The organism is Pseudomonas frederiksbergensis, from assembly GCF_003732665.1.
Classification (GTDB): Bacteria; Pseudomonadota; Gammaproteobacteria; order Pseudomonadales; family Pseudomonadaceae; genus Aquipseudomonas; species Aquipseudomonas frederiksbergensis_G.
Map to the genome: position 1 here is coordinate 80,605 of NZ_MOBP01000014.1, position 230,686 is coordinate 311,290.

195 protein-coding genes and 2 pseudogenes (1 of these 197 cut by a window edge) are annotated in these 230,686 nt (G+C 60.7%); 98 read left to right on the plus strand and 99 right to left on the minus strand.

The genetic code is table 11. From position 1 onward, the window contains the following. Window positions 1-448: 448 nt before the first annotated feature. The 3 genes from BK665_RS22170 (at window position 449) to BK665_RS22180 (ending at window position 3,086) form a co-directional block, all read left to right on the plus strand. Entirely contained in the window at window positions 449-817 is a 369-nt protein-coding gene (locus tag BK665_RS22170) for a DUF6124 family protein (RefSeq protein ID WP_123408760.1), read from the plus strand. Window positions 818-1,136: 319 nt separating this feature from the next. Beyond that, on the plus strand, window positions 1,137-2,075 hold the full coding sequence (locus BK665_RS22175) for a cyclase family protein (RefSeq protein ID WP_123408761.1): 939 nt from the start codon (window positions 1,137-1,139) through the stop codon (window positions 2,073-2,075). Between the two features lie 75 nt (window positions 2,076-2,150). Continuing rightward, a complete protein-coding gene (locus tag BK665_RS22180; protein ID WP_123408762.1) occupies window positions 2,151-3,086 on the plus strand; it encodes a LysR family transcriptional regulator in 936 nt (311 codons plus the stop codon). Here the strand turns inward: BK665_RS22180 and BK665_RS22185 are convergent. The 3 genes from BK665_RS22185 to BK665_RS22200 all read right to left on the minus strand — a co-directional run bounded on the left by BK665_RS22185 (window position 3,079) and on the right by BK665_RS22200 (window position 5,703). After that, a complete protein-coding gene (locus tag BK665_RS22185) occupies window positions 3,079-4,059 on the minus strand; it encodes a cyclase family protein (protein WP_123408763.1) in 981 nt (326 codons plus the stop codon). The genes BK665_RS22180 and BK665_RS22185 overlap by 8 nt on opposite strands. A gap of 151 nt (window positions 4,060-4,210) precedes the next feature. Next, entirely contained in the window at window positions 4,211-4,525 is a 315-nt protein-coding gene (locus BK665_RS22195) for an NIPSNAP family protein (protein ID WP_123408765.1), read from the minus strand. Window positions 4,526-4,536: 11 nt separating this feature from the next. Then, a complete protein-coding gene (locus BK665_RS22200) occupies window positions 4,537-5,703 on the minus strand; it encodes an iron-containing alcohol dehydrogenase (RefSeq protein ID WP_123408766.1) in 1,167 nt (388 codons plus the stop codon). Between the two features lie 155 nt (window positions 5,704-5,858). Here BK665_RS22200 and BK665_RS22205 point away from each other — a divergent pair, with 155 nt between their 5' ends. The 3 genes from BK665_RS22205 to BK665_RS22215 all read left to right on the plus strand — a co-directional run bounded on the left by BK665_RS22205 (window position 5,859) and on the right by BK665_RS22215 (window position 9,335). Next, window positions 5,859-6,641 (plus strand): SDR family oxidoreductase, encoded by a 783-nt coding sequence (locus tag BK665_RS22205; protein WP_123409004.1) that lies wholly within the window; start codon window positions 5,859-5,861, stop codon window positions 6,639-6,641. A 270-nt stretch (window positions 6,642-6,911) separates the two neighbouring features. Further along, window positions 6,912-8,216: an MFS transporter gene (locus tag BK665_RS22210; RefSeq protein WP_123408767.1), complete on the plus strand. Its 1,305-nt coding sequence runs from the start codon at window positions 6,912-6,914 to the stop codon at window positions 8,214-8,216. 15 nt (window positions 8,217-8,231) lie between these two features. Further along, window positions 8,232-9,335 (plus strand): NAD(P)/FAD-dependent oxidoreductase, encoded by a 1,104-nt coding sequence (locus tag BK665_RS22215; protein ID WP_123408768.1) that lies wholly within the window; start codon window positions 8,232-8,234, stop codon window positions 9,333-9,335. A 117-nt stretch (window positions 9,336-9,452) separates the two neighbouring features. Here the strand turns inward: BK665_RS22215 and BK665_RS22220 are convergent, their stop codons facing one another. After that, entirely contained in the window at window positions 9,453-10,352 is a 900-nt protein-coding gene (locus BK665_RS22220; protein WP_123408769.1) for a LysR substrate-binding domain-containing protein, read from the minus strand. Window positions 10,353-10,472: 120 nt separating this feature from the next. Here BK665_RS22220 and BK665_RS22225 point away from each other — a divergent pair, with 120 nt between their 5' ends. From BK665_RS22225 to BK665_RS22235, 3 genes are read left to right on the plus strand one after another with little or no spacing between them, the layout of a single operon-like run. Then, window positions 10,473-11,489 carry an aldo/keto reductase gene (locus BK665_RS22225; RefSeq protein ID WP_123408770.1) on the plus strand — a complete coding sequence of 339 codons (1,017 nt, stop codon included), beginning with the start codon at window positions 10,473-10,475 and terminating at the stop codon, window positions 11,487-11,489. After that, window positions 11,486-12,283, plus strand: coding sequence for an SDR family NAD(P)-dependent oxidoreductase (locus BK665_RS22230; protein ID WP_123408771.1), 798 nt, complete (start codon window positions 11,486-11,488; stop codon window positions 12,281-12,283). Before BK665_RS22225 ends, BK665_RS22230 begins: the two co-directional genes overlap by 4 nt. A 28-nt stretch (window positions 12,284-12,311) precedes the next feature. Continuing rightward, entirely contained in the window at window positions 12,312-12,722 is a 411-nt protein-coding gene (locus BK665_RS22235; protein WP_123408772.1) for an SRPBCC family protein, read from the plus strand. Window positions 12,723-13,662: 940 nt separating this feature from the next. On the opposite strand, the gene BK665_RS22260 is transcribed toward BK665_RS22235, so the two are convergent. Together BK665_RS22260 and BK665_RS22265 are read right to left on the minus strand one after the other, a co-directional pair. Then, complete coding sequence (locus BK665_RS22260) at window positions 13,663-15,057, minus strand: sensor histidine kinase (RefSeq protein WP_123408775.1); 1,395 nt, start codon at window positions 15,055-15,057, stop codon at window positions 13,663-13,665. Continuing rightward, window positions 15,035-15,718 carry a response regulator transcription factor gene (locus BK665_RS22265; protein WP_123408776.1) on the minus strand — a complete coding sequence of 228 codons (684 nt, stop codon included), beginning with the start codon at window positions 15,716-15,718 and terminating at the stop codon, window positions 15,035-15,037. Before BK665_RS22265 ends, BK665_RS22260 begins: the two co-directional genes overlap by 23 nt. A 199-nt stretch (window positions 15,719-15,917) precedes the next feature. Between BK665_RS22265 and BK665_RS34935 the strand changes: the two genes are divergently transcribed. The 6 genes from BK665_RS34935 to hcnC all read left to right on the plus strand — a co-directional run bounded on the left by BK665_RS34935 (window position 15,918) and on the right by hcnC (window position 21,500). Continuing rightward, window positions 15,918-16,220 carry a YdcA family protein gene (locus BK665_RS34935; RefSeq protein ID WP_123409005.1) on the plus strand — a complete coding sequence of 101 codons (303 nt, stop codon included), beginning with the start codon at window positions 15,918-15,920 and terminating at the stop codon, window positions 16,218-16,220. Window positions 16,221-16,430: 210 nt separating this feature from the next. After that, window positions 16,431-17,369, plus strand: coding sequence for a hypothetical protein (locus BK665_RS22275; RefSeq protein ID WP_123408777.1), 939 nt, complete (start codon window positions 16,431-16,433; stop codon window positions 17,367-17,369). 377 nt (window positions 17,370-17,746) lie between these two features. After that, entirely contained in the window at window positions 17,747-18,286 is a 540-nt protein-coding gene (locus BK665_RS22285; RefSeq protein WP_123408779.1) for a hypothetical protein, read from the plus strand. A 241-nt stretch (window positions 18,287-18,527) separates the two neighbouring features. Next, on the plus strand, window positions 18,528-18,842 hold the full coding sequence (gene hcnA, locus BK665_RS22290; protein WP_123408780.1) for a cyanide-forming glycine dehydrogenase subunit HcnA: 315 nt from the start codon (window positions 18,528-18,530) through the stop codon (window positions 18,840-18,842). Beyond that, window positions 18,839-20,248 carry a cyanide-forming glycine dehydrogenase subunit HcnB gene (gene hcnB / locus BK665_RS22295; protein ID WP_123408781.1) on the plus strand — a complete coding sequence of 470 codons (1,410 nt, stop codon included), beginning with the start codon at window positions 18,839-18,841 and terminating at the stop codon, window positions 20,246-20,248. Before hcnA ends, hcnB begins: the two co-directional genes overlap by 4 nt. Continuing rightward, on the plus strand, window positions 20,241-21,500 hold the full coding sequence (gene hcnC, locus BK665_RS22300) for a cyanide-forming glycine dehydrogenase subunit HcnC (protein ID WP_123408782.1): 1,260 nt from the start codon (window positions 20,241-20,243) through the stop codon (window positions 21,498-21,500). Before hcnB ends, hcnC begins: the two co-directional genes overlap by 8 nt. 148 nt (window positions 21,501-21,648) lie before the next feature. Here hcnC and BK665_RS22310 read toward each other — a convergent pair whose 3' ends face one another. Further along, window positions 21,649-23,460 (minus strand): monovalent cation:proton antiporter-2 (CPA2) family protein, encoded by a 1,812-nt coding sequence (locus BK665_RS22310; RefSeq protein WP_123408783.1) that lies wholly within the window; start codon window positions 23,458-23,460, stop codon window positions 21,649-21,651. A gap of 342 nt (window positions 23,461-23,802) precedes the next feature. Between BK665_RS22310 and BK665_RS22320 the strand changes: the two genes are divergently transcribed. Beyond that, a complete protein-coding gene (locus tag BK665_RS22320; RefSeq protein WP_123408784.1) occupies window positions 23,803-24,711 on the plus strand; it encodes a LysR family transcriptional regulator in 909 nt (302 codons plus the stop codon). Here BK665_RS22320 and BK665_RS22325 read toward each other — a convergent pair. The 3 genes from BK665_RS22325 to BK665_RS22335 all read right to left on the minus strand — a co-directional run bounded on the left by BK665_RS22325 (window position 24,701) and on the right by BK665_RS22335 (window position 27,683). Next, on the minus strand, window positions 24,701-25,471 hold the full coding sequence (locus BK665_RS22325) for a substrate-binding domain-containing protein (RefSeq protein ID WP_123408785.1): 771 nt from the start codon (window positions 25,469-25,471) through the stop codon (window positions 24,701-24,703). The two genes, BK665_RS22320 and BK665_RS22325, sit on opposite strands and share 11 nt — an antisense overlap. Before the next feature lie 27 nt (window positions 25,472-25,498). Then, window positions 25,499-26,791: an MFS transporter gene (locus BK665_RS22330; protein ID WP_123408786.1), complete on the minus strand. Its 1,293-nt coding sequence runs from the start codon at window positions 26,789-26,791 to the stop codon at window positions 25,499-25,501. 286 nt (window positions 26,792-27,077) lie between these two features. Continuing rightward, a complete protein-coding gene (locus BK665_RS22335; RefSeq protein WP_123408787.1) occupies window positions 27,078-27,683 on the minus strand; it encodes a DJ-1/PfpI family protein in 606 nt (201 codons plus the stop codon). 149 nt (window positions 27,684-27,832) lie between these two features. Between BK665_RS22335 and BK665_RS22340 the strand changes: the two genes are divergently transcribed. Next, window positions 27,833-28,141, plus strand: coding sequence for an RcnB family protein (locus tag BK665_RS22340; RefSeq protein ID WP_123408788.1), 309 nt, complete (start codon window positions 27,833-27,835; stop codon window positions 28,139-28,141). Window positions 28,142-28,152: 11 nt separating this feature from the next. Here the strand turns inward: BK665_RS22340 and BK665_RS22345 are convergent, their stop codons facing one another. Beyond that, window positions 28,153-29,217 carry a sensor domain-containing diguanylate cyclase gene (locus BK665_RS22345; protein WP_123408789.1) on the minus strand — a complete coding sequence of 355 codons (1,065 nt, stop codon included), beginning with the start codon at window positions 29,215-29,217 and terminating at the stop codon, window positions 28,153-28,155. Between the two features lie 171 nt (window positions 29,218-29,388). On the opposite strand from BK665_RS22345, the gene BK665_RS22350 reads away from it, so the two are divergent. The 3 genes from BK665_RS22350 (at window position 29,389) to dmeF (ending at window position 31,177) form a co-directional block, all read left to right on the plus strand. Continuing rightward, a complete protein-coding gene (locus BK665_RS22350; protein ID WP_123408790.1) occupies window positions 29,389-29,727 on the plus strand; it encodes an FKBP-type peptidyl-prolyl cis-trans isomerase in 339 nt (112 codons plus the stop codon). Window positions 29,728-29,964: 237 nt separating this feature from the next. Beyond that, entirely contained in the window at window positions 29,965-30,240 is a 276-nt protein-coding gene (locus BK665_RS22355; RefSeq protein WP_123408791.1) for a metal/formaldehyde-sensitive transcriptional repressor, read from the plus strand. A 10-nt stretch (window positions 30,241-30,250) separates the two neighbouring features. Next, entirely contained in the window at window positions 30,251-31,177 is a 927-nt protein-coding gene (gene dmeF, locus BK665_RS22360; protein WP_123408792.1) for a CDF family Co(II)/Ni(II) efflux transporter DmeF, read from the plus strand. Between the two features lie 23 nt (window positions 31,178-31,200). On the opposite strand, the gene BK665_RS22365 is transcribed toward dmeF, so the two are convergent. From BK665_RS22365 to BK665_RS22380, 3 genes are all read right to left on the minus strand, one after another. Continuing rightward, window positions 31,201-31,509: a hypothetical protein gene (locus tag BK665_RS22365; protein ID WP_259699652.1), complete on the minus strand. Its 309-nt coding sequence runs from the start codon at window positions 31,507-31,509 to the stop codon at window positions 31,201-31,203. Window positions 31,510-31,606: 97 nt separating this feature from the next. Next, a complete protein-coding gene (locus tag BK665_RS22370) occupies window positions 31,607-31,798 on the minus strand; it encodes a pyocin S6 family toxin immunity protein (RefSeq protein ID WP_123408794.1) in 192 nt (63 codons plus the stop codon). Window positions 31,799-32,284: 486 nt separating this feature from the next. After that, window positions 32,285-33,391, minus strand: a complete 1,107-nt coding sequence (locus BK665_RS22380; protein ID WP_123408796.1) for a cytochrome P450 — start codon at window positions 33,389-33,391, stop codon at window positions 32,285-32,287. Window positions 33,392-33,473: 82 nt separating this feature from the next. Here BK665_RS22380 and BK665_RS22385 point away from each other — a divergent pair, with 82 nt between their 5' ends. After that, on the plus strand, window positions 33,474-34,232 hold the full coding sequence (locus BK665_RS22385) for an ArsR/SmtB family transcription factor (RefSeq protein ID WP_123408797.1): 759 nt from the start codon (window positions 33,474-33,476) through the stop codon (window positions 34,230-34,232). Here BK665_RS22385 and BK665_RS22390 read toward each other — a convergent pair. Next, the gene (locus BK665_RS22390) at window positions 34,178-34,519 is read right to left on the minus strand and encodes a hypothetical protein (RefSeq protein WP_123408798.1); all 342 of its coding nucleotides are present in this window, start codon (window positions 34,517-34,519) and stop codon (window positions 34,178-34,180) included. The genes BK665_RS22385 and BK665_RS22390 overlap by 55 nt on opposite strands. Window positions 34,520-34,677: 158 nt before the next feature. On the opposite strand from BK665_RS22390, the gene BK665_RS22395 reads away from it, so the two are divergent. Next, window positions 34,678-35,898: a putative DNA modification/repair radical SAM protein gene (locus BK665_RS22395; RefSeq protein WP_123408799.1), complete on the plus strand. Its 1,221-nt coding sequence runs from the start codon at window positions 34,678-34,680 to the stop codon at window positions 35,896-35,898. Then, window positions 35,895-36,749 carry a TIGR03915 family putative DNA repair protein gene (locus BK665_RS22400; RefSeq protein WP_123408800.1) on the plus strand — a complete coding sequence of 285 codons (855 nt, stop codon included), beginning with the start codon at window positions 35,895-35,897 and terminating at the stop codon, window positions 36,747-36,749. The genes BK665_RS22395 and BK665_RS22400 overlap by 4 nt, the downstream gene beginning before the upstream one ends. A 192-nt stretch (window positions 36,750-36,941) precedes the next feature. Here the strand turns inward: BK665_RS22400 and BK665_RS22405 are convergent, their stop codons facing one another. The 5 genes from BK665_RS22405 to BK665_RS22425 form a co-directional block, all read right to left on the minus strand. After that, a complete protein-coding gene (locus BK665_RS22405; protein ID WP_123408801.1) occupies window positions 36,942-37,961 on the minus strand; it encodes a branched-chain amino acid aminotransferase in 1,020 nt (339 codons plus the stop codon). 252 nt (window positions 37,962-38,213) lie between these two features. Continuing rightward, on the minus strand, window positions 38,214-39,596 hold the full coding sequence (gene lpdA, locus BK665_RS22410; RefSeq protein WP_123408802.1) for a dihydrolipoyl dehydrogenase: 1,383 nt from the start codon (window positions 39,594-39,596) through the stop codon (window positions 38,214-38,216). A 3-nt stretch (window positions 39,597-39,599) separates the two neighbouring features. After that, window positions 39,600-40,877: a dihydrolipoamide acetyltransferase family protein gene (locus tag BK665_RS22415; protein ID WP_123408803.1), complete on the minus strand. Its 1,278-nt coding sequence runs from the start codon at window positions 40,875-40,877 to the stop codon at window positions 39,600-39,602. Then, a complete protein-coding gene (locus BK665_RS22420) occupies window positions 40,878-41,936 on the minus strand; it encodes an alpha-ketoacid dehydrogenase subunit beta (RefSeq protein ID WP_123408804.1) in 1,059 nt (352 codons plus the stop codon). A gap of 1 nt (window position 41,937) precedes the next feature. Beyond that, window positions 41,938-43,173 (minus strand): 3-methyl-2-oxobutanoate dehydrogenase (2-methylpropanoyl-transferring) subunit alpha, encoded by a 1,236-nt coding sequence (locus BK665_RS22425; RefSeq protein ID WP_123408805.1) that lies wholly within the window; start codon window positions 43,171-43,173, stop codon window positions 41,938-41,940. Between the two features lie 186 nt (window positions 43,174-43,359). On the opposite strand from BK665_RS22425, the gene bkdR reads away from it, so the two are divergent. Further along, complete coding sequence (gene bkdR / locus BK665_RS22430; RefSeq protein WP_123408806.1) at window positions 43,360-43,845, plus strand: Bkd operon transcriptional regulator BkdR; 486 nt, start codon at window positions 43,360-43,362, stop codon at window positions 43,843-43,845. Between the two features lie 116 nt (window positions 43,846-43,961). Here the strand turns inward: bkdR and BK665_RS22435 are convergent, their stop codons facing one another. Continuing rightward, complete coding sequence (locus BK665_RS22435) at window positions 43,962-44,825, minus strand: MBL fold metallo-hydrolase (protein WP_123408807.1); 864 nt, start codon at window positions 44,823-44,825, stop codon at window positions 43,962-43,964. Between the two features lie 104 nt (window positions 44,826-44,929). Between BK665_RS22435 and BK665_RS22440 the strand changes: the two genes are divergently transcribed. From BK665_RS22440 to nahK, 5 genes are all read left to right on the plus strand, one after another. Continuing rightward, window positions 44,930-45,289 carry an ArsR/SmtB family transcription factor gene (locus tag BK665_RS22440; RefSeq protein WP_123409006.1) on the plus strand — a complete coding sequence of 120 codons (360 nt, stop codon included), beginning with the start codon at window positions 44,930-44,932 and terminating at the stop codon, window positions 45,287-45,289. A 120-nt stretch (window positions 45,290-45,409) separates the two neighbouring features. After that, entirely contained in the window at window positions 45,410-46,654 is a 1,245-nt protein-coding gene (locus BK665_RS22445; protein ID WP_123409007.1) for an NAD(P)/FAD-dependent oxidoreductase, read from the plus strand. A 9-nt stretch (window positions 46,655-46,663) separates the two neighbouring features. Continuing rightward, window positions 46,664-47,470, plus strand: coding sequence for a sulfite exporter TauE/SafE family protein (locus BK665_RS22450; RefSeq protein WP_123408808.1), 807 nt, complete (start codon window positions 46,664-46,666; stop codon window positions 47,468-47,470). A gap of 256 nt (window positions 47,471-47,726) precedes the next feature. Next, complete coding sequence (nosP, locus tag BK665_RS22455; RefSeq protein WP_123408809.1) at window positions 47,727-48,890, plus strand: nitric oxide-sensing protein NosP; 1,164 nt, start codon at window positions 47,727-47,729, stop codon at window positions 48,888-48,890. After that, the gene (gene nahK / locus BK665_RS22460) at window positions 48,859-51,453 is read left to right on the plus strand and encodes a hybrid sensor histidine kinase/response regulator NahK/ErcS' (protein WP_123408810.1); all 2,595 of its coding nucleotides are present in this window, start codon (window positions 48,859-48,861) and stop codon (window positions 51,451-51,453) included. The genes nosP and nahK overlap by 32 nt, the downstream gene beginning before the upstream one ends. Before the next feature lie 105 nt (window positions 51,454-51,558). Here the strand turns inward: nahK and BK665_RS22465 are convergent, their stop codons facing one another. The 6 genes from BK665_RS22465 to pedA1 form a co-directional block, all read right to left on the minus strand. After that, the gene (locus BK665_RS22465; RefSeq protein ID WP_123409008.1) at window positions 51,559-52,224 is read right to left on the minus strand and encodes a response regulator transcription factor; all 666 of its coding nucleotides are present in this window, start codon (window positions 52,222-52,224) and stop codon (window positions 51,559-51,561) included. Between the two features lie 56 nt (window positions 52,225-52,280). After that, window positions 52,281-52,838, minus strand: coding sequence for a PQQ-dependent catabolism-associated CXXCW motif protein (locus BK665_RS22470; protein WP_123408811.1), 558 nt, complete (start codon window positions 52,836-52,838; stop codon window positions 52,281-52,283). 224 nt (window positions 52,839-53,062) lie between these two features. Continuing rightward, window positions 53,063-53,854, minus strand: coding sequence for a lanthanide ABC transporter permease protein PedC (gene pedC, locus BK665_RS22475; protein WP_123408812.1), 792 nt, complete (start codon window positions 53,852-53,854; stop codon window positions 53,063-53,065). After that, window positions 53,851-54,582: a lanthanide ABC transporter ATP-binding protein PedB/LutE gene (pedB, locus tag BK665_RS22480; RefSeq protein WP_123408813.1), complete on the minus strand. Its 732-nt coding sequence runs from the start codon at window positions 54,580-54,582 to the stop codon at window positions 53,851-53,853. Before pedB ends, pedC begins: the two co-directional genes overlap by 4 nt. Continuing rightward, complete coding sequence (locus tag BK665_RS22485) at window positions 54,579-55,538, minus strand: YVTN family beta-propeller repeat protein (protein WP_123408814.1); 960 nt, start codon at window positions 55,536-55,538, stop codon at window positions 54,579-54,581. The genes pedB and BK665_RS22485 overlap by 4 nt, the downstream gene beginning before the upstream one ends. Before the next feature lie 42 nt (window positions 55,539-55,580). Then, complete coding sequence (pedA1, locus tag BK665_RS22490) at window positions 55,581-56,765, minus strand: lanthanide ABC transporter ABC transporter substrate-binding protein PedA1 (protein WP_123408815.1); 1,185 nt, start codon at window positions 56,763-56,765, stop codon at window positions 55,581-55,583. Window positions 56,766-57,005: 240 nt separating this feature from the next. Here pedA1 and pedF point away from each other — a divergent pair, with 240 nt between their 5' ends. The 12 genes from pedF to BK665_RS22550 all read left to right on the plus strand — a co-directional run bounded on the left by pedF (window position 57,006) and on the right by BK665_RS22550 (window position 70,345). Next, window positions 57,006-57,467 (plus strand): cytochrome c-550 PedF, encoded by a 462-nt coding sequence (gene pedF / locus BK665_RS22495; protein WP_123408816.1) that lies wholly within the window; start codon window positions 57,006-57,008, stop codon window positions 57,465-57,467. A gap of 3 nt (window positions 57,468-57,470) precedes the next feature. Beyond that, window positions 57,471-58,346 carry a substrate-binding periplasmic protein gene (locus BK665_RS22500; protein WP_123408817.1) on the plus strand — a complete coding sequence of 292 codons (876 nt, stop codon included), beginning with the start codon at window positions 57,471-57,473 and terminating at the stop codon, window positions 58,344-58,346. Further along, entirely contained in the window at window positions 58,346-59,107 is a 762-nt protein-coding gene (locus BK665_RS22505) for a quinoprotein dehydrogenase-associated SoxYZ-like carrier (RefSeq protein ID WP_123408818.1), read from the plus strand. The genes BK665_RS22500 and BK665_RS22505 overlap by 1 nt, the downstream gene beginning before the upstream one ends. A 15-nt stretch (window positions 59,108-59,122) precedes the next feature. Continuing rightward, a complete protein-coding gene (locus BK665_RS22510) occupies window positions 59,123-60,064 on the plus strand; it encodes a quinoprotein relay system zinc metallohydrolase 1 (RefSeq protein ID WP_123408819.1) in 942 nt (313 codons plus the stop codon). A gap of 259 nt (window positions 60,065-60,323) precedes the next feature. Next, window positions 60,324-62,102 carry a PQQ-dependent methanol/ethanol family dehydrogenase gene (locus BK665_RS22515; RefSeq protein ID WP_123408820.1) on the plus strand — a complete coding sequence of 593 codons (1,779 nt, stop codon included), beginning with the start codon at window positions 60,324-60,326 and terminating at the stop codon, window positions 62,100-62,102. Between the two features lie 264 nt (window positions 62,103-62,366). Next, window positions 62,367-63,887 (plus strand): acetaldehyde dehydrogenase ExaC, encoded by a 1,521-nt coding sequence (gene exaC, locus BK665_RS22520; RefSeq protein WP_123408821.1) that lies wholly within the window; start codon window positions 62,367-62,369, stop codon window positions 63,885-63,887. 306 nt (window positions 63,888-64,193) lie between these two features. Further along, window positions 64,194-64,265: a pyrroloquinoline quinone precursor peptide PqqA gene (pqqA, locus tag BK665_RS22525; RefSeq protein WP_010455123.1), complete on the plus strand. Its 72-nt coding sequence runs from the start codon at window positions 64,194-64,196 to the stop codon at window positions 64,263-64,265. A 55-nt stretch (window positions 64,266-64,320) separates the two neighbouring features. After that, window positions 64,321-65,235: a pyrroloquinoline quinone biosynthesis protein PqqB gene (pqqB, locus tag BK665_RS22530; protein WP_123408822.1), complete on the plus strand. Its 915-nt coding sequence runs from the start codon at window positions 64,321-64,323 to the stop codon at window positions 65,233-65,235. Between the two features lie 129 nt (window positions 65,236-65,364). Then, window positions 65,365-66,117: a pyrroloquinoline-quinone synthase PqqC gene (pqqC, locus tag BK665_RS22535; protein WP_123408823.1), complete on the plus strand. Its 753-nt coding sequence runs from the start codon at window positions 65,365-65,367 to the stop codon at window positions 66,115-66,117. Then, a complete protein-coding gene (gene pqqE / locus BK665_RS22540) occupies window positions 66,114-67,244 on the plus strand; it encodes a pyrroloquinoline quinone biosynthesis protein PqqE (protein ID WP_123408824.1) in 1,131 nt (376 codons plus the stop codon). The genes pqqC and pqqE overlap by 4 nt, the downstream gene beginning before the upstream one ends. Before the next feature lie 226 nt (window positions 67,245-67,470). Next, complete coding sequence (ercA, locus tag BK665_RS22545; protein WP_123408825.1) at window positions 67,471-68,634, plus strand: alcohol dehydrogenase-like regulatory protein ErcA; 1,164 nt, start codon at window positions 67,471-67,473, stop codon at window positions 68,632-68,634. After that, on the plus strand, window positions 68,618-70,345 hold the full coding sequence (locus BK665_RS22550) for a PAS domain-containing hybrid sensor histidine kinase/response regulator (RefSeq protein ID WP_123408826.1): 1,728 nt from the start codon (window positions 68,618-68,620) through the stop codon (window positions 70,343-70,345). The genes ercA and BK665_RS22550 overlap by 17 nt, the downstream gene beginning before the upstream one ends. Here the strand turns inward: BK665_RS22550 and BK665_RS22555 are convergent. The 4 genes from BK665_RS22555 to BK665_RS22575 all read right to left on the minus strand — a co-directional run bounded on the left by BK665_RS22555 (window position 70,342) and on the right by BK665_RS22575 (window position 74,650). Beyond that, complete coding sequence (locus BK665_RS22555) at window positions 70,342-71,208, minus strand: aldose 1-epimerase (protein WP_123408827.1); 867 nt, start codon at window positions 71,206-71,208, stop codon at window positions 70,342-70,344. The two genes, BK665_RS22550 and BK665_RS22555, sit on opposite strands and share 4 nt — an antisense overlap. Window positions 71,209-71,333: 125 nt before the next feature. Continuing rightward, window positions 71,334-72,224: an SMP-30/gluconolactonase/LRE family protein gene (locus BK665_RS22560; RefSeq protein WP_123408828.1), complete on the minus strand. Its 891-nt coding sequence runs from the start codon at window positions 72,222-72,224 to the stop codon at window positions 71,334-71,336. A gap of 26 nt (window positions 72,225-72,250) precedes the next feature. Beyond that, entirely contained in the window at window positions 72,251-73,069 is an 819-nt protein-coding gene (locus BK665_RS22565; protein WP_123408829.1) for an NAD-dependent epimerase/dehydratase family protein, read from the minus strand. 285 nt (window positions 73,070-73,354) lie between these two features. Beyond that, window positions 73,355-74,650, minus strand: coding sequence for an OprD family porin (locus BK665_RS22575; RefSeq protein WP_123408831.1), 1,296 nt, complete (start codon window positions 74,648-74,650; stop codon window positions 73,355-73,357). Window positions 74,651-74,942: 292 nt separating this feature from the next. Here BK665_RS22575 and BK665_RS22585 point away from each other — a divergent pair, with 292 nt between their 5' ends. Continuing rightward, window positions 74,943-76,607: an MFS transporter gene (locus tag BK665_RS22585; protein ID WP_123408832.1), complete on the plus strand. Its 1,665-nt coding sequence runs from the start codon at window positions 74,943-74,945 to the stop codon at window positions 76,605-76,607. Beyond that, window positions 76,604-77,764, plus strand: a complete 1,161-nt coding sequence (locus BK665_RS22590; RefSeq protein ID WP_123408833.1) for an HlyD family secretion protein — start codon at window positions 76,604-76,606, stop codon at window positions 77,762-77,764. The genes BK665_RS22585 and BK665_RS22590 overlap by 4 nt, the downstream gene beginning before the upstream one ends. A gap of 104 nt (window positions 77,765-77,868) precedes the next feature. Here the strand turns inward: BK665_RS22590 and copD are convergent, their stop codons facing one another. Together copD and copC are read right to left on the minus strand one after the other, a co-directional pair. Further along, the gene (gene copD, locus BK665_RS22600) at window positions 77,869-78,729 is read right to left on the minus strand and encodes a copper homeostasis membrane protein CopD (protein WP_123408834.1); all 861 of its coding nucleotides are present in this window, start codon (window positions 78,727-78,729) and stop codon (window positions 77,869-77,871) included. A gap of 3 nt (window positions 78,730-78,732) precedes the next feature. After that, window positions 78,733-79,095 (minus strand): copper homeostasis periplasmic binding protein CopC, encoded by a 363-nt coding sequence (gene copC, locus BK665_RS22605; RefSeq protein ID WP_123408835.1) that lies wholly within the window; start codon window positions 79,093-79,095, stop codon window positions 78,733-78,735. Between the two features lie 146 nt (window positions 79,096-79,241). Here copC and BK665_RS22610 point away from each other — a divergent pair, with 146 nt between their 5' ends. Next, window positions 79,242-79,862: a TetR/AcrR family transcriptional regulator gene (locus tag BK665_RS22610; protein WP_123408836.1), complete on the plus strand. Its 621-nt coding sequence runs from the start codon at window positions 79,242-79,244 to the stop codon at window positions 79,860-79,862. A gap of 113 nt (window positions 79,863-79,975) precedes the next feature. Here the strand turns inward: BK665_RS22610 and preA are convergent, their stop codons facing one another. The 3 genes from preA to hydA all read right to left on the minus strand — a co-directional run bounded on the left by preA (window position 79,976) and on the right by hydA (window position 84,215). After that, a complete protein-coding gene (preA, locus tag BK665_RS22615) occupies window positions 79,976-81,250 on the minus strand; it encodes an NAD-dependent dihydropyrimidine dehydrogenase subunit PreA (protein WP_123408837.1) in 1,275 nt (424 codons plus the stop codon). Continuing rightward, window positions 81,251-82,618: an NAD(P)-dependent oxidoreductase gene (locus tag BK665_RS22620; protein ID WP_123408838.1), complete on the minus strand. Its 1,368-nt coding sequence runs from the start codon at window positions 82,616-82,618 to the stop codon at window positions 81,251-81,253. It abuts the gene before it with no gap. Window positions 82,619-82,775: 157 nt separating this feature from the next. After that, window positions 82,776-84,215, minus strand: a complete 1,440-nt coding sequence (gene hydA / locus BK665_RS22630; RefSeq protein WP_123408839.1) for a dihydropyrimidinase — start codon at window positions 84,213-84,215, stop codon at window positions 82,776-82,778. Between the two features lie 621 nt (window positions 84,216-84,836). Here hydA and BK665_RS22635 point away from each other — a divergent pair. Both BK665_RS22635 and BK665_RS22640 read left to right on the plus strand, forming a co-directional pair. Beyond that, the gene (locus BK665_RS22635) at window positions 84,837-86,321 is read left to right on the plus strand and encodes an NCS1 family nucleobase:cation symporter-1 (RefSeq protein ID WP_123408840.1); all 1,485 of its coding nucleotides are present in this window, start codon (window positions 84,837-84,839) and stop codon (window positions 86,319-86,321) included. 143 nt (window positions 86,322-86,464) lie between these two features. Next, window positions 86,465-87,748 (plus strand): Zn-dependent hydrolase, encoded by a 1,284-nt coding sequence (locus tag BK665_RS22640; protein ID WP_123408841.1) that lies wholly within the window; start codon window positions 86,465-86,467, stop codon window positions 87,746-87,748. 100 nt (window positions 87,749-87,848) lie between these two features. Here BK665_RS22640 and BK665_RS22645 read toward each other — a convergent pair whose 3' ends face one another. Then, entirely contained in the window at window positions 87,849-88,307 is a 459-nt protein-coding gene (locus tag BK665_RS22645) for an REP-associated tyrosine transposase (RefSeq protein WP_123408842.1), read from the minus strand. A gap of 460 nt (window positions 88,308-88,767) precedes the next feature. Here BK665_RS22645 and BK665_RS22650 point away from each other — a divergent pair, with 460 nt between their 5' ends. Beyond that, window positions 88,768-90,264: a helix-turn-helix transcriptional regulator gene (locus BK665_RS22650; protein WP_123408843.1), complete on the plus strand. Its 1,497-nt coding sequence runs from the start codon at window positions 88,768-88,770 to the stop codon at window positions 90,262-90,264. Window positions 90,265-90,457: 193 nt separating this feature from the next. After that, the gene (locus BK665_RS22655) at window positions 90,458-90,706 is read left to right on the plus strand and encodes a DUF1652 domain-containing protein (RefSeq protein WP_123408844.1); all 249 of its coding nucleotides are present in this window, start codon (window positions 90,458-90,460) and stop codon (window positions 90,704-90,706) included. Window positions 90,707-91,397: 691 nt separating this feature from the next. Here BK665_RS22655 and BK665_RS22660 read toward each other — a convergent pair. The 3 genes from BK665_RS22660 to BK665_RS22670 form a co-directional block, all read right to left on the minus strand. Further along, the gene (locus tag BK665_RS22660; RefSeq protein ID WP_123408845.1) at window positions 91,398-92,513 is read right to left on the minus strand and encodes a Gfo/Idh/MocA family protein; all 1,116 of its coding nucleotides are present in this window, start codon (window positions 92,511-92,513) and stop codon (window positions 91,398-91,400) included. A gap of 271 nt (window positions 92,514-92,784) precedes the next feature. Then, window positions 92,785-93,552, minus strand: a complete 768-nt coding sequence (locus BK665_RS22665) for an SDR family oxidoreductase (RefSeq protein ID WP_054047414.1) — start codon at window positions 93,550-93,552, stop codon at window positions 92,785-92,787. A gap of 25 nt (window positions 93,553-93,577) precedes the next feature. Further along, window positions 93,578-94,645, minus strand: a complete 1,068-nt coding sequence (locus BK665_RS22670; RefSeq protein WP_123408846.1) for a phosphotransferase family protein — start codon at window positions 94,643-94,645, stop codon at window positions 93,578-93,580. 191 nt (window positions 94,646-94,836) lie between these two features. Between BK665_RS22670 and BK665_RS22675 the strand changes: the two are divergent. Then, window positions 94,837-94,903 (plus strand): annotated as a pseudogene (locus BK665_RS22675) (DUF4280 domain-containing protein); the annotation flags it as partial. Window positions 94,904-95,158: 255 nt separating this feature from the next. On the opposite strand, the gene BK665_RS22685 reads toward BK665_RS22675, so the two are convergent. The 4 genes from BK665_RS22685 to BK665_RS22700 all read right to left on the minus strand — a co-directional run bounded on the left by BK665_RS22685 (window position 95,159) and on the right by BK665_RS22700 (window position 98,355). Beyond that, window positions 95,159-96,124 carry a 2-hydroxyacid dehydrogenase gene (locus tag BK665_RS22685; RefSeq protein ID WP_123408847.1) on the minus strand — a complete coding sequence of 322 codons (966 nt, stop codon included), beginning with the start codon at window positions 96,122-96,124 and terminating at the stop codon, window positions 95,159-95,161. 214 nt (window positions 96,125-96,338) lie between these two features. After that, on the minus strand, window positions 96,339-96,932 hold the full coding sequence (locus BK665_RS22690; RefSeq protein WP_123408848.1) for a TetR/AcrR family transcriptional regulator: 594 nt from the start codon (window positions 96,930-96,932) through the stop codon (window positions 96,339-96,341). A gap of 81 nt (window positions 96,933-97,013) precedes the next feature. Beyond that, complete coding sequence (locus BK665_RS22695) at window positions 97,014-97,934, minus strand: DMT family transporter (protein ID WP_123408849.1); 921 nt, start codon at window positions 97,932-97,934, stop codon at window positions 97,014-97,016. 37 nt (window positions 97,935-97,971) lie between these two features. After that, window positions 97,972-98,355 (minus strand): tautomerase family protein, encoded by a 384-nt coding sequence (locus tag BK665_RS22700; protein ID WP_123408850.1) that lies wholly within the window; start codon window positions 98,353-98,355, stop codon window positions 97,972-97,974. A 381-nt stretch (window positions 98,356-98,736) separates the two neighbouring features. Between BK665_RS22700 and BK665_RS22705 the strand changes: the two genes are divergently transcribed. Both BK665_RS22705 and BK665_RS22715 read left to right on the plus strand, forming a co-directional pair. Further along, a complete protein-coding gene (locus BK665_RS22705) occupies window positions 98,737-100,017 on the plus strand; it encodes an HAAAP family serine/threonine permease (RefSeq protein ID WP_123408851.1) in 1,281 nt (426 codons plus the stop codon). 305 nt (window positions 100,018-100,322) lie between these two features. Further along, a complete protein-coding gene (locus BK665_RS22715) occupies window positions 100,323-101,999 on the plus strand; it encodes a SulP family inorganic anion transporter (protein ID WP_123408852.1) in 1,677 nt (558 codons plus the stop codon). 173 nt (window positions 102,000-102,172) lie between these two features. On the opposite strand, the gene acnB is transcribed toward BK665_RS22715, so the two are convergent. Further along, window positions 102,173-104,782: a bifunctional aconitate hydratase 2/2-methylisocitrate dehydratase gene (gene acnB / locus BK665_RS22720; protein ID WP_054047462.1), complete on the minus strand. Its 2,610-nt coding sequence runs from the start codon at window positions 104,780-104,782 to the stop codon at window positions 102,173-102,175. Window positions 104,783-105,264: 482 nt separating this feature from the next. On the opposite strand from acnB, the gene BK665_RS22725 reads away from it, so the two are divergent. After that, on the plus strand, window positions 105,265-105,735 hold the full coding sequence (locus BK665_RS22725) for a DUF1289 domain-containing protein (protein ID WP_123408853.1): 471 nt from the start codon (window positions 105,265-105,267) through the stop codon (window positions 105,733-105,735). A 105-nt stretch (window positions 105,736-105,840) separates the two neighbouring features. Here the strand turns inward: BK665_RS22725 and uspL are convergent, their stop codons facing one another. Next, on the minus strand, window positions 105,841-106,704 hold the full coding sequence (uspL, locus tag BK665_RS22730; RefSeq protein WP_123408854.1) for a universal stress protein UspL: 864 nt from the start codon (window positions 106,702-106,704) through the stop codon (window positions 105,841-105,843). Between the two features lie 159 nt (window positions 106,705-106,863). Between uspL and BK665_RS22735 the strand changes: the two genes are divergently transcribed. The 3 genes from BK665_RS22735 to BK665_RS22745 all read left to right on the plus strand — a co-directional run bounded on the left by BK665_RS22735 (window position 106,864) and on the right by BK665_RS22745 (window position 109,763). Further along, window positions 106,864-107,472: a MiaE family protein gene (locus tag BK665_RS22735; protein ID WP_054047466.1), complete on the plus strand. Its 609-nt coding sequence runs from the start codon at window positions 106,864-106,866 to the stop codon at window positions 107,470-107,472. A 296-nt stretch (window positions 107,473-107,768) separates the two neighbouring features. Next, complete coding sequence (locus BK665_RS22740; protein ID WP_123408855.1) at window positions 107,769-108,476, plus strand: winged helix-turn-helix domain-containing protein; 708 nt, start codon at window positions 107,769-107,771, stop codon at window positions 108,474-108,476. Next, window positions 108,477-109,763, plus strand: coding sequence for an ATP-binding protein (locus BK665_RS22745; RefSeq protein WP_123408856.1), 1,287 nt, complete (start codon window positions 108,477-108,479; stop codon window positions 109,761-109,763). A gap of 132 nt (window positions 109,764-109,895) precedes the next feature. On the opposite strand, the gene BK665_RS22750 is transcribed toward BK665_RS22745, so the two are convergent. The 7 genes from BK665_RS22750 to BK665_RS22780 form a co-directional block, all read right to left on the minus strand. Further along, a complete protein-coding gene (locus tag BK665_RS22750) occupies window positions 109,896-112,124 on the minus strand; it encodes a TonB-dependent siderophore receptor (RefSeq protein ID WP_123408857.1) in 2,229 nt (742 codons plus the stop codon). Window positions 112,125-112,333: 209 nt separating this feature from the next. Next, window positions 112,334-112,822, minus strand: a complete 489-nt coding sequence (locus BK665_RS22755) for a GFA family protein (protein WP_123408858.1) — start codon at window positions 112,820-112,822, stop codon at window positions 112,334-112,336. A gap of 45 nt (window positions 112,823-112,867) precedes the next feature. Further along, window positions 112,868-113,272, minus strand: a complete 405-nt coding sequence (locus BK665_RS22760; RefSeq protein WP_123408859.1) for a PaaI family thioesterase — start codon at window positions 113,270-113,272, stop codon at window positions 112,868-112,870. A gap of 198 nt (window positions 113,273-113,470) precedes the next feature. Then, window positions 113,471-114,088: a DNA-3-methyladenine glycosylase family protein gene (locus BK665_RS22765; protein WP_123408860.1), complete on the minus strand. Its 618-nt coding sequence runs from the start codon at window positions 114,086-114,088 to the stop codon at window positions 113,471-113,473. Window positions 114,089-114,093: 5 nt separating this feature from the next. Continuing rightward, window positions 114,094-114,897 carry an isocitrate lyase/PEP mutase family protein gene (locus BK665_RS22770; RefSeq protein WP_123408861.1) on the minus strand — a complete coding sequence of 268 codons (804 nt, stop codon included), beginning with the start codon at window positions 114,895-114,897 and terminating at the stop codon, window positions 114,094-114,096. A 24-nt stretch (window positions 114,898-114,921) separates the two neighbouring features. Next, window positions 114,922-116,004, minus strand: a complete 1,083-nt coding sequence (locus tag BK665_RS35210; RefSeq protein ID WP_123408862.1) for a bifunctional transcriptional activator/DNA repair enzyme AdaA — start codon at window positions 116,002-116,004, stop codon at window positions 114,922-114,924. Between the two features lie 169 nt (window positions 116,005-116,173). Then, the gene (locus BK665_RS22780) at window positions 116,174-118,114 is read right to left on the minus strand and encodes an acyltransferase family protein (protein WP_123408863.1); all 1,941 of its coding nucleotides are present in this window, start codon (window positions 118,112-118,114) and stop codon (window positions 116,174-116,176) included. 323 nt (window positions 118,115-118,437) lie between these two features. Here BK665_RS22780 and BK665_RS22785 point away from each other — a divergent pair, with 323 nt between their 5' ends. The 4 genes from BK665_RS22785 (at window position 118,438) to BK665_RS22805 (ending at window position 122,199) form a co-directional block, all read left to right on the plus strand. Then, window positions 118,438-119,394 carry a Bug family tripartite tricarboxylate transporter substrate binding protein gene (locus BK665_RS22785; RefSeq protein WP_123408864.1) on the plus strand — a complete coding sequence of 319 codons (957 nt, stop codon included), beginning with the start codon at window positions 118,438-118,440 and terminating at the stop codon, window positions 119,392-119,394. 1 nt (window position 119,395) lies between these two features. Next, a complete protein-coding gene (locus tag BK665_RS22790) occupies window positions 119,396-119,890 on the plus strand; it encodes a tripartite tricarboxylate transporter TctB family protein (protein ID WP_123408865.1) in 495 nt (164 codons plus the stop codon). 24 nt (window positions 119,891-119,914) lie between these two features. Then, entirely contained in the window at window positions 119,915-121,423 is a 1,509-nt protein-coding gene (locus tag BK665_RS22795; protein WP_123408866.1) for a tripartite tricarboxylate transporter permease, read from the plus strand. Between the two features lie 188 nt (window positions 121,424-121,611). Further along, the gene (locus tag BK665_RS22805) at window positions 121,612-122,199 is read left to right on the plus strand and encodes a LysE family translocator (protein ID WP_123408867.1); all 588 of its coding nucleotides are present in this window, start codon (window positions 121,612-121,614) and stop codon (window positions 122,197-122,199) included. 60 nt (window positions 122,200-122,259) lie between these two features. Here BK665_RS22805 and BK665_RS22810 read toward each other — a convergent pair whose 3' ends face one another. The 5 genes from BK665_RS22810 to BK665_RS22830 all read right to left on the minus strand — a co-directional run bounded on the left by BK665_RS22810 (window position 122,260) and on the right by BK665_RS22830 (window position 130,975). Further along, window positions 122,260-125,919 carry a hypothetical protein gene (locus tag BK665_RS22810; protein ID WP_123408868.1) on the minus strand — a complete coding sequence of 1,220 codons (3,660 nt, stop codon included), beginning with the start codon at window positions 125,917-125,919 and terminating at the stop codon, window positions 122,260-122,262. A gap of 234 nt (window positions 125,920-126,153) precedes the next feature. Beyond that, on the minus strand, window positions 126,154-126,987 hold the full coding sequence (locus BK665_RS22815; RefSeq protein ID WP_123408869.1) for an AraC family transcriptional regulator: 834 nt from the start codon (window positions 126,985-126,987) through the stop codon (window positions 126,154-126,156). Window positions 126,988-127,046: 59 nt separating this feature from the next. Then, window positions 127,047-129,455 (minus strand): TonB-dependent siderophore receptor, encoded by a 2,409-nt coding sequence (locus tag BK665_RS22820; protein WP_123409009.1) that lies wholly within the window; start codon window positions 129,453-129,455, stop codon window positions 127,047-127,049. An 8-nt stretch (window positions 129,456-129,463) separates the two neighbouring features. After that, window positions 129,464-130,447, minus strand: coding sequence for a FecR domain-containing protein (locus tag BK665_RS22825; protein ID WP_123408870.1), 984 nt, complete (start codon window positions 130,445-130,447; stop codon window positions 129,464-129,466). 3 nt (window positions 130,448-130,450) lie between these two features. Continuing rightward, window positions 130,451-130,975 (minus strand): sigma-70 family RNA polymerase sigma factor, encoded by a 525-nt coding sequence (locus tag BK665_RS22830; RefSeq protein ID WP_123408871.1) that lies wholly within the window; start codon window positions 130,973-130,975, stop codon window positions 130,451-130,453. 293 nt (window positions 130,976-131,268) lie between these two features. Between BK665_RS22830 and BK665_RS22835 the strand changes: the two genes are divergently transcribed. Further along, a complete protein-coding gene (locus tag BK665_RS22835; RefSeq protein ID WP_123408872.1) occupies window positions 131,269-131,517 on the plus strand; it encodes a transmembrane sensor/regulator PpyR in 249 nt (82 codons plus the stop codon). 110 nt (window positions 131,518-131,627) lie between these two features. After that, complete coding sequence (locus tag BK665_RS35395) at window positions 131,628-131,741, plus strand: hypothetical protein (RefSeq protein ID WP_375538947.1); 114 nt, start codon at window positions 131,628-131,630, stop codon at window positions 131,739-131,741. A 105-nt stretch (window positions 131,742-131,846) separates the two neighbouring features. Here the strand turns inward: BK665_RS35395 and BK665_RS22840 are convergent, their stop codons facing one another. Beyond that, entirely contained in the window at window positions 131,847-132,764 is a 918-nt protein-coding gene (locus BK665_RS22840) for a LysR family transcriptional regulator (RefSeq protein WP_123408873.1), read from the minus strand. 115 nt (window positions 132,765-132,879) lie between these two features. On the opposite strand from BK665_RS22840, the gene BK665_RS22845 reads away from it, so the two are divergent. The 5 genes from BK665_RS22845 (at window position 132,880) to BK665_RS22865 (ending at window position 137,923) form a co-directional block, all read left to right on the plus strand. Then, window positions 132,880-133,722, plus strand: coding sequence for an oxidoreductase (locus tag BK665_RS22845; protein WP_123408874.1), 843 nt, complete (start codon window positions 132,880-132,882; stop codon window positions 133,720-133,722). 286 nt (window positions 133,723-134,008) lie between these two features. Then, window positions 134,009-134,464 (plus strand): (2Fe-2S)-binding protein, encoded by a 456-nt coding sequence (locus tag BK665_RS22850; RefSeq protein WP_123408875.1) that lies wholly within the window; start codon window positions 134,009-134,011, stop codon window positions 134,462-134,464. A 25-nt stretch (window positions 134,465-134,489) separates the two neighbouring features. Continuing rightward, window positions 134,490-136,658: a xanthine dehydrogenase family protein molybdopterin-binding subunit gene (locus BK665_RS22855; protein WP_123408876.1), complete on the plus strand. Its 2,169-nt coding sequence runs from the start codon at window positions 134,490-134,492 to the stop codon at window positions 136,656-136,658. A 1-nt stretch (window position 136,659) separates the two neighbouring features. Next, window positions 136,660-137,241, plus strand: coding sequence for a hypothetical protein (locus BK665_RS22860; RefSeq protein WP_123408877.1), 582 nt, complete (start codon window positions 136,660-136,662; stop codon window positions 137,239-137,241). A gap of 73 nt (window positions 137,242-137,314) precedes the next feature. Then, entirely contained in the window at window positions 137,315-137,923 is a 609-nt protein-coding gene (locus tag BK665_RS22865; protein ID WP_123408878.1) for a GGDEF domain-containing protein, read from the plus strand. Here BK665_RS22865 and BK665_RS22870 read toward each other — a convergent pair. Both BK665_RS22870 and BK665_RS22875 read right to left on the minus strand, forming a co-directional pair. Then, the gene (locus tag BK665_RS22870; RefSeq protein ID WP_123408879.1) at window positions 137,870-139,156 is read right to left on the minus strand and encodes an amidase; all 1,287 of its coding nucleotides are present in this window, start codon (window positions 139,154-139,156) and stop codon (window positions 137,870-137,872) included. The two genes, BK665_RS22865 and BK665_RS22870, sit on opposite strands and share 54 nt — an antisense overlap. Further along, window positions 139,153-139,578 (minus strand): VOC family protein, encoded by a 426-nt coding sequence (locus BK665_RS22875; protein ID WP_123408880.1) that lies wholly within the window; start codon window positions 139,576-139,578, stop codon window positions 139,153-139,155. Before BK665_RS22875 ends, BK665_RS22870 begins: the two co-directional genes overlap by 4 nt. A 112-nt stretch (window positions 139,579-139,690) precedes the next feature. Here BK665_RS22875 and BK665_RS22880 point away from each other — a divergent pair, with 112 nt between their 5' ends. Continuing rightward, window positions 139,691-140,551 (plus strand): LysR family transcriptional regulator, encoded by an 861-nt coding sequence (locus BK665_RS22880; protein WP_123408881.1) that lies wholly within the window; start codon window positions 139,691-139,693, stop codon window positions 140,549-140,551. Window positions 140,552-140,687: 136 nt separating this feature from the next. After that, the gene (locus BK665_RS22885) at window positions 140,688-141,899 is read left to right on the plus strand and encodes a hypothetical protein (protein WP_185076601.1); all 1,212 of its coding nucleotides are present in this window, start codon (window positions 140,688-140,690) and stop codon (window positions 141,897-141,899) included. Window positions 141,900-141,975: 76 nt separating this feature from the next. Here the strand turns inward: BK665_RS22885 and fabI are convergent, their stop codons facing one another. The 8 genes from fabI to gloB all read right to left on the minus strand — a co-directional run bounded on the left by fabI (window position 141,976) and on the right by gloB (window position 152,917). Then, complete coding sequence (fabI, locus tag BK665_RS22890) at window positions 141,976-142,770, minus strand: enoyl-ACP reductase FabI (protein ID WP_054047522.1); 795 nt, start codon at window positions 142,768-142,770, stop codon at window positions 141,976-141,978. A gap of 21 nt (window positions 142,771-142,791) precedes the next feature. Beyond that, window positions 142,792-144,402, minus strand: coding sequence for an ABC transporter ATP-binding protein (locus BK665_RS22895; RefSeq protein ID WP_123408883.1), 1,611 nt, complete (start codon window positions 144,400-144,402; stop codon window positions 142,792-142,794). Between the two features lies 1 nt (window position 144,403). Continuing rightward, on the minus strand, window positions 144,404-145,423 hold the full coding sequence (locus BK665_RS22900) for an ABC transporter permease (protein WP_123408884.1): 1,020 nt from the start codon (window positions 145,421-145,423) through the stop codon (window positions 144,404-144,406). A 1-nt stretch (window position 145,424) separates the two neighbouring features. After that, complete coding sequence (locus tag BK665_RS22905) at window positions 145,425-146,498, minus strand: microcin C ABC transporter permease YejB (protein WP_123408885.1); 1,074 nt, start codon at window positions 146,496-146,498, stop codon at window positions 145,425-145,427. A gap of 4 nt (window positions 146,499-146,502) precedes the next feature. Further along, window positions 146,503-148,344 carry an extracellular solute-binding protein gene (locus BK665_RS22910; protein WP_123408886.1) on the minus strand — a complete coding sequence of 614 codons (1,842 nt, stop codon included), beginning with the start codon at window positions 148,342-148,344 and terminating at the stop codon, window positions 146,503-146,505. Next, entirely contained in the window at window positions 148,341-150,173 is a 1,833-nt protein-coding gene (locus BK665_RS22915) for an extracellular solute-binding protein (protein WP_123408887.1), read from the minus strand. The genes BK665_RS22910 and BK665_RS22915 overlap by 4 nt, the downstream gene beginning before the upstream one ends. A gap of 416 nt (window positions 150,174-150,589) precedes the next feature. Further along, window positions 150,590-152,050, minus strand: a complete 1,461-nt coding sequence (locus BK665_RS22930; protein ID WP_123408889.1) for a transglycosylase SLT domain-containing protein — start codon at window positions 152,048-152,050, stop codon at window positions 150,590-150,592. Between the two features lie 99 nt (window positions 152,051-152,149). After that, window positions 152,150-152,917 carry a hydroxyacylglutathione hydrolase gene (gene gloB / locus BK665_RS22935; protein WP_123409010.1) on the minus strand — a complete coding sequence of 256 codons (768 nt, stop codon included), beginning with the start codon at window positions 152,915-152,917 and terminating at the stop codon, window positions 152,150-152,152. A gap of 65 nt (window positions 152,918-152,982) precedes the next feature. Between gloB and BK665_RS22940 the strand changes: the two genes are divergently transcribed. From BK665_RS22940 to BK665_RS22965, 5 genes are all read left to right on the plus strand, one after another. Continuing rightward, on the plus strand, window positions 152,983-153,741 hold the full coding sequence (locus BK665_RS22940; RefSeq protein WP_123408890.1) for a methyltransferase domain-containing protein: 759 nt from the start codon (window positions 152,983-152,985) through the stop codon (window positions 153,739-153,741). Window positions 153,742-153,833: 92 nt separating this feature from the next. Then, window positions 153,834-154,286 carry a ribonuclease HI gene (gene rnhA, locus BK665_RS22945; RefSeq protein ID WP_123408891.1) on the plus strand — a complete coding sequence of 151 codons (453 nt, stop codon included), beginning with the start codon at window positions 153,834-153,836 and terminating at the stop codon, window positions 154,284-154,286. Between the two features lie 251 nt (window positions 154,287-154,537). Then, entirely contained in the window at window positions 154,538-155,296 is a 759-nt protein-coding gene (gene dnaQ, locus BK665_RS22955; protein WP_123408893.1) for a DNA polymerase III subunit epsilon, read from the plus strand. A gap of 302 nt (window positions 155,297-155,598) precedes the next feature. Beyond that, window positions 155,599-157,854, plus strand: a complete 2,256-nt coding sequence (locus BK665_RS22960; protein ID WP_123408894.1) for a lysine-specific pyridoxal 5'-phosphate-dependent carboxylase LdcA — start codon at window positions 155,599-155,601, stop codon at window positions 157,852-157,854. 14 nt (window positions 157,855-157,868) lie between these two features. After that, window positions 157,869-158,483, plus strand: coding sequence for a GNAT family N-acetyltransferase (locus tag BK665_RS22965; protein WP_123408895.1), 615 nt, complete (start codon window positions 157,869-157,871; stop codon window positions 158,481-158,483). Here the strand turns inward: BK665_RS22965 and BK665_RS22970 are convergent. Both BK665_RS22970 and BK665_RS22975 read right to left on the minus strand, forming a co-directional pair. Further along, window positions 158,449-159,342 carry a LysR substrate-binding domain-containing protein gene (locus tag BK665_RS22970; protein ID WP_123408896.1) on the minus strand — a complete coding sequence of 298 codons (894 nt, stop codon included), beginning with the start codon at window positions 159,340-159,342 and terminating at the stop codon, window positions 158,449-158,451. The two genes, BK665_RS22965 and BK665_RS22970, sit on opposite strands and share 35 nt — an antisense overlap. An 88-nt stretch (window positions 159,343-159,430) precedes the next feature. Continuing rightward, complete coding sequence (locus BK665_RS22975; protein WP_123408897.1) at window positions 159,431-159,691, minus strand: hypothetical protein; 261 nt, start codon at window positions 159,689-159,691, stop codon at window positions 159,431-159,433. Between the two features lie 176 nt (window positions 159,692-159,867). Between BK665_RS22975 and BK665_RS22980 the strand changes: the two genes are divergently transcribed. After that, entirely contained in the window at window positions 159,868-160,428 is a 561-nt protein-coding gene (locus BK665_RS22980; RefSeq protein WP_123408898.1) for an NADPH-dependent FMN reductase, read from the plus strand. A 210-nt stretch (window positions 160,429-160,638) separates the two neighbouring features. Continuing rightward, on the plus strand, window positions 160,639-161,922 hold the full coding sequence (locus BK665_RS22985) for an arsenic transporter (protein WP_123408899.1): 1,284 nt from the start codon (window positions 160,639-160,641) through the stop codon (window positions 161,920-161,922). Between the two features lie 105 nt (window positions 161,923-162,027). Here the strand turns inward: BK665_RS22985 and BK665_RS22990 are convergent, their stop codons facing one another. Then, window positions 162,028-162,978, minus strand: coding sequence for a DUF1853 family protein (locus BK665_RS22990; RefSeq protein ID WP_123408900.1), 951 nt, complete (start codon window positions 162,976-162,978; stop codon window positions 162,028-162,030). Between the two features lie 97 nt (window positions 162,979-163,075). Here BK665_RS22990 and BK665_RS22995 point away from each other — a divergent pair, with 97 nt between their 5' ends. The 8 genes from BK665_RS22995 (at window position 163,076) to BK665_RS23030 (ending at window position 174,310) form a co-directional block, all read left to right on the plus strand. After that, a complete protein-coding gene (locus tag BK665_RS22995; protein ID WP_010459816.1) occupies window positions 163,076-163,966 on the plus strand; it encodes an NAD(+) kinase in 891 nt (296 codons plus the stop codon). Further along, complete coding sequence (locus BK665_RS23000) at window positions 163,963-164,937, plus strand: metallophosphoesterase (protein ID WP_375538948.1); 975 nt, start codon at window positions 163,963-163,965, stop codon at window positions 164,935-164,937. The genes BK665_RS22995 and BK665_RS23000 overlap by 4 nt, the downstream gene beginning before the upstream one ends. After that, window positions 164,934-165,803, plus strand: coding sequence for a rhomboid family intramembrane serine protease (locus tag BK665_RS23005; RefSeq protein WP_123408902.1), 870 nt, complete (start codon window positions 164,934-164,936; stop codon window positions 165,801-165,803). The genes BK665_RS23000 and BK665_RS23005 overlap by 4 nt, the downstream gene beginning before the upstream one ends. Before the next feature lie 33 nt (window positions 165,804-165,836). Further along, entirely contained in the window at window positions 165,837-166,097 is a 261-nt protein-coding gene (locus BK665_RS23010) for a YeaC family protein (RefSeq protein ID WP_054047564.1), read from the plus strand. Then, window positions 166,094-166,924 (plus strand): DUF2797 domain-containing protein, encoded by an 831-nt coding sequence (locus BK665_RS23015; RefSeq protein ID WP_123408903.1) that lies wholly within the window; start codon window positions 166,094-166,096, stop codon window positions 166,922-166,924. The genes BK665_RS23010 and BK665_RS23015 overlap by 4 nt, the downstream gene beginning before the upstream one ends. Before the next feature lie 10 nt (window positions 166,925-166,934). Continuing rightward, entirely contained in the window at window positions 166,935-169,592 is a 2,658-nt protein-coding gene (gene pepN, locus BK665_RS23020; protein ID WP_123408904.1) for an aminopeptidase N, read from the plus strand. Window positions 169,593-170,843: 1,251 nt separating this feature from the next. Further along, entirely contained in the window at window positions 170,844-171,896 is a 1,053-nt protein-coding gene (locus tag BK665_RS23025; protein ID WP_123408905.1) for a WD40/YVTN/BNR-like repeat-containing protein, read from the plus strand. Between the two features lie 29 nt (window positions 171,897-171,925). Next, window positions 171,926-174,310 carry an efflux RND transporter permease subunit gene (locus BK665_RS23030; RefSeq protein ID WP_123408906.1) on the plus strand — a complete coding sequence of 795 codons (2,385 nt, stop codon included), beginning with the start codon at window positions 171,926-171,928 and terminating at the stop codon, window positions 174,308-174,310. Window positions 174,311-174,373: 63 nt separating this feature from the next. On the opposite strand, the gene BK665_RS23035 is transcribed toward BK665_RS23030, so the two are convergent. The 3 genes from BK665_RS23035 to BK665_RS23045 form a co-directional block, all read right to left on the minus strand. Next, window positions 174,374-179,110 carry a dermonecrotic toxin domain-containing protein gene (locus BK665_RS23035; RefSeq protein WP_123408907.1) on the minus strand — a complete coding sequence of 1,579 codons (4,737 nt, stop codon included), beginning with the start codon at window positions 179,108-179,110 and terminating at the stop codon, window positions 174,374-174,376. Window positions 179,111-179,306: 196 nt separating this feature from the next. Further along, on the minus strand, window positions 179,307-180,035 hold the full coding sequence (locus BK665_RS23040) for a FadR/GntR family transcriptional regulator (RefSeq protein WP_123408908.1): 729 nt from the start codon (window positions 180,033-180,035) through the stop codon (window positions 179,307-179,309). A 260-nt stretch (window positions 180,036-180,295) separates the two neighbouring features. Continuing rightward, window positions 180,296-182,032 carry an IlvD/Edd family dehydratase gene (locus BK665_RS23045; RefSeq protein WP_123408909.1) on the minus strand — a complete coding sequence of 579 codons (1,737 nt, stop codon included), beginning with the start codon at window positions 182,030-182,032 and terminating at the stop codon, window positions 180,296-180,298. A 194-nt stretch (window positions 182,033-182,226) separates the two neighbouring features. On the opposite strand from BK665_RS23045, the gene BK665_RS23050 reads away from it, so the two are divergent. The 8 genes from BK665_RS23050 (at window position 182,227) to BK665_RS23090 (ending at window position 189,082) form a co-directional block, all read left to right on the plus strand. Beyond that, complete coding sequence (locus BK665_RS23050; RefSeq protein ID WP_123408910.1) at window positions 182,227-183,534, plus strand: MFS transporter; 1,308 nt, start codon at window positions 182,227-182,229, stop codon at window positions 183,532-183,534. Window positions 183,535-183,686: 152 nt separating this feature from the next. After that, on the plus strand, window positions 183,687-184,679 hold the full coding sequence (gene araD1, locus BK665_RS23055; RefSeq protein ID WP_123408911.1) for an AraD1 family protein: 993 nt from the start codon (window positions 183,687-183,689) through the stop codon (window positions 184,677-184,679). Window positions 184,680-184,689: 10 nt separating this feature from the next. After that, window positions 184,690-186,270, plus strand: coding sequence for an aldehyde dehydrogenase (NADP(+)) (locus tag BK665_RS23060; protein WP_123408912.1), 1,581 nt, complete (start codon window positions 184,690-184,692; stop codon window positions 186,268-186,270). Between the two features lie 284 nt (window positions 186,271-186,554). Further along, window positions 186,555-186,851, plus strand: a complete 297-nt coding sequence (locus tag BK665_RS34510; protein WP_185076603.1) for a DUF5629 family protein — start codon at window positions 186,555-186,557, stop codon at window positions 186,849-186,851. After that, window positions 186,838-188,013, plus strand: coding sequence for a lactonase family protein (locus BK665_RS23075; protein ID WP_123408914.1), 1,176 nt, complete (start codon window positions 186,838-186,840; stop codon window positions 188,011-188,013). Before BK665_RS34510 ends, BK665_RS23075 begins: the two co-directional genes overlap by 14 nt. 167 nt (window positions 188,014-188,180) lie before the next feature. Continuing rightward, window positions 188,181-188,360 carry a hypothetical protein gene (locus tag BK665_RS23080; RefSeq protein ID WP_054047590.1) on the plus strand — a complete coding sequence of 60 codons (180 nt, stop codon included), beginning with the start codon at window positions 188,181-188,183 and terminating at the stop codon, window positions 188,358-188,360. Between the two features lie 255 nt (window positions 188,361-188,615). After that, entirely contained in the window at window positions 188,616-188,828 is a 213-nt protein-coding gene (locus BK665_RS23085) for a hypothetical protein (RefSeq protein ID WP_123408915.1), read from the plus strand. Then, complete coding sequence (locus tag BK665_RS23090) at window positions 188,825-189,082, plus strand: hypothetical protein (RefSeq protein WP_123408916.1); 258 nt, start codon at window positions 188,825-188,827, stop codon at window positions 189,080-189,082. Before BK665_RS23085 ends, BK665_RS23090 begins: the two co-directional genes overlap by 4 nt. A 76-nt stretch (window positions 189,083-189,158) precedes the next feature. Here BK665_RS23090 and BK665_RS23095 read toward each other — a convergent pair whose 3' ends face one another. The 14 genes from BK665_RS23095 to BK665_RS23160 all read right to left on the minus strand — a co-directional run bounded on the left by BK665_RS23095 (window position 189,159) and on the right by BK665_RS23160 (window position 210,091). After that, window positions 189,159-189,764: a glutathione S-transferase gene (locus BK665_RS23095; protein WP_123408917.1), complete on the minus strand. Its 606-nt coding sequence runs from the start codon at window positions 189,762-189,764 to the stop codon at window positions 189,159-189,161. Next, complete coding sequence (locus BK665_RS23100; RefSeq protein ID WP_123408918.1) at window positions 189,761-193,402, minus strand: AAA family ATPase; 3,642 nt, start codon at window positions 193,400-193,402, stop codon at window positions 189,761-189,763. The genes BK665_RS23095 and BK665_RS23100 overlap by 4 nt, the downstream gene beginning before the upstream one ends. After that, window positions 193,399-194,643, minus strand: a complete 1,245-nt coding sequence (locus tag BK665_RS23105; protein ID WP_123408919.1) for an exonuclease SbcCD subunit D C-terminal domain-containing protein — start codon at window positions 194,641-194,643, stop codon at window positions 193,399-193,401. The genes BK665_RS23100 and BK665_RS23105 overlap by 4 nt, the downstream gene beginning before the upstream one ends. A 235-nt stretch (window positions 194,644-194,878) precedes the next feature. Then, the gene (locus BK665_RS23110) at window positions 194,879-195,625 is read right to left on the minus strand and encodes a hypothetical protein (RefSeq protein WP_259699653.1); all 747 of its coding nucleotides are present in this window, start codon (window positions 195,623-195,625) and stop codon (window positions 194,879-194,881) included. 367 nt (window positions 195,626-195,992) lie between these two features. Next, entirely contained in the window at window positions 195,993-199,607 is a 3,615-nt protein-coding gene (locus BK665_RS23115; RefSeq protein ID WP_123408920.1) for a toxin VasX, read from the minus strand. Continuing rightward, the gene (locus tag BK665_RS23120; RefSeq protein ID WP_123408921.1) at window positions 199,604-200,470 is read right to left on the minus strand and encodes a DUF4123 domain-containing protein; all 867 of its coding nucleotides are present in this window, start codon (window positions 200,468-200,470) and stop codon (window positions 199,604-199,606) included. Before BK665_RS23120 ends, BK665_RS23115 begins: the two co-directional genes overlap by 4 nt. After that, window positions 200,467-202,470, minus strand: a complete 2,004-nt coding sequence (locus tag BK665_RS23125) for a type VI secretion system Vgr family protein (protein WP_123408922.1) — start codon at window positions 202,468-202,470, stop codon at window positions 200,467-200,469. The genes BK665_RS23120 and BK665_RS23125 overlap by 4 nt, the downstream gene beginning before the upstream one ends. Window positions 202,471-202,604: 134 nt before the next feature. Then, window positions 202,605-204,245 (minus strand): BatD family protein, encoded by a 1,641-nt coding sequence (locus tag BK665_RS23130; RefSeq protein ID WP_123408923.1) that lies wholly within the window; start codon window positions 204,243-204,245, stop codon window positions 202,605-202,607. Continuing rightward, complete coding sequence (locus BK665_RS23135) at window positions 204,242-205,981, minus strand: tetratricopeptide repeat protein (RefSeq protein WP_123408924.1); 1,740 nt, start codon at window positions 205,979-205,981, stop codon at window positions 204,242-204,244. The genes BK665_RS23130 and BK665_RS23135 overlap by 4 nt, the downstream gene beginning before the upstream one ends. After that, window positions 205,978-207,057: a vWA domain-containing protein gene (locus BK665_RS23140; RefSeq protein ID WP_123408925.1), complete on the minus strand. Its 1,080-nt coding sequence runs from the start codon at window positions 207,055-207,057 to the stop codon at window positions 205,978-205,980. The genes BK665_RS23135 and BK665_RS23140 overlap by 4 nt, the downstream gene beginning before the upstream one ends. Beyond that, on the minus strand, window positions 207,050-207,544 hold the full coding sequence (locus tag BK665_RS23145) for a DUF4381 domain-containing protein (RefSeq protein WP_123408926.1): 495 nt from the start codon (window positions 207,542-207,544) through the stop codon (window positions 207,050-207,052). Before BK665_RS23145 ends, BK665_RS23140 begins: the two co-directional genes overlap by 8 nt. Further along, window positions 207,541-208,485, minus strand: coding sequence for a DUF58 domain-containing protein (locus BK665_RS23150; protein ID WP_123408927.1), 945 nt, complete (start codon window positions 208,483-208,485; stop codon window positions 207,541-207,543). Before BK665_RS23150 ends, BK665_RS23145 begins: the two co-directional genes overlap by 4 nt. Before the next feature lie 5 nt (window positions 208,486-208,490). After that, window positions 208,491-209,450, minus strand: coding sequence for an AAA family ATPase (locus BK665_RS23155; RefSeq protein WP_003218556.1), 960 nt, complete (start codon window positions 209,448-209,450; stop codon window positions 208,491-208,493). Between the two features lie 287 nt (window positions 209,451-209,737). Next, entirely contained in the window at window positions 209,738-210,091 is a 354-nt protein-coding gene (locus tag BK665_RS23160; RefSeq protein ID WP_123408928.1) for a hypothetical protein, read from the minus strand. A 504-nt stretch (window positions 210,092-210,595) separates the two neighbouring features. Between BK665_RS23160 and BK665_RS23165 the strand changes: the two genes are divergently transcribed. Further along, the gene (locus BK665_RS23165) at window positions 210,596-215,491 is read left to right on the plus strand and encodes an NAD-glutamate dehydrogenase (protein ID WP_123408929.1); all 4,896 of its coding nucleotides are present in this window, start codon (window positions 210,596-210,598) and stop codon (window positions 215,489-215,491) included. A 241-nt stretch (window positions 215,492-215,732) separates the two neighbouring features. On the opposite strand, the gene BK665_RS23170 is transcribed toward BK665_RS23165, so the two are convergent. The 5 genes from BK665_RS23170 to pdxR all read right to left on the minus strand — a co-directional run bounded on the left by BK665_RS23170 (window position 215,733) and on the right by pdxR (window position 220,720). After that, the gene (locus BK665_RS23170) at window positions 215,733-217,016 is read right to left on the minus strand and encodes a hypothetical protein (protein WP_185076606.1); all 1,284 of its coding nucleotides are present in this window, start codon (window positions 217,014-217,016) and stop codon (window positions 215,733-215,735) included. A 291-nt stretch (window positions 217,017-217,307) separates the two neighbouring features. Continuing rightward, window positions 217,308-218,015 (minus strand): ATPase, encoded by a 708-nt coding sequence (locus tag BK665_RS23175; protein ID WP_123408931.1) that lies wholly within the window; start codon window positions 218,013-218,015, stop codon window positions 217,308-217,310. Window positions 218,016-218,234: 219 nt separating this feature from the next. Continuing rightward, a complete protein-coding gene (locus BK665_RS23180; RefSeq protein ID WP_123408932.1) occupies window positions 218,235-218,633 on the minus strand; it encodes a cupin domain-containing protein in 399 nt (132 codons plus the stop codon). A 237-nt stretch (window positions 218,634-218,870) separates the two neighbouring features. Then, window positions 218,871-219,164: a putative quinol monooxygenase gene (locus BK665_RS23185; RefSeq protein ID WP_123408933.1), complete on the minus strand. Its 294-nt coding sequence runs from the start codon at window positions 219,162-219,164 to the stop codon at window positions 218,871-218,873. Window positions 219,165-219,286: 122 nt separating this feature from the next. Then, window positions 219,287-220,720: a MocR-like pyridoxine biosynthesis transcription factor PdxR gene (gene pdxR, locus BK665_RS23190; RefSeq protein ID WP_123408934.1), complete on the minus strand. Its 1,434-nt coding sequence runs from the start codon at window positions 220,718-220,720 to the stop codon at window positions 219,287-219,289. 198 nt (window positions 220,721-220,918) lie between these two features. On the opposite strand from pdxR, the gene BK665_RS23195 reads away from it, so the two are divergent. The 4 genes and pseudogenes from BK665_RS23195 (at window position 220,919) to BK665_RS23215 (ending at window position 223,227) form a co-directional block, all read left to right on the plus strand. Then, on the plus strand, window positions 220,919-221,359 hold the full coding sequence (locus BK665_RS23195; RefSeq protein ID WP_123408935.1) for a carboxymuconolactone decarboxylase family protein: 441 nt from the start codon (window positions 220,919-220,921) through the stop codon (window positions 221,357-221,359). A 113-nt stretch (window positions 221,360-221,472) separates the two neighbouring features. Further along, window positions 221,473-221,547: pseudogene (locus BK665_RS35215) on the plus strand (DNA repair protein); the annotation flags it as partial. Between the two features lie 43 nt (window positions 221,548-221,590). Beyond that, window positions 221,591-222,070 (plus strand): YbjN domain-containing protein, encoded by a 480-nt coding sequence (locus tag BK665_RS23210; protein WP_123408936.1) that lies wholly within the window; start codon window positions 221,591-221,593, stop codon window positions 222,068-222,070. Window positions 222,071-222,246: 176 nt separating this feature from the next. Continuing rightward, a complete protein-coding gene (locus BK665_RS23215) occupies window positions 222,247-223,227 on the plus strand; it encodes a LysR family transcriptional regulator (RefSeq protein WP_123408937.1) in 981 nt (326 codons plus the stop codon). A 239-nt stretch (window positions 223,228-223,466) separates the two neighbouring features. Here the strand turns inward: BK665_RS23215 and BK665_RS23220 are convergent, their stop codons facing one another. From BK665_RS23220 to BK665_RS23240, 5 genes are all read right to left on the minus strand, one after another. Next, the gene (locus BK665_RS23220) at window positions 223,467-223,733 is read right to left on the minus strand and encodes a short-chain dehydrogenase (protein WP_123408938.1); all 267 of its coding nucleotides are present in this window, start codon (window positions 223,731-223,733) and stop codon (window positions 223,467-223,469) included. Then, entirely contained in the window at window positions 223,730-224,014 is a 285-nt protein-coding gene (locus BK665_RS23225) for a DUF3077 domain-containing protein (protein ID WP_123409012.1), read from the minus strand. The genes BK665_RS23220 and BK665_RS23225 overlap by 4 nt, the downstream gene beginning before the upstream one ends. Before the next feature lie 544 nt (window positions 224,015-224,558). Further along, complete coding sequence (locus BK665_RS23230) at window positions 224,559-225,458, minus strand: Ig-like domain repeat protein (RefSeq protein ID WP_123408939.1); 900 nt, start codon at window positions 225,456-225,458, stop codon at window positions 224,559-224,561. After that, complete coding sequence (locus BK665_RS34515; RefSeq protein WP_185076608.1) at window positions 225,415-227,196, minus strand: Ig-like domain-containing protein; 1,782 nt, start codon at window positions 227,194-227,196, stop codon at window positions 225,415-225,417. The genes BK665_RS23230 and BK665_RS34515 overlap by 44 nt, the downstream gene beginning before the upstream one ends. Window positions 227,197-227,717: 521 nt before the next feature. Further along, window positions 227,718-228,668, minus strand: a complete 951-nt coding sequence (locus BK665_RS23240) for a SphA family protein (RefSeq protein WP_123408940.1) — start codon at window positions 228,666-228,668, stop codon at window positions 227,718-227,720. Window positions 228,669-228,873: 205 nt separating this feature from the next. Between BK665_RS23240 and BK665_RS23245 the strand changes: the two genes are divergently transcribed. Further along, window positions 228,874-229,902 carry an AraC family transcriptional regulator gene (locus tag BK665_RS23245; RefSeq protein WP_123408941.1) on the plus strand — a complete coding sequence of 343 codons (1,029 nt, stop codon included), beginning with the start codon at window positions 228,874-228,876 and terminating at the stop codon, window positions 229,900-229,902. Window positions 229,903-230,097: 195 nt separating this feature from the next. Next, window positions 230,098-230,686 carry the 5' portion of a Dyp-type peroxidase gene (locus BK665_RS23255; protein ID WP_123408942.1) on the plus strand. 299 nt of this gene lie beyond the right edge of the window, so the window shows 589 of its 888 coding nt (coding positions 1-589); it begins with the start codon at window positions 230,098-230,100; its stop codon lies beyond the right edge, outside the window.

Consider the following 230,686-nt stretch of genomic DNA (forward strand, 5'->3'; position numbering starts at 1 on the left):
TGTTCACAAAATGGGTGGCCGACACCGAACCCTGTAGGAGCAAAGCTTGCTCGCGATGAACGATAACGCGGTGTGTCTGGCGCACCAGCTAAACATGTTTAACGACGACTGTTTAAAGACATCCGGTGTTACGTCATAAACGGCTACAACGCCTTGCGCCGTTGCCTACGCGTACGCCAGAATCCGCCGGCTTGTGCGGCTTGGGGCTCGTCGGTAACTTTGTTCCTGTCACTGCTCATCAGTGATCGGGTTTAGTAGCTCGGCAGTCATCTTCGGTTGTACAAGCGTCATCCAGTCAGGTATTTGCCTGCAATTGATGGTGGTTGTGTACAGGGCGCCCTCGGGCGCGCCGGGGTTTTTAGGTGACTTTGCCGGTCTACTAACCTGTGCACAGCCGCCACCCCTCGTTTAGTAGCGAGTCGGTGCGGCTCTACTGGAGAAAGTCCCTATGTTCAAAGTCACACCTAATCCGCCGAATGCCGGTCCAGTCCCCTACGACGCCTCCTTCGAGCTTGACCCCAAGAAAATGAAAGAGGCCGCCGACCGCGCGCTCAGCCATTACCTCAACCCCGGGGCGACGAAAACGCAGATACCGCCCCGCAGTTCCGGTACTTTCTTCACCATCGACGCAGCGGTGGATGACGAGACGTTGCTGGTCGAGGTCTACGAATCGTTATCAACGGCCCGCAAGATGGTCAACGATTTCGTCGAGCTGACGGACGGCCCACGACGCCATACGATGCTGGTGTTGCATCGGTCGCTCCTGATGGGTGAGATGGCGGCCAATCGGATACTGGACAACCACAAGCCCGGGTAAGCGCCAGGCACGGTAGCGAGGGAGACGACTCCCTCACTGCCCTTGAACACTTTTGTGGCGAGGGAGCTTGCTCCCGCTGGGCTGCGAAGCGGCCCCAAATCGGTTATTGAGTTCTTTCAGGAGGACCGCGACAGCCTTGTTAGGGCCGCTTCGCAGCCCGGCGGGAGCAAGCTCCCTCGCCACAGGGGTTCAGTGCGAGACGTACCCACGCCAACATGACTCATGACTATCCAGAACTAATGTATTGCCCATGCCTGTCTGTTTCCCCACAGGAGGGCTGCGTACCTTGGGTCCACTGTTACTCCAAAAGGACCCCCACATGCTCAATCGTTTGATACTGCCGTTCACCTTGCTGTTCACCCTCGGCGCCGCTCAGGCCGCGGACTCTGAAAAATGGTACCCCTCGAAATACGGCGCCAACGATGAAATCGGCGCGCTCAATCTGCTCAACGCCGATTCGGTGCTCAACGCCGCCAAACTGATCAAGACCGGCAAGACGTATCCGCTGGCCGTGCCCATCGACAAGACCCTTCCGGCCTTCCGCCATCGCAGTTTCAACCTGACCAACGTCCAGCCGGGCGAGGCGGGTGGCACGACCATGGGCCCGAACAAATTCACCTTCAACGATGAACTGGTGGTGGGTTGGACCGGCGTCGGCACCCAGCTCAACGGCATCGGCCATATCGGCATCGATTACGTCTACTACAACGGCAACCGCGCCGCCGATTTCGTCACCGTCGAAGGCGTGAAAAAACTCGGGATCGAGAAGGTCCCGCCGATCGTCACCCGTGGTGTGGTGCTGGACATGACCGCCGTGTACGGCACGCCGATCGTGCCGGAAAAAACCGAATTCACCGTCGCTGACATCCAGAAAGCCCTCGACCTGCAAGGCGTCACCATCCAGAAGGGCGATGTGGTGCTGTTCAACACCGGTTGGCTGGAACTGCTGGGCAAGGACAACGCGAAGTTCCTCGCCGTGGAACCAGGCATCGGCATGGCGGCGGCCAAATGGCTGGTGGACAAACAGATCGTCGCGTTCGGCGGCGACACCTGGGCCTCTGAAATCTACCCGGCCAAAGACGGCCAGGAGTTCCCGGTCAACCAGTACATGCTGGCCAAGAACGGCATCTACAACCTGGAACTGATCGATAGTCGCGCCTTGGTGAAAGACAAGGCCTGGGAATTCATGTTTGTCCTCGGCCAGCCGCTGTACAAGGGCTCGACCCAAGTCAACATCAACCCGGTGGCGATTCGCTGATTGCGCTGACACGCATGACCGGCCGGGGCGTGACCAACCCCCCGGCCTTTTTTTGTTTCTGGACATGGAGAACACATGGACACCGTGCCTTCCCTCGCCAGCATCGCTTCACGCTTGCGCCTCAAACAACTGCGCCTGCTCATTGCCCTGGATGATCGCGGTTCGTTGCACAAGGCTGCCGAGCATATTTCCATCTCCCAGTCCGGCGCGACGAAGGCGTTGCATGAAGTCGAGGCGTTGATCGGCATGCCGCTGTTCGAGCGCCAGCCCAAGGGCCTGGTGGCCAATGAAATGGGGCGTTGCATGATTCGTTACGCGCGCCTGATCCACAGCGATGTCGAACATTTGCACGAGGAAATGCTCAGCATCCTCCAGGGGCAGGGCGGGCGCTTGTCGGTGGGGGTGATCATGGGCGCGATGCCGTTGCTGACCCGGGCCCTGACCGCGTTGCGCCTCAAGCAGCCAGAGCTGTCGGTGGAACTGGTGGAGAACACCAGCGCGACCTTGCTCGGGTTGCTGGATCAGGGGCGGCTGGGTCTGGCGATTTGTCGCACCAGCGTCGGCCAGCGTTTGGACGCCTATGACTGCATCGAACTGAGCGAAGAACCCTTGGCGGTGGTCGCCAGCAAGAACCATCCACTGGCGGATGCCAGCACTTTGCAGCTCTCGCAGTTAAGCGATTACCGTTGGCTGGTTTATCCCAAGGACATGCCGATGCGTCAGGCCCTGGAGCGCGAACTCAACGAGGCCGGGCTGCAAATCCCGCGTTATCCGCTGGAGACCTCGTCAATCTTCGCCACCATCCTGCTGGTGCAGCAAGACCCGACGCTGTTGGCGGTGATCCCGGCGGAAGTTGCCGCGTTCTGCGAGCAACACGCTTTGCTGGTGAAGCTGCCGGTGCCATTGCGGGCGTTGAGCGAGCCCTTCGGCGTGATCAGCCGGGCCGGCGCCGACTTGTCTCCGGCGGCGACCCTGCTGATCAGCGAGTTGCAACAAGACCCGATTACTTGATCACAATCGGGTTCACTGGCGCGCCGGTGCCGCCGACGATCTTCAGCGGCGCGGCGGTGTAGAGGAATTTCCACTGGCCGTCGGCAGCGCAGTCGCTGGCCAGTTCATCGAGCAGCGCCACTTCGGTGAAGGTCACGCCGAGGTTGCGCATCAACGCGTTGTGCAACGGGATCAACACGCCAGAGGCGGGGTCGACCGCCACTTCGTTGGCCATGGTGTCGGTGACCAGGTTGGGGATTTCCATCTGGTGAAACCACTCCACCAACTCACGGCTGAAGGTCAGGCCCGGCTCGGCGAAATCCTTGTAGAACTCTTCCGGCTCGCGCTCGTAGAACGAGCCGATCCACCCGGTGCGGATGATCAGAATGTCGCGCTTCTCGATCTCGATGCCTTGGGCTTTCGCCGCCGCCAGCAAGTCCAGGTGGGTGAAGGTCTCGCCCTTGTCCAGCACCGTTTTGCCGCGATGCCGGGCCATGTCGATCAACACCGCGCGCCCGACAATCCCGCGTTCGGCAATCGGCAGGATGCTGGCCTTGTCCATGCTGCCGATGGTGCTCATGGCGTCGTAGCCGTTCCACAACTTGTTGTCGTGCCAGACATGGCCCAACGCGTCGTACTGGGTCGAGCCTTGCAGGTGCATGAAAATCACGTCGTCGGCGTATTCCACGTGGCCGTCGAAGTGAGTTTTGCCGGCCAGGAAGTGGCCCTTGTCCAGCACGTTGACCCGCATCGACGGGCGACGACCGGGCCACAGCGGTTCGCCTTTCGGGTGACCGATCTGGACTTGCAGGGTGAAGGTCTTGCCCTGGCGCACCGAGGCGATGCCGCGCAGGACCTCGGCTTCTTGCAGGTAATTCAGGGCGCCGACTTCATCGTCCGGGCCCCATTTGCCCCAATTGGTGGGGAGGCCTTCGAGGAGTTTTTTGGCGTCGGGGGACGGGGCGGCGGTGTTATTAGAGTTGTGGTCGCACATGGGGGTGTCCTTGGATTTGGCATACCAGCACAAATCCCCTTGTGGGGGCGGGCTTGCTCGCGAAGGCGGTGGGTCAGGCACCCTTGATGTCGACTGACACTCCGTCTTCGCGGGCAAGCCTCGCTCCTACAGGGGGCGGTGGCGTCTGGGGTTATTTGATGGGTGAGAAGTCCGCCGCGATCAGCAGTTTCGATTCCATTTTTTCCAGCATCGGGAAGGCGATCGGCACAAAGCCTTCCAGCCAATCCGCATCCTGATACAGCGCCGCACGTTTCTTGATCCGCTCATCAAGGCTCGGGTAGGCCCAGATATGGATCACCTGGTTCAGCTCGCCGATTTCCGTGTACCACCAGCCCACCAGCGTGGCGTAGCGGGAGATCACCGGCAGGCCGTTCTCTTCGAAGTGCTTGAGGTAGGTCTGCATTTTTCCGATCTGGATCGTGTAGGTGCGCATTTCGTAAAACATGGGTTTGTCTCTCAGCAATGAGTGCCGTGGTAGGCGTTGTTAATGATCCGTTCGATGTCGGCGGCGGTGGTCAGGCGTGGGTTGACCAGCACGTTGCCGCTGCGCATCGAGTCGCTGACCATTTGCGGCATGTAGTCCAGGTCCACGCCCAGGTCCTTGATGTTGGCCGGGATGCCGATGGCCTTGTTCAGCGCCATCACGTGCTCCACCACTTTGCGCCCGGCATTGGCGAGGCTCAGGCCATCGACGTCTTCGCCCATGGCGATGGCGATCTCGCGAAACAGCTCCGGGCAGGCCGCCAGGTTGTATTCGATGACGTAGGGCAGCAGCGTCGCGTTGGCGATGCCGTGGGGGATGTTGAACACGCCGCCGAAGGTGTGGGAGATCGCATGCACGTTGCCGAGTTTCGACTGGGCGAACGCCACGCCGGCCAGGAACGAGGCGAGCAGCATCTGTTCCCGCGCATGCAAATCCGAACCGGTGAAAAACGCCTTGGGCAGGTGCGTGCAAATCATCTTGATCGCTTGCAGGGCCAAGGCCTGGCTCACCGGGTTGGCCTGTTTCGACACGTAGGATTCGATGGCGTGGGTCAAGGCGTCCATGCCCGTGGCGGCGGTGATGGACGGCGGCAACTTGAGGGTCAGTTCGGCATCGAGAATCGCCAGTTTCGGAAACAGCGCCGGGCTGATGATCACCGTTTTGAACAGTGTCTTGGTGTTGGTGAACACCGTGGACGCCGTGCATTCACTGCCAGTGCCGGAGGTGGTCGGGATGGCGAACACCGGCAGCGGCGGGTGCAGCAGTTTGTCGTAGCCTTCGTAGTCGAGAATGTTGCCGGGGTTGGTGGCCATGGCCGCCACGCCTTTAGCGGTGTCGATGCTGCTGCCGCCACCGACGCCGATCACCGAGTCGCAGTCGTGGCTTTTCAGGAACGCCACCGCGCGCTCCAGCACATCAGTCGTGGGGTTGGGCTCGACCCCGGCGAACACTTCGTAGCTGATTTCACTCTCGGCCAGCGAGGCGAAAAAACTTTCCATCACCCCGGACGCGATCAACCCCTGATCGGTGACCACCAGCAGTTTTTTTCGAACGTGCGGCTTGAGCAATGCACCGGCCTGACGCACCAGGGCGTTGCCGCTCTTCAAGGTCGTGGGGAAATAAAACTGGAACGGGTTCATGGGTGTCTCCGGTTTCTTATTGGTCGGGAGACAGTAAATAGCGAGGCGGGCGGCTGATAATGAAAAGGTCTGACCGGGGGATCACCCTTTGTCATCCCCTGTGGTGCCGGGTGGCGGTGGTAACGTAGGTTTTTTCAACGATTGGGAGCATGGTCATGGATTTGGGAATATCGGGTCGCTGGGCCATCGTCTGCGCGGCCAGCAAAGGGCTGGGCCTGGCCTGTGCGCGGGCCCTGGCGAAGGAGGGCGTGAACCTGGTGATCAACGCTCGCGGCGAAGAGGCCTTGCAGGTCGCCGCCACGGAACTGCGCAACCTGGGCGTCGAAGTGCGCACCGTGATCGGCGACATCAGCGACGCGAGCGTGCGCGAACAGGTGCTGGCGGCGTGTCCGCAGGTCGACATTCTGGTCAACAACGCCGGCGGCCCACCGCCGGGTGATTTCCGCGACTGGCAGCGCGAGGACTGGCTCAAAGCGCTGGACGCCAACATGCTCACGCCTATCGAGCTGATCAAGGCCTGCGTCGATGGCATGGCCGAGCGCGGGTTTGGCCGTGTGGTCAACATCACTTCCGGCGCGGTGAAGGCGCCGATTGACGTGCTGGGCCTGTCCAACGGCGCCCGCAGTGGCTTGACCGGTTTTATCGCCGGGCTGGCGCGGCAGTCGCGGTTGGCCGGGCACAACGTGACGATCAACAACTTGCTGCCGGGGCCATTCGAAACCGAGCGCTTGAACAAAACCCTGAGCGTTGCCGCCGACGCCAACGGCACCAGTGTTGAAGCCGTCAGCGAAAAACGGCGCAAACACGTCCCCGCGCAACGCTTTGGCCAGCCTGATGAGTTTGGCGCCTATTGCGCGTTCATCTGCAGCGCCCAGGCCGGGTTCCTCACCGGGCAGAATCTGTTGCTGGACGGCGGCAGCTACCCCGGAACTTTCTGATGGTGCGGGGGATGACGTTCAGTGATCCCCCAATCAGATCCCATCATTATTCACTCGTGGGGCGCGTGATTAGAGTGGGGCTGCTACCTGATGCCAATCCAGACAACACGCAAGCCTCTGTAGGAGCAAGGCTTGCCCGCGATGGCGGTGTGTCAGTCGACATCATCGTTTCTGACACACCGTCATCGCGGGCAAGCCTTGCTCCTACAGAGGGGTGTGTTGTTGATGGGATTGGGTCGCTTGCATCCACAACAATAAAGAGCGCCCCTCATGAACAATCCGAGTGCCGAAACACTTCCCCTGACCGCTGTCGAGCGTCCCACCAGCGTGCGCTGGCGAATCTTCCTGATCATGTTGCTGCTGACCGCGATCAACTACATCGACCGCGCGTCGCTGTCGGTGGCGTTGCCGCTGATTTCCAGCGAATTCCAGATCCCTCCGGCGCTGGAAGGCTTGATGCTCAGCGCGTTTTTCTGGTCCTACGCCTTGATGCAGATTCCCGGCGGGATGCTGCTGGATCGCTTCCAGACCCGTCGTGTGATCGTGATCGCCACCGTGGCCTGGGGCGCGTTCCAGGCTTTGGCGGCGGGCGCGCATAACTGGATTGTGCTGCTGATCACGCGCATGGGCCTGGGCATCGCCGAATCGCCGATCATGCCCGCCGGGGCCAAGCTCAACGGCGCCTGGCTGACCCCCAACGAACGCGGACGCGGCGCGGTGTTGGTGGACGGTGGCGCGCCGCTGGGCAGTGCGTTTGGCGCAATCATCATTGCCGGCCTGATCGGCTGGTTCGACTCCTGGCGCATCGCGTTCGTCATCGCCGGCGTCGGCACCATGCTCGCTGGTGTGCTGGCCTGGAAATACATTCGCAACCACCCCAGCGAACACCCCGGCGTCAACGCCGCCGAACTGGCGCACATCACCGAAGGCAACCGCCAGACCAGCCAACCCGGCGCGGTCACCAGCATCGCCCTCAAAGAACTGCTCAAGGACCGCTCGGTGCTGGCGATGTTTGCCGGTTACTGCTGCATCCTCAGCGTGTTCTACGGCTTGCTGACCTGGATGCCGAGTTACCTGCACCAGACCCACGGTTTGAACATTTCGAGCATGGGCGGCGCGACGTTTTTGATCTTCATGTGCGGCTTCGTCGGCGAACTGGTGGGCGGTTACCTGGGGGACAAATGGAAATCCAGCGGTGCTTCGCCGAACCTGGTGATGCGCAGCATGTTCAGCGGCTCGGCGCTGGTCGCGGCGCTGTGCATGCTGGCGGTGGCCTATACGACTGAGGCGAGCAAGGCGATTGGCCTGCTCTGCGTGGCGATGTTTTTCATCCGCTGGTGCGGCATGTACTGGTGCATCCCGTCGATCCTCGGCGGCACGTCAAAAACCGGCATTCTGGCCGGCACCATGAACTTCTGCGGCAACATGGCCGGGGTGATTGTGCCGATCCTGATCGGCCTGATCGTGCAGTTCACCGGTTCGTACTTCCTGGTGCTGATCTTCTTCGTGGTCATGGCCGCGCTGCTGGCGATTTTCTCCAGCCTGATCGATTATCGCGAACGGGGTCTGGCTTGAATGAGCGGAGGGCAGGTGAGCGTCGATATTGAGTGTGTGGTGGTCGGGGCTGGGGTGGTCGGGCTGGCGGTGGCCAGGGCCCTGGCCTTGAGCGGCCGCGAAGTGATCGTGGTCGAGGCGGGCGAGGGGATTGGCGTGGGCATCAGCTCGCGCAACTCCGAAGTGATCCACGCCGGAATCTATTACCCGAGCGGCAGCCTCAAGGCGCAACTGTGCGTCGAGGGCAAGCAGCGCCTGTATGCCTTTTGCGATGAGCGCGGGGTGGATTACCGGCGGTTGGGCAAGTTGATCGTGGCTACCGATGACGGGCAGCGAGTGGCGTTGCAGCGGTTGCTGGATCAGGGGTTGCGCAATGGCGTTGATGATTTGCAATGGCTGGATGCGGCTCAGGCGCAAGCGCTTGAACCGGCGTTGTCCTGCGTTGCTGCGCTGTGGTCGCCGTCCACCGGTATCGTCGATTCCCATGGGCTGATGTTGGCGTTGCAAGGGGACGCCGAGGCCTCGGGTGCGTCGATTGCATTTCACACGCCACTGCTGGCCGCTCGTTGTATTGAGCAGGGTTTCGAACTGCAAATGGGCGGTGCGCAGCCGATGACGCTGAGCTGTCGCGAGTTGATCAATTGCGCGGGGTTATCTGCGCCTGAGGTGGCAAGCCGGATCGTCGGCTTGCCCGCACAGCACGTTCCCGCGCCGCGATTGTGCAAGGGCAGTTACTTCAGTTTCAGCGGTCGGGCGCCGTTTCGGCACCTGGTCTATCCCGCACCGGAAAGCGCCGGGCTAGGCGTGCACATGACCCTGGACCTGGGCGGCCAGGCGCGGTTCGGACCGGATGTGGAATGGGTCGACCATATCGACTACCGCGTCGATCCGCGCCGGGCCGATGGGTTTTATCAAGCGATTCGCCGCTACTGGCCGGGGTTGCCGGATGACAGCCTGCAACCGGCCTACAGCGGCGTCCGCCCGAAAATCACCGGGCCGACCGAACCGGCTGCTGACTTCATCATCAGCGGCCCGGCGGAGCATGGTGTGCCGGGGCTGGTGAACCTGTTCGGCATCGAATCGCCGGGGTTGACCAGTTGCCTGGCGTTGGCCGAGCGGGTCATCACCGCGATCCACTAACCACCACAAGTCCCCCTGTGGGAGCGGGCTTGCTCGCGAAGGCGTCGTGTCAGTAGACATCTGCATCAACTGATACACCGCCTTCGCGAGCAAGCCCGCTCCCACAGGGGAACTGCATCATTGCGATGATCCCGGATCGGTCAGCACTTTCCTGAACGTCTCCACCAACGGCCGCAAATTGATCCGGTGCCACGCCGCCCACAGCGGTCGGGTGAAGCAGATCCACGGCACTTCCCGCAGGACCACGCCGGGCGGTGCGTTGCGGCTCAGGCCTTTCTGGATCATGGCGATGCCCAGTCCCGAAGCCACCAGGGCCAATGCAGTGAAGGGGCCGGTGGCCTCCATGCGGATGTCCGGGGTGAAGCCCGCGCGGATGCAGGCGCTGACGAAGTTTTCGCGGCCGGTGAGGTTATGGTGGTGCTGCACGCCGATCCATTCCTGATGGGCCAGATCTTCCGGCGTCAGTACCGCCTGCTGAACCAGCGGGTGATCTTCCGGCAACGCCAACAACATCGGGTCGTCCAGCACCTGAAAACCCAGCAAATCCGGGTCATCACTGACGGGCGGCTCACTCACCAGGGCGATATCCAGACTACGCTGGCGCAGGCCTTCCAATTGTTCGGCAGAGCTCAGGTTGTACAGCGCAACGTGCACGTTCGGCCGGTCCACCCGCAACACGCGCAGGGCATTGGGCAACACGCCAGCGTGCATGGCGTTTTCGATGTAGCCGATGCACAACCCGCCTTCTTCACCACGGCCGAGGCGTTTGCCCAGGGACTCCAAGCGACTGGCGTGGGTCAGCAGGGCACGGGTTTCGGCGAGGAAGGTCTGGCCGTCGCGGGTCAGGCGGATGCGTTGCTGGCTGCGTTCGAACAGGGTCAGGCCCAGGCGTTCTTCGAGCTGGGCGATCTGCCGGCTCAGGGGCGACTGGGAAATGTGCAGGCGTTCGGCGGCGCGACCGACGTGTTCTTCCTCGGCGACGGCGACGAAGTAGCGCAATTGGCGGATGTCGATCATGTCAGACCTCTGGGGACTCAAGTGCTGCGCATTATGTCTTGGACGGTCCGACTCCGGCAATCTACGATCTGCTCAACGGTCACCCATGAGCTGGCCACTGACACTCAAGAGGAATTACCCATGAGCTTGAAAGACAAACTGCCCGGCACGCTGGGTTTCGGCACCGCCCCATTGGGCAACATGTTCCGCGCCATCCCGGAAGAAGAGGCGATGGCCACCGTGCACGCTGCCTGGGATGCCGGCGTGCGTTACTTCGACACCGCGCCGTTCTACGGTTCGGGCCTGTCGGAAATTCGCCTCGGCACCGCGTTGTCCCAATACAACCGCGACGACTACGTGCTCAGCAGCAAGGTCGGCCGGGTGATTCTCGATGAAGTCGAAGACACCGCCGCCCGTGACCTCGGCGAGAAGGCGGGTGTGTTTGAACACGGTCGCCCGAACAAAATCGTCAACGACTACAGCGCCGACGCAACGATGCGTTCCATCGAGGACAGCCTCACGCGCCTGCAAACCGATCGCCTGGACATCGTCTGGGTGCACGACATCGCCCAGGACTTCTACGGCGATCAATGGCTGGAATACTTCAACCAAGCCCGCACCGGCGCGTTCAAAGTTCTGACCCGTTTGCGCGAAGAAGGCGTGATCAAGGGCTGGGGCTTGGGTGTGAACAAGGTTGAGCCGTGCGAATTGACCCTGGATCTGACCGAAGCGCAGCCGGACGGTTTTCTGTTGGCTGGCCGCTACACGCTGCTCGATCATGACCGTGCCCTGCAACGCCTGATGGATTCGGCCCTGGCGCAGAACGTCGAAATCGTCGTCGGTGGCCCTTACAGCTCGGGCATTCTGGCCGGCGGTACGCACTTCGAATACCAGAAGGCGAGCCCGGCGATCGTCAACAAGGTCGAGCAGATCAAGAAGATTGCGGCGGCCCATGGCGTGAGCATCAAAGCGGCGGCGTTGCAGTTCTCCCTGGCCAACCCGGCGGTGGCGGCGGTGATTCCCGGTTCCAGCCGTCCTGATCGCATCGCTGAAGATGTGGCGGCGTTGAATGAGGTGATTCCTGCAGCGTTCTGGCAGGCACTGCGTGACTCGAAGCTGATTTCCGAACGGGCTCCATTGCCAGGAGGTGTGGCATGAAAATCGATCTGACCGGAAAACTCGCCATCGTCAGCGGCAGCACCGCCGGCATTGGCCTGGGCATCAGCAAGGCGCTGGCCGAATGCGGCGCGACGGTGGTGGTGATTGGCCGCGACTCGGCCAAGGTTGAGCAAGCCTTGGCGGACATTCGTCAACGCGTGCCGGGTGCGCAATTGCGTGGTCTGACTGCTGACCTCGGCACCGCCGAAGGCGCCGAACAACTGTTCGCCGCCGAACCCCGCGCGGACATCCTGGTGAACAACCTCGGGATTTTCGACGACGTGGATTTCTTCGACGCGCCGGACAGCGAGTGGACGCGCTTCTATGAAGTCAACGTGATCTCCGGTGTGCGTCTGTCCCGGCATTACACACCGCAGATGGTCAAGAACGGCTGGGGCCGGGTGATCTTCCTGTCCTCGGAATCCGGGGTGGCGATTCCGGCCGACATGATCAACTATGGCGTGACCAAAAGCGCCAACCTGGCGGTGTCCCATGGCCTGGCCAAACGCCTGGCTGGGACCGGCGTCACAGTCAACGCGATCCTGCCCGGCCCAACCTTCACCGACGGCCTGGAGCAGATGCTCAAGGACGCCACCGCCGAGTCCGGCCGCAGCGCTCGGGAAGAGGCCGACGCCTTCGTGCGCAAGGCCCGCCCGAGCTCGATCATCCAGCGCGTGGCGGATGTCGAAGAAGTCGCCAACCTGGTGGCCTACATCGCCTCGCCACTGTCCTCGGCCACCACCGGCGCGGCGTTGCGGGTCGATGGCGGCGTGGTCGACAGCATGGCAATCTGAACCTGAATTCACAGAGAGATATTAATTTATGGCAACTGCATCAGCCTCTATCGACATCCCGGCTTCGGCCGACCAAGTCTGGCAATTGATCGGCGGCTTCGACTCGCTGCCGGATTGGTTGCCGTTCATTGTCAAAAGCGAACTGAGCGAAGGCGGGCGCGTGCGCAGCCTGCAAACGGCGGACGGCGCGGTGGTGATCGAGCGTCTGCAAGCGTTCGACAACGCCGGCAAGACCTACAGCTATTCGATTGAACAGGCGCCGTTCCCGGCCGCTGAATACCTGGCGACGTTGCGGGTAGAAGCCCAAGGGCAGGGCGCACGGGTGACCTGGTCGGGTCGGTTTACCGCCAAAGGCGTGACGGATGCGGAAGTGGAAGCGCTGTTTGACGGCATCTACAAGGGCGGCCTCGAAGCCCTGCGGGCCAACTACCCGGCCTAAGCCAAAGCACCACAAAACCCTGTGGGAGCGGGCTTGCTCGCGAAAGCGGAGTGTCAGGCATTAGGATGCCGACTGACACACCGTATTCGCGAGCAAGCCCGCTCCCACAGTTGATTTTCGGTGAACACAAAATCCGTGTCCGACAGGTGATCCCTTGTGGGAGCGGGCTTGCTCGCGAAAGCGGAGTGTCAGGCATTAGGATGCCGACTGACACAATGCCTTCGCGAGCAAGCTCGCTCCCACAGTTGATTTTCGGTGAACACAAAATCCGTGTCCGACAGGTGATCCCTTGTGGGAGCGAGCTTGCTCGCGAAAGCGGAGTGTCAGGCATTAGGATGCCGACTGGCACAATGCTTTCGCGAGCAAGCCCGCTCCCACAGTTGATTTTCGGTGAACACAAAATCCGTGTCCGACAGGTGATCCCTTGTGGGAGCGGGCTTGCTCGCGAAAGCGGAGTGTCAGGCAATGAAGATGCCGACTGACACACCGTATTCGCGAGCAAGCCCGCTCCCACAGTTGATTTTCGGTGAACACAAAATCCGTGTCCGACAGGTGATCCCTTGTGGGAGCGGGCTTGCTCGCGAAAGCGGAGTGTCAGGTAATGAAGATGCCGACTGACACACCGTATTCGCGAGCAAGCTCGCTCCCACAGTTGATTTTCGGTGAACACAAAATCCGTGTCCGACAGGTGATCTCTTGTGGGAGCGGGCTTGCTCGCGAAAGCGGAGTGTCAGGCATTAGGATGCCGACTGACACACCGTATTCGCGAGCAAGCCCGCTCCCACAGTTGATTTTCGGTGAACACAAAATCCGTGTCCGACAGGTGATCCCTTGTGGGAGCGGGCTTGCTCGCGAAAGCGGAGTGTCAGGCAATGAAGATGCCGACTGACACACCGTATTCGCGAGCAAGCCCGCTCCCACAGGGGATCTTCATTGATCCTCAGGTCTGCGGGATCAGGCTCTGCCGACAATCCAGCGCCAATCGCGCACCACCGTTATCACTGGTGCCGACTTCCAGGCTGAATCCATGCAGGCTGACAATCGCCGCAACGATGGACAGCCCCAGCCCAAACCCACTCTGCTGATTGCCACCCTCGGCCCGATAAAAGCGCTGGAACACCGCTTCCCGTTCCGACGGCGCAATACCAGGCCCCGAGTCGAGCACTTCAATCCGCGTATGCCCGCCCTGATTGATCCCGCGCAAAATCACGCTGCCGCCGGGCGGGGTGAATTTGATCGAGTTGCTCAGCAGGTTGGCAATCGCTTCGAACAGCAACGCCCGATCACCATTCAATGTCGGCAACTCCGCGGGCAGTTGCAGGTGGAAAACCAATTCGCCTTCTTCCGCCAATGGCAGATAAAAGTCATGCAGTTCGCGCAGCAACGGCACCGGATCAAGCTGCACAAATCCCGAACGCCGCTGCCGATCCTCCAGTTCGGAAATCCGCAGCAGCCCACGAAAGCGCGCCATCAAGGTGTCGGCCTCGGCCAGCACCGAATCCAGTTGCACCGACAGCGGTGAACCGTCGCCCGCCTGTTGCTGGATCCGGTACAGCTGCGCCCGCAGGCGGGTGAGCGGGGTGCGCAGGTCGTGGGCGATGTTGTCGCACACGCCTTTGACTTCGTTCATCAGGCGCTCGATGCGTTCAAGCATGGCGTTGACGATGGCGGCGAGCATGTCCAGTTCATCGCGGCGGTTAGAGAGCGGCAAGCGGTGGGTCAGGTCGCCGGCGACGATGGCTTCGGCGCTGGCCTGAATCGCACGGATGCGTCGCAGCGGACGGCGGCGCAACAGATGCCAACCGGCGATGCCGGGGAGGATGGTCAGGGACACGCCCCAGAACAACGCGTGGAGGATGATCTGGGTCACGGCAAACAACGAACCGTTGTCCCGCACCAGGACCAGCCAGCGCCCGTCGAGGGTCGGGGTGGCCACGGCGTCGCAACTGTCGGCGGGCAGGGTCGGGTCGTCGGACTCGGCGCAGTTGTCGAGCATGTGAATGCGGCCATCCAGCGGCAGATCCGCCGGGATCTCGCGCAGGGCGCCGCTGAGGTAGCGGTGCTGGGCGTCGAACAGGCCATAGGCGTCGATGCCGCGGATGTCGAAAGTCATGCTGGCAGCGAGGGCGTCCACCAATTGCTCGCCCTGAAAACGCGAGAACAGGTGCTGACGCTGCATCAGCGAGTGCTTGGCCAAGTTGTCGAGATAGCCGGAGACCTCGTAATACATGACCCCCATGAGAATCCCGCTCCAGGCCACGAACAGTGAACTGTAGAGCGCCAGCAGTCGGCTGCTGGAAGAACGCCAGCCTTTAGAGGGGTTCAGCAATGACATACCCCGAGCCTCGCACAGTCCGGATCAACGGGACGTTGCCGGGCGGATCGATCTTCTTGCGCAGGCGGCCGATGTGCACATCGATCAGGTTGGTGCCGGGGTCGAAGTGATAACCCCAGACCTCTTCGAAAATCATCATGCGCGACAGGATCTGCCCGGTGTTGCGCATCAGGAATTCAAGCAGTTTGTATTCGGTGGGCAGCAGCGTCAGCAATTCACCGCTGCGGCTGGCTTCATGGCTGATCAGGTTCAGCTCCAGATCCGCCACCCGCAATGTGGTGGCCTGGGCGCTGACGGTGTTCTGCCGGCGCAGCAACACTTCCACCCGCGCCGCCATTTCATCGGTGGCGAAAGGCTTGGTCAGGTAATCGTCGCCACCGGCCCGCAGACCGCGCACGCGCTCGTCGACGTCGGAGAGGGCGCTGATCATCAGGATCGGTGTGGCCACGCCCATGGTCCGCAGCGTCGTGACGATGGCCAGGCCATCAAGCTCCGGCAGCATGCGGTCGAGGGTGATCAGGTCGTAATCCCCGCTGACCGCCCGCGCCAGGCCTTCGCGGCCATTGTCGACCCAATCCACATCCAGACCGTGGCTGCTCAATTCAGCCACAATCTCCCGGGCGGTCACGGCGTCGTCTTCGATGGTCAAGATGCGGGTCATAGGGCGGGCCTGCTATTCGGTTCGTTACAGAATGAGGGCATTTTGCCAAGAAATACGCGCGGCTTATTAAATTAACTTTCATCTTGGTTGAGGAACCTTGCGCAGGCTCCGTTTATTTGCATGGAACATTGATATCATCTGGCCATGACTGAATAGGAGTTTCACTGTGCGCACGTTGATTCGCCGTGGCTGGATGCCGATGTTTGTACGGTTGCTGAGTGTTATCTGCTCCGCCGCCTGGGCCGGCAATACCCCATGTTCAGGGAAGAAGGGTGGTATTGATCGCTGCGATGGCGAGTTGTTTCTATGTAATGACGGTTCAATCAGCGCTTCAAAGAAGAGTTGTTCGGCGATGTATGGCGGCCAAAACCAGGCGCGGCCACAGTCCTTTTTGCAGAACAGTGACGGTTGCGCATGCGGCACCAGTTCGTTTTGCACCGGCCCTCGAGGTGGCGTGTATTGCCTGACGCCAAGCGGTAATAAAAGCTACAAACGCAAGTAACCCGGCGAACGCCAAACGGACGTATTGAGCTCAATGCATAAAACCCGCTGATATTCAGCAGCTATTGCAAAATGCATGGTCCTAGGAAATTTAGTATTTTTAACCAATTGATTTAGAACGATTTATTAAAAGTCAGCGACTGGCACGGTGCCTGCAATTCCTCCCTCGAAGAGTTGTAACACCATCTTTCATGCCTGGAGCTGAACAATAATGAATAGATCTTCTGAGGGTTTTTATCCTGCCGCAGATGAGTCGAGCACGCTCTCGGGCGTGTCCTGGGGCGCGATCTTCGCCGGGGCCGCTGCGGCCGCTGCGTTGTCGCTGATTCTGGTGTTGCTCGGCTTCGGCTTGGGCTTCTCGGCTGTTTCACCGTGGGCCAACGAGGGCGTCAGCGCCAAAGGCCTGGGCATTTCCACCATCGTTTGGCTGGCCGTTACGCAGATCGTTGCCTCTGGGCTCGGCGGTTACATTGCCGGCCGTTTGCGGGTGAAGTGGGCCAACATGCACGGCGATGAAGTCTATTTCCGTGACACCGCCCACGGCTTCCTCGCCTGGTGCGTGGCGACCTTGGTGACCGCGACCCTGGTGGTCGGTTCGGTCAGCAGTATCGTCAGCGGTGGCGTGCAGGCCGGGGCGAGTGTCGCCGGTGGCGCTGCAACGGCCATGACCGCCGCTGCCGGCACGGCCGCCGCCAATACCAGCAGTGACCAGTACGGTTACTTCGTCGATAGCCTGTTCCGCGATGATCGCCCAGCCGCCGTCAGCGATGACGCCGCCCGTGGCACCGTCACCCGCATCTTTGCGCGCAGCCTGAGCAACAACGGCCTGTCCGCCGAAGACCGGACCTACCTCGCGCAACTGGTCGCCCAACGCACCAACCTGACCCAGGCTGATGCCGAGCGCCGCGTTGATGAAGTGTATGCCCGTACCCAGAAAGCCATTGCCGACGCCAAGGTAGCTGCTCAACAAGCCGCCGACACCGCCGCCAAAGTCGCTGCCTGGACCGCGTTGTGGATGTTCATCGCGCTGCTGGCCGGTGCGTTCTTCGCCAGCCTTGCCGCAACCTACGGCGGTCGCCGTCGGGATGCCGTGGTGTATCTGGAATCGGATGCCTACGCCACTACCACCACGCTGCCACCTGTTCGCTAACCCAGGAGAATCATCATGCGCTCACTACTTCTGTTTTTTCTCGGCGTGCCCATCCCGATCATCATCCTGATCGCCCTGTTCATGCACTGATATCGCCCTTAGGCCACATGCCTGTGCCGCTTCTGCCTCTGGTAGAAGCGGCATTTTGCATTTTGAGGCAAGATGTAACTGGATTTATACCTGTGGGAGCGGGCTTGTGTGGCGAGGGGGCTTGCCCCCGTTGGGACGCGAAGCGGCCCTGAAACCTGCCATCGCGGTGCATCAGATACACCGCAGGCAATGGTTTTACGACTGCTTCGCAGCCGAACGGGGGCAAGCCCCCTCGCCACACAAGCCCGCTCCCACAATTAATTAATGTCGTGTCAGGGAGAGTTGAGTTGGATAAAAAGGAAATCAAACGGCAAGTGGCGGCGATGCTCGATGCCGGGCGTTCCAGGACCGAGACGTTCAAGGCGTTCTCCGGCGGGGCGGTCAAGGATCGGGCGTTGGCTTATTTGATCGGCTCCCGGCCGGACCCGGCGCTTAACGCGAAGCATTCGGGCAAGGTCAAGACGCTGCTTGGGTTGATGATCGTTCAAGCCTTGCTTGGCGCTATTTCAGGGTTCGTTCTGGGCTCAATGATCGGGCCGAAGGCGACGGTGTTTTTTACCCTGTTCGTGGGGCTCATCCCATTGTGGTTCGCCTATGGCTTCTACAAGTACCGGGCGCAGTTCTTCACCGTCTACGTCATCCTTTCCCTTAGCCAGTTCTCGCGGATATTCAAAGACTTCGCCGAGGACCCGGTGACGACCCTGATCGGTGCGGCGATCGGCCTGGGCATGGTGTGCTTTGTCGCTTGGGTGAAGACGCTGCTGTTTCCGGACCTGGCGTTTATCGGGCCGAAAAAAATCAAGGGCCAGTACGTATTTTCCAACTGACCCAAGGCGTAGAGCGGGGGTTGCTTTCACCGGCGTGGATCAATATTTCGATTTGAAATATCGCTTAACGTAAAACTTCCAAGCCCTCGCTGCTGTATCGACTAAAGTGCTTCGGCGCGCCGCCCGTGCGTTGCCGAAGACCCCGTGCAGACCTGCTCTTTGTTGTGTATCAGTTGGCCAGCAAGGTTAGTGCAGCATGGAGCTGACGAACCCACCTGAAATTTCACGGAAGAACATCGCAATGCAACGCTTAGACAGAACCTTCGATATCCAGCCGCTGGTCCGTGCGGACATGACTTTGCATATCAATGGCCAACCGGTCAGCGCCGCCATCGGCGAAACCGTCCTCACGGTCATTCAATCCCTTGGCCTGCGCCAGGTGGCTCGCAACGATCACGATCAAATCAGCGGCGCTTATTGCGGCATGGGCGTGTGCCAGTGCTGCCTGGTGAAAATCAACGGTCGGCACAAGCGCCGCGCCTGCCAGACCCTCGTACGTGACGGCATGACCGTCGAAACCCAGGTCAATCGCATCGCCGAGCAGGAGGCCTTATGAGCCTGCATCCGGTGATCGTCGGCGGCGGCCCGGCGGGCATGGCCGCGGCCATTGAACTGGCCCGGCATGGTGTGCGCAGTACGTTGCTGGAAGAAGCCTCGCGACTCGGCGGCGTGGTCTATCGCGGACCGTTGCGTGATGGCGTGCAGCTCGACTATCTGGGGCCGCGCTATTCCGAAGTCCTGTCCAGGTTGCACGGTGAATTCCAGGAGCAGTCGGGCCTGATCGATGTGTGCCTCAATCATCGCGTGGTCGGTGCCGAGGGTACGCGGGCGTTGATGGTGCTGGATGGCGATGAGCGTTTGCACGAAATCCCGTATCCGCAATTGCTGCTGGCCGCCGGTTGCCATGAGCGCAGCGTGCCGTTTCCGGGCTGGACCTTGCCCGGCGTCATTCTGCTCGGCGGCTTGCAACTGCAAATCAAGAGCGGTGTGGTCAAGCCCCGGGGGCCGGTGGTGATTACCGGCACCGGGCCGTTGCTGCCGCTGGTGGCGTGTCAGTTGCACGCGTCTGGGGTCACCGTGGCCGGGGTTTACGAGGCGTGCGCGTTCGGCAAGATCGCCCGGGAAAGCCTGTCACTGCTGAACAAACCACAGCTGTTTCTCGACGGTTTGAGCATGCTGGCATTCCTGAAGTTGCACGGCATCCCGATGTATTACGGTTGGGGCGTGGTCGAGGCTCAGGGCACTGGCGAGTTGCAATCCGTCACCGTCGCGCCGTATTCCAGCACCTGGGTGCCGGACCTGAGCCGCGCCGAACAGATTCCGGCCCAGACCCTGGCGGTCGGCTACGGCTTTATCCCGCGTACCCAGCTCAGTCAGCAGATGGGTTTGAGCCACGGTTTCAGCGACGACGGCTACCTGCGGGCCAACGCCAATATCTGGCAACAAAGCAGCGAATCCCACGTACATCTGGCCGGTGACATGGGCGGCATTCGCGGCGGCGAAGCGGCAATGCTGGCGGGCAAGATCGCGGCGCTGTCGATCCTGCAGCAACGGGACGTGCTGGACACCGAACCGGCGTTGGTGCGGCGTGATCGCTATCTGTCAAAACTCAAGTCCATCGTGCGTTTCCGCGCAGCGGTCGATCGTTACACCGAGCGTGGCGCCGGGCAGACCGCGTTGCCCGCCGCTGACACGGTGATTTGCCGTTGCGAACACGCGACCCGCGCCGACATTGACCGGGCGCTGGAGCAGGGCGTGCAAGACATGGCCAGCCTGAAAATGCGCACCCGGGTCAGCATGGGCGACTGCCAGGGACGGATGTGCGTCGGCTATTGCAGCGACCGCCTGCGCGAAGCCACCGGGCGCCAGGACGTGGGCTGGTTGCGCCCGCGCTTTCCCATCGATCCGATTCCGTTTTCAGCTTTTCACAATGCCGCCACGGAGGGCGCCCATCATGAGTAAGTTCTATGACGTGGTCATCGCTGGCGGCGGTGTGATCGGGGCGTCCTGCGCCTATCAATTGTCCAAGCGCAAGAACCTCAAGGTCGCGCTGATCGACGCCAAGCGCCCGGGCAACGCCACCCGCGCCTCGGCGGGTGGCTTGTGGGCCATCGGCGAGTCGGTGGGGTTGGGCTGTGGGGTGATTTTCTTTCGGATGATGTCGGCCAATCGCAAACGCGAAGCCCATGGCTCGGCGGTGGTGGTCGACTCCAGCACACCGCACATCCTGCCGGATTCGTTCTTCGATTTCGCCTTGCAGTCCAACGCCATGTACCCTGCCTTGCACAAAGAGTTGCAGGACAATCACGGGATGGATTTCAAGTTCGAGAAGACCGGATTGAAATTCGTGATCTACGACGATGAAGACCGGCTCTACGCCGAGCACATCGTCGCCTGCATTCCGCATCTGGCGGACCAGATACGCTGGCTCGACCAGGCCGCGTTGCGCGAAGCCGAGCCGAGTGTCAGCCACGAGGCGAGTGGAGCGCTGGAGTTCCTGTGCGACCACCAGGTCAGCCCGTTCCGCCTCGCCGATGCCTACACCGAGGGCGCTCGGCAAAACGGCGTGGACCTGTATTTCAACACCAACGTCACCGGGGTGTTGCATCAAGGCTCGCGAGTCATCGGCGTACAAACCTCCGAGGCGGGGGTGTTTCACTGCGACACCCTGATCAATGCGGCTGGTGCCTGGGCGGCGGACCTGAGCGAGCAGGCCACCGGCATTCGCATTCCGGTGAACCCGGTGAAGGGCCAGATCCTGTTGACCGAGCGCATGCCGAAAATCCTCCGTGGCTGCCTGACTACCAGTGATTGCTACGTGGCGCAGAAGGACAACGGCGAGATTCTGATTGGCAGCACCACTGAAGACAAAGGCTTCGACGTCACTACCACCTACCCGGAAATCGCCGGGTTGGTGCAAGGCGCCGTGCGTTGCATTCCGGAATTGGCCGACGTGAATCTCAAGCGTACCTGGGCCGGGCTGCGCCCGGGATCACCGGATGAGTTGCCGATTCTTGGGCCGATGAAGGGGGTGGAAGGGTATCTCAATGCCTGTGGGCATTTCCGTACCGGGATTCTGACCTCGGCGATTACCGGGGTGTTGCTGGACCGGCTGGTGAACCACGAACCGCTGCCACTGGACATCACGCCGTTCCTGGCGGATCGGTTCGAGGTCAAGGCCGGGGTTGAAGTGAAGGCGCTGGAAATGGCCTGACCCCTTGTGGGAGCGGGCTTGCTCGCGAAGGCATCGTATCAGTCAAAGCAGATGTCGACTGACACGACGCCTTCGCGAGCAAGCCCGCTCCCACAGGGGGTCTTCAGTTGATAGTTCCCACGCTCGCGTGGGAACTATCAGGTTACGATCAAGCCTTACCCGATTCCTGCTCTTCCAGTTGATCCGCTTCAAACAACTTGGCCAACTCGGCCCGGGCTTCCTGCGCCGTCTGCAAGACTTTCGCCGCATCGTCATAAATCGCATGCTGCGCTTCCAGCACCTGTTCATCGTGATGCTTGAAGCGTTTGATCCGCGCATCAGCCTGGGCCTGGGTCAACCCGAGGCCAACCAACGTGCGCCGGCTCATTTCCAGACTGGAGTAATAGGTTTCCCGAATTGCTTCGGCGCCCAGGTCCACCAACCGGTGCACATGCTGGCGGTTGCGCGCCCGGGCGATGATTTTCATGTGCGGGTAGAGCTTGTGCACCAGCTCGGCGGTCTTGATGTTGGTGTCCGGGTCGTCGGTGGCAATCACAAAGTATTCCGCCTGCTCGACCTTGGCCGCACTGAGGATTTCCGGGCGCATCGGGTCGCCGTAGAACACCGGCACACCACCGAAGCTGCGGGACAATTCGATGGTTTCCACCGAGGTGTCCAGCGCTACGAACTTGATGTTCTGTGCCCGCAAAATCCGCGCAACGATCTGGCCCATCCGGCCCATGCCGGCGATCACCACGCGGGGCGAATCCGTGTCGATTTCGCGGAATTTCTGCGGCACCACCACTGGCTCCACCTTCGGCGAGTACAGCCGTGCGCACAACAGCAGCAACAGTGGTGTCACGGCCATGGACAGGGTAATCGTCAGCACCAGCAAGTCGTACAGACGCGGCTCGAACAAGCCTTGGTCGCGCCCGATCTTGAACACCACAAAGGCAAACTCACCGCCAGCCGCCAAGACGATACCGAGGCGAATCGCACTGACCTTGCCCAAGCCTCCGGCCAAACGTCCGACCACAAACAGCAGCGGCAACTTGATCGCAATCAACAGCAGGGTCAACCCCAGCACTGTGATCGGTGCACTCAGCAGCAGGCTCAGGTTGGCGCCCATGCCGACGCTGATAAAGAACAGCCCCAGCAACAAACCCTTGAACGGTTCAATCTGCGCTTCCAGTTCGTGACGGTATTCGGAATCCGCCAGCAGCAACCCGGCGAGAAACGCCCCCAGCGCCATCGACACACCCACCAGGTCCATCAACCATGCGGTGCCAATCACCACCAGCAACGCCGTGGCGGTAGACACTTCCGGCAGGCCGGTCCTGGCCACCACTCGGAACACCGGTCGCAGCAAATAACGCCCGCCGATCACCACCACCGCGATGCTGCCCAACACCCGCAGGCCGTGGTTCAAATCCTCGGCAGCACTGCTGGTGTGATCACCGCCGGCCAGCAACGGCACCATGGCAATCAACGGGATCGCCGCGATGTCCTGGAACAGCAGAATCGCAAACGCCAAACGCCCGTGGGGACTGGTCAGCTCCTTGCGCTCGGCCAGGCTCTGCAAACCAAACGCGGTGGAGGAGAGCGCCAGGCCCAGGCCCAGCACAATCGCGCTGTTCAGCGACTGGCCGAACACGAACAGTGCCAGCACACCAATCACCGAACCGGTCAGCAACACCTGCGCCAGTCCGACGCCGAACACCGATTTACGCATCACCCACAACCGTCGCGGCGACAGCTCCAGACCGATGATGAACAGCAGCAACACCACCCCCAGCTCGGAGATATGGCTGACGCTCGCCGGGTTGCCGATCAACCCCAGCACCGACGGCCCGATAATCACCCCGGCAAACAGATAACCCAGCACCGCGCCCAACTGCAGACGCTTGGCCAAAGGCACGGTGAGCACCGCCGCGAACAGAAACACGACAGCGGCTTGCAACAGGTTGCCTTCATGGGGCATGGCGAAACTCCAAAGACTCGGTACGGCGGGGGTGACAAGGATAAAGGCTGGGACTGCATGCGTCAGCCACGCAGATGAAATGACGACACAAATCTACTGTGGGAGCGGGCTTGCTCGCGAAAGCGGTGTGCCAGGCAACAGAGATGTTGAATGAGATAGCCTCTTCGCGAGCAAGCCCGCTCCCACATTGGATCTTGGTTGTAGCTAAGTTCTGCATCCACCAAAGAGCCCTGTGGGAGCGAGCCTGCTCGCGAAGGCGGACCGGCACTCAGTTACATTTAGCATCAATTGGTTACATTCATAGGATAAGCTGATCAATCACCCGCCCCACGAGCACGCCCAATGGCCATCAATTTCGACCTCAACGACCTGCAAGCCTTTCGCGCCGTGGTCGAGCAGGGCAGTTTTCGCAAGGCCGCCGACACCGTGCGCATTTCTCAGCCTGCGCTGAGCCGGCGCATCGAAAAACTCGAAGATGCCCTCGGTGTGAAGCTGTTCGAACGCACCACGCGCAAGGTCAGCCTGACCCAGGCCGGGCGCGGCTTCATTCCCAGCGTCGAACGTTTGCTGGACGACCTGGACGTGGCGCTGCTCGGCATCAGCGAAGTCTCCTCGACCCGGCTCGGCCACGTCACCGTCGCGTGTGTGCCGTCGGCGGCGTATTACTTCATGCCGCGGGTGATTGCCCACTACCACCGGCAATTTCCACGGATCAAGGTCAAGGTGCTGGATTCCAGCGCCCACGATGTGCTCAGCGCAGTGGTCAACGGCGAGGCGGATTTCGGTTTGAGTTTCATGGGCACGCTGGAGGCCGAGGTCGATTTCGAACCCTTGGTGCAAGAAGGTTATGTGGTGGCCTGTCGCCGCGATCATCCGTTGGCCGGGCGCAGCAGCGTGACGTGGGACGAGTTTTACCGGCAGGACTACATCTCGCTCGACAAGACCTCGGGTAACCGTTTTTTGCTGGATCAGGCGCTGGCCGGCGTGGTGCCGCAGCGGCCAAGTATCTGTGAAACCCGTCACGTCACGACGATGATCGGGCTGGTGGAGGCGGGGTTGGGCGTGGCGGCGGTGCCATTGATGGCGATGCCGGCGGAAGACCATCCGATTCTGACGCGGGTGCCGCTGACCGATCCGCAGGTGATGCGCAGTGTAGGGCTGATCAAGCGCCGGGGTCGAACCTTGACCCCGGCAGCCCTGGAACTGGAGCGGCTGGTGGTGGAAATGAAAATCCAGCCGATCAGCGCGTGACCGAATCCAGCCCGGTGGCTTGCACCTGCGGTTGAACGGCCGGGGAGGCCAGGTAATCCAGCAACGCCTTGGCTTGCGCGGGGTGTTGCGCGCCCACCGGAATGCCGGCGGCAAAACGCGTCACCGATTGCACCGACTCGGGAATCTTCGCCACAAAACTCACCCCCGGCACCGGCAACAGTTCGCTGACCTGCTGGAAGCCCAGTTGATAATCGCCGGTAGCCACCACCGAGCCCACGGGGATTTTCGGGATCATCTTCGACTTCGGCTTGAGCTGGTCTTCGATGCCGAGTTTTTTGAATAACTGCTCCTCGATGTACACACCGCTGGCGCTGTCGGAGTAGGCCACCGATTGGGCATCGAGCAGGGTCTTTTTCAAACCCTCCACAGTGCTGATATCAGGTTTCGCCGCACCTTGGCGCACCACCAGGCCGATCCGCGAATCCGCCAGTTCCACCCGTGACGCGGGGTCGACTTTGCCTTGTTTGATCAGCTCGTCCAGTGCGTAGCCGACCATGATCACCACGTCGGCGTGTTCACCGCGTGCCAGGCGATTGGGGATCGCTTCCGGTGCTTTACCCATCGAGGGGCCGAGGGCGGTGTCGAGGGTGTTGCCGGTGGACTTGGCGAATTCCGGGCCGAGGATTTTGTAAGCCGCGGTAAAGCCGCCGGAGGTCATCACGTGGATCTCTTCGGCCTGGGCAATGGTGCTCAGACCCGCGATGAGCAGCAGAGCGGCGTAGTTGAACAGCTTTTTCATCGAATAGTTCTCGCAGTCAAAGGTGGGTCAGGACACGGCCGGTTGCAGGCGGCCGGTGGAGCGGCGATAGAGAAACAAGGTCGCGCACAGGGCACATAGCGCCGCAAAACTCATCCAGTAACCGGGTGCAGCCTTGTCGCCGGTGTATTGGATAAGGAAGGTCGACATCGCCGGAGTGAACCCGCCAAACACCGCCGTCGCCAGGCTATACGCCAGGGAGAACCCGGCGACCCGCACTTCCACCGGCATGATTTCGGTGAGCGCGGCGATCATCGCGCCGTTGTACAGGCCATAAATGAACGACAGCCACAGCAACACCAGCAGCATGTTGAGGAAGCTCGGCGCGTTCACCAGATAGGTCAGCGCCGGATAGGCCGTTGCCAGGGTCAGCAGCGCCATGGCGATCAGCACCGGGCGCCGGCCGATGCGGTCGGACAAGGCCCCGCCAATCGGCAGCCAGAAAAAGTTCGAAACACCCACCAGCAACGTCACCAGCAGCGCATCGGACGTGCTCAGGTGCAGCACGGTTTTGCCGAAGGTCGGGGCGTACACGGTGATCAAGTAAAACGCGGTGGTGGTCAGGGCGACCATCATCATCCCCCCGAGCACGATCCCCCAGTTTTGCGCCAGGGTGCGGAACACCTCGCCCATACTCGGGCGGTGTTTGCGCGCCGCGAACTCGGCGGTTTCTTCGAGGTTGCGGCGCAGGAAAAAGATGAACGGCACGATCATGCAGCCGACGAAGAACGGAATCCGCCAGCCCCAATCGGCAATCATCGTCGGCGCCATCCATTGGTTCAGCCCATAACCCAGGGCCGCCGCGACGATGATCGCCACTTGCTGGCTGGCGGACTGCCAACTGGTGAAAAAGCCCTTGTTGCCTGGCGTGGCGATCTCCGAGAGGTATACAGAGACACCGCCCATTTCCGCGCCCGCAGAGAAGCCTTGCAGCAAACGACCGATCAACACGATGGCGGGGGCGAACAGCCCTATGGTCTCGTAACCTGGCACCAAAACGATAAGAATCGTGCCGCTGGCCATGATCGACAGCGTGACGATCAGCCCTTTGCGCCGGCCCACATCATCGATGTACGCACCCAGCACCACGGCGCCGAGCGGGCGCATCAGGAACCCGGCGCCGAACACCGCGAAGGTCATCATCAGGGAGGCGAATTCGCTGCTGGCCGGGAAAAATACGGCGGCAATCTGCGTGGCGTAAAAGCCGAAAAGGAAGAAGTCGAACTGTTCCAGGAAGTTACCCGAGGTGACCCGGAAAATCGCACCGGCCCGGGAGCGACCGGAAGGGATTGAGGCTGTCATTGATCTGTACTCCACCGCTTTTATGACGTGCGCTGCGTGGGAGCGGCGCACGGTTCTTATTGGGGCGGATAGTGGAGCAGGGGCATCGATATGTTAATTGCATTGTTGGCATGCATTGATGCGCGAGGTGGATCAATGGGTTTGGGATTGATGTTGCCTGATGCACCGCTTTCGCGAGCAAGCCCGCTCCCACAGGGGCTTCAGTGAACATGGAATCGGCGAACAATCGGGTTCAAGTGTGGGAGCGGGCTTGCTCGCGATGGCGCTCGAACAGCCAACCCACCCGTCAGATGTACGCCTCGATATGCGCCATCCCCCGAGCCACATATTCATCCTTCTCACCCACCGGCGCGAAGTAGTGCAGCACTTCCCGCGCCGCTTCAACGCCCTTGAGCCGCGCCAACACCCACGCCGCCAGATACTGCGCCGACAAACACCCACCCGCAGTCGCAATGTTGCCGTTGGCGAAAAACGCCTGGTTGACGATGTTCACCCCGGCCGCTTGGACCCAGGGTTTGCTGGTGGTATCGGTACACGCCGGTGCATCACCAAGCAGCCCGAGCCTGGCCAGCAGGAACGTGCCGGAGCATTGCGAACCCAGCAGTTGCCGCGCCGGGTCGAATGTCAGCTGATCCATGATCGCCGGGTCATTGGCCACTTCGCGGGTCTTCATGCCGCTGCCGAACAGCACCGCGTCGGCGGCGCAGGCTTGCTGCAAATCGATGTGCGCATCGATGGTCAAACCGTTCATCGACGTCACCCGCGGTGTTGGCGAAGCAATGCTCACACGCCAGTCCTTGTCCCCCAACAGAGAAATCCGGCTGAGCATGCCGAAGGCGATCAGTGAGTCCAGTTCGTTGAAACCGTCGAAGGTCAGAATGGCGATATGCATGGCGAGTCTCGCTGGTTTTTTCGCAGCCTACGCCGACCCCGCGCAATGCCATCCGTACAGTGCACCGCAGAATCATCGCTACAGTAAGGAATGATTCGCCACCCGCGCAGTCGGAACTCAGTAGCCACGACATCCCAAGAGGTTCACCGATGAACAGCAAAACCCTTATCGCCAGCCTCGCCCTCGTCGCCGGTATCGCCGCGATCAGTCCTATCGTCCAAGCCGCCGAAACGGCGCAGAAAACCGTCCAGCCCGGCGCGAACAACGCCCGCAGCCTGGTGAAAGGCGACCGTGCGCCGGAGGTCTATCAACGCAGCGAAAAAGCCGTGAAAAACTGGAAGGCCAAAGGCCTGAAGGCCCCGGCATCTGACGCGCAGTGGGTACAGATCAATGACAAGTACATGATGGTGTTGATTACCAGCGGGACGATTGTGGAAGTTACGCCGGTGGAGCGTTAGTTCGTCCGTCACTAACTAGGACTCAACGCCTGGATGCCCAATCGATACTGATTATTCCCGCTGCGCTTGGCCTCATACATCGCCAGATCCGCAATATGAATCAGCCGGTCCATGCTCGGCGCATGGTCCGGGAACACAGCGACGCCCAGGCTGGTGCCGATGTGGCGCTGGTCATTGCCAATCGTCACCGGTGGTGAGAGTTCGACGAAGATTTTCTGGCAGATGCTGCGCGCTTCGTCCTGCAGGTTGATGCCGGGCGACAGGCCTTGGAGGATGACAACGAATTCGTCGCCGCCGATTCGGGCGACGGTGTCGGTGGTGCGCAGGATTCGCTTGAGTCGTGTGGCGGTGGTGATCAGTACCCGGTCGCCGGCCGCGTGGCCATAGTGGTCGTTGATTGCCTTGAAACCGTTGAGGTCGACGAACACCAACGCCACCCGTGTCGCACTGATGCGCGCCTGTTCGAGTGCGTCGGACAGCCGTTCTTCAAGCACCAGGCGATTGGGCAGGCCGGTCAGCGGGTCGTAGTGGGCCAGGTGTTGCAGGTAACTGGCGGAGGCTTTTTCTTCAGTGATGTCGCGCACCACGCCCATCATTTTGATGGTGGTGTCGTGATCATTTTTTACCACGTTGCCGGTCTCGCGCAGCCAGCGAATGGTGCCGTCGGGCCAGACCACGCGGTATTCCTCGTCATGGTTTTCGCCGGTTTCCAGACAACGCAACTCACCGGCGCGGACCTTGGCCCGGTCGTCCGGGTGCACGCAGGAACAGAACAAGGCGTAGGAGGGCGTGACTTCGCCGATCTTGAACCCGAACATGCCGTAGATCGCTTCCGACCAATACAGCTTGTCGGTGTCCACATCCCAATCCCAAGTGCCGATGCGAGCGAAATATTGACTGCGCTTGAAGCGTTCGGCGTCGCCGTCCAGATGAATGTTCTGGCCTTTGGAGAGATTGGCGATCAACGCGCGGCATTCAGCCAATTGCCGTTGCAGGGCATATTGGCGACAGACCAGCAGCACCAGCAGGGCAAGCATAACGGAGCCGATGGCAGCGCTGATCCAGAGGACACTCATTCAGGGATAGCCGTCATGGCGTGTTTTACCGTGGGGTGATGCTGCTTATCTTAGTTCACGGTGACAACCGCAAATAGTACAAACCCGCGCCGAACGGTTGCCAATTGCCCGCAATTCTGGGAAAACGGCGGCCATGAGGCCCTTTGGGGAGTGACCAGACGAGTGCATGTAATGAATGATGAGCTTCAGGTAATCGACCTTGAACTGGGTGACGGCAAGACAGCGGTCAAAGGCGCGCTGATCACGACGCAATATCGTGGGTGGCTGGAAGACGGCACCGAGTTCGATTCTTCCTACAGCCGTGGGAAGCCTTTTCAGTGTGTGATCGGCACGGGTCGCGTTATTAAAGGCTGGGATCAGGGGATTATGGGCATGCAGGTCGGTGGCAAGCGCAAGCTACTGGTGCCGGCGCATTTGGCCTATGGCGAGCGGACGATGGGCGCGATTACACCGAATTCGAATCTGATTTTCGAGATTGAATTGCTGGAAGTTTTGACGCGGGATGATTGATGGCTTGTTTGAGATTTAAACGACGAACCCCGCCGTTAACTATCCAAGTCCTGCGTCGTTTGTCAGGCCGTCTTCGCGAGCAAGCCCGCTCCCACATTTGAATGCATACCTCTGTGGGAGCGAGCCTGCTCGCGAAGAACGATAACGCGGTCCCCCCGAAAAACCTCCAAACCACTGCTTGCCACCTCCGGTACTATCCGTGACTATGTGCGCCATATAGGGGTAGGGGGTATCGGTATGTCGCACATTCACGAACACAAAGACGATTTGCTCAACCGCGTCCGGCGCATCGCCGGGCAGGTGCAAGCGGTGGAAAAGGCGCTGGAAACCGACGCCGATTGTGCCAAGACCTTGCATCTGGTCGCGGCGATTCGCGGTGCGGTCAACGGCTTGATGGATCAGTTCATCGACGCCCACGCCCGTGAGCATGTGGCCCATCCCGACCTCAGTAACGAAGAGCGCGCCCAAGGCGTGGAAGAGTTGCTGCAAGCCATCCGCCGTTATTCGAAGTAGGCCGAACACCATGACACTGACCCCTCAGGCTTCACGCTACGCCCACGATCACATGTTCCTCGGCGCGTCCCACGACGAAAACGGTCGCCGCACATTGTGGGTGGTGGCGCTGACGTTCGTGATGATGATCGGCGAAATTGCCGCGGGCTATATAACCGGTTCCATGGCTTTGCTGGCCGACGGCTTTCACATGGCGACCCATGCCGTAGCCCTGGGCATTGCGGCGGCGGCCTACGGGTTTGCCCGGCGCCACGCGAGTAATGCGCGCTTTAGCTTCGGCACCGGCAAGGTCGGTGACCTGGCCGGGTTTGCCTCGGCGATGGTGCTGGGGCTGGTGTCGCTGGGCATTGCTGGCGAGTCCGTTCTGCGCCTGTTTCAACCCACCACCGTGGCTTTCACGGAGGCGACGATCATTGCCGTGGTGGGGCTGGCGGTGAACGTCGTCAGCGCCTTCCTGCTGGCGGGCAATCATGGGCATCACGCCCATGATCACGGTCACAGCCACGACCACGGTCATCATCACGATAACAACCTGCGTTCAGCCTATGTCCACGTGCTCGCCGATGCCTTGACCTCGATCCTCGCCATTGCGGCGTTGCTGGCCGGCCGCTATCTGGGGTGGGTCTGGCTCGATCCGGTGATGGGGATCGTCGGCGCCGTCGTCATCGCAAAATGGGCCTTCGGCCTGATGCGCGACAGCGCCGCAGTACTGCTCGATACCACCGACGAACACGTGGCCGAAGAAATACGCGAACTGCTGGAAACCCCCGGCGACGTGACCATCAGCGACCTGCACGTCTGGCAGGTCGGACCTGATGCCCGGGCGGCGATAGTCAGCGTGGTAGCGGCCGCCAACGTGACCGCCGACGCCATCCGCGAGCGCCTGGCGCCGGTGCATGAGTTGTCTCATTTGACGGTTGAGCATCGGACGGCGTAGGTGATCAGGTTTGAGCCAGCGAATTAGGTAAATATCTCAATATCATCAAGTGCATCGGCAACCGTTGCTTCAAGCGTGGGGAATTTCTTCTTCGCAGTGTTTAAAGCCGGTAGCACGGCTTTCATATCCAACACTCCGTGTCTACGGGCGATGTGACCGAGCGCCGTGATAGCCGATGCTACGACAGCCTCGCTGTCACGATTCAGGCTGCGCAGGCAAATGACTTCAGCCCAGCCTCTATCCTGTTCGTTAAGGCCGATGGAAACCAGCGCGGCAATGATGTTTGCTTCTACGCCGCTGGCAAGGAGGCTGGCTGCTTCGTCGTGGCTCATGGATGGATCTTGGTAGAGAAGGCTCACGTTTTAGCTCACAGAATGTAGGCCCTTTATCGGCACTTTGGCTTACTGCCTGTATTCAAGAAAATCCTACCTAACCACGCACACCTATTTGCCGGGCTTGCTCACCAGTAAGCAACCATTCGCCATCCGTGCTCTCATCAAGGCTGTTCCAGCCAAGAATATCCATTATGGCGACTTCAAACTCTGGTCGAACGGTATGCTCGTATTTTAAAGAGTCGTCCTCAACATCATCTTTTAAGAAGCCGCTGATCCATAAAAACATAAATATCCTCCACGTTTATTTGTTGGTGAATCTGCCGGGTTTTGCGGGATCTATTTGTTCACCGGTTTCATGGTTGAATTCGCCAAGGTGTTAGTCGCCTGACGGTGGATTTTGAACCCGAGGGATGTCGGTTTTACGAGCCATGAGCGTCCTTGTTTCATCTTCTTAAAACGATGCGGACGCTATCTCATAAAGATATTTCGAAGCTGTAGGACGAGTCTGAAACTGTGTCTGCTGTTACAAAATGGGCGCGTTGCGATGGTTTCTTTGTCGAGATTGCAAGGCTGAAATGATGCGTTGTCTGTAAGGCCGCATTCGCGAGCAAGCCCGCTCCCGCAGGGGATTGGCAGTAGGCACAGGATTATCGATCCACACTGGACACTGTGGGAGCGGGCTTGCTCGCGAAGAGGCCGGCACATCCGGCACGGATATCGATTGACACTCCGCCATCGCGAGCAAGCTCCCACAAAGGATTTGTGGAGGTCGTTATGCCTCAGTAAACAGCGCAATACGCCCGTTCAAGGAAGGCCGGTAGTGCCACGTTAAGCAGCCCAAATCGAGGTTTATCGCCAGAATCTGTCTCAACGTGGCGCTGGCGATGCTCAATGCCAACACCTGCCCCGGACATTGATGGCGCCCAGCACCGAAGCTGAAACTACGACGATTCGGTCGGTCAAGAATGAACGCGTCAGGATCGTCATTGAGCTGCGGATCGCGATTGGCCGAGGCCAGCATCACCAGAATCGTGTCGCCGGATTTCAGATGGATGCCGTCGATTTCACAAGGTGCGGCGACGAACCGGCGGGTGTTCTGGACTGAGGGATCGAGGCGTTGGACTTCGGCCAGGAACGCGTCGACATCGCCCGGCAGCAACAGCTGATCGCGAATCAGCGCCACCAAACCATTGCCAATCAACCCGGCGGTGGCTTCATAGGTTTGCGAGCACATCCCGATCAGGTTGGCGATCAGCATTTCCATATCCGAAGAAGCGAAGCGTTGCCTGATGCCATTCAATAGAGGGCTCTGCACGTCCGAGTCATCCAGCAGTTCGAAGAAATGCCCGCGCAATTGCTCAGCCGCCTCATGTGCGCAATCCAGTTGAAGCTGATGGCTCAGCGGCGACAGGCAGGCCACGAAGTCGGCAGTCAATTCGCTGATCACCCGGGCCTGAGCCGGGGTGAAGCCGAGCAGCGCCGCGACCACGCACACCGGGCCGCGAAACATTGCCTTCGACAAACCCTCGGCATTCGGTGTGATCAGTCGCGCACTGACCAACGCCCGAACTTCCTCCGCATCAATCAACGCCAGCCCCGGTTCAATCGCCGACCGAGGACAGCGCTGCCGTTCACCTTCATTCATGCGCATCAAACGACCGAAGACCTCGCCGGCCATCCCGCGGGCAATTGTCTTCGGCACCGGTTCAGTCGTCGGGCGCACCTGGCAATCAGGATGCGCCAACACGGCAGCCACGGCAGCGGCACTGCTGGCCACCCACAGCTTCAAGCCTTGATGAAAAACCAGCCCACCCTCTGCACGCAATTGCGCGTAATAGGGATAAGGATCGGCATGAGTCGCAGCGATGATCGGGTCCATGGGTCGCAGCCTTGTTCGTGGTGGGGAAAGTGTTGCTACTATCTCCAGTTCACACGGGCCTTGATTCGTCCGGGAGCGAAATATGAACGTTGAACACCACGACATCGGCGTCTCTCAGGTGGCGGCTGCGATTGCGGAGCCGGCGCGGACGAAGATCCTTTGCTCATTGATGGACGGCCACGCCCGCACCAGCACCGAGCTGGCGGCGATTGCCGAGGTCAGCCCGTCCACGGCCAGTGCGCATTTGGCCAAGCTCAAGGAGTCGGCCCTGGTGCGGCTGCACGTCCAGGGCCGCCATCGGTATTACAGCCTCGCGGACAAACGCGTGGCCCAAGCGCTGGAAGCCTTGATGGTGATCGGCCAGAACACCGCACCGACCTTCAACCCCCGCACCCCCGATCGTCTGCAATTCGCCCGTACCTGCTACGACCACATGGCCGGCACCCTGGCGGTGTTGCTGCATGACCGGATGATCGAGGCGGGGTGGTTGCTGGAAACCGACGAGCAGGTTTATCAACTGAGCGCCAGCGGCGAGGCGTTGTTCGAAGGGCTGGGCGTCGAGGTCAAGGACCTGAGCCTTCAGCGCCGCCGCTTTGCCTGCCCATGCCTGGATTGGAGTATGCGTCGGCCGCATCTGGGCGGTTCGCTCGGGGCGGCGTTGTTGCAGGTGGCGATCAAGCGCAAATGGGTGACCCAGGACCTGGACAGTCGGGCGTTGGCATTAACCGCGTTGGGGCGCAAGGAGATGGGGGCGTGGTTCGAGCTGGTTTTGCCGGCGGATCTTTCCTATGCCCGAAAATCCCAGACGTACTCCACCACCCGCACCGCCAGCACCAGGTAGATCAAAAACAGAATCACCTGGAACGCCGTGTGATAGGGCAGTCGTGACAAGCGCCGCAAGCCGTCGCTGACGCTGAGCAGCATCAGCAGCGCAGACACCGCGATCAGCGCCCAGCCCGCGACATCCGAGGTGAGCAGCCCCATGTACGGGTGATGTTCGCTGTGCAACGCATTGGTGCCCGCCGCAAACAGTAATGCGCAGACCAGCAGGTTCTTGATGTTGTCGAACACCTGCGTGGTGAAGTCGGTGTCCAGCAAGGCCAGATACTTGCGCCAGAATTTGCCCATGGGTGGTTAATACCTGTCGATGGCGGTTGCACGCCGCAAGTTTAGTAACGAATCAGGGCGGGCGCCGATTTCCTCTGATCCGACGAAGGGGGCATCTGCGGGTTGTGTGTCGAAGGGCGACGCGATACTGTATATCCGAACAGTATAGGGCGTGCCCCATGGAACTCATCGACAAGCTCAGCATTCTCGCCGACGCCGCGAAGTACGACGCGTCCTGCGCCAGCAGTGGCGCGCCCAAGCGCAGCTCCGAAGGCAAGAGCGGATTGGGTTCCACCGATGGCATGGGCATTTGCCACAGCTACACGCCGGATGGGCGTTGCGTGTCGCTGCTGAAGATTCTGCTGACCAATTTCTGCCTCTATGACTGCCAGTATTGCGTCAACCGCCGCTCCAGCGATGTGCCCCGGGCGCGCTTCACCCCGGAAGAAGTGGTGACGCTGACCCTGGATTTCTACCGGCGCAATTGCGTCAGCGGCTTGTTTCTGAGTTCCGGGATCATTCGATCGGCTGACTACACCATGGAGCAACTGATCCGCGTCGCCAAACTGTTGCGCGAAGAGCATGAATTCCGTGGCTATATCCACCTCAAGACCATCCCCGAAGCCGATCCTGCGCTGATTGCCGAAGCGGGGCGCTATGCCGACCGGTTGAGCGTCAACATCGAACTGCCCACCGATGCGAGCCTGCAAACCCTGGCGCCGGAAAAGCAACTGGGCTCGATCAAGCAGGCGATGCAGACCATCTACACCGGTGAGCAAACCGTGCTCAACGAACCTCGGGCGCCGAAATTCGCCCCGGCCGGGCAGAGCACGCAGATGATCGTCGGCGCCGATGACACCGACGACAGCACCATCCTCCATAGTGCCCAGGCACTGTATGGCAACTATCGCTTGCGCCGGGTCTATTACTCGGCGTTCAGCCCGATCCCCAACAGCCCGAAAAGCGTGCCCCTGGCCGCGCCGCCACTGATGCGCGAACACCGTTTGTATCAGGCTGATTTTCTCCTGCGCAGTTATGGCTTCACTGCAGGCGAGTTGTTCAAGGGGCCGGGAGACCTGGCCTTGGACATGGACCCGAAACTGGCCTGGGCGCTGGAGAATCGTGATGTGTTTCCTCTGGACCTCAATCGCGCCGAAGCTTCGTTGATCGCCCGTATCCCCGGAATCGGCCTGCGCACCACTGAGCGGCTGGTGGAGTTGCGTCGGCAACGGCGCATTCGCTATGAAGACCTGGCACGTATGCGCTGCGTGCTGGCCAAAGCCAAGCCGTTCTTTATCACCAGCGATTACCACCCACAGCAGGCGGAAGTCACCAGTCACTTGCTCTATCAGCAACTGCGGGACCGGCCGCAACCGCAGCAGATGGGGTTGTGGGGATGATCAGCCTGGATTGCGACGACCTGTTCGACACTTGGCGCCAGCAGGCGCGGTGGTTGCTCAGCCATGAAATCGATCCGAGCCTGGTCAGTTGGGCTTCGGAAGGCGTGGTGGACCTGTTTGCCAGCGATGATGCGCCACCCGATGGCAATGGTCCGTTCCAGGCGCGCATTCCATTGGCCTTGCTCGGTATCCTGGAGGGCGCCGCCCGTTATCGTGGCGATCAGCGCTGGAGCCTGCTGTATGAGGTGTTGTGGCGGGTCAGTCATGGTGATCGCACGGCGATGCTGGCCGGTGACAAGCTCGGCAGTGAATTGCAGCGACGGATCAAGCAGGTGCAGCGCGAAGCGCATCACTTGCATGCGTTTGTGCGATTCGTCGAGCGGCCCAAGCATGCCGAAGGCCCGCAATACGTGGCGTGGCATGAACCGGCCCACGACATCCTGCACAGCGCCAGCGAGCACTTTGTCGGACGCATGGGCCGTCACCGTTGGTTGATCGCCACCCCTCGCGATGGCGTTTACTACGATGGCGAGCAGTTGATCCACGAGCGGCGCTGCCCGATTGAATGGCAACAACTGGCGCAAAACGTCGACGACCCCCACGGCGATATGTGGTTGGCCTACTACAGCCACATCTTCAACCCGGCGCGGTTGAACCCGAAGGTCATGCAGGGGCATTTGCCGGCGCGGTTCTGGAAAAACCTGCCTGAAGGGGTGTTGATTCCGGGATTGATCACCCAGGCGCGCACGGGCAAACAGCAGGATGGGCAGGCGAGTGGAATCAAGGGAAGGGGCGGTAAGCGGATTGCGTTGGGAGATAGCGAGCGCGGTTCTGCGGTGAATACGGAGTAGGTGTAGACCGGGATTAAAATGTGGGAGCGGGCTTGCTCGCGAAAGCGGAGTGTCAGGCGATAAAGATGTCGACTGATATACCGCTTTCGCGAGCAAGCCCGCTCCCACAAGGGGTACTTCATTGAATTCGGGATGCATAAAAAAGCCCCCCATTGCCAGGCAATGGGGGGCTTTTGTGCAACTGGCGTCAGGTCAAACCTTGACGATCCAGCCTGCTGGCGCTTCGATGTCGCCGGTCTGTACACCGGTCAGCTCCTTGTAGAGCTTCTGGGTGACCGGGCCGACTTCGGTTTCGCTGTGGAACACGTGCAGGTGGTCGTTGTAGCTGATGCCGCCGATCGGGGTGATCACAGCAGCGGTGCCGCAAGCGCCGGCTTCCTTGAAATCCGACAGTTTGTCGATCAGCACGTCGCCTTCGATCACTTCCAGGCCCAGACGGGATTTTGCCAGCTCGATCAACGACAGGCGGGTGATGCCTGGCAGGACCGACGGCGAGTTCGGGGTAACGAACTTGTTGTCGTGGGTGATCCCGAAGAAGTTGGCCGAACCGACTTCCTCGATTTTGGTGTGGGTCATTGGGTCCAGGTAGATGCAGTCGGCGAAGTGCGCCTTCTTGGCTTGGGAGCCCGGCATCAGGCTGGCGGCATAGTTGCCACCGACCTTGGCCGCACCGGTGCCTTGTGGGGCGGCGCGGTCGAAGCTGGAGATCAGGAAGTTGTGCGGGGTCAGGCCACCCTTGAAGTAGGCGCCGACCGGAATGGCGAAGATCGAGAAGATGAACTCGGGCGCAGTACGCACGCCGATGTTGTCACCCACGCCGATTACGAACGGACGCAGATACAGCGCGCCGCCAGTGCCGTAAGGCGGAATGAAACGCTCGTTGGCGCGGACCACGGCTTTGCAGGCTTCGATGAACTGTTCGGTTTCGACGAACGGCATCAGCAGGCGTGCGCAACTGCGCTGCATGCGCAGGGCGTTCTGGTCCGGACGGAACAGGTTGATCGAGCCGTCCTTGCAACGATAGGCCTTCATGCCTTCGAAGCACTGCTGGCCATAGTGAAGAGCCGTCGAGCCTTCGCTGATGTGCAGCACGTTATCTTCGGTCAGGGTGCCTGCGTCCCACTCGCCATTGCGCCAGTACGACAGATAGCGTTTGTCGGTCTTGATGTAGTCAAAACCCAGCTTGTCCCAATTGATGCTTTCGTTACCCATGACACCCTCTATCACTGAACAACCGCCGAAACGGTTCAAGGCTTCTGACGTTTTTTGGATGGGGACAACAATACTTCATTCCGGGCCGGTTTCGCAGCCCGGACTATCGGGTGATTGGCAGATAAATGATGTCGCCCTTGAGAATTCGCGAGCAAGCCCGCTCCCACATTGGTTTTGTGTACGCCAACATTCCAATGTGGGAGCGGGCTTGCTCGCGAAGAGGCCATCACCTACACCATCAATTTCCCGGAATTACAAATGCAGCGCATGCCCCAAGGCACGCAACGCCGCTTCCTGCACCGCCTCGCCCAGCGTCGGATGCGCATGGATGGTGCCTGCGATATCTTCCAGCCGGGCGCCCATTTCCAGGCTCTGGCCGAACGCCGTCGACAACTCCGAAACCCCTACACCGACCGCTTGCCAGCCCACAATCAGGTGATTGTCCCGACGAGCGACTACTCGAACGAAGCCGGTTTTCGATTCCAGGGTCATCGCCCGGCCATTGGCGGCGAACGGGAAGCTGGAGACGATGCAGTCCAGACCGGCCGCTTCGGCTTCGGCCGGGGTCTTGCCGACCACCACCAATTCCGGGTCGGTAAAGCACACGGCAGCGATAGCGGTCGGGTTGAATTCGCGGGTTTTGCCACTGATCAACTCGGCAACCATCTCACCCTGGGCCATGGCCCGGTGGGCGAGCATCGGTTCGCCGCTGAGGTCGCCGATGGCGTAGACGTTGCGCATGCTGGTCTGGCAGCGGTTGTCGATCTTGATCGCCGAACCGTTCATCGCCAGGTTCAGCGCTTCGAGGTTCCAGCCCTGGGTGTTCGGCTTGCGACCGACGGCCACCAATACCTGATCAGTTTCAAGATTCAAAACGTCGCCATTCGGATCAAGCACTTGCAGCGTATTGCTCGCAGAATCAAAGCCTTGAACGCTGTGCTTCAAGTAAAGCTTCACGCCGAGATGCTTCAGCGCTTCGTGTACCGGATGGGTCAGTTCGGCGTCGTAGGCCGGCAGGATGCGATCCTGGGCCTCGACTACGCTGACTTCGGCACCGAGTTTGCGATAGGCAATCCCCAGTTCCAGACCGATGTAACCACCACCGACCACGATCAGGCGTTTAGGTACGCTTTTCGGCGCCAGGGCTTCGGTGGAGGAGATGATCGGCCCGCCAATCGGTAGCATCGGCAGGTTGACGCTCTTGGAGCCGGTGGCCAGCACCAGGTGTTCGCACTGGATCCGCGTGTCGCCGACTTCAACGGTCTTGCCGTCGATGACCTTGGCCCAACCCTGGATGACCTGGATTTTGTGCTTTTTAAGCAGCGCCGACACGCCCGTGGTCAGGCGATCAACGATGCCGTCCTTCCACTCCACGCTTTTGGTGATGTCGAGGGTCGGCGCCGAAACGCTGATGCCCAGGGCCGAGTGCTGGCTGTGGTGTTGCGTCTGGTGAAACTGCTCGGCGACGTGAATCAGCGCCTTCGACGGAATGCAGCCAATGTTCAGGCAGGTGCCGCCCAACGATTCGCTTTCCACCAGAATGGTCGAAATGCCCAACTGGCCGGCACGGATCGCTGTCACGTAACCGCCAGGGCCGCCGCCGATGATCAGCAGCGTGGTGTTCAAGTTTTGCATTTCCTACTCCACAAACAGGGTGGCGGGTTGTTCGAGCAGGCCACGAATGGCCTGGATGAATTGCGCCGCGTCCATGCCATCGACCACCCGGTGATCGAAGGAGCTGGAGAGGTTCATCATCTTGCGAATCACGATCTGGCCTTTGACCACCATCGGGCGTTCAACGATTTTGTTCACGCCGACGATTGCCACTTCCGGCAGGTTCAGCACCGGCGTACTGACGATACCGCCCAACGCGCCGAGGCTGGTCAGGGTGATGGTCGAGCCGGACAGTTCATCGCGGCTGGCCTTGCCATTACGTGCAGCGGTGGCCAAACGTGAAATTTCCGACGCGCTGTCCCACAGGCTGCGGGCTTCGGCGTGACGCACCACCGGCACCATCAAACCGATATCGCTCTGGGTGGCGACGCCGACATGCACCGCGCCGAGGCGGGTGATGACCTGGGCTTCGTCGTCGTAGCGGGCGTTGATCTGCGGAAAGTCGCGCAGGGCAACCACCAGGGCGCGGACCAGGAACGGCAGCAAGGTCAACTTGCCGCGAGTCGCACCGTGTTTTTCGTTCAAGTGGGCACGCAGTTCTTCCACGGCGGTGACGTCGATTTCCTCGACATAACTGAAGTGGGCGGCGCGCTGGGTGGCGTCCTGCATGCGCTGGGCGATCTTGCGGCGCATGCCGATCACCGGGATTTGCTGCTCGTCGGTACGCTGAGCGTAAGCGGCGGCCACCGGAGCGGACGCATTCGACTGACCTTCGGCCAGGTAGGCATCGAGGTCTTCGTGCAGCACGCGACCGGCCGGGCCAGTACCGCGCACCAGACGCAACTGGATGCCGAGGTCGAGCGCATGTTTGCGCACGGCCGGGGAGGCCAGCGGACGTTCGTCGGCCTCGCGAGCCACCATCGGGCCTTGGCACACGGCGGCTGGACGCGGCGCCGCGACCGGTTTGCTCGCAACCACTGTTTCAACTTTAGGCGCAGCAACCGGTGCTGCCGGAGCCGCAACAGCCGCAGGCTGCGCAGACTCTTTAACGTTCCCCGCACCTTCAACTTCAATGCTGATCAAAATGCTGCCAACCGCCATGACTTCGCCCGGCTCGCCGCCCAGGGAAATCACCTTGCCATGCACCGGCGAAGGGATGTCGACCATCGCCTTGTCGGTCATGACATCGGCCAGCACCTGATCTTCGACCACCATGTCGCCGACCTTGACGTGCCACACCGACAACTCAACTTCTGCAATGCCTTCGCCAATGTCCGGCATTTTAATAACGTGCGTGCCCATTCAGACCTCCATAACCCGTTTCAACGCCGCGCCCACTCGGGACGGCCCTGGGAAATACGCCCACTCTTGCGCGTGCGGGTAGGGGGTGTCCCAACCGGTGACGCGTTCGATCGGCGCTTCCAGGTAGTGGAAGCAATGCTCTTGCACCAGGGCGACCAGTTCGGCGCCGAAACCGCAGGTGCGGGTGGCTTCGTGAACGATCACGCAGCGACCGGTTTTCTTCACGGATTTGACGATGGTCTCAAGGTCCAGCGGCCACAGGCTGCGCAGGTCAATGACTTCCGCGTCGACACCGCTTTCTTCAGCGGCGACTTGCGACACATAAACCGTGGTGCCGTAGGTCAGGATCGTGACTTCCTTGCCCGGACGGGCGATGGCGGCGACGTCCAGCGGCACGGTGTAGTAACCGTCCGGCACTTGTGCGGCGGGGTGTTTCGACCACGGGGTTACCGGGCGGTCGTGGTGGCCGTCGAACGGGCCGTTGTACAGGCGTTTTGGCTCGAGGAAGATTACCGGGTCATCGTTTTCGATGGACGCGATCAGCAAGCCCTTGGCGTCGTACGGGTTGGACGGCATCACGGTGCGCAGGCCGCAGACCTGAGTGAACATCGCCTCGATGCTCTGGCTGTGGGTCTGGCCGCCGTAGATGCCGCCGCCGCAGGGCATGCGCAGAGTCATCGGCGCGGTGAACTCGCCGGCAGAGCGATAACGCAGGCGCGCCGCTTCGGAAATGATCTGGTCGGACGCCGGGTACACGTAGTCAGCAAATTGAATCTCGGCCACCGGCCGCAATCCATAGGCGCCCATGCCCACGGCAACGCCGACGATCCCGCTTTCGGAAATTGGCGCATCGAACACCCGAGAGGTGCCGTACTTGGTCTGCAAACCTTCGGTGCAACGGAACACGCCACCAAAGTAACCCACGTCCTGGCCGAACACCACGACGTTGTCGTCGCGCTCAAGCATCACGTCCATGGCCGAGCGCAGGGCCTGGATCATGGTCATGGTGGTCGTGATCATGGCGGTTTCCAATTCAATGCTGGTGTTGTGGTCGTTCATGTCAGATCCCCAACTCTTGACGCTGGCGCTTCAAGTGCTCCGGCATCTCTTTGTAGACGTCTTCGAACATCGTCGCGGCGCTTGGCGTCTGGCCACCGGCGAGGGTGCCGTACGTTTCGGCTTCTTTCTGCGCGGCAATCACTTCGGCTTCCAGTTCGGCGCTGACGGCGGTGTGTTCCTCTTCGGACCACTGGCCGATCTTGATCAAGTGCTGCTTGAGGCGCGCAATCGGATCGCCCAACGGGAAGTGGCTCCAGTCGTCGGCTGGACGGTATTTCGAAGGATCATCGGAGGTGGAGTGCGGGCCGGCGCGGTAGGTGACCCATTCGATCATGGTCGGGCCGAGGTTGCGGCGCGCCCGTTCGGCGGCCCAGGCAGAGGCCGCGTAGACCGCGACGAAATCGTTGCCATCGACCCGCAGGGAGGCAATCCCGCAACCAACGCCACGGCCAGCAAACGTGGTGGCTTCACCACCGGCAATCGCCTGGAACGTCGAGATCGCCCACTGGTTGTTGACCACGTTGAGGATCACCGGTGCCCGGTAAACGTGGGCGAAGGTGAGGGCGGTGTGGAAGTCGGATTCAGCGGTGGCGCCGTCGCCGATCCAGGCCGAGGCGATTTTGGTGTCGCCCTTGATCGCCGAGGCCATGCCCCAGCCCACGCCCTGGACAAATTGGGTGGCAAGGTTGCCGGAAATGGTGAAGAAGCCGTGATCGCGCACCGAGTACATGATCGGCAACTGACGGCCCTTGAGCGGATCGCGCTCGTTGGACAGCAGTTGGCAGATCAGGTCCACCAGCGGCACTTCGCGGGCCATCAGAATGCTTTGCTGACGGTAGGTGGGGAAGCACATGTCGTCGATGTTCAAGGCCAGGGCCTGGGCGCTGCCGATGGCTTCTTCGCCGAGGCTTTGCATGTAGAACGACATTTTTTTCTGACGCTGGGCGACCACCATGCGGTTGTCGAAAATCCGCGTCTTGAGCATGGCGCGCATGCCTTTACGCAGGATCTCGGATGGCACGCCTTCAGCCCACGGACCCAGGGCGTTGCCCTGGTCATCGAGCACGCGAATCAGGCCTTTGGCCAGATCAGCCGTGTCGGCGGGTTCTACGTCGATTGGGGGTTTGCGCACCGTGCCGGCGTCGGTCAGACGCAGGTAGGAGAAGTCGGTTTTGCAGCCGGGACGGCCCGAAGGTTCGGGAACGTGCAGGCGCAGCGGTTCGTACGCTTGGTTCATGGCTTCTACGCTCGATCTTGTGAATTTTTTGTAGTGAGCTGACGGTCATTCCATGGGTGATGGAAATCTTGTCCTACAAACATCATAGGCCCGGCACAGGAGAATATTTATCTGTGTTTCGTTGCGTTGGCGGTCATTTGAGGATAAAAAATCTGCATAAACAAAAATAACAGGTGGTTTTGTCTCATGCGCAAATTGGATCGTACCGATATCGGCATTCTCAACAGCCTTCAGGAGAACGCCCGCATCACCAACGCCGACCTTGCCCGCTCGGTCAACCTGTCGCCGACGCCGTGCTTCAACCGGGTCAAGGCCATGGAAGAATTGGGGCTGATTCGCGAGCAAGTGACGCTCCTGGATGCCGACCTGCTGGGGCTGCATGTGAATGTGTTCATTCATGTCAGCCTGGAGAAACAGGTGGAAGAAGCGTTGGCGCATTTCGAAGAGGCGATTTCTGATCGCCCGGAAGTGATGGAGTGCTACTTGATGGCGGGGGACCCGGATTATCTGATCCGAGTGTTGGTGCCGACGATTCAGTCGCTGGAGCGCTTCATGATGGACTTCCTGACCAAAGTCCCTGGCGTCGCCAACATTCGTTCGAGCTTTGCGCTCAAGCAAGTGCGCTACAAGACGGCGCTGCCGTTGCCGGCGAATGGGTTGACCCTCGCCTAAGGACAAAATCAAAAGATCGCAGCCTTCGGCAGCTCCTACAGGTGGCGGGTACATCCGCCGGATCACGGCTGCATGGGATCGTCGTAGGAGCTGGCGAAGCCTGCGATCTTTTGATCTTAAAGCTGGTTGATGGGGATCTTCAGGTAGGTGACGCCATTGTCCTCAGCCGGCGGCATGTTCCCCGCCCGTACATTCACCTGAATCGCCGGCAGCAACAGGTTCGGCATGCCCAACCCCGCATCACGCTGTGTGCGCATGGCGACAAATTCCGCTTCATCGATGCCGTCATGCACATGGATGTTGCTTTTACGCTGCTCACCCACGGTGCTCTGGCACTGCGGCTCACGTCCCTCGGGCGGGTAGTCGTGGCAAACGTACAGCCGAACACCGGCCGGGAAGGCCAGCAGCTTCTGGATCGAGGCAAACAACTGGTTGGCATTGCCCCCCGGAAAATCGCAGCGCGCCGTACCGACATCCGGCATGAACAGCGTGTCACCGACCAAAATCACATCACCGTTGATCAAATACGCCATGTCCGCCGGTGTATGTCCGGGGACGTGCAGGGCAGTGGCCTTGAGGTTGCCGATCAGGAACGACTCATCCGGCGCGAACAGGTGATCAAACTGTGAGCCATCCACACAGAACTCCGGCTCCAGATTGAACAGGCTCTTGAACACCCCCTGAACCTTGCTGATCGACTGCCCGATCGCGATTTTCCCGCCCAGCTCCCGGCGCAGGTACGGCGCGGCGGAGAGGTGATCGGCATGGGCGTGGGTTTCCAGCAGCCATTGCACTTGCAACTGGTATTCACGCACGAAAGCGATGATGCGATCAGCCTGGACGGTGGTGGTGCGCCCGGCCGCCGGGTCGTAATCGAGCACCGGGTCGACGATCGCGCATTGCCCGCCAGCCTGCTCGTAGATCACGTAGCTGTAGGTCGACGAGGCGGGGTCGAGGAAGGCTTCAATCAGCGCGGGCATGGGACACGAACCTGTGCAAGGAGTGGGAAGACAGTAACCGGTTGCAACACTTTATGTTTACACATAATGTCTGCAGCTTAAGTGACGTCGAAGGCATCCTGCAAATGCAATCCAGTCTGACCGAATGTGAAGTCGCCCAACTGCGGGCATCGGCCTCCAAAGCTTGCGCGCTGCTCAAGGCTTTGGCCAACGAAGATCGCCTGTTGATCCTCTGCCAGTTAACTCAGGGCGAACGCAATGTCGGCGAGCTGGAAACCATGACCGGCGTGCGCCAGCCCACACTGTCCCAACAACTGGGCATCTTGCGCGATGAGGGCCTGGTCGCGACTCGGCGTGAGGGCAAGTACATTTTTTATGGGCTGGCCAGCCATGAAGTGATTCAAGTCATGAAGACCCTGTCCGGCCTGTATTGCGGGGCGGTACTGAAAAGCTGGGCCGGCCCCGATAAAGCAAACGCCGAATAACCTGTGGCGAGGGAGCTTGCTCCCGCTGGGCTGCGCAGCGGCCCCAAAATCTTTGTGAGCGCTGCGCACTCAAACGGGAGCAAGCTCCCTAGCCACACAGCAGTAAATAGGGAACAACCAATGAACGATCAACACTGGGGCCCAACCATCAGTGCAGACATCGTGGTGATAGGCGGCGGCACGGCAGGGATTGGCATGGTCGCCAGCCTGCTCAAGCGCGATCCGTCGTTGAACATCACCGTTATCGAACCCAACGCCCAGCATTTCTATCAGCCGGCCTGGACCCTGGTCGGCGGCGGCGCCTACAAGGTGCAAGACACCGTGCGCCCGATGGCCAGCGTCATGCCACGCGGGGCCACCTGGCTGCAAGCTGCGGTCACCGACATTGCTGCCGACAGCAAACACCTGACCCTCGATGATGGCCGCACCGTCGGCTATCAAAACCTCATCGTTTGCCCCGGCCTGCGCCTGGCCTGGGAGAAGATCGAAGGTTTGCAGGCGTCCCTCGGCCAAAACGGCGTCACTTCCAACTACAGCTATCAGCACGCAGCCTACACCTGGGATCTGGTGAAGAACCTGCGCGGTGGCAAGGCGATCTTCACCCAGCCGCCGATCCCGATCAAATGCGCCGGGGCGCCGCAAAAGGCCTTGTACTTGTCCTGCGATCATTGGTTGAAAAGCGGCGTGCTGAACAAGATCGACGTCGAGTTCAACCTGGCCGGGGCCGCGCTGTTCGGCGTGCCGACCTTCGTCCCGCCGCTGATGAAATACATCGAAAAATACAACGCACGGCTGGCCTTTACCTCCAACCTGATCAAGGTCGATGGCCCGACGAAAACCGCGTGGTTCGAGGTCAAGGATGCTGCGGGCGAAGTAATAACGCAGGCTAAAACCTTCGACCTGCTGCACGTCGTACCGCCTCAAGTATCCCCGGATTTCATCCGCCAAAGCCCCTTGGCCGACGCCGCCGGCTGGTGCGAAGTGAACATGCACAGCCTGCAACACGTGCGCTATCCCGAAGTCTTTGGCCTGGGCGATATCTGCTCCACCAGCAACGCAAAAACTGCCGCTGCGGTGCGCAAGCAGATCGTGGTGGTCGCCGAAAACCTGCTAGCCCAGCGCAAGCAACAACCGTTGCCACTGAAGTACGACGGCTACGGCTCCTGCCCACTGACGGTGGAGAAGGGCAAGGTGATCCTCGCCGAATTCGGCTACGGCGGTAAATTGCTGCCGACCTTTCCCCTGGACCCGACCGTGCCCCGTCGTTCGGCGTGGTGGCTCAAGGCGACGCTGCTGCCGTGGTTCTACTGGAACGGCATGCTCAAGGGCCGCGAGTGGCTGACTGCCGTGTCCAAGGTCGATTGAGAGAACCCTATGCTGCTGGCAAGTTTTTTTGGTGTGCTGATGGGCCTGGTGCTCGGTTTGACCGGCGCCGGGGGCGGGATTCTCGCGGTGCCGGCGTTGGTGCTGGGCCTGGGCTGGACCATGACCCAAGCAGCGCCGGTGGCGTTATTTGCGGTCGGTAGCGCGGCGGCGGTCGGCGCCATCGACGGTTTGCGCCATGGCCTGGTGCGCTATCGCGCGGCGTTGCTGATTGCTTTGATGGGAGCGATTTTCTCCCCGCTGGGCATCTTCTTCGCTCATCAGTTGCCGGAAAAAATCCTGATGGTCCTGTTCAGCCTGCTGATGGTCATGGTGGCGTGGCGGATGTTGCGCAGGGAGCGTCAGGACGAAGGCCCGAGCGACCACGGCCACGCCAACTGGGGCCAGAAAAACTGCATGCTCGATCAACAGACCGGACGCTTCTCCTGGACCGCCAAATGCACCGCGACCCTGGCGGCCCTCGGCGCGGTGACCGGCGTAGTCTCAGGGTTGCTGGGCGTGGGCGGCGGCTTCCTGATCGTGCCGGCCTTCAAGCAACTGACCGATGTGCAGATGCGCGGGATTATTGCCACCTCGTTGATGGTCATCAGTCTGATTTCGGCCATCGGCGTGATCGGCGCGTTCCATGCCGGGGTGCGGATTGATGGTTTGGGCGTGGCGTTCATCGTCGCCAGCATCGTTGGCATGGTCATTGGCCGCAAGCTGTGCGCACGGGTTCCGGCGCGGGCGTTGCAGGTGGGTTTCGCCAGCGTCTGCGTCGTGGTCGCCGCCTACATGCTGTTTAAAGCGGGCGTCTAGGCACTAGCCGATTAAACCTGGACCCCTGTAGGAGCGAGGCTTGCCCGCGAAAGCGGTGTGTCAGGCGACATGGATGTTGAATGTGACGGCCTCTTCGCGGGCAAGCCTCGCTCCTACAAAGGTTCTGTGGGGTTTTGTCGATCTGACACCACTCTCATCCCATGGAAGCGCCTGACCGCTACCCAAGTAGCATACGTCCCGGCCCGCAGGCTTCGTACACTCGCACCTCATACAGGCGCACCTGCGGGAGGCGACGATGCAGCAGGTCCAGAGTGAAGGCGTGATCAGCGCGATGTCCCAGGCCACCGATGGGCAGCAGGCGGCCCAGGAGTTGGCGCGACAGCTATTGCATCCGCATTTGGGCTTCGTGCTGTTTTTCTGTTCCGCCGAGTACGACTTGCAGGTGCTGGGCCCGGCCTTGCAACAGAGCTTCGGCGGGATTCGCCTGGTGGGTTGCACCAGCGCCGGGGAAATCACGCCGCAAGGTTACGGCCGCAATTGCGTGACGGCGGTAGGGTTCGATCATCGGCACTTTTCCATCGCCATCGAACTGATCGATGAGATGGAGCGCTTCAGCCTGATCGACGCCCAGCAAATGGTCGAACGCCTGGTGGGCGGCTGCCGCAGTAACACCCTGGCGCCGATCAAGGGCAACAGCTTTGCCCTGACCTTGCTCGATGGCCTGTCCAGCCGCGAAGAAATGGTCCTCGCCGCGTTGAGTGCGGCGTTGGGCGACATCCCGCATTTCGGCGGTTCCGCCGGTGATGACAACTACCTGACCCACACCCACGTGTACTTCGACGGCGCGTTCCACAGCGGCGCGGCGGTGGTGGTGCTGGTCAACACCTGGCTCGACTTCGAAGTGTTCACCACCCACCACATCCTGCCCCGGGCGGAAAAACTGGTGGTCACCGGGGCCGACAGCGCCTCACGACGGGTCTTCGAACTCAACGCCGAACCCGCCGCCGAGGAGTACGCCCGGCACATCGGCGTACCGGTGGCCGAGCTCGATCACCGGATCTTCGCCGCGCACCCGTTGGCGGTGAGGATCAACGATCAGTATTACGTACGCGCGATCCAGCAGGTGCACCCGGACCTGAGCCTGAGTTTCTACTGCGCCGTGGAAAACGGTATCGTCCTCACCGCCATGACCCCAGGCCCGATGCTGCCGAACCTGCAAGCGCTGTTCACGGGCCTGGAAGAACGCCTCGGCGACCTGCTGCTGACCATCGGCTGCGACTGTTTTTTGCGGCGCCTGGAACTGGAAGGCGGCGACAGCCTGGAGTCGATCGGAGCGTTTTTACGTGAGCATCGGGTGATGGGGTTCAACACCTACGGAGAACAGTTCAATGGCATGCACATCAACCAGACCTTCACCGGGGTTGCCATTGCCCGAGGCCGTTCCCCTGGACACCGTTGAGCTACAGGCGCAGATCGCCAGCTTGCAGCGCGACAACCACAAACTGCAGCGCATCAACGGCGCGCTGATCGAACGCATTGAATCCGGCATCACCCGGGGCAACGACCCGTATGCGGCGTTCCAGCATTCGGTGGTGCTGGCCGAGCAGGTCCGCGAGCGTACCGATGCGCTGAACCAGGCCATGGCCGAACTCAAGGCCGGCAATCATTTGCTCAGCGATGCCCGCTTGCGGGCGGAAACCGCGCACCAGCATTTGATCGATGCCATCGAGAGCATTTCCGACGCCTTCGTGCTGTTCGACGAAGACCAGCGCATCGTGCTGTTCAACAGCCGCTTCAAGGCCTTCTGGGGCAACAGCCGGGTGCGGATCATCGCCGGCATGCACCTGGCGGAGGTCAAGCGCTTGATGACCGCCACCCGGTTGTTCATCGAGGAACCCCGGGGCCACGCCGATCAGAACCTGCTGTATCGCCTGCAAAATGGCCGTTGGTTGCAGGTCAGCGAGCGGCCGACCCAGGAGGGCGGGCGGGTGATCCTGTTCACCGACATCACCGACGTCAAACTCAGCGAAACCGTGCGCCGCGAGCAAGCGGTGGCGCAAAAATCCCACCTGCTGCAACGGGCGGTGGACAACCTGTCCCAAGGCGTGGCGATGGTCAACGCCGAGGGCATTCTGGAGCTGTGGAACCGGCGCTTCCTTGAACTCAGTGGCCTCGCGCCGGTGGCCGCCCATCGGCCCTTTGCCGAAGTCATCGCCGACAGCGAATTAACCCTGCTGACCCCCGCCAGTCGCGACAACAATGGCCGGCCGGTGCAGGAATGCGAACAGCGACTCTATGACGGCCGGGTCCTGGAAATTCGCACCCATCCGCTGCCCACTGGCGGTTTCGTCAACACCTTCACCGACATCACCGAACGCTACCAGCACGCCGAAGCCCTCAGCGAAAGCGAGCGCTGGATTCGCCTGATCACCGACCACGTGCCAGCGTTGATCGCCTACCTCAACGCCGATCTGGTCTACGAGTTCACCAACAAGGTCTATGAAGAATGGTACTGCTGGCCCCGGGGCGTGATGCTCGGGCAGAGCCTGCGGGAAGTGCACAGCGAGCAGCATTACCAGCGCCTGGAAGCCTACGTCGCCCGGGCTCTGGCCGGGGAGAGCGTGACCTTCGAGTTCGCCGAAACCAACATCAATAACCAGGAGCGCTACATGCTGCGCTCCTACGTACCCAATCGCCTGGCCACCGGAGAAGTGGTGGGGATTTTCGTGTTGATCCGCGACATCACCGAACGCCGCCGCACCGCCGAAGCCTTGCACCAGGCCTATCAAAACCTGGAGTTGCGAGTGCGCGAGCGCACGGCGGAACTGACCACCCTCAACGATCAACTGTTGCGCGAGATAGACGAGCGCCGCCGGGTTGAATCTCGCCTGCGCGAAGCCAAACTGGAGGCCGAACAGGCCAACCTGTCGAAGACCAAGTTCCTTGCCGCCGTCAGCCACGATTTGCTGCAACCGCTGAACGCCGCCCGACTGTTTGCCAGCGCCTTGCTCGAACGCCGGGAGCCCCAGGCCAACGAAATGCTGGTGCGCAACGTCAGCAATTCCCTGGAAGACGTGGAAAACCTGCTCGGCACCCTGGTGGACATTTCCAAACTCGATGCCGGGGTGATCAAGGCCGATATCGCGCCATTTGCCCTCAGCGAATTGCTGGAAAATCTCGCCGCCGAATATACCCATGTGGCCCGCAGCGAAGGGCTGGAGCTGCATTTCATTCCCTGTTCGGCGCTGGTGCGCAGCGACATCCAGTTGCTGGCGCGGATCCTGCGCAATCTGCTGAGCAACGCGATTCGCTACACCTACAGCGGCCGCGTGGTGCTCGGTTGCCGGCGCCATCATCAGCGTTTGTCGATTGAAGTCTGGGACAGCGGCATGGGCATCGCCGAAAACCGTCTGGAGGAGATTTTCCAGGAGTTCAAGCGTGGCGATGTGCAGCGGCCGGATCAGGATCGCGGATTGGGCCTGGGGTTGGCGATTGTCGAGAAGATCGCGGGCATTCTCGGGCACCGGATTTATGTGCGCTCGTGGCCGGGCAAGGGCTCGATGTTTTCCGTCGAAGTGCCGCTTAGTGCTACGGCGCCCAAGGCGTTGCCGAACCTGCTGATGAGCGAACCGATGCTGGAACGCCTGCGCGGGGCGCGGGTATGGGTGCTGGACAACGACGCGGCGATTTGCGCGGGGATGCGCACGTTGCTGGAAGGGTGGGGCTGTCTGGTGGTCACGGCGCTGTCGGAGCAGGACCTTGCGCGGCAAGTGGACAACTATCACCAGGAAGCAGACCTGCTGATTGCCGATTATCACCTGGACGATGACCAGAACGGCGTCGATGCCGTGGCCCGGATCAATGCTCGGCGCGGCTCGGCCATCCCGGCAATGATGATTACGGCCAATTACAGTAATGAGCTGAAGCTGCAGATTCGGGAGTTGGGGCACACCTTGATGCATAAGCCAGTGCGGCCGATGAAGCTCAAGACAGCGATGAGTCATATGCTCGGTAGGCCTTGAGATTTGCGGAGTTTGTGAGGGCCCCTTCGCGAGCAAGCCCGCTCCCACATTGGAATGCATTTCAAATGTGGGAGCGGGCTTGCTCGCGAATGAGGCGACGCGGTCTCAACGCCTTAAGTAAGACCCAAAATCAATATCCCCGGCACTCAAGATCGCCTGCACCCGGTTGTGCACATTGAGTTTGCGCAGGATCGCCGACACATGCGCCTTGACCGTGGTTTCGGCGATTTCCAGGGTGTAGGCGATCTGTTTGTTCGACTCGCCCTTGGTCATGCGTTCCAGCACCAGCAACTGCTTGCGGGTCAGGGCCTGGAGCAGTTCCGGCGGGAAGCTCGGGTTGTCGTTCATCCGCCGATGGGTGCCGGGTTTTTGTGTGCGGATGATGTCCGGCGGCAGGTACACATTGCCGTTGAGAATCTGCTGGATGGCCTCGGTCATATGCAGGCGTGGCGAGGACTTGGTGATAAACCCCACCGCGCCATAGGTGATGGCTTGCAGCACGATCTGCTTGTCCTGTTCGGCGGAGACAATCACCACCGGAATGGTCGGCGCCTCGTTGCGCAGGTTGATCAGGCCATTGAGGCCGTGCATGCCGGGCATGTTCAGGTCGAGCAGGATCAGGTCCAGGTCGTCGTGTTCCTGGGTCAGCAGCAGGGCGCTGTCCAGGTCGGCGGTTTCCATGACTTCGCTGCCAGGGAAACCGTCGCTGATGACGTTATGAATGGCTTCGCGAAACAGCGGGTGATCGTCGGCAATCAGAATTTTGTACATGGCCATTCACCTCATTATTTTGATTTTTGGTGGGGCAACATCGTGCACGTCTTCAGTCAGGGAAAGGGCTCGGGCTGGGCCGGCGCAACGGGCAGGTTCGCCGCTTGCCAGGCGTCCAGGCCATCGCGATACCAATACACTGACTTATAGCCCATGGCGGTGGCGCGTTTTACCGCGTTCCAGCTCAGCCAGCAATCGGAACGGCAGTAGAAGACCAGCGGTTGCTGGTGATCGCCGTCGGTGAATTTATCCAGATTACGCGCAAAGTACGTCTGCCAGTCGAGTGTCAGGTCGCCGTCGCCGGTATTGGCCAGCCAATGGCTGCCGGGCAGGTTTTCGTGGGGCTGGTCTTCGATGAATTGACCTTGCAGCCATTGGCGGCGGTAGACGTCGATCAGCACCGGGCGCGGCGTCTGGTTGAGCAGGTTTTGCAGGGCGGGGGTGTCGATGATCGTCGCGTCTTGCAATTGATTCGGTGTCGGGCTGCGGTACAGGCCGATGCGGTAACCGTCAGCGGAGAACAGCGGGGTTTCGGCGTGCGCGACGCCCAGCAACAGGCTGAGCGACAAGGCGGCGAGGCAGGGGCGCAGCAGACAACGTCGGGCACGCGGCATGGGGTTCAATCCTTATCGTTATGAACCTATTACATGCCAGGCGCGGTGCGAAGGGAATGCGACGATAGACAGGTAAAGCAGTACTAAAGTAGTAATTTCAGCTGATTGGCAGGTGCTTTATGTGGGAGCGAGCTTGCTCGCGATGAGGCCGCCACATTCAACATAGATGTTGGCTGAGAGTCCGCTATCGCGAGCAAGCTCGCTCCCACAGGGGACTTGTGTTGTTAGCTAACCTTGCGCACGGCAGCGTGTTGCGGGTTGAAGGTCAGTACCGCGAGCAGCACGAACACCAGCGTCAACCCCATGCACACCGCCAGCGCCAATGGGTTAAAGCGCTCATACAGGGCAAACCGCACCAACTCCACCGCGTGGGTAAACGGGTTCAACGCGCACAGCCAATACAACCACTCACTGGACTCGCGCATTTTCCACAGCGGATACAGCGCCGACGACAGGAAAAACAGCGGGAAGATCACAAAATTCATCACCCCGGCGAAGTTCTCCAACTGCCGGATCGCGTTGGACAGCAACAGCCCCAACGCACTGAGCATCAACGCCACCAGCAGCAACGCCGGCAAAGCAATCAACAGCCCCATGGCCGGCGGTTGCACGCCGTACACCCAGGCGATCGCTAAAAACCCATACACCTGCAACAGCGAAATCAGCGACGTCGCCAACAACTTGCTGCACAGCAAAAAGGTCCGGGGCAGGGGACTGGTCAGCAGCACGCGCATGCTACCCATCTCCCGGTCGTAGACCATCGACAGCGAACCTTGCATGCCGTTGAACAGCAGGATCATGCAGGCCAGCCCCGGAATGATGTACACCTCGTACGGAATGTAGGTGTCGTAAGGCTCGATGATCGCGATGCCCAGTGCCGCGCGAAACCCGGCGGCGAACACCAGCAGCCACAACAGTGGCCGCACCAGCGCACTGAGAAACCGCGTGCGCTGCAACACAAAACGCAGCCATTCGCGCAGCACAATCCCGTTGAAACACTGCCAATACGCATTCATCGAGCGGCTCCCGTGGTGGTCAGTCGAGCGAAGGCTGAACCCAGGTCGCCGCCGTGCTCCAGGCTCAGAACGTCAGCTTGACCACTGGCGACCAGTCGTCCCTGATGAAGAATCAGCAAGTCGTCGCTCGGCTGCACTTCATCCAACAAATGCGTGGTCCAGAGCACGCTGATCCCTTGCTCGCGGCACAGGCTGCGGATGTGTTGATTGAGCGCCAGGCGACTGGCCGGGTCGAGGCCGACGCTGGCTTCATCCAGCAGCAACAGACGCGGCTCATGCAGCAAGGCCCGGGCGATTTCCACCCGGCGCCGGTGGCCGCCATTCAGTTCACGGACTTTTTCGCGGCGGCGTTCGGTCAGGCCTTGGCGGGTCAATTCGGCTTCGACCCGCAGGCCGGTCTGGCGCCGGGACAGGCCGTGCAGCGCGGCGTGATAACGCAGGTTCTGCTCGACGCTGAGGTCCAGGTCCAGCGTGCTTTGCTGAAACACCACGCCCAATTGCTTGAGCGCCGGGCGCGGTGCCTCGCGCAATGAACAACCGCCGACGCGGATGTCCCCGCGCTGCACATCGTAGAACCGGGTCAGCAGCGCAATCAGCGTCGACTTCCCGGCCCCGTTCGGCCCCAGCAACGCGGCAAAACGCCCCGGCGCCAGGTTGAAACTCACCTGACGCAAGGCCTCCTTGGCGCCATAGGCGAAGCTCAGTTCGCTGACTTCCAGGGCATTCATGGCGTGACCACCACGCCCCACGGATAGCGCCCGACCTTGATCGATTTGCTGACCTTGAGGCTGTCGACATCAATCACCGACACATCGCCGCTGACGCCGTTGGTGGCGAGCAATTGCTTCTGATCCGGAGTGAACGACATCTGCCAGACCCGGCGCCCGACCAACAGGTAATCCAGCACTGCGAAGGTCTTGGCATCGACCACCGCCACATGGTTCGCCGGGCCGAGGGCGACGAAGCCGTACTTGCCGTCGGCGCTGAGCTTGATCCCTACGGGCTGGACTTTGTCCGGGTGCACGCCCTTGATCTGGAAGTTCACGGTCTTGAGAATCTTGCGCGTCGCCACATCGAGAATCGTCACCGTGCCGCCGATTTCCGCCGAGGCCCAGAGTTGCGAACCGTCCGGGGAAAACTCGACGAACCGTGGGCGCTGATCCACCAATGTGCTGTCGGCCAGGGTCTGAGTGCTGGTGTCGATCCAGTGCAGCATGTTGGTGGTTTCGCTGGTGTTCACCGCCCACTTGCCATCGGGGCTGACCGCCATGCCTTCGGGCTCGACGCCGACGTTGATCTGGCTCAGCACCTTGGAGGTTTCGGTGTCGATCACCGTCACCAGCGCATCGTCTTCGTTGGAAACGTACAGCCAGCGGTTGTTCGGGTGCAGGGCGAATTGCTCGGGGTCTTTGCCCGATGGCAGTTCCTTGATGATCTTGCGCGTGGCCACGTCCATCACCTGGACCCGGTCCGAGTCACTGGCGCAGATGTACAACAGCTTGCTGTCGTGGGACAGCAACAGCCCGCGCGGGCGCTGGCCGACGGGCAGGGTGTCGGTGACTTGCAGGGTCTGCATGTCGATCAGGCTCAGGCTGTTGTCCTTTTCGTTGGAGACCCAGGCGGTGCTGGCCACGGCGTGCCCGGCGGCAAGCAGCAGGGCGCATGAAAGCAGGGTACGGCGCATGGCGGATTCCTTTTTTTGTTGTGGTTTTTGTGGAAAGTCGGATCAGGGAAAGCGGCAGGTCACTTCGGGCTTGTCGTAGCCCAGGCTGTCCATTTCGTTGACGGGGTGCAGGAAACCGTCCTGGGGCGAGGTGCTGACCAGTGCGCGCGGTTGCACGATGGGGATCGGCTGGCGCAACTGGCCGTTCCACGCCCGATAACTGAGCTTGCGGCCCTTGAAACCGTCGAGCGGCAGTTGATCGCTGATCTCCAGGGTGCGGATCGCCATCGGGTCGGTTTGACGCAATTTGGTCACGGCGCTGGCGATGCTGCGCACGGCCATCCACGCGGCGAAATCCCGGTCATTCATCCAGCGACCGGCCAGGGCTTCGAAGCGTTTTTGCAACTGCGCGGCACCGTAGGTTTCCACGGTCTTGTGCCAGCCCACCGGGGTCAGGCCCTGGGTGCCGGCGACCGGGCGCGGATACCAGGTCTGGTAGGGCACGTATTCGCCGAAGTCACCGCGTTCGTCCGCCACCAGCACCACGTCGTACTCGGCGGTCTGGGTGAACAGCGGCATGTCGGCCTGGGCGCTGCGGCGTTGATCGTTGTCGAAGCTCCAGGCTTTTTCCGCCACCAGTTTCAGGCCGAAGCGTTTGGCGGCGCGGCGCAGGGCGGCGGCGTAGGCTTGATCGTCCGGGGTCGGGCCGACAATCAGCAGCGCCCGTTGCCATTTGCGCACCACCAGAAATTGCGCCAATGCGTCGGCCAACATCGCCCGGCTCGGCAGGCTGTGCAGCACGTTCGGCAAGCAATCGGTGCTGCGCAGGCTGTCATCCGGGCTGCCGGCGTTGAACAGCAAACTGTCCGGCAACACCGCGCTGAGCCGGCGCAGAGTTTCCACCGGCGCATTCACCACAAACAGGCGCAGGCCCTGGTCGTGTTGGGCCTTGGCCGCGTCGATCAGCGCATCCGGGGTGTCGGTGCTGGCGCTGACCAGGCTGTAGCTGTGGTTGAGAAAACGTCCGGTGCTGTTGCTGTCGGTGATCGCCAGTTCGGCACCACGCAGCCCGGCATCGGCAGGTTCGGGAATGACATTCGACAGCAGCGGCCCCGGATCGGGGCGATAGCCGAGGTAGCCGATCTGCACCTGCAACGGCGCGTCGGCGGCCTGGCTCTGGGTTGCCAGCCCGGCGGCGCAGGCAATCGCCAGCAGGTAGATCAAGGCGTAGGGGGCAAGCTGGCGCATAAGGCACTCCATGTCGGGTAGCGCCAGCATAGGAAGCCTGTGAGGTAGAGGAAATATGCAGAAAGTAGCGGACAGCCAGTACCAAGGTCGTAAATCCCGGCGACGGTGCGCCACAAGCCCTACTACCAAGGTACTGGGCGGCGGCCACCAAAGCAGCATGGGGCTGGCGGGATGGGGTTCCTAAGATGGGTCCCATAGCCTCTTCACGGAGGTTTTGCGTGCAACCCTGAGGGCATAACAATGACAACAAAACGCAACGCCTTGCTTGTTGCCGGACTGCTGGCCGGTTTTATCAGCGCAGGTCCGATCTGGGCCCACGGCAACGTGGTGCCACAAGCGGTGGAAACCCCGGGCCTGACCCCGATCAAAGACGCCGGCGTACCAGTGGATGGCGATGGCTGGGCGACGGTGAACCCGTATCGCAACTCCCCGCAGCACGATAAAGCGCTGGAAATCGGCTCATCGGCCTACAACCAGAATTGCGCGGCCTGCCATGGTCTGGAAGCCAAGTCTGGAGGCATCGCCCCGGATCTGCGCCTTCTCGATGTCGGCGACGCCGGTGATGAATGGTTCGTCGAACGAGTGCGTAATGGCGCCGTGCGTGACGGCCGGGTCTACATGCCGAAAATGGCGGATTACTTGAGTCAGGAAGCCTTGTGGGCGGTGCGTACCTACCTGGACAGCGTGCACTCCGAGGAGTAACCCATGCGCCTGCTCGCTGTGTTGATCAGTGCTGTGTTGCTGTGCTGCCAAGGGGCGCAGGCGCAGGTTCGGACCTATGACCAAATGATCGCCGCCGGAGAGCTGAAAGTCGCGGTGTACAAGGACTTCGCGCCTTACAGTTTCGAAGACGCCGGCCAGCCCCGGGGCGTGGATGTCGACCTCGCCCAGGCCCTGGCCACCGCGCTGGGGGTCAAGCTCAAACTGATCTGGGCCCCGGCCGGCGAGAAGCTCGACGACGACCTGCGTGATTACATCTGGCGCGCGAGTCAGTTGCACGATCAGCAACTGGCCGACCTGATGATGCGCGTGCCTTATGACCGGGATTACTCCCAGAAGCGCAACGAACTCGGCGAGCTGGAAAACGACCATGTGGTGATGTTCGGCCCGTATCAGAACGAGCAATGGCAGGTCGCCTATGACCGTCGTCGCCTGGACTCGGTGGGCAGCGTCGCGGTGTTCGAACAGCACCCGATTGGCGTCGAAGTCGACAGCGTGCCCTCGTTCTACCTGACCTCGGTGTTCAACGGCATGCTCGCCGCCAAGACTCACCACTACCCCGGCGTACCCCAGGCCTTTGCCGCTATGAAGGCCGGTGAAGTCGACGCGGTGATGGCCATGCGTGGCGAAGTCGATTGGCAGGTGCATGAAGCCCACGATCCGCAAGTGGCGCTGGCGCAAAACGCCTACCCGAACATGGGCAAGCAGCGCTGGGAGATCGGCATGGCGGTGCATGAAAGCAACCGGCAATTGTCGTATGCCCTGGAGGAGGCGCTGGAAGCCATGATCCGCGAGGGCTCGGTGCAAGCCATTTACGCCCGTTACGGCCTGCAATACGAAGTGCCGGAGATGTATCAATAGTGAACGGACGAGCGCTTTGCCTGCTGGTCTGTTGGCTGCCGTTGGCCGCACACGCGGCGGATATCGATCCCGGTCAGGACCCGGTGCCCTCGGTGATGTGGGCCTTCTATCACAAGCAAATGCTCGGCGATGCCCCGTTCGTGTTCGATGAGCGGGTCAAGCTGCTGGCGCCACCCTTCGCCGAAGACGCACGCCAGGTGCCGCTGGAAATCGATGCCCGGGCGTTCAAGGGCGAGGTGGTGAAGATCCTCGCCTGGGCCGAGCTCAATCCGCTGCCGAAAATCGTCGATTTCCAACCGCAGGATCGGGTGCTGCCATGGTTGTCGATCCGCATCCGCATCGAACAGGCCACGCCATTGCGTGCGGCGGTGTTGACCCGGGATGGCGTCTGGCATGTCGGCTCGACCCTGATCGATGCGGCGGGCGGCGGCTGCACGGCGCCGAGCGTGGTGCGCACGCAACCGGGTTGGGAAGAGCACATTGGCGAAGTACTCGGTGGGCGTTATCCCCGTGGCGAATTCAGCCGTGTGCGCTTGCAGGTGGCGCACCCGATGGACAACGGCATGGTCAGCGGCATCCCGGAATTCTTTATCAACCACGCCGAACTGCGCGATCAAAACGATCAGGTGCTGGCGACGCTGGAGCTGTTTCCCGCCGTCAGCGAAAACCCCAACCTGGCCTTCGACATCGAAGGGGTAGGGCAGACGCGCCTGTTGCTGCGGGACAACAGCGGCAATCAATTCGATGCGGCCATCCCCTGAGCCAAGGAGCGCGTCATGCGTTGGATATTGCTGTTGTTCATCGGTCTGAGCCTGCCTACGTTGGCGGCGGAGCTCGAGTACGCACTCAAGCCGCGGCTGATTGCTCCAGACACCTGGCTGCTGGAGGGCAGTACTGACAATTTCGCCAAGGCCAACGGCGGCAATATCGTCAACACCGGGTTTATCGTCACCGAGCGCGGGGTGGTGGTGATCGACACCGGGCCGTCGAAACGTTACGGCGAAGCGATGCGCAAGGTCATCGCCACGGTCACCGATAAACCGGTGATCGAGGTGCTGCTGACCCATCATCACCCCGACCATGCGCTGGGCAATCAGGCGTTTGCTGACGTGCCGATTGGCGCACTGGCCGGCACCACCGAACTGCTGCATCAGCAGGGCGATGCCATGGCCGAGAACATGTATCGGCTGGTGGGCGACTGGATGCGCGGCACCGAGGTGGTGTTGCCCAGCGAGACGCTGACACCGGGGCTGAAAAGTTTTGGGAACCACGATCTGCGCCTGCTAAGCCTGGGTGGGCATACCGGCGCGGATCTGGCTATTCTCGACCAGCAAACCGGCGTGCTGTTTGCCGGGGACCTGATGTTTTATCAGCGGGCCCTGACCACCCCGAACAGCCCGGGGCTGGCGGTGTGGCTGGCGGACATCGCCACCCTGCAAGCCTTGCCCTGGACGCTGATCGTGCCCGGCCACGGACCGGTGACCACGGATGCCAGACCCTTCGAACAAATGCATGACTACCTGACCTGGCTCGACCAACTCCTGCGTGACGGCGCCGCCAATGGCAGCGACATGTCCGAGATGATCCGCAGCCCGATTCCCGAGCGGTTTGCCGGGATCAACCTGAGTCGCTACGAACTGATCCGCAGTGTCAGCCATTTGTACCCGGGCTACGAGCGGGCACAGATGACCCGCGTCGATTCCACCGCAACCCAATGACCCAACACAGAACCCCTGTGGGAGCGGGCTTGCTCGCGAAAGCGGTGTATCAGTTGACAGTGATGTTGCCTGGCACACCGCTTTCGCGAGCAAGCCCGCTCCCACAAGGGTTCCAGGGTGATCGCTACATCGACCCGGTACTAAGGAACTAGCAATCTCAACACTGCGGGCAATTGTTGCCAGGGCGGCGGCGCCCAAGAATCTGCACCAGACCGGGAAAATTTCCCGGGTATAACAAAAAACCGCAGAGGTAGCCGTCATGACCCAACCCGCACGTCGCCAACCCTTCGTCTTGAGCGTGTTGCTCAGTGCCATGCTGTTGTCCGGCTCGGTATTGGCTGCCGTCTCCGACCAGGACATTCTCCAGGACCCCAAGAACCCGGAGCAGATCGTCACCAACGGTCTGGGCGTCCAGGGTCAGCGCTACAGTCCGCTGGACACCCTCAACGTCGACAACGTCAAGGAACTGCGGCCGGTCTGGGCCTTCTCCTTCGGCGGTGAAAAACAGCGCGGTCAGCAAGCACAACCGATGATCAAGGACGGCGTGATGTACATGACCGGTTCCTACTCCCGGGTGTTTGCGGTGGATGCGCGCACCGGCAAGAAGCTCTGGCAATACGATGCGCGCCTGCCGGATGACATCCGCCCTTGCTGTGACGTGATCAACCGTGGCGTGGCGCTGTACGGCGACTTGGTGTTCTTCGGCACCCTCGACGCCAAGCTCGTGGCCCTGAACAAGGACACCGGCAAAGTGGTGTGGAGCAAGCAGGTGGCCGACCACAAGGAAGGCTATTCCATCAGCGCCGCGCCACTGGTGATCAACGGCAAACTGATTACCGGCGTGGCCGGTGGCGAGTTCGGGGTGGTGGGCAAGATCTCCGCCTACGACCCGAAAAACGGTGAGTTGCTGTGGGTCCGGCCGACGGTCGAAGGCCACATGGGCTACATCTACAAGGACGGCAAAGCGATTGAGAACGGCATCTCCGGCGGCGAAGCCGGCAAGACCTGGCCCGGCGATTTGTGGAAAACCGGCGGCGCCGCGCCTTGGCTCGGCGGCTACTACGACCCGGAAACCAATCTGCTGCTGTTCGGCACCGGCAACCCCGCGCCGTGGAACTCGCACCTGCGTCCTGGCGACAACCTCTATTCGTCGTCGCGCCTGGCGCTGAACCCGGACGACGGCACCATCAAATGGCACTTCCAGAGCACGCCCCACGACGGTTGGGACTATGACGGCGTCAACGAGCTGATCTCGTTCAATTACACCGAGGGCGGCAAGGAAATCAAAGCCGCCGCCACCGCCGACCGTAACGGTTTTTTCTACGTGCTGGACCGCACCAACGGCAAGTTCATCCGTGGCTTCCCGTTCGTGGACAAGATCACCTGGGCCACCGGCCTGGATAAGGATGGCCGGCCGATCTACAACGAAGACAGCCGTCCGGGCGCGCCGGGCTCTGAAGCCAAGGGCAGCTCAGTGTTTGTAGCCCCGGCATTCCTCGGCGCGAAAAACTGGATGCCGATGGCCTACAACAAGGACACCAAGCTGTTCTACGTGCCGTCCAACGAGTGGGGCATGGACATCTGGAACGAAGGCATCGCCTACAAAAAAGGCGCGGCGTTCCTCGGCGCCGGGTTCACCATCAAGCCGTTGAACGAAGACTACATCGGTGTGCTGCGCGCCATCGATCCGGTCACCGGCAAGGAAGTCTGGCGCCACAAGAACTACGCGCCGCTGTGGGGCGGGGTGCTGACCACCAAAGGCAACCTGGTGTTCACCGGCACGCCGGAAGGGTTCCTCCAGGCCTTCAACGCCAAGACTGGCGAGAAAGTCTGGGAATTCCAGACCGGCTCCGGCGTGCTCGGCTCGCCCGTGACCTGGGAAATGGACGGCGAACAGTACGTCTCGGTCCTCTCTGGTTGGGGCGGCGCCGTACCGCTGTGGGGCGGCGAAGTGGCCAAGCGCATCAAGGACTTCAACCAGGGCGGGATGCTCTGGACCTTTAAGCTGCCGAAAGACCTGGTCGTGGCCAAGCACTGACCCTGAGCCCACCGCGTAACCCCTGTGGGAGCGGGCTTGCTCGCGAAAGAGGTGTGTCAGCCAACATTAATCTCGACTGACACACCGCCTTCGCGAGCAAGCCCGCTCCCACAGGGTTATTTGCCACAAGGGAATTTGCGCCAAACCTACGACCAAATAACGAGAGTCCCCCTGCCAACGGCGCATTCGCCCGGCCACCGGGGCTCTCTACTATCGATGCATCGCCTGTTTGCCCGACAGGCCCCGACCAGACAGAGGCCCACCATGATCTACGCACAACCTGGCACCCCCGGCGCCGTCGTTTCCTTCAAACCGCGCTACGGCAATTTCATCGGTGGCGAATTCGTGCCGCCGGTCAACGGCGAGTACTTCACCAACACCTCGCCGGTCAACGGTGAAGTGATCGGCGAGTTCCCGCGCTCCAGCGCCGCCGACATCGACAAAGCCCTCGACGCCGCCCACGCGGCCGCCGATGCCTGGGGCAAGACTTCGGCCCAGGACCGTTCCCTGGTGCTACTGAAAATCGCCGACCGCATCGAGCAAAACCTGGAAATCCTCGCCGTCGCCGAGACCTGGGACAACGGCAAAGCCGTGCGTGAAACCCTGAACGCCGACGTGCCGCTGGCCGCCGACCATTTCCGCTATTTCGCCGGGTGCATTCGCGCCCAGGAAGGTGGCGCTGCCGAAATCAACGAGCTGACCACCGCCTACCACTTCCACGAGCCGTTGGGCGTGGTCGGGCAGATCATCCCGTGGAACTTCCCGCTGCTGATGGCCGCGTGGAAACTCGCCCCGGCCCTGGCCGCCGGTAACTGCGTGGTGCTCAAACCTGCCGAGCAGACGCCGCTGTCGATCATGGTGTTCGCCGAGCTGATCGCCGACTTGCTGCCCGCCGGCGTACTGAACATCGTCCAGGGTTTCGGTCGCGAAGCCGGGGAGGCGCTGGCCACCAGCAAGCGCATCGCCAAGATTGCCTTCACCGGTTCCACCCCGGTGGGCGCGCACATCATGCATTGCGCCGCCGAGAACATCATTCCGAGCACCGTGGAACTGGGCGGCAAGTCGCCGAACATCTTCTTCGAAGACATCATGAACGCCGAGCCGCAGTTCATCGAGAAAGCCGCCGAAGGTTTGGTGTTGGCCTTCTTCAACCAGGGCGAAGTTTGCACCTGTCCGTCCCGGGCGCTGGTGCAGGAATCGATCTACGACGATTTCATGAAAGTGGTGATGCAGAAGATCGTCAAGATCAAGCGCGGCAACCCGCTGGACACTGAAACCATGGTCGGCGCGCAGGCGTCGGAGCAGCAATACGACAAGATCCTCTCGTACCTGAAAATTGCCCAGGAGGAGGGCGCCGAGCTGCTGATCGGTGGCGCGGCCGAGCGGCTGGAGGGCGACTTGTCGACGGGGTATTACATCCAGCCGACCCTGCTCAAGGGCCACAACAAAATGCGCGTGTTCCAGGAAGAAATCTTCGGCCCGGTGGTGGGCATCACCACGTTCAAGGACGAAGCCGAAGCCCTGGCGATTGCCAACGACAGCGAGTTTGGCCTCGGCGCCGGCCTGTGGACCCGCGACATCAACCGCGCCTACCGCATGGGCCGAGCGATCAAGGCCGGGCGCGTGTGGACCAACTGCTACCACCTGTACCCGGCCCACGCCGCATTCGGCGGCTACAAAAAGTCCGGGGTTGGCCGTGAAAACCACAAAATGATGCTCGACCATTACCAACAGACCAAAAACCTGTTGGTGAGCTACGACATCAATCCGATGGGGTTCTTCTAACCCCAAGCACACCACAACCCCCCCTGTGGGAGCGGGCTTTTGTGGCGAGGGGGCTTGCCCCCGTTGGACTGCGCAGCAGTCCCCTTCTTTTTTTGATACGAAGGGGGGCCGCTTCGCGACCCGACGGGGGCAAGCCCCCTCGCCACAGAAGCCCGCTCCCACATGGGTTATGTGTGTTTCCAATGATCCGCAACACCCCCTACCAACGCACGCCGCCATCTCCTTCGAAAGTAGCATTCGGGCCCTTGGCGCCCCGTGCATTAATGGCTTTACCGGAATTGCCCGGCACAAGAAGAGGATTGACCCATGTGGAATAAACCCGCGTTTACCGATCTGCGCATTGGCTTCGAAGTGACGATGTATTTCGCCAACCGTTGATTGATCACCCGGCCAGCCGTTGCGTTGGCCGGGCCTGCCTTCTGGAGCATTGCTCATGCACATCCGCGTTCTCGGTTCCGCCGCTGGTGGTGGTTTTCCGCAATGGAACTGCAACTGCCGCCAGTGCACCGGCGTGCGCGATGGCAGCCTGCGCGCCCAACGGCGCACGCAGTCCTCGATTGCGGTAAGCGACAACGGCGTGGAATGGGTGTTGTGCAATGCTTCCCCGGACATTCGGGCGCAACTGGAAAGTTTCCCGGCGTTGCAACCGGCGCGCCGCCGTCGCGATACGGCGATTGCCGGGGTGATCCTGCTGGACAGCCAGATCGACCATTGCACTGGCCTGTTGAGCCTGCGCGAAGGCTGCCCGCATTCGGTGTGGTGCACCGAGCGGGTGCATGAGGATTTGAGCAGCGGTTTTCCGCTGTTCAACATGCTCAAGCATTGGAATGGCGGCTTGCAGTGGCAGCCGATTGATTTGAAGCGCGAGCCGTTCAGCATCGCGGCGTGCGCTCATTTGCAGTTCCGCGCGATTCCCCTGGTCAGCAACGCACCGCCGTACTCGCCCAATCGCGGCAATCCGCAGCCGGGCGACACCATCGGTTTGTTTATCGAAGACCTGCGTAGCGGCGCCTCAGTGTTCTACGCGCCGGGCCTGGGGCAAATCGACGAAGAAGTCCTGGGCTGGATGCAACTCGCCGATTGTTTGCTGCTGGACGGCACCTTGTGGCGCGACGACGAAATGCGCGTGTGCGAAGTCGGGCAGAGCCTGGGCAGTGAAATGGGGCACCTGCCGCAGAGTGGTCCCGGCGGGATGCTTGAGGTGCTGGAGGGATTTGACCGCCAGCGCAAGGTGCTGATCCACATCAACAACACCAACCCGATCCTTGACGAAGAGTCGGCCGAAAGGGCATTGCTCGAGCGGCGGGGGGTTGAGGTGGCGTTTGATGGCATGAGTCTTGTGTTGTAGCGGGCGGCCTCTTCGCGGGCAAGCCTCGCTCCTACAGGGGGGGGCAACAGATCGACATGAACCTGTAGGAGCGAGGCTTGCCCGCGAAGAGGCCAGGCCAGACACCGCAAAACGCCCAGGAGAACCACAATGACCAATACTCCAATGACCCCCAGCGAATTCGAACAGGCCCTGCGCGCCAAAGGCGCCTACTACCACATTCATCACCCGTTCCACCAAGCCATGTACGCCGGCCGCGCCACTCGCGAGCAGATCCAGGGCTGGGTCGCCAATCGCTTCTACTATCAGGTCAACATCCCGCTCAAGGACGCTGCGATCCTCGCCAATTGCCCGGACCGCGACGTGCGCCGGGAATGGCTGCAACGCATCCTCGACCACGACGGCGCGCCCGGCAGCGAAGGTGGGATCGAGGCCTGGCTGCGCCTCGGTGAAGCCGTGGGCCTGGACCGCGAGCAAATCCTCTCTCAAGAATTGGTGCTGCCCGGCGTGCGTTTTGCGGTGGACGCCTACGTCAATTTCGCCCGTCGCGCTTGCTGGCAGGAAGCGGCCAGCAGCTCCCTCACTGAGCTGTTTGCCCCGCACATCCACCAATCGCGGCTCGACGCCTGGCCGACCCATTACCCGTGGATCGACGCCGGCGGCTACGACTATTTCCGCACCCGCTTGAGCCAGGCGCGGCGGGATGTCGAGCACGGTTTGCGCATCACCCTGGCCCATTACGTCACCCTGGAAGGCCAGCAACGCATGCTGGAAATCCTCCAGTTCAAACTCGACGTGCTGTGGAGCATGCTCGATGCGATGAGCATGGCCTATGAACTGGAGCGCCCGCCGTATCACACGGTGACCGCCGAAAACGTCTGGCACCGGGGGATCGCCCTGTGAACCTGATCGCGCCACCGGGTCCGCCGCTGTGGCTGTTGGCGGAGCTGACGTATCGCTGCCCGTTGCAATGCCCGTATTGCTCCAACCCGTTGGACTTTGCCCAATCCGGCGAAGAGCTGAGCACCGAAGAATGGATTCGCGTATTCCGCGAGGCCCGGGAGATGGGCGCCGCGCAGTTGGGCTTTTCCGGCGGCGAACCGCTGGTGCGCCAGGACCTGGCCGAGCTGATCAAAGCCGCGCGGGACATGGGTTACTACACCAACCTGATCACCTCCGGCATCGGCCTGACCGAGCAAAAGGTCCGCGATTTCAAAGTGGCCGGGCTCGACCATATCCAGATCAGCTTCCAGGCCGCCGACGAAGCGGTGAACAACATGCTCGCCGGCTCGCGCAAGGCTTTCGCCCAGAAACTGGCCATGGCCCGCGCCGTGAAAGCCCAGGGCTACCCGATGGTGCTGAACTTCGTCACCCACCGGCACAACATCGACCGCATCGACCGGATCATCGACCTGTGCCTGGAGCTGGAGGCGGATTTCGTCGAATTGGCCACGTGCCAGTTCTACGGCTGGGCCGAACTCAACCGCGTCGGCCTGTTGCCCACCCGCGAGCAATTGCAGCGCGCCGAGCGCATCACCAACGAGTACCGCGAGCGGCTAGAGGCCGAGGGCCACCCGTGCAAGTTGATTTTCGTCACCCCGGATTACTACGAAGAACGCCCCAAGACCTGCATGAACGGTTGGGCCAATCTGTTTCTCGACATCACCCCGGACGGCACCGCGCTGCCATGTCACAGCGCCCGCCAGTTACCGGTGCAGTTTCCCAATGTGCGCGAGCACAGCATTGAGCACATCTGGACCGACTCCTTCGGCTTCAACCGCTTTCGCGGCGATGACTGGATGAAGGAACCGTGCCGCTCCTGCGATGAAAAACACAAGGACCTGGGGGGCTGCCGCTGCCAGGCGTTCATGCTCACCGGTGATGCCGAAAATGCCGACCCGGTGTGCAGCAAGTCGCCGCACCACGGGGTGATCCTCAAGGCCCGCGAAGAAGCGGACGCGCCGGGGCAGGGCATGGAACACCTGACGTTGCGCAATGAAAAGGCTTCACGGCTGATCTATCGCGGATAAACCAGAGTTCACCCAAATCCCCTGTGGGAGCGGGCTTGCTCGCGAAAGCGGCGTGTCAGTTGATATAGATGCTGGCTGATACACCGCTTTCGCGAGCAAGCCCGCTCCCACACTGGATCTCCACTGGATTTAAAGCCTGTGGTGCTACCCATTGGTCTGATTGCATTCACCACCGGATGGGTTAGTGTGGCTCCTACCTTCCAAAACAATAAAAACAGGCTTTCCAATGAGCCAGAGTCTCAGCCAGCTGCGTAAATTCGTGTCGCCTGAAATCATCTTCGGTGCCGGTTGCCGGCACAACGTCGGCAACTATGCCAAGACCTTCGGCGCCCGCAAGGTGCTGGTGGTCAGCGACCCCGGGGTGATTGCCGCCGGTTGGGTCGCGGATGTCGAGGCCAGCCTGCAAGCCCAGGGCATCGATTACTTCCTGTACAGCGACGTCTCGCCCAACCCCCGGGTCGAAGAAGTCATGCTCGGCGCCGAGCTGTACAAGGAAAACCATTGCGATGTGATTGTCGCGATCGGCGGCGGCAGCCCGATGGATTGCGGCAAAGGCATCGGCATCGTCGTCGCCCACGGCCGCAACATCCTTGAATTCGAAGGCGTGGACACCATCCGCGTGCCCAGCCCGCCGCTGATCCTGATCCCGACCACCGCCGGCACCTCGGCCGACGTCTCGCAGTTCGTGATCATTTCCAACCAGCAAGAACGCATGAAGTTTTCCATCGTCAGCAAAGCCGTGGTGCCGGACGTGTCGCTGATCGACCCGGAAACCACCCTGAGCATGGACCCGTTCCTGGCAGCCTGTACCGGTATCGACGCACTGGTGCATGCCATCGAAGCCTTCGTCTCCACCGGCCACGGCCCGTTGACCGACCCCCATGCGCTGGAAGCCATGCGCCTGATCAACGGCAACTTGGTGCAGATGATCGCCAATCCGACCGACATCGCCCTGCGCGAGAAAATCATGCTCGGCAGCATGCAGGCCGGGCTGGCGTTTTCCAACGCGATCCTTGGCGCGGTGCACGCCATGTCCCACAGCCTCGGCGGCTTCCTCGACTTGCCCCATGGCTTGTGCAACGCGGTGCTGGTGGAGCACGTGGTGGCGTTCAACTACAACTCGGCGCCGGACCGCTTCAAGGTGATCGCCGAGACGTTCGGCATCGATTGCCGGGGCCTGAATCACCGGCAAATCTGCAAACGGTTGGTCGACCATCTGATTGCCCTGAAACATTCCATCGGGTTCCACGAAACCCTGGGCCTGCACGGGGTCAGCATGGCGGACATTCCGTTCCTGTCGCAGCACGCCATGCACGACCCGTGCATCCTGACCAACCCACGCGAATCCAGTCAGCGTGATGTCGAGGTCGTCTATGGCGAAGCCCTCTGAAGACCAGCAACGGGCGCTGGCCGGGTTACTCGGGTTAGGCAGTCACTCGGCGCGCAAGAGTCACTACCCGGAGCTCAATGCGCGCCTGGATGAACTGGAAGCCGAGCGCAACCGCTACAAATGGCTGTTCGAAAACGCGGTCCACGGGATCTTCCAGGCCAGCCTGCTGGAAGGCATGCGCGCCGCCAACCCGGCGCTGGCGCGGATGCTCGGCTACGACAGTCCGCAGGAGGTGCTGTTTTCATTGGCGGACCTGGCGAGCAACCTGTTTGTCGGCGGCGCCAAGGAACTGGCCAGCATCGGCGAAATCCTCCAGACCGAACGCAGCCTGCACGGCTATGAAACCCAATTGCGGCGCAAGGACGGCAGCAGCCTCGACGTGCTGATGAACCTGTTGCTCAAGCCCGATCAGGAAGGGCTGGTGGAAGGGTTTGTCGCCGACATCACCGAGCGCAAACTGGCCCAGCAACGCTTGCAGCAACTCAACGATGAACTGGAGCAGCGGGTCACGGCACGCACCGATGAATTGCTCGAAGCCAACCGCAACCTGCAACAGCAGATCACCCAGCGTAAACAGATCGCCCAGGCCCTGCGTGATGCCCGGGACGCTGCCGAAGCGGCCAACCGCAGCAAGGACAAATACCTTGCCGCCGCCAGCCACGACTTGCTGCAACCGCTGAATGCGGCGCGGTTGCTGATCTCGACCTTGCGCGAACGCAAGTTGCCCGACGTCGAACAGGTGCTGGTGGAGCGCACGCACCAGGCATTGGAAGGCGCCGAGGATTTGCTCACCGATTTGCTGGATATTTCCCGGCTCGATCAGGCTGCGGTGAAACCCGATGTCGCGCTGTACCGCCTCGACGAATTACTCGCCCCGTTGGTTTCGGAATTCCAGTCCGTGGCCGAGGCGGCAGGATTGAACCTGCGGGTGCACATGGGCGACTTTGCCATCAGCACCGACCTGCGCCTGATGACGCGGATACTGCGCAACTTCCTCAGCAACGCCTGCCGCTATACCGACGAGGGCTGCATCCTGCTCGGGGCGCGGCGCCGGGGTGAAATGCTGCGCCTGGAAGTCTGGGATACCGGGCGCGGGATTGCAGCGGATCGGCTGCATTCGATCTTCCTCGAATTCAACCAACTGGACGTCGGCCGCGCCGCTGACCGCAAAGGCGTGGGCCTGGGGCTGGCGATTGTCGAACGCATCGCCAAGATTCTCGGCTACCGAGTCCAGGTGCGTTCCTGGCCGGGACGCGGTTCGGTGTTCAGCATCGACGTGCCGATTTCCCATGAGGTGCCGCTGCCGGTCAGCCTGGCCGCGCCGACGCAGGGCACCGGCAACCCGCTGCCGGGCCGACGTCTGCTGGTGCTGGACAATGAGGTCAGCATCCTTGAAAGCATGAGCGCGCTGCTGGAGCAGTGGGGCTGTGAAGTGGTGATCGCCACGGATGAATTTTCCGCGCTGGCGGCGTTGCAGGGACAGGCGCCGGAACTGATCCTGGCGGACTATCACCTCGATCATGGGGTGGTGGGCTGCGATGTGGTGCGGCACTTGCGCGAGCATTTTGGCCAGGCGATTCCGGCCGTGATCATCACCGCCGACCGCACCGACCAATGCCGCCGCTCGCTGCAACGGCTCGACGCGCCGCTGCTGAATAAACCGGTGAAGCCCGGCAAATTGCGCGCGGTCTTGAGTCAGTTGCTGGGCTAGGCGAGTTCGCGGTATTGCAGGCTGAAACCCAATTCGGTGGATTGTCCGCGCTCCAGCAGACGCAACCCCGGCCGACCCGGCAAGTGATGGGCGTTGACCGGATGGCTCACCGGTTCGATACAGAAAAACCCCAACCCTACCGGGCAGTAGAGCAGGTAGTAATCGCAGCCGCTGGCCTGGCATTCCAGTTCATAACCGAGCTCGGGTTGCTGGATCAGGCAGTGCCCGTCCCATTCGCAGAAACCGTTGTCCACCAAGGTTTGCGGTAGCGCTTTGAGCTGTTGGAAATCCCAATCCGCCGGCAAGGGGCTGAGTTGTGTCGGCAGCTTCGCGGAGTCGCACAACCAGACCTGTCGGGCGCTTGCCTGCAACCGGGTGCTGGCGGTGCGCGGAAAGTAAGGGTGCAAACCGAGCCCGTGCCACACCGCGTGTTCGCCCAGGTGAGTGACCTGCAACTCGATGCTCAACCGACCTTCACTCAGATGGAAACGTTGCCGGGCGCGGTAGGCGAAGGGCGTTGTGCAGTCGAGTTCCAGGACGGCTTCGTTGTGGCTTTGCGAAACAATTCGCCACGGCTGTTGCCAGGCGCTGCCATGGATCGGCAGGGGATCGGTGAGGCTGTTGGGGGGCAGGGCGAGCCAGCCTTCGGGGCAGTCGAAACCACCTTCGGAAATCCGGTTCGACCAGGGGGCCAGCGGGTAGCAACCGAGTTTGCCGGGCAGGCCGGTGTTCAGGGCCTGTTGGTCACTGTGACGCAACAGCGGCTGGCCGGTGCTTCGAACGGTCCAGTTGACGATGCTGGCGCCGAGTTCGGGGGTGAGGGTGAGGTGGGTGAAATCGTCTTCGAGTTCCAGAAGTTTCATGAGATCTCGTTCTGCGTTGAAGGGTTGAAAAGATCGCAGCCTTCGGCAGCTCCTACAGGGATCGGCTGCATTCGGGCGAACGTCAATCCTGTAGGAGCTGCCGAAGGCTGCGATCTTTTAGGGTTTCAACAATCTTGAAACAGAGGTTCAGGCAGGCCTTTGACTCCGGGATTGAGCGCAAACACTCCACCCGCCAACGACTGCTCGTCATGGTCATCACCAGGACGAATCGAGGTCACGAACAACGTGTCCAGCCCACTGCCACCAAACGCGCACATGGTCGGTTTCTTCACCGGCACGGCGAGGGAACGGTCGAGCCGGCCATCCGGAGTAAAGCGGTGAATCAGCCCGGCGTCGTTGGCGCAGATCCAGTAGCAGCCCTCGGCATCCACCGCTGCGCCGTCGGGGCGACCGCTGAAGTGATTCATGTCGACGAACAGCCGCCGATTGCTCGGCGTGCCGCTGTCGATGTCGTAGTCGAAGGCCCAGATTTGCTGGGCCAGTGGATGCGAATCAGACAGGTACATCGTCCGGCCGTCGGGGCTGAAACCCAGGCCGTTGGGGACGATGAAACCTGTGAGTTGCGGCTCAAGCGGCCCCTGTTGTCCGCTGGTGTAGCGATACAACGTGCCTTCAGCCGCGTTGGCCCCCATGTTCAGCACCATGCTGCCGGCCCAGAAACGCCCCTGACGATCGCAGCGCCCATCGTTCAGGCGCATGTCGGGACGGGTGTGGTCGACGTGGGCCAGTCGTTCGCTGTCGAGGCTGCCGTCGTTGTGCGGGCGCAGATGAAAGAAGCCGCTTTCCATTCCGGCGACCCAACCGCCGTCGCTGTGACGGGCAATGCAGGCGAGCATTTCCGGGGTTTTCCAGGCATGGACATGCCCGGTCGCGGCGCTCCAGCGTTGCAGGCCGCCGGCGGGAATGTCGACCCAGTACAGGGCGTTTTCCTCAGGCACCCAGACCGGACTTTCACCGACGGCGTTACGGGCATCGACAATCAATTCGGCTTGCATGGCGACTCATTCCTTTGGAGGTTGGTTTAGTCGCCGAACGGGCCGGACGCGACAAACGCGCCACCCTGATACACCATCGCCGGGTCATCTGCGGCCGGCATCGGTTGTGCTTCGATCTTGTCGCGGAATACTTCGGAGTTGTCCCGGGGCACATAACCCAGGCCAGCGGCGTAGCGGTTGTCCCACCAGACGTTCTTGTTGTCGGAAACGCCGTAGACAATGGTGTGGCCGACATTCGGCGCGTACAGCGCACGTTCCAGCAATTGGGTCAGGTCGCCGAAGCTCAACCAGGTGCTCATCATGCGGCGGTTTTGCGGTTCCGGGAACGAAGAGCCGATGCGCACGCTGACGGTCTCGATGCCGTAGCGATCGAAGTAGAAGCTGGCAACGTCTTCGCCGTAGGACTTGGACAAACCGTAATAACTGTCCGGGCGGCGCGGCGAGCGAGCGTCGATCACTTCGTCCTGCTTATAGAAGCCGATGACGTGGTTGGAACTGGCGAAGATCACCCGCTTCACGCCGTGGCGCCGGGCGGCTTCATAGATGTGGAACACGCCGCAGATGTTCGCGCCGAGGATCTCTTCGAAAGCGTGCTCGGTGGACACGCCACCAAAGTGCAGGATCGCGTCCACGCCTTCGACCAGTTGATGCACGGCTTGCTTGTCGGCGAGGTCGCAGGTCACGACTTCTTCGCGGTCATCGATGGCCGGGGCGATGTCGGCGATGTCCGACAGACGAATCACATTGGCGTAGGGGCGCAGGGTTTCACGCAGGACTTTGCCGAGGCCACCGGCGGCACCGGTCAGCAGCAGGCGATTGAAAGGGGCAGGGGATGTCGTGGTCATGGAAATTCCTGAATTCGGCGTCATTGCGGTTGTTGTAAGTTGTCGTATGACTTGGGCGGAGTATCGTTAGCCTGTCCGGTGGTTGTCAACGCGTTGGTGATGGAAATTGACGGAGGGTCAATGAGTTGCTCAATGCTCTTGTGGCGAGGGAGCTTGCTGTGGCGAGGGAGCTTGCTCCCGCTGGGCTGCGCAGCAGACCCAAAATAGTTGGGAGCGCTTCGCACTCCAGCGCGAGCAAGCTCGCTCGCCACAGGGATTGAGTCGCTCCTTATGCCAATGCTCGCCTCACAACAACGAAATCGGATAGCTCACAAAAATCCGGTTCTCATCAAACTCATTGGTGCTGAAGTTTTTGCGAATACTCGCATTGCGCCATTTCACGTTGAGGTTCTTCAGCACGCCGCTCTGCACGGTATAGGCCAGTTCCGATTCGCGGCCCCATTCCTTGCCATCGGTAATCGCCCCGGTGTGCACGTTATCGCCGCTGATGTAGCGGTTCATCAGGGTCAGGCCGGGGATGCCGAGGGCGACGAAGTTGTAGTCGTGGCGCAGTTGCCAGGATTTTTCCTTGGCGTTGTCGTAGCTGGAGTTGTAGCTGTCGTTGGCCAGGGTGCCGCCGCTGGTGCCGTTGACGCGCATCCAGGCATCGTCGCCCGTAAGTTTTTGCAGGCCGACATAAAAAGTGCTGCCGCCGTACTTGGCCGAGAGCATGGCGAAAGTGGTTTTGTTGTCGAGGTCGCCGGCCAGGGCGCTGCCGTCCTCCTTGCCGGTGAAGAAGCCGAGGTTGGCGCCCAGGGTCCAGTCGCCGATGGGTTGGCTGTGGCTCAGGTTGAAATATTCTTGCTGGTAAATGTCGCTGAGTTGCGAGTACCAGACGCCGACCAGCGTGCGCTTTTCATTGAAGGTGTATTCGCCGCCGCCGAAGTTGAAACGGTCCGAGGTGAACGCGGCTTTGCCGTTCATCGACATGTCGTCCATGCTCGAATCGTTGCGCGGGCTGTTGGCGCGGAACTGGCCGCCGTAGAGCTTGAGGCCGTCGATTTCGCTGGACGTCACTTGGCCGCCGCGAAAGGTCTGGGGCAGGGAACGGCCGTCGTCCGAGCGCAACACCGGCAGCACTGGCATCCATTCGCCGACCTTCAATTCAGTCTTGGAAAACTTGGCCTTCAACGCGACGTTGGTGCGCCCGAAGCTGTCCGCCGGACGACCGTCGTGATCCAGCGGCAGCAATTGCGTGCCACCGGTGCCTTTGCCGCCATCGAGTTTCAGCGAGTACAGGCCCAGCACGTCCACACCGAAACCCACCGTGCCCTGGGTGAAGCCGGACTTGGCGTCGAGGATGAAGTTTTGCGTCCACTCTTCAGCCTTGCCCTGGGGGTAGGCCGGGTTGGTGAAGTTGCGATTGAAATAGGCGTTGCGCAGGTTCAGCGTGGCGCTGGCGTCATCGACGAAACCTTCGGCGTGGCCGCTCATGGGCAAGGCGAGAGCCAGGCTGCTGCAACCGATCAAGCTCAGGGTGTGGCGGCGGACGAACGTGGGACGAGGGGTGCAGACGGAGGAATGGCGGACGAGTTTGCTCACAGTGACGATCCCTTTTGCTTCTTGTTGTTTTTATTGTTTGTTATACGTCGTCGTACAACATGGCGGCGATTATTTGCGCGGCTTTACGGGGTTGTCAATCAGAAGTTGTACGATGACATGGCGATAAAAACACAAACCCTGTGGGAGCGGGCTTGCTCGCGAAAGCGGCGGCACGTTCAACATCAACGTCACCTGACACAACGCCTTCGCGAGCAAGCCCGCTCCCACAGGGGATGTGTGTTGCCTGCGGATTTCCGGCAAACTGGCACGGTCCTCAGAACAAGGCCTTTGAATGGATCATTACGCCCCGCGCAACTGGCAACCCCACGAACGGCCCAGTCTGCCCGGTTCTCCTTCGACACCCGATCACTCCAACCCCAAACGCCTGGCCTATGCGTTGGTGGGGTTGCTGGTGGCGTTGACCGGTGGCCTCGGCAATTCCCTGGTGATCGCCAACCTGCCTTACCTGCAAGGCGCGCTCGGCGCGACCACCGCCGAGATGGCCTGGTTGCCGGCGGCGTACGTGATGACCAACGTGTCGATGAACCTGCTGCTGGTGAAGTTTCGCCAGCAGTTCGGCTTGCGCGCATTCACCGAAGTGTTCCTGGTGCTCTACGCCCTGGTGACCTTCGGCCACTTGTTCGTCAACGATTTGAGTTCGGCCATCGCCGTGCGCGCAGCCCACGGCATGGTCGGCGCGGCGCTGAGTTCGTTGGGCCTGTATTACATGATCCAGGCGTTCCCGGCGAAATGGCGGATGAAAGCGCTGGTGCTCGGGCTCGGTGCGTCGCAACTGGCGCTGCCGCTGGCGCGACTGTTCTCCGAAGACCTGATGCAAATCGCCGAGTGGCGTGGGCTGTATCTGTTCGAGTTGGGCATGGCGCTGCTGACATTGGGCTGCGTATTCCTGCTCAAGTTGCCGCCCGGGGACCGCTTCAAGACCTTCGAAAAACTCGACTTCCTGACCTTCGCCATTCTCGCCACGGGCGTGGCCTTGCTCTGCGCCGTGCTGTCCCTGGGACGCATTGACTGGTGGCTGGAAGCGCCGTGGATTGGCATTGCTTCGGCGGCCTCCATCGTGCTGATCCTTGCGGGACTGGCCATCGAACATAACCGCAGCAACCCGCTGCTGATGACCCGCTGGCTCGGCAGCGGCGTGATGATTCGCCTGGCCCTGGCGGTGATCCTGATTCGCATGGTGTTGTCCGAGCAATCCACCGGCGCGGTCGGCTTCATGCAGATGCTGAACATGAGCAATCAGCAACTGCACAGCCTCTATGTGGTGATGCTGCTGGGCAGCATCGCGGGCCTGGCCACCAGCGCCCTGACCATCGACCCCAAACACCTGTTCATGCCGCTGATCGTGTCCCTCGCTTTGATGGCGGTCGGCTCGGTGATGGACAGCTACTCGAACAACCTGACCCGCCCGGAAAACATATACTTCAGCCAGTTTCTGCTGGCCTTCGGCGGCACGTTTTTCCTCGGTCCGACCATGGTCCTGGGCACGCGCCGGGTGTTGACCAACCCGCGCAACCTGGTGAGTTTTTCCGTGCTGTTCGGGATCTGCCAGAACCTCGGCGGCTTGATCGGCGCGGCGTTGCTCGGCACGTTCCAGATCGTTCGCGAGAAATTCCATTCCAGCAACATCGTCGAACACCTGACGATGATGGACCCGCGTGTCGCAGCGCGGGTGCAGAGCGGCGGCAACGCGGTCGGCTCGATAATCGCCGACCCGAGCCTGCGCAACCTTCAGGGCATCCGAAGCCTGGCAACGGCCGCCACTCGCGAAGCCAACGTGCTGGCCTATAACGATGTGTTCATGCTGATCGCCGTGATCGCGGTGCTGACCATGATCTGGATTTCCATTCGCGCCCTGTGGCTGATGAGCACCACCCAAGCCGTCGCCCCAGGGCCTGCCACACCTTCCGTTCAACCCAGCGGTGCCACTTCTTCATGACTGAACCGACCACCACGACCACCAACGCCATCGCCGCCACCCCCGAAGGCGTGGCGCCACCGTCCGCGCCGGCCACCGAACCGCGCTCGTTGCGGGTGCGGATTATCTCGTCCATGGGCTTCGCGGCGATTGCCATCGTCGGCGTGCTGATCGTGTTGTACGCCTGGCAACTGCCGCCGTTCAGCAGCGCCGTGGAAACCACGGAAAACGCCCTGGTGCGCGGCCAAGTGACGATCATCGGCCCGCAGCTCAGCGGCTACGTGTACGAAGTGCCGGTGACGGATTTCCAGTTTGTGAAGGCCGGCGATTTGCTGGTGCGCCTCGACGACCGCATCTACAAGCAGCACCTCGATCAGTCCCTGGCGCAACTGGCGGTGCAGAAAGCCGCGCTGGCCAACGTGGTGCAGCAACGCAACAGCGCCGAAGCGACCATCAAGTTGCGTCAGGCGGCGGTCGCTGACAGTCAGGCACAGCAGCGCAAGAGTGAAGCCGATCTGCGCCGCAACAAAGAGCTGATCAATGACGGCTCCGTGTCCAAGCGCGAACTGGACGTGACCCTGGCCGCCAACGCCCAGACCATCGCCGCCGTGGCCCAGGCCCAAGCCAATCTGGAAATCGCCCGCCAGGATTTGCAAACGGTGATCGTTAATCGCGGTTCGCTGGAAGCGGCGGTGGCGAGTGCGGAAGCGGCGGTGCAACTGGCGCGGATCGACCTGTCCAACACCCGCGTCATCGCCCCGCGTGACGGCCAACTCGGGCAGATCGGCGTGCGCCTCGGGGCCTACGTCAACTCCGGCGCGCAGTTGATGGCGCTGGTGCCGAACCAGTTGTGGGTGATCGCCAACATGAAGGAAACCCAGATGGACGACGTGCGCGTCGGCCAACCGGTGAGCTTCACCGTCGATGCCCTCGACCATCGTAAATTCAAGGGCAAGGTGCAGCGGATTTCCCCGGCCACCGGGTCGGAATTCAGTTTGTTGCAGGCCGACAACGCCACCGGCAACTTCGTCAAGATCGCTCAGCGAGTGCCGGTGCGGATTACCGTGGATGAGGGGCAGGAGCAGAGTGAACGGTTAAGGCCGGGGATGTCGGTGGTGGTCAGCATTGATACCGCAGCGCAAGGACACAGCGATACCCCAGACACCACACAAAACTAAATGTGGGAGCGAGCCTGCTCGCGAATGCGGTGTGTCAGGCAACATAGATGTCGGCTGATAGATCGCATTCGCGAGCAGGCTCGCTCCCACAGGGGATGGCGGGGTTAACCTGCAATCATCGGGGGCATGGTGCCCAGTAGCGAAACCGCCGCCACCGCGCCCATCCCCAGCAACCACTCCAGCATCACACTGGTTTTCAGCGCACCAACCCGCCGCTCGCAATCTTTGATGCGCAACCGATTGAACAACGCCAGCCCCAGCATCAGCGCCACCAGCAGCACCTTGATCAACAGAATCAGGGCAAACCCGGAGAACAACGGCGTCGGCCAAAACGCCCCGGTGAGCACGCGCACGTTGATTAACCCGGTGATCACCAGTCCCGCCACCAAGCCATAACCTACACCGCTAAAGCGCCGCAGAATGGTGCTCAGCGAGTACCCGGACGGGTGGCGCAGAATCATCACCAGCAACAACAACCCCCCAAGCCAGGCACTGACGCAGGTCAGGTGAATGATCTGGTTGAGGATCAGCAATTGGCCGCTGAGGCCGTCGAGCATCGCGCCATGACCGACCGGCGCGAGAGTCGCCAGCAGCAGACCACTGACGAGCAGTCTCAGCGGTACATTCGCGCCCAACGGCGTCAGCAGCAACACCATCAACAAGGCGTTGAGCAGCAAGTGCCAGCTCCACACCTGGCCGAAAAAGGTATTGCCCAGCACCAGGCCCAGGGTCGGCGGATCAAACGCCGCGTCCCAGGCCCCGGCCATGCTGGCGGTGATCAATAGTAGCCAGGTCACGCCGCTGACCAGCGCCACGGCGGTCAGCCAGCGGGTGATCCGCGCCAGTTGCCGATCCAAATGCCCGGCGTCAGCGTCCAGCAACAACGGCCGGAACACTCCGGCCCCGAACAACATCAACACCACCACAAAATGCAGGAAGCGGCACAGCACCAGCGCGTCGGTCATGAATTATTGGCCAACCTTGAAGCTGTAGGCGCCTTCGCTTTTGTGGGTGTCGACCGACACGGCGTGCCATTCGACTTTATAAGCGCCGGCGGTCAATGGCGCGGCAGGGGTCACGATCAGGGTTTTCTTGTCGTTTTCCGTGGTCAACGGCTTGACCGCCACGGGGGCGCCATCCTTGGTCAGGGTGACTTTGGTGAAACTGGCTTCGACGCCTTCAGTAAAGGTCAGGCGCAAATCCGCCGGGGCCGCGACGGTGCTGTCGGCAGCCGGGGTCTGGCTTTTCAAATGGGCATGGGCGAGCACCGAGGAAGCGGCGAGCAGCGAGCCGAGAAGGGCAGCGGTGGTCAGGGCTTTTTTCAGCAGCATGGTCAATTTCCTTCCGGGGCAGATGAATGGGCGTTACTTAAGCATGAACGGTAGACGCCCGGAAATGTTTACGCTGTAAAAAAGGCCTGTCGCCGCGATCCAGAGCGGATGCTAGTCTTGGGCAACGCTGTAGTCAGGGAGCCCTCATGGGCAATCACAAGATCGAGATTCGTCGCAGTAACGTCGAGAAAATCCTGCTGGGGGCCGAGAAGGTTTTCGCCGAAAAGGGCTTCGGCAGCACCGCCATGGCCGACATCGCCGCCGAAGTGCAACTGCCGCGCTCCAATCTGCATTACTACTTCAGCACCAAGGGTGAGTTGTACAGCGCGGTGCTGTTCGACCTGCTGGAAGTGTGGAAGCAGGACGCCTTGTGTTTCGAGATGTTCGACGACCCGCGGGTGGTGCTCAGCAGCTACATCCGCGCCAAGATGAACCACTCCCGCAGCCGGCCCTACGGTTCGAAAGTCTGGGCCAACGAAATCATCCACGGCGCCCCGACCCTCGGTGAGAAACTGGACGTGAGCCTGTACGACTGGGCCAAGATGAAAGAAGCGAAAATTCGCCAGTGGGTGGAGGACAAACGCATCCTGCCGGTGGAGCCTTCGGCGCTGCTGTACATGATCTGGGCCTCGACCCAGCACTACGCGGACTTTGATCACCAGGTGAATATCCTGAATGAGCATCAGCCGTTATCGGACATGCAGTTCGAGCGGGCGGTGCAGACGGTGACCAGCGTGATATTGCGCGGGATCGGGTTGGAGCCCTGACAGGATCGTTCCCACGCTCCGCGTGGGAATGCCTCAAGGGACGCTCCGCGTTCCAATGGGACGCGGAGCGTCCCGGGCTGCATTCCCACGCAGAGCGTGGGAACGATCAACCATCAAACCGCGACGTGGTACGGATTCCTCGGATCATGATTCCAATCCAGAAACGGCTTGCCGGTATCCATCGGCACCATTTCAATACAATCCGCCACCGGACATGTTATCTGGCACAGATTGCAGCCCACGCACTCATCATCGATCACTTCATATTTATGCGTCCCGTCCGCCTGCCTGAGGCTGGCAATCGCCTGGTGCGACGTATCCTCGCAAGCAATGTGGCAACGCCCACAGCCAATACACGCCTCCTGATCAATCTTCGCAATCACCTGATAGTTGATGTCGAGGTACTTCCAATCGGTGGTATTGCCCACCGCCCGCCCGGAAAATTCCGACACGCTGGCATAGCCCTGACTGTCCATCCAGCGCGATAAACCGTCCTTCATTTCATCGACGATGCGAAAACCATGCAGCATCGCCGCCGTGCACACCTGCACCGCGCCACTGCCCAACGCGATGAATTCCGCCGCGTCGCGCCAACTGCCGATGCCGCCAATGCCGCAGATCGGCAGGCCCTGGGTCTGCGGGTCGCGGGCGATTTCCGCGACCATGTTCAGGGCAATCGGCTTCACCGCCGAGCCGCAATAACCGCCGTGGGTGCTTTGATGGCCGACGGTGGGGATGGCGACCATTTGTTCCAGGTTGACGCTGGTGATCGAGTTGATCGTATTGATCAGCGACACGGCATCGGCGCCGCCACGGTGGGCCGCACGGGCGGCGACGCGGATGTCGGTGATGTTCGGCGTGAGCTTGACGATCACCGGCAGCGAGCAATAGGTCTTGCACCAACGTGTGACCTGTTCGACGTACTCCGGCACTTGGCCGACCGCCGCGCCCATCCCGCGTTCCGGCATGCCGTGGGGGCAACCGAAATTCAGCTCGATGCCATCGGCGCCGGTGGCTTCCACCAGCGGCAGGATGAATTTCCACGACTCTTCGACACACGGCACCATCAGCGACACGATCAACGCGCGGTCCGGCCAGTCCTTTTTGACCTGGGTGATTTCCCGCAGGTTGATCTCGAGGGAGCGGTCGGTGATCAGCTCAATGTTGTTAATGCCCATGACCTCGCGGTTGGCGCCAAAGTGCGCCGAGTATCGCGAAGACACGTTAACCGCCGCCGGGTCTTCACCCAGGGTTTTCCAGACCACGCCACCCCAACCGGCCTCGAAGGCGCGGACCACGTTGTAGGCTTTGTCGGTGGGTGGCGCGGAGGCCAGCCAGAACGGATTGGGGGCTTTGATGCCGGCGAAGACAATCGAGAGATCAGCCATTTACGCGGCCTCCACGTTGAGCATGAGTTGGGCGTTGATCGCTTCGGCGGCCAATTTTCCGTGTTGCACCGCTTGCACGGTCAGGTCCTGATCGAGGCTGGTGCAGTCGCCGCCGGCATACACGCCGGGGATGCTGGTGCGCAGGTTTTCGTCCACCTGAATGCGCTCGCCCTGGCGCTTGAGTTCCCGGGCCAACGGGTCGGCGAGGGCGCTGCCGTCGAAAGCCTGGCCGATGGCTTTGAAGATCGCGTCGGCGGCCAGTTCGAAGGTTTGCCCGGTGGTTTGCAGGCGACCTTCGACCATGTGCGTGCGAGCAAAACGCATCCCGCGCACATTGCCCTGGTCGTCGAGCAGCACTTCTTCAGGCTGTGCCCAGGTCAGCAAGCGCACCTGATTCGCCTTGGCGATGTCCTGCTCATGACCGGTGGCGCCCATGTCCTCGACGCCACGGCGATAGACCAGATTCACGTCGTGGGCACCGAGTCGTGCCATTTGCACCGCCATGTCGATCGCGGTGTTGCCGGCGCCGAGGACGATGCAACGGTCAGCCAGCGGCAGTTGCGTCAGGTCATCGGCCTGGCGCAGTTCGCGGATGTAATCGGTGGCGGCGACCAGGCCTGGGGCATCTTCGTGATCCAGACCGAGTTGTTTACTGGCGGCCAGGCCGAGGCCGAGGAACACGGCATCAAATTGCTGGTGCAGCTCACTGAGGGTCAGGTTCTCGCCGAGTTTGTGTCCGTGACGGATCTCGATGCCACCGATTTGCAGCAGAAAATCCAGTTCCTTTTGCGCGTAATCGTCCATCAGCTTGTACTTGGCGATCCCGTATTCGTTGAGGCCGCCAGCCTTTTCCCGGGCTTCGAAGATCACCACGTCATGGCCGTGCATGGCGCTGCGGTGAGCGCAGGACAAACCCGCCGGGCCGGCACCGACCACGGCGATGCGCTTGCCGGTGGCGGCGGCGCGCTGAAACGGATGTTCGCTGAAGTGCGCGTTGTCCACAGCGTAGCGTTGCAGCAGGCCGATCAACACCGGTGCGCACTCATGGTCGTTGTTGCGCACACAAGCCTGCTGACACAGGATTTCCGTCGGGCACACCCGGGCGCAACTGCCGCCGAGGATGTTCGCCGAAAGGATTTTCTGCGCAGCGCCCTGGACGTTTTCCGTGTGGATATTGCGGATGAACGACGGAATATCGATCTCGCTCGGACAGGCATTCACGCACGGCGCGTCGTAGCAGTACAGACAGCGCGAGGCTTCCAGATGGGCCTGACGGTCGTTGAGCGGCGGCGCCAGGTCGGTGAAATGGCCGGCGAGGGCGGCCGCATTCTCGTAGGGATGCGGGAGGTGGTTCAGGGTCTTGATCACGGTTTAAGGCCTCATGGTTTTTGAGGTGTCTGCCTCTGGTGGGCAGTGGGTTTTGTAGTGTCTGGGCCGGCCTCTTCGCGGGCAAGCCTCGCTCCTACAGGGGGACGCATTCCAAATGTGGGAGCGGGCTTGCTCGCGAAGGCCGAAGGCCTCGATCTCAGCGCTTGACGGCAACCGGCTTATTCAACTCAGCCCGCTTGCTCAGCAAATCAAACACCGCCGGATAAGCCGGCCGTTCGACGTACCGCCCAGCCCCACGCTCGGCGCGCAAGTCGCCATCGGCCCAGACCACGCGGCCCTGGCTGACGGTATGGCTGGGCACGCCGCGCACGGTCTTGCCTTCGAAGATGTTGAAGTCCACTTGCTGATGGTGGGTTTTGGCGGAGATGGTGCGCGTGCCTTCCGGGTCCCACAGCACCAGATCCGCATCAGCGCCGACGCGGATCGCGCCTTTGCGTGGGTAGAGGTTGAAGATCTTCGCGGTGTTGGTGGAGGTGAGGGCGACGAAGTCCTGCATCGTAAAGCGACCGGTGTTCACCCCTTCATCCCAGAGCAGCGCCATGCGGTCTTCGATGCCGGCGGTGCCATTTGGGATCTTGCTGAAGTCGTCACGCCCCGCAGCTTTTTGCTCGGCGCAGAAGCAGCAATGATCGGTGGCGGTGGTGTGCAGGTTGCCGGATTGCAAGCCATGCCAAAGCGCTTCCTGATGACCGCGCGGGCGGAACGGTGGGCTCATCACGTAACCGGCGGCGGTCTGCCAGTCCGGGTGTTGATAGACGCTGTCGTCCAGCAGCAGATGCCCGGCGAGGACTTCGCCGTACACCGGTTGGCCCTTGCTGCGGGCATAGGTGATTTCGTCGAGGGCTTCCTTGGTCGAGACGTGGACCAGGTACAACGGCGTGCCGATGGTTTCGGCGATGCGGATCGCCCGGCTCGCCGCTTCACCTTCCACTTGCGAAGGCCGGGACAGCGGATGCGCTTCCGGCCCGGTAATGCCCTGGGCCATCAACTTGCGTTGCAGGTGATAGACCAACTCACCGTTTTCCGCATGCACGGTCGGCACCGCGCCGAGTTCCAGGCAGCGCTCGAAACTCGCCACCAGGGTGTCGTCGGCGGCCATGATCGCGTTCTTGTAGGCCATGAAATGCTTGAAGCTGTTGATGCCGTGATGGCTGACCAGCTCGGCCATTTCCTCGCGTACTTGCTCGCTCCACCAAGTGATCGCGACGTGGAAGCCGTAGTCCGACGCCGACTTCTCGGCCCAGCCACGCCACTGATGAAACGCTTCCATCAACGATTGCTGCGGGTTGGGAATCACGAAGTCGATGATCGACGTCGTGCCTCCGGCCAGACCTGCTGCGGTGCCACTGAAAAAGTCTTCACTGGCCACCGTGCCCATGAAGGGCAGTTGCATGTGGGTGTGGGGGTCGATGCCGCCGGGCATCAGGTATTGACCGCTGCCGTCGAGCACTTCGGCACCGGCGGGAACATCGAGGTTTTCACCAATGGCCTTGATCACGCCGTCGGCGCAATACACATCAGCACGGTAACTTTCATCATGGGTAATAACGGTGGCGCCACGGATCAACAGAGACATTCCGAGTTCCTCGCAGGCATGACCGACTTATGCCGGTTCTAAATGTTTTATATGAAGCCGACGCAAACAGGTGTATTCCTGTCAACGCTGTCAGGAATAGACGCTAGCTGGTGTTGATGGAATGAGCAAGATTATTTTTTATAAGCTTATATCGATATTAAGCTGTTGAAAAATAACGATAAAAAATCAAAATCACCAAAATGGTGAGGCCTCTCACCAATTTGACGCACTTGACAGGATCGAAAAAAAGACCAGATTTCCTATGTGAAATCAGCCGCTTGAGGATGGACTATGGTTGATGCGCAAGTTTGAAAAAAAGATCGATGCACCAGATTGAGTCCTGACTGTTCCGACAACTTTCTGCACATTCCGCCTGAGTGGCGTGGCAAGTAATCGAAGACTCAATAGTTGAATGAATAAAACTGATAAACATCAGTTGTTTAGCAAAGTTTTATGGCACGGCAAGAGGCGCCAGCGGGGACCCCGGCACGTTTATTGATGCCGCCGCTGATACCTTGGCCGGGCCATGAAAGTTGTCAGTTCCTCCGGCCATCGTCGGCTCGCGCTCCTTGGCGCCAGCCCCTGATGAGCAAAAAATAATTCAAAGAAAGTGGAGCGGCCATGCAACAGATCAGATCGCAAGTGACCGAGCGCGACGGCTTGTTTGAGCTAGAAGCCGGCACCGACGTCCTCGACAGTCCCCGTTACAACCACGACATGGCACCGACCAAGGTGCACGAACGAACCTGGAACAAATGGCACATCACCGCGCTGTGGATTGGTATGTCGATCTGCGTGCCCACGTACACCCTCGGTGGGGTGCTCACCGCGTATTTCGGCCTGAGTGTCGGCGAAGCGTTATTGGCGATTCTGTTTGCCAACCTCATCGTGCTGATCCCGCTGACCCTCAACGCGTTCGCCGGGACCAAGTACGGTATCCCGTTTCCGGTGTTGCTGCGCTCGTCCTTCGGCATCCTCGGCTCCAACGTGCCGTGTCTGATTCGGGCGCTGGTGGCGTGCGGCTGGTTTGGCATTCAGACGATGTTCGGCGGGTTGGCCATTCACCTGTTTCTGGGTTCAATTTTCGAAGGCTGGAAATCCCTTGGCGGCACCGGTGAAGTGATCGGTTTCATGATCTTTTGGGCGCTGAATCTGTGGGTGGTGCTGCGCGGTGCCGAGTCGATCAAATGGCTGGAAACCCTGTCTGCGCCGTTGTTGGTGGCAGTCGGCATCGGCCTGCTGGTGTGGGCGATGCCCAATGTGTCGATGACCGAATTGCTGGCGATCCCGCCCAAACGTCCGGAAGGCGCGAGCGTGGTCAGTTACTTCGCCGCCGGGCTGACGGCGATGGTCGGGTTCTGGGCCACGCTGTCGCTGAACATCCCCGACTTCAGCCGCTACGCCAAAAGCCAGAAGGACCAGATCCTCGGGCAGATTTTCGGCTTGCCGCTGACCATGTTCCTGTTCGCCGCCCTCGGCGTAGTGATGACCGCCGCGTCGGTGAAACTGGTGGGCGTGACCGTCTCTGATCCAGTGAGCCTGATCGGCCATATCCAGAGCCCGGTGTGGGTCGCGGTGGCCATGGCGCTGATCATCATTGCCACGCTGTCGACCAACACCGCCGCCAATATTGTCTCGCCGACCAACGACTTCCAGAACATCGCGCCCAAGGTCATCAACCGCACCAAAGCAGTGATGCTGACGGGTGTGGTCGGGTTGCTGCTGATGGGCCATGAACTGCTGAAAAAACTTGGGCTGATCGTTTCTGACGTGAGCCTGGAAACCGTCTATTCCAACTGGTTGCTCGGCTATTCCAGCCTGCTCGGACCGATTGCCGGGATCATGGTGGTGGACTATTTCCTGATCAAGAAACAGCAACTGGATTTGGCCGGGCTCTATCGCGATGACGTGTACCCGGCGTGGAACTGGTTTGGTTTTATCGCGTTTGGCGTGCCCGTGGTGCTGACCTTGTTGTCGCTCGGTAGCGATGCGTTTAGCTGGTTTTACAGCTATGGCTGGTTTACCGGGTCGGCGCTGGGTGGGGTGATTTATTACGGGTTGTGTTCGATGCGGACCAGTCCGTCTGTTGTGAAGTCTTCGGTGTAAGGGATGGCCTCTTCGCGAGCAAGCCTCGCTCCTACATTTGGAATGCGTTCCCCTGTAGGAGCGAGGCTTGCCCGCGAAGACGGCCGCATAAACACCAAAGAACTACCTGAAGAAACTCATAAGAACCGCCTGAGGAGATCCCCATGAACGCTGCCGTAGACGTTCTGCAATCCACCCATCAGCACATCAACCGCGACCGCTTGTGGCAGTCGCTCATGGAACTGGCCAAGCTCGGCGCCACGGTCAAGGGCGGCGTGTGTCGCCTGGCCCTGACCGACCTCGATCGCCAGGCCCGGGACATGTTCGTCAACTGGTGCGAGGAGGCCGGTTGCACCGTCACCGTTGATGGCATCGGCAACATCTTCGCCCGTCGCCCCGGGCGCAACCCGGACTTGCCACCGGTGATGACCGGCAGCCACATCGACACCCAACCCACGGGTGGCAAGTTCGACGGCTGCTTCGGCGTGCTTGCCGGCGTGGAAGTGCTGCGCACCCTCAACGACCTCGGCGTGGAAACCGAAGCGCCGCTGGAAGTGGTGGTCTGGACCAACGAAGAAGGCTCGCGTTTTCCGCCGTGCATGATGGGCTCCGGGGTGTTCGCGGAAAAATTCACCCTCGAAGAAACCCTGGCCAAGGTTGATGTCGACGGCGTTTCGGTCGGCGATGCGCTGAACGCCATCGGTTATGCCGGGCCGCGCAAGGTCAGCGGCCATGCGGTCGGCGCCTATTTCGAAGCGCACATCGAACAAGGCCCGATCCTCGAAGACGAACACAAAACCATCGGCATCGTCATGGGCGCCCTCGGCCAGAAATGGTTCGACCTGAAGTTGCGCGGCGTCGAAGCCCACGCCGGCCCGACCCCGATGCATCTGCGCAAGGACGCCCTGGTCGGCGCCGCCGTCATCGTAGGCGCCGTCAACCGCGCCGCCCTCGGCCATCAACCCCACGCCTGCGGCACCGTCGGCTGCCTGCAAGCCTACCCGGGCTCGCGCAACGTGATCCCCGGCGAAGTGCGCATGACCCTCGACTTCCGGCATCTGGAACCGGCGCGCCTGGACTCGATGATCGCTGAAGTGCGCGAAGTCATCGAAACCACCTGCGAGGAACACGGCCTCACCTTCGAACTGACCCCCACCGCCGACTTCCCGCCGCTGTACTTCGACAAGGGCTGTGTCGAAGCCGTGCGCGGCGCCGCCCAAGGGCTAGGCTTGTCACACATGGAGATCGTCAGCGGGGCAGGGCACGACGCAATCTTCCTCGCCGAACTCGGCCCCGCCGGGATGATCTTCGTACCCTGCGAAGGCGGCATCAGCCACAACGAAATCGAAAACGCCGCGCCGCAGGATCTGGCGGATGGCTGTGCGGTGTTGTTGCGGGCGATGCTCGCGGCATCGGCGGCGATTGCCAGTGGTCAACTCGCGGCTTGAGTTGAACACCTTCGATTGTTCACGCCCCGATGCGGCGTGAACAACCGATCCCCCGTAGGAGCTGCCGAAGGCTGCGATCTTTTGATCTTGATCTTGATCTTCAAATCCAAATCGCATCCCACAACGGATAGTCGCCCATCCGTTTTACCAACCCTGCCCGCAACGGGTTCATGACGATGTACCGCGCGGCGCCCTTGATATCTTCATCCTGGCGTAACGCCCGGTCGTAATAACCGCGTTGCCACAATCGGCCTTGATCGCCACGCCGAAGATTGATCGAACGACTGCTCCTGGATTTGATGCGGCACATCAGCTCGGCCAAGGTGCCGTTATGCAGCTCCACCAACCAATGCAAGTGATCCGGCATCACGACCCAGGCCATGGACGTGACGTTCGATGTTTCGTCTGCGCTACGCAGTTGATCGACCAAAAGTCGCCCCAGCCGCCAATCGGCGAACACGGGTCGACGTTGTTCGGTGACGGCGGTCAGCAGATAGATGCGACCGGATTCGGAGAAACGAGCTTTGCGCAGGCGACATCCATGTGCAGCAACAGGCATTCCTTTGCCCTCCTTGGAGTGGTGATAGAGGAACGTTAGTCGCTGGAGCTTTCGCTGTTGATCAAAGCGTTTTCATGATGTTTCTGTCGCGTCGAAAAGATCAAAAGATCGCAGCCTTCGGCAGCGCCTACATTGACCGCGTGGGAACCCGATCCGCGTAGGAGCTGCCGAAGGCTGCGATCTGTAGAGGAACGTTAGTCGTTGGCTTTTTTTTGCTGTTGGCCGAAGCGTTTACATGATGTTTCTGTCGCGTCAGAAGATCAAAAGATCGCAGCCTTCGGCAGCTCCTACATTGACCGCGTGCGAACCCGATCCGCGTAGGAGCTGCCGAAGGCTGCGATCTTTTGATCTTTGACGGGCGCGGCCTCGGGGATGTTTGCCGCACTATCCCAACCCCCCGCGGTCGTAATCTTCACAGGGCGGCGCGTGACAGCGCCGCCGCACTTTTTGTGGAGATCCAATGAGCCAGGACGTCCTGACCACCGAAACCAATCGTCGTCAGTTGCAGCAGATCATCGCCGGGTTGTCCGACGGGGTGATTTTGCTGGAGCTTGACCAGACCATTCTCTGGGCCAATGACGCCGCGCTGGCGATGCACGGTGTCAGCAAACTTGATGAGTTGGGGGCCAATGCCAAGGAGTACGCCAAGCGTTTCGCCTTGCGCTATCGCAACAATCACCCGGTGCCGGCGGGCAACTACCCGATCAACCGGATTGCCCGGGGCGAGATTTTCAGTGATGTGCTGGTGGAAGTGATGCCGGCCGACGACGAAGAACGCATGCGGGTTCACAGCGTTCGCAGCATGGAACTGGCTGACGGCGCAGGTAAGGTGGAATCCCTGGTGCTGATCATGAATGACGTCACCGAATGGGCCAGTGCCGAGCAGCGTTTCGAGAAGACCTTCAACGCCAACCCGGCCCCGGCGGTGATTTGCCGTCTGAGCGATTTGCGTTACATCAAGGTCAACCAGGGTTTTCTGGAAATGACCGGCTACGCCCGTGATCAGGTGATCGGTGTCTCGACCTATGAGCTGGACGTGCTCGATGGCGCGGAAAAGAAGGACCTGGCGATCGAGCGCTTGCGCCAGCACGCGACGATCCCGCAAATGCAGGCCGAGTTGAAATTGCCCGGTGGCGGCAGCAAGCAAGTGGTGGTGGCCGGGCAACCGCTGGAGCTCAACGAAGAAGACTGCATGCTGTTTTCTTTCGTCGACATGGAGCCTCGGCACAAAGTCGAACTCGCCCTGCGCCAAAGCGAGGAACGCTTCGCCAAGGCCTTCCGCCTGACGCCGGTGCCGACGCTGGTGTGCAGCGCCGAGAATCAACTGGTGCTGGACGCCAACGAAGCCTTCTTTGACACCCTGGCGTACCCCAGCGAAGAAGTGCTGGGCAAGACCGTGGCCGAGATCGACTTTATCGACGACAAGGGCACCCGCACACGGCTATTCGCCGCTCTGGAGAAGGCCGGCAGGCTGGATCGCGTGGACGTGCGGGTGCGCAGGAAGGGCAGTGAGTTGATTGAGTGCGCAGTGTCGGCCGACACCGTGATCATTCAGGACAATCCTTGCTACCTGCTGGTGTTGATGGACATCACCGAGCGCAAACGTACCGAGCTGGAACTGGTATCCGCCATCGAAGAGGTGATGAAAGACGCGTCCTGGTTCAGCCGCACCCTGATCGAAAAACTGGCCAACGTGAAGAGTGTCAATTCACCGAAGTTGCCCAGTGTGTCGTTCACTGACCTCACGGCCCGGGAGCGCGATGTGCTGGGGCTGATCTGCGAAGGCCTGGCCGACAAGGAAATCGCCGCACGCCTGAAACTGGCACCGAACACCGTGCGCAATCATGTTTCCACGGTGTATTCCAAGCTGGATGTACACAGCCGCAGCGAGGCCATCGTCTGGGCCCGGGAGCGTGGATTGTTCTCCAGCGAATGGCGGCCGAAGGCCCAGCGATGAGGTGCAAATGCACTAGCGCCCGGGGTGCAAATGCAAGTTCTGGCGCGGGACGACAGTTCTTAATCTGTCAGGGTGCGGTAGGCGTCTGCGGACCGCTACCGCGTCCCCTTCGAAACAGCTAAGGAACAGTCACATGGATTACAAACACTTCAACAGCGTGTTCGTTTCTGCAGTGTTGGTCGGGTAAATCGGGATGATTTATTTGACGCAATTGCGTGCTCAACTGGAGCGCAGTTTTTCGCCGCTGGCCTGTGACTGCACGCTCTCGGGCGACAAATCCTTGACCGTGAAGCTCTATCACCCGGCCTCGGGGCAAGTGGATCTGGTGGTCAGCGGGTTGAGTGTGGCGAACCTCAGGACCCCGGAAGCGGTGGTGGCGTTGATCGAAGAGCTGCGCTATGAGCTTGAGAGCAACGGCCTGCATCGCCCCGAAATCTCATAAGCCACACACCTGACCCTGTGGGAGCGGGCTTGCTCGCGAAGGCGCAGTGTCAGTCGACATCGATGTTGACTGTGCTGGCCTCTTCGCGAGCAAGCCCGCTCCCACATTAGATTTGTGTCAGGCCCATCATTTGTGATCGATACAAACCTCCGTTTCAGGGTGTTTACTGGCATTGGCCGGCGGCTGGGCTATAAGAAATGCGTGGTACTTATTTTTCTGTGACCGGTCCGCGGCTGCGCGGTGTTATTTCGTGTCGCGGAAACACGTCGATTCGCCACCGCAGGTCAGCCTATGAACAGTCTTGGGAAACGCCGTTTTACGCCACTGTCGCTCGCATTCTGCGCCGTGATTTTAAGTGGTTGTGCCAGCCCGCCGCCTCCGCCCCCCATTACGCCGCCGCCACCACCGCCTGAACGCACCTGCGAAACCCTGGATAAAACCGATGTGATGGGCGATGCGCGCATGGACGAGCAGGTGACTCGGGTCACCACAACCACACGCTGCGTGACTCAATAACCGAGTGGATACCCAATACCCTGTGGCGAGGGAGCTTGCTCCCGCTGGGTCGCGAAGCGGTCCCCGGCAATCTTTCAGATCGACCGAGTCGCCTGGATTGACGACTGCTTCGCAGCCGAGCGGGAGCAGGCTCCCTCGCCACAGGTTCAGTGCCAGCCTTTGCTGACAGGTATTCTCATACCTCCTCGATGCTGACCCAGCGTGATTCGTTGGCGGCCAGGCGAGTGGCCGTTGCCAGCCGTTCGACTTCCCAGGCCTGCTCGAAATCCGTCCCGCCTTGGCCGAGCCCGGCCAGCGCCATCATCAGGTCATGCACTTCCAGCGTCTTGAGTTCGTTGTAACCCAGTTGATGCCCCGGCGCCGGGCTGAACGCCGCATAGCCTGGCAGACTCGGCCCCGCCAGCAAGCGCTGGAAACCGTCCTGCCCGGCACGAAACAGGCGCAATTCATTCAAGCGTTCCTGATCGAAGGCGAGGGTGCCTTTTGTGCCGCTAATCTCGAAGCTCAGGTGATTCTTGTAGCCGTGCTTGAGCCAACTGCTGCTGAACGTGCCCCGGGCGCCGTTGGCAAAGCGCAGCAGCGCGTGGACCTGATCGTCCACGGCGATGGCGCGTTGTTCCTGGCTGCCGGCGGTGGCGGGGCGTTGCCGGTGCACGGTCTGGGTGTCGGCGCACACCGCTTCGACATCGCCCACCAGATAACGGGCCATCGCCAGCAAGTGACTGCCCAGGTCCGCCAGGGCGCCACCGGCATGCCCGGCGTCGCAACGCCAGGACCACGGCGATGCGGCGTCGGCCATGAAGTCCTCGCTGAACTCACCCTGGAAACTGATCAGGTCACCCAGTTCGCCGTTTTCAATCAGCTCCCGCGCCAGACCGATCATCGGGTTGTGTTGATAGTTGTAACCCACCCGCGTCACCACGCCCGCTGCTTTCGCCGCCAGGCGCATGGCGTCGGCCTGTTGCAGATTCACCGCCAGCGGCTTTTCGCAATACACCGGTTTGCCAGCGGCGAGGGCGGCCATGGCCATGGGGTAGTGCAGGTGATTGGGGGTGGTGATAGCGATCAGATTGACCTTTGGGTCATCGATCAATTGTTGCCAGTCGCTGTGGGCACTCTCGAAGCCCCAGGATTCCGCACACTGCCGGGCGCGTTGCGGATCGGCATCGGCCAGGGCGGCGAGCCTGAGTTTCAGGGGCAACTCGAAAACCGCGCTGACATTGCGAAACGCCAAGGCGTGGGCACGGCCCATGAAACCTGTGCCGATGAGTCCGATACCGAGTTCGCGCATAGCCGGGGTCCTTTTGGGTTTTTGTTTTCAGGAGGGCTATTTATGGAATAAATATTCCTGCATTGCAATATTTGGAATAAATATTCTCGCTGCATGATCTCCACCGTAGGAGCTGCCGAAGGCTGCGATCTTTTGATTTGGCGTCCGCAAGACCGCTAAAGATCAAGATCAAGATCAAAAGATCGCAGCCTTCGGCAGCTCCTACGGTGGGATCGTAGCGGGCAATAAAAAGGCAGCTTTGCGGCTGCCTTCGAGTCTCCGGCGACACGAATCAGGACAGAAACCCACCATCCACATTCAACGAAACACCCGTGGTGTAGCTCGACGCATCACTGGCCAGATACAACACCGCCCCGGCCATCTCACTCGGATCCGCCACGCGCTTCAACGGAATCTGCTGCAACGCGGTCTTCAGAATTGCGTCGTTCTTCACCAGTGCCGAAGCAAACTTGGTATCGGTCAGCCCCGGCAATAACGCGTTGCAACGAATGCCGAATTGCGCGCATTCCTTGGCGAAGACCTTGGTCATGTTGATCACGGCGGCCTTGGTCACCGAGTAGATGCCCTGGAAGATCCCCGGCGAGATGCCGTTGATCGAGGCGACGTTGATGATGCTGCCGCCGCCGTTGTCGCGCATCAGCTTGCCGGCTTCCACCGACATGAAGAAGTAGCCGCGAATGTTCACGTCGACGGTTTTCTGGAAGGCGCTGAGGTCGGTGTCCAGCACGTTGCAGAACTGCGGGTTGGTCGCCGCGTTGTTGACCAGGATGTCCAGGCGCCCGAACTGTTCGCGGATCGCGGCGAAGACTTGGGTGATCTGTTCCATTTCGCCGATGTGGCAGGCGATGGCGGTGGCTTTGCCGCCGGCGGCGATGATCGCGTCGGCCACGTGTTGGCAGCCGTCGAGTTTGCGGCTCGAAACGATCACATGGGCACCTTGCTGGGCCAGCAGTTTGGCGATGGCTTCACCGATGCCACGGCTGGCGCCGGACACGAAAGCGATCTTGCCGTCGAGGTCGAACAACTGAGTCTTGGACATGATGTTTCCTTGTTATGGAGCCGAATCAGAGGCTGGATTTCTGGATGACCTGCAAGCTCATCTGCTCCAGCAGTTTGTTCATGTGAATGAACTGCGCGAAGCGTTTGTCCTGGGTCTGGCCATGGAAAAAGCGGTAGTAGATCTGCTGCACGATGCCGGCCAGGCGGAACAGGCCGTAGGTGTAGTAGAAGTCGAAATTGTCGATCTGGATGCCTGAGCGTTCGGCGTAGTAATCGACGAATTCACGGCGGGTCAGCATGCCCGGCGCGTGGCTCGGCTGGCGGCGCATCAGTTGCACCGGCGCCGGGTCCCCGGCTTCGATCCAGTAGGCGAGGGTGTTGCCCAGGTCCATCAGCGGGTCGCCGAGGGTGGTCAGTTCCCAGTCGAGCACGCCGATGATTTGCATTGGGTTGTTCGGGTCGAGGATCACGTTGTCGAAGCGGTAGTCGTTGTGGACGATGCTCGAGGTCGGGTGGTCGGCCGGCATCTTGTCGTTAAGCCAGGCCTTGACCACGTCCCACTGCGGCGCGTCCGGGGTCAGGGCTTTCTCGTAGCGCTCGCTCCAGCCCTTGATCTGGCGGGCGACGTAGCCTTCGGGTTTGCCCAGATCAGCCAGGCCACAGGCCTTGTAGTCGACCTGGTGCAGTTCGACGAATTTGTCGATAAAGCTTTTGCACAGGGCTTCGGTCTGCGCCGAATTCAGACCCAGTTCCGGCGGCAGTTCGGAGCGCAGGATGATGCCGTTGACCCGCTCCATCACATAGAACTCGGCGCCGATCACCGATTCGTCGGTGCAGTGCACGTAGGCCTTGGGGCAGTAGGGGAAACCGTCCTTGAGCTGGTTGAGGATGCGAAACTCGCGGCCCATGTCGTGGGCGGACTTGGCCTTGTGGCCGAACGGCGGGCGGCGCAGGACGAATTCCTGGCCGGGGTATTCGATCAAGTAGGTCAGGTTCGACGCACCACCGGGAAACTGGCTGATCGCAGGCTCGCCGCTCAGGCCCTGGATATGGGCCTTGAGGTACGGATCGATCAGGCTGGCATCAAGTTCTTCGCCGGAGCGGATACGGGTGGACTGATCAGTAAGCGCCATGCTTATCCCTTCTGCTTATTTTGGAGGCCAGACATCATTGGCTAATCTAATGGTGAGACGGGCGTGCCACAAGCGTGGCCCGGTCTTATAGGTTAGCGTGTTGCAGGATAATCAGCGTTCCGAATGGGCGCGTCGCGGGCGCGGCGGGCTGTGGCTCAGAGGATGCAACGCTTCCAGGAAGGAGCTTTGAAATGGGCTGTCCGCAAGTCTGTGCCACTGCCACCCTGCAATGCAGCTTCGGCGCGGCCCCCGCCGTAATCCACACGCGATCAACGGTGAGAGCGAGCCTGCTCGCGAAGGCGGCGTGTCAGCCGACATTGATGCTGGATGTGCCGGCCTTTTCGCGAGCAAGCTCGCTCCCACAGGGGATTTTGGGTGAATGCAGAAGGCGCGTCTGACGCCGATCAAACGGTGGGAGCGGGCTTGCTCGCGAATGCGGTGTGTCAGTCAACATAACCGCTGAATGACACACCGCTTTCGCGAGCAAGCCCGCTCCCACAGGTTTTGATGGTGTCAGCCAATTCGGCTAACCACCGTCGTCGGCAGCACAACCGGCGTCAGCACCGGCCGGCCGGCGAAGAATGCCACCAGGTTTTTACCCACCAGTTCCACGGTGCCTTGGGTCGCTTCCGGGGACAGGCCGGCGACGTGGGGCGTCAGGATCACGTTGGTCAAAGTCTTGAGGGCGTCAGGCACTTTGGGTTCGTGGTCGAACACATCCAGCGCCGCGCCGCCGATCCGTCGTTGTTCCAGGGCGCTGATCAGGTCCGCCGTAACCACCACACTGGCCCGGGCAATGTTCACCAGGAAACCATTAGGCCCCAGCGCATCCAGCACCTGACGGTTGATCAGGTGTTGAGTACCGACCCCACCCGGCGTGGCGACGATCAGGAAGTCCGACGCCCGGGCCAGTTCGGTGGGGGTCGAGCAGTAGCTGTAGGGCGTGTCGCTGCGGTGCTGGCGGTTGTGGTAGCTCACGCTCATGTCGAAACCATGGGCCGCCCGCTTGGCAATGGCCATGCCGACCGCCCCCAGCCCGAGAATCCCCAGGCGTTTACCCGCCAGGGACGGGCGCATGATTTTCGGCCATTCACCACGGCGCACCGCCGCATCGGCCCGGGGAATGTCGCGCACCAGGGACAGAAGAAGCGCCATCGCGTGGTCCGCCACCGAAGACGCATTGACTCCGGCGCCATTGGTCACGGTAATGCCCCGGTCGCTGGCGGCCTGCAGATCTACGTGTTCGTACCCGGCGCCAATCACGCAAATTATTTTCAGGGCGGGCAGGGCGGCGATTTCTTCGGCATACAACCCCAGTGGACCCCGGGTCAACACGGCATCGACGCGTGCGCCATGGGTGGCGATGGCCTGGGCTCGCTCGGCGGGCGTTGGTGCGAGGATCAGGTGAAAGCCCTGATGTTCAAGAATCGGCAGGTAGTCATTAATGGTTTCAACCAATACCAGAACGGTTGTGGTCATGCTGGGCTCCTGTGGGCATCGAAATGTCGGGGGCTCGAAAGTCTTTTCAGATTGCTGATTCCAGAGCGGTTTGGCAATTACCAAAGATCATAGGCTATGGGTTGGAGCCCTGTGGGAGGGTGCGCCCCGTTTCCGACGCCGTGCAGGGCTCTGTAGGAGCAAAGCTTGCTCGCGATGGCGATTACGAGGACGCCATCGCGAGCAAGCTGTGCTTCTACGGGATTGGGGTTGCGGTCAGAAAGTCTCGGGCCGCATCGAGGATTTCTTCGGACAAGCCATCCCCCCGAGTCGCCCGCGCCAGAGTCAGCGCACCCACCATCAGCGAATAATCCACCAACGCTCGCTGCCGATTCACCTCGGGCTGGTCCGCGCCCATCAGCGGCGTGAGCATTTGCAGCAAGGCTTCCAGGCCTTGGGTGTAGGTCTGGTGCAAGCCGCTTTCGGCGGTTTCGTGGCACATATCGCCGGCAAACGCGGTGACCGGGCAGCTTTCCCCCGGATTGTCGCGGTTGGCCGTCGACAGGTAGGGCGCGATGATGCTGGCGCGGGCCGAGAGTTGGTCGCTGCTGTCGTCGATTTTCTGTTTCCAGCGTTCCATCGACTGCGTGAACGCACGGCTGCAAGCCTCTTGCGCCAGGGCTTCCTTGGACTCGAAGTGGCCATAGAAGCCGCCGTGGGTCAGGCCGGCGGCGCCCATCACGTCGACGACGCTGATCCCGTGCAGACCGCGCTCGCGAAACAGGCGCGTGGCGGCCTCGACGATGATTTCGCGGTTGAGTTCGGCTTGTTTGCGGGACACTCGAGGCATGGCGGACTCACATTCTTAAAAACGTATTGATGGCCGGCATCTTAGGGAACTGCCGGCGCCGTGTCTTCCTGACGGGTTGATTCAAATACTCGGTTTCGGCGCGACCTTCGGCGCCAACGTCGGGTTTTTCTTGCCCGATTGCAGGACGTAGACACCGCCCAGGATCAGCAACATCGCCAGCAGGTCGAGGCTCTTGATCGGTTCACCCACCAGCAGAGTGCCAATCAGTAATGCAATCACCGGCGGTATGTAAGTCACACCGGAAGCGGCGAGGGCGCCCAGGCGTTGCACGATGAAGTAATAAAGGATGTACGCGATGCCGGTGCCGGCCAGGCCCAGACCGAGGATCACCCCTGTCAGTGCTACCGGATCGGCGCTGATCGCGCTCATGCCGTGCATATCGGTAATCAGCGTGATCAACACCAGCGCCAGACCAATCTGGTAAGTCGACAGCGCCAGCGGCGACAGGCCCAGGGGTGTAATGAAGCGCCGCGCATACACGAACGAACAGCCCACGCTCAGCGAGCCGGCAATCATGTACAACACACCGCGAACATCCACGCCTGCGGCCAGGCTGTTCCACGGCCGGGCGATCAGGATCACCCCGACAAACCCGAGGAAAATGCCGAAAGCGGTGCGACGATTCAACGGCTCGGCCCGCAGGAACAGCCATGCCGTCACAAAGGAAAACAGCGGGATTGCGCCGCTGAGCATCCCGGCCACGCTCGATAACAGCAGCGAGGTGCCTTTGGCGAAGGCGTAGTAGTAAATCACCGTCGCCAGCAGCGCCATGACCAGGAAGTGATGGCTATGACGCAGGTGCGACCAACTCAGGCTGCGGCGCACCAGGGCGAAGATCAGGATCGGCAGGAACCCGAACAACACCCGCAGGAAAACAATCTGGGTCGGGGTAATCCAGGCAGCCGCCCACTTCATGAAAATGAAGTTGGTGCCCCAGATCAGGCCGAGCAAAGCGAACGCGATATACGCGGCCTGTTTCATGGTTGTACTCCTGGGGCGGTGTGATGGATTGGACCTCTCAACCGGCGAATTGACCGATGCCATTGCCGAACGACCAGTTCTCGCGCTTGACCTCTACCAGGTTGATAAACACATCTTCCAGACGCACGCCCAACTCGCTGTTGAGGCTCTCGGCGATGGTTTTGTAGAGCAGTTTTTTCGCCTCGGTGGTGCGGCCCTCCATCAGGGTGATCTGGATAATCACCAGGCCATCGGTGCGGTTGATGCCCATGAAGGTCGGGTCGTAGATGAAGTGGTTTTCATCGTGCTCGGCGAGGATCTGGAAATTGTCGTTCTCGGGCACATTGATGGTGCTGTGCATCGCCGCATAGATCAGCTTGCCGACCTGCTTGGCGAAGGTGGGGTCCTGGTGCTTTTTGATGTCGATGCGAACGAGTGGCATGGGATGACTCCGCGGGTGGGGGCTGACGATCAGCAGGTGGATTGAAAATACATGACGTCCGTCCTTTATTAAATAGATTTTTTAAAACATCTATTAGTTTCCGACGCAAGGGGGGTCAGGAGCGAGCCTGCTCGCGAAAGCGCAATACCTGCAAACATTAATGTTGAAAGGTGAAATCGCTTTCGCTAGCAAGCCCGCTACCGCCGGGACCTGTGGCGCTTTTGCCATCTGATCCGCACAACCACTGCTCAGCTAAGTCTTTGCTTCTGCTCATTAATCCCGGACAATCGCGCCCCTGTTTCGGCCAGGGCGCTGCCTGTCGGGTTTTTCCGACTCGTCCTGGTCGGGTAGCAACTGACCGGAATGCGGAGATCCCACCGGATGAATGATCAGGCCAATAGCGTCGACGAACGCTATGTAGCGGCAAAACCAGTAGTCATCGAAAGCTGGAATCGCCAAGACACCACCTGGATGCTGGGCCTGTTTGGCACGGCGATCGGGGCGGGTACGTTGTTTTTGCCGATCAACGCGGGCCTCGGCGGTTTCTGGCCGCTGATGGTCCTGGCGCTGCTGGCGTTTCCCATGACGTTCTACGCCCACCGTGGCCTGACCCGTTTCGTGCTGTCCGGTCGTGAAGGCGCGGACATCACCGAAGTGGTGGAAGAACACTTCGGCATCAAGGCCGGTGCGCTGATCACCTTGCTGTACTTCTTCGCGATCTTCCCGATCCTGCTGATCTACAGCGTGGCGCTGACCAACACCGTGGGCAGTTTCCTCGAACATCAACTGCACATCATGCCGCCACCACGGGCGATTCTGTCGTTCGTGCTGATCCTCGGTCTGCTGGCGGTGGTGCGTTGCGGCGAGCAGGTGATCGTCAAGGCCATGAGCCTGATGGTTTACCCGTTCATCGTTGCGCTGCTGTTTTTGGCGGTGTTCCTGATTCCGCACTGGAACGGCGGCATCCTCAGCACCGCGTCCACACTGCCTGAGCCGTCGGCACTGCTGCACACCTTGTGGCTGGCGATTCCGGTGATGGTGTTCTCGTTCAACCACTCGCCGATCATCTCGGCGTTCGCGGTGGACCAGAAGCGTCGCTACGGTGAGCACGCCGAAGAGCGCAGCTCGCAGATCCTGTCCCGCGCCCACGCCTTGATGGTGGTGATGGTGCTGTTCTTCGTCTTCAGCTGCGTGCTGACCCTGTCCCCGGCGCAACTGGCCGAAGCCAAGGCGCAGAACCTGTCGATCCTGTCGTACCTGGCCAACCACTTCAGCAACCCGACCATCGCCTTCGCTGCGCCGTTGATTGCGTTCGTGGCGATTTCCAAGTCGTTCCTGGGCCACTACATCGGCGCCAGCGAAGGCTTGAAAGGCCTGATCGTCAAGAGCGGCAAGCGTCCGTCGCCCAAAGCCCTGGACCGCATGACCGCTGCGTTCATGCTGGTGGTGTGCTGGATCGTCGCGACTCTGAACCCGAGCATCCTGGGCATGATCGAAACTCTCGGTGGCCCGATCATCGCCGCGATCCTGTTCCTGATGCCGATGTACGCGATCCGCAAAGTGCCGGCCATGGCCCGTTATCGCGGCCAGGCCTCCAACGTCTTCGTGACGGCGGTGGGGCTGGTGGCGATTTCGGCGTTGATTTATTCGCTGACCGCTTAAATTGCGGGGCACGCCGACTACCCTGTGGGAGCGGGCTTGCTCGCGAAGGCGTTGTATCAGTCAACATTGATGTTGAAGGTAAGACCGCATTCGCGAGCAAGCCCGCTCCCACAGGTGATCTTCATCTCGGCATAAAAAAGCGCCGTTCCTTGCAAAAGGGGCGGCGTTTTTTTATGGCATACGCCATGACCCGGCGCACACATCCCCGCAGATAAACGGCTACCCTTGAACACCGTGTTCCTTGTGGGAGCAAGCCAGCTCCCACACGTCCCGGGTTTTGGCTGGTTTTCCTTCGGAGTCGCTACATGGCTGGTGCCCCCCCGCAATCGATCGCCCGCGTCCCGGCGCAACTTTCGCCCGAAACCCCGAACCGTTGGCAAGACCTGTTGGCCGGGTTGTCGATTGCCGGTTTGCTGTTGCCGGAGGCGGTGGCTTATTCCAGCATCGCTGCGGTGTCGCCCCAGGCCGGGGTGATTGCGTTGTTTGCCGGGCTGCTGTGCTACGGGCTGATGGGCACCAGCCGTTTTGCGATTGTGTCCGCGACCTCCTCTTCGGCGGCGGTGCTGGCGGCGGCCACCGCAACCCTGGCCAACGGCGATGCCGGCCTGCGCATGACCCTGGCGTTCGGCCTGGTGCTGGTCACGGGTGCGTTCTTCCTGCTGGCCGGGTTGTTCAAGCTTGGCAGCGTCACTTCCTTTATCGCCAAACCGGTATTGCGCGGCTTTGCCTTGGGGCTGGCGGTGACCATCATCCTCAAGCAGGTGGCGAGCGCCGTCGATGTGCACCTGGACAGCGGCAACCTGATCCGTTTCCTGCCACAAATGCTGGTGCAGTGGCGGCAATGGAATCTGGTCGGCCTGTTGGTCGCGGCGGTGGCGCTGTTGGTATTGACGTTGTGCGCGCGGTTTCGCCGTGTACCGGGCGGTTTACTGGTGGTGGCGCTGGGCATCGCGGCGGGGCAGTGGCTGAACTTGCAGGCCTATGGGGTGGACCTGATCGGCGTGATCGACCTGCGCCTGGAAGTGCCCCGCCTGCCGGTTTTGCCGTTTGCCGACTGGTTGCGCCTGGGGGAATTGGCGTTTGCCATGGTGATGATTTTGTACGCCGAATCCTACGGCTCGATCAGTTCCTTTGCGCTCAAGCACGGCGACCGGGTTTCATCGAACCGTGATCTGCTGGCCCTCGGCGCGGCGAATCTGCTGTCCGGCCTGTTCCATGGCATGCCGGCGGGCGCCGGGTATTCTGCAACCTCGGCCAATGAGGCGGCGGGCGCCAGTTCACGTCTGGCCGGCGGGGTCGCGGCGGCGGTGGTGCTGCTGATCGTGTTGACGGTGTTGCCCTACATCGCCCTGACTCCCGAGCCGGTACTGGCCGCCATCGTCATCCACGCCCTGGCCCGAGGCTTGAGCCTGCAACCGCTGGGGCGCTATTTCATCTGGCGCCGTGATCGCCTGCTGGTGATCAGCGCCGTGGCGGCAGTGCTGGTGTTGGGTGTGCTGGACGGCTTGCTGGTGGCGGTGGCGATCAGTGTGGTGTTGATGCTCAAACAGATGTCATCGGCGGATATCCAGGTGCTGGGGCAGATGGGCAGCGGTCATGATTATGTTGATGTGCAACGGCATCCTGATGCCCGGCAAATACCTGGCGTACTGATTGTGCGGCCTAGCGAAGCGCTGTTTTTCGCCAACGTAGAGCGAATTCTCGGTGGCGCCCTAAGGCTGGCCAGGCATGCGGAACCGCCGGTGCATACGATTATTCTCAGCCTTGAGGAATCGCCGGATCTGGACGGCACCAGCATTGAAGCGCTGGAGGCGTTCTTTTTGCAGGTTCGGGCGCAGGATAAGTTGTTGATCCTGGCGCGGCTTAAACATGAGGCCAAAGCGGTGCTGGCGTCGTTGCCGGCGCTGGAGTTGGAGCAGGTGATCCTTAGTGGGTTGAGTGTGGATGGCGCGGTAAAACAAGCCCTCAATCCCAACACCTGACCCTGTGGGAGCGGGCTTGCTCGCGAAGGCGGTGGGTCATTGAGCAGTGATGTTGGCTGACAGACCGCATTCGCGAGCAAGCTCGCTCCCACAGGGGTTAGTGTGAACGTTGCGGGCATAAAAAAACGCCGCTCCATCTCGCGATGGGCGGCGTTTTTTATTGCGTTGCAGCGTTAGGCTTGAACGACCGGAATGTTGGCGTTCGCAGCAGCTTCACGGAACTCGGCAATCTGGTCGAAGGACAGGTAGCGGTAGACATCGGCCGCCATGCTGTCGATCTTGCCAGCGTATTCCATGTACTCCTCGACGGTCGGCAGGCGACCCAGGATGGAAGCAACAGACGCCAGCTCAGCCGAAGCCAGGTAGACGTTCGCGCCGTCACCCAGACGGTTCGGGAAGTTACGGGTCGAAGTGGACACCACGGTGGAGTTCGGCTCTACACGTGCCTGGTTACCCATGCACAGCGAGCAGCCTGGCATTTCCATGCGTGCGCCAGCCTTGCCGTAGATGCCGTAGTAGCCTTCTTCGGTCAGTTGGTGAGCGTCCATTTTGGTCGGCGGCGACAGCCACAGACGGGTTGGCAGCTGACCCTTGACCTGATCCAGCAATTTACCGGCAGCGCGGAAGTGACCGATGTTGGTCATGCACGAACCGATGAACACTTCGTCGATCTTCTCGCCAGCAACGCTGGACAGCAGACGGGCGTCGTCCGGATCGTTTGGCGCGCAGAGCACAGGCTCTTTGATGTCGGCCAGGTCGATTTCGATGATTTCAGCGTATTCGGCGTCAGCATCGGCCACCATCAGCTCAGGGTTGGCAACCCAGGCTTCCATCGCTTGGGCGCGACGTTCCAGAGTACGAGCATCGCCGTAGCCTTCGCCGATCATCCAGCGCAGCAGGGTGATGTTGGAGTTCAGGTACTCGGTGATCGACTCTTTCGACAGCTTGATGGTGCAACCGGCAGCCGAACGTTCAGCCGAGGCGTCGGACAGCTCGAAAGCCTGTTCGATGCTCAGGTTGTCCAGGCCTTCGATTTCCAGGATGCGGCCGGAGAACGCGTTCTTCTTGCCTTTCTTCTCGACGGTCAGCAGGCCAGCCTGAATCGCGAAGTAAGGAATGGCGTGAACCAGGTCACGCAGGGTAACGCCCGGTTGCATCTTGCCTTTGAAGCGCACCAGGATCGATTCCGGCATGTCCAGCGGCATAACGCCAGTGGCTGCAGCAAACGCCACCAGACCGGAACCGGCCGGGAACGAAATGCCCATCGGGAAACGGGTGTGGGAGTCACCACCGGTGCCGACGGTGTCCGGCAGCAGCATACGGTTCAACCACGAGTGGATGATGCCGTCGCCCGGACGCAGGGAAACGCCGCCGCGGGTCATGATGAAGTCTGGCAGGGTGTGGTGGGTGGTCACGTCGATCGGCTTAGGGTAAGCCGCGGTGTGGCAGAAGGACTGCATCACCAGATCGGTCGAGAAGCCCAGGCACGCCAGGTCTTTGAGTTCATCACGGGTCATTGGACCGGTGGTGTCCTGGGAGCCGACGGTGGTCATCTTCGGTTCGCAGTAGGTGCCAGGACGAACGCCTTTGCCTTCCGGCAGACCGCAAGCCTTGCCGACCATTTTCTGTGCCAGGGTGTAGCCCTTGCCGGTGTCGACAGGTGCTTCAGGCAGTTTGAACAGATCGGTAGGGCCCAGGCCCAGTTCAGCGCGCGCCTTGTCGGTCAGGCCACGGCCGATGATCAGCGGGATACGGCCGCCGGCACGAACTTCGTCCAACAGTACCGGAGTCTTCATTTCGAAGGTGGTCAGGACTTCGTCGGTGCCGTGTTTGCAGACTTTGCCAGCATGCGGGTACAGGTCGATCACGTCGCCCATGTTCATGTTGGTGACGTCGAACTCGATTGGCAGTGCGCCGGCATCTTCCATGGTGTTGTAGAAGATTGGAGCGATTTTGCTGCCGAAGCAGAAACCGCCAGCACGCTTGTTCGGCACGTAAGGAACGTCGTCGCCGAAGAACCACAGGACCGAGTTGGTCGCCGATTTACGCGACGAACCTGTACCGACCACGTCACCGACGTAGGCGATCGGGAAGCCTTGACCGCGCATTTCTTCGATCTGCTTCATCGGGCCAGTCACGCCTTGGGCGTCAGGCACGATGCCTTCGCGGGCCATTTTCAGCATGGCCAGGGCGTGCAGCGGGATGTCCGGGCGGGACCAGGCGTCCGGGGCAGGGGACAGGTCGTCGGTGTTGGTTTCGCCGGTGACCTTGAACACGCGCAGGCTGATCTTGTCGGCCAGGGTCGGACGGTTGCGGAACCACTCGCCGTCAGCCCAGGACTGGATCACGCCTTTGGCGTGTTCGTTGCCGTTGCGGGCTTTTTCCGCCACGTCATGGAACGCATCGAACATCAGCAGGGTGTGCTTGAGTTGAGCGGCAGCGACAGGGGCCAGTTCGGCGCTGTCGAGCAGGTCAACCAGGGTCACGATGTTGTAGCCGCCCTGCATGGTGCCGAGCAGTTCAACAGCGCGCTTTTTGTCGATCAGAGGGGAAGTGGCTTCGCCTTTGGCCAGGGCAGACAGGAAACCGGCCTTTACATAGGCTGCTTCGTCCACGCCAGGTGGAATGCGATTGGTGATCAGGTCAACGAGGAAAGCTTCTTCGCCAGCCGGGGGATTCTTCAGCAGCTCGACCAGGCCTGCAGTTTGTTCGGCGTTAAGCGGCTGGGGAACGATACCCAGTGCTGCACGCTCTTCGATATGTTTGCGGTAGGCTTCAAGCACAGTTATTACCCTCATCAGTGGTCCCAAATGGGTGTCCGGGACGCTCGTCGCGAAATGCTCGTACTCATGCGCTGCGTGGCGTTGTGGGCCACTTAGCCAGAATTACCGGACATTCCTTACAGAAGCTGCTTTCAAAGTTTTACGCCTGCAGAACGGGGAGCTGATGAGGGTTGGCGTAGAGCTTTTCCCCGCTGGAAAAACCCTTCGCCAACACCGCTCTGAAGGAACGACTGTGCTCGTGACGCTTTGAAAACAGCTTCTAACGGACATTGGCGCCTTAAAAGGCTGGCTGATTCTACGGCAAAAAAAAATTAAAGGTAAGTGAGGGCCTATTGGACTTTGGTGGCGTGCCGCGTTGCTGGGCCAACGCGGCCGGCACCAAAGTCCAATGGACCTTTCGCCCCTTAACTTTGAGGGGTGATCAATGTCGGACAAAGGGCTAACATGCCGACCTGTTCTGCTTTCCCGTGTTTTGCCTACCTATGCCCAATCAGACCATCAAGACCCCCTGCGTCGGCCTCTGCTCCACCGTTTACGGTGACTTGGTGTGCCGTGGCTGCAAGCGTTTCCACCACGAAGTGATCAACTGGAACGGTTACAACGAGGAAGAAAAACGCGCGGTGTGGCTGCGTCTTGAGCAACTGCTGTCCCAGGTGATGGCCAGCAAGCTGGAGATTTTCGACCCGCAGCGCCTGCGCTTTCAGCTTGAACAGCGCAAGATCCGCTTTGTGCCGCATCAGTCGGAGTATTGCTGGGCCTACCAGTTGATCGCTCGCGGGGCGCGGGTGATCAATAATCTGGAGGCCTATGGGATGGTGTTGATGCCGGAGTTCCGCGACTGGAACCTGCCGCAATTGCGCGATGCCATTGATCGGGAGTTTTTCCTGCTGTCGGAAGCGCATTACCAGCGCTACATCGCGCCGGGGTTTCTAAAAGACGCCTTCGGCGCCTGAAAGCTTCGCGAGCAAGCCCGCTCCCACATTGGATCTGTGGCGTTCACAAATCCCCTGTGGGAGCGGGCTTGCTCGCGAAGGCGTCCGCCCAGACGCCACAAAACCTCAATGCCGGGTCACAACCTCTTCCAGATGATCCATGATCTCGTCCGGCTTGAGCACCAGCACATCGCTCTCCACCGCATCCAGCACCACTTCCGCCGTATTGCCGATCAACGCCCCGGACAATCCGGACCGCGCCACGGTGCCAATCACTACCACCGCGGCCTGCAGCTTATGCACCATGAACGGAATCAACACATCCGCCGGGCCTTCCTCGATATGCAGGTGATCGTCGTCGATGTCGAATTCGGCCTGGAAGGCCCTGCATTGCTCGCGGTAGCGCGCCTGAATGGTTTCACTGAGCTGGAACGTCGGGTCGGCTGACGACAGCATCGGTGACGGATGCGCACTGATCACGTGCAACTGCGCCTTGGCCAGGCTGGCGATGTCGTAGCCGTGATCGACAATGCACGCATGCAGCGTGCGGTGTTCGCCGTCGGTGTTGCCGACGTCGATGGCCGCCAGGATGACCCCGCCGGTCCACGGCTTGGAGGTTTTCACCAGCAGCACCGGCGTCGGGCAGTAGCGCAGCAGTTTCCAGTCCGCCGGGGTCAGCAGGGCCTTTTTCAGCGGGCTGTCGGGGTAATGCTGCTTGACCACTAGCCCACAGCCCTCGGCTTGCTGCACATCGACGATGGTTTCATGCAGGCTTTCGTTCCAGGCCTGCTCGGTGGTGACGCTGTAGCCGTCCTCCAGCAGCGCAGCCTTGAGCACGCCGAGCATGGCGCTGTGGTCATGCTTTCGATCACACACCAGCAGGTGCAGATGCGCCTGGGTCACGCCCGCGATCAACTTGGCCCGCTTGAGCGCCAGGCTTTCCGAGTGTTCAGGTTCGATGACCACCAGGATGCTGCGGATGGCTTGCATGGTCGGGATCTCCAGGAAGTGAAAAACACTGCGTTGGACAACTATAGTTGCTGCCCGGCAACACGGGACTTGATGCATATCAATGGCGGCGACTGGTGGTCTGCCGACAAGCCCGTATAATCGGCGCCCTTCGTTTTGAACCTTTTATCCGTGAGCCCCATGATCCTTCCCGAAATTCACGAGTTCCTCGGCTGCCGCACCCCTGACGGCTGGGTCCAGGCCGCGCTGGCCGATCAGGAAACCTTGCTGATCGACCACAAGAACTGCGAATTCAAGGCCGCCAGCACGGCGTTGAGCCTGATCGCCAAATACCACTCCCACGTCGATCTGATCAACCTGATGTCGCGTCTGGCCCGGGAAGAGCTGGTGCACCACGAACAAGTCATGCGCCTGATGAAAAAGCGCAAGATCGAACTGCGCCAGCTCTCCGCCGGGCGTTACGCCTCGGGTTTGCGCAAAGTGGTGCGTAGCCACGAACCGGTAAAACTGGTGGATACCCTGGTGGTCGGCGCGTTCATCGAAGCCCGTAGCTGCGAGCGTTTCGAGGCGCTGGTGCCGCATCTGGATGAAGAATTGGGCAAGTTCTACTTTGGTTTGCTGAAAAGCGAAGCACGGCATTTTCAGGGGTATCTGAAACTGGCTTACCAGTATGGGGACGCCAAGGACATCGCCCAAGTGATCGACCGGGTTCGCGCCGCCGAGCAGGAACTGATCGAATCGCCGGACGTGGAATTCCGTTTCCACAGCGGCATCCCGACCGCCGCATAACCCAATCAACCGCCGCATAACCCCTTGTAGAAGCGAGGCTTGCCCGCGAAGGCGTCGTTTCATTCAACATCGATGTTGACTGGCACACCGCCTTCGCGGGCAAGCCTCGCTCCTACAGAAAGCATCATCCGCAGGCTGTGATGTTTTGATTCAATATTGTTAAAAACTCTTAAGAGTATGAAACATCAACCAAAACCGGCCCCCACGGCCGGTTTTTGCTGCCTGCCGTCACCGTCCCGCCACCGATTGCCGCCATAATGCCGCCCACTTCAAACAAGGGCTGGCAGACGGGCGTTATGGATAACCTGGGTTTTGGCAAAGTTTTGCTGGTGGAAGACGACGAGAAGCTTGCCGGGCTGATCGCGCATTTCCTGGCGCAACACGGCTTCGAGGTCCGGGCGGTGCACCGGGGCGACCTGGCGTTGGCCGCGTTCCTTGAATTCAAACCGAAAATCGTCGTGCTTGACCTGATGCTGCCGGGCCAGAGCGGTTTGCACGTGTGCCGCGAGATTCGCAGCGTGTCTGACACGCCCATCGTGATCCTCACCGCCAAAGAGGACGACCTCGACCATATCCTGGGCCTGGAATCCGGCGCCGACGATTACGTGATCAAACCGATCAAGCCCCCGGTGCTGCTCGCCCGTTTGCGTGCGTTGCAACGCCGCCAAGTGCCGGAAACCGCCGTGTGCAGTGCCTTGGAGTTCGGTCACTTGAGCATCGACCGCAGTTGCCGCGAAGTGCGTCTGGCGGGCGAGGGCATCGAGCTGACCACCATGGAATTCGAATTGCTGTGGCTGCTGGCCAGCGCCGCCGGCAAGATCCTGTCTCGCGATGACATTCTCAATCGCATGCGCGGCATCGCCTTCGACGGTCTCAACCGCAGCGTCGACGTCTACATCAGCAAGCTGCGGGCCAAGCTCAAGGACAATCCCCGGGAGCCGGCGTGCATCAAGACCGTCTGGGGCAAGGGTTATCTGTTCAATCCGTTCGCGTGGGAGCTTTAGATGCTGCGGTTATTTCTGGGGTTGTACCTGATGCTGGCCGTGGGGCTGGTGCTGGCGTTGCAGACCGTCGAACACACCTTCAACGCGTTGCTCGACAACCAGATGCAGGCCTACAACCGCGAGGCCGTGCGCGGTCAGGCGTATTCGTTAGTGGAGCAATTACGCGGCCTGGAAGGCCCGGGGCGTGAGCAACAACTGGAAACGTTGCGCCCGCACTACGGCTTGGGGCTGACCCTGGTCGAGGCTGACCAACTGGAGCTCAATGACCAGGAAAAACAGCTGTTGGCCGACGGCCTGCTGGTGATTCGGGAGAAGTACACCCAGTTCATTTCCGCGATCGACGGTGGCTCGCAACTGCTGAGCATCAAGCTGCCGGCGGAGCCGAGCCTGATGCCGTTCTACATCGCCGCCGCCTACCTGATGCTGGCGGTGCTGATTGGCATCGTGCTGTTCTTCTGGGTGCGCCCGCACTGGCGGGATCTGGAAAAGCTGCGCCTGGCCGCCGAGCGCTTTGGCGATAATGATTTGTCGTCGCGCATCCAGTTGTCCAAGCGCTCGAACATCCGCGACCTGTCCGAACACTTCAACCTGATGGCCGCACGCATCGAAGGGCTGATCGCCAATCAGCGCGAGCTGACCAACGCGGTGTCCCATGAATTGCGCACGCCGATTGCGCGACTGTCGTTCGAACTCGATCAGCTCAAGCAACAACCCGATCCGGCGCAGAACCGCGAACTGATCGCTGACATGTACGCCGACCTGGGCGAACTGGAAGAAATGGTCTCCGAGCTGCTGACCTACGCCAGCCTGGAGCGCGGCGCCACGGTGATCAACCGCGAGAATATCCAGGCCAGCAGTTGGCTCGACAGCGTGGTCGGCAGTGTGGCGCTGGAAGCGGAAGCGGCGGGCGTGCAACTGCTGATTGTCGAGTGTCAGCTCGACGTGGTGCGCATCGAACCGCGTTTCATGGCCCGGGCGGTGATCAACCTGCTGCGCAACGCCATTCGCTATGCCGACGGTCGGGTGGAAGTGTCGCTGGTGCGCAGCGGTGACCACTACGAAGTACGGGTCAACGACGACGGGCCGGGCGTGCCGGTGGATGGACGGGAGAAAATTTTCGAACCGTTTTCGCGGCTGGATGCCAGTCGGGATCGGCGTACCGGTGGTTTTGGATTGGGGTTGGCGCTGGTAAGACGGGTGTCGCAGTCCCATGGGGGGCAAGTCGAAGTGGCGGATTCGCCGTGGGGTGGGGCGTCGTTTCGGATGACCTGGGCGCATCTGGATTAGTGTGCTGCCTGTGCTGACGCCTTCGCGAGCAAGCCCGCTCCCACATTGGTTTTGTGAACGACACACATCCACTGTGGGAGCGGGCTTGCTCGCGAAGAGGCCTCCAGCAGCCCCCTTGCTGTCAGGGTGAACTTAGAAATCCCACTTGGTGGTCAACGTCAAATTCCGCGGCTCGCCATAAAACGTGGTGTCGAAGTTGCCCAGCCCCGTCAGATAACGCTTATCGAAGACGTTGTTGGCATTGGCCGTGAAGCTCAAATGTTCGTTGTATTGATAGCGGGTCATCAGGTCCACGAGGGTGTAGCCGCCCTGTTTGATCTGGGTGTAGTCGCCCACGGTCGGGCTGTAGATCTTGCCGTAGAAGGCGCTCTGCCAACTGATGCCGCCGCCGACGGTGATCTTGTCCAGCGCGCCGGGCAGGCGATAGGTGGTGAAGGTGCGCACCACGTGTTCCGGTTTGCTGGTGGACAGCGGGTAACCGAAGATCCGCTGTTCATCGGCGTCGCGGGTGCGGGCGTAGGTGTAGCCGGCCGACAGGTTCCAGCCTTCTGCCAGTTCGCCGGCCAGTTCCAGCTCGATACCTTGGGTCTTGGTGCCGTCGACGGCTTTGTAGATGCCCTCGTTGGTGATCGGGTTAGTGCCGATCGACTCCGCCACGCCATCCTGCTCGATGCGGAACAGGGCCAGGCTGGCGTTCAGCTTGCCGTCCAGATAAGCCGCTTTCAGCCCGGTTTCATAGCTGTCGCCTTCCACCGGGGCCAAGGTCGTGCCGTTGCTGTCCTTGTAGGTTTGCGGCTGGTAGATCGAGGTGTAGCTGGCGTACACCGAGTACACATCGTTCAGGTCATAAACCACACCGGCATACGGCGTGACGACGCCGTGTTCCTTGTAGCTGGCGTGGGTATCGTCCAGGCCAGCGCCCGGGTTGTAGCCGTAGTCTTCGTTGTACTTGAAGGTGCTCAGGCGGCTGCCGAGGATGACGGACAGGTCGTCGGTCGGGTGCAGGCGCGTGGCCAGGTAGACGCCGTTCTGGCTCTGGGTGCGTTCGTATTTGCCGTTCTTCGGGAACTCTTGTTTCGGCAGCTCGCCGTCCCAGTCATAGATGCTGCCCGGCACCTGTTGGAAAGCGCTGGTGTCGTAGGTCGCGCCGGTCTGGCGCGAATGCGAGGCCATGACGCCGGCCACTAGTTCATGCTCGCGACCGCCGAGGCTGAACGGCCCGGAGACGTTGACGTCAGCGGTGTTCTGTACGCGATGACCTTCCCAGCGACCCCAATACAGGAACATGCCTTCACCGGTGGCGCGGTCCGGGTTGCCGCCACTGGCCGAGGCCAGTTGCGTGTCGTGATCGGTGGTTTTCTGGTCAAGGCTGACCTTGAGTGTCCAGTCATTGGCCAGGGCTTGTTCCAGCGCGGCGAAGTAGGTGGTTTCGTCGAAATCGCGACGGCTCCAGTCGGCGCCCGGGTTGAAGTGACGCGGGAAATCGGTGCGGCCGCCGTCGGAAAAGTACGTCGGGTTACCGGTCCAGGAGCTGCCGCGCGGGGTGGCGCTGGACTTGTCGATGCCGAAGGTCAGCAGGGTGTCAGGGGTCAGGTCGGCTTCGAGGATGCCGTAATACAGGTCTTTCTTCTGGCTGTAGTGGTCCTGGTAGGAATTCTTGTCCGAGTAGGCGCCGACAAACCGCCCGCGCACCGTGCCCGAATCATTCAGCGACCCGGAAATATCGCCGACGCTGCGATAGGCATCCCACGAGCCGACGGTGCCGCTGATCGAGGCCTTGAAATCCTTGGTCGGCTTCTTGCGGATCAGGTTGACAGTCGCGGACGGGTCACCCGAACCGGTCATCAGGCCGGTGGCACCCTTGATCACTTCGATGCGGTCCAGGCTGGCCGAGTCGTCGCTGTTGTTGGGGTTTTCGCCATACACACCGTCGTAGGGCTGGTTCACGCCGTCGTACTGGAAGTTGGTGATGGCAAAGCCCCGGGCGGAAAACTCGGTACGGTCGCTGTCGTACTTTTGCGTCGAGATGCCGGGGGTGTTGCGCAACGCGTCGCCGACGCTCTGCACGCCACGATCATCCATTTGCTGGCGGGTGATGACCGTGACCGATTGCGGGGTTTCGCGAATCGACAGCGGCAGGCCGGTGGCCGAGGACGTCGAACCGGTGGTGTAGGAATGGGTGTCTTCGGTGGTCGCGCCCAAGGCCTGGCCGGAAATGTTGGTGGCATCCAGTTGCAGTGTGTCGCCCTTGGCGGCGGCTGTTTCGCCAGCGTGGGCGGCAAGGCTCAGCAGAGCGGCGGGAAGGGCCAGTGCCAAGGGGCACAAGGCAAAACGAAAACGCGCGGCGAAGTGGTGCGGCATGGCGGTCCCTTTGTATCGAATCGGTCGGTAGTTGAATGCTTCTGAGGGTTAACCGAACGAAAAACGCAAAGGGGAACTGCCGGGTGCAAAATAATCGGAGGTTTTTTGTGTGAGTCCAGAAATGAAAGGGCAATGAGAAACCTGTGGCGAGTGAGCTCGCCACAGTGGAATTTCTTTAGCTCAGGGACTGTGTTCACTCTTGTTGAGTGTTATTGGCTCAAATCCAACCGCTCATGCCAATCAGCAATCGATTCTTCGGGATAGACGTCAAATTGCTTGTCCTTGGGCTTCACCTCAACCTCCACCCAAGGCGCCTTCGAACCCAACATCAAATGCGTGTGCTGCGGCGGCACCGGCAGCGCGGTGTCGATAGCCGACGCAAACGGGTGAATCAGCGCCGGCCACTCCGGGCTGAACAGCCACAACCCGCTGCCGCACACCGAACAAAAGTGCCGCTCGGCGGTGCTGCTGTGGGCACGTTTATCGCCTTCATCCTTGAGCCGCGCATGGTAGATCGCGATGTGCTTGCGCCCGCGGACCTTCATGCTGTTGGCATCCCCACTGATGTTGATCGCATAACCGCCGCCGCCCTGGGTCTTGCGGCAGATCGAGCAGTAGCAACGCTGATAAGGGTAGGGGTGGGCGCTGGTGAGGCTGAACGACACCGCGCCGCAATGGCAGGAACCTTCGAGCTGCATGACATCCTCCGGCAGTTCTTGAATGACTCAAGACAGCCTAGACCCTCAGCGACTTTCGACAGGCACCAGAATCGCGTCGCCGGTCGCCACCAGTTTCAGTTGATCACCGGTCTGTGCGAACAGCTCGGCACGGGCAAACACCTGCTTCTTGCCTGCCTTGATCACCCGACCCTTGGCGATGAACACCTCGCCAACGGCGGGCGCCAGGCAGTTGACCGAAAAGTGCGAAGCCAGCACGTTGCCGGCCACGGTCCCGGCGGCAAACCCGCACGCCGTGTCGAGCAGCGCGCCGATCAGGCCGGCATGCAGGAAACCGGCATATTGCGCCATGTCCGCTTCGCGAAAGGCCAGGGTGAGATCGGCTTCACCGCTCTCGGCGCGGGTGACTTCGAAGCCGGCCCAGCGGTTGAACGCCGAGGTTGAATTGATCTGCTTGAGTGCGTTGAGCATGGCGAATTCCTCCGGTTGAGGGATCAACATGCGCCGGGTTTTGTAAGACGTCATGCTTGATAAGGGAGGGTGATGGGCTGGGGGATTTGTGGTGAATGGGCTGACGCCTTCGCGAGCGAGCCCGCTCCCACAGGGGATTTGTGTGCACCGCAAATCCAGTGTGGGAGCGGGCTTGCTCGCGAAGAACGATAACGCGGTCTACCGTCCAGGCACCCGCCACAAATACCACGCAGCCACGGTGCGAAACGGACTCCACCCAAGCCCGATCTCAATCATCTGCTTACGCGTAGGCTGCACCGCCAACCCCTTCATCCGCCGATACCCTTCGCGCACGCCAAAGTCATCCGCCGGTAAGATATCCGGGCGCTCCAGGCTGTAGATCAGCAGCATTTCAACCGTCCAGCGCCCGACCCCGCGCAGGGTGATCAAACGCTCGATCAGCGCCTCGTCTTCCATTGCCAGCGCCGTGGCGTAATCCGGCACGACCCCGTCCAAGGAGGCCTGGGCGATGCCCTGGATGGTTGCGATCTTGCCTGCGGAAAAGCCGCAACTGCGCATCTGATCAAAACTCGCCGCCAGAATCTGTTCCGGCCGGGGAAACGCCCCCGAACCCACTGACCCGACCAGCCGCCCGACAATCGCATCCCCGGCCTTGGCATGCAGTTGCTGATAGGCAATGGCCCGCACCAGCGACTCATAAGGGTCCCGCGCCGGGTGCGGTTGATGCAGGCACGGGCCGACAGTCGCAATATGGCGCTGCCAGTCCTCGTCGATGGACGCTAGAAAAGCACTGGCAGGCTGGTAGAGGTCGGGCATGGACGTCAGGATTTTTTCAGCAGGCCGTTCACCTCGCCATAAGTGAACGCCTTCACATCATGGGTATTGAGCTTGCCGGTTTCGAGGAAACTTTTCGCCAGCGAACCCATGGCGCCATAGAGGAATTCGGCAATGCCGGAACCGGCGCTCAAACGCCGCACACCGAGTTTTTTCAGTTCATCGGGCGACGGCAGGCTGGCGAGCCCCAGCACGTTCACCGGCAGCGAGGTGCCTTGGCAGATCGCCGCAATCTCGTACTCCGCCGTCACGCCAGCGGCGAACAACCCATCAGCCCCGGCCGCCTGATACAACGCGGCGCGCTTGAGCGTCTCGGCCACGCGATCTTCGGCGGGCACCAGGCCCTTGAGGTAAACGTCGGTGCGGGCGTTGATAAACAGCTTCACCCCACGGCGCTCGGCCACTTGCCGGGCGACTTCGATCTTGCGCGCCAGCAACTGCGGCGGCGAGGCGCCGTCCTCGATGTTGATCCCGACGGCACCGGCGGCGATCACCGCGTCGATCACTTCGCCAACCCGCGCCAGGTCATCGGAATAGCCGGCCTCGACGTCCACGGTCAACGGCACGTTAATCACCCGAACGATGGATTCCACCGTCGCCACCAAGCGATCGAGGGGCAGGGTGTTGCCGTCCGGATAACCATGGGCCCAGGCCACCGCCGCGCTGCTGGTAGCCACGGCTTGGCTGCCCAGTTGCTCCACCAACCGCGCGCCGGTGGCATCGGCGACGTTGGTGAGGATCAGCAGGCCGTCCTGGTGCAACCGGTGAAATTGTTGGTCGAACGCTTGCATCGAATTTCCTTCCCTATGAAATGATCAGAATGCCAATTGTTGAGTGATCTGCAGCGCTGCTTTTTCCAGCCGCAGCAGAAACGCCTTGCGCGGTTGTCCGCCACCATAGCCGGTCAGCGAACCGTCCGCACCGATCACCCGGTGACAGGGCAGCACAATCGCCAGGCGGTTATGCCCGTTGGCCAGGCCCACGGCACGACTGGCGCCGGGTTTACCCAACAGCGCGGCGATGGCGCCGTAGGTGCGGGTGTGGCCGTAAGGGATTTGCGCCAGTTCGGCCCAGACTTGTTTGGCGAACTCGCTGCCCGGCAAGTGCAACGGCACGGTGAATTCGGTCAGTTGCCCGGCGAAATAGTGCGCCAGTTCATGCTCGATTTGTTTCAAATGGCCGTTGTGCCCCGGCGCCACCACGTAGCCGTAACGGTGTTGCAGTTCTTCGACTTCCCGGGTCAGCGCCGGGCGATCCAGGAATTCCAGCAGCACCAACCCACGGCGCTCAGCCATGGCAATCATCGGCCCCAACGGCGTGGTCAGTCGGGTGAACAGTAGCGGCTCACTGTTGGCAGCGCGGCCGGGGGTGATGTGGAAGGATTTCTGAAAGGCATCGCGAAAACCGCTCAGGGATTCATAGCCGGAATCGAACGCCACGTTGTCGATGGACTCGCCTTGCTTGATCCCGCCCAACGCCATTCCGAGGCGACGGGTGCGCAGCCAGGCATGGAAGGTCATGCCGAAATGCTGCTTGAACCAACGACGCAGTTTCAGCGGCTCGACGCCTTCGGATTGCAACTGCGTGTCAGTCCAGCGCTGGTCCGGGTCGGCGTCTACCAAGGTGAGCAAACGCTGCACCCAGTCCGGAGCGATGGCGGCGGCATCCAGCGGCTTGCAGCGCAGGCAGGCGCGGTAGCCGGCGGACATGCACTCATCGGCGTGGGCAAAGAACTCGACGTTCTCCGGTTTGGGCTTGCGCGCCGTGCAACTGGGGCGGCAGAAAATCCCGGTGGTCTTGACCGCAGTAAAGAACACCCCCTCATAGGCGGTGTCTCGTTCGAGCATGGCGCGAACCATCTCGGCGTGGGGGGGCAGGACAGCGTTTTGTAGGTTCATGGGCTGAGCATAAGGCCGGTGGACTGGCGCCTCCACCGGAAAATCGACAGGCAATTCCCTCACAAAAAAAACCGCAAACCCTTGTAGGAGCAAAGCTTGCTCGCGAAAGCGGTATACCAGGCAACATTAATGTTGAAGATTAAACCGCTATCGCAAGCAAGCGCTGCGCCTACAGGTGGGCAGAGGCATCAAATGTCGCCCCCGCAGTCGTTGGGCTCGTCGCCGGATCGTGCAGCAACGAGTAGCCGCGATCCAGTAGCGTGCGGCCGATAAAGCGCGATCCCACCTCATTCAAGTGCGAGTCATCCAGGTACAGCAGTTGGCCGTTGATAATCGGGCTGCACACGCCGGCGGGGCATATCACTTGATTCGGGTCGATAAAGCGCACCTGGGGGAATTCCACGCGTATGTCAGCCCAATAGGGCGCCAAGGCACTTTGGGCGACCGAGCAACTGTGCTCGGTCCCGAACATCAGGTGGCGGATGGGGCAACTTGCGGCTTTGTCGATGTGTTGATTCCTCAAGATGACGATCACCTCGCCGCTGTTCTCCACGGCTCGTTTGATACTCGCTTCAACCATGTCATGGGCAATCGCGTCCCTGGGCCAGATCGCCGCCAGCACCACATAGCGGTAGTGGTTCTTCTCGATCAGGCTGAACGCCCGTTCGTTGCGTTTTGCACAATGGGCGGCATAGACCGCGGACATGTCGACGGTGTAGCCGATGATCGGCGGGCACGAGTCCATGGTGTAGTCCATGATCGACAGGTTGTTTGGCTTGGCCAGCAGATCGACCATGCCGGTGAAGTGATTGGCAAACGAATCACCGATCATGATGCCGTCCAGCTCGGCTTTTTTGACCCCCAGGCGACAGGCGTCATTGGGCTCTGTGCCGTACAGCGCATTGGTCACGTGGCAGCCTTTGCGTATCTCGCTCGGCTTCTGCAGGGTCATCGCTTCAAGCACGGACACATCCGGGCTGAAACGTTGCGGGAAGCCATTGAAATGCAGGCTCAGCACCGCCAGCGTCGCCAGACCCAATGCCGGAACGGCAAATCGACGGGTGAAGACCCGGGGAAAGTGCAACCTCGCCCCGTTGCGACGAAAAGGCACCTCGACATACCGCCAGGACAGCCACGCGAGGGTGATCGAGACCACGATCAGCATCGCGCCCACGGGCAAATCAATGGGGATCTCCAGGTAATTCAGGTAGGCAATCAACGGCCAGTGCCACAAATACAGCGAATAGGAAATCAAGCCGATGAACACCATGGGCCGGCTGGTGAGCAAACGTGAGCGTGTGTCGCCACTGCCGGCCAGAATCAACAGCGCGGCCCCCAGGCATGGGATCAAGGCGTTGACCCCGGGGAAAGTTGAGTCGGGATTCAGGCCGAACAATGAAAAACCGATCAGCAGCAAGCCCGCCAGCGCGATGCCATGGGCCGTCAGTTTGCCGATGATGCGCGGTTGATACAGGTAGATGCCGAGCAACCCACCCAACATCAATTCGAAAAAGCGCGTGGGCAGCAGGTAGTAGGCGGCCGTCGCGAAGACGCCTGTCGCGTATTGTGAAACGCCTATGGCGACCACCACGCCAACACCCACGATTGGCAGTACATAACGCGGTGCCAGGCGATAGATCAACACAATGAACAGCGGCCAGAGCAGGTAGAACTGCTCCTCGATACCCAGCGACCAGGTATGCAGCAGGGGGGCTTCGTGGGCGTCGGCGGCGAAGTAATTGCCGTATTTCATCCAGATGTAAACGTTCGAGACGCCGAGCAAAGAGAGGAGGGCGCTGACGTTGAGCCGGATCAGGTCGACGGGAGAAAGGACAAACACCCCGACGATCACAGTCGTGAGCAATACCGTGACCAATGCAGGAACAATGCGATTGATGCGTCGCTGATAAAACCCCTTCAACGAGAACGCCCCGCGCTTGACCTCGGAAAAAACCTGGGAGGTGATCAGGAAACCGGAGATCACAAAGAAGATGTCAACGCCTACGAACCCCCCGGGCACCAGGCTGGTGTTGATGTGATGCAGAAGCACCGCAATCACCGCCACGGCCCGCAGCCCATCGATGTCGGAGCGATATTTGCCATTGGCCATGTGCTTGACCCTCCCTACGCTTGCCTTCTATCGGACGTCCCTCCGTGACAGAAACCGTCAAGATTTGGACATATTCAGACACACTTAACGCCCAATATCAGTTGTAGTTGGAAAATTGACGGTAGGCAAAATTGAATTCGAAATATCCATGGGTCGATAATCCATGCAGGGGTGGGCGCAAGACGCCGTACACCCGGCCTTGTCCCACCAAAAAACCAATCCATGGCCTACGCTTGTTCACAGATGCCTGTTCAGTGAGCGCGGTTTGCTCCTGAGCGAGATAAAACCGCCATCCCAAAAACAACAATATCGGGAGACCCCTCATGCAGCCCTTATTCCGTCGACTCACCTGCGCGCTTGCCTTGACGCTTGTCGCCACCGGCCCCGCATTCGCCCTCGAAACGGTCAAGTTCATGGCCCCCGGCTCCGTGGGGGGCGGTTATGACCAGACCGCCCGGGATCTGGGCAAGGCCCTGGTCGAGGCGAAGACCGCCAAGTCCGTCACCTTCGAAAACAAGGGCGGCGCGGGCGGGACGTTGGGCCTGGCGCAGTTTGCCAACAGCACCAAGGGTGACCCGAATGCGTTGCTGGTAGTCGGCGCGATCATGGTCGCCGGCATTGAGCAGAACAAACCGCAAATCACCTTGAAAGACGTCACGCCGATTGCCCGGCTGTTCACCGAATACAACGTGATTGCCGTGCGCAAGGAATCCGAGTTCAAGACCCTGGAAGACTTGCTCAAGGCCTTCAAGGAAAAACCCTCCAGCATCACTTGGGGCGGCGGCTCCAAGGGTTCGGTGGATCATATCGGCATCGCCGACCTGGCCGGCAAAATGGACATCCCGGTGAACAAGGTCAATTACGTCGCCTTCGCCGGCGGCGGGGAAGTGGTGGCCCAGGTCCTGGGCGGCCAGATCAAGGTGATCACCGGCGGTTATGCCGAGCTCGGCCAATACATCAAGAACGGCCAGTTCCGCGTCCTCGCCATCGGCGCGCCGGAGCGCGTTGCCGGCATCGATGCGCCGACCCTGAAAGAGAAAGGCTACGACGTGATCATCGGTAACTGGCGCGGGGTGTATGGCGCGGCGAACCTGACCCCGCAGCAGCGCAAGGAAGTGACCGACGCGGTGGTGGCCGCCGCCAACAGCAACGTTTGGCAAGAGAACATCAAGATCAACGCCTGGTCGCCGAGCATTCTCACCGGTGAGGAGTTCGGCAAATTCGTCGACGAAGAGCACGTGCGCCTGCACGGCATGCTGGTCAAGGTCGGGCTGCTTTGAGATGGCCACGACGCGCAAAATAGTCCCGGCGCAATTGGCGATTGGCGCCGGGGTCCTCGTCATCAGCGCCGTGTTGGCGGTGGGGGCTTTTCGCTTTCCGGCCGAGATGGGTTTCGTCATCCTCGGCGCCCACGTCTATCCCTATGCCTTGGCCGCGTTTCTCGCTGTGGTGGGTCTGCTGCTGAGTTATCAGGCGATCACTGGCGGTTTCCGCGAACTGGCCGATCACAGTGAGGAAAGTGACAAGGCGCTACCGGGTGGCAAACCCGGTGTGGCCTGGGTGACGGCGGGGCTGGTAGCGGTGGCGGTGCTGATCAACTTCATCGGCTTCGTCCTCGCCGCCGGGCTGCTGTTTGCCTGTTCGGCCCGGGGCTTTGGCAGTCGCCGGCCGCTGCGGGACCTGATCATCGGCATCGCCCTGACGCTACCGATCTACTGGCTGTTCAACGCCGGGCTTGGGGTCTCCCTTCCGCCCTTGATCAACGCCTGGATCTGATCCGGGCCGAAGGAGATCGACAAGGTGGATATTCTCGCAAGCCTGGCCATTGGTTTTTCCGCCGCGCTGACTCCGATCAACCTGATGTGGGGTTTTATCGGTTGCTTGCTCGGCACCGCGATTGGTGTGCTGCCGGGGATCGGCCCGGCGCTGACCGTGGCGTTGCTGCTGCCGATCACCGCCAAGGTTGATCCCACCGGGGCGCTGATCATGTTCGCCGGGATCTACTACGGCGCGCAGTTTGGCGGCTCTACGACCTCGATCCTGCTCAATACACCGGGGGAATCGTCGTCCATGGTCACCGCCCTGGAAGGCAACCTCATGGCCCGCAACGGTCGCGCCGGACCTGCATTGGCCACGGCAGCGATCGGCTCATTCGTCGCCGGCACCATCGCCACGATCCTGCTGACGTTGTTTGCGCCCATCGTCGCCACCCTGGCGCTGAAGTTCGGTCCGGCGGAGTATTTCGCGATCCTGGTGTTGTCCTTCACCACGGTGTCGGCGGTGCTCGGTGCGTCGATGCTGCGGGGGTTTGCTTCGTTGGGGATTGGTCTGGCGGTGGGCCTGATCGGCCTCGACGCGACCTCGGGCATTGCGCGCTATACCCTGGGCGTGCCGGAGTTGGTGGATGGCATCGAAGTGGTGCTGGTGGCGGTGGGTTTGTTTGCGGTGGGCGAGGCGTTGTACAGCTTGCTGTATCAAAAAGAGGAAACGTCCGGTCGGCATCGCTTGACCTCGTTATGGATGACCCGCGCCGACTGGAAACGCTCGATTCCTGCATGGCTGCGCGGGACCCTGATCGGTTTTCCCTTTGGCTCGATTCCGGCCGGTGGCGCGGAGATTCCGACCTTTCTGTCGTATTCCGCCGAACGCAAGCTGAGCAAGTTTCCGAAAGAGTTCGCCGGCAGCAAGGGCCAGGGCGCCATCGAGGGCGTGGCCGGCCCCGAGGCGGCGAACAATGCGAGTGCGACGGGGTCGTTGGTGCCCTTGCTGACCCTCGGAATCCCCACCTCCGCCACGGCGGCGATCCTGTTGGCGGCGTTCCAGAACTACAACCTGCAACCGGGGCCGATGCTGTTCCAGACCTCCGGGGAACTGGTCTGGACACTTGTGGCCTCGCTGTACATCGGCAACGTCATCCTGCTGGTGCTGAACCTGCCGCTGGTGGGGCTGTGGGTCAAGCTGCTGCAAATTCCCCGGCCTTACCTGAATGCCGGGATCCTGGTGTTCGCCACCATTGGCGTGTACGGCATGCGCCATTCGTCCTTCGACCTGCTGCTGATGCTGGCTATCGGCTGGGGCGGGGTGCTGATGCGGCGTTTCGACTTCCCCGTCGCCCCGGTGATCGTCGGCATGCTGTTGGGGCCGATGGCGGAAAAGCAGTTGCGTAACGCCCTGTCCATCGGCGAAGGCGACTGGTCGATCTTCATCACCCAACCCATCGCCGCGTCGTTCCTGGCGTTGACGCTGCTGGTGTTGCTGGTGCCGCATCTGCTGCATGCCCGGGGGATCAAGCTGCACGAGGATGATTAGCACAGCGCAACCTGTGGCAGCGGGCTTGCTCGCGAAGAGGGAGTGTCAGTCAACACATGTAGCGACTGACCCACCGCCTTCGCGAGCAAGCCCGCTCCCACAGGTTTTGTGGGCAGTTTTCTTCAATACATGGGGCTGGGTGCTCTTTACCTTGAGCGCCAAGTCCACTGAATTGAAGAAGGTCTGTGATGAGTCTGATGATGTCCATGGCGGCGTTTGCGTTGGTCGCTTCGATCACACCGGGGCCGGTGAATATCGTGGCGTTGGGGTCCGGGGCGCGGTATGGCTTTCGGGCCAGTCAACGGCATGTGGCGGGGGCGACGCTGGGGTTTGTCTTGCTGCTGGTGTTGATGGGGTTGGGCATGCACCAATTGCTCCTCCTGTGGCCGATGCTAACGCGGGTGGTGCAATGGGCGGGTGTGGGGTTTCTGTTGTTCATGGCGTTCAAACTGGCCACCGATGACGGGCGGCTGGAGGCCAAAGAGTCGGCCAGGGCGCCGTCGATGCTTTACGGCGCGCTGATGCAATGGCTCAACCCGAAAGCCTGGCTGGCCTGTGTCGCGGGCATGGGCGCGTTTGTCGCCGATGGCGAGACGCGACTGGTCTGGCAGTTTGCAGCGGTGTATCTGGTGGTTTGCTATTTGTCGGTCGGCTGCTGGGTGTATGCCGGGACGTTTTTGCGTGGTTATTTGAGTCACCCGGCGGGGATGCGTTGGTTCAATCGCAGCATGGCGTTGTTGCTGGCGGGGAGTGCGGTGTATTTGTTATATGCCTGAAGTTCGCGCAACGAATCCGGCCCCGCAAAGAACACGGGGCGCGGACTCAGGTGTTAAGCGTCAGCGTATTCCGCTGAGCAAATCGACGGTCTCTCTTGGCAGAGGCGTAAATCGGCCGGCACGTAGTTGGCTGATAGCGTACAGCGCACTGGCAGTACGCCCATTGCCATCGCCAAAGGACTGGAATCCGATAACGGTTGCGAGCAAGTGCTTATCAAAATGTTGGTGGGCTGTATCCAGGGTTTTCAGATGCTGTTCCATCAAGGCAAAACCGGCGACGCTACTGCCATATTTCGATTCGAGGCCAACGCCGCGCACACGATCCACGTTAGTAAATATCAGCTTGCTGTGGACTTCGGTGATGACGCTCGGGTCCGTCAAGGATTTACTGTTGCCCGCGTATTCGCGCAGCACTGCAACAAAGTGGTCAAAGTCATTGGTTTGGGAAGTGGCCCCGTTCACCATCCACGCCCCGGCCCGCTGTGCCGGGTCCGTAAAGCCTTGGGGGTTGAAGACCTTTTCTGGCACGACCGCGTCATAAGGCGCCCTGCCCAAATCCATATTCAATATGTTCTGCTGATGGTTTTTGAGATAGGTGGCTTTCTTCGTCTCAAGCCTGGCAATGTCGGCCAATGTCTCGGCGTAATCACTCGCCGAGGTTGCGTTACTCGCGTAATTGGCAGGAAAAATCTTCATGGTTTCTGTCAGGACTTTATCGGCTGCTGCCTGGCCAATTAGCCCTGCAAGGTCTTGACCATGCTTATTCGCAAGTCCCACTTCTTTAGCGGCATTGTTGAACAGGTGCTGCCATTCGACAGGGTCTGCACCCTTTGGCAGGGCAATAGTTTTGTCACTCAGGCGCGTCAGCACCTCTTCGAGGGTGGTAATGCCGTCATTCTTGAACAACGCCCGCGCATGGGAAACGGTGTCCAGCGACATGCGGATCCGCGCGGCGGCACCGGTGTGGTCGAGGGCCCGCAGCAGGTTGTAGGAATGTGCGCCGGTCAGGCGATACAGCTGCGACCTGACAACCTGCGCTGCACCGAGCGCATGGCCGCCGAGTTTTATCGCGCCTCTGCCCACCAGTTTCAAACCGCCGTTGATCAGGGTCGGCACGCCCTCCAGCGGGTTCAACAGGGAAACGACGGTGCGTGTGCCAATCCTGGACGCGGACAACAACTTGGTGGCCAGGGACGCGCTCTTTCCAACAGCCTTGCCCACTTGCACCGGCACGCTGGCAAAGATGAAAGCAACCGCCGCCGCGTCCATCACGCAACTGGCGATGGCGTCCCGTTGCCTGGCCGGAACCCCTGAAGACAAGCCCTCGATGCATTCCTTGAACGGAATGATCAAATTGAGCAGCTTGTTAAAGATCACATCGAACTTTTCGGCGGCCAGCTCTTGTTCCGTGCTGTCACGGCCCATGTCCGCCAGTTCGCTCTCGGTCAGGAAGGGATGCTCCTTGGCGATCAAATCGCTGATGGCTTTTATGCGCTCGGCGTTGAAGTAAGCCATCGGTCTGTCGGAGTGAGTCGGATGCCAGGAACTGTCGAACTCACCGATCTTGCGCACGAATACCGAAGAGGTTGCATCACTGCGTGGCGCAGCGTTCTTGAAGTAGGCATCCAGATCCAATGGCGCATCCAGCAGGCTGTTGTCTTCGACGAAGTGGCTGCGCGTGCCGTCTTGATCGTAGGCAAACAGGTATTTTCCGACTTTCTCCCGCAGTTCCGGCGTGCTCCGGCATTCCGAGCGCAGCGGGAACAGTTCGAAACAGCGAACCAGCGTGCCTTGAAGTTCTGCGCAAATAATCACCCCGTAACGACCGGTTCGCTCCCGGGTCGCCTCGGGTATCGACCCGGCGTCGAAATGCTGTTTGTAGGCTTCTACGCGATAGATCGCCAAGCGCCCGTGTTCGATAAATTTCCTGTTGGATTGCGTAAGCTGCGACAACACATAGCGAATGGTGGTCGAGAGGCCGGCTATCAACTCGTTGTAGTGACTATGCACGGCGGTTTCGTACAAATCGGCCACCGGAAACAGGTCCTTGAGCCCCGGAAATTCCTGATAAATATCGCGGCCCCGGACACGCCCCCAGTCTTGCGAGTGAAGTTGGTCGCTCATGTACAGATCCAGCACCGACACTTCGCGTCCGGCACCGCCGCCAGAGCCCCGGTGCTTGACCAGCCGTTCATGTGGGTCGCAGGCCGGTTCGTTCGATGCCAGCTCTTTCAATGCGAGGGCTTTGCGCCGGGGAATGGGTTTGTTGATTGCATCCAGAGCGCTCGACAGGGTCTGGACGTGTTCGTTATAGGCCTTGATGCCTTGATTGATCGTTTCGAGGCGCAGTTCGCCGTTTGCGTCCCGTTGGATCAGGCCATTCATCAACGCCCACGTCACAACCGGGTCGATCCCCGCCAGGGCATGCAACTCGTTGAGTTGCGGGGTGAGCTCGGCGATCGGGCTGAAGCCCAGCATGTGTTCGTAGGTCATACGCCGGGCCGCACCGGGAACGACACTTTCGGCCAGGCCCACAGCCTGGCTCAGGATGACCCAGCCCGGGGTTCCGACCTTCAACGAAGGGGGCAGTTCGCGCACCAGATACGCCGGCGCCATCCCTGCCAACACCAGTTCGGCCACCAGAGGGGCGATGAGTTTGTGGAGCTTGCAGCGCTGAATCAGATGCGCTTCCAGGTCGCTGCGGATATCGGAAGGCAAGCGCTGGACATGGGCTGACGAGTAGAGCTTGAACCCGGCGAACGTTGTATTGGCGGTGTCGACGTCGGGATCGAGGTCCAGCAGCATGGCGGCGATCAGCAACTGATTGATCAACTGTTTCGACGGCTGGGGGCCGGATTCGTCGGCGAACCAACCCAGCGCGTCAATGTACTTCTGCCCGGTTTCATCCAGGAGGCCGGCGTCGCTGATCAGCCGTTGCAAGCGGTACTCGAGGCTTTGCGGTTGCTTGTCCGACCCTGCGTTTTCCAACACCAGCGATGCACCGAAGTATTCGGCCAGCGGCATTTCATTGCCGGTCAGTTGTGCGGTGATGCCACGAATAATTGCGCGGTTGTTCTCGGTGAGTGCGAAAGGTGAATCGGCTGGCGCGTCCAGCAGTTCCCAGTAGTTTTCCGTGTCCGGCATAACGGCGAAGTTGAGCAGGTCAATCAGCGCTTTGGTACTTTCTTCATCGGTGGGCAGTGGCAAGTTGTGGAAACGCAACCATTGGCCTACTGCAATCCGGTTATTGGAAGAGATAAATCCGCCGGTGATTCTGGCCATCTTTGCCAGTAACTCAAGATCCTGTGCGAACCCGTTAAGTTGATTGATATGAGGGGTGATGTCGATGCGTGCAAAGAAGTAGTTGGTGACAGATTCAGAGGCATTGCCTGGAAGAGCGGAAGAACTGATGTCTTCCCGGACGTAATAGAGTCGACTTTCCTGGTCAACATGGAAACTGGCCTGTTCGGGAATAAGCTGTTCGGCGCGGATGTTCATGAAGTCCGGCTGTCGGATCATTCGCGACAACACCAAGGCACTGCTTTGATGAACGGCATGGAGCGCGGAGCCGGGCACGCAGGAAACGGCCAGCAGGTCCCATGGCCACGCCAGCGTCTGGTGGATGTACTCATCACCCATGGCGTGTGTGAGCGCTTCGATAATCACCATTCGTTGGCGTTCGTCGCCGGAAGTCAGGGTGGCCTGTTCTTGCAATTGCATGATTGAAGTTCCATCTTCGAATGAATGAGAAGTTCCCTGACGGGCGGGAACTTGCTCGTCACGCTAAGGGAACTGAGGCGCGCTGTCTTTTTATCTATATGTCCACATATGTATAAAACAGGCGTGAGAAGAAGAGGGCGCCGGTTGGCGTGCCACGTCTATGGGGGAGTGTTTTATTGCAGTATGTATATTCGGAAGTTTGCCAGTGTTTCTTTTTATTGATGGCAGCCGATGTCAACTTCGATATTGCCCAGGCGTCGCCGCCAGATGCTGTTTGAATACCCGTTGAAAGTGCGCCTGATCGGCAAACCCGGCTTCAAGTGCCACATCGGCAATCAACTTGCCGCTGCGCAGCTGCTCCCGAGCGAACTGGATACGCCGGTTGAGCAAAAACGCATGGGGTGTCATGCCGTAATGCTGCTTGAACGCACGGATCAGGTAGGACGGCGACAACTGCGCCGCCGCGCAAATATCTTCCAGCTTGAGCAGTTGCGTGCAGTTATCGCGGATGTACTCGGCGGCCCGTTCCAGTTTGAAATTGGGCTCGCGCAGCGGTTGATCGCCGGGATTGAGGCGCTGTTGCACATCGGTGAAAAACTCCACCACCGCGCTGTGCTTGCGCAGCACATCCTGCTGGCCATCGACCAACACCTCATACAAACCCTTGAGCCCGGCAAACAGGCTGGCGTCGTGCAGATGAGTGATGGAAAACCGCCGGAACGCCTGCTCCTGACTGAACCCCAATTGATGCTGCAAGTCGGTCAGCCACGGCGTCTCGACGTAGAGCATCAGGTACGACCAGGGCTGGTCATCGATGGGGTTGCAGGCGTGGACGTCACCGGGGTTCATCAGCACCACCGTGCCGGCACTGACCTCGAACGCCGATTGCTCATGCACATACGTGCTGCGCCCCGCAGTGATCGCACCGATGGAAAAATGCGCGTGGGAATGCCGGGCATAACAGACGTCACGCCCATCAGCGATGGCCCGGGCCTCGATGAAGGGCAGGGCGTCGTCGCGCCAGAAACGCGGGGCTTTGTCGGCATCTTTGGCAACGGCGTGCTTCATCGTCGGTGTCCTGGGCGGGTCAGGCCCCGAGTGTATTAGCTCTTGCCGTCAAAGGCCCGCTAGAAATCCCACTGGGTCGTCACCTGCACACTTCGCGGCTCTCCATAAAACCCGGTGCCGAAATTGCCAAGCCCGGTGTAGTAGGTCTTGTCGAACAGGTTCTTCACGTTGAGCATCGCGCTCAGGTGTTCGTTGACGCGATAGCGCGTCATCACGTCCACCAGGTAATAACTCTGCTGAGTGATGCGCGCAGCGTGGCCGCTGCCGTTGGCGCTGGGCTGGAACACGTTGCCGAAGAATTCGCTCTGCCAGTTCACCCCAGCCCCGACCGTGAGTTTTTCCCAGGCACCAGGCAAGCGATAGGTGCTGAACACGCGCACCACTTGCGCCGGGGCGGTGGTTTGCAGCACAGAGCCGTAGACGTCATCGCCCTTGGTATCACGGGTGTGGTTGTAGGTGTAGCCGGCCGAGAGTTTCCAGCCTTCGCGCACTTCGCCGGCCAGCTCGAACTCGAAACCCTTGGTAGTCGCGCCTTGCACCGGGCGGTACACCGACTCGGTGTTGACGCCGCTGACGTACTCGGCGAGGTTGCCTTGTTCGATGCGGAACAGGGCGAACCGGGCGTTCAGCCGCCCGGCGAAATATTCAGCCTTGATCCCGGCTTCGTAGGCGTCGCCTTCTACCGGGTCGAGCAATCGGCCCGAGGCGTCTTTGCTCATTTGCGGCTGATAGATGTTGGTGTAGCTGGTGTACGCCGAGTAGGTGTCGTCGAGGTCGTAGATCAGCCCGGCGTAGGGCGTGACCACGCCGCTCTGGCGGTAACCGTCGCGCACATCCGGGGCGCTGAAGTAGTCGAGGTGATCGCTGCCCTTGAAGTCGCTGACCCGCGCGCCAAGGATCAGCGCCAGGTCAGCGCTGGGCTTCAGGCGCGTGGCCAGGTAGGCGCCGGTCTGGCGCTGGACGATGTCGTCGTTGCCGATCTGGGGGATGTCCGGTTTCGGGAATTCGCCGCGCCAATCGAAGATGCTGCCGTCCAGCGCCGGGTAGACCGAGCCGTGTACCGGGATGTCCTGGCGGGTGTTCATCGCCATGAAACCGGCGATCAACTCGTGCTCGCGCCCGAACAGACTGAACGGGCCGCTGAGGTTGACGTCGAGGTTGTCCTGCACCTCATCGCCCTTGAATTTACCCATGTACATGAACATGCCGTCGCCGCTGACCGGGTCCGGATTACCACCGCTGGCCGAGGCGAGAAAGGTGTCGTGCTGGCGGTGTTTGCGGTCGTAGCTGACCTTGAGTTTCCAGGCGTTGGCCAGTTGCTGTTCCAGCGAAGCAAAAAGCGTCTGGTTGCTGAAATCCCGGCGGCTCCAGTCGCTGGCCGGGTTGAACGAGCGGGAGAAGTGCGTGCGAGAACCGTCGCTGTAGAACATCGGGAAACCGGTCCAACTGGCGCCACGGGAACGGGTGTTTTGCTGATCGATGCCGAAGGTCAGCAGGGTGTCCGGGGTCAGGTCGGCTTCGAGGATGGCGTAGGCGATGTCCCGGGTGTTTTGGTAGTGATCGGCGTGGGCGCTGCGGTCCTGATGGACCCCGACCAAACGCCCGCGCAGCTTGCCGCTGTCGGTCAACGGGCCGGCGATATCGCCCTCGCTGCGGTAGCTGTCCCAGGAACCGACGCTGCCGCTGACCGAGGCCTTGAAGGTCGGGGTCGGGCGCTTGCGGATCAGGTTGACGGTGGCCGACGGATCGCCCGAACCGGTCATCAGGCCGGTGGCGCCCTTGATGATTTCCACGCGGTCGAAGGTCGCCATGTCGGTGCTGGTGGTGCCGTAATCGTAGACGCCGTCGTAGTCGGTATTTACCCCGTCGTACTGGAAATTGGTGATCGGCAGGCCGCGACTGGAAAACTCCCAGCGCTCGCTGTCGTAGTTCTGCACGCTGACACCGGGGGCGCGGCGCAGCACGTCGGCGATGTTGGTGCCGCCCTGGTCGTCCATTTGCTGGCGGGTGATGACCGTGACCGATTGTGGGGTTTGTCGCAATGACAGCGCCAGACCGGTGGCCGAGGAGGTCGAGCCGGTGGTGTAGGCGTGGGTGTCTTCGGTGACGGCGCCGAGGTTCAGGCCCGCGACAGTCGTGGCGTCCAGTTCAAGCGGGCCACCCGTGGTTCGCAGGACATAACCGCCGCCGACCTGGGGTTGCGCTTGCAGGCCGCTGCCCTGCAACAGGCGTTGCAAGGCTTGTTGTTCGGTGAAGTCGCCATTGAGCCCCGAGCTGATTTTGCCGCTGGCCAGGTCGTTGTGCCCGGCCAGGAAAATCCCGGCCTGTTCGGCGAAGCGGTTAAGCACGTTGACCAACGAACCGGCAGCGATCGCATAGTGGCGCTTCTGGCTGGCGGACTGCTCGCTGGCGGCCGGGGCGATGCCTGGCGCCAGGCTGATCAGCCCCGCCGCCAGCGCCAGTGCCATCGGCCGAATCACGCTTTCGGGCCGACGCTGACCCACCAGGCCATGGTCTTGTGCACCCGGATCGGCAGGGCCGCTTCCAGCAGGCGCAGGGCCTGATCGGTGTCTTTGAGCGGGAACGAACCCATCACCGGCAGCCCGGCGATGGCCGGATCGCAGGCCAGGTGCCCCGGCCGGTAGCGACTCAATTCCTCGATCAACTGCCCCAGCGGCAGGTTGTCCGCCAGCAGCACCCCACGGCGCCAGGCTTCGCGTCCTGCCGCTGCCGGCGTGGCGGCTGAAGTCTGATCCTCGGTGAACGCCAATTGCCGGCCCGCCTCGACGATGTGTACCTGGCCGCTCAACGTCCGGACTTCGACCGCGCCTTCGTAGACGTTCAACACCGTCTGGCGTTGGTCCTGACGCACGCTGAAACGCGTACCCAGCGCACGCATACGGCCTTGGGCGGTTTGTACCAGAAACGGTCTGCTGCGGTCTTTGGCGGTGTCGATCAACACTTCGCCGCAACGGAGCAGCAACAGCCGTTGCCCGGCATCGAAGCGCACGTTCAGCGCGCTCAGGGCGTTGAGCCAGATCCGGCTGCCGTCGGTGAGCAGGCTTTCCCGGGTTTCTCCAGTGCCGGTAGCCAGGTTGGCGGTCCAGCGGCCCAGCGCATCCGGCAACGGACTTTGCCGCCAGGCACCCCAGCCCAACAGACTGCCCGACGCCAGGATAAACAGCCCCTTGAGCGTCTGCCGGCGGTTGATCGGTGCGCGAGGGGTGTTGCGCAGCACATGGCTGGCCGCTTGAGGTTGATCATTGTGCAGCGCGGTGAAGCGTTGGCCGACCCGCTCGACGTAGCGCCAGGCTTGCTGATGCTCGCCACTTTTTGCCAGCCAGGCCTGCCAGCGCTCGCGGTCCTGTTCGCCGGCCTGTTGGTCGTGCAGTTGCACATACCATTGCGCCGCCTGTTCGAGGCTGGCGTGGCTGATGCTGTTCGAGGAAATGCCGGACATGGATTACTCGATCAGCAGGCCGTCGAGTTCGGCCTCGAGCAGCGCGCAATGCATCAACGCCTGGGCGAGGTATTTCTTCACCATGCGCTCGCACACGCCGATTTCCTCGGCGATGGCGCGGTAGGGCAGGCCATGCACCTGGGCCAGGATGAACGCATCGCGCACCCGCGCCGGCAACCGTTGCAGCATGGCGTCCACTTCATAGAGGGTTTCGACGATGATCGCCCGTTGCTCCGGCGACGGCTGCACGGCTTGAGGGCGAGCGGCGAGGGTGTCGAGCCAGGCTTGCTCCAGTTGGCGGCGGCGCCAGTGATCGATGCACAGACCCCGAGCGATGGTCGCCAGGTACGAGCGTTCACGGGTTTCGCAGTCGAAGGCGGGCGGACGCTTGAGCACCCGGATAAAGGTGTCATGGGCCAGGTCGGCGGCATCGAAGGCGTTGCTCAAGCGTCGACGCAGTAGCTCATGCAACCAGCGGTGATGCGCGAGGTAGAGGTTCTGAACGCAGGAGGAATCGGCGACCGTCATCGTGAGCACATGTCCATGGGCGACGTACGCCTTCAGTGCAAATAAGAATGGGTCGCGATTAAACCAAATGGTTTTGCTGTTCGCAAATGATATTGGTTTGCTTTTAGGCGGCGGAGCGGGGCAATGGGTTGCGTTGTAGTCACTATGACTGGGTTTTGAGTCATTAAGACCAACGCGGGCTTGAGTCATATTGACCGCATGGCAGCCAACCTGTTGATTTACCGACCTATAAATCCTGGCACGGGTTTTGGATTAGCCAACGTACAACTGAACGGCTTCAGGAGTACGGAAAAATGTTCGATTTCTTCAGCAATCCCCAGAACGTTCTGCGCCTGTCGAGCAAAGTGTTGGGCCTGGGCCTGACCCTGCTTTTAGTCGGCATCTACGGCGCCTACTTTTACGGCGGTCACTTGCCCATCGTAGCGCTGGTGTCGATGCACGCCATGACCATCATCGGTCCGACCTTGCTCAAAATCGGCTATGTGATGCGGCTGCTGGCCCAGCATCGGCTGAGCGTGCGCCCTGTCGCGGCAATGGCATAAAACACAACCTTGTAGGAGCAAGGCTTGCCCGCGAAGGCGGTGTGTCAGCCGACATCAATGCTGGCTGACACACCGCCTTCGCGGGCAAGCCTCGCTCCTACGGGAGGTTTGTGTCGATGCACGCCTTGACCATCATCGGCCCGACCTTGCTCAAAATCGGCTATGTGATGCGGTTGCTGGCCCAGCATCGGCTGAGCGTCTGCCCTGTCGCGGCAATGGCATAAAGCGCAAACCTGTGGGAGCGGGCTTGCTCGCGAAAGCGGTGTACCAGCCGCCATCAATGGTGCCTGACACTCCGCTTTCGCGAGCAAGCCCGCTCCCACAAGGGGTCAGCGTCCAAGGCCGCCTCGCTCGGCGATCCAACCCGTCGCCATATCGATAAACGCCCGCAGTTTCGGCTGGGTCTGAGTGCGGCTGGGGAAGTACAGGTACAGTCCTGAACTCAACGGCACAAACGGTTGCAGTACCCGTTGCAGGCGTCCATCCGCCAACTCGTCGGCAATTTCCAGGTCGCAGGCATACGCCAGGCCCAAGCCATCCCGGGCCGCTGCCACCAGCAACTTACGGTCATTGACGATCACGCCGCCCGCGACCCCCACGGTAAAGTCGCGCCCGTCCCGGCGAAACTCCCAACGATGGGCATTGCCCGAGGTGGAAAAGCGAAAGCCGATGCATTCATGCCCGGTCAGGGCTTCTGGACTGGCGGGTTGGCCGGCCCTGGCAAAATACGTTGGGGAACCCACCACCGACCATTGCAAGTCCGGGGTCAGGCGCACGGCGACCATATCCTTCTCGATGGACTCGCCGAGGCGAATCCCGGCATCGAAGCCCCCGGTCATCAGGTCCACCGTGGCGTCGTCCAGGGAAATATCCAGGGTGACCTGCGGATAGGCCTGGCGAAACAACGGGATCAGCGGCTCGATCAGCAGGGCGCCGGACAACCGAGGCGCGGTGATGCGCAAGGTGCCCATGGGTTGATCGCGAAAGCCGCTGAGCACCGCCAGCGCCTCATCGATTTCACTGGCCGCCGGGCGCAAGCGGGCGAACAGGCTGGCGCCAGCCTCGGTCAACGCCACGCGCCGGGTGGTGCGCTGGAATAAAAGCACCCCTGTGCGCCGCTCCAGCAACTTGATGGCGTGGCTGACAGCCGTGGGCGTGACGGTCAGGCGGGTGGCGGCGAGGGTGAAGCTTTTGTGCTCGGCCACCGCGAGGAATTCGGTCAAGCCGTCGAACGGATCATGGTTCATGCAAAGAGCGCCATTATGAAAGAGCGTTTCATAGTGCTTGTAGCACGAGGGCATTTTTCCCGGCAATCTTCCTGCGTACCTTGGGCACATCCCCCACCCACACAAGGTATCGATCATGAGCACTTCTTCTTTCAAACGTGTCTGGCTGGTCACCGGTGCTTCCCGTGGCATCGGCGCCAAAATCGTCGCCGCGGCCCTGGCCAACGGTGATGCCGTGGTCGCGACAGCCCGGGACGCCAGCACGATCATCCAGCGTTTCGGCGACCAGCCGGGCCTGCTCGCCGCCACGCTCGACGTGACCAACGAAGCCCAGGGCGCGGCGGTGGCCAAGGCCGCCATCGAACAATTCGGCCGCATCGACGTGCTGGTCAACAACGCCGGTTTCGGTTTGCTCGGGGCGGTGGAAGAGGCGAGCAGTGATGAGATCAAGCGACTCTACGAAACCAACGTCTTCGGCCTGCTGAATGTCACTCGCGGCGTATTGCCGTACATGCGCGCCGCCCGCAGCGGGCATGTGATCAACATCTCGTCGGTGGGCGGCTTCCAGTCGGCGCCGGGTTATGGCGTGTATTGCTCGACCAAGTTCGCCGTCGAAGCGTTGAGCGAAGCCTTGCACGGTGAGCTGGCCCCGCTGGGGGTGAAGGTGACCGTGGTCGAACCGGGCTACTTCCGCACGGACTTCCTCGACACCAACTCCCTGGTCGAATCCCCGGAAACCATTGCCGACTACGCTCCGACGGCCGGTGAAGTGCGCAAACTGGCCAAGGCTGTGAACCAGCAGCAACCGGGCGACCCGGAGAAACTGGCCCAGGCGATGATCACCCTGGTCGAGTCCGACAACCCGCCACTGCGCTTGCCCCTGGGCACGGATTCGGTGCGTTACATCCAGGCGAAGACCGAGTTCGTCACCGGTGAATTGAACACCTGGCGCACCCTGTCAGAGTCCACCGATTTCTAACCCACCCCAGCAATCCCCTGTGGGAGCGGGCTTGCTCGCGAAAGCGGCTTAACATTCAACATAACTGTTGCCTGATACTCCGCCTTCGCGAGCAAGCCCGCTCCCACAAGGGATCTTCAGGGGCCAGGGATATGTGACCGGCGGTCGCAGAAGCTGGCCCGCTGGTCAATCTGCGCTTAGCTGTATGGATAACCCGAGGCGCGCGTAGATCCGCCGACCCCGTAGGGTGTGGTGGTCTCAGTAATCCGCCCCCTTCAGAACACCGTGAGTCTGAGGAAGATCCGCCATGCTGACCCTGAATATCAATGGCAAGGACCAGGCGCTGGATGTCCCCGCGGACATGCCGCTGCTGTGGGTCTTGCGCGATGTCGCGCACCTGACCGGGACCAAGTTCGGTTGCGGCATGGCGCAGTGCGGTGCCTGCACCGTGCATGTCGACGGCGCGCCGCTGCGTTCCTGCATCACCCCGGCCACCGCCGTGGCCAACGGGCAAAAGATCCTCACCATCGAAGGCCTGTCCACCGACGGTTCGCACCCGGTGCAACAAGCCTGGGCCGAACTCGACGTGGTGCAGTGCGGTTACTGCCAGTCGGGGCAGATCATGTCCGCCGCCGCGTTGCTGGCGAAAATCCCCAAACCCACCGACGACGATATCGACCAGGCGCTGTCCGGCAATATCTGCCGCTGCGGCACCTACCCACGGATTCGTGCGGCAGTGAAACGCGCCGCCGAAATCGGTTGATGCTCCATCGATGGGAGTCAGTTCAATGAACAGCCTCAATCCTGTTTCACGTCGCGGTTTTCTCAAGGGCAGCGCCATGCTTGGCGGTGGGCTGGTGGTGGCGTTTGTCATCCCCGGCGGTCATCGCTTCGCCATGGGGGCGGAGAACCAGGGCAACGCCTTCGCGCCCAATGCCTTCCTGCGCATCAGCAACGACAACATCGTCACCATCCTGCTTGGCCATTCGGAAATGGGCCAGGGCATCTGGACCGGCCTGACCATGCTGATTGCCGAAGAACTGGACGCCGACTGGTCGAAAATCCGCGTCGAACATTCCCCGGCCTCGGCCAAGGATTACGGTTTGGCCGGATTTGGCGACATGCAAATCACTGGCGGCTCGACTTCAACCTGGATGGAGTTCGACCGCTATCGCCAGGCCGGTGCCGCCGCGCGCCTGATGCTGATCGACGCCGCCGCCAAGCGCTTCAACGTTGCACCGTCCGAGATTCGCACCGAGCCGGGCGTGGTCATCGCCGGCGACAAACGCGCCACCTACGGCGAACTGGCGGATGACGCCGGCAAGCTGCCGGTGCCGGATCCGGCCTCGATCAAATTCAAGGAGGCCAAGGACTGGAAGATCATCGGCAAACCGACCCCTCGCCTCGATACCCCGGAGAAAATCACTGGCCGCGCCAAATTCGGCATGGACGTGCAGTTCGATGGCTTGATGACCGCCATGGTCGCCCGGCCGCCGGTATTCGGCGGCAGCGTCAAATCCTTCGAAGGCGCCGAGGCGCTGGCGGTGCCCGGCGTGCACAAAGTGGTGCAAGTGCCCACGGGCGTGGCGGTGATTGCCGATCATTACTGGGCGGCGAAACTGGGGCGCGATGCGCTGAAAATCGATTGGGATCTGGGGCCGAACACCGGTCTCGACAGCGTGAAGTTGCTGGAAAGCTTTCGCCAACTCGCCGCCACCCCCGGGATGCCGGCCAGCCAGGCCGGGGACACCGCTGCGACGCTGAAAAAAGCGGCGAAAACCATCGATGTCGAATACAGCGTGCCGTACCTGGCCCACGCGCCGATGGAACCGCTCAATTGCACGGTGAAAATCACCACGGACAAATGCGAAATCTGGACCGGCACCCAATTCCAGACCCTCGATCAGATGGTCGCGGGCAAGATCACCGGGCTCAAACCCGAACAGGTGCAAATCCACACCGAATTCCTCGGCGGCGGTTTCGGTCGCCGGGCCAATCCAACCTCGGATTTTGTCGCCGAAGCGGTGCAAGTGGCCAAAGCTGCGGGCGTGCCGGTGAAAACCGTGTGGTCCCGGGAGGACGACATTCGCGGCGGTTATTACCGCTCGATGTTCCTGCATCAAGCCAATATTGGCCTGGACGCCGACGGCATGCCCCTGGCCTGGAAGCATGTGATGGTCGGCCAGTCGATCATGGACGGCACTGCGTTCGCCGCGACCATGGTCAAGGACGGCATCGACAAGACCTCGGTCGAAGGCGTCGCCGACAGTCCCTACATCGAAAAACTGGCCAATCATCAGGTCGAACTGCACTCACCGAAGACCGGCATCAGCGTGTTGTGGCTGCGTTCGGTGGGGCACAGCCATAACGCGTTTGTCATGGAGTCGTTGATCGACGAATTGGCCGAAGCGGCGGGCAAGGATCCGGTGGAATACCGACGAACCCTGCTCAAGGAGCATCCACGGCATCTCGGCGTGCTGAATCTGGCGGTGGAGAAGGCCAATTGGGACGCGCCGCTGCCGGACGGCCACGCCTTGGGTGTGGCGGTGCATGAGTCGTTTGGCAGCTATGTGGCGCATGTTGCGGAAGTGTCCGAGGACAACCTGAAAATTCGCGTGCACCGGGTGGTGTGCGCGGTGGATTGCGGGATTGCGGTCAACCCGCAGAGCATCGCGGCGCAGATGGAATCCTGCGTCACCTTCGGCCTCGGTTTTGCCCTGCGCAGCAAACTGACCTTCAAGGACGGCCAGGTGGTGCAGTCCAACTATCACGACTATCAGGTGCTGCGCCTGAACGAAATGCCGGTGGTGGAGGTGCACATCGTGCCCAGCACCGACAAACCCGGCGGTATCGGCGAGGCCGGTGTACCGCCCGTGGCGCCGGCGGTGGCCAACGCGGTGTTCGCCCTGACCGGGCAACGCCTGCGCGAACTGCCGCTGCAACTGTCGGGGGTGTGACATGAGACGACATTTGATCCTTGGTGCGGTGGTGTTGGTGGGCCTGACCGGCTACGCCTCGGACCTGTTTGCGGCGGACAATCAGGCTGCGCTGGAAGCCTTCGGCACCGTGCAGAAGGTGTTCCAGAGCCCGCGCTGCCAGAACTGCCACATTCCCGGCGATTCGCCGTTGCAGTTCGACGCCGGTACGCCGCACATGATGAACGTGGTGCGCGGCATGGACGGCAAGGGCGCCGCCGGTTTGCCCTGCGCCACCTGCCACGCGGAAAACAACCCGCCGGCCAGCTACGGCCCTCACGCGCCGCCGGGCGCGCCCCATTGGAGCCTGCCGCCGGCCTCGCACAAAATGGCCTGGATCGGCCTGCCACCGGACAAACTCTGCGCTTTGATCAAGGACCGTTCCAGCAATGGCGACCGGGATTTCGCTGCGCTGATCAAGCACGTCAGCGACGACAAACTGGTGCTCTGGGGCTGGAATCCGGGCGGTAACCGGGCACCGGTGCCAGTGCCCCACGACATCTTTGTCACGCAATTCAAGCTCTGGGCTGACGCCGGAGGACCGTGCCCGGTGGCGGGCATCTGACCAACGGCGGGTTAATTAGGAGTCAAACCGGGTCTGTGCGGCTCTAACGTACATACCCCCACAGGAGTGAAACATGCTGGTTCCAGGCAAACCGATCAAACCGGGCACTTGCGCAGACACCTTGCACGGCCCGGACACCGCACTGCAGGAGCGCGAATTGCTGCGCGACCTGGCCCGCCAGGCCGAGCAGGAACTGACGGCAGTGCAAGTGGCGAGCATGGATGAATTGACGCTGCTGCCCAATCATCACGGCTTCGAGGCCCTGGCCCAACGGGGGCTGGATGCGTGCTTGCAGCTCGGCAAACCGGCGACTTTGCTGTTTTTCGACCTCGATAATTTCAAACACATCAACTACCTGTACGGCCGCGCCGAAGGCGACGATGCCTTGAAGACCTTTGCCGATGTGCTGCGGATCGCTTTTCGCGAAAGCGACGTGATCGGGCGCATGGGCAGCGATGAATTCGCCGCGTTGCTGACCGGCAGCAATGGCGTGGAGATTCCGGCGATCCGCGCGCGGCTCGAAGAAATGCTCGACGAGCGCAACGCCACGGTGCATCGCGGGTATGACATCCGTTTCAGTGTCACCCAACTCGAATTTCACCCCGCGCAGCACCAATCCGCGGAAGGTTTATTGGCGGCGATCAGCGAACAAGTCGGCGGCCACCCGTTCGGCCACTCGTAACAGCGAGCCGTCCTGCCTGAACCGGCCGATCATCTGCACACCCATCGGCAACAACCCTTCGGCCCGTGGCAGGGGGATATTCACCTGCGGCCAGCCAAACGCACCCCAGAACTTGATGAAGTCCGATGGCCCGGTGTTCTCGGCGCTGTCCTCCGCCAGGGGCGCGAGCATGCCGCAGTTGGGGGCGAGGATGGCGTCGAAGGGCTGGCACAGTTGGTTCAGGCGCGGTGCGAGCGCGGCCAGTCGGGCCTTGGCGGCGGTTTCCTGATCCCAAGTGGTGGCGGCGGCGCGATCGAACATCGCCAGTATCGAGGGGCTCAACAGGGGGCGGTGTTGTTCAAACTCTTTCGCCAGCGAACGGGCGCCTTCACAATCGTTGATGGTCAGGTGATCGTCGAACACCCCGGCGAATTTATCCGGCAGTTTGAGTTCGCTGACCTGGTGACCGGCGTGGCGCAGCTGTTCAACGGCCTGTTCCAGCGCTTCGGCCACCTCGGGTTGTACCTGATCCCAGCGCGGCGTACGGCAGAAGCCCAGGTGCAGTGGGCGTTGCGGTGCTTCAGGCAGTTCGAAACCCGGAATCAACACCCGCGCCACCAGGCCCAAGTCCCGCACCGAGCGGCCATACCAGCCCACGGTGTCGAAACTCGGCGCCAGGGGTTTCACGCCTTCCAGCGACACCAGCCCGAACGATGGCTTGAATGCCAATAAACCGCAGTAAGCCGCTGGTTTGAGCAGCGAACCAGCGGTTTGTGTGCCCAACGCAATCGCAAAGAAATCCGCCGCCATCCCCGCCGCCGAACCGGCGCTGGAACTGCCCGGCGTGCGCGCCAGGTCATGGGGGTTGCGGGTCGGACCGGTGCGCATGTAGGCAAATTCGGTGGTGTGGGTCTTGCCCATGATCAGCGCGCCGGCCTGGCGCAGCAGGGTCACGACATGGGCATCCCGGGACGGCTGGTGGTCGGCGTAGATCGGCGAAAAGAACTGTGTGGGATGGTCGGCGCTGTCGAGGATGTCCTTGATGCCCACTGGCACTCCCGCGAGCAAGCCCCGGCCCTCATTTAACGAGGCTTGCAGGCGCACTTGCAGCGGTTTGAACGAGGCGAAGGCCTGGACGTCCGGTTCCAGCGCTTCAATGCGCTCAAGGAAACCATCGGCGATGTCCGCGACGGTCGTCTCGCCATTCTTGACCGCTTCACTGATGGCCGTGGCATCCAGTGCGGCGCGGATCATTTGGCGAACAACTGGCTGATGTCCTTGAACGCCTTGAACTCCAGCGCATTGCCGCAGGGATCGAACAGAAACATCGTCGCTTGCTCGCCCACCAGTCCCTGAAAACGAATCCCCGGCTCAATCACGAACTTCGTACCCAGGCCTTGCAGACGCTCGGCCAGGGCTTCCCATTGCGCCATGCCCAGCACCACGCCGAAGTGCGGCACCGGCACGTTATGGCCGTCCACGGCGTTGGTGTGGGCGGCTTCTTGCGAGGCGTTCTTTGGCGCCAGGTGAATCACCAGTTGATGACCGAAAAAATTGAAATCCACCCAGTGATCGCTGGAACGGCCTTCTTCCAGGCCAAACACTGCGCCATAAAAACTGCGTGCGGCCGCCAGGTCATACACCGGAATGGCGAGGTGGAAAGGGGAGAGCTGCATGGGGTCATCCTCAACGGTGGAAAGTTGCAGTCGAGTTTAGTCCTGTGCTTTTCGATTAAAAGACGATAATTTTTGCGTCGAGCTCAAATTATTTCGATCAATGGTGGCGCCGATGCTGCGGGAACTGAAAACCTTTATCGCGGTGACCCGCTACGGCACCTTTGCGGCGGCGGGCATGCACATCGGCCTCACACAATCGGCGGTCAGCGCGCAGATTCGCAATCTGGAACAGGCCCTGGGCATCCGCCTGTTCGACCGCACCGGGCGCCAGGCGCTGCTCAACGCGGCGGGGCAACGGGCGTTGCCGATGGCCCGGGAGATGCTGGAAACCTTTGCCCGGATGGCCGTCAGTGATGACGTCAGTGAGTATCGCGGCGAACTGAAGATCGGCGCAGTGGCCACGGTGCAGACCGGTTTGCTGCCCCAGGCGTTGTTGCGCTTGCGGCAGCAGGCACCGTTGCTTGAGCCGAAACTGGTGCCGGGGGTGTCGCTGAACCTGTTGAGTCAGGTGGACACCGGCGAAGTGGATTTGGCGATCCTGATCAAGCCGCCGTTCGAACTGCCCAAGGAGTTGTCGGCGCAGATTATCCGCAAGGAGCCGTTCGTGCTGATCGTACCGGCGGAGCTGGAAGGTGATGATCCATTGCAGATACTCGCCGAGCATCCTCACGTGCGCTACGACCGTAATTCGTTTGGTGGGCGTTTGGTGACGCGGTTCCTGCGGGAGCAGCAGATTGAGGTCAAGGTCGGGCTGGAGCTGGATGAGCTGGAAGCGATTGTGAAAATGGTTGAGTGCGGGTTGGGGGTTTCGCTGCTGCCGGAGGCGGGGTTGTGGGTGGAGCATGGGGCGAAAGTCAGGGTGATTGCCTTGGGTGACCTGACGTTTTACCGGGAAATCGTGTTGTTGCAGCGCTATAGCCAGCGGATGCAGCCAATTCAGCAGTTGTTTGCCCGGTGCCTCCTGCCCACCTGAAATCAACCGGTAGTTGGCTCTTGAAGACATAACATTGGCTCGTAATGGTACTGGAACTGATATTTATGACAGGTGTGGAACATGCGTAGGTAGAGCAATAGTTGCCAGGACAAGCAAACTGAAAAGGATGTTTAAAATGTCAACGCATAATGATCAAGCGCTCACAGCAACGCCGGGTGATCTGGATCCTGAGTTCGGGCAAAACGGTACTTATCCAGTCCCTAGTTTCAGTGGCTCATTCAGAGGGCTCCTCGAAGATGACGAAGGCCGCTTTGTTTATACCTATTGGGAATCTGGAGAGTGTGTATTAGGCCGTGGGTCGGAAGACGGAACTCCTGATACTGGATTTGGACAGGGAGGTTATACACGATGGGCATTTCACCCTGGCAAGGAATCAATACCCGCTCAGTTACTCCGAGCAGACAATGGAAAAATCCTCCTTGTCGGTGCCGTTAGAACCGAAATAGAAAGGTCGCAAGCAGCCATTACGCGGTTCAACGCGAACGGTAGTCCGGACCTGATTTTCGGTAATGTGATTTTGCCTTTCCCTGCAGAGGGCAACATTACTTCGGATTTTCCGACGGGATGTCTTCAGGCCGATGGCAAGATTCTATTAGCTCAACAGTACTACAGGATTGGCGATGGTTTCAGGGCCATCGTGGTCCGTCGACTTTTAGCTGACGGCCAGGCGGATATGAGCTTTGGTGAGGGTCGTGGATTTATCGAAGTGCGGTTTAAAGACCAGAATTCATCATTAACAAGCTTGGCGGTTTTGCCGGACGATAAAATTCTGGTTGGCGGTCAAATTAGCCGAGCAAGTAATAATACAGCGGATATGGCTGTAGCCCGTTTTCTTCCAAGTGGAGACTTGGATGTAACCTTTGGCAATTCAGGTTGTTGGGAGTTGAAGGCGGGCTATTCGGGTATGCAGAAAATGATTGTTCATAAAGACAAAATAATCTGTGCGGGCAATGTAAGCCAGGTAAAAGGTTTTGCAATGGCCATGGCAAGAGTGACAGTGGAGGGGGTCTTTGATCCAGACTTTAATGGTGGCGAACTGTTGACGATTAATATTCCATCTGATTGGCCGTGGTATAGCGTTTCGGCCGATGCAGTCAATGTACAGTCGGATGAGAAAATCGTTGTGGCGGGGGCCGCAGGTCAGACTTCTGCTTTCTGGCTTCGCCTCCTGCCTAAAGGAGCCCTTGATATGACATTCGGTAATAGGGGTATTGGAACTTACAATCAGGTCCGACGGTTGGGAGCCGCCATTGTATTGGATGCCAGTCAGCGAATTGTTATCGCGCTGGATACACGGCCCCCGCTGATAGTGGGTGTTCTCGGCTGACTGTTCTGTACCGATATTCATTAGTGCAAAAAAAACCCGCCAGTCTCGGCGGGTTTTTTCAGGCGCTAACCAAAGATCACTCTTCGATATTGCCCATCGCAGTGGTGTTGAAACCACCGTCTACGTACATGATTTCGCCGCTGATGCCGGACGCCAGGTCCGAGCACAGGAAGGCGCCGGCGTTGCCGACTTCGTCGATGGTGACGTTACGACGCAGCGGGGTTTGCGCTTCGTTGGCGGCCAGCATTTTGCGGAAGTTCTTGATGCCGGAAGCGGCGAGGGTGCGGATCGGGCCAGCCGATACGGCGTTGACGCGGGTGCCTTCCGGGCCCAGGGAGCCGGCCAGGTAACGAACGCCCGCTTCCAGGGAGGCCTTGGCCATGCCCATCACGTTGTAGTTCGGCATGGTGCGCTCGGCACCCAGGTACGACAGGGTCAGCAGGCTGCCATTGCGGCCTTTCATCATTTCGCGGCCAGCCTTGGCCAGGGCCACGAAGCTGTAGGCGCTGATGTCGTGAGCGATGCGGAAACCTTCACGGGTGGTGGCTTCGGTGAAGTCGCCGTCCAGTTGGTCGCCCGGGGCGAAGCCGACGGAGTGAACGATCACGTCCAGGCCATCCCACTTCTTGCTCAATTCTTCGAAGACCTTGGCGATTTCTTCATCGCTGGCCACGTCGCACGGGAAGCACAGCTCGGGGCTCGAGCCCCAGCCTTGTGCGAATTCTTCAACACGACCTTTCAGTTTGTCGTTCTGATAAGTGAAGGCAAGCTCAGCGCCCTCGCGATGCATGGCGGCAGCGATGCCGGATGCGATGGACAGCTTGCTGGCGACACCGACGATCAGTACGCGCTTACCGGCGAGAAAACCCATGTGTTGCTCCTCTCTTTCAGGTTATTGCGCAGTGGCTGGTGCCAGGAAAGCGGCTTCCAGCAACTGCTGTGTATACGGATGTTGGGGGGCGGCAAAGATACTTTGCGCGTCTCCCTGTTCGACCACTTGGCCATGCTTGACCACCATCAACTGGTGGCTCAGCGCTTTGACGACAGCCAGGTCATGGCTGATAAACAGATACGTCAGGTTGTACTTGGTTTGCAGTGACCGCAAAAGCTCCACCACTTGGCGCTGCACTGTCCGGTCGAGGGCCGACGTCGGCTCGTCCAGCAGGATCAGCGCCGGTTTTAGCACTAATGCCCGGGCAATGGCGATTCTCTGCCGTTGCCCGCCGGAAAATTCGTGGGGGTAGCGGTTCCGGCTTTCCGGGTCCAGGCCTACCTCCTTCAATGCCGCAATAATCGCTTGTTCCTGTTCCGCTTCGGTGCCCATCTTGTGGATCCGCAGGCCTTCGCCGACGATCTGGCTCACGCACATCCGCGGGCTCAGGCTGCCGAACGGGTCCTGGAACACCACCTGCATCTCCCGGCGCAACGGTCGAACCTCGCCCTGCGTCAGGCAGTCTAGCTGTTTGCCTTCAAAACGGATGCCGCCCTGGCTACCGATCAGCCGCAAAATCGCCAAACCCAATGTCGATTTGCCGGAACCGCTTTCTCCCACGATCCCCAAGGTCTGGCCCTGGGGCAGGGTGAAGTTGATGCCGTCTACCGCTTTGACGTAATCCACCGTGGTTTTCAAGAAGCCTTTCTTGATCGGGAACCAGACTTTCAGGTCCTCGACTTGCAGCAATGGCGGGCCAATCACGTTGGTTGCCGGCTTGCCGCTGGGCTCCGCTGCCAGCAGTTCCCGAGTGTACGGATGCTGCGGCGCGCGGAACAACTCTTCGCACGATGCCTGTTCGACGATGCAACCGCGCTGCATGACACATACGCGATGCGCAATTCTTCGCACAAGGTTCAAATCGTGACTGATCAGTAGCAGCGACATGCCCAATCTGGCTTGCAGTTCCTTGAGCAATTCGAGGATTTTCAGCTGAACGGTCACGTCCAGAGCGGTGGTCGGTTCATCGGCAATCAGCAGCTCCGGCTCGTTGGCCAGGGCCATGGCGATCATCACCCGCTGGCGCTGGCCGCCCGATAACTCATGGGGCAAAGCTTTGAGGCGCTTGTGCGGCTCGGGGATGCCGACCATCTCCAGCAGTTCCAAAGTGCGCTTGGTCGCCACTTTACCGACCAGACCCTTGTGGATGCCCAGCACTTCGTTGATCTGCTTCTCGATCGAGTGCAGCGGATTGAGCGAGGTCATCGGCTCCTGGAAGATCATCGCGATCCGGTTGCCGCGGATGTGGCGAATGGTTTTCTCTTTCAGGCTCAGCAGGTCTTGCCCGGAATACTCGATGGTGCCGGACGGGTGCCGGGCCAGCGGGTAGGGCAGCAGGCGCAGGATCGAGTGGGCGGTCACCGATTTGCCGGAGCCACTTTCGCCGACCAGGGCCAGGGTTTCACCGCGCTTGATATCGAAGCTCACGCCTTCGACCACCCGCTGACAGCGTTCGCCGACAACGAATTCGACGGCGAGGTCGCGCACTTCGATCAGATTGTCCTGATTCATTTCACTTCCTCGGGTCGAAGGCATCGCGAGCGGACTCGCCGATAAACACCAGCAAACTCAACATCAACGCCAGCACGGCAAACGCGCTCATGCCCAGCCACGGCGCTTGCAGGTTGGATTTGCCCTGGGCCACCAGTTCACCCAGGGACGGACTGCCCGCCGGCAAACCGAAACCCAGGAAGTCGAGGGCCGTCAGGGTGCCGATGGCGCCGGTGAGGATGAACGGCATAAAGGTCATGGTCGAGACCATGGCGTTGGGCAAAATGTGGCGGAACATGATCGCGCCATTCTGCATCCCCAGCGCCCGGGCCGCGCGCACGTATTCAAGGTTGCGGCCGCGCAGGAACTCGGCGCGCACCACGTCCACCAGGCTCATCCACGAAAACAGCAGCATGATCCCCAGCAGCCACCAGAAGTTCGGCTGCACAAAACTGGCCAGAATGATCAGCAGGTACAACACCGGCAACCCGGACCAGATTTCGAGGAAACGCTGCCCGGCCAGATCGACCCAGCCACCATAGAAACCCTGCAAGGCCCCGGCAATCACACCGATGATCGAGCTGAGAATGGTCAGCGTCAGGGCAAACAACACCGAAATCCGGAAACCGTAGATCACCCGGGCCAGCACGTCGCGGCCCTGGTCGTCGGTGCCCAGCAGGTTGTCCGCCGAGGGCGGGGCCGGGGCCGGGACTTTCAGGTCGTAGTTGATGCTCTGGTAGCTGTAGGGGATCGGCGCCCACACAATCCACGCGTCCTTGGCCTTGAGCAGTTCGCGGATGTACGGGCTCTTGTAGTTGGCTTCCAGCGGGAATTCGCCGCCGAAAGTGGTTTCCGGGTAGCGCTTGAGCGCCGGGAAATACCAGCCGTTGTCGTAATGCACCACCAGTGGTTTGTCGTTGGCGATCAGCTCGGCGCCGAGGCTCAGGCCGAACAACACCAGAAACAGCCACAGCGACCACCAGCCACGCTTGTTGGCCTTGAACAGTTCGAATCGTCGGCGATTGAGGGGGGACAGGCTCATCTCAATGCTCCCGGTGTTCGAAGTCGATGCGCGGATCGACCAGGGTGTAGGTGAGGTCGCCGATCAGTTTCACCACCAGCCCCAATAACGTGAAGATAAACAGCGTGCCGAACACCACCGGGTAATCGCGGTTGATCGCCGCCTCGAAACTCATCAGGCCCAGGCCATCGAGGGAGAAAATCACTTCCACCAGCAACGAGCCGGTAAAGAAGATCCCGATAAACGCCGACGGGAACCCGGCAATCACCAGCAGCATCGCGTTACGGAACACATGGCCGTACAGCACTTTGTGATTGGTCAGCCCTTTGGCTTTGGCGGTGACTACGTACTGCTTGTTGATTTCATCGAGGAAGCTGTTTTTGGTCAGCAGGGTCATGGTCGCAAAGTTACCGATCACCAGCGCGGTCACCGGTAAGGCCAGGTGCCAGAAATAATCGAGAACCTTGCCGCCCATGCTCAGCTCGGAGAAATTGTTCGAGGTCAGGCCCCTTAACGGAAACCAGTCGAAATAACTGCCGCCGGCAAACAGCACGATCAGCAAAATGGCGAACAGGAACGCCGGGATCGCGTAGCCGACGATGATCAGCGAACTGGTCCAGACGTCGAAGTGGCTGCCGTGGCGCGTGGCCTTGGCGATCCCCAGCGGGATCGACACCAGGTACATGATCAGCGTGCTCCACAGCCCGAGGGAGATCGACACCGGCATCTTTTCCTTGATCAGGTCGATGACCTTGGCGTCACGGAAGAAGCTGTCGCCGAAATCCAGGGTCGCGTAGTTCTTGACCATGATCCACAAACGTTCCGGCGCCGATTTGTCGAAGCCGTACATGTGCTCGATTTCCTTGACCAGCGCCGGGTCCAGGCCCTGGGCGCCGCGATAAGCCGAACCTGCCACCGAGACCTCAGCACCGCCACCGGCGATGCGGCTGGTGGCGCCTTCGAAGCCTTCGAGCTTGGCGATCATCTGTTCCACCGGGCCACCGGGGGCAGCCTGGATGATCACGAAGTTGATCAGCAAAATGCCGAACAAGGTCGGGATGATCAGCAGCAGTCGCCGAAAAATATACGCCAGCATCTGATTACTCCGTGCCCGCAGGGTCGGCTTGCAGTTTGGTTTCGACTTCTACCGCCGGTTTCGCGTCAGGCTTGACCCACCAGGTGGCAATGCCGACGTCGTACTTGGGTGAAATTTTTGGATGGCCGATGTGATTCCAGTAGGCCACGCGCCAGGTCTTGATGTGCCAGTTGGGGATCACGTAATAGCCCCATTGCAGCACGCGGTCCAGCGCACGGGCGTGAGCTACCAGGCTTTTGCGCGAATCGGCGTTGATCAGGCCCTCGACCAATTGGTCCACCACCGGGTCTTTCAAGCCCATGGAATTGCGGCTGCCGGGTTTGTCGGCGGCGGCGGACATCCAGAATTCGCGCTGTTCGTTGCCCGGCGAGTTGGACTGCGGGAAGCTGCCGACGATCATGTCGAAGTCCCGGGAACGCACGCGGTTGATGTACTGCGAGACGTCGACCCGGCGGATCACCAGGTCGATACCAAGGTCGCTGAGGTTGCGCTTGAACGGCAGCAGCACCCGTTCGAACTCGGTTTGGGCCAGCAGGAACTCGATGGTCACCGGTTTGCCGGTGGCGTCGACCATTTTGTCGTCGACGATCTTCCAGCCGGCCTCTTGCAGCAGTTGATAGGCCTGGCGTTGCTGGGTGCGGATCATGCCGCTGGCGTCGGTGGTCGGGTTCTGGAACGCCTCGCTGAACACCTGGGCCGGGAGCTGGCTGCGGAACGGGTCGAGGATCGCCAGTTGATCGGCGTCCGGCAGGCCGGTGGCGGCCATTTCCGAGTTTTCGAAATAACTGCGGGTACGGGCGTAGGCGCCGTTGAACAGTTGCTTGTTGGTCCATTCGAAATCCAGCAGCAACGTCAGAGCCTGGCGCACGCGGATGTCCTGGAACACCGGGCGGCGCAGGTTGAAGACGAAGCCCTGCATGCCGGTCGGGTTGCCGTTGGGAATCTGTTCCTTGATCAGCCGCCCTTCGGTCACCGCCGGAATGTTGTAGGCGTTGGCCCAGTTTTTCGCGGTCATTTCCAGCCAGTAATCGAACTGCCCGGCCTTGAGCGCTTCCAGGGCCACGGTGTTGTCGCGGTAATAGTCGGTGGTCATCACGTCGAAGTTGTAGAAACCCCGATTCACCGGCAGGTCCTTGCCCCAGTAATCCTTGACCCGCTCATAGCGCACCGAGCGCCCGGCCTTCACTTCGCTGACTTTGTAAGGCCCGCTGCCCAGCGGTATTTCCAGGTTGCCCTTGTTGAAATCGCGGGTGGCCCACCAGTGTTTCGGCAGCACCGGCAACTGGCCGAGGATCAGCGGCAGCTCGCGGTTGTTGCTGTGCTTGAATTTGAACAGCACCGTCAACGGGTCTTCAGCGACTACGTCCTCGACATCGCTGTAGTAACCGCGATACATCGGCGCGCCGTCCTTGGTCAGCATCTGGAAGCTGAACACCACGTCTTCGGCGCGCACCGGGTGGCCGTCGTGGAAACGTGCTTCGGGGCGAAGGTAGAAACGCACCCAGCTGTTGTCCGGGGCTTTTTCGATTTTGCCGGCGATCAGGCCGTATTCGGTGAACGGCTCGTCCAGGCCCTGTTTGGCCAGGGTGTCGTAAATCATGCCGACGTCATCGGCCGGCACACCTTTGCTGATAAACGGGTTGAGGCTGTCGAAGCCACCGAAACCGGCCTGGCGAAAGATCCCGCCCTTGGGCGCGTCCGGGTTGACGTAATCGAAGTGCTTGAAGTCGGCCGGGTATTTCGGCGGCTCGTTGTAGAGGGTCAAGGCATGTTGCGGGGCGGCGCAGGCCAGCCCGGCGAACAACAGACCGCTGGCCTGCAAGAGCAGGGCGCGTACGGGTTTCATTGATCTTTCTCCGAAGACTTCATCCACCATGCACTCAAACCCAAGGTGTAGGGCGGCGTGGTGACGAAGGCCAACCGGTTGCGGTAGGCCAGGCGATGATAATTGAGATACCAGTTGGGAATGATGTAGTGCTGCCACAGCAATACCCGGTCGAGGGCCTTGCCGGCGGCGACTTGTTCGTCGCGGGTCTGGGCGGCGAGCAATTGGTCGAGCAAGTGATCGACCACCGGGTTGGCGATGCCGGCGTAGTTCTTGCTGCCCTTGACCCCGACCTGACTGGAATGGAAGTACTGCCATTGCTCCAGGCCCGGGCTGAGGGTCTGGTTCAGGGTCATGAGGATCATGTCGAAGTCGAACTGATCCAGGCGTTGTTTGTACTGGGCGCGATCCACCGTGCGCAGCCGCGCGTCGATGCCGATGCTGTTGAGGTTCTCGACGTAGGGCTGGAGGATGCGTTCCAGGTTCGGGTTGACCAGCAGGATTTCAAACCTGAGCGGCTGGCCCTTGGCGTTTTCCACCCGTTGGCCGTTGAGCTTCCAGCCGGCCTCGCCCAGCAGGCCCAGGGCCTTGCGCAAGGTTTCCCGGGGGATGCCGCGGCCGTCGGTCTGCGGGAGACTGAAGGGCTCGGTGAAGAGCTTGGCGGGCAACTGTTCGCGGTAGGGCTTGAGCATCAGCCATTCGTGGCCGACCGGCAGCCCGGTAGCGGCGAATTCGCTGTTGGGGTAGAAACTCATGGCGCGTTTGTAGGCGCCGCTGAACAGGGTGCGGTTGGTCCACTCGAAATCGAACATCAGCCCCAGAGCTTCGCGGACCTTGACCTCGCTGAAGGTCGGGCGCCGGGTGTTCATGAACAGGCCCTGGCTCTGGGTCGGAATCTGGTGCGGGATCTGCGCCTTGATCACATCGCCGCGGCGCACCGCCGGGAAGTTGTAGCCGTTGTCCCAGTTCTTGGCCTGGTGCTCGATGTAGATGTCGAACTCGCCGGCCTTGAACGCTTCGAAGGCCACGTCGCTGTCGCGGTAGAACTCGACTTCCATGCGGTCGAAGTTGTACTTGCCGCGATTGACCGCCAAGTCCTTGCCCCAGTAATCCTTGACCCGCTCAAACACAATCTGCCGCCCTGGCTGCACCGAGGTGATGCGATACGGCCCGCTGCCCAGCGGCGGCTCGAACGTGGTGGCCTTGAAGTCGCGACCTTTCCAGTAGTGCTGGGGCAGCACCGGCAACTCGCCCAGGCGCAGTATCTGCAACGGATTGCCGGCGCGCTTGAACACGAAACGGATGCGTTGCGGGTTGAGAATGTCGACCCGCAGTACTTCCTGGAGCGCGGTGCGGTACTGCGGATGGCCTTCCTTGAGCAGCAAACGGTAGGAAAACGCCACGTCGTAGGCGGTGATTGGTGTGCCGTCGTGGAACCGCGCTTCCGGGCGCAGGTTGAACACCACCCAACTGCGGTCCTCGCTGTATTCCACCGTTTGGGCGATCAGGCCATAGCTGGAGGTCGGCTCGTCGCCGGACGGCGCGTATTGGCCGGTGCCGACCATCAACGGTTCGTTGAGCTCGTTGATGCCGTATTGAAGGAAATTCGCCGTGGTCACCGGGCTGGTGCCCTTGAAGGTGTACGGATTGAGCGTATCGAAGGTGCCAAACGCCATCACCCGCAACGTACCGCCCTTGGGCGCTTGCGGGTTGACCCAGTCGAAGTGGGTAAATCTGGCCGGGTACTTGAGCGTGCCGAACTGCGCATAACCATGGCTTTCGCTGATCGTCGCGCTTGCGGGGGAGCTCAAGGCCAGGCTGATCAGGAGAAGGAGGAAGGTACGCTTCAAGTCAGGGATCCGATCCAGGCGGCTTGGGCTTTGTGGGCCGTACAGTAACAGCTTGTATCGACAGGAAAAAGACAGGGGGTTAATGCGCTGTTAATTGCTGGCACGCCAGCCCTGCGCGCCTCTTTCCCTGTGGGAGCGGGCTTGCTCGCGAAGAGGCCGGCACAGTAACCATTGATATCGACTGACCCACCGCTTTCGCGAGCAAGCCCGCTCCCACAGTTGACCGGATCGTATACAAGATTTCCGCCCGACAAAGCCCCCTTGTGGGAGCGGGCTTGCTCGCGAAGACGGCGCAACATTCACCTTTGATGTTGCCTGACACACCGGTTTCGCGAGCAAGCCCGCTCCCACAGGGGATCTGGTTCAGACCTCAAATTTCGGGCAAAAAAAAGCCCCTGAATTTCAGGGGCTCTTTTTTAGCGTGGCGAAGACACTGTCAGCATCTGCCCAGGCTTCAGCGCTTGGCCAACCCGTGGGTTCCAGCGCTTGAGGTGTTGCATTTCAACGTTGAAACGCTTGGCCACCATGTACAGCGAGTCGCCTTGCTGGACCTTGTACTGAGTTTGCTGCGTTTTGCTGGTTGCCTTGCCGCTGGACTTGCTGTTCGACGCCACGACGGTGTTGACGCGTCCGCCACTGCGCTTGGCAGGTGTTTTGTCCTGCATGACCAGGGTCTGGCCGACCTTGAGGTTCTTGCCGGTCATCTTGTTCCAGCGCTGCAGATCCTTGACGTCGACCTTGTTGGCCTTGGCGATGGCGGCGAGGTTGTCGCCACGTTTCACCCGGTAGGCGCGCTTGAGTCTGGCGATTTCGTTGTCGTCGGCGCCTTCGAACACAGGCTTGAGCTGACGCGTACTGATCAGCTCCTCTGGGCGCATGGTCGACAGGCTGGCGGTCAGCAGTTGCGCCTTGGACGTCGGCACCAGCAAATGCTGGGGGCCGTCGATGGTGGTGCGCTGCTTGAAGGCCGGGTTGAGCTGGAACAGTTCGTCTTCGTCGATGTTGGCCACCGCGGCAACCTTGGACAGGTCCATGCGCTGGTTGATTTCGACGACCTGGAAGTACGGTTCGTTGGCGATCGGGTTGAGGTTCACGCCGTAGGCTTCCGGCGCCAGCACCACCTGCGACAGGGCCAGCAACTTCGGCACGTAGGCCTGGGTTTCGGCCGGCAGCGGCAGGTTCCAATAGTCGGTCGGCAGGCCGAGCTTCTCGTTACGCTCGATGGCGCGACTGACCGTGCCTTCGCCAGCGTTATAAGCCGCGAGGGCCAGCAACCAGTCACCGTTGAACATGTCGTGCAGGCGGGTCAGGTAGTCCATGGCCGCGGTGGTCGAGGCGGTGATATCGCGACGGCCATCGTAGAAACGGGTCTGGCGCAGGTTGTAGTAACGCCCGGTGGAAGGGATGAATTGCCAGAGACCCACAGCGTCGGCCCGGGAATAGGCCATCGGGTTGTAGGCGCTTTCAATCACTGGCAGCAGCGCCAGTTCCAGCGGCATGTTGCGTTCTTCAAGGCGTTCGATGATGTAGTGGATGTACAGGCTGCCGCGTTCGCCGGCGTTTTCGAGGAAGGACGGGTTGCTGGCGAACCACAGTCGTTGCTGCTCGATACGCGGGTTGACGCCCAGGCCATCCTGCAACTGGAAGCCCTGGCGCATGCGCTCCCAGACGTCTTGCGGTACTTGCGGTGTCGGTTTTTCGCTGAGCCAGATGGGTTTTTGCTTGGCTCGCGCGGCGATATTCGGAGTGTGTGTCGCTTCGGTTTGCGGCACATGGCTGGAACAGCCCGCCAATGTGGCGGACACAGCCACCGCGATGGCTTGAGCCAAGCGGGTCAATGCGTCTGAATTGATGGCTTTACGAATAGGTGACGACATTGGCTGGAAGTGAGTTCCGGGCAAAAATGTCGGGCGATTCTAGAAAGCGTACCCCCTGCGGTCAACCATTCAGAATTTTTGTACCAATAGGTAGCCTGCTTAGAACTTATCTTTCCAAGCCCGCAAGGCAGCAAAAACCGCACTCGGACCCAGGTTTCGGGTTCCATTCCGTTCGTCCACTTTTTCTTTAACGGATGTTTCATGGACACGCAAAAAAGGGTTGGTGAGCTTTTCAAGCGCCAAGGTAGAGGGCAGCGTCATGATTGCGGCTGCGCGTTGCGCGGTGACTTTTTCCAGACGTTCGGCGGTGTCCGGGTTGTTCGGTTCCACCGCAATGGCGAATTTCAGGTTGCTCAGGGTGTACTCGTGGGTGCAATAGACCAACGTATCCTCGGGCAACGAGGCCAGGCGCGTCAGCGAGGTGTGCATTTGCTCCGGCGTGCCTTCGAACAACCGGCCGCAACCGGCGGCGAACAGGGTGTCGCCGCAGAACAGCAGGCCATGGTGATAGAAAGCGATATGCCCCAGTGTGTGCCCGGGCACGGCGTACACCTCGAACTCCCAGCCCAGCACGTTGATGCGGTCGTTGTCCTTGAGCGCCACGTCCCGGGCCGGAATGTTTTCGCTGGCCGGGCCGTAGACTTTGGCGTCCGTGGCGTTTTTCAGCTGCTCGACGCCGCCGACATGGTCATGATGATGGTGAGTGATCAGAATATCGCTGAGCACCCAGCCCGGATGGGCCGCCAGCCAGGCCTGGACCGGCGCGGCGTCGCCCGGATCGACCACGGCGCAACGTTGGGTGCGGTGGTCCTGTAACAACCAGATGTAGTTGTCGGTGAAGGCGGGCAGGGCACTGATCTGTATCATCGTCGGATTCGCCAAGCGGAAAACAATGGCGCATCTTAGAACTTCCTGGCGCTTTGGAGAATGCAATGACCGATAAAGCGTTCGCTCAGGCCGATCCTGAGTGGCTGACATTGATCAGCGCTGCCCGTGAATGGCTGGCCGGCCCCATCGGGCAATTTCTGCTGGACGAAGAACGGCGCATGCTCGAAGACGAGTTGGGCCGGTTCTTTGGCGGCTATCTGGTGCATTATGGGCCGTCGGCTGAAACCCCGCCGTCGGCGCCGCAAGTGCAACGCAACGTGCGACTCGGCGCGCCGCTGCCTGGGGTCGAGATCGTCTGCGAAGAACAGGCCTGGCCCTTGAGCGAGCACGCCGCTGACGTGGTGGTGTTGCAGCATGGTCTGGATTTCTGCCTGTCGCCCCACGGTTTGCTGCGCGAAGCGGCGAGCAGCGTGCGGCCCGGCGGCCATTTGCTGATCATCGGCATCAATCCCTGGAGCACCTGGGGCCTGCGCCATGTGTTCGCCCATGACGCCATGCGCAAGGCCCGCTGCATTTCGCCGTCCCGGGTCGGCGACTGGCTGAACCTGCTGGGCTTCGCGCTGGAGAAACGCCGCTTCGGGTGCTATCGTCCGCCGCTTGCGTCGCCCAAATGGCAGGCCCGTCTGGCAGGCTGGGAGCGCAAGGCCGGTGACTGGCAACTGTCGGGCGGCGGCTTCTATTTATTAGTGGCGCGCAAGATTGCAGTCGGGCTGCGACCCGTGCGTCAGGCCCGGCGCGAGCCCATGGGCAAGCTGATTCCGTTGCCGATGGCCAAGGTCAATCGTCGCCATATCGAGCCGTAAACACTCTTTATTTTCCCGGCCGGATCACCCCCGGCCTCGGGCATCGTCGATCCTGTATCGGCGAGCCACCGCATTTTTCTGGATAGATTGGCATGAGCGATAGCGTAGAACTGTTCACTGATGGCGCCTGCAAAGGCAACCCCGGCCCCGGCGGCTGGGGCGCACTGCTGGTGTGCAAGGGCGTCGAGAAGGAGCTGTGGGGTGGCGAAGCCAACACCACCAACAACCGCATGGAACTGATGGGCGCGATCAAAGGCCTGGAAGAACTCAAGCGCTCCTGCGATGTGTTGCTGGTGACCGACTCCCAGTACGTGATGAAGGGCATCAACGAGTGGATGGCCAACTGGAAAAAACGCGGCTGGAAAACCGCGGCGAAAGAGCCGGTCAAAAATGCAGACCTGTGGAAACTGCTGGATGAGCAGGTCAACCGCCACAACGTCACCTGGAAATGGGTGCGCGGGCACATTGGTCACCATGGCAACGAACGGGCTGACCAGTTGGCTAACCGTGGCGTCGATGAAGTGCGCGGGTACAAGCAGGATTGATCGGCGGCGCTGCCTTCGCGAGCAAGCCCGCTCCCACATTTGAAATGCATTCCCCTGTGGGAGCGGGCTTGCTCGCGAAGAACGATGATGCGGTGGGCCTGAAAGACCGCGTCGTCTGTTTCGCGAGCAAGCTTTGCTCCTACGGACCGCGTCGCCTGTTTCGCGAGCAAGCTTTGTTCCTACAGTCGGACGCGGCGAGCATGTTAAGATCGCCGCTTTTGCACGATTGACCCGTTGAGAGCTGAGCACTGATGGCCACCAGATCCGTTGTACTCGATACCGAAACCACCGGCATGCCGGTGACCGACGGCCACCGGATTATCGAAATCGGTTGTGTCGAGTTGATTGGTCGGCGCCTCACGGGCCGGCATTTTCACGTTTACCTGCAACCGGACCGCGAGAGTGATGAGGGCGCCATTGGTGTCCACGGCATCACCAACGAATTCCTGGTGGGCAAGCCGCGTTTCGCCGAAGTAGCTGATGAGTTCTTCGAGTTCATCAAGGGTGCGCAACTGATCATCCATAACGCGGCGTTCGACGTTGGCTTCATCAACAACGAATTTGCGCTGATGGGCCAGCACGATCGCGCTGACATCACGCAGCACTGCTCGATCCTCGACACCCTGATGATGGCCCGGGAACGCCACCCGGGGCAGCGCAACAGCCTCGACGCCTTGTGCAAACGTTATGGCGTCGATAACTCCGGCCGTGAACTCCACGGCGCCTTGCTCGACTCCGAGATCCTTGCCGACGTTTACCTGACCATGACCGGCGGCCAGACCAGCCTGTCCCTGGCGGGCAATGCGTCTGACGGCAACGGTTCGGGCGAGGGCGCGGACAACTCCGCCACCGAAATCCGTCGCTTGCCGGCCGATCGCAAGCCGACCCGGATCATCCGCGCCAGTGAAGATGACCTGGCACAACACATCGCACGCCTGGAGGCGGTGGCCAAATCCGCCGGGGCGCCGTCGTTGTGGCAGCAGTTGGTCGAAGCAAAAGCACAAGCCTGAGGCTTGCGAGACCTTTGTGGCGAGGGAGCTTGCTCCCGCTCGGCTGCGCAGCAGTCGTAAACCTTGCGAGTGCGGTATATCTGGAACAATGCAGGGGGCCGCTTCGCGCCCCAGCGGGAGCAAGCTCCCTCGCCACAGGTCATCACCAAGCCACAACTCATCATTCAGGCTGAGATTGCTGGCCACATGATGGTGCGCCCACTGACCCGCTTCAGGGTATCCGCACTCGCCACATCCGCCGCAACCCTCTACCCTGAGGTAATTGGCAGGCCACGGTCTGCCGCCTCAGGACACTGAGCCCCATGTATAAAGATTTGAAATTCCCGGTCTTGATCGTTCACCGCGACATCAAGGCAGACACGGTTGCCGGCGACCGCGTGCGTGGCATCGCCCGGGAGCTGGAGCAGGAAGGTTTCAGCATTCTCAGTGCGGTGGATTACTCCGAAGGGCGCCTGGTCGCCTCGACCCATCACGGCCTCTCGTGCATGTTGATCGCCGCTGAAGACGCCAACACCAACGCTCATTTGTTACACAATATGGCTGAATTGATCGGTTTGGCCCGAGTGCGCGCACCGGACTTGCCGATTTTCGCCCTGGGCGAGCAGGTGACCCTGGAAAACGCTCCGGCCGACGCCATGGCCGAGCTCAATCAGTTACGCGGCATTCTCTATCTGTTCGAAGACACCGTGCCGTTCCTCGCCCGCCAGGTTGCACGGGCGGCGCGCAAGTATCTGGATGGTCTGCTACCGCCGTTTTTCAAGGCGCTGGTGCAACACACCGCCGATTCCAACTATTCCTGGCACACCCCCGGCCATGGCGGTGGCGTGGCCTATCACAAGAGTCCGGTGGGGCAGGCGTTCCACCAGTTCTTCGGGGAAAACACCCTGCGTTCGGATTTGTCGGTGTCGGTCCCCGAGCTTGGCTCGCTGCTCGACCACACCGGCCCCCTGGCCGAAGCCGAGGCCCGGGCGGCGCGCAATTTCGGCGCCGATCACACCTTTTTCGTGATCAATGGCACCTCCACGGCGAACAAGATCGTCTGGCATTCGATGGTTGCCCGGGATGACCTGGTGCTGGTGGATCGCAACTGCCACAAGTCGGTGCTGCATTCGATCATCATGACCGGCGCCATCCCGCTCTACCTGTGCCCGGAGCGCAATGAACTCGGGATCATCGGCCCGATCCCGCTGAGCGAATTCAGCCGCGAATCGATCCAGGCCAAGATCGACGCCAGCCCGTTGACCAAGGGCCGAGCGCCGAAGGTCAAGTTGGCGGTGGTGACCAACTCGACTTATGACGGCCTTTGCTACAACGCCGAGCTGATCAAGCAGCAGCTCGGCAACAGCGTCGAGGTCTTGCACTTCGACGAGGCCTGGTACGCCTACGCGGCGTTTCACGAGTTCTTCGCCGGGCGTTATGGCATGGGCACCTCCCGCAGCGACGACAGCCCGCTGGTGTTCACCACGCATTCCACGCACAAACTGCTGGCGGCGTTCAGCCAGGCTTCGATGATCCATGTGCAGGACGGCGGGGCGCGACAACTGGATCGCGACCGCTTCAACGAAGCGTTCATGATGCACATCTCCACCTCGCCGCAATACAGCATCATCGCCTCGCTGGACGTGGCGTCGGCCATGATGGAAGGCCCGGCGGGACGTTCGCTGTTGCAAGAGATGTTCGACGAAGCCCTGAGTTTTCGCCGGGCCCTGGCCAATCTGCGCCAGCACATCGCGGCGGATGACTGGTGGTTCTCCATCTGGCAACCGCCGTCGGTGGAAGGCATCACTCAGGTCATTACCGAAGACTGGCTGCTGCAACCGGATGCCGATTGGCACGGCTTTGGCGGCGTGACCAATGACTACGTGCTGCTCGACCCGATCAAGGTCACGCTGGTGATGCCGGGCTTGACCGCCGGTGGCGCGCTCAGCGAACGCGGGATTCCAGCGGCAGTGGTCAGCAAATTCCTCTGGGAGCGAGGGTTGGTGGTCGAGAAGACCGGGCTGTATTCGTTCCTGGTGCTGTTCTCCATGGGCATCACCAAGGGCAAGTGGAGCACGCTGCTCACCGAATTGCTGGAGTTCAAGCGCAGCTACGACGCCAACGTCAGCCTGAATGCCTGCCTGCCGTGTGTCGCCCAGGAGAACCCTGCGCGTTATCAGGGCATGGGCCTGCGGGATCTGTGCGACCAACTGCACGCCTGCTACCGCAGCAACGCCACGGCCAAGCACCTCAAGCGCATGTACACCGTGCTGCCGGAAATCGCCATGAAACCCGCCGACGCCTATGATTATCTGGTGCGCGGTGAGGTGGAGGCGGTGTCGATCGATGCCCTGGATGGGCGAATCGCCGCCGTGATGCTGGTGCCGTACCCGCCAGGAATTCCGTTGATCATGCCCGGTGAACGCTTCACCGAGTCGACCCGTTCGATCAATGATTACCTGGCATTCGCCCGTACCTTCGACAGCAGCTTCCCGGGATTTGTCGCCGATGTGCACGGATTGCAACACGAAGACGAGGGCAATGGGCGGCACTACACCGTCGATTGCATCAAGGAATGAGGACCTTTCCCAGCATGCAACCGGTCATGAATCCGAAATACCCAGGGCTGTCGGTGCGGGTTGCCGACGATGGTTTTGCGGCCTACATCTGGGGCAGCGATTTCAGTTTTGAAGTCGCCGCCTACGGTGCCGCGCAAATTGGCAAGCCGGTGGCGCAGTGGCCGGTGACGCCGATCACCCCGTATCGAAAGTGCTACGGCATCGATCCGGAAGAATTCAGCAGTTTCCGCGATGCCGCCGACAGCGCGATTTTCATGGCGTACCTGGATGACGAACCGGTGGGTCATCTGGTGATCAGCACCAACTGGAACGGCTTCGCGCATATCGACGAACTGGCGGTGCATGCCCCGGCCCGGCGGCATGGCGTGGCCAAGTCGTTGCTGGATGTGGCGCAGTTCTGGAGCCGCAAGAAAAAACTGCCGGGCATCATGCTCGAAACCCAGAACAACAACCTCGGCGCCTGCCGGCTCTATGAACGCTGTGGCTATGTGATTGGTGGGATCGATCACCTGCGCTATCGCGGCATCGACCCGAACACGGCTGAAGTGGCGTTGTTCTGGTATCGATTGTTCGATAATCCGCTGGAAAGCCCGGTCAGTTCGCCAGCATCGCCACGGCTTGTTCCGTGATGATCGCCAACAAGGCCTGAACGGCGGGCGAGGGCTCGGCGTTCTTCAGGGTCAGGGCGTAGAGGCTGATCGGCACCGCCGGGGCCAATGGGCAGGCATCCAGTCCGGAGGACTTGGCGCCGAGGGCGGTGAACGGGTCGACGATGGCCAGGCCTTCGCCGGCCTCGACCATGCTGCGCATCATCTGATGAGTCTGCACCCGGGTCTGGATCACCAGGGTCGGGCGCAGCGCTTGCAGCTTGATTTCCAGCGCCGGGCTCAGCGGGTCGTGCCCATCGAGGCCAACCATCGCCTGGCCCGCCAGGTCCTGCACCGACACATATTTCTGCTTGGGTTGCAGCCAGCCGTGGGGCGCCAGCAACTGCAGTTTGCCCTGGGCAATCACCTGGCAATCGATATCGGCGTGATCGGGGTCGTGCAGGCTCAGGCCCAGATCGCTTTCGCGCAGCAACAGGCTGCGGACGATCTCGCGGGTGGGTTGGCTGAGGAGGGTGCACGGCGCATCGGGGAAACGTCGGCGCAGGGCCGCGATGCTGTGGGGCAATAATTGTTGGGCCAGCGGCGGGGTGCCGATGACGCGCAGGGGCGGCGCGAGGTATTGCTTGAGGCTGTTGGCCAGGCGCTGCACCGGCTCAAGGGCTTCATAGACGTGGGCGATTTCGACCTGTAACTCCCGCGCCTCGCGCGTGGCCTGCAAGCGACCGCGCACGCTGGAAAACAGCATGAAGCCCAACTGACCCTCGGCGTCGCGCAAAATCCCTTCGACCTCGGCCACCGGCAATTGCAGCCATTCGGCCGCAGTGCCCAGGTGACCGGTCTGCAACAGTGCCTGGATCACTTCGATATGACGTAAACGCATGCGTGAAGTCCATGTTCAGCAGGTGAGGGAGTCAGTGGCTGAATCCTAACTCAAGTGCGCGCATATGACTTCTGCTCATAACACAAGGTTATGAGGCGACGGTGGTTTCCGGCAGGCTACCGATGTAAGTGTCCGGTTCGCGAGTGAGGGTGATATCCGACTGGATCAACTGGAACCGATTGTCGTCGAGCTTCTTCATGCGATCGCCAATGGCCAGTTTGTAGGTGGTGACAGGCTCCGTGCCTTCGACACCGTCTGCCGACGGGTTGGATTCCTGGAACTCATGCACGGAATAAACGCGGCCTTCCGCGTCTCTTGCATGGAACTGACCGACGAGTACTGCTGCCATCTGCTTAGAACCTCTGGAGATAAATCACTCAATTTGCGGCTCAGTAGACCGTGGTTGGGCGAGGTAAGTTTTCCTACAGGAAAAAAATAGTCAGAGGCGGCGATTTTCGCTCGCCCGCTGAATGAATCGTCATCTATAACTACAGGCTCTTCCCATCGATAGTCGAGCATTCTTCCATGAGCAACGTCTACACGATCGCCGTCATAGTCGGCAGCTTGAGAAAAGAATCGATCAATCGCAAGGTCGCGCTGGCCCTGGCGGATCTGGCGCCGGCCAATCTGAAATTGAACATCGTCGAAATTGGCGACTTGCCGCTCTACAACGAAGACATCGATGGCGCTTCACCGCCGGCAGCCTACAGCACTTTCCGGCAACAAGTGAGCTCATCCGACGCAGTGCTGTTTGTCACCCCGGAATACAACCGCTCGGTGCCGGCGCCGCTGAAGAACGCAATTGACGTCGGTTCGCGGCCTTATGGCAAGAGTGCCTGGAGCGGAAAACCAGGGGGCGTGATCAGCGTTTCACCGGGGGCGGTTGGCGGTTTTGGGGCCAATCATCACCTGCGCCAGTCCATGGTGTTTCTCAACGTGCCGTGCATGCAGCAGCCGGAAGCGTATCTGGGCGGGGCGGGGACGGCGTTTGACGAGGCGGGCAAATTGTCGGAATCCGTGAAGCCGTTCTTGCAGAGTTTCATCAATGCTTACGGGCAGTGGGTCGAACAACACAAAAAAGTCTGACAAATGACCTGTAGGAGCGAAGCTTGCTCGCGAAAGCGGTGTGTCAGTCAGCAGTGATGTTGACTGGGACGACGCTTTCGCGAGCAAGCTTCGCTCCTACAGGGATTTAGGTGTGCTGGATTTTTGTGTCCCTTCACGGAATTATCACCCCGGCGATTTACTCTGTTGCACGTCCCCCCATCCCGATTGTCTGTTCAAGGCTGCTTTCGCATGCTCATCGCTTCATGGATTTTCCTGCTGACCATTACCCTGGTGATCTGGCAACCCAAAGGCCTCGGCGTCGGCTGGAGCGCGGTGTTTGGCGCAGTATTGGCGCTGATCTTCGGCGTCGTGCACCTGAGCGATATCCCGCTGGTGTGGCAGATCATCTGGAACGCCACCGGCACGTTTGTCGCGCTGATCATCATCAGCCTGTTGCTGGACGAGGCCGGGTTTTTTGCCTGGGCGGCGCTGCACGTGGCGCGCTGGGGCAAGGGCAGTGGACGCAAGTTGTTTGCCTTTATGGTGCTGCTCGGCGCGTTGGTGTCGGCGTTGTTTGCCAATGACGGCGCTGCGCTGATCCTCACGCCAATTGTGATTTCGATGTTGCTGGCCCTGCGTTTTTCACCCGCCGCGACCCTGGCCTTCGTGATGGGCGCCGGGTTCATCGCCGACACCGCGAGCCTGCCGCTGGTGGTGTCGAACCTGGTGAACATCGTCTCGGCTGATTTCTTCCATATCAGCTTCAACCGCTATGCGGCGGTGATGATTCCCGTCAACTTTGTCAGCGTTGCCGCCACGTTGGGCATGTTGATGTGGTTCTTCCGCAAGGACATTCCCAAGGCCTACGACCCCGAACAACTGGAAGACCCGGCCACCGCAATCCACGACAAAGCCACGTTTTATGCCGGTTGGGTGGTGTTGGTGATCTTGCTGGTCGGCTGTTTTGCCCTGGAACCGCTGGGAATTCCGATCAGCGCGATTTCCGCGGTGTGCGCGGCGTTACTACTGGGTATCGCGGCTCGCGGGCACAAAATTTCCACGCGCAAGGTGATGAAAGAAGCGCCGTGGCAGATCGTGATTTTCTCCCTGGGCATGTACCTGGTGGTCTACGGCCTGCGCAACGCCGGGCTCACCGACTACCTGGCCGGTTGGCTGAACGGCTTTGCCGGTTACGGCGTGTGGGGCGCGGCCATGGGCACCGGGGTGCTGACGGCGCTGTTGTCGTCGATCATGAACAATTTGCCGACGGTGCTGATCGGTTTGCTGTCGATCGATGCGAGCCAGGCCACGGGTGTGATCAAGGAAGCGATGATCTACGCCAACGTCATCGGCAGCGACCTGGGGCCGAAAATCACCCCGATTGGCAGTCTGGCGACGTTGTTGTGGCTGCACGTGCTGGAGCGCAAGAACATCAAGATTGGCTGGGGGTATTACTTCAAGGTCGGGATTGTGCTGACGGTGCCGGTGTTGCTGGTGACGTTGGCGGCGTTGGCTTTGCGGTTGTCTCTTTAAATCGGGTTGGCCCCATTCGCGAGCAAGCCCGCTCCCACAGGGGAATGCATTTCAAATGTGGGAGCGGGCTTGCTCGCGAAGAGGCCAGACCTGACAACACAAATCTCAGCCACTACCCGGCACATTCGGCCAAAGATCCGCCACCAGAAACAATCGTTCAGCCTCTTCCCATTCGCCATTGGCATTCTCGACCAGCCGCACCATCAACTGCGCCGGGGCCAACGGCTCCAAATCACTGATCCACGCATCCAACTGCTCCGTGCGCCAGGTCTGCTCCGCCGGATAATGCGCCGGCGCCAGCCAGGCATGGCGGGGCAGGGGCTGCCAACGCCCGAACGGCCGTTGCAGGATAAAGTCCGCCCAGTCTTTCTGATGCAACCAGCTACCGCGCAAATGCTGGGGATGGGCGCCATTCGGCGATGCGGATTGCCCCGGCCACGGATAGAGCAGATAACCACCCAGCCACAAATGCGCACTGAATTCCTGAATGTCCAACGCCGCCAGTACTTCGCGGCTCTCCGGGCGGGCGGAAATCGGCAGTTGGTGCTGGCTCAAGTGCGCCAGTTTGCGGTCCAGCCGATCATGGCAGCCGGGCCCGAGCCAGGTCGCCGTGTCGTGCCCATCGCCGTTTTGCGGGCCGAGGTAGAGCTTGATCGCCAGTTCCAGGTGATGCACGCCGTCGCGATCGCGCAGCAGCATGTCCAGCTCGCCGAGGGTGTGGCCTTCGCGACGAATCGGCAGGTTGGAGGCGATCAGCTCGATACCCGGCGCATGCCTCACCGCGTATTGCCACAGGCGTTCGTAATACAGGCCCAGGCGCCGGGTGCGCGACTGCGCCAGCCAATGCAGCAAGTCATAGCTGTCGCGATCGAGTTGCCGCAGCCAGCGCTCCAGGCCTTCGGGCGCCTGCACCCAGTCGCTGCCAGCCAAGGGATGACGCTGCGGCCACGGCGGTTCCCCGAGCATCGGCGGCGCAAGGATGACCCACGCCAGGTCGCGCACTTCCGGGTGGCGCAACTGGTGGGGCAACTGGAGCAAATCCGGGAATAAGATCATTCTGCGAGCATAGCCTCTTAAGTTGCGGCTTAAAGGATTTTGTCTATCCCGCGCTTTCGCCCATAATCGTGTTTTTTCGCTGCCCCGCAGGAGCCCCATGGAGCAATTTCGTAATATCGGCATCATCGGTCGCCTGGGCAGTTCGCAGGTGCTGGATACCGTCCGCCGACTGAAACGGTTTCTGCTCGATCGTCACCTGCACGTGATCCTCGAAGACACCATCGCCGAAGTCCTGCCGGGGCATGGCCTGCAAACCTCGTCGCGCAAGATGCTCGGCGAAGTCTGTGACATGGTGATTGTGGTCGGCGGCGACGGCAGCCTGCTCGGCGCTGCGCGGGCTCTTGCCCGGCACAATATTCCGGTGCTCGGGATCAACCGGGGCAGCCTGGGTTTCCTGACCGATATCCGCCCCGACGAGCTGGAAGTCAAAGTCGCCGAAGTGCTCGACGGCCACTACCTGGTGGAAAACCGCTTCCTGCTGCAAGCCGAAGTCCGCCGCCACGCCGAGGCCATCGGCCAGGGCGATGCGCTGAACGACGTGGTGCTGCACCCCGGCAAATCGACGCGGATGATCGAATTCGAGCTGTACATCGACGGCCAGTTCGTCTGCAGCCAGAAGGCCGACGGCCTGATCGTCGCCACGCCGACCGGTTCGACCGCGTATGCACTCTCTGCGGGTGGCCCGATCATGCATCCCAAGCTCGACGCTATTGTGATTGTGCCGATGTACCCCCATACCTTGTCAGGCCGGCCAATTGTGGTCGATGGCAACAGTGAGCTGAAAATCGTCGTGTCCAAGGATATGCAGATCTACCCGCAAGTCTCCTGTGATGGGCAGAACCATTTCACCTGCGCGCCGGGCGACACCATCACCATCAGTAAAAAAGCCCAGAAGTTGCGGCTGATTCACCCCCTCGACCACAACTACTACGAAGTGTGCCGGACCAAACTCGGCTGGGGCAGTCGGTTGGGTGGTGGAGGCGACTGATGCTCGATCCCGCGCGTAGCTACGACCTGATCGGTGACGTGCACGGTTGCGCTCTGACCCTTGAGCACTTGCTCGACCGGCTCGGTTACCACAAACACGCTGGCGTCTGGCGGCATCCGTCGCGCATGGCGGTGTTCGTCGGTGACATCATCGACCGCGGCCCGCGTATTCGCGAGGCGCTGCACATCGTCCACGACATGGTCGAGGCCGGCCAGGCCCTGTGCATCATGGGCAACCACGAATTCAACGCCCTCGGCTGGAGCACCCCGGCACCGCCCGGCAGCGGCAAGCAGTTCGTGCGCGAACACACGCCACGCCACGCCCGGCTGCTGGGGGAAACCCTAACCCAATTCGAAGACCATCCGGGCGACTGGCATGACTTCCAGCAATGGTTCTATGAACTGCCGCTGTTCGTCGATGCCGGGCGTTTCCGCGTGGTGCATGCCTGCTGGGACGCGGGCCTGATCGAGCCGTTGCGGGCGCTATTCCCGAACGGTTGCGTCGACGAGCACTTCCTCCAGGCCTCGGCCGTGCCCGGCAGTTTTGCCTGCACCGTGTTCGACCGCCTGCTGCGCGGCACCGACATGCGCCTGCCGGATGGCCAGACCATGACCAGCGGCGATGGCCTGACGCGTTCGTTCTTCCGCACCAAATTCTGGGAAGACGACCCGCAGACCTACGGAGACATTGTGTTCCAACCCGACGCCTTGCCCGAGCCGGTGGCCCGCACGCCGCTGTCATCCACCGAGAAAAACACCTTGCTGCGCTACGGTATCGACGAACCGTTGCTGTTCGTCGGCCATTACTGGCGCAGCGGCAAACCGGCGCCAATCCGGCCGAACCTGGCGTGCCTGGATTACAGCGCGGTGCTGTACGGCAAACTGGTGGCCTATCGCCTGGATCAGGAAACCCGTCTCGACCCGCATAAGTTTGTCTGGGTCGACGTCGAACGGCCGGAGGCCTTGCAATGAGTGCGGTTGCGGTATTGCGTCTGCCGTTGGCGGTGGACTTGAGTGGTTTCGTCAAATTGCTGCAACGCATGCAGGTGCCCCATCGCGTCAGCGAAGAGGCGGGCGAGCAGGTGCTGTGGGTGCCGGCCAACATCAGCGAGGACGTGCGTTCGCTGTACGAGCGTTTTCCGGCGGGTGATCCCGACCAGCAACTGGACATCCCGGTGGCACAGACCCCGCGCCGTCCCGGTTTCGTCGAACAATTGCGCTACAGCAAGGCCACCGCCGGCATTCTGTTGCTGTGCCTGATCGTCGGCGCCATCACGGTGCTCGGCGAAAACCTCAACACCATGCACTGGTTCACCTTCCTCGATTTCCGCGTGATCGGCGACTACATCGAATTCACGCCCCTGGACGAAGGTCTGGCGGCGGGGCAGTGGTGGCGTCTGGTGACGCCGATGCTGATCCACTTCGGCTTCCTGCACCTGGCCATGAACGGCATGTGGTACTGGGAACTGGGGCGGCGCATCGAGGCGCGTCAGGGCAGCATCAACCTGATTGGCCTGACGTTGCTGTTCAGCCTGGTGTCCAACTACGCCCAGTATTGGTTCAGCGGCGCGACCCTGTTTGGCGGGTTGTCCGGCGTGCTTTATGGCTTGCTCGGGCACTGCTGGATCTTCCAGTTGCTGTCGCCGAACCCGGCCTATCGCCTGCCACGGGGCGTATTGGTGATGATGCTGGTCTGGCTGGTGCTGTGCATGTCCGGGCTGATCTCGATGATCGGTTTCGGCGAAATCGCCAACGCTGCCCATGTCGGCGGGTTGCTCATCGGATGCTTCACCGGTTTGTTGGGTGGTTTGTACAACCGCCGTAAACTCGCCGTCTAAAACAGTTACTGAATAAAGAGCACGGAGACCCTGATGTCCTCTTTTAACGAAATGATCAAAAACATCACCCCCGACATCTACCAGAGCCTGAAACTGGCGGTAGAAATCGGCAAATGGTCCGACGGTGGCAAACTCACCGCCGAACAGCGCGAACTGTCCCTGCAAGCGATGATCGCCTGGGAAATCCAGAACCTGCCCGAAGAACAGCGTACCGGCTACATGGGCCCGCAGGAATGCAGTTCCAAGTCGATCAGCGTGCCGAACATCCTGTTCAAGTCGGATGCCATCCATTGATCGAGATTGGCCGCGGTGCAATCAACAAAATGTCGGCGCGCCTGGACGGGCCGAACGTGCAGTACGCTTTCCGTCTGGGCGACACCGAGGTGCCGGTCAATCCGTTGATTGGCAGCACAGTGCGCCTGGAATACCTGGGGGCGATTTTCTGCTCCCATTGCGGACGCAAGACCAAAACCAGTTTCAGCCAGGGTTACTGCTACCCGTGCATGACCAAACTGGCCCAGTGCGATGTCTGCATCATGAGCCCCGAGCGCTGCCATTTCGACGCCGGCACCTGCCGAGAGCCGGAGTGGGGCCAGACGTTCTGCATGACCGATCACATCGTCTACCTGTCCAACTCGTCGGGGGTGAAAGTCGGGATTACCCGCGCCAACCAGATGCCGACCCGCTGGATCGACCAGGGCGCCCGTCAGGCCTTGCCGATCATGCGCGTCTCGACCCGCCAGCAGTCGGGCTTCGTCGAAGACCTGTTCCGCAGCCAGGTGGCAGACAAGACCAATTGGCGTGCTTTACTCAAGGGCGACGCGGTGTCGGTGGACCTGGCCGAAGTCCGCGATCAGCTATTTGAAAGCTGCGCCGAAGGTTTGCAAGGTTTGCAGGAACGATTTGGACTACAGGCAATCCAGACTATTGCCGACGTAGACGTCCTCGAAATCCGCTATCCGATCGAGCAATACCCGGCCAAAATCGTCAGCTTCAACCTGGACAAGAACCCGATTGCCGAAGGCACGCTGCTGGGGATCAAGGGCCAATACCTGATTTTCGATACCGGCGTGATCAATATTCGTAAGTACACGGCCTATCAGCTCGCCGTGCATAGTTAAGGACTCCAGCATGCGCACCGAACAACCGAAGATGATCTACCTGAAGGACTATCAGGCGCCTGAATACCTGATCGACGAGACGCACCTGACCTTCGAGTTGTTCGAGGACCACAGCCTGGTCCATGCGCAACTGGTGATGCGCCGCAACCCCGAGCGTGGCCCGGGCCTGCCGCCGCTGGTCCTCGATGGCCAGCAGCTTGAGCTGTTGACCGTGAACCTGGCCGACCGCGAACTCAGCGCCGATGACTATCTGCTGACCGAAAACCACCTGACGTTGCACCCGCAAAGCGAACGCTTCACGGTCGACACCAGCGTGCGCATCCACCCGGAAACCAACACCGCGCTGGAAGGTTTGTACAAATCCAGCGGCATGTTCTGCACCCAGTGCGAGGCCGAAGGCTTCCGCAAGATCACCTATTACCTCGACCGCCCGGATGTGATGAGCAAGTTCACCACCACCGTGGTCGCCGAGCAGCACAGCTATCCGGTGCTGCTGTCCAACGGCAACCCGGTTGCCAGCGGCCCTGGCGAAGACGGCCGGCACTGGGCGACCTGGGAAGACCCGTTCATGAAACCGGCGTACCTGTTCGCGCTGGTGGCCGGTGACCTGTGGTGCGTCGAAGACACCTTCACCACCATGACCGAGCGCTCCGTGGCGCTGCGCATCTACGTCGAACCGGAAAACATCGACAAGTGCCAGCACGCCATGAACAGCCTCAAGAAGTCGATGCGCTGGGACGAAGAGGTCTACGGTCGTGAATACGATCTGGACATCTTCATGATCGTCGCCGTCAATGACTTCAACATGGGCGCCATGGAGAACAAGGGCCTCAACATCTTCAACTCCAGCGCCGTGCTGGCCCGGGCCGAAACCGCCACCGATGCCGCGCACCAGCGGGTCGAGGCGATCGTCGCCCACGAATACTTCCACAACTGGTCGGGCAACCGCGTGACCTGCCGCGACTGGTTCCAGTTGTCGCTGAAGGAAGGCTTCACCGTATTCCGCGATTCCGGCTTTTCCGCCGACATGAACTCGGCCACGGTCAAGCGCATCCAGGACGTGGCATACCTGCGCACCCACCAGTTCGCCGAAGACGCCGGCCCGATGGCCCACGCCGTGCGCCCGGACAGCTTTATCGAGATTTCCAACTTCTACACCCTGACCGTGTACGAAAAGGGTTCGGAAGTGGTCGGCATGATCCACACCTTGCTCGGCGCCGAAGGCTTCCGCAAAGGCAGCGACCTGTATTTCGACCGCCACGACGGCCAGGCCGTGACCTGTGACGACTTCATCAAAGCGATGGAAGATGCCAATGGCGTTGACCTGACCCAGTTCAAGCGCTGGTACAGCCAGGCCGGCACCCCGCGTTTGGCAGTGAGCGAGTCTTACGATGCAGCGGCAAAAACCTACAGCCTGACCTTCCGCCAGAGCTGCCCGGCGACCCCGGACAAGGTTGAAAAACTGCCGTTCGTGATCCCGGTGGAGTTGGGCCTGCTGGACTCCAAAGGCGCGGCGATTGCGCTGCGTTTGTCCGGCGAAGCGTCGGCACAAGGCACTTCGCGGGTCATCTCGGTGACTGAAGCCGAGCAGACCTTCACTTTCGTCGACATCGCTGAACAACCGTTGCCATCGCTGCTGCGCGGTTTCTCGGCACCGGTGAAGCTGAGCTTCCCGTACAGCCGCGATCAACTGATGTTCCTGATGCAGCACGACAGCGATGGCTTTAATCGCTGGGATGCCGGTCAGCAACTGTCGGTGCAAGTGCTGCAAGAACTGATTGCCCAGCAACAGAAAGGTGAAGCGCTGGTGCTGGATCAGCGGCTGATTTCGGCATTGCGCACCGTGCTCTCCGACGAGACGCTGGACCAGGCCATGGTCGCGGAAATGCTCTCGCTGCCGGGAGAGGCGTACCTGACTGAAATCACTGAAGTGGCTGACGTTGACGCCATTCACATCGCCCGGGAATTTGCCCGCAAGCAATTGGCGGAGGGTTTGTTCGAAGCGCTGTGGCTGCGTTATCAGGCCAACCGCGACCTGTCGAAGAAAACCCCGTACGTGGCCGAGGCCGAGCACTTCGCTCGTCGCGCCTTGCAGAACATCGCGCTGTCGTACCTGATGCTCAGTGGCAAGCCTGAGGTGCTGGCGGCGACACTGGAGCAGTTCGAAACCAGCGACAACATGACCGAGCGCCTGACGGCGTTGGCGGTGTTGGTCAATTCGTCGTTCGAAGACGAGAAGGCCAACGCCCTGGCCAGTTTCGCCGAGCACTTCAAGGACAATCCGCTGGTCATGGATCAGTGGTTCAGCGTTCAGGCGGGCAGCACCTTGCCGGGTGGTCTGGCACGGGTGAAGGCGTTGATGGAGCATCCGGCGTTCAACATGAAGAACCCGAACAAGGTGCGGGCGCTGGTTGGCGCGTTTGCCGGGCAAAACCTGATCAATTTCCATGCGGCGGATGGCAGTGGGTATCGGTTCCTGGCGGATCTGGTGATTGAGTTGAACGGGTTTAACCCGCAGATTGCCTCGCGCCAACTGGCACCGCTGACTCGCTGGCGCAAATATGACGATGCTCGTCAGGCGTTGATGAAAGGGGAGCTGGAGCGGATTCGGGCTTCGGGTCAACTGTCCAGTGATGTGTTTGAGGTGGTCAGCAAAAGCCTGGCCTGACGTTAACCTCGCTCCTTCAGGGTTCACTCGAACCCCTGTAGGAGCGAGGCTTGCCCGCGAAGGCGGCCTCACTGCCGACCTGCCTCTTGCGGATGTACACCCATCAAAACTGTGGGAGCTGGCTTGCCTGCGAAGGCGGCCTTATAGCCGACCTGTTATTTGTTGATTGGGTACATATCCGTTGCTGCGGTAACGGCCACTTAGGGTTTCGCCCTTACGGCGACTCACTTTTTTTTCAAACGCCAAAAAAAAGTAAGCAAAAAAAGGCTCGCCCCGAGCGTCCGGCCCCTCGCTAAGGCTCGGCGTTCCTTCGTTCCGGTATTCATCTGGGGGCATCGCCTCCGGTCGGCTTCGCTTCGACCTCCTCTCGATGTGTTCGACTTCGTCGAACGGCGCTTCGCGCCTGACCCCCAGATGAACACCTCCACTCAGCCTTCCGAAGGGGCGGGTAGATCAAGATCACAAGCCAAGCTAAAGCGAGGCGGCCTGCGGGCCGACCTGGTTTTACGACGGTGTGCGGGGCTGATCGCTGATCGTTCCCACGCTCTGCGTGGGAATGCCGCCGGGGACGCTCTGCGTCCCGCTGTCGACGCGAAACTTGAGTCCTGCGCAGTGGTGACGCGGAGCGTCACGGGATGCATTCCCACGCGGAGCGTGGGAACGATCATTGATCAGTAAGCGGTCGGTCGGGTGTACGCGCAAGTGAAGCAGGCCGGCCGGTAGGCCGCCTCGCGGTGCGATGCACGCCCCCTCGAGAGGCCGAGTGGAGGTTCTGCGCAGTGGGCAACCCGGCATGGATGCCGGGTTAGCCGCCCCCGGCCATGGATGGCCGATGGCGGCGGGCCCACGGAGCAGGACCGGAGCGAGGGCATGCCGAGCCTCAGCGAGGCACCGAACGAAAGGGGCAAAAGCGCTTTGGTTACTTTCGCGCTTTTCGAAAGTGACTCGCTGTAAGAGCGAAACCAATTTCCGCCGTTACCGAAGAAACGGATATTCACACAAAACCCAGAAACCCAAATCACCCCACCTGATACCCAACCATTCACCGACACCCCATACCCCCCCAGGTTAACAAAACATAACGTGGCGTCGATTGTCAGACCTTTCCAAAGCCCGATAGGATAAGCCAGCTTCCGAAGGGGCTCTAGATTGCAGGTTTCAGGACTATGCTCCAACCAGCCAATCACCCAGAGCACCCTTACGGCGCCCTGAAAGGTTGAACGACCTAACAATAATAATGGGGGAAGGTCTATGAGTGAGCCTGTCATGGGTGTGGGTATCTGCCGCCCGCCGGCGCTGCGCAAATTCGCGTTGCTGGCTACAGCGCTCTCGCTGTTGGGCTGTGCCGTGTTATCGGCACCGGTGCTGGCCGCCGACGCGCCGGCGGCCGATACGGTGTATTCCGTTGAATCAGCCAAAGCCGCCAAAAGCCTGATGCTCGATGTGGTCCACGCCGGCAAACGCCTGGTGGCGGTCGGGGATCGTGGGCACATTCTGTATTCCGATGACCAGGGTTCGACCTGGACCCAGGCCAAGGTGCCGACCCGGCAACTGCTCACCGCCGTGTTTTTTGTCGATGACAAACACGGCTGGGCCGTCGGCCATGACGCGCAAATCCTCGCCAGCGAAGACGGCGGCGTCACTTGGACCAAACAATTCGAAGACCTCAAACGCGAATCGCCGCTGCTCGACGTCTGGTTCAAGGACGTCAACAGCGGCTTTGCCGTGGGCGCGTATGGCGCGTTGATGGAAACCACCGACGGCGGCAAGCACTGGGAAGACGCCAGCGACCGCCTGGACAACGAAGACCAGTTCCACCTCAACGCCATCGCGGCGGTCAAGGATGCAGGCCTGTTCATCGTCGGCGAGCAGGGCAGCATGTTCCGCTCCGCCGATTGGGGGCAGACCTGGGAAAAGCTCGAAGGCCCGTACGAAGGTTCGCTGTTCGGCGTGATCGGCACGGCTCAGCCCAACACCCTGCTGGCCTACGGCTTGCGCGGCAATCTCTACCGTTCCACGGATTTCGGCAGCACCTGGGAGCAAGTTCCGCTCCAGGCTGCACGCGGCACCCTGGAGTTTGGCCTGTCCGGCGCCACGCTGCTGGATGACGGCTCCATCGTGATCGTCGGCAACGGCGGCTCGGTGATCAGCAGCAGCGACAACGGCGAAAACTTCACCGTGTTCAACCGCCCGGACCGGATTTCCGTGTCGGCGGTCACCGCAGCAGGTAACGGCAATCTGATTCTGGCAGGACAGGGCGGCGTTCGCGCCACTTCGCCAACCGGCGCTGAGCTTGGCAAGTGAACCGGGCAAATAATAAGAAGGGCGAAGCTATGACATCATTGACCAGTCATCACCAAGACAAGGCGACGTTTCTCGAACGCCTGATTTTCAACAACCGCCCGGCAGTGATCGTCATCTGCCTGCTGGTGAGTATCTTCCTGTTCTGGCAAGCGACGCTGATCCGGCCGTCCACCAGTTTCGAAAAAATGATCCCGCTGGAACATCCGTTCATTCAGAAGATGATGGAGCACCGCAACGATCTGGCGAACCTGGGCAACACTGTGCGCATCTCGGTGGAAGCCACCGACGGTGACATCTTCTCCAAGGAGTACATGGAGACCCTGCGCCAGATCAACGATGAAGTGTTCTACATCTCCGGCGTCGACCGTTCCGGCCTCAAGTCGCTGTGGAGCCCGAGCGTGCGCTGGACCGAGGTGACGGAGGAGGGTTTCGCCGGCGGCGAGGTGATTCCGCAGAGTTATAACGGCTCCCAGCAAAGCCTCGACCTGCTGCGCAACAACGTGCTCAAGTCCGGCCAGGTCGGGCGTCTGGTGTCCAACGACTTCAAGTCGAGCATTGTCGACATCCCGCTGCTGGAGTCCTACCCGGACCCGCAGGACCAGGGCAAGTTGCTGGCCCTGGACTACCGCAAGTTTTCCCACGAACTTGAAGAAAAAATCCGCGACAAGTTTGAAAAGCAGAACCCCAACGTGCAGATTCACATCGTCGGTTTCGCCAAGAAAGTTGGCGACCTGATCGATGGTCTGGTGATGGTAGTGATGTTCTTCGGCATCGCCTTCGTCATCACCCTGATCCTGCTGTACTGGTTCACCAACTGCATGCGCAGCACCGTGGCGGTGTTGAGTACGACGTTGGTGGCGGTGGTCTGGCAACTGGGGTTGATGCATTTCTTCGGCTTCGGGCTCGATCCGTATTCGATGCTGGTGCCGTTCCTGATCTTCGCCATCGGTATTTCCCACGGCGTGCAGAAAATCAACGGCATCGCCTTGCAGTCCAGCGAGGCGGACAACGCCCTGACGGCGGCGCGGCGCACCTTCCGCCAACTGTTCCTGCCGGGGATGATCGCAATTCTCGCGGATGCGGTGGGCTTCATCACGCTGCTGATCATCGACATCGGCGTGATTCGTGAACTGGCCATCGGTGCGTCCATCGGTGTGGCGGTGATCGTGTTCACCAACCTGATCCTGCTGCCGGTGGCGATTTCCTACGTCGGCATCAGCAAACGAGCAGTGGAACGCAGCAAGAAAGACGCGCACCGCGAACACCCGTTCTGGCGCCTGCTGTCGAACTTCGCCAGCCCCAAAGTCGCACCGATTTCCATATTCATGGCCTTGATCGCTTTCGGCGGCGGCCTCTGGTACAGCCAGAACCTGAAAATCGGCGACCTCGACCAGGGCGCGCCGGAATTGCGTCCGGACTCGCGCTACAACAAGGACAACAATTTCATCATCAGCAACTACTCCACCAGTTCCGACGTGTTGGTGGTGATGGTCAAGACCAAGCCTGAAGGTTGCTCGCGCTACGAAGCCATGGCGCCCATCGACGAGCTGATGTGGAAGATGCAGAACACCGAGGGCGTGCAGTCGGCGATTTCGTTGGTGACCGTGTCCAAGCAGATGATCAAGGGCATGAACGAGGGCAACCTGAAATGGGAAACCCTGTCGCGCAACCCGGACGTGCTGAACAACTCCATCGCCCGGGCTGATGGCCTGTACAACAACAGCTGTTCCCTGGCGCCGGTGCTGGTGTTCCTCAACGATCACAAGGCCGCAACGCTGGACCGTGCGGTGCATGCGGTGCAGGACTTCGCCAAGGAAAACAACAAGGACGGCCTGGAATTCATCCTCGCCGCCGGTAACGCCGGGATCGAAGCGGCGACCAACGAAGTGATCAAGGAGTCGGAGCTGACGATCCTGATCCTGGTCTACATCTGCGTCGCGACCATGTGCATGATCACCTTCCGTTCCTGGGCGGCGACCCTGTGTATTGTGCTGCCGCTGGTGCTGACTTCGGTACTGGGCAACGCGTTGATGGCGTTCATGGGCATCGGCGTGAAAGTCGCGACCCTGCCGGTGGTGGCGCTGGGTGTGGGGATTGGCGTGGACTACGGCATCTACATTTACAGCCGCCTGGAAAGCTTCCTGCGTGCCGGTCTGCCGTTGCAAGAAGCGTATTACCAGACGCTGAAGTCCACCGGTAAAGCCGTGCTGTTCACCGGTTTGTGCCTGGCCATCGGCGTGTGCACCTGGATCTTCTCGGCGATCAAGTTCCAGGCCGACATGGGCCTGATGCTGACCTTCATGCTGTTGTGGAACATGTTCGGCGCGCTGTGGCTGTTGCCGGCGCTGGCGCGGTTCCTGATCAAACCGGAAAAACTGGCGGGGCAGAAGGGCAATTCGTTGTTCGCTCACTAAAACCCGGCAGATACACAGAAGCCGCAACCTAGGTTGCGGCTTTTTCATAGGCGCCAGACAGGCTTAACGCGGTTCCAGTGGCAGGAAATACTGGTTGGCCAGGGTCGGGTTGATGGCGCCGTGGTAGATCTGGATTTTTTGTGCCGGGTTCGTCGCCTTGGCCAGGGCCGACTCGTAGGTTTCGAAGCGTTGCGCCTCGGTTTTCAAATGCGCCGTGGTGAACGTGGCCTTGTCATCCGTCAGCGCGGCGTAGTGAAAATGTGCGTACCACAGCGCCTGATCGTTGCGGTTGAACAAGGCATATTCCTGCATGAAGTTCTTGCGCCCGGTTTTCAGCTGGACCCGACGGCCGATGGGTCTGACGTGGAGTTCCTGGTGTTGCAGGAGGAACTGCACGCCATCGCTGGTCGGTGCCTGCGCGAGGGTCAGGCGGATGCGCGATTGTGTGGCCTGGCTCTCCAGGCTCCGGGCCTTGTTGCGCAATTCGGCAATCAGTGCGGCATCCTTTTCTCTGGCCGGCGAAGCGTCCTCATGTTTGTCCAGGCTGTCGGCATAGTGGCTGAGCTTTTGTGCCTCGCGTTGCAATTGTTCTTCGATTTCCCTGGGTGAACTCCCGCCTTGTGCGTAACCCTCGATCTTGCGTGCCTGATCATCGACTTTTGCCAGTGTCTTGCGCGCTTCGCCCTTGAGTTGCGGCAGTGGAATCGAGGCGGGCCTTGAGGCTGATGGCTGGGTGTCGACGATCTCGACCCAGACATTGGGCTCGTGCTCATGGAAGGACACCAGGGGCTTGTCGTCCATGGGGCCTTTGATGTCGATGATGTCCCCGCCCTGATCGGGAACACGCGGGCGCAGGTCACCGATCAACGCACCCTGGGACGTTTTGATGACCCGCTTTTTGCTGGCGGGCGCGACGAGCACCTTGGGTTTTTTCTTGCTCGCCTCTTTGGACGTGCCGGCGGCTTGGGATGAGGCTTCATCGGCTGGCGGTTCCTGTTGCGAGGCAAGTCGCTCGATTTCCTCGACCAGGCGCTGCTCGGCGTCGACACGCAATTCGTCAATGAGCACCCGCAGGCGGTTGAACGCCGGCATCTGTAGCTCATCGGCATTGAAGATCCAGATTCCGCCAAGCGCGCTCTGGGCGTTTTTATAGCGCTCGACCAGGTTGTCCAGCACGGCGATACGATCACCGCGTTCGTAGACGTGAGTCGTCTGCAACTCGGCATGGGATCGTGCCAGGATCTGCAATGGATTAATGACGGACTCCAGGGCCGGGCTGACGTCAGTGGCTATGGCCTTGACGCTCAGGATGCGCAGAATCACCAGGTGATAGACCTTGACCCGCAGCCCCGTCAGTTCGTTTTCCGGCCGGTCCTTGTTCAGCGCCTCCAGGGTTTTTGCACCCTGAAGGGGGATTTGCCTGAGTTCTTCTATACGTTTCTCGATCTCTTCGAGCGAGCTGATCATGGTTTCATTGATTTCACGGTTTTTCTCCATGAACTCAAAGTAACGGTTCACGACAACGTCGCCTTCAGCTTTCAGTAACTCATGAATTTTGTCCGGGCCGCTGCGGTAGTCGCTGTAGTCCGTATTCGCGGTGTCACGCTCCATATCCGCGATGACGACCCGTTTGCGGGCATTCCTGATGATGTTTCCCAGTAATCCGCTGATCAATGTCAGGTCCAGAGGCAGGTCGGTCAGAGCGCTTTTTTCTCGGGTGCCGGCAATCAACGCCCTGTAGCTTTGCGTCTGCTTGTCCAGTTCTGCCACGTAGCGCTGCCGGAATGCGGTGCGTTCAGCCGAGGAACTGGCCGCGCTGCTTTCTTTGATTATTCTGAGGTTGTCGGCGATGTCGACACGCTTTTGCGCCTGCTCCTGTTGCGCGAAGAACTCGATGGATTGCAGCTTCAGTTCTTCGATGCGCTGGCGCCTTTTTTCCTTTTCGGCAGCGATTCGGCTGTTGCGGCCACCGCCGACCAGTTTCAGCCCCTGGTCCAGGGACCAGCGGCCGCGGCCATCGGTTTTAAGCTTGATGCCGGGGTGGTCCGGGTGTTCAGGATGGACCAGGAAGACCTCGCCGAAGCCCGGCACGATCTGCACGCGAAACAGCAGGCCGGCAATGGTGGCGTGCCAGGTGTCGTTGATGCGATAGAGGCCTTTGAAGGGGCCGATGGCGACAGGTTCCGGCAGTGTCGCGGGCCAGGCCACCCGCACGGCGCGCAGGTGTTCGAATAAACGGGCGGATGCTGAATCTCGGGCGGTCGACAGGTTGAAGTCAAGCAAGGTGTGGCCACTGCCCGGTGGCTCGGACGGCAATCCGGGTGCGGCTTGGGTAACGGCAATCTCTCCCGGGGCATGGATTTGGGGCAGGGCGCGGCGCAGTGGCGAAAGGGTGAGCGGGGGTTCGTTGGGCGCGCTCAGTGCGAGTTGACTGTCGAGCCGGTTTTGCCCCACATGCAACAGCACCAGGCCCAGGTTCAGCAGCACATCGACCCAGGCCTGTTCCCGGGCGGTGACGTCATCGCTGTCCAGGGCAGGCAAGTCCTGGATCAGGCTGTGGGTGAGTTGCAGCATCCAGCCCACCAGCATGGCGGGGCCGCGCAACATCGGCAGCACCAGGTTGTTGAACACCAACCAACCGCCCTCGAGGATGATTGCCCAGCGGCTCTCGGCGTTGGAGATCGACTGTCGGTCCGCCAGTTCCACCAGTGCCCGGGCGTTGCTGTCGAATAGCTGGCGCAGGAGCCGGCCCTGTTTCAGCGCCGCAAGCCATTCGCCGCTGGCCTCGTCGACGGACAGGGTCGCGGGCGCTGGTTTTGTCGGGGGGCTGAACTCATCGCCCAGGTGCATGTGCACAATGTGCGGTTCGTTGAAACCGTTGTTGGCGTAGATTGGTCGGGCGCGGTCCGGCAGCCGGGTCAGTACGCTGGCTTGCAGGGCGCCGGGTTGGGCGATCGCATTAAACAGCGCCGCGCGGTCGGCGAATTGCTGCAACGCCGGCGTGTATTGCGGTCGGTAAAGAATGCGCGGGCCTGCGGCGTTCAAGTCCAGAGGCTCGATGATGAACAGGTTGCTCGCGACATCGCTGTCAGCGCCCGCTTTTCTTTGAAACGCCAATGGCCGCAGGACAATTTCCTGCTGATCGACACATCGTTCAGCCTGGGTGCGCTGCAGGACAGCATCGACGTAGCGGTAACCTTGGCGGGTGAAGCCATGCTCAGCCTTTATCGATTGCTCCAGTGCCAACAGCGGCAGGCGCACGGACAGTTCCAGGCCGAACAGACGCCCGCGTTCCTGCGCTGGGGCGGTATCGGCCAGTAATTCGCGGCGAATCAGCTCGGGATAGTGTTGGCCGACATCGACGCGACTGACCAGGTCCAGCAGATAGGCCTCGGTGGTCCAGTCCTGGATCAGTTGCCCGCCGGTGTGTCGGACGGTCATCCGGCCTTTGGGGCGACCGGCGAGGTTCTTGATGGCCAGTTCCGTCAGGGTCATGTTCACCGGTTCGAGGTAGCCGCTGCCCAGGTCGCCGACGGGCACATGGAAGGTCAGCTCCAATTGGTCGGCGTCATAACCGGGGGCTTGCGGTTGATCCTCCAGCATCTGCCGGTGCAGGGCTTTTTTGGCGAAGGTGTGCAGGTCATCCAGGCCGGTCTGGAAGGTGCGACCCCCGGTGCGTTGCTTGATGCTCGCGAGCGTCAGCACGTGCTTGCGGTATGCCATGCGATCAATTGCGTCGGCGGTTTGCAGCCATTCGGGCATGGTTGTCTGGATGCGTTGAACGTGCGTGTTCAACCCGGCGGCTTGCGCACCAACGAACAGCGCCGCGACATCGGTGATCGGCTTGAAACGTTGCTCCAGCTCTTCAAGGTGCTGGCCGGCGGGCAGTTTCAGCGCGGCCAGGTCTTCCAGTTGCTGGTTCAACAGCAGGGCGGCCTGGGTGTCGAAGATATTGCCGTCAGGTTCATAGCGTTTCCAGGAAATCGCGTCGGCCATGAAGAGCAACTCAAACCGTTCGCCCCAGGCCTGTCCGAACGCTTCCAGTGAGGCGAACGACTCGATGCTGCCAGTTACGCTGCACAACAACACCGTTTCACCACAGATCAGCAGAATGTCCGGACTTTGCAGATTGACCGATAGCTCACCGATGTTCAGGGTTGTTTCAAGTGTGCAGGCCTGGATCAGGCCTTTTGCCCAGGGCGCTTCAAGGCGCTGCTGTTTATCGGGGTGTTGGCACAGCTCAGTGAGGATATCGGCGTGCTGCGGATTGATGGTCGCTTGGCGTACTGCCGAGGTTTTCAACACGCCGCCCAGCAAGTCGCCCAGCCATTGCCAGCGACTGTTGCCGGCCTCGGCAGGAGTATTCCAATACCCACTTAGGGCTTCCTGGAAAGCGACAAACACAATGGCCGGCAGCTCGCGGATGATGTCGGCGATGAGCTGCATGTCCGGTTCATGTTGACCGGTGCTGTCCAGGCTCAGGTGGGTGGGTGGCTTGTTGGTGAGGAAACAGGCACGGCCAAATTGTTCGCTGAGTGCCGGGGGTTTACCGCTGGCCAAATAATTGAGCACCACCTCCAGCAACAAGGTGAGACGCCAGCCACCTTCCGGGAGCGGTTGGGCGACTTGAGTGCGGTAGGGGTCAAAATCCAGTGGCGGATATTTTTCCAGCAACTCGTCCTTGAGCAAGCTGGCGGTGACCGAACGCAAGGTCGGACGAGTACTGAAGCGGGCGCTGATGGTGTGCGCAATGATGTCGGCGTACCCGGCCGGGGCGGTCGGCGATGAAGCGGTTGGCATGATGCAGTCCTTTGCATGGTTGATGCGTGGACCTTAACGCCTGGATAAACGAGCTGTGCGGTATATAGATACCGCACATTTTCTGATTTACACCGAACCCCTTGTGGGAGCGGGCTTGCTCGCGAAAGCGGTGTATCAGTCGACATCTTTGCCGAATGACACGCCGCTTTCGCGAGCAAGCCCGCTCCCACAGGGGTTAGTGGTTGTTGGTGGGATCGCTGCCCAACACGACATTCAAGGCACTGCGCGCATCATCGAGCTGCACGAGGGTGGCATGCCGCGCACCCAGCGCATCGCGATTTTCGATGGCGGTGAGAATCGCCTTGTGCCGTGGCAGCGCCAGTTCATGCAGGTTCGGTCGCTGGTTGGAATGCTTCAGCGCCTCGGCAATCGCCACCGAGAGCATGTTGCACAGGTTGGCCAGCAAGTCGTTGTGGGTGGCGTCGGCGATGCGGCTGTGAAAATCCAGGTCCGGTTGCAGCAGCGCTTCCGGGGTCGGCGCGGCTTCCATGCGTTGGTAGGCTTCGCCGATGGAGGCGATGTCGGCGTCGGTTGCGTATTGTGCGGCGAGGGCGGCGGCGGCCGGTTCGATGATGCTGCGCACGCTGGTCAACAGGCCGAAGAACTCATTCTGCGGGCTGCTTTGCATCAGCCAGTGCAGCACGTCCGGGTCGAGCATGTGCCATTCCTTGCGCGCCTTGACCACCGTGCCGACTCGCGGGCGGGAATACACCAGACCTTTAGCGACCAGCACCCGGGTGGCTTCGCGCAACACCGGCCGGCTGACCGCATACTCTTCGCACAACAGGGCTTCGGCGGGCAGTTTGTCGTCGGGCTTGAAGCGTCCGGAGACGATCTGCATGCCCAGTTCCTGGACGATGCGCGAGTGCATGCTTTTGCGGTCGGAGGGTTTGCGGTAATCCATGGGGAACGGCGCGATCCTGGGCGGGTGGGGGTGTTGCGCATGATAGCAGGCAGGGCTCAATCCTGAATCAGATGAACAACCAATGTGGGAGCGGGCTTGTGTGGCGAGGGGGCTTGCCCCCGTTCGATTGCGCAGCAATCGTAAACCAGTCACTGCGGACCCATCCAGAATCGCGGTGGCTGGTTTCAGGGGCGCTGCGCACCCCAACGGGGGCAAGCCCCCTCGCCACAAAAGCCCGCTCCCACAGGGGATTGGTGGGGTTAGTGAGAGTGGCGCGGGACTTCGGAGCCGCGGCAGCCGACGAGGAAGTCGAAATCACAGCCCTGATCCGCCTGCAGCACATGATCAATGTAGAGCTGACGATAACCGCCGACGATCAGCTTCTCTGGTGGCCGCAGATCCGCCATGCGCGCCGCCAGTTCAGCGTCCGAAATGTCCAGGTGCAAACGCCCGCTGGCGCAATCCAGCTCAATGAAGTCACCTTCCTGCACCACCGCCAAAGGCCCGCCGGCCGCGGCTTCCGGGGCGACGTGCAACACGACGGTGCCATACGCCGTGCCGCTCATGCGCGCATCGGAAATCCGCACCATATCCGTCACGCCCTGGGCCAGCAGCTTGGCCGGCAAACCCATGTTGCCGACTTCGGCCATGCCCGGATAACCCTTCGGCCCGCAGTTTTTCATCACCAGGATCGAGTTGGCGTCCACGTCCAGTTCCGGGTCGTTGATCCGTGCCTTGTACATGTCGAAGTTCTCGAACACCACGGCCCGCCCACGATGCTGCATCAATTCGGCACTGGCGGCGGAAGGTTTCAACACCGCACCGAGTGGTGCGAGGTTGCCGCGCAGCACGCAGATACCGCCGTCGGCGCGGATCGGGTTGTCGAGGGTGCGGATCACTTCGTCCTGGCCGTAGATCGGCGCGTCCTTGGTGTTCTCGCCGAGGCTCTTGCCGTTGACGGTCAAGGCGTTCGGATGCGGAATCAGATTGGCTTCGCCGAGGCGACGCAGCACCGCCGGCAAACCGCCGGCGTAGTAGAACTCTTCCATCAGGAAACGCCCGGACGGTTGCAGGTCGACGATGGTCGGCATGCCGCGCCCCATGCGGGTCCAGTCGTCGAGCTCCAGCTCAACGCCGATGCGCCCGGCGATGGCTTTCAAGTGGATCACCGCGTTGGTCGAACCACCGATGGCGGCGTTGACCCGAATCGCATTTTCAAAGGCTTCTTTCGTCAGGATTTTCGACAGCCGCAGATCTTCGCGCACCATCTCCACCGCACGCATGCCGGACATGTGCGCCAACACATAACGCCGCGCATCCACCGCCGGAATCGCCGCGTTGTGGGGCAGGGAAGTGCCCAGTGCTTCGGCCATGCAGGCCATGGTCGAGGCGGTGCCCATGGTATTGCAGGTGCCGGCCGAGCGGGACATGCCGCCCTCGGCCGCGAGGAAATCGTCGAGGGTGATGGTGCCGGCTTTCACTTGCTCGCTGAGCTGCCACACCACCGTGCCCGAACCAATGTCCTGGCCCTTGTGCTTGCCGTTGAGCATCGGTCCACCGGTGACGACGATCGCCGGCACGTCGCAACTGGCGGCGCCCATCAACAGCGCCGGGGTGGTTTTGTCGCAACCGGTCAGCAGCACCACGCCATCGATCGGGTTGCCGCGAATCGCTTCTTCAACGTCCATGCTCGTCAGGTTGCGGGTGAACATGGCGGTGGGGCGCAGGTTCGATTCGCCGTTGGAGAACACCGGGAATTCCACCGGCCAGCCGCCAGCCTCGATCACCCCGCGTTTGACGTGCTCGGCAATCTGCCGGAAATGCGCGTTGCACGGGGTCAGTTCCGACCAGGTGTTGCAGATGCCGATGATCGGCTTGCCGTGGAACTGGTGGTCGGCGATGCCCTGATTCTTCATCCAGCTGCGGTACATGAAGCCGTTCTTGTCGGCCGTGCCAAACCATTGGGCGGAGCGCAGGGTGGGTTTCTTATCAGACATGATCGATTCTCTTATTGTATGACTATATTGTTGCATCTGACGGATAACATAAGCGCAAAACTGGCGCTTTGGAAGCGTTGTTGGTTAATTAGTATTACTATATAGTCGGTTTCGACGGAGGGATTGGCCCTGGCGGTTTTCCGCGAGAGGCGTCCCCCGAGGTTCTATAACAACAACAATCGGAGACCGATCCCATGAGCCAGGAACTGCGGCTTATTCGCCGCATCACGCTGAAACTGATTCCCTTCCTGATCCTGCTGTACCTGATCGCCTATGTGGATCGCTCCGCCGTCGGCTTCGCCAAGCTGCACATGGGCGCCGACATCGGGATTGGTGATGCGGCCTACGGCCTCGGCGCCGGGCTGTTCTTCATCGGCTACTTCCTGCTGGAAATCCCCAGCAACCTGATGCTCGAACGCTTCGGCGCCCGGCGCTGGTTTGCGCGGATCATGATCACCTGGGGCGCGATCACCATCGGCATGGCCTTCGTCCAGGGCCCGCACAGTTTCTATGTGATGCGCTTTCTGCTCGGCGCCGCGGAAGCCGGGTTCTTTCCGGGCGTTCTGTACTACATCACCCAATGGTTCCCGGTGCGCCATCGCGGCAAGATCCTCGGGCTGTTCATCCTTTCCCAACCCATCGCGATGATGATCACCGGCCCCGTGTCCGGCGGCTTGCTCGGCATGGACGGCACCCTCGGTTTGCACGGTTGGCAGTGGTTGTTCATCGTCATCGGCACCCCGGCGATCCTGCTGACCTGGCCCGTTCTGCGCTGGTTGCCGGACGGTCCGCAACAAGTGAAATGGATGGATCAGGCCGAGAAGGACTGGCTCACCGGTGAGCTGAAAAAAGACCTCGAAGAATATGGCCAGACCCGCCATGGCAACCCGCTTCATGCATTGAAAGACAAACGGGTCTTGCTGTTGGCGCTGTTCTATCTGCCGGTGACGTTGAGCATCTATGGCCTGGGCCTGTGGTTGCCGACGCTGATCAAACAGTTTGGTGGCACGGACCTGGTGACCGGTTTCGTCTCGTCGGTGCCGTACATCTTCGGGATCATCGGTTTGCTGATCATCCCGCGCAGCTCCGACCGCTTGAATGATCGCTACGGCCACTTGGCGGTGCTCTATGTGCTTGGCGCCATTGGCCTGTTCCTCAGCGCCTGGCTGACCCTGCCGGTGGCGCAACTGGCGGCGCTGTGTCTGGTGGCGTTCGCGCTGTTTTCCTGCACGGCGGTGTTCTGGACCTTGCCGGGACGTTTCTTCGCCGGTGCGAGTGCAGCGGCAGGGATCGCGCTGATCAACTCAGTGGGCAACCTCGGCGGCTACATCGGGCCGTTTGTGATTGGCGCGCTGAAGGAATACACCGGCAACCTGGCGTCCGGGTTGTACTTTTTGTCCGGGGTAATGGTGTTTGGGTTGGTGCTGACTGGGGTGGTTTATCGGTTGCTGGAGCGCAAGCATGTGTTGCCGGCGGATCAATTTGCGGCGAGTGCTCGCTGAGGGTTAACCCCCGATCAACTGTGGGAGCGGGCTTGCTCGCGAAGGGGCCATCACATTCAACATTTATGGCGATTGACACACCGCTTTCGCGAGCAAGCCCGCTCCCACAGGGGTTGTGCGGTGTTTTCAGGTTGTGAATACAGGAGAAAATCATGCATTTAGTTCAGTTCGAATTGATTAACGGCGAGCGCCGGGTTGGCGTGGTCGAAGCAGGTCAAGTGTTGGAAGTGAAGGGGGTGCACACCGTCCGCGACCTGGCCCTGGCAGCAATCGAGGCGGGCATCAATCTTGAGCAACAGGTGCAACGCCAAGGCCTGTGCGTCAGTCACGACTATGCCGAGTTGCTGAGTAGCCTGCGCATCCTGCCGCCCCTTGATCACTCGGACCCGGCGCACATGCTGGTCAGCGGCACCGGCCTGACCCACCTGGGCAGCGCCTCGGCCCGGGACAAAATGCATCAGCAGGTCGGCGACGAAGCGGCGATGACCGACACCATGCGCATCTTCAAGTGGGGCGTGGAGGGCGGTAAACCCGCAGTCGGTCAGGCTGGCGTGCAACCGGAATGGTTCTATAAGGGCGACGGCAGCATTGTCGTTCGGCCCGGCCAACCGTTCCCGCTGCCACCCTTTGCCGAAGACGCCGGGGAAGAGCCGGAGCTCAGCGGCCTCTACGTCATCGGCCACGACGGCAAGCCCTATCGCCTCGGTTACGCGGTGGGCAACGAGTTCTCCGACCATGTGATGGAACGCAAGAATTACCTCTACCTTGCCCACTCGAAATTGCGCAGTTGCAGCTATGGCCCGGAACTTCGCGTCGGAGAGCTACCCCAACACCTGGCAGGCACCAGTCGCATCCTGCGCGATGGCGAAGTGTTGTGGCAAAACGAGTTCCTTAGCGGCGAGGCCAATATGTGCCACAGCCTGGAGAACCTTGAGTATCACCATTTCAAGTACAGCCAGTTCCTGCGACCGGGGGATGTGCACATTCACTTCTTCGGCACCGCGACCCTGTCCTTCGCCGACGGCATCCGCACCCAACCGGGTGACGTGTTTGAAATCAGCCAGGCCGAATTCGGCGCGCCGTTGATCAACGGCATTGCGCCGGCAGAAGCGGCATTCGAACCCGGCACCGTCGGCATCCTTTAAGGAGATTTGCATGACCCAGATTCTTGGTCACAACTACATCGGCGGCCAGCGCAGTGCGGCTGGCGACCTCAAACTGCAAAGCGTCGATGCCTCGACCGGCGAGAACCTGCCGGGCGATTTCTACCAGGCGACCCCGGAAGAAGTCGACGCCGCCGCCAAGGCTGCCGCGGCTGCTTACCCGGCCTATCGCAGCCTGAGCGCCGAGCGCCGGGCACAGTTTCTCGACACGATTGCCGATGAACTCGATGCCCTGGGTGACGACTTCGTTGCCGTGGTCTGTCGCGAAACCGCGTTGCCCGCCGGACGCATCCAGGGCGAGCGGGGTCGCACCAGCGGCCAGATGCGCTTGTTCGCCAAGGTCCTGCGTCGCGGGGATTTCTACGGGGCGCGGATCGATCAGGCCTTGCCCGACCGTCAGCCGTTGCCACGCCCGGATCTGCGTCAATACCGCATCGGCCTCGGCCCGGTGGCGGTGTTCGGGGCGAGCAACTTTCCGTTGGCGTTCTCCACGGCGGGGGGCGATACCGCTTCGGCACTGGCCGCCGGTTGCCCGGTGGTGTTCAAGGCCCACAGCGGCCATATGGCGACCGCAGAACTCGTTGCTGACGCCATCATCCGTGCGGCGGAAAAATCCGGCATGCCGGCCGGCGTGTTCAACATGATCTACGGCGGCGGGGTCGGCGAAGCGCTGGTCAAGCACCCGGCGATCCAGGCTGTCGGCTTCACCGGTTCACTCAAGGGTGGCCGCGCCTTGTGCGACATGGCCGCCGCACGGCCGCAGCCGATCCCGGTGTTTGCCGAGATGTCGAGCATCAACCCGGTGATCATCTTGCCCCAGGCACTGGCGGCCCGGGCGGAAACCGTCGCCCGTGACCTGACTGCTTCGGTGGTGCAGGGCTGTGGTCAGTTCTGTACCAATCCGGGGCTGGTGATCGGGATTCGTTCGCCGCAGTTCAGTGAATTTGTGCAGCAGGTCGCGGCGTTGATCGCGGATCAACCGGCGCAAACCATGCTCAATGCCGGAACGCTGGGCAGCTATGGCAAGGGGCTGCAAAAACTCCTCGCGCATCCCGGGATCGAGCATTTGGCCGGCAGCGCGCAGCAGGGCAATCAGGCGCAACCGCAGCTCTTCAAAGCCGATGTCAGCTTGTTGATCAATGGCGATGAGGTGTTGCAGGAAGAGGTGTTCGGCCCGACCACGGTGTTTGTCGAAGTGGCGGACCAGGCACAGCTCAGCGCCGCGTTGAACGGCCTGCATGGGCAACTGACGGCGACGATCATTGGCGAGCCGGCGGACTTTGAACAGTTCGGCGAATTGACCGCGTTGCTGGAACAGAAGGTTGGACGGATCTTGCTTAATGGCTACCCGACGGGTGTCGAAGTGTGTGATTCGATGGTCCATGGCGGGCCGTATCCAGCGACTTCAGATGCGCGGGGCACCTCGGTGGGCACCCTGGCCATCGACCGTTTCCTGCGCCCGGTGTGCTTCCAGAACTACCCCGACAGCTTGCTGCCGGAAGCACTGAAGAACGGCAACCCGCTGCGGATTCAGCGCTTGGTGGACGGCAAACCCTCCCGCGACGCGCTCTAACTGCCAACCACTGCCCCCTGTGGGAGCGGGCTTGCTCGCGAAAGCGTCGGATCAGTCGACATCATTAGTGACTGACCCACCGCATTCGCGAGCAAGCCCGCTCCCACATTTGTTCAGTGTTGTACCTGAAATATTTGTTCAACTCCGGCCCCTGTGGGAGCGGGCTTGCTCGCGAAAGCGCTGGGTCAGCTTGCATGGATGTTGGCTGTGTCGCCGCCTTCGCGAGCAGGCTCGCTCCCACATTGAGCTATCATTGCGTCTTTCCATTTGAATGATTGATTGCCATGACTGCCGTAACCGATACCTTGCTCAACGCCCTCGAAAACTGCGACATGCTGGAAATCGATGGCTTGCACGCCTTCGAATTCTCCCTCGATGAAGAAGACAACTTGCACATCGAATGCATGGATGGCCGTGCGGCCAAGCGTTGGGAGTTCAGGATGGTCGAAATCGAGGCAGCGACTTTCGATCCAACCCTGCAGAGCTGGCTGATCACCGGGGACTCCGGCGAGCACCGGCTGGTGTGCATGGCCGCTTTCGGCGCCCATGACGACGAGGAAGTAGAGCATGAAGATGCGTAATTTCTGGCCACTGTTGATGGCCGGCAGCGTCGGCGCCATGGGCGTTCAGGCGGCCACGGTCGACGATTATCAGCTGTTGGTCGGTTCCTACACGGCAGGCCAGAGCCAGGGGATTTATCGCCTGGACTTCAACAGCGCCACCGGGCAGATCAACCCCAAGCCACTGCAAGTGGTGAAGAGCGAAAACCCGTCCTGGCTGACGATTTCCAAGGACCAGCAGCACCTGTTCGTGGTCAACGAAAACGGTCCGGGGCAAACCGACCCGGTGGGCAAGGTCAGCAGCTACGCGATCAACCCCAAGACCTTTGAGCTGAAGCTGATCAACCAGGTGCAAAGCCTGGGCAACGAGCCGACCCATTCGAGCCTGAGCGGCGATGCCAGCCACTTGTTCGTCAGCAATTATTCGGTGCTCGAAGATCCGGGTGGCACCCTGGCGGTGTTGCCGGTGGGCGCCGATGGCAAGCTCAACACCGTCGTGCAGATGAGCAGCCACCCGTCGAGCCGGGTCAATCCCGAGCGGCAGGTGTCGGCCCACGTGCATTCGACGATTTCCTCGCCGGATGGCAAGTACGTGTTCTCCAATGACCTGGGCGCGGACAAGATCTTTGTCTACCGCTTCAATCCCAAGGCCAACCCGCTATTGCCCTTGACCCCGGCCACTCCGGCCTCGGTAGCCTTGCCTGCGGGCAGTGGTCCACGGCATTTGCTGTTCAGCGCCGATGGCAAGCACGCCTGGCTGACCATGGAAATGAGCGCGCAAGTGGCGGTGTTCGATTATCAGGACGGCACCCTCAAGCAAACGCAAATGGTTGATCTGGCGGCGGGGCAACCGGTGTCCGACAAGGCCGGCGCGGCGTTGCATGCGTCAAAGGATGGCAAGTTCCTCTACGTCAGCAACCGTGGCACTGCCAATCAGATGCTGGTGTTCGCCATCGACCCGGCCACCGCCCAGCTCAAGGAGCTGCAGCGTCGCTCCGTCGAGGGTGACCATCCCCGGGAATTCAGCCTCGACCCGAGTGGCAAGTTCCTGCTGATCGCCAACCAGAAAAGCAACGAGATTGTCGTTGTCGAACGCGATGCCAAGACCGGTTTGCTGGGTAAAACCGTGCAGAAATTGCCGATGGATGCCCCCAGTGACCTCAAGTTTCTGACGCGTCAATAGGTGCGGCAATAGGCCGCAGGCCCCGGTTGATGGGGCCTGCGGCCTTCTATTAATGAGACTGATATCCGCTAATGCTACAAAGCATTTCAAGACGCGGACCCTCGAAGGTTAAGTTTGCTCCACGGCCTAACCGGGCAAGCAAGCCAACTGACTCCGAGGAACACACCATGAACTTCAATATCTTTTCCATCATCGCCGCATCCGCTATCTCCGCCACCGTTGCTCTGCCAGCCAGCGCCAACGTTGAGATCAACAGCAAAAAATCCCACACCCAGAGCTACACCCAGAAATACCTGCAACAAAGCGCCAACTTTTACGCAGCCCTGGACCACAAAACCCAGGCCTGAGATTCACGGAGTCCAACGCTCCCTATAAAGAGCTGCCGAAGATTGCGATCTTTTGACTTTCAACAGCAAAAGATCACAGCCTTCGGCAGCTTTTTTGTGCGTGTGTATTTTCATGGATCATAGGTTTTCTGTTGCGCCGGCATAGAGGGCTTTAATGATCAAGCAAGCTGATGGTCACTATGGAAAACCCTGAGTGGTTAGCCCTGCTTTTTTGATCGATCCTATGGGCACTGAAACATGCCCACGGAGAACACCATGGCCAGCGCAATCCTCACTTCTGCCAAACACGGCGCCTACCTGGCCATCGGTCTCTACGTGGCCATGGTCCTTGTGGTCAGTCTTTCGGCCCAATCGCAGCACGAGCGGCAAGCGCCGGTCGAAGTCGCCTATCCCGGCATCCAGTTCGAACATCGCTCGCAAAACGCGGTGGTTGATCACGCGGTTATCGAGGAGGCTGTCGGCGCATGAAAGGCAGCAGACTCGGGGTCATCGCCTTCCTGGCGGTCATGACCAATGGCTCGTCATTATTGGGAATAGGGCAGGGCTCGGCGGGATCGGTGGCGCGGGCCATCGAATGCAATCACAACATTGCGCACAACATCCAGACGGCCAAGGCGTTGGGCTTGTTGGTGGGGAATCCACCGCTGAAGGAACGGGCCGGGTTTCTCGGGCCGTTTCAGGTGGATTGCTCGGCGTTGGGGATGTGCTCTGTTTTGACCTGATTCCGCATAACCCTGTAGGAGCATGGCTTGCCCGCGATGGCGTCTTTGAAATCGCCATCGCGAGCAAGCTTTGCTCCTACAGAGGGGGCTTGCGCATGATGGCGGTGAACAGGTCGGAATCGAGGAAGCGTTGTAGCCATGCCTGCAACCGGACGTAAGGCGTTTGCCCGAACCACTCCCGATCCACATGGGCGAATTGCCGTACAAACGGCATCAGCGCCACGTCCGCCAGGCTGATGTGCCCGGCGAGCAAATAATCACGATCCTCCAGCAACTCCTCCAGCCTGCGCAAGAACACCTCGCCCTCGGCCCGATAATGTTCCATCGGTTGCTCGGGATAGCGCTCGGCGTACTTGTAGCGATTCAAATGCACCTTGAACACCTGATCGTTTTCTTCGATCAGTTCAGCCATCAACGACTGCCCGGCAGGATCATCCTTGAGCAACCAGTCCTGCGGATCGTTCTGCGCCAACGCCCAGCCCATGATCCCCAGGCTTTCATCAATTACTCGACCCTCGACCTCCAGCACCGGCACCGTGCCCTTGCTCGACAGCGCGAGCATTTCGGCGGGCTTGGCTTTCAGGCTGACTTCGACAATCTGCACCTCAACCCCCGAATAACGCAGGGCCATGCGTGCGCGCATGGCATAGGGGCAGCGGCGGAAGGAGTAGAGCCTGGTCATTTCACCTCCAGAGTGCTCAGGCCATTGCCCTGGCGGCGAACCTGGATTTGCACCGGAATCCGTTCATGCATTTCCTGCACATGGGAAATCACCGCGACCTTACGCCCCTGGGCCTGCAAGCCGTCGAGGGCGTCCATGGCCAGTTGCAGGGATTCCGGATCGAGGCTGCCGAAGCCTTCGTCGATAAACAGCGATTCGATTTTCAGCGTGCTCGACGCCATCGACGCCAGTCCAAGCGCCAAGGCCAGCGATACCAGGAACGTCTCGCCGCCGGACAATGAATGCACCGAGCGCAGTTCGTCGCCCATCTCCGTGTCCATCACTAGCAAGCCAAGCATGCTGCCGCCACGTTTCAGGCGATAGCGTCGCACCAATTGCCGCAGTTGCACGTTGGCGTGATGCACCAGTAAATCGAGGTTGTAGGCCTGGGCGATCTTGCGGAAGGTGTCGCCGGTGGCCGAGCCGATCAAGGCATTCAACCGCGCCCAGCGCTGATACTCGGTGTAGGCATCGGCGATCTGCTGGGCCAGGGCCTGGTTGGCGTTTTGCCGCCGCTGATCTTCGGCCTGTTCGGCGCGCAATTCGGCGCAACGGTGTTCGCTGGCGGCAAACAGGTTTTGCAGTTCGGTCAGCGCCGTCGCCAGTTGCTCGGCGTCGAGGTTGCCGTTGCTTTGCGCTTGATGTTTGAGCAGGCGCTCATCGCGCTCCTGCAACAGCACCTTGGCCTGTTCGATGGCTTTTTCGCTGTGCTGCAATTGCTGGCGCAGGTCGCTGACCTGTTGATCGTCGACACTCAGCAACTCTTCCAGGCCGCCGTCATCCAGCTCCGGATGTCGCGCACGCCAGTCGGTAATCTTGCTGCTCAACTCGCGGTCTTCATGCTCCAGCGCCTGTGAACGTTCTTGCTGCGCCTTGAGTTCAGCAGCCAATTGCACCAGACGCGTGCGCACGGTTTGCAGTTCCTGATTGGCCGCCGCTTCGGCATGGCGTGCCTGTTCCACGGCTTGATCAAGTTGCTGCTGCCACTGCTCGGCGCTGCTGTGTTGGCCAAGCAATTGTGCGAGTTTTTGCTGACAGGCCTGTTGCTGCTCGGCCAACACTGTGAACTGCTGTTGCGCGGCTTCCAGTTGCTGGACGCGGGTCTGCTGGCGGTCCTGCTCTTTCTCAAGCGTCTGCTGACGCTGCTGCTGTTCGCCGAGTTCGTCACGCCGCTGGTCGAGTTGTTCCAGGCGCTGGGCGATCTGCCGGTCGAGCTGCATAAAGGTCGCAGCCGGCTCGTTGCGCAAGGCTTCCAGCGTCTCGGCGGGAAGCAAGGTGCTGAACGCCGTCAGCTCTTCGTCCAGGCGCTGACGGTCACTGCTCAAGGCCTGCTGCTGATTGCTCAGGTGCTGGGTCGCTTGCTGGCTCGCGGTTTCGGCGCTGCGCAGTTGCTGGGCCAGGCGAGCGGCATCCTGTTGCAGGGTGAGCAGGGCGGTCTGGCGTTGTTCGTCCTGGGTGATGCTCTGGTTCAACTGACTGTTTTGCTGGGTCAGCCAGGCATCGCGTTTGGCGGCGTCCTGGTTCAGCAATTGCGCGGACAACGGATGGGCTTCGAGGCTCGGGGTCAGGCCTTGCTGTTGAGTCGCCAGTTGTTCCTGTTGTTGCAGCAACTCCTTTTGCTGCGCGATCAAACCGCCGACTTCGGCGCGCAGGTCGGTGAGTTTTTCTTTCAGCAGGTCAACGGCTTTCTGCGCGTTGGTCAGCTCACTTTCATCATGTCGACCGAGGCTTTGCAGCAACGCTTCGGGCTGATGATAAGGATGATCCGGGCTGCCACACACCGGGCACGGCTGATCATCCTGTAACTGTGCGCGCAGTTCCTCGACGCTTTCACTGCGGGCCAGGCGTTGGCGTTCCAGCAGGTCCCGGGTGACGGTCAGGGTCTGTTCGGCGACGGTCAGTTCAGCCTTGGTTTTCACCCCGTCCTGGGTCAGGCGTTCGCGTTCCTGTTGGGCTGCGAGTTGGCGCTGTTGCAGCTCGGCGCCGCGTTTATCCAGCTCCTGTTGACTGGCCCACAGCCGCGTCAACTCTTCGAAGGCTCGCAGTTGTTTGCGGTTGTCCTGCAACAGCGTGCTCAGCAACTGGATTTGCTCGGCCACCGCTTCGGGTTCGGCGCCGGCCTCTTTATAGAGCACTTCCAGGTTCTGCTTTTGCGCGGCCAGTTCTTCGGCGGCGCGGGTGGCGCTCTGTTCCAAAGCCGCCAGTTCGTCCTGGCCTTTGTTCAGGCGATTGCCGATCAACATCAGTTGTTGCAGGCGATCACGGTAGGCGTTCCAGGCATCGCTCAACGGCGCCAGATGAGTGCTTTGCTCAAGCTCTGCGGCGATGCGCTCAAGACGTGCAGCGACTTGTTTCTGCTGATCAAGCAAACCCTGGAGCGTGCTTTGGCCCTGGGTGCAGGCCAGTTCCGCGTGTTGCCTGGCGTCGGCACTCAGGCTTGCATCCTTCGCCAGACGGGCGAGGGTGCTTTGCTCTTCAAATGCCTGGCGCAGCAATGGCGCGCCGGCGCTGTGCTGGTTTTGCGCCTCGGTCAACGCGGTGTGGGCGTTGCTCAGGCTTTGTTCCAGTTGCGTCTGGCGTTCGGTCAGTTCCTGTTGCTGCTGTGTGTGCTGTTGAATCTGTGATGCAAGCGGTGTGAGCTGCGCCGTGAGTTCGGTCTTGCGCGCAAACTGATGCCGCTGTGGCGCCAGGTGCTCCAGGCGCGTCAGCTTCAGGCGTTCACCGGCCAGGCTTTCCCAGTGTTGCTGGGCAGATCGCAGTTGCTCGGTGGCGCTCTGTTGTTCGTCCTGCAATTGACGCAGTTGTTTGAGCCAGGTGTGTTGCTCTTCAAGCTGCTTGAGCTGGGCCTGTTGCAGCTTGAGTTGCTGCTGGGCTTCGTTGAAACGCTCGTCCAGTTCCGCCCGGGCTTCGGGGGACAACGGGGTGACGCCAGTGGCCTGGTCCTGCAACAACTTGTGGGCTTCGCGAGCCTCTTTGGTCTTGTCGAACGCCCGGCGACCCAAACGCGTATAGAGCGCGGTGTCGGTGAGTTTTTCCAGCAGCTCGCTGCGGTCGTTGTCGTCAGCCTTGAGGAACGCGCTGAACTCACTCTGAGCCAGCAATACGGCGCGGGTGAACTGCTCGAAGTTCAGGCCCAACGCGGCTTCAAGCGCCGTTTTGTACTCGCCTTTCTGACTGGCCAGCAGTTGATCCTGATCGATGTCACGCAGGCTCTGGCGACTGGCTTGCAACTTGCCGCCAGCCTTTTCCCGGGCGCGATTGGCTTCCCAGCGCGCACGATAGCGACGGCCATCGATGCCGACGAAATCCACTTCGGCATAGCCTTCGCCGGTGCCGCGACGCAGCAAGGTGCGCGGGTCGCCGGTGCCGATTTCACCGTCAGCGTCGGGTACTTTGGCATCGCGCCCGGTGTTGTTCAGGCGCGGCACGGCGCCGAATAGCGCCAGGCACAAGGCATCCAGCAAGGTGCTTTTGCCGGCGCCGGTCGGCCCGGTGATGGCGAACAATCCGGCGCTGGCCAAGGGCTCGGCGGTGAAATCGATTTCAAAGGGCCCGGCCAGGGAGGCGAGGTTTTTCAGGCGGATCGCGAGGATCTTCATGGCTGTTCGCTCTCCATCTGCACGTCTTGCAACAGCTCGGCGAAGTCCTTGAGGGTTTGCTCGTCGACCTCGCTGCCATAGCTGTCCTGCCACGCGCGGCTGAACAGTTCCTGGGGCGAGAGCTGATCCAGTTCGATCAGGGTTGCGCCGTCATCGGCGCCGTCCTTGCTGCCGTTGCCAGCGTATTCGGCGGCGATCCGCACCAGGCGCACGGCTTTGCCTTGCAGGGCGGTTTCCACTTGAAAACGCAGGTCCGGTTGCGGTTCGTCCAGACGCACCCGCACTTCTAGCCAGGGTTGGCGCTGAAGGTCTTCAAGCAGGTCGGTGTTTGGCAAATCCGCCAGTTGCAGGAGGATTTCCGCCAGCGGCGCCGGGCCGATCCGTTGCAGATTGACCGCCCGGGGAATCAGTTTCGGTTCGACGCTGACCAGGGTTTCGCCGTCGAGGATGACGTCGAGCACCTGATGCTGATAATTGATTTCGGAGAACGACAACGGAATCGGCGAGCCGCTGTAGCGGATGCGTTCTTCACCGTTGACCTTCTGCGGCTTGTGCAAATGACCGAGGGCCACATAGCTGATGCTCGGCCCGAACAAACTGGCGGGCAGGGCTTCGGCGTTGCCGATGATCAGGCTGCGCTCGGAGTCTTCCGACACCGAACCGCCGGCCATGTGCGCGTGGCTGATGGCAATCAGCGCCTGGCCCGGTTTGCGTTTGGCGTTGGCCGCTTCGATCAGCCATTCATGCACCTGGCCGATGCCGCGCAAATAGTTGTCGCCCAACTGCGCACCGGTCACCTCGGCCGGGCGCAGGAACGGCAGCGCCAGGCACCAAGCGGCAATCTCGCCGCTGGCGTCGGGCAGTGGCAGCAACAGGCGTTCGGAATCGAGCTGTCCGTCATCGAGCCACAGCACCCGGCCCAACGCGTGGGTGCGCAGGCGTCGCATCAACGGCGCCGGCAGTTCGATCCGCGAGCCGGAGTCGTGGTTGCCGGCGATCATCACGATGGTCAGCAACGGCTGCTGCTCGTGGGCGCTGACGATGAAATCGTAGAGGCGCTCCTGGGCTTTGACCGGCGGGTTCACCGTGTCAAAGATATCGCCGGCGATCAGCAGCACGTCGGGCTGGTCCAGCTTCAACTGGCGCAGCAGCCAATCGAGGAAACAACCGTGCTCGAAATCGCGGTCCTGGCCGTGCAGGTTCTGCCCAAGGTGCCAGTCGGAGGTGTGGAACAGACGCAAGGCGTACTCCGTAGGAAATAAGGTGATGGCCGCGTGGGAATGATGGCGGCTAAAGGGGAGGGAGTTTACTGGCAAATGCCAAGGATGTGGTCAGGCATCACCTTGTGGCGAGGGAGCTTGCTGCCTCTTAGGCGCGAAGCGGCCCTCTGCATACCTTCAAATGCACCGCGTTGGCAGGATTGACGACTGCTGCGCAGCCGAGCGGGAGCAAGCTCCCTCGCCACAAAAAGCTCTTTTATCCTTTTACTATGCAGTCAGCGTTCAATCGCCGCACTTCAGCAAAAATCTCGGTAATCGGCCGCCTCGGCTGGCGTTTGTGCAGTTGCCGAACCTGCTCGCTCATTCGCACCAGTTCTTCACTCGGCTTGGCCCATTGCTCCTTCGGCAACGGCTCGGACCATTGCTGCATCACTTCGGGCATGGCCTGCGGGCCCAACTTCTGGATACGGCGGACTTCCCATTCGGTCAGGTGGTTGGGGATCGTCCATAGGGTCATGACGTGGTACAGGTACCAGAAAAACCCCGAGAGCCGATTGCGTGAGCCGTCGCGAATCTCCTGATGCATGCGCGCGCGGGCGTTGCGGAAGGTGTGCAGGCCTTCGTGGGGCGGGTCGCCGGGGAGTTGCAGGTCTTCGAGGTCCTGGATGGTTTTGAGGTCGTTGACTTCGTATTCCATGTAGCCACGGATGGCTTCCCAATGGCTGATGGCGAGCGGCAGGCCGAAGCAGGGGAATTCGACGCTGGTCAGGGTTTCGCCGTGCTGGAAACCGATACCCATGCCGTATTGGCGGTGGATGCCGTATTGGGTCGCGCCCTGGGCTTCGATGACCCAGGCGGAGAGGGATTCCCAGGGGACGAAGAGCGGTTCGGTGGCGCCTTCGGGGGTGAAGCAGACTTCGCGGCGTTGGCGGTTGAAGCGGGTGGGGATGATTTGGAGGCGTTTTTTGTGGTTGTGGTGCCAGGTGCAGAGGCCGATGAACAAGCCAGAAACTCCTCCTAATATCGCGTAGTTGGATATGGCAAAAAAAAAGTCAACGACAAACTCCCATGTGTACGAAAGGTCGTATCCGAGCATGAGACCAAGACAGCCAATGACGGGCGGGAAAATAAAGGCAATCATAAAAGAAGTACTGAAAGGTCCACCTAATACGACCTGCCATGAAAATATCTGCGGCAACCCCAGTCCGAAGTCCATGAACACCTCATTTAGTTCTCCGATGTGAGGGCCATGCGGCGGCATCGGTGTTGGCAACGGCAAAGGCGCCAGATAAGTGATTCTGCCACTTGGGAACGGCTCGACATCCCCAGCTTTTCGGGAATGCACAATGTGCTGGCTAGGCGCTTGGTTATTAATCTTGGTGGGCATGGTCGGCCAGCTCCAGCAAATGGGGTTCGATCAACAGCATCGGTGGATGATCGGTGATTAGTTCAGCAGGTAGCGCAGGGAAACGACCCTCGTCAATTGGGTTGAGGCGAATGACGCGATTGCGAGAAATCCAGGCGCCGTTATTGGCCAAAGTCTGTATACAGACAGTCAGTTCCAGTGTTTCGGAAGCTGGCGTAAATTCGGTATCAGCATCCATTGGATATCGCAGGCATAGCACCAGAAAGTCTGGTCCTGCTCGTGCGATGCGCAGGCTGTTCGCAACTTCATCGCTAATGACATTCTTGCGTACCCGCGGCGTGCCGCGACTGTGAAGAGGGATGGAAATACGGTGGGCACCGATTTCCAGGCGACGGGCTGCTTGACCGTTCAAGGGAGGCTGAAAATCATTGAGCTTGAGCCCTGGTAGTACCAGGTGGATATCTTTTGGTTTGGCCTTTAACAAAAGGTTTTTCAGCCACGAGTCATGCTCGTTTGGACCCAGTTGGGAGTAAGGGGCATGAAGCAAATAGGCCAGACCGCTTTGATATTCATTCAGAGTATGGTCGCCACGTTCATCGGCATCCAGGCTCCATGGCGTGGTTTTCAGCCATTTATCTTGAGCATCGATGTTGTAGCGGTTGAAGAGCCAAGTGCCGCCCAGTTCCAATACAGTGAACAATGCTCCGGCAAGGTTGAATCGAAAAAAAACGGTAGAGAGCCGTGTGCCGGCAGCGGCCCAAGCAGCGGTTCGCGCCTCAGCACTCCGTGCCGTCAGTACTTTGAAAGTGTCGTGGACGGTGTTACTAAGCCCATAGGCATTAACAGTCGCCATGCCGCTAGCTCCAAATGCTGCAAGAGCTGCGCTGCTCTGTGCCGAGACGTTTCCGCTGCGCGTCGCTTGTTGCCAATTTTGCCGATGGGTGCTCACACTAGATAGCGAAGATAGAAACCCTAAAGTGTAGGTAAAGATACCAAGTCCAATATGTATTTTCCCCATCTGCACATGCACACTCTGTAAAGCATGACGTTGAAGTCCTGCGACGAGTTCAGCACTTCGAGCCTTTAACGCCGTATCGGTAAGACTTTGGGCTGCCGTGAATCCAGCTGCGCCTGTAGATATAACTGAGTTGATCAAAGGCCCCAACTTACGCTTATCCGGAGATTGACCAAACGTCTCCCTCACAACCCCCACCAAATTCACCCCCTGCACCAAAAACACCACCAACCCCATCCCCTCACTCCGAATCAACCCCGCATTCGGCACCGCCCCAACCCCCATCCGAATATTCTTCAACAACCCCCGCACTTCCTGCTGCTGCGCCGGCGGAAACACCACCGTCACTCCCGCCCGTGCCTGGGTCGCGCCATACAGCCGCGCCGACTGATCCGGCAGTTCGGCAATCGGGCTCAGCGCCCCCGCCAACCGACCTTCCAGTAGCGTCAACTCCCCACGCACCCGGGCAATCTCACCCTGCAACTCCACTGCCCGTGGCGTCTTATGCCCCTGGCGGTTTTTGTTGTGGGTGAGTTGGTTGCGTTCACGCATCAGGGTTTTGAGGTAATCACGCTCCCTGAGCAATTCCTTGAGGTTGGTTTGCAGCGCCGCCTGTTCTGCCGGGGTGGCGACGGTGAAGGTCACGCCTGTGGTTTTCGCGGCATCGAGTAGTCGGGTGTGAATCGCTTTTGGCAGGCGCTGGAACAGTTCGTCGAGGTCGGGGATTTTGTCTCCCGTCAGGTCGAAGCCTTCCAGCGCCTGGCTCAGGCCCAGGTTCAGCGCGGGGCTGAGGCTGTGCTGGGCGGCGTCAGCGACGGCGCGGGTGTGGTCGGGCAGATCGTCGAGGGCAGGGAGGTGCGGTTGTTCGATCTTCTTTAGCTCGGCCAGCCAGCTCGGCAAGTTGTTGAACAGGGCCATGCCGGCGTTGAACAGCGTGCTGTATTGCGCGGCCTGTTCCTGTTGAAGGCGCAAGGGCAAGGTGTAGAACAATGGCCGGGTCAATTCCGGGTGTTTTTCCAGATAGGCCAGTATTTTTTCGCTCGCGTGATCGCTGCGGCAGATGTCTTTGATGCAGGCGTATTCGGCGCTGAAGGCCTGACCCAGTTGCGATGGCTCGTGCCCGTCGTAGTACCAGGCCGAACGGTGGTAGCGCCCGGCGCACACCAGCGTCGTGCGGTCGGTGGTGATGCGTTCAAGCACGCGGTTCCAGCGGCCGAGGTCGGCGCGGTACTGAAACAGTTCGTTGTCCATGGCCGGGCGGTCGATGAAATCGTTGATCCCGCGTTTGCCGCTGAAACGGGGGCCTTCTAGCGCGTCCTTGATGCGTTTGTTTTGCTCCCTGCCGAGATTGACCAGGGTGTCGAGGTGGCGTTCGATGAAGGCGTCCGGGGCCACTGAAAAGTGTTGGCGAGCGTAATATCGGCGGTCTGCATCATCACTGGCGCGGCTGTGCGCGGTGAAATCGGGATCGGCGCCCTGGTACTTGGCCATTTCGAACGCTTCGGTGTGGGCCTGCTTGCGCAGTTGCTCCAGTTCCGGCGTCACGGGTGCATCCGGCGGCTCAACTTTGCCGCCCTTGTTCAGGTAGTCGAGCAAGGCTTTGCGGGTGTCTTCCCGGTCTGGCTCGGGCAACTGTTCCAGGTCAGTGAACAACGCCTTGTGTCGCGGGTCGTTACTGGCTTCGGAGAGTTTTTCGATATCCGCCGGGCTGAGCTGACTCAGCGACTCGATGTAGCAGGCCAGCAAGTAATTACGCTCGTTGTGACCTGCATTGGTCCAGTCGTCGATCCAGCCGACCACGCGGTCTTGATACTCGGCCAGGTCGCGCAATACGCCGATGTCGTCCTGCACCACGAGGAACAACGTGTCGTCCTGATAGGGCGTGCGCACCTGACCCAGAAACTCGCCGATATGCGCCTCGCGAAAGCGCCGAGGCTGTTCCCATAGATACGGCTCGCGCTCGTGTTCGGGGGCTTCGCTGACGTGTACCGTCGGCAAAAGAGCGGTGCCTGGCTCGACACCGTCCTGTGCGGCGGGTGCCTGCTGAGGCGCAACCGTGGCAACCTCCGCCAACCACTGCTTGCCTTGCTCGACCGTCAGCAGATGCTCGCCACCGTTTTTGCAATCGACGGGGGCGAGGTCAACGGCTTGCATGAAGTGTTCGCGCTCTTCACGACTGTCTGTCACTTGAGCGCATTTGGCGGCGGTCCATTGCACTTCGGCGAAGCACACGTGCAAGAGGCTAAGCCTGGAAAACACCAGCGCCGGACGCTCTTCGACGGGCGTGCGCTGATCGCTATTGACCTTGCCACCCTTGTGCAACAAGGCACTGATCAGTCCGTCGAGGACGCGGTATTCATGCAAATGGCCGGTCACACTGTCGATCACATATAACCAGCCATCGCGCATCAGGCGAATGCCCAGTGGGCGGGTTTCAAGGGTGTAAGGCAGTTTTAGCGCTGCGCTCGGATCGAGAGGCTTTTCTACCAGGCCGTAGCGCAACGGCAGAAGCTGCACCTGGGCTTGCTGCAATGGGCAGGCGCCGGGTGAGCTGATGGCGGTCTTGGTTGCCGCAGCGGCGGCGAGGTTGGCTGGTGCGTTCATGGGCGGCCCCGTTGGATGGCCCACTGGTGGGCGAGGTCAGCGGCCAGCGCAACGCGCTCGCCGGGTGATTGCAGCGATGGCGTATGGAGTAATCGATCGATGTGCGAATGCTGGTCGAGGGGCGATCCGTCCAGCCAGGCCATGACATTGGCGTAATAAAACAGCTCGGACTGGCTGCTTAACCCCAGGGCCTGGGCTTCCTCGAAAAGCCGTTGAAGCGTCGGCCAACGCAGGGCCACGGTTTCGCCGCCATGTTGTTCGGGGAAATAGGTGAGTAGATGGGCGTCGAGTTCGAGCAGTACGCGGCGCCGATCAGCGTGGTCCAGCGCTGAGTTCTGCTCAGGACTCAGGCGGTAAGGCGTTGGTAGTTCCGGGCGCTCGCACAGCAACGGCTGGTGGCGATGCCAATTCGCACTGACGCTGTCGGCCGTCACCACACAGGACAGTGGCCCCAACAAACGTTGATCGCTGCTGCCGAACAGCGTCCGCGCTACAGCGGCGTCGGCCAGTCGCAGCATTACCGGCAGACCCTCTGGCATTTCAACCATCAGCAGTTTTCGCAAATGCTGAGCGACGTCATTCATAGACGCGGAGCTGAACAACAGCACGCCCCATTCCTCGTGCGCGTGCTCCAGATAGAACTGAAAAACCGCTGCGTCAGGATGTTCGATCAGCACCAACAGCGGTGAGATATCCCGCAGCTCGGTGAAGGGCGGATGGTCGTAGAGCGCAACGCTGCTGACCCTGGGGCTTAGCTGCTTCAAACGCTCTGGCAGATGACTGACAGTGGCGCCGTCCAGCAACACAAAAGCCTGTTGCGTGTTCCAGGGCAGGCCGGCAGGTAACGAGGTTGAGCATTTCATGCGAGGGCCGCCTCGCAAATCAGGCAGCGTGAGCTGCGGTTTGACACCAGTGCATGGCGTTGCCGCGCTGCATCGAAGGTCACTTTGCGCAGCGGCAATGCACCTGGCATCAACGGCGTTGCCGGCATGCCCACGGCCGGGGCGCCGCCCGGCACAATCTTCACGCTGCTGAGGATGCCTTCCGGCCCCAGCGTCAGCCAATGACCGCCAGCCTTGACCGTCAGGTGTGCTCCGCCATCAATGACGACTTGTTGCCCGGCACCGAGGTGGATTTGCTGAGCGGCGCTGAGTCGGTGATTTTTGACACGAATGTGTTGGTCACCCAGCACCACCAGGTGATCGTCCTGTTTGAGTTCGGTGAGGCGGGTGCCGTGAATGCGCAGTTGTTCTTCTGCATGCAGGTCGTGACTGGCGATGCCGCCGACCACGACGGTGCGTTGGCTGTCGACCTGAAGTCGTTCATCGTTGAGCACAAGCTGGACGAAATCACGCTGGGCTCGCAGGGCAATTTCCTCTGCGCCCGTTCGGTCCTCGATGCGTAACTCGTTATAGCCGCCACCACCGGGGCTGCTCTGACTGCGGAAAATGCTTTGCGTTTGTTCGGTTGGAAGGTCTAGCGGCACGGGCGTTGCCCCGTTAGGCAAGCAACCCAGAACGAAGGGTTTGTCGGGATCGCCTTCGCTGAAACCCACCAGCACTTCCATGCCGACTCGCGGAATCAGCACGCTGCCATAGCGGTCATTCGCCCAACCAGTGGAGACTCGCAGCCAGCAGCTTGAATGTTCGTTGAGCTGACCGTCACGGTCCCACAGCAACTGAACCTTTACCCGACCGTACTCATCGCAATGGATCTCTTCACCGGGCGGTCCAGTAACTACCGCGTGCTGGTTACCCGTCACTCGGGGCTTGGGATGGTCGAGGGCCGGTCGAAAAGCCACATCCCATGGTGTCGCGACGAAGTGATTGCGGTAGCCCTGGCTGAAGCCATCTTCAGGGTTGCCGTCGGTCATTGACTCTTCCAGAACCTGAGGCTGTTTGCCGACGTGCTCAACCTCAGTCAGCAACCACAGACCATTCCAGTCGCCACGCGGGTGTTCGGTCATGTCAACGAACTGCCCGCTGCGCAGGGCGCTTTGATCGCTGCGACCTCGGGCTTGCTGATAATCAGCGCGATGGCGTTCCAGAGTGCGCCTGGCCAGATGTTTGCCGCGTTCACGCTCGGTGAATTGCCCCGGGAAGGCGTAATCCTCCAAGTGGGGTAACTGCGGACTTTTGCTTTCGCTATCCAGCGGCAGACGCGGCTTTTCGAAGTGGTAATCACGTCGGCTGACGTGGGTCGTGCGGGTTTCCAGGCTGACCTGGAAGCGCTCAATCACCGAGGCTTTGGCGACCATGCCGCTGCCCTGGGCATACGCTGTCGGGCCTGCGGGTTTGGGGAATACCGTCTGATCGTCGCCAAATACCAACACATGCCCGCAGGCGTTGTGCTGAAAATGAAAGTGCAGGCCTTCTTCCTCACACAACCGTTGAATGAAGTGCAGGTCGGACTCGTTGTATTGCACGCAATAGCGTCGTGGCCGGTACTCGGAGTTGAGTTGGAAGCGCCAGGCGTCCGCCTGGATCCCGTGATCGGTCAGTACTCTGCCGATGATCTGCGGCACGCTCAGGTGCTGAAAAATACGCTGGTTTTGGCGATGCGCGAGATAGGCGAGGCGGGGCGCCAGGGTGATTTGATAGCGGGTCAGGCGTTTGCCTGAATCACCTTGGGCGACTCGATAGACGTGGCCGTGAATGCCGCCGTTGTCGGAAGCGAATGTCAGAAATGCCGGATGATGCAGCAGCGACTCAAGATCCACATCGGGCCGTTCGCTGACCAGTTCGAGCTTGACCTCGTAGGGCCTGTTCAGCGCTTCCCTGGCCTGAAACTCGAGAACCTGAAGGTCGTATGAAAAACCTGCAATGTCGAGTCTGAAAACGACTTCGTTCGCCGTAGTAACCATCCGCGCATCCCTGTGTCTTTAAGGCACGGGACTTTGCTTGAAGCTACGTGTAGGCGAAGCCAGTCGATTCGATAACTTCTGTAGGACTTATCCGCAAGATGCGATCGCGGTCGAATGTCAGACGTTTCTGACAGCTATTTCGGATAAAGCGGCGGCAACCCGCTATCACCCACCGGATCCTGAACTCGCTCGGCCAGCGGAATAGCCCGAGTCGCACGCCACAGGTCTTCGCCTTGCCAATGCTGGCCGGTTTCGCTGTACAGCGCGCCGTTCAGGCCGTCGAGGGCATCGGACAGCGGCACAAATCGCGCCGCCATGTCCGCCAGGGTTTCCGGTTGTTGCCGGGCCCAGGCATCGAGGGCCTGGCGGGTGGCGTGGGGGTCGTTGGCCTGGCAGGCGCGCTTGAGCTCGTCGAGCACGGTCCGCGGGCTCGGGCCGGTTTGCGCGGCACGCAGGATCGCCGGTTGCCAGCGAGCGCGCCACCACAGGCCGAAGCCGAGCAAGGTGGTGCAGGCCAGGATTACGGTGCTGAGTTTCCACCACCCCAATGCTTCGCTGTCGGCGGCGTAGTTCACTTGCGTGGTGCCCGCCGGGGTGTCGACCATCAGGCTTGGATTGTTGCTCACTTGCAGGGTCCGGGCCGGCAGGCTGCTGTGTTCCAGGTGATCTTCGAACGTGTTCCACCACACCACATCCACCGTCGGCAAATCGATGGCGCCGCTGTGGGACGGCACCAGCGCTTCGCGATCTTCACGGCTGCCGATCAGTCCGCGTTCGCCGTGCTGGTTGCCCAGCACTGGTTGGTCCGGGTAGCGGCGCAAACCGTTGATATCGGTGGCGGGCAGCGGTGGCAATTGCGAACTGGCCAGGCCATCGGCCTTCAAGGTCAGGCTGCGGGTCAGGGAATCGCCGACCTGGGCGTGATCCGGTTCCGGGCTCCAGCTTTCGCTCAGGCTCAGGCTTCGGGCTGGCAACCACGGCGCGTCGGCCGGATAGGTGGCGGGTTTGGCCTTGACCGTCAGCGGAATCTGCGCGGAACTGACGCGCATCACCTTACCCGGTTTCGGCCCCTGGGACGCGACGTCCGGGGACGGCTGCACGTCCACCAGGGTCGCGCTGAACACTTGCGTCGGAATGGTCAACACGCCGCTGTGCTGGGGGAAAATCGCGTAGCGCATCTCGATCACGCCATGGCGCAGGCCATTGATGACTTTTTCATAGGTGCGCGACTCGCCCAGTTGCTCGATACGCGCATCGGGAATCTGCAGCGGCGTCAGGCTGCTGTCGTCGTACAGCGACACCGAATGGTAGATGCGCAAGGTCAGGATTGCCTGGGCCTGCACGTACACGCTGCTCTGGTCGAGGCTGGCCTCGATGAACACCGGCGCGAGGGTGTTTGCGGTGTCCTGGGTTTCGCTTTCGATCACCTGGATCGTGATCGGCTGGCTGCGCACTTCGCCCAGTTGCAGCGACGGGATTTCCACGCTGCCGTTCTGCTTGGGCAGCAGGGTGATGATCCAGCGGGTGGTGGCGCGGTTGTCGCCGTTGATCGTGGTCAACTGGTTGACCTGCCGCGTGCCGCGCACTTCGAAGGCCGGTTCCAGGGGCGTCAGGTCGGGCTTGCCGAACAGCGTGACGTCGTTGGATTCCAGGGTCAGTTCCACCGTTTCGCCGGAGTTCAGGCGACTGCGGTCGACACTGGCAACCAGGTCCGCAGCCTGGACTTGAAACGTCCAGAAAAGAAGAGCGAGCAAGAAAGCGGTGAAGCGGGTCATCGAGTTTTTCCCTGATCCTGATGTTGTTGCTGTTCGTACCAGAATTTGCGTCGCAGCAATTCGCCGGGGTCATCCGGAATTTTGCGCAGCCATTGCTCCAGCGCCTGGGCCTGTTCGCCTTCGATGCTGTCGTTGATCGGGCGGCGTGGCGGGGTGGTGGTTTGTTCGTCCCCCAATTCGCTGCCCGGCACCTCGTTGGCCCCCGGTTTGGGTGGCGTGGTGGATGGCTGTTCAGTGTCCGGGGCGTTGGGCTGAGCCTCGGCCTTCGGTTCGCCATTAGTGGATGGCTGGGTGGTGGCGCCGGGTGGCGGGGTTTCGCTGGCACCGCCGAGCTCCTCGCCTTCGGACTTGTCCGGTTCCACCGCCGGTGGCGTGGCTTTCTGTTTGATCAGGCTTTCCACCAGGGCCTTGTTGGTCAGCGCCGGGCGCAGATCCGGCTGGCGCTCCAGGGCTTGTTCATAGGCGTCCAGCGCCGCTTCCAGTTCACCACTTTTGGCCAGGGCGTTGCCTCGATTGTAGTGCGCCCGGGCATCATTGCCCTGGGCGAAGCGCTGGGCGGCGCCAGCGTAGTCGCCGGCCTCGTACAGCGCCACGCCTTGCCATTGCGGGTCTTCGAAGTGCTGCGCGGCCTTGGCCGGATGATCCTGATTGAGCAAATGCAGGCCCCGTTGATCCGGGCGCAACCACAGGTCTTCAAAATCGAAGGCGTAGCTCGGTTGTGGCAACAGGAACAACAGCGGCAAACAGAACAACCAGCCACGCCGGCCAGCGAAGGAGGCCAGCAGCAACAGCGGCAACAGAAGCCAGTAACCCTGATCGGCCCAGGTGTCGAGGCGCAGGGTCTGGCCGTCGTTGCGCAGGTTGCGCGGGCCATCGAGCAGGCCGAGGGCGCCGAGGTCGGCATCGTCCAGCCTTGAGGCGTGGTAGCGGCCACCCAAGTCACTGGCAAAGGCTTTCAACCCCGAGTTGTCCAGGTGCGGCACCAGAATCGCGCCTTGGGCGTCCTTGAGGAAACTACCGTCCTCCTGGGCCACCGGCGCGCCTTCGGGAGTGCCGACGCCGAGCATGAGGAATTCCGTGGATTTGCTGTCCAGCGCCCGCTCGATGCCGAAGCGTTCCTGTTCGGTCAGCGACGAGCCGATCAGCAGGATCCGGCCCTGGCCGAGGGCGCCCTGATCCAGCAAAGCCAAGGCCTTGATCACCGCCAGATCGGCGCGATGGCCAGCCTCGGGCATCAACGATGGCTTGAGCGCATCCAGCAGATTACGGCTGGTGGACAGGTCATCCGACAGCGGCACCAGCGTGTGGGCGCTGCCGGCGTAGACGACGATGGCGGTCTGCGCATCGCTGCGACTTTGCAACAGGTCGAACAGTTTGCGCCGGGCCTGTTCCAGGCGGGTCGGCGGGCTGTCGGTGGCGAGCATTTCCGGGGTCAGCTCCAGCAGCACCACCAGTGGATCGGCCGGTTTCTGGCTGGTCTGTTCCACGCGCTCCCAACTCGGCCCGAGCAGCGCGCCGATGGTCAGCACCCAGGCCAGGCCCAGTACCACCCACGGCAATTTACTGTCGTGACCTTTGCCACCGCTGAGCAGCGCGGCGTGGAAGGCGGGTGGCAAGATCATCTGCCAGCGCCCGGCGCGTTTCTGCCGGTGCCACAGTTGCCAGAGCAACCAGCCGAGCACCGGCAACAGCAGCAGCCACCAAGGCCGGAACCAGTAAGGCCAGAGCGCGCTCATCGACGCCTCCGCAGGCGCAGGCGATTAAGCCGTTGGCGCCAATCCGGCAATTGAGATTGCAAAAACAGGTCCTTGGTCAGTAAGCGTTGCAGCGGGTTGTCTGGCCACAGTTCACGGGCCACCAGCAAGGTGCTCAACAGCAACGCCAGGGCCAGGGGCCACTGATACAACGCCTGGGCCGGGCGGGCCTGGGTCGGTTGCTGGGTCACCGGTTCGAGTTTGTCGAGGGTGGCCTTGATTGCCTCCAGCTCCTTGCCGTCCCGGGCGCGGAAGTATTGGCCGCCAGTGGCTTCGGCGATCGCTTTGAGCGCCGGCTCGTCGAGGTCCAGGCTCGGGTTGATGCCGAGGAAGCCAAGGGTGCCGCTTTGCTCCGGATCGGCACCGATGCCGATCGGGTAGATTTTCACCCCTTCGCTGGCGGCCAGGCGCGCAGCGGTCAACGGGTCGATTTCGCCGCCGTTGTTGGCACCGTCGGTCACCAGAATCAATATTCGACTTTGCGCCGGGCGCTGGCGCAGGCGTTTAAGCGCCAGACCGATGGCATCACCGATGGCGGTGTTCTTGCCGGCGATGCCGATCCGCGCTTCATCCAGCCATACGCGCACGGTGTGGCGGTCAAAGGTCAGCGGTGCTTGCAGATAGGCCTGGCTGCCGAACAGGATCAGGCCGACCCGGTCGCCTTCGCGGCTTTCCAGAAAGTCACCGAGCAGATGCTGGACCAAAGACAAGCGACTGACGTCTTCGTCCTGCCACTGCATGTCGGGGAAATCCATCGAACCGGACACGTCCACGGCCACCAGCAGATCGCGACCACTGGCGGCAATCGGCAACGGTTCGCCCAGCCATTGCGGACGTGCGGCCGCGATCAGCAGCAACAGCCACAACAGAATGAACGGTGCCTGCTGGCGCCAGGCCGGCAGGTTGGCCCGGGCACGGCGGCGGGTCAGGCCTTCAAGATCGCTCAAGAAACTGACCTTGAGCGCCGGCTCGCCGCTGTCGGCTACCGGCAGCAGCACGCGCATCAGCCACGGCAGCGGCAACAGGGCGAAAATCCACGGCCAGGCGAACTCAAACATGTTTGCGAATCCAGGTGTCGACGGCTTGGGTCAGGCCGGCGATGGCCTTGTCGTCGAGTTTGCATTCGGGCTTGTACGCGCCTTCCACCAGCACCATCCAGCGGGTCAGACCGGCGGCGGGGCAGCGGTTGTCGAGGAACGCCAGCCATTTGCGGCCATTCAGCGTGTGGCTCTGGCTGTAGGGGTAATGGTTGCGACACAGGCGCTTGAGCAGACCGTTGAGCTGCTGCAGCCAGGCACCGGCCGGCGCGCCGTCGTAGGGCTTGGGCATCCGCGCCAGTTCGGCCAGGGCGGCGACGCGCACCGGGTCCAGGGGTTGCTCGGCGCGCACGACAGGCCGCTTGTTCGGAATAAAACGGCGCAACTGCCACAGGCCGAAACCGATCAGCGGCAGTAATAAAAGCAGCAGCCACCAGCCGGGCGCCGGCGGCCAGAAGCCGATCGGTGGCGGGGTCATCAGCGGTTGCAGTTGATCGAGGCTGCTCATCGACCTTTCCCCGGTTTCTGTGGGTTCAGGTATTCACGCAGTTGCTCGACCATTTCGCTTTGGGTGCTCAACGGCATCAACAACACTCGCAGCTTCTGCGCGAGCAATTCCCAGTGAGCGATGCGCGCTTCGGCCTGGGCGCGATAGGTCTGGCGCAGGTCGAAATTCAGGGTGTCGAGTTCCAGTTGCGCGCCGCGTTCGGCAAAGCGCAAAAGCCCGGCAGCGGGCAGGGCGTGGTCCAGCGGATCGGACAGCGGCAGCAATAACAGGTCGCAATGGCGTGACAACAGGCTCAACTGTTGCTCGGAGCCTTCGGTCAGCGCACGTTCGTCGCAGATCACGATCACCAGGCTACCGGGCCGCAGCACCTCCCGGGCGCGGCGCAGGGCCATGTTCAGGGAGTCGCGGTTCTGCTCGCTTTCGGTGTGCAGCGACTGGTTGACTCGCACCAGACGGTTGAGCAATTGCAGCAGGCTTTGCTTGCTGCGCCGGGGTTTGATTTCGTAGTGCTCGTTATCGCCGAACACCAGCCCGCCGACCCGGTCGTTATGCCCCAGGGCGGCCCAGCCGATCAGGCTCGCGGCTTGGGCGGCGAGTACGGATTTGAACATCAGCCCCGAGCCGAAAAACAGCCGACGGCTTTGCTCGACCATGATGAAAATCGGTCGTTCGCGTTCTTCATGGAACAGTTTGGTGTGCGGCTCTTGCGTGCGGGCGGTCACGCGCCAGTCGATGGTGCGCACGTCGTCGCCGGCCTGATAGACCCGCACCTGATCGAAATCGACACCACGCCCGCGCAGCTTGGAGTGGTGCAGGCCGATCAACGGGCTGCGCTGGCTCGGCGTGGAGAACAACTGCACTTCGCGCACCCGATGGCGCATCTCGATCAGCTCGGCGAGGCTGACACGGATGCCCGGCTCGGGCGGCAGGATGACGTTCATCGGGGTCAAGCGACGGCTACGACGTCGAGAATCCGCTGGACCACCCGGTCCTGGTCGATGCCAGCCGCCTCGGCTTCAAAGGACAGGATGATGCGGTGACGCAACACATCGAACAGCACCGCCTGGATGTCTTCCGGGCTGACGAAGTCGCGCCCGGCGAGCCAGGCGTGGGCCCGGGCGCAGCGGTCCAGGGCGATGGAACCGCGGGGGCTGGCGCCATAGGCGATCCACTCGGCCATTTCCGGGTCGAACTTGGCCGGGGTGCGGGTGGCCATGACCAGTTGCACCAGGTATTCCTCCACGGCGTCGGCCATGTACAAACCGAGGATTTCCTTGCGTGCGGCGAAAATCGCCTGCTGGCTGACCCGGCGCTCGGGCTTGGTTTCGCCGTTGAGGGCTTCGCCACGAGCCTGTTGCAGGATGCGTCGTTCGACGGCGGCGTCCGGGAAACCGATTTTGACGTGCATCAGGAAACGGTCGAGCTGGGCTTCGGGCAGCGGATAGGTGCCTTCCTGCTCGATCGGGTTTTGCGTGGCCATCACCAAAAACAGCGGCGACAACTCATAAGTGCTGCGCCCGACGCTGACCTGGCGCTCGGCCATGGCTTCGAGCAGGGCCGATTGCACCTTGGCCGGGGCACGGTTGATTTCGTCCGCCAGCACCAGATTGTGGAAGATCGGGCCTTGCTGGAACACGAAACTGCCGGTTTCCGGGCGATAGATCTCGGTGCCGGTGATGTCGGCAGGCAACAGGTCGGGGGTGAACTGGATGCGATGGAACTGCGCTTCGATGCCTTCGGCGAGCTCTTTGATGGCCTTGGTCTTGGCCAGCCCCGGAGCGCCCTCGACCAGCATGTGGCCGTCGGCGAGCAAGGCGATGAGCAAGCGCTCGATGAGTTTTTCCTGGCCGAGAATCTGCGTTGAAAGAAAGGTTCGCAGCGCAAGCAGCGCTTCACGATGTTCCATCGATGACTGTTCCTGGAAAGAGTGACCGAAGACGTTCGAATAACGCCAGGGCTGGGGGCGTTACTTTAATGCATCGCGGGGGGTGGCGACTAACGGCATTTTGCGCAAAGTGCGGGAAATGGCTGGGGAATTTGTCTGAAAATTGTAGGGCGGGGGAGCGGTGGTGTTCTTTTGGACGCCTTCGCGGGCAAGCCTCGCTCCTACAGGTGACCGAGTCCTGTCAGATACATGCGGTCACCTGTAGGAGCGAGGCTTGCCCGCGAAGGGGCCGGCACAAGCGCCGAAAATCAAAGCTCGCTGATATAGGTGCCAATCCCCTCAAGAATGTTCTGCAAGGTTTCTTCCACTTCCGGCAGGTCGCTGGCATCGGTGCTGTGAATGATTTCCAGGACATCCTCGCCATTCAACGCATCGGCGTCGGCGGCTGCGATTTCGATCAGCAGGCGGGTAGCGCCCAGGGTGACTTTCACGCCATCCAGCGCCGAAGGCTTGTCCTGGAAGATGATCTCCAGTTCGTCCTCGTCCGGGAAACGGCTCATCAGGAACAGTTCGCCATCGTCGCTGGTGCAGCAGAGCATGGCCAGGTTGTCTTCTTCGTCATCGCACGGGTTGACGATCAACAGTTCGGTGGTGATTTGCATGGGTAATTCCTGGCTCGACGAGCATGGTGAAGACGAACAAAGGGCGATTCTGCCAGCCGGCGGGAATTTCTGCTCGTCTGAGTGTCAGAGGATGTGTCGTGAACATCCGGTGTGTTGCCGGTCATTTCGGGTACGGACGTGCCGCAAAACCGGGGTTAAACTCCCGGTTTCGTCGTGTGGCTGCTAGTGTTATCCGGTGCACAAGGCGCAAGCTGCGTGCCGATGACCGAATATGTCGCAGCACCGCAAGCAGCCACGTTGTCGCACTCGTTAAGCTGCGCATCGAATGGATACCCGTAAAGGCATTGTGCAATTCATCGTACAGTCGCTTTTGCCGATAGCCATTCTTGGAAGGTGAATGTGACCTGAGTGTCTCGTCCAGCTTCACCCACCTGTCACCCTGTTTCCTCTGCCCGAGAATCAGGAACAGGGTGACGGATCGCCCCGAAAGGGGTTTTGCACGCGACGCTTCCATCAATAACAAGCCCAAGCGGAGTACCACAGATGGCGTTCTTCACCGCAGCCAGCAAAGCCGACTTCCAGCACCAACTGCAAGCGGCACTGGCGCAGCACATCAGTGAACAGGCACTGCCACAAGTGGCGCTGTTTGCTGAACAATTTTTCGGCATCATTTCCCTCGACGAGCTGACCCAGCGTCGGCTGTCAGACCTCGCTGGCTGTACCCTTTCTGCGTGGCGCCTGCTTGAGCGCTTCGATCACGCGCAACCACAGGTTCGCGTCTACAACCCTGATTACGAACGCCACGGCTGGCAGTCGACCCACACCGCGGTCGAAGTGCTGCACCACGACCTGCCATTCCTCGTGGACTCGGTGCGCACCGAGCTGAACCGTCGCGGCTACAGCATCCATACCTTGCAAACCACTGTGCTGAGCGTGCGTCGCGGCAGCAAGGGCGAGCTGCTGGAAATCCTGCCAAAAGGCACCCAGGGCGAAGGCATCCTGCAAGAATCGCTGATGTACCTGGAAATCGACCGTTGCGCCAACGCGGCCGAGCTGAATGTCCTGAGCAAGGAACTGGAACAGGTTCTCGGCGAAGTCCGCGTCGCGGTCGCCGATTTCGAGCCGATGAAAGCCAAGGTCCAGGAAATCCTGACGGGCCTGGACAACAGCCAGTTCCAGGTCGATCCGCAAGAAAAAGCCGAAATCAAAAGCTTCCTGGAATGGCTGGTGGGCAACCACTTCACCTTCCTGGGCTACGAAGAATTCGTGGTCAGCGACCAGGCCGACGGCGGCCACATCGAGTACGACCAGAACTCCTTCCTCGGCCTGACCAAACTGCTGCGTACCGGCCTGACCTACGAAGACCTGCGCATCGAAGACTACGCCGTGAACTACCTGCGCGAACCGACCTTGCTGTCGTTCGCCAAGGCTGCGCACCCGAGCCGTGTGCACCGTCCGGCGTACCCGGACTACGTGTCGATCCGTGAAATCGACGCCGACGGCAAAGTCATCAAGGAATGCCGCTTCATGGGCCTGTACACCTCTTCGGTGTATGGCGAGAGCGTGCGGGTCATCCCGTACATCCGCCGCAAGGTCGAGGAAATCGAACGCCGCTCCGGCTTCCAGGCCAAGGCTCACCTGGGCAAGGAACTGGCGCAGGTGGTCGAAGTGCTGCCCCGCGACGATCTGTTCCAGACCCCGGTGGACGAGCTGTTCAGCACCGTGATGTCGATCGTACAGATCCAGGAACGCAACAAGATCCGCGTGTTCCTGCGCAAAGACCCGTACGGCCGCTTCTGCTACTGCCTGGCCTACGTGCCGCGTGACATTTACTCCACCGAAGTGCGCCAGAAGATCCAGCAAGTGCTGATGGATCGCCTGAAAGCCTCGGATTGCGAGTTCTGGACCTTCTTCTCCGAGTCCGTGCTGGCTCGCGTACAGCTGATTCTGCGGGTTGATCCGAAGAATCGCCTGGACATCGACCCTGTGCTGCTGGAAAAAGAAGTGGTGCAAGCCTGCCGCAGTTGGCAGGACGACTACGCCAGCCTGGTCGTGGAAAACTTTGGCGAAGCCCACGGCACCAATGTGCTGGCGGATTTCCCGAAAGGCTTCCCGGCCGGTTATCGCGAGCGTTTCGCCGCGCATTCGGCCGTGGTCGACATGCAGCACCTGCTGAGCCTGACCGAGAAAAACCCGCTGGTGATGAGCTTCTATCAGCCGCTGGGCCAGGTATCCGGTCAGCGCGAGCTGCATTGCAAGCTGTACCACGCCGATACCCCGCTGGCGCTGTCCGACGTGTTGCCGATCCTGGAAAACCTCGGCCTGCGCGTGCTGGGCGAGTTCCCGTATCGCCTGCGTCACAACAATGGCCGTGAATTCTGGATCCACGATTTCGCGTTCACCGCCGCTGACGGCCTGGAACTCGACATCCAGCAACTCAACGACACGCTGCAGGACGCTTTCGTCCACATCGTGCGTGGTGATGCCGAGAACGATGCGTTCAACCGCCTGGTGCTGACCGCCGGTCTGCCATGGCGTGACGTGGCGCTGCTGCGTGCCTACGCCCGCTACATGAAGCAGATTCGTCTGGGCTTCGACCTGGGCTACATCGCCACTACCCTGAACAACCACACCGACATCGCCCGCGAGTTGACCCGGTTGTTCAAGACCCGTTTCTACCTGGCGCGCAAGCTGTCCAGCGACGACCTGGAAGACAAACAGCAACGCCTGGAACAAGCCATCGTTACCGCGCTGGACGACGTCCAGGTGCTGAACGAAGACCGCATCCTGCGTCGCTACCTGGACCTGATCAAGGCCACGCTGCGCACCAACTTCTACCAGACCGATGCCCAGGGCCATAACAAGTCCTACTTCAGCTTCAAGTTCAACCCGCACCAGATCCCCGAGCTGCCGAAGCCTGTTCCGAAGTTCGAAATCTTCGTTTACTCGCCTCGCGTTGAAGGCGTGCACCTGCGCTTCGGCAACGTCGCTCGTGGCGGCCTGCGCTGGTCCGACCGTGAAGAAGACTACCGCACCGAAGTGTTGGGCCTGGTAAAAGCCCAGCAAGTGAAGAACTCGGTCATCGTGCCGGTGGGCGCCAAGGGCGGTTTCCTGCCGCGTCGCCTGCCATTGGGTGGCGGTCGAGACGAAATCGCGGCCGAGGGCATCGCCTGCTACCGCATCTTCATCTCGGGCCTGTTGGACATCACCGACAACCTGAAGGACGGCGCCCTGGTGCCGCCGGCCAACGTCGTGCGTCATGACGACGATGACCCGTACCTGGTGGTAGCGGCGGACAAGGGCACTGCGACCTTCTCCGACATCGCCAACGGCATCGCCATCGACTACGGCTTCTGGCTGGGTGACGCGTTTGCGTCCGGCGGTTCGGCCGGTTACGACCACAAGAAAATGGGCATCACCGCCAAAGGCGCGTGGGTTGGCGTACAACGTCACTTCCGCGAACGCGGCATCAATGTCCAGGAAGACAGCATCACGGTCGTGGGCGTCGGCGACATGGCCGGTGACGTGTTCGGTAACGGTTTGTTGATGTCCGACAAACTGCAACTGGTCGCAGCCTTCAACCACCTGCACATCTTCATCGACCCGAACCCGCAACCGGCCAACAGCTTCGTCGAGCGTCAGCGCCTGTTCGACCTGCCGCGTTCGGCCTGGACCGATTACGACACCAGCATCATGTCCGAAGGCGGCGGGATCTTCTCCCGCAGCGCGAAAAGCATCGCGATTTCCCCGCAGATGAAAGAGCGCTTCGACATCCAGGCTGACAAGCTGACCCCGACCGAACTGTTGAACGCCTTGCTCAAGGCGCCGGTGGACCTGTTGTGGAACGGCGGTATCGGCACTTACGTCAAGGCCAGCAGCGAAAGCCACGCCGATGTCGGCGACAAGGCCAACGATGCGCTACGCGTGAACGGCAACGAACTGCGCTGCAAAGTCGTGGGCGAGGGCGGTAACCTCGGCATGACCCAACTGGGTCGTGTGGAATTCGGCCTCAATGGTGGCGGCTCCAACACCGACTTCATCGACAACGCCGGTGGCGTGGACTGCTCCGACCATGAAGTGAACATCAAGATCCTGCTGAACGAAGTGGTTCAGGCCGGTGACATGACCGACAAGCAACGTAACCAGTTGCTGGCGAGCATGACCGACGAAGTCGGCAACCTGGTGCTGGGCAACAACTACAAGCAGACTCAGGCCCTGTCCTTGGCGGCACGCCGCGCCTTCGTGCGGATTGCCGAATACAAGCGTCTGATGAACGATCTGGAAGGCCGTGGCAAGCTGGATCGCGCCATCGAATTCCTGCCGTCGGAAGAAGCGATCAACGAACGCCTCGCGGAAGGCCATGGCCTGACCCGTGCCGAACTGTCGGTGCTGATCTCCTACAGCAAGATCGACCTCAAGGAAGCGCTGCTCAACTCCCAGGTGCCGGACGACGATTACCTGACCCGCGACATGGAAACCGCTTTCCCGCCGAGCCTGGTGAGCAAGTTCTCCGAAGCCATGCGCCGTCACCGTCTCAAGCGCGAAATTGTCAGCACCCAGATCGCCAACGATCTGGTGAACCACATGGGCATCACCTTCGTTCAACGACTCAAAGAGTCGACCGGCATGAGCCCGGCGAACGTGGCCGGCGCCTATGTGATCGTGCGTGACATCTTCCATCTCCCGCACTGGTTCCGTCAGATTGAAGCCCTGGATTACCAGGTTTCCGCTGACGTGCAACTGGAGCTGATGGACGAGCTGATGCGTCTGGGTCGCCGCGCCACGCGCTGGTTCCTGCGTGCCCGCCGCAACGAGCAGAACGCTGCCCGTGATGTTGCACACTTCGGTCCGCATCTGAAGGAGCTGGGTCTCAAACTTGACGAACTGCTGAGTGGCGAAATCCACGAAAACTGGCAGACCCGTTATGAGGCTTACGTCGAAGCCGGTGTGCCTGAGTTGCTCGCACGCATGGTGGCGGGTACTTCGCACCTTTACACCTTGCTGCCGATCATCGAAGCCGCCGACGTGACCGGCCAGAACGCAGCAGACGTCGCGAAGGCTTACTTCGCCGTCGGCAGCGCCCTGGACATCACCTGGTATCTGCAACAGATCAGCGCGCTGCCGGTTGAAAACAACTGGCAGGCCCTTGCCCGCGAAGCATTCCGCGACGATGTGGACTGGCAGCAACGTGCGATCACCATCTCCGTCCTGCAACAGGGCGACGGCACCCAGGACGTGGAAACACGCCTGGCGCTGTGGATGGAAGAGCACAAAGGCATGATCGAACGCTGGCGCGCCATGCTGGTGGAAATCCGTGCCGCCAGCGGCACGGACTACGCCATGTACGCGGTGGCCAACCGCGAGTTGCTGGATCTGGCGTTGAGCGGTCAGGCGGTTGTGCCTGTCGTTGCTGCACTGGAGCTGGAACCGGCAGCCTGATTCCAGGCGCTGAATGAAAAAGCCCCCGTATCGTGAGATGCGGGGGCTTTTTTGTGCCATAAGGTTTTGTGGTGTCTGGGTGGGCCTCTTCGCGAGCAAGCCCGCTCCCACAGGGGATTGGGGTGTATTCACAATTTATGTACACCAGAGATCAACTGTGGGAGCGGGCTTGCTCGCGAAGGGACCGTCCGCCTCAATACAACTTCTGACCCGTTTTACGATTGAGCTTCTCGAATCATGTTCACGCCAGATAACGCAGGGCAAACGGCCTGAAGTCAAAATTGTTAGCATCTTTCATATAGGAGCCAGCAACAACGATCCGTGTGCCGTCCAGAGTCATGGATCTGCCCATGTCAATATAGTCTCCCACTTCGGTTCGCACCTGCCCCGTCTGATCGCCGAAATCCAGATCCGGCTCGCCAAGGGCGGAGTAGCGGCGCAGGATCACGTCTGATTCTTGAAGGCCAGCCGTGTTGCCCTGAACGACGATCTTCGAGTCAGGCTGCGTGGCGACGCTGAGCCATTGGGAACCCAACTGGTGTTCGTCTTCCTGGGTGATGAGCGGCTGACCTTTATTGAATAGCGGGTCGAAGGTGCCTGATGCGGTCAAACCCAAAAGCAAGCAGCGTAGCGCAGAGACGCCCGTTCCCAAATCACCCGCGGCAATGATCGAACCGTTGCTTTGTGAGGCCAGGGCGAATATCCGGCGCTTTTCTGCGGGGCCTCTAGTCAGGAAAAAGCCGGACTCGCCAAAGTGAGTGTCCAGCGTACCGTCGGCATTAATTCGCGCCACCAGCCCCCACTCATCAACCGCCACAACTGTAAAGCCTGCCACGATGATTTTGCCGTCGGGCTGCTGCAGCAATGTCGAGAGTTGCGTTGAATTGTTCTGATACTTGACGACGGTAAAGCCTTTACCGTCGTTGAAGCTTTCGTCAAAACTGCCATCAGGATTGAGGCGCGCAAGTACACCGACGATGGTGCTGTAGTCGAAATTATGTGTACTGACTACCAGGATTTTTCCGTCGGGCAATAGCAATGTCTTATCCATACCGACTGTCGCGGATTGGCCGTCAGTCTGCGTGGATCGAGCATCGGTTTCGTAAGGTTTGATCGGATAACGGATCACTAGGGTGCCTTGGTCGCCAAAACTGGTATCCAGGCTGCCATCTTGATGGTGACGCGCCAGTGCTGGAGAACCACTGATGTCCCCAGGTTTGGAGTAGCGGCCTGCCAGGAGGATTCGCCCATCGTTAGTCATGGAAGCGCTGAGGCCGATGGAGACGAACCCTTTCTGAAATTTGCCAGTGACGATACCGTTCTGGCCGAATGATGGATCGGTTCTGCCGTTGGATTGCAGTCGTATGATCATGTAGTCATTCGCTCGCCGACCCGCTAGAAGCACGTGGTTAGCCGGGGTGACGTTGACGCCATTGACGGTTTCACCGGTGTCGGGAAAGGCTTTGCCTTGCTCGCCAAAGGAAAGGTCCAGCATTCCTGCATGAGGTTCTGAGTTTCTGTCCATTTTCATCGCTCCTCGAAGGCTCAAGCCGCCGCGGTCGTTGCCAAGGACGCGGGTTCGTCCATGCGCGTAACCAGAGTGTGTTTTATGCAGCGCACGGACATGGGGTGTCTACTGTCAGAGTTGACAGTTGTGCCAGTTGACTCAGGGGGCGTAGAAGTGAGGGTTTGTTGTGCCAGGGAGGTTTTTGTGGTGGCTGGGCGGACCCCTTCGCGGGCAAGCCTCGCTCCTACATTATTGGAACGCGATCAACGGTAGGAGCGAGGCTTGCCCGCGAAGGGGCCATCCGCCTCACTACAACTTCTGATCCGTTTTGCTATCAATCATCGACACACTACTTGTCGGCCTGGTCAATAAATTACTGAGCGACTGGTCAAACTTCTGCAATGCGCGAACTTGCACATCCTGTTGCTGGTTAATATCCGCGACTATCTCTTCACTGCGTTTAAAGTCCGCCCAGACTGGACTCAACGACTTGGCATCATGCCCCTGTGCAGTGCCTATGTAGTTGAACTTCGCATCATAAAAATCCGCTCTGACATCGGCCTTGATATCCGAACTGCGTGAGGTCATCAACTGGCTGTGAGTGTCGATGATGGCGACCACATCGGGTCTGGCGGCGCGCAGGCTTTGCAGGTCCGGATAAACCGTCACGGAGCCGAATTGGCGTTGCAACGACGCCTTGACCCCATCCACGGCAAAGTCCGGGTTGGACGTTGCGACGTAGGCGTCGTGGATCGGTTGTACCAGCAGGCTCTGGCCGAAACCGGTGCCGGCGTTGGCACGGTAGTGGCGCAGGTAGTCGCGGTTGGCCTGGGTGCTTGGGCTGTAGAGGATGCCCAGGGACACATTGCCGCCATTGGCGATATGGGTGGCGCTGGAGCGGCCGACCGGTGCGCTGAACAAGGTATCCAGCGACGAAACGGCTTTAGGCGCGGTGGGCACCGAACAACCGGTTAACAGTGCAGCAATCGTCAACGTACTGAACAGCACACGGTTCATAGTGTTTCTCCAGTGAAACAACGTAAGTTCAATACCGGTATTAACCGGCGATGGACTCAGACTAAACCTGTTGTCACTGAATGAAACCGTCCATGAATACACTTATCGACTGATCCATAGTTTTGTTTGCTGTAAGCGTTTCAATCTAATTGCGCCGGGTAATAAAAAGGCCCGAATCGTCAATTCGAGCCTGTTTATTTATGGCTGGTGCAACAGCGATCAGTTTTTCAAGGGGATCAACACTTTCTCGTCCGGCGACAACACCATGAACACCAACAACTTCGCCGGTTTGGTCGCACTGGCGTTTTTCGACACCAGATGCTCGGAACCGGCCGGCTCGTACCAGAACTCGCCGGTCTTGTAGGTGATCGCTTTCTGGCCCTTGACCTGGGAAATGACCTGACCTTGCAGCACGTAAGCCATGGCGGTGCCGTCGTGTTTGTGGGCGATGGAGGATTGGCCGGGTTTGTAGTCGACCTCGATCATCATGGCCTTTTTGCCGGGCACGTTTTGCAGCAGTTCATCTTGCAGCACCGTGACCTTTTCCGATGGGTCGTGGGCAAAGGCGGAGGCGGAAACAGTCAGGGCCAGGGCGGCCAGTACATGCAGAGCTTTCATGGTGGATCACCTGGGGGTTGTGAGTCGTCAGTGACCACAGTAAGCCGCAGGTTGGCGTAACAAAACGGCCAATTTTCGGGAAGGTGAGGGGACCAATCTTCCGCGTTCCGGGCACAGAAGCGGGGTGGCAATACTGACGCCTTCGCGAGCAAGCCCGCTCCCACAGGTGACCGCGTTCCTACAGAGGAATGCGATCAAATGTGGGAGCGGGCTTGCTCGCGAAGGCGTCGCAGAGGTTTACACAATCGGGAAGCTGTTGAAGTCCACGGCATTAGCCAGTCGGCTATCAATCAACCCGATAAAACCCTGCACTTCGGGGCAGTTGAAGTGCGATTGCATGGCCGCTTCCGATTGCCAGCGGGCACTGACGTTCCAGCGGTTGCTGTCCTCTGGGCAGCGGTCGACCATATAGGAATCGCAGCCCGGAAGTTCGCGCAGGGTGTCGACAATCTTTTGCAGTTGTTTGCCCAGTTCTTCAGAGCGGCCGGCGGCAGCCTGCACCTGTACGGTGTTGATCACTTCGTTGGACATTACTCAGACTCCTGAATCAAGTCGGATAAATCCGGCTCATTGAGGGACAACGCCCCTGCACAATAGTCCTGCACTGCCGGACCGCCAATAGCCAATCGCCGGATAAACCCACAGACCAATCGTCAGCTCACCTGCTGCAAAATGTCCCGCACACGGTCCAGAGCGGTGTCGATGTCCAGGGTTTCAATCGCGCCAAACCCCATCAGCAGGCCATCACGGGGCGCTTGCTGGTAGTAAAAACCGTTAATGGCGTAGAGCCCGACTTCGACTTTGCGCGCCAGTTCGATCACCAGCGGGATATCGATCGGCACCTTGCACAGCACCACCATGTGAAACCCCGCGACGGTGGGTACGGCTTCAAACCACGGCGCAAGATCGCCGGCCATGCGCGCCAGGATCCGCTCGCGGCGCCCGGCGTAGATGGTGTGGCAACGGCGGATGTGTTTGAGCAGGCAACCTTCGGCGATGAATTTGGCCAGCGCCCATTGCGGCAGGGTCGAAGTGTGCAGGTCGGTGAGTTGCTTGGCGCGAATCACGGCTTCGAGGATCGCTGGCGGCAAAATCGTGTAGCCCAGCCGCAGCTCCGGCAGCAAGGTTTTCGAGAAGGTGCCGACGTAAGCGACGATGCCGCGCTCATCCAGGCTTTGCAGGGAGTCGGTGGGTCGGCCTTCGTAGCGGAATTCGCTGTCGTAGTCGTCCTCGATAATGATTGCGCCAAGCTCATACGCCCGCTCCAGCAGGGCTTCACGCCGTGCCTGGCTCATCGGCATGCCCAACGGGAATTGGTGGGACGGCGTGACGTAAATCAACCGCGTACCGTCGGGTATCCGCTCGACCTGGAGGCCTTCAGCGTCCACCGGCACCCCGACCACCGTGGCGCCGTGGCTACCGAACAACAGGCGTGCCGGCGGATAGCCGGGGTCTTCCATCGCCACCAGGCTGCCGGCCTGGATAAGCACCCGGGCAATCAGGTCCAGGGCTTGCTGGGCGCCGTTGCACACCACCACGTCCTCGTCCTGGCAATTGACCCCACGGGAAAACGCGATGTGCCGGGCAATCGCGTTGCGCAGCGCCGGCAAGCCTTCGGGCAGGCTGTAAAAGCCTTTGGCCCCGGCCATCTGCCGCAGCGCATGGGAGGTGCAGCGCCGCCAGTCGTCCTGGGGGAACTGGCCCTTGCTGGTGGCGCCGCCGATAAAGTCGTAGCGCAACGAGCCTTCCAGCGTCGGGTGGCGTAGGAACACCGGCAGGTTGCGCCAGGACTCGATGACCTCGCTGCTGGCCAGTTCCGTGTGGCTTTGCTTGCGCTGGATCTTCGCCGGCCGCGCGTTGACGTAGGTGCCTTTGCCGGTCACGCCGGTGAGGAAATTTTCGTAGGTCAGTTGTGAGTAGGTGTCGGAAATGGTCTTGCGCGAGATCCCCAACTGTTCGGCCAGCAAACGGCTGGGCGGCAGTTGCGTGCCGGCTGCCAGGCGACCGGTTTCGATGGCGCTGCGCAGTTGTTGGTACAACTGGCCTGCCAAGTCCTTGCGGCCGTTGATGACAACGTGAAGTTCCATACCGGCGGGGCTCCTGGGGCGACTGAGGGTTCGCGCCAGATTACCCCTATTACGCCGTTGCATAGAAGTTGCGCAGGCAAAAAGCGCCGGATTGGTCTGCCCGCGAGTGGTCCATGGATTTTTCGTGGAATTGGACCTGTAACGCCGTCGTATCAGCGCTTACCTTGAAGGTACACATCCGCGCTACGAGGTCCTTTCATGATTCCCCGCCTGGACTACTACAGCGCCTCGCCCAAAGCGATGAAAGCCATGCTTGCCATGGAGGCGTTGACCAGCCATTTGAGCATTGAGCCGGCCTTGCTGCACCTGATCAAAGTGCGCGCCTCGCAACTCAACGGCTGTGCATTCTGTACCGACATGCACTCGGTGGATGCCCGGCGCCTGGGCGAGACCGACCGGCGCTTGTATTCAATCGTGGTCTGGCGCGACAGCAACTTCTTCAACCCCCGGGAGCGGGCGGCGCTGGCCTGGACGGAAGCGGTGACGCTGCTCGCGCAAAGTCATGTGCCGGATGAGGTCTATGCGCTGGCGCGGGAGCAGTTCAGTGAAGGCGAACTGGTGGACTTGACCATAGCCGTGACCACGATCAATAGCTGGAATCGGTTCGCGGTGAGTTTCCGCCAGACCCCCAGCGACTGAAGTTTGCGGTATCCCCCCTGTGGGAGCGGGCTTGCTCGCGAATGCGGTGGATCAGTGACCATCAATGTCGCCTGACACCCCTCTTTTGCGAGCAAGCCCGCTCCCGCACTGTTTTGGTAGAACGGTCTAAGCTCCAGACGCAATTGACTGAACGTGACACACAAGTGCAGCAATGTTCAGTCAAGAATGCGTCCCAACCGGCGCTCGTTTACCAAACCAAGGATGAACCACATGACTCAATTGATCAGCCACGTCTCGCCGCAATCCCTGACCGACGTGCTGCAAGCCGCGGGTTACCGGGTCAACCAGACCGAACAGAACGGCATCGTGCAACTGCTCAGCGCCAGCCAGGGCATCGGCTATGCCGTGCGTTTCGGTAACGCGGCGCCGGAGGCGGGCAGCTATGTCGACTTCACTTTCAGCTGCGCCTTGCGTGTGCAGGGAGAGTTGCCGGCCGGGCTGGCGGAACTGTGGAACGCCTCGCGCCGTTTTGCCCGATTGTCGGTGCAGGGCGAGTTTCTGGTGATGGAAATGGACGTGGTGGTGGCCGCCGGTGTCAGTGCTGACCACTTGAAGGGCAATCTGGAATTGTGGGATCGCCTGTTGCAGGAATTCATCGTGTACCTGCGTGAATACAGCCAGAACGCTGCTAATTTGCAGGCCCAGGCGCAAACCGCCGAGGTTGCTGCAGACGAGGTTCCAGCGCTGTAAAAAAACGAACGGTCTTGCCCCTGTGGGAGCGAGCTTGCTCGCGATGAGGCCAGCACATTCAGCATTGATGTGGCCTGACACACCGCCATCGCGAGCAAGCTCGCTCCCACAGGGGATCTCTGACAGGCACTGCCATTCCAGTTTCAAACCAAGCAAAGATCGACAGGGAGTCATCGATGTCATTGACAGAAACCGCAGGCCGCCAGGGCACTGCCGATTACCACTCACCGCCGCCCACGTCCGAATCCTGGCTGGCGCTGGCCGCCGGGCTTGAGGATGAGGTGGCTCAGTACTTTATGGTCAGCGCCCGGTGCGGTTGTTTCATGCAAGCGGCGCGCAGTCTCAATGCGCGGGCGGCCTCGCTGCGCAAACAATTGGCGCAACTGGAGGCGCGCTTGCAACGGTCACTGTTCAACTTCCAGGGCAGCGCCCTGACGTTGAGCCGCGAAGGCCAGCAATTGCACGCACAGTTGACCGTCCTGGCCAACGAACGCCGGTTGCCGGTGGTCGAACAACCCTGCATCCGTCTGGCCGTGGCTGAATCGCTGTTGCATGACATCCTCGGCCGTGACCTGATCTCGCTGCTGCGCCGCAACGCCAGCATTCGCCTGGAGATCATCTCCCTGGACAGTGAACTGGCCCTGCAAACCATCAGTGCCGATGTGGTGCTATGGCTGGCGACCGGGGATGTGCCACTGCCCGGCCCGACCTTCGCCACCACCGAACCCCAGCACCTGGCGCAACTGAGTTATCTGCCTCATATCGCCAAACGCTATTCCCGGGTCACGGCCCGGCCGGACAGCGTCGACGACCTGGCGGATTTCATGCTGGTGCAATGGCAGCACGACCGTCAGAGCGAAGGTTTCCGGCCCTGGAACAACCTGGTGGAACAGCGTCTGGCAGGGGTGGTGAAGTTGCAGTCCTATGAGCTGATGCTGGACATGATCCGCTGCAGCGCCTGCATCGGCCTACTGCCAGCCTACATGAGTCGTTACGACCGCAGCCTTGTGAGCCTGCCGGGACTGTTCCGCGAACCGATGCAGCACCGGGTATGGCTGGCGGTGAATGCCGACTCCGATGAAGTGGCCGACGTGCAGATGATTGCGCAGTTGATCCGCAACACGTTTGCCGAGCGGCGGGAGTGGTTTGAGGTGTAGGGCAAGCTTGCCCGCTTACATCACCAATCCCCTGTGGGAGCGGCGGTGCGACGATTCGACTTGCTCGCGAAAGCGCCGTGTCAGCCCATATCAATGTTGGCTGGTCAGTCGCCATCGCGAGCAAGCTTTGCTCCTACGGGTGGGATCGTCGTACACAAAATCTGTGTTCACCACCGACCCCCTGTAGGAGCGAGGCTTGCCCGCGAAGACGTCCTGACAGCCAACATCAAACCCGGCGCTTACCCCCGAGCCCGAATCCGCCGCCCCAACACATCCATCACATCACAGCCATCGCGCAACAACATCGCCGCCGCCTGCGCCAGTTGCTGCACATCGGCACCCTTGGCCTGGCTGATATCGAGGCTGGCCAGACTCTCCATCATTTGCGTCCCCGCCAGAAACCGCGTCGCGGCGTTGCTGTGCAATTCATCCAACGGCGCTTGTGTGGCCACCAGCAAAACCGGAACCTCGCCCTCATTGCTGGTCATCGGCATATGCGGGTTCATGCTTCACCTCCCGCTTGCGCCGCGTGCAAACCATCGACCGAGGCCTGCACCAGTGAACGGGCGGTGTCGAGCATGTGCTTGCTGGCCCAGCGTAATGTCTGGATATGTTCCGGGCGGGTGGCATTGGGGGCTTGGTGGGCGAGGGCTTCGGCGCAGCTGAGGTAAACGGTGGCGTGTTCCAGTGCATCGAGCAGGGGGATGTCGGGTTGTACGGCGAAGAGGTGGTGATCGACGTGATCGCAGAGGGAGAAGGGGGTGGATTTTGTGGTTGCGTTGGTCATGTGCATCTCCTGAAAAAATGGAGTTACCACGTCATCGCCGTCAAACGAATAGGTGGCAACTGTACGCAGGTTGACGGACCGGTCCAGGAACCCGGCGCACTCGAAAGTGCCCCACGCACAGCTGCCATAAAGCCGCGCAAGGTCCTGGAAAAAAGCCGAGCCGTCAAACCCGATCACGAATGAGTCGTGACGGGCGTGAGGATAGGGAGCCAGGGCAGGGCAGTCAACCGGCGAAAGGCCGGAAACGGCTGGTTTACTTGTAGGCATGTTCCGCGTCTTACAACAACGACATGCTCTTAGATAAGAGGGGACGAATTAAATAATTCTGTCCCCTTTTTCTAGTAGGCAACTTCCGCACCCGGCCATACTCCCGCAGGCGCTGCCGAAGGCTGCGATCTTTTGATCTTGCCATTCAAAATAAAGATCAAAAGATCGCAGCCTCGTTTCACTCGACAGCTCCTACAAGGGACGTGGGCCTTTTAAATAAATGCGTCCCCTTTATACATTTATCTCTGCTTTCCCTCTCTTGTTTTCGGACCCTTTTTTATCTTGACCAATGTAGCGTGAAGTTGTCGAAATACGGTATGCCCATGACGGTCAGGTTAATATATTTGATATTTACCCCGGAAAATGAAAATAATTCAGGCTCATAAATGTCCTTTAAAGAAAAGTAGTCTAACCTGTTGTTATTGATATCGAAGAACTCTACAAAGATGGATAAGGGGTAGGTTCCTCCGGATCTATACCAGAAGCTGATTGTGGTACATGGGCGTTTTAACTCGATCCGAATCCGCCTTGTTGTTGCCCCAGAGCCATTTATATAAATATAGTTCCCTGTTATTTTTCCTGGATACCAGCCGTTTTTAGCTGCCCATACTTGCTCTCCGCTCACTATAGTCATATGGGGTAATTGACATGGTAGTTGCAAATTTAAGTCGGCGTTAGGGACGTCAAGGGTCTCGAAATCTTCTATTGCTATGCTCGATTCAATCATCAAAGTCCACGTTCTTGACTCTTCTCCTATGTCGTAAAGCGCTTTGACCTTTATGTTGTAGCTGGTATTAACGCTTAACCCGCTTAAGGTCGTCGTCCAAGTGCCGTTGGCAGGAACGTTAATCACCGGACCAATAGGCGTGGCGCCGTTGTAAAGTTGCACGGTCAGGCCGCCAGTGGCCTTGCCGGTCAAGGTGACACTGGTGTCGAAGGTTGTGCCGGGGTTAGCGAGTTGACCTTTGGAATCGCATATCGAGTCGATGGTTGGCGACACTACTGCGGCGACATTAACCGTCCACACCGCCGATTCCTGCCCCGTCCCGTACAAGGCTCTGGCCTTGAGGCTGTAGGTGGTGTTGGCGCTCAATCCGCTAAGGGTTGTCGTCCAAGTGCCGTTGGCCGGGACGCTAACCACCGGTCCAATTGGCGTGGCGCCGTTGTACAGCTGCACAGTCAAGCCACCACTGGCTTGGCCGATAAGGGTGATGCTGGTGTCGAACGTTGTACCAGGTTTGGCGAGCTCTCCTTTGGAGTCGCGAACCGAAGCAATGGTCGGGGCAACGACCGCCGTCACCGTCAAATGGCGCACGTTTGAAAAGACCGGAGTAGGGTGATACCCCGATTTTGCGTACAAACGGTGAGCGCCGACCGCAACAGCGATGGTCAATTGCCAGACGCCGGTGGTGGCGTTGGCCGTTGCCGTTCCCTTGGACACTGCGCTGGCGCCGGAGGCCCTTGCTGGCAGTCCCGGTGAGGATAAGGGAGGTTTCAACCGTGATGCCATTCTCGAGAATTTCGACACCACTCGGCGAGCCTTTCACCGAGGTGAGGGTCGGGACGATGACCGCCGTCACCGTCAAATTGCGCACGTTTGAAAAGACCGGTGTGGGGTGATACCTCGATTTTGCGTACAAGCGGTGCGCGCCGACCGCAACGGCGATGGTCAATTGCCAGACGCCGCTGGTGGCGTTGGCCGTTGCCGTGCCGCCCTTGCTGGCAGTCCCGGTGAGGATAAGGGAGGTTTCAACCGTGATGCCATTCTCGAGAATCTCGGCGTTGCTCGGCGAGCCTTTGACCGAGGTGAGGGTTGGGACGATGACCGCCGTCACGGTCAACGTCCTGGCCGCCGAGGCCGTCCCCGCGCCAACCCTGGCGGTAAAACGGTGGGCCGCTAGGGTCAAGCCCGAGACAGTGAGCGTCCAGACACCGGTCGTCCGGTCGGCGATGGGTTCACCTTTCAGGGTGCCGTCGTCGAGCACTTGCACCTTCTGACCTTTGCCCGCAGTACCGCTCAGGATGACGGTGGTTTCAACGGTGATGCCGCCGTTGGGAATATCGACGTTGCTCGGCGAGCCTTTGACCGAGGTGATGGTTGTGTCAACGATCCGATCCACGTCCACGTCGGCCTTGAGGATCTTCGACCAGCGTCGCCGCTGCGTCGGATTTCTCAACTGATCGACCACGGTGTAGGAGAACTGGAACTCCGAGTTGCTGCCGATGCCTTCGAGCACTTCGCGAATGACGGTAACGACCTTTGGCTTGCCGACTTCTTCGGGAAGCAGTGGCGGCAGGGGGAAGTCCGAGTTTTGCAGTCTCACGGTAATGACGTCGTAGGCCTTCATGTAGGGGTAGAACAGGGTCAACGGCACACCCTTGTCCACTTCGTCCTTGCCGATCACCGGCGGATTGCCCAGTTCGGGCGGCAGGCTGATGTCGAGGTAAGGATGCTCATTGTCACCGGGCACGATATTGCCGCCGGGCAGTTGCACGCTGTAGAGGATCCACAGAGGAGTCGAGTCGCCGGCATTGCCGCTGGGGCGATGGACTTTGTATTCCAGCTTGTTGTTGATGCCATCGTTCAACAAGGACTCGAACAGAGTGAATTCCGTACGTTGGTCCCGATCGGCGATGGGGATCGGGCGGCTCTCCAAGGAAATATCGTTGAGCAAGAGCTCGATGGAAATGTAGTCGTCACCGGAGCCGTCGCGCCCGGGCGGGTCGATCAGGACTTTCACCGCGTTGGCCAGCACGCCCAGCCGATTGAGCACTGGCGTGAACAGGGCCAGCGGTGCCCCCACCACCGGCTCATTTTGCGGCACGGGTGTATAGGGAATCACGCTGGGGGTGGCGCCCAGGATCTGGGGCGGATAGTTGACCAGAATCTCGGCGTTCGGTTGTTCAGTGTCCATGGCGCACCTGCGGGTTCGGTGGGGGCATGGCACATCAAATACCGACGGTGGCGCATTCGGCTACTGTCAGAAGTTACAGGTGCGGGGTGGTTTCGGATGAATGGCGAAGTGGCTTGTGGAGCTTTTGTTGGGGCGGCGGTGCGACGATTCGGCTTGCTTGCGGAAGCGGTGGGTCAGTCAACATCCGTGGTGGATGTTAAATAGCCTTCGCGGGCAAGCCTCGCTCCTACAGGGGGTGGTGCCGAACACGGATATTGTGTTCACCGAAGATCCCCTGTGGGAGCGGGCTTGCTCGCGAAGGCGGTGGGTCAGTCACCATTGATGCTGAATGTGAAACCGCCTTCGCGGGCAAGCCTCGCTCCTACAGGGGTTGGTGCTGAACACGGATATTGTGTTCGCCGAAGATCCCCTGTGGAAGCGGGCTTGCTCGCGAAGGCGGTGGGTCAGTCACCATTGATGCTGAATGTGAAACCGCTTTCGCGGGCAAGCCTCGCTCCTACAGTTGATGAGGTCGTTGCCTGTCAAAACGCATATGGGATGCTGATTTTGGCCCACAGCATTTCGCCTTCCGGCCGGTTTTCCACATCAAATTCCTTGGCCCAGCGGATCTCGGCGCTGGCGTATTTGAGGAAGGTCAGGTGCAGTGCCGGGCCGATGGCGAACACTTGGCCGCGAACCCCGTCGTTCACGTCTTCGCCATTGAACTGCACGGTGCGGCCGAACTGTTTGTCGTCGGTGGTTTGCTTGAGGTAGTAGCCATTCAAACCGAGCATCACGTTGTCGGTGATTTTGTAGCTGGCGGAATAATCGAAGTGGAAAATCTGCCCCGACTTGTAATCGGTGTCCTTGTTCTTTTCATTGAAGCTGTACGTCGTTTTCATCGACACCTCGGTCCGGTCCGTCGGCAGCCAGGTGAAGGAGAACAGCGGCTTGTAGGTGTAGAAATTGTTGCTGGTGTTGGCCAGGCGATCAGTGCTGTATTCGCCGGTGGGTACGGTGATTTCCACGGCGGCGCCGAGGGTAAGGTTCTTGCCCATGTCCCACAGGATGATCGGCGCAATGGTGGTGTCACCCATGCCTTCGCGGGTGTCCTGCAAGCCGAATACCGAGACTTCCTGTTTGAGCCAGGGCTGGGCGATGTAGCCGGCCAACCGTCCGCCGAAAATACGCACAGGGCTCAGGTAGTCCAGGCGCGGGATGACGGCGGTGGATTCGATTTCGACGTTCGGTACTTTGCCGCCGAGGGAGCTGATGTTGAATTTGGTGGCTTTGTAGTGGTTGTAGTAGATGTTGAAGGCCACCATGTTGTCCGGAAGGCTGTCGACCTCCAGCGGCAGCATGAAAAACCCGTCGGTGCCGGTGCCGATATTGTCCACGCCGGCTTCGGTGGCCAGGGCCGGCAATTGGATGGCGAACGCACCGGCGAGGCTGATGGCCAGGCGCAAACAGAAAGTCGTGCGGGTCGGGTTCATGGGTGTACTCATTATTATTGTTAGGGACGCACCGCCGGCCGCGCGGGCCGTTGCATAGAAATAAGCGGTTCGGGCCGGGCCGGGCAGGGTATTGGCGGCCACATAGGGGGACTTCTGCGGACAGGTGTAAAACCCTGTGCTAAGTTCTTTCGACATAACCGGTAACAAAAATAAGAATTCAGCCTGATCCGGGATGTCTTGCCCCATGCAAATGAAAGTCGTCGATCCGACCTACGAACTGGCGCTGGTGTCGCCATTCCTCCTGCAAACCCTGGCCGAAGTCGTCGAGCTCAAAGGCATCGATCCCGAAAGCCTGTGCCGTGGACTGGGCTTCACCCTCGAAGATCTCCAGGACCCGGCCCAGCGCATTTCCTACCGCCAAGCCGTGGCGATGATCCAGCGTGCGCTCAAAGTGCTGCCCAATCGTGGGCTCGGCTTGTGGGTCGGCGCGCAGAATGTGCTCGGCACCCTGGGCCTGCTCGGGCATGTGCTGTCGCTATGCAAGACCCTGCGCGATGCGTTTGAGCTGGGCATCCGCCATCAGCACACCTCCGGCGGCATCGTGGTGTCGAGCGTCGAAGAGGCGGGGGATCGGGTGTTCGTCGACATCGAATGCCGGCTGCCGTTTGCCGATGTGCAGTTGTTTGCGGTGGAAGAGTTTTTCGCCAGCCTGCTGGTGTATGGGCGGGCGTTGGTGGGTGCCGATTTCAAGCCGATGGCGGTGGAGTTTGTCCACGCGGCACCGGATTACCTTGCGGAATATCAGCGCTTACTGGGGCCGGATGTGCGCTTCGGCTGCCTGCAAAACCGCATGGTGATCGCCGCGCATTGGCTGGATGTGCGCCTGCCTAACCATCACTCTCTGGCGTTGCGTCAGGCCGTCAAGTTACTGGAGCTGGAAGCTGCGCAAGTGCATCAGAAGATTGATTTGATTCAAGCGGTGGAGCGGGCGATTGCCCGGGATCTGACGCGGGGCAGTCATATCGAGAAAATTGCCGGCGACTTGAATATGAGCAGCCGGACCTTGCGGCGGCGCCTGACTGAGCATGCGTTGACGTTCGAAACCCTGTTGGAGCAAGTGCGCCAGGCGCGGACCTTGAGCTTGCTGGCCAATCCGGAAATGTCGATCGAGCGGATTACCGAAGAAGTCGGCTACAGCGACGTGCGCAGCTTTCGCCGGGCGTTCAAGCGCTGGACGGGGATGAGCCCGACGGCGTTTCGGGTCAGCTCATAGACTGTGCACCGCTGAACCCTGTGGGAGCGGGCTTGCTCGCGAAAGCGGTGTGTCAGGCACCATCAATGTTGGATGTGCCGCCGCCTTCGCGAGCAAGCTCGCTCCCACAGGGGCCTGTGTTCAACCCTGCCAGTTTCCTTGCCCTTCATGGCCCCGCAACGGTTAAACTCCGCGCTTCTTTCCCAAGGAGTTCATATGAGTTACTACCAGCCGGGCATTCTCGCCACCCCTGTTCCGCCTCAAGCCCGTCATATGTTCTTCGCCCTCGAATCCGCCGCCGCACTGCCGGCCGCGCTGGACAAGTTGATGCAACTGGTGGACGGCCAGTCGGCGGTGGTCGGTTTCGGTGAATCCCTGGTCAAGGCCCTGCACGGTCAGATCGAAGGCCTGCGCGCATTCCCGGCCATGACCGGCGTGGGCGTCGACAACCCGTCCACTCAACACGCTCTCTGGTGCTGGCTGCACGGCGTCGATCGCGGTGAACTGCTCAACCGCAGCACCGCCATCGAAGCCGCGCTGGCCCCGGCGTTTCGCCTGGTGCAGATGAACGAAACCTTCCGCCACCTCACTGGCCACGACCTGACCGGCTATGAAGACGGCACCGAAAACCCCCACGACGAAGCCGCCGTGGCTGCCGCGCTGGTCAGCAATGGCGCCGACGGCACGGTCGGTGGCAGTTTCGCCGCGATCCAGCAGTGGCAGCACGACCTCAAGGGTTTCCGCGCCATGCCGTCCCACGAGACGGACAACATCATGGGCCGTCGTCTGAGCGACAACGAAGAAC

Coding starts and splice junctions, on each gene's coding strand:
- BK665_RS22170 (WP_123408760.1), top strand. CDS start 449: ATGTTCAAAGTCACACCTAATCCGCCGAATGCCGGTCCAGTCCCCTAC.
- BK665_RS22175 (WP_123408761.1), top strand. CDS start 1,137: ATGCTCAATCGTTTGATACTGCCGTTCACCTTGCTGTTCACCCTCGGC.
- BK665_RS22180 (WP_123408762.1), top strand. CDS start 2,151: ATGGACACCGTGCCTTCCCTCGCCAGCATCGCTTCACGCTTGCGCCTC.
- BK665_RS22185 (WP_123408763.1), bottom strand. CDS start 4,059: ATGTGCGACCACAACTCTAATAACACCGCCGCCCCGTCCCCCGACGCC.
- BK665_RS22195 (WP_123408765.1), bottom strand. CDS start 4,525: ATGTTTTACGAAATGCGCACCTACACGATCCAGATCGGAAAAATGCAG.
- BK665_RS22200 (WP_123408766.1), bottom strand. CDS start 5,703: ATGAACCCGTTCCAGTTTTATTTCCCCACGACCTTGAAGAGCGGCAAC.
- BK665_RS22205 (WP_123409004.1), top strand. CDS start 5,859: ATGGATTTGGGAATATCGGGTCGCTGGGCCATCGTCTGCGCGGCCAGC.
- BK665_RS22210 (WP_123408767.1), top strand. CDS start 6,912: ATGAACAATCCGAGTGCCGAAACACTTCCCCTGACCGCTGTCGAGCGT.
- BK665_RS22220 (WP_123408769.1), bottom strand. CDS start 10,352: ATGATCGACATCCGCCAATTGCGCTACTTCGTCGCCGTCGCCGAGGAA.
- BK665_RS22225 (WP_123408770.1), top strand. CDS start 10,473: ATGAGCTTGAAAGACAAACTGCCCGGCACGCTGGGTTTCGGCACCGCC.
- BK665_RS22230 (WP_123408771.1), top strand. CDS start 11,486: ATGAAAATCGATCTGACCGGAAAACTCGCCATCGTCAGCGGCAGCACC.
- BK665_RS22235 (WP_123408772.1), top strand. CDS start 12,312: ATGGCAACTGCATCAGCCTCTATCGACATCCCGGCTTCGGCCGACCAA.
- BK665_RS22260 (WP_123408775.1), bottom strand. CDS start 15,057: ATGTCATTGCTGAACCCCTCTAAAGGCTGGCGTTCTTCCAGCAGCCGA.
- BK665_RS22265 (WP_123408776.1), bottom strand. CDS start 15,718: ATGACCCGCATCTTGACCATCGAAGACGACGCCGTGACCGCCCGGGAG.
- BK665_RS34935 (WP_123409005.1), top strand. CDS start 15,918: ATGTTTGTACGGTTGCTGAGTGTTATCTGCTCCGCCGCCTGGGCCGGC.
- BK665_RS22275 (WP_123408777.1), top strand. CDS start 16,431: ATGAATAGATCTTCTGAGGGTTTTTATCCTGCCGCAGATGAGTCGAGC.
- hcnA (WP_123408780.1), top strand. CDS start 18,528: ATGCAACGCTTAGACAGAACCTTCGATATCCAGCCGCTGGTCCGTGCG.
- hcnB (WP_123408781.1), top strand. CDS start 18,839: ATGAGCCTGCATCCGGTGATCGTCGGCGGCGGCCCGGCGGGCATGGCC.
- hcnC (WP_123408782.1), top strand. CDS start 20,241: ATGAGTAAGTTCTATGACGTGGTCATCGCTGGCGGCGGTGTGATCGGG.
- BK665_RS22310 (WP_123408783.1), bottom strand. CDS start 23,460: ATGCCCCATGAAGGCAACCTGTTGCAAGCCGCTGTCGTGTTTCTGTTC.
- BK665_RS22320 (WP_123408784.1), top strand. CDS start 23,803: ATGGCCATCAATTTCGACCTCAACGACCTGCAAGCCTTTCGCGCCGTG.
- BK665_RS22325 (WP_123408785.1), bottom strand. CDS start 25,471: ATGAAAAAGCTGTTCAACTACGCCGCTCTGCTGCTCATCGCGGGTCTG.
- BK665_RS22330 (WP_123408786.1), bottom strand. CDS start 26,791: ATGACAGCCTCAATCCCTTCCGGTCGCTCCCGGGCCGGTGCGATTTTC.
- BK665_RS22335 (WP_123408787.1), bottom strand. CDS start 27,683: ATGCATATCGCCATTCTGACCTTCGACGGTTTCAACGAACTGGACTCA.
- BK665_RS22340 (WP_123408788.1), top strand. CDS start 27,833: ATGAACAGCAAAACCCTTATCGCCAGCCTCGCCCTCGTCGCCGGTATC.
- BK665_RS22345 (WP_123408789.1), bottom strand. CDS start 29,217: ATGAGTGTCCTCTGGATCAGCGCTGCCATCGGCTCCGTTATGCTTGCC.
- BK665_RS22350 (WP_123408790.1), top strand. CDS start 29,389: ATGAATGATGAGCTTCAGGTAATCGACCTTGAACTGGGTGACGGCAAG.
- BK665_RS22355 (WP_123408791.1), top strand. CDS start 29,965: ATGTCGCACATTCACGAACACAAAGACGATTTGCTCAACCGCGTCCGG.
- dmeF (WP_123408792.1), top strand. CDS start 30,251: ATGACACTGACCCCTCAGGCTTCACGCTACGCCCACGATCACATGTTC.
- BK665_RS22365 (WP_259699652.1), bottom strand. CDS start 31,509: ATGAGCCACGACGAAGCAGCCAGCCTCCTTGCCAGCGGCGTAGAAGCA.
- BK665_RS22370 (WP_123408794.1), bottom strand. CDS start 31,798: ATGTTTTTATGGATCAGCGGCTTCTTAAAAGATGATGTTGAGGACGAC.
- BK665_RS22380 (WP_123408796.1), bottom strand. CDS start 33,391: ATGGACCCGATCATCGCTGCGACTCATGCCGATCCTTATCCCTATTAC.
- BK665_RS22385 (WP_123408797.1), top strand. CDS start 33,474: ATGAACGTTGAACACCACGACATCGGCGTCTCTCAGGTGGCGGCTGCG.
- BK665_RS22390 (WP_123408798.1), bottom strand. CDS start 34,519: ATGGGCAAATTCTGGCGCAAGTATCTGGCCTTGCTGGACACCGACTTC.
- BK665_RS22395 (WP_123408799.1), top strand. CDS start 34,678: ATGGAACTCATCGACAAGCTCAGCATTCTCGCCGACGCCGCGAAGTAC.
- BK665_RS22400 (WP_123408800.1), top strand. CDS start 35,895: ATGATCAGCCTGGATTGCGACGACCTGTTCGACACTTGGCGCCAGCAG.
- BK665_RS22405 (WP_123408801.1), bottom strand. CDS start 37,961: ATGGGTAACGAAAGCATCAATTGGGACAAGCTGGGTTTTGACTACATC.
- lpdA (WP_123408802.1), bottom strand. CDS start 39,596: ATGCAAAACTTGAACACCACGCTGCTGATCATCGGCGGCGGCCCTGGC.
- BK665_RS22415 (WP_123408803.1), bottom strand. CDS start 40,877: ATGGGCACGCACGTTATTAAAATGCCGGACATTGGCGAAGGCATTGCA.
- BK665_RS22420 (WP_123408804.1), bottom strand. CDS start 41,936: ATGAACGACCACAACACCAGCATTGAATTGGAAACCGCCATGATCACG.
- BK665_RS22425 (WP_123408805.1), bottom strand. CDS start 43,173: ATGAACCAAGCGTACGAACCGCTGCGCCTGCACGTTCCCGAACCTTCG.
- bkdR (WP_123408806.1), top strand. CDS start 43,360: ATGCGCAAATTGGATCGTACCGATATCGGCATTCTCAACAGCCTTCAG.
- BK665_RS22435 (WP_123408807.1), bottom strand. CDS start 44,825: ATGCCCGCGCTGATTGAAGCCTTCCTCGACCCCGCCTCGTCGACCTAC.
- BK665_RS22440 (WP_123409006.1), top strand. CDS start 44,930: ATGCAATCCAGTCTGACCGAATGTGAAGTCGCCCAACTGCGGGCATCG.
- BK665_RS22445 (WP_123409007.1), top strand. CDS start 45,410: ATGAACGATCAACACTGGGGCCCAACCATCAGTGCAGACATCGTGGTG.
- BK665_RS22450 (WP_123408808.1), top strand. CDS start 46,664: ATGCTGCTGGCAAGTTTTTTTGGTGTGCTGATGGGCCTGGTGCTCGGT.
- nosP (WP_123408809.1), top strand. CDS start 47,727: ATGCAGCAGGTCCAGAGTGAAGGCGTGATCAGCGCGATGTCCCAGGCC.
- BK665_RS22465 (WP_123409008.1), bottom strand. CDS start 52,224: ATGTACAAAATTCTGATTGCCGACGATCACCCGCTGTTTCGCGAAGCC.
- BK665_RS22470 (WP_123408811.1), bottom strand. CDS start 52,838: ATGCCGCGTGCCCGACGTTGTCTGCTGCGCCCCTGCCTCGCCGCCTTG.
- pedC (WP_123408812.1), bottom strand. CDS start 53,854: ATGAATGCGTATTGGCAGTGTTTCAACGGGATTGTGCTGCGCGAATGG.
- pedB (WP_123408813.1), bottom strand. CDS start 54,582: ATGAATGCCCTGGAAGTCAGCGAACTGAGCTTCGCCTATGGCGCCAAG.
- BK665_RS22485 (WP_123408814.1), bottom strand. CDS start 55,538: ATGCGCCGTACCCTGCTTTCATGCGCCCTGCTGCTTGCCGCCGGGCAC.
- pedA1 (WP_123408815.1), bottom strand. CDS start 56,765: ATGCGCCAGCTTGCCCCCTACGCCTTGATCTACCTGCTGGCGATTGCC.
- pedF (WP_123408816.1), top strand. CDS start 57,006: ATGACAACAAAACGCAACGCCTTGCTTGTTGCCGGACTGCTGGCCGGT.
- BK665_RS22500 (WP_123408817.1), top strand. CDS start 57,471: ATGCGCCTGCTCGCTGTGTTGATCAGTGCTGTGTTGCTGTGCTGCCAA.
- BK665_RS22510 (WP_123408819.1), top strand. CDS start 59,123: ATGCGTTGGATATTGCTGTTGTTCATCGGTCTGAGCCTGCCTACGTTG.
- BK665_RS22515 (WP_123408820.1), top strand. CDS start 60,324: ATGACCCAACCCGCACGTCGCCAACCCTTCGTCTTGAGCGTGTTGCTC.
- exaC (WP_123408821.1), top strand. CDS start 62,367: ATGATCTACGCACAACCTGGCACCCCCGGCGCCGTCGTTTCCTTCAAA.
- pqqB (WP_123408822.1), top strand. CDS start 64,321: ATGCACATCCGCGTTCTCGGTTCCGCCGCTGGTGGTGGTTTTCCGCAA.
- pqqC (WP_123408823.1), top strand. CDS start 65,365: ATGACCAATACTCCAATGACCCCCAGCGAATTCGAACAGGCCCTGCGC.
- ercA (WP_123408825.1), top strand. CDS start 67,471: ATGAGCCAGAGTCTCAGCCAGCTGCGTAAATTCGTGTCGCCTGAAATC.
- BK665_RS22550 (WP_123408826.1), top strand. CDS start 68,618: ATGGCGAAGCCCTCTGAAGACCAGCAACGGGCGCTGGCCGGGTTACTC.
- BK665_RS22555 (WP_123408827.1), bottom strand. CDS start 71,208: ATGAAACTTCTGGAACTCGAAGACGATTTCACCCACCTCACCCTCACC.
- BK665_RS22560 (WP_123408828.1), bottom strand. CDS start 72,224: ATGCAAGCCGAATTGATTGTCGATGCCCGTAACGCCGTCGGTGAAAGT.
- BK665_RS22565 (WP_123408829.1), bottom strand. CDS start 73,069: ATGACCACGACATCCCCTGCCCCTTTCAATCGCCTGCTGCTGACCGGT.
- BK665_RS22585 (WP_123408832.1), top strand. CDS start 74,943: ATGGATCATTACGCCCCGCGCAACTGGCAACCCCACGAACGGCCCAGT.
- BK665_RS22590 (WP_123408833.1), top strand. CDS start 76,604: ATGACTGAACCGACCACCACGACCACCAACGCCATCGCCGCCACCCCC.
- copD (WP_123408834.1), bottom strand. CDS start 78,729: ATGACCGACGCGCTGGTGCTGTGCCGCTTCCTGCATTTTGTGGTGGTG.
- copC (WP_123408835.1), bottom strand. CDS start 79,095: ATGCTGCTGAAAAAAGCCCTGACCACCGCTGCCCTTCTCGGCTCGCTG.
- BK665_RS22610 (WP_123408836.1), top strand. CDS start 79,242: ATGGGCAATCACAAGATCGAGATTCGTCGCAGTAACGTCGAGAAAATC.
- preA (WP_123408837.1), bottom strand. CDS start 81,250: ATGGCTGATCTCTCGATTGTCTTCGCCGGCATCAAAGCCCCCAATCCG.
- hydA (WP_123408839.1), bottom strand. CDS start 84,215: ATGTCTCTGTTGATCCGTGGCGCCACCGTTATTACCCATGATGAAAGT.
- BK665_RS22635 (WP_123408840.1), top strand. CDS start 84,837: ATGCAACAGATCAGATCGCAAGTGACCGAGCGCGACGGCTTGTTTGAG.
- BK665_RS22640 (WP_123408841.1), top strand. CDS start 86,465: ATGAACGCTGCCGTAGACGTTCTGCAATCCACCCATCAGCACATCAAC.
- BK665_RS22645 (WP_123408842.1), bottom strand. CDS start 88,307: ATGCCTGTTGCTGCACATGGATGTCGCCTGCGCAAAGCTCGTTTCTCC.
- BK665_RS22650 (WP_123408843.1), top strand. CDS start 88,768: ATGAGCCAGGACGTCCTGACCACCGAAACCAATCGTCGTCAGTTGCAG.
- BK665_RS22655 (WP_123408844.1), top strand. CDS start 90,458: ATGATTTATTTGACGCAATTGCGTGCTCAACTGGAGCGCAGTTTTTCG.
- BK665_RS22660 (WP_123408845.1), bottom strand. CDS start 92,513: ATGCGCGAACTCGGTATCGGACTCATCGGCACAGGTTTCATGGGCCGT.
- BK665_RS22665 (WP_054047414.1), bottom strand. CDS start 93,552: ATGTCCAAGACTCAGTTGTTCGACCTCGACGGCAAGATCGCTTTCGTG.
- BK665_RS22670 (WP_123408846.1), bottom strand. CDS start 94,645: ATGGCGCTTACTGATCAGTCCACCCGTATCCGCTCCGGCGAAGAACTT.
- BK665_RS22685 (WP_123408847.1), bottom strand. CDS start 96,124: ATGACCACAACCGTTCTGGTATTGGTTGAAACCATTAATGACTACCTG.
- BK665_RS22690 (WP_123408848.1), bottom strand. CDS start 96,932: ATGCCTCGAGTGTCCCGCAAACAAGCCGAACTCAACCGCGAAATCATC.
- BK665_RS22695 (WP_123408849.1), bottom strand. CDS start 97,934: ATGAAACAGGCCGCGTATATCGCGTTCGCTTTGCTCGGCCTGATCTGG.
- BK665_RS22700 (WP_123408850.1), bottom strand. CDS start 98,355: ATGCCACTCGTTCGCATCGACATCAAAAAGCACCAGGACCCCACCTTC.
- BK665_RS22705 (WP_123408851.1), top strand. CDS start 98,737: ATGAATGATCAGGCCAATAGCGTCGACGAACGCTATGTAGCGGCAAAA.
- BK665_RS22715 (WP_123408852.1), top strand. CDS start 100,323: ATGGCTGGTGCCCCCCCGCAATCGATCGCCCGCGTCCCGGCGCAACTT.
- BK665_RS22725 (WP_123408853.1), top strand. CDS start 105,265: ATGCCCAATCAGACCATCAAGACCCCCTGCGTCGGCCTCTGCTCCACC.
- uspL (WP_123408854.1), bottom strand. CDS start 106,704: ATGCAAGCCATCCGCAGCATCCTGGTGGTCATCGAACCTGAACACTCG.
- BK665_RS22735 (WP_054047466.1), top strand. CDS start 106,864: ATGATCCTTCCCGAAATTCACGAGTTCCTCGGCTGCCGCACCCCTGAC.
- BK665_RS22740 (WP_123408855.1), top strand. CDS start 107,769: ATGGATAACCTGGGTTTTGGCAAAGTTTTGCTGGTGGAAGACGACGAG.
- BK665_RS22745 (WP_123408856.1), top strand. CDS start 108,477: ATGCTGCGGTTATTTCTGGGGTTGTACCTGATGCTGGCCGTGGGGCTG.
- BK665_RS22750 (WP_123408857.1), bottom strand. CDS start 112,124: ATGCCGCACCACTTCGCCGCGCGTTTTCGTTTTGCCTTGTGCCCCTTG.
- BK665_RS22755 (WP_123408858.1), bottom strand. CDS start 112,822: ATGCAGCTCGAAGGTTCCTGCCATTGCGGCGCGGTGTCGTTCAGCCTC.
- BK665_RS22760 (WP_123408859.1), bottom strand. CDS start 113,272: ATGCTCAACGCACTCAAGCAGATCAATTCAACCTCGGCGTTCAACCGC.
- BK665_RS22765 (WP_123408860.1), bottom strand. CDS start 114,088: ATGCCCGACCTCTACCAGCCTGCCAGTGCTTTTCTAGCGTCCATCGAC.
- BK665_RS22770 (WP_123408861.1), bottom strand. CDS start 114,897: ATGCAAGCGTTCGACCAACAATTTCACCGGTTGCACCAGGACGGCCTG.
- BK665_RS35210 (WP_123408862.1), bottom strand. CDS start 116,004: ATGAACCTACAAAACGCTGTCCTGCCCCCCCACGCCGAGATGGTTCGC.
- BK665_RS22780 (WP_123408863.1), bottom strand. CDS start 118,114: ATGGCCAATGGCAAATATCGCTCCGACATCGATGGGCTGCGGGCCGTG.
- BK665_RS22785 (WP_123408864.1), top strand. CDS start 118,438: ATGCAGCCCTTATTCCGTCGACTCACCTGCGCGCTTGCCTTGACGCTT.
- BK665_RS22790 (WP_123408865.1), top strand. CDS start 119,396: ATGGCCACGACGCGCAAAATAGTCCCGGCGCAATTGGCGATTGGCGCC.
- BK665_RS22805 (WP_123408867.1), top strand. CDS start 121,612: ATGAGTCTGATGATGTCCATGGCGGCGTTTGCGTTGGTCGCTTCGATC.
- BK665_RS22810 (WP_123408868.1), bottom strand. CDS start 125,919: ATGCAATTGCAAGAACAGGCCACCCTGACTTCCGGCGACGAACGCCAA.
- BK665_RS22815 (WP_123408869.1), bottom strand. CDS start 126,987: ATGAAGCACGCCGTTGCCAAAGATGCCGACAAAGCCCCGCGTTTCTGG.
- BK665_RS22820 (WP_123409009.1), bottom strand. CDS start 129,455: ATGGCACTGGCGCTGGCGGCGGGGCTGATCAGCCTGGCGCCAGGCATC.
- BK665_RS22825 (WP_123408870.1), bottom strand. CDS start 130,447: ATGTCCGGCATTTCCTCGAACAGCATCAGCCACGCCAGCCTCGAACAG.
- BK665_RS22830 (WP_123408871.1), bottom strand. CDS start 130,975: ATGACGGTCGCCGATTCCTCCTGCGTTCAGAACCTCTACCTCGCGCAT.
- BK665_RS22835 (WP_123408872.1), top strand. CDS start 131,269: ATGTTCGATTTCTTCAGCAATCCCCAGAACGTTCTGCGCCTGTCGAGC.
- BK665_RS22840 (WP_123408873.1), bottom strand. CDS start 132,764: ATGAACCATGATCCGTTCGACGGCTTGACCGAATTCCTCGCGGTGGCC.
- BK665_RS22845 (WP_123408874.1), top strand. CDS start 132,880: ATGAGCACTTCTTCTTTCAAACGTGTCTGGCTGGTCACCGGTGCTTCC.
- BK665_RS22850 (WP_123408875.1), top strand. CDS start 134,009: ATGCTGACCCTGAATATCAATGGCAAGGACCAGGCGCTGGATGTCCCC.
- BK665_RS22855 (WP_123408876.1), top strand. CDS start 134,490: ATGAACAGCCTCAATCCTGTTTCACGTCGCGGTTTTCTCAAGGGCAGC.
- BK665_RS22860 (WP_123408877.1), top strand. CDS start 136,660: ATGAGACGACATTTGATCCTTGGTGCGGTGGTGTTGGTGGGCCTGACC.
- BK665_RS22865 (WP_123408878.1), top strand. CDS start 137,315: ATGCTGGTTCCAGGCAAACCGATCAAACCGGGCACTTGCGCAGACACC.
- BK665_RS22870 (WP_123408879.1), bottom strand. CDS start 139,156: ATGATCCGCGCCGCACTGGATGCCACGGCCATCAGTGAAGCGGTCAAG.
- BK665_RS22875 (WP_123408880.1), bottom strand. CDS start 139,578: ATGCAGCTCTCCCCTTTCCACCTCGCCATTCCGGTGTATGACCTGGCG.
- BK665_RS22880 (WP_123408881.1), top strand. CDS start 139,691: ATGCTGCGGGAACTGAAAACCTTTATCGCGGTGACCCGCTACGGCACC.
- BK665_RS22885 (WP_185076601.1), top strand. CDS start 140,688: ATGTCAACGCATAATGATCAAGCGCTCACAGCAACGCCGGGTGATCTG.
- fabI (WP_054047522.1), bottom strand. CDS start 142,770: ATGGGTTTTCTCGCCGGTAAGCGCGTACTGATCGTCGGTGTCGCCAGC.
- BK665_RS22895 (WP_123408883.1), bottom strand. CDS start 144,402: ATGAATCAGGACAATCTGATCGAAGTGCGCGACCTCGCCGTCGAATTC.
- BK665_RS22900 (WP_123408884.1), bottom strand. CDS start 145,423: ATGAGCCTGTCCCCCCTCAATCGCCGACGATTCGAACTGTTCAAGGCC.
- BK665_RS22905 (WP_123408885.1), bottom strand. CDS start 146,498: ATGCTGGCGTATATTTTTCGGCGACTGCTGCTGATCATCCCGACCTTG.
- BK665_RS22910 (WP_123408886.1), bottom strand. CDS start 148,344: ATGAAACCCGTACGCGCCCTGCTCTTGCAGGCCAGCGGTCTGTTGTTC.
- BK665_RS22930 (WP_123408889.1), bottom strand. CDS start 152,050: ATGTCGTCACCTATTCGTAAAGCCATCAATTCAGACGCATTGACCCGC.
- gloB (WP_123409010.1), bottom strand. CDS start 152,917: ATGATACAGATCAGTGCCCTGCCCGCCTTCACCGACAACTACATCTGG.
- BK665_RS22940 (WP_123408890.1), top strand. CDS start 152,983: ATGACCGATAAAGCGTTCGCTCAGGCCGATCCTGAGTGGCTGACATTG.
- rnhA (WP_123408891.1), top strand. CDS start 153,834: ATGAGCGATAGCGTAGAACTGTTCACTGATGGCGCCTGCAAAGGCAAC.
- dnaQ (WP_123408893.1), top strand. CDS start 154,538: ATGGCCACCAGATCCGTTGTACTCGATACCGAAACCACCGGCATGCCG.
- BK665_RS22960 (WP_123408894.1), top strand. CDS start 155,599: ATGTATAAAGATTTGAAATTCCCGGTCTTGATCGTTCACCGCGACATC.
- BK665_RS22965 (WP_123408895.1), top strand. CDS start 157,869: ATGCAACCGGTCATGAATCCGAAATACCCAGGGCTGTCGGTGCGGGTT.
- BK665_RS22970 (WP_123408896.1), bottom strand. CDS start 159,342: ATGCGTTTACGTCATATCGAAGTGATCCAGGCACTGTTGCAGACCGGT.
- BK665_RS22975 (WP_123408897.1), bottom strand. CDS start 159,691: ATGGCAGCAGTACTCGTCGGTCAGTTCCATGCAAGAGACGCGGAAGGC.
- BK665_RS22980 (WP_123408898.1), top strand. CDS start 159,868: ATGAGCAACGTCTACACGATCGCCGTCATAGTCGGCAGCTTGAGAAAA.
- BK665_RS22985 (WP_123408899.1), top strand. CDS start 160,639: ATGCTCATCGCTTCATGGATTTTCCTGCTGACCATTACCCTGGTGATC.
- BK665_RS22990 (WP_123408900.1), bottom strand. CDS start 162,978: ATGATCTTATTCCCGGATTTGCTCCAGTTGCCCCACCAGTTGCGCCAC.
- BK665_RS22995 (WP_010459816.1), top strand. CDS start 163,076: ATGGAGCAATTTCGTAATATCGGCATCATCGGTCGCCTGGGCAGTTCG.
- BK665_RS23005 (WP_123408902.1), top strand. CDS start 164,934: ATGAGTGCGGTTGCGGTATTGCGTCTGCCGTTGGCGGTGGACTTGAGT.
- BK665_RS23010 (WP_054047564.1), top strand. CDS start 165,837: ATGTCCTCTTTTAACGAAATGATCAAAAACATCACCCCCGACATCTAC.
- pepN (WP_123408904.1), top strand. CDS start 166,935: ATGCGCACCGAACAACCGAAGATGATCTACCTGAAGGACTATCAGGCG.
- BK665_RS23025 (WP_123408905.1), top strand. CDS start 170,844: ATGAGTGAGCCTGTCATGGGTGTGGGTATCTGCCGCCCGCCGGCGCTG.
- BK665_RS23030 (WP_123408906.1), top strand. CDS start 171,926: ATGACATCATTGACCAGTCATCACCAAGACAAGGCGACGTTTCTCGAA.
- BK665_RS23035 (WP_123408907.1), bottom strand. CDS start 179,110: ATGCCAACCGCTTCATCGCCGACCGCCCCGGCCGGGTACGCCGACATC.
- BK665_RS23040 (WP_123408908.1), bottom strand. CDS start 180,035: ATGGATTACCGCAAACCCTCCGACCGCAAAAGCATGCACTCGCGCATC.
- BK665_RS23045 (WP_123408909.1), bottom strand. CDS start 182,032: ATGTCTGATAAGAAACCCACCCTGCGCTCCGCCCAATGGTTTGGCACG.
- BK665_RS23050 (WP_123408910.1), top strand. CDS start 182,227: ATGAGCCAGGAACTGCGGCTTATTCGCCGCATCACGCTGAAACTGATT.
- araD1 (WP_123408911.1), top strand. CDS start 183,687: ATGCATTTAGTTCAGTTCGAATTGATTAACGGCGAGCGCCGGGTTGGC.
- BK665_RS23060 (WP_123408912.1), top strand. CDS start 184,690: ATGACCCAGATTCTTGGTCACAACTACATCGGCGGCCAGCGCAGTGCG.
- BK665_RS34510 (WP_185076603.1), top strand. CDS start 186,555: ATGACTGCCGTAACCGATACCTTGCTCAACGCCCTCGAAAACTGCGAC.
- BK665_RS23075 (WP_123408914.1), top strand. CDS start 186,838: ATGAAGATGCGTAATTTCTGGCCACTGTTGATGGCCGGCAGCGTCGGC.
- BK665_RS23080 (WP_054047590.1), top strand. CDS start 188,181: ATGAACTTCAATATCTTTTCCATCATCGCCGCATCCGCTATCTCCGCC.
- BK665_RS23085 (WP_123408915.1), top strand. CDS start 188,616: ATGGCCAGCGCAATCCTCACTTCTGCCAAACACGGCGCCTACCTGGCC.
- BK665_RS23090 (WP_123408916.1), top strand. CDS start 188,825: ATGAAAGGCAGCAGACTCGGGGTCATCGCCTTCCTGGCGGTCATGACC.
- BK665_RS23095 (WP_123408917.1), bottom strand. CDS start 189,764: ATGACCAGGCTCTACTCCTTCCGCCGCTGCCCCTATGCCATGCGCGCA.
- BK665_RS23100 (WP_123408918.1), bottom strand. CDS start 193,402: ATGAAGATCCTCGCGATCCGCCTGAAAAACCTCGCCTCCCTGGCCGGG.
- BK665_RS23115 (WP_123408920.1), bottom strand. CDS start 199,607: ATGAACGCACCAGCCAACCTCGCCGCCGCTGCGGCAACCAAGACCGCC.
- BK665_RS23120 (WP_123408921.1), bottom strand. CDS start 200,470: ATGAAATGCTCAACCTCGTTACCTGCCGGCCTGCCCTGGAACACGCAA.
- BK665_RS23125 (WP_123408922.1), bottom strand. CDS start 202,470: ATGGTTACTACGGCGAACGAAGTCGTTTTCAGACTCGACATTGCAGGT.
- BK665_RS23130 (WP_123408923.1), bottom strand. CDS start 204,245: ATGACCCGCTTCACCGCTTTCTTGCTCGCTCTTCTTTTCTGGACGTTT.
- BK665_RS23135 (WP_123408924.1), bottom strand. CDS start 205,981: ATGAGCGCGCTCTGGCCTTACTGGTTCCGGCCTTGGTGGCTGCTGCTG.
- BK665_RS23140 (WP_123408925.1), bottom strand. CDS start 207,057: ATGTTTGAGTTCGCCTGGCCGTGGATTTTCGCCCTGTTGCCGCTGCCG.
- BK665_RS23145 (WP_123408926.1), bottom strand. CDS start 207,544: ATGAGCAGCCTCGATCAACTGCAACCGCTGATGACCCCGCCACCGATC.
- BK665_RS23150 (WP_123408927.1), bottom strand. CDS start 208,485: ATGAACGTCATCCTGCCGCCCGAGCCGGGCATCCGTGTCAGCCTCGCC.
- BK665_RS23155 (WP_003218556.1), bottom strand. CDS start 209,450: ATGGAACATCGTGAAGCGCTGCTTGCGCTGCGAACCTTTCTTTCAACG.
- BK665_RS23160 (WP_123408928.1), bottom strand. CDS start 210,091: ATGCAAATCACCACCGAACTGTTGATCGTCAACCCGTGCGATGACGAA.
- BK665_RS23165 (WP_123408929.1), top strand. CDS start 210,596: ATGGCGTTCTTCACCGCAGCCAGCAAAGCCGACTTCCAGCACCAACTG.
- BK665_RS23170 (WP_185076606.1), bottom strand. CDS start 217,016: ATGGACAGAAACTCAGAACCTCATGCAGGAATGCTGGACCTTTCCTTT.
- BK665_RS23175 (WP_123408931.1), bottom strand. CDS start 218,015: ATGAACCGTGTGCTGTTCAGTACGTTGACGATTGCTGCACTGTTAACC.
- BK665_RS23180 (WP_123408932.1), bottom strand. CDS start 218,633: ATGAAAGCTCTGCATGTACTGGCCGCCCTGGCCCTGACTGTTTCCGCC.
- BK665_RS23185 (WP_123408933.1), bottom strand. CDS start 219,164: ATGTCCAACGAAGTGATCAACACCGTACAGGTGCAGGCTGCCGCCGGC.
- pdxR (WP_123408934.1), bottom strand. CDS start 220,720: ATGGAACTTCACGTTGTCATCAACGGCCGCAAGGACTTGGCAGGCCAG.
- BK665_RS23195 (WP_123408935.1), top strand. CDS start 220,919: ATGATTCCCCGCCTGGACTACTACAGCGCCTCGCCCAAAGCGATGAAA.
- BK665_RS23210 (WP_123408936.1), top strand. CDS start 221,591: ATGACTCAATTGATCAGCCACGTCTCGCCGCAATCCCTGACCGACGTG.
- BK665_RS23215 (WP_123408937.1), top strand. CDS start 222,247: ATGTCATTGACAGAAACCGCAGGCCGCCAGGGCACTGCCGATTACCAC.
- BK665_RS23220 (WP_123408938.1), bottom strand. CDS start 223,733: ATGAACCCGCATATGCCGATGACCAGCAATGAGGGCGAGGTTCCGGTT.
- BK665_RS23225 (WP_123409012.1), bottom strand. CDS start 224,014: ATGACCAACGCAACCACAAAATCCACCCCCTTCTCCCTCTGCGATCAC.
- BK665_RS34515 (WP_185076608.1), bottom strand. CDS start 227,196: ATGGACACTGAACAACCGAACGCCGAGATTCTGGTCAACTATCCGCCC.
- BK665_RS23240 (WP_123408940.1), bottom strand. CDS start 228,668: ATGAACCCGACCCGCACGACTTTCTGTTTGCGCCTGGCCATCAGCCTC.
- BK665_RS23245 (WP_123408941.1), top strand. CDS start 228,874: ATGCAAATGAAAGTCGTCGATCCGACCTACGAACTGGCGCTGGTGTCG.